The 230,686-nt window shown below is 72.9% G+C and carries 170 protein-coding genes and 4 pseudogenes (2 of these 174 only partly in view); 78 read left to right on the forward strand and 96 right to left on the reverse strand.

All coding sequences use genetic code 11. The features are described 5' to 3' along the window. On the reverse strand, positions 1–330 hold the start of the coding sequence (locus tag LG395_RS13555; protein WP_225809552.1) for an MFS transporter. Its footprint begins 945 nt before the window's first position; 330 of the gene's 1,275 nt are visible here — the first part of the coding sequence; it begins with the start codon at positions 328–330; its stop codon lies beyond the left edge, outside the window. Between the two features lie 35 nt (positions 331–365). Then, positions 366–1,133 carry a hypothetical protein gene (locus tag LG395_RS13560; RefSeq protein WP_225809553.1) on the reverse strand — a complete coding sequence of 256 codons (768 nt, stop codon included), beginning with the start codon at positions 1,131–1,133 and terminating at the stop codon, positions 366–368. Between the two features lie 137 nt (positions 1,134–1,270). Here LG395_RS13560 and LG395_RS13565 point away from each other — a divergent pair, with 137 nt between their 5' ends. The 6 genes from LG395_RS13565 (at position 1,271) to LG395_RS13590 (ending at position 8,965) form a co-directional block, all read left to right on the forward strand. Further along, positions 1,271–1,657, forward strand: coding sequence for a nuclear transport factor 2 family protein (locus LG395_RS13565; protein ID WP_225809554.1), 387 nt, complete (start codon positions 1,271–1,273; stop codon positions 1,655–1,657). Between the two features lie 133 nt (positions 1,658–1,790). After that, the gene (locus tag LG395_RS13570; RefSeq protein WP_225809555.1) at positions 1,791–2,078 is read left to right on the forward strand and encodes a hypothetical protein; all 288 of its coding nucleotides are present in this window, start codon (positions 1,791–1,793) and stop codon (positions 2,076–2,078) included. A 160-nt stretch (positions 2,079–2,238) separates the two neighbouring features. Continuing rightward, positions 2,239–2,865 (forward strand): nucleotidyltransferase family protein, encoded by a 627-nt coding sequence (locus tag LG395_RS13575; protein WP_225809556.1) that lies wholly within the window; start codon positions 2,239–2,241, stop codon positions 2,863–2,865. A gap of 145 nt (positions 2,866–3,010) precedes the next feature. Next, on the forward strand, positions 3,011–3,586 hold the full coding sequence (locus tag LG395_RS13580; RefSeq protein WP_225809557.1) for an AMIN-like domain-containing (lipo)protein: 576 nt from the start codon (positions 3,011–3,013) through the stop codon (positions 3,584–3,586). A 277-nt stretch (positions 3,587–3,863) separates the two neighbouring features. After that, positions 3,864–5,504, forward strand: coding sequence for an alkaline phosphatase D family protein (locus LG395_RS13585; protein WP_225809558.1), 1,641 nt, complete (start codon positions 3,864–3,866; stop codon positions 5,502–5,504). Between the two features lie 449 nt (positions 5,505–5,953). Continuing rightward, entirely contained in the window at positions 5,954–8,965 is a 3,012-nt protein-coding gene (locus tag LG395_RS13590; protein ID WP_225809559.1) for a glycosyl hydrolase, read from the forward strand. An 86-nt stretch (positions 8,966–9,051) separates the two neighbouring features. Here LG395_RS13590 and LG395_RS13595 read toward each other — a convergent pair whose 3' ends face one another. Continuing rightward, on the reverse strand, positions 9,052–9,498 hold the full coding sequence (locus LG395_RS13595; RefSeq protein ID WP_225809560.1) for a glutaredoxin domain-containing protein: 447 nt from the start codon (positions 9,496–9,498) through the stop codon (positions 9,052–9,054). 175 nt (positions 9,499–9,673) lie between these two features. Then, entirely contained in the window at positions 9,674–9,880 is a 207-nt protein-coding gene (locus LG395_RS13600; RefSeq protein WP_225809561.1) for a hypothetical protein, read from the reverse strand. 852 nt (positions 9,881–10,732) lie between these two features. Here LG395_RS13600 and LG395_RS13605 point away from each other — a divergent pair. After that, positions 10,733–11,260: a hypothetical protein gene (locus tag LG395_RS13605; RefSeq protein WP_225809562.1), complete on the forward strand. Its 528-nt coding sequence runs from the start codon at positions 10,733–10,735 to the stop codon at positions 11,258–11,260. Between the two features lie 150 nt (positions 11,261–11,410). On the opposite strand, the gene LG395_RS13610 is transcribed toward LG395_RS13605, so the two are convergent. Next, positions 11,411–13,747, reverse strand: coding sequence for a M4 family metallopeptidase (locus tag LG395_RS13610; protein WP_372463228.1), 2,337 nt, complete (start codon positions 13,745–13,747; stop codon positions 11,411–11,413). 565 nt (positions 13,748–14,312) lie between these two features. On the opposite strand from LG395_RS13610, the gene LG395_RS13615 reads away from it, so the two are divergent. Continuing rightward, positions 14,313–15,338: a TrmB family transcriptional regulator gene (locus tag LG395_RS13615; protein ID WP_225809564.1), complete on the forward strand. Its 1,026-nt coding sequence runs from the start codon at positions 14,313–14,315 to the stop codon at positions 15,336–15,338. 310 nt (positions 15,339–15,648) lie between these two features. Next, complete coding sequence (locus LG395_RS13620) at positions 15,649–16,956, forward strand: hypothetical protein (RefSeq protein ID WP_225809565.1); 1,308 nt, start codon at positions 15,649–15,651, stop codon at positions 16,954–16,956. Positions 16,957–17,026: 70 nt separating this feature from the next. Here the strand turns inward: LG395_RS13620 and LG395_RS13625 are convergent, their stop codons facing one another. The 16 genes and pseudogenes from LG395_RS13625 to LG395_RS13700 all read right to left on the reverse strand — a co-directional run bounded on the left by LG395_RS13625 (position 17,027) and on the right by LG395_RS13700 (position 36,625). Further along, the gene (locus LG395_RS13625) at positions 17,027–18,298 is read right to left on the reverse strand and encodes an ABC transporter substrate-binding protein (RefSeq protein ID WP_225809566.1); all 1,272 of its coding nucleotides are present in this window, start codon (positions 18,296–18,298) and stop codon (positions 17,027–17,029) included. Next, positions 18,295–19,452: a branched-chain amino acid ABC transporter permease gene (locus LG395_RS13630; RefSeq protein WP_225809567.1), complete on the reverse strand. Its 1,158-nt coding sequence runs from the start codon at positions 19,450–19,452 to the stop codon at positions 18,295–18,297. Before LG395_RS13630 ends, LG395_RS13625 begins: the two co-directional genes overlap by 4 nt. Continuing rightward, complete coding sequence (locus LG395_RS13635; protein ID WP_225809568.1) at positions 19,445–20,341, reverse strand: branched-chain amino acid ABC transporter permease; 897 nt, start codon at positions 20,339–20,341, stop codon at positions 19,445–19,447. The genes LG395_RS13630 and LG395_RS13635 overlap by 8 nt, the downstream gene beginning before the upstream one ends. Beyond that, a complete protein-coding gene (locus LG395_RS13640) occupies positions 20,338–21,117 on the reverse strand; it encodes an ABC transporter ATP-binding protein (RefSeq protein WP_225809569.1) in 780 nt (259 codons plus the stop codon). The genes LG395_RS13635 and LG395_RS13640 overlap by 4 nt, the downstream gene beginning before the upstream one ends. Further along, positions 21,114–21,884: an ABC transporter ATP-binding protein gene (locus LG395_RS13645; RefSeq protein ID WP_225809570.1), complete on the reverse strand. Its 771-nt coding sequence runs from the start codon at positions 21,882–21,884 to the stop codon at positions 21,114–21,116. The genes LG395_RS13640 and LG395_RS13645 overlap by 4 nt, the downstream gene beginning before the upstream one ends. 564 nt (positions 21,885–22,448) lie before the next feature. Beyond that, positions 22,449–23,711, reverse strand: a complete 1,263-nt coding sequence (locus LG395_RS13650; RefSeq protein ID WP_225809571.1) for a PucR family transcriptional regulator — start codon at positions 23,709–23,711, stop codon at positions 22,449–22,451. A 66-nt stretch (positions 23,712–23,777) separates the two neighbouring features. Beyond that, a complete protein-coding gene (locus LG395_RS13655) occupies positions 23,778–27,023 on the reverse strand; it encodes a helix-turn-helix transcriptional regulator (RefSeq protein ID WP_225809572.1) in 3,246 nt (1,081 codons plus the stop codon). Positions 27,024–27,324: 301 nt separating this feature from the next. Continuing rightward, positions 27,325–28,317: a bis(hydroxyethyl) terephthalate hydrolase gene (gene bdeA / locus LG395_RS13660; protein ID WP_225809573.1), complete on the reverse strand. Its 993-nt coding sequence runs from the start codon at positions 28,315–28,317 to the stop codon at positions 27,325–27,327. A gap of 341 nt (positions 28,318–28,658) precedes the next feature. Next, on the reverse strand, positions 28,659–29,510 hold the full coding sequence (locus tag LG395_RS13665) for a class I SAM-dependent methyltransferase (protein WP_225809574.1): 852 nt from the start codon (positions 29,508–29,510) through the stop codon (positions 28,659–28,661). 377 nt (positions 29,511–29,887) lie between these two features. Continuing rightward, on the reverse strand, positions 29,888–30,952 hold the full coding sequence (locus LG395_RS13670; RefSeq protein WP_225809575.1) for a sodium:calcium antiporter: 1,065 nt from the start codon (positions 30,950–30,952) through the stop codon (positions 29,888–29,890). 129 nt (positions 30,953–31,081) lie between these two features. Beyond that, positions 31,082–32,335 carry a L,D-transpeptidase gene (locus tag LG395_RS13675; protein WP_225809576.1) on the reverse strand — a complete coding sequence of 418 codons (1,254 nt, stop codon included), beginning with the start codon at positions 32,333–32,335 and terminating at the stop codon, positions 31,082–31,084. Between the two features lie 229 nt (positions 32,336–32,564). Then, entirely contained in the window at positions 32,565–33,629 is a 1,065-nt protein-coding gene (locus LG395_RS41155) for a helix-turn-helix transcriptional regulator (protein ID WP_308071247.1), read from the reverse strand. A 178-nt stretch (positions 33,630–33,807) separates the two neighbouring features. Continuing rightward, positions 33,808–33,987: pseudogene (locus tag LG395_RS13685) on the reverse strand (DUF4232 domain-containing protein); the annotation flags it as partial. A gap of 75 nt (positions 33,988–34,062) precedes the next feature. Next, positions 34,063–34,638, reverse strand: a complete 576-nt coding sequence (locus LG395_RS13690; protein ID WP_225809577.1) for a helix-turn-helix domain-containing protein — start codon at positions 34,636–34,638, stop codon at positions 34,063–34,065. A 53-nt stretch (positions 34,639–34,691) separates the two neighbouring features. Continuing rightward, positions 34,692–36,314 (reverse strand): helix-turn-helix domain-containing protein, encoded by a 1,623-nt coding sequence (locus LG395_RS13695; protein ID WP_225809578.1) that lies wholly within the window; start codon positions 36,312–36,314, stop codon positions 34,692–34,694. Continuing rightward, positions 36,311–36,625 carry a helix-turn-helix domain-containing protein gene (locus LG395_RS13700; RefSeq protein ID WP_225809579.1) on the reverse strand — a complete coding sequence of 105 codons (315 nt, stop codon included), beginning with the start codon at positions 36,623–36,625 and terminating at the stop codon, positions 36,311–36,313. The genes LG395_RS13695 and LG395_RS13700 overlap by 4 nt, the downstream gene beginning before the upstream one ends. Positions 36,626–36,964: 339 nt before the next feature. Here LG395_RS13700 and ccrA point away from each other — a divergent pair, with 339 nt between their 5' ends. Continuing rightward, the gene (gene ccrA, locus LG395_RS13705; protein ID WP_225809580.1) at positions 36,965–38,308 is read left to right on the forward strand and encodes a crotonyl-CoA carboxylase/reductase; all 1,344 of its coding nucleotides are present in this window, start codon (positions 36,965–36,967) and stop codon (positions 38,306–38,308) included. A 37-nt stretch (positions 38,309–38,345) separates the two neighbouring features. Further along, entirely contained in the window at positions 38,346–40,085 is a 1,740-nt protein-coding gene (locus LG395_RS13710) for a 3-hydroxyacyl-CoA dehydrogenase family protein (RefSeq protein ID WP_225809581.1), read from the forward strand. 30 nt (positions 40,086–40,115) lie between these two features. Here the strand turns inward: LG395_RS13710 and LG395_RS13715 are convergent, their stop codons facing one another. Beyond that, positions 40,116–42,698 (reverse strand): AAA family ATPase, encoded by a 2,583-nt coding sequence (locus LG395_RS13715; protein WP_308071249.1) that lies wholly within the window; start codon positions 42,696–42,698, stop codon positions 40,116–40,118. Positions 42,699–42,832: 134 nt separating this feature from the next. Between LG395_RS13715 and LG395_RS13720 the strand changes: the two genes are divergently transcribed. Continuing rightward, positions 42,833–43,528 (forward strand): SDR family NAD(P)-dependent oxidoreductase, encoded by a 696-nt coding sequence (locus tag LG395_RS13720; RefSeq protein ID WP_225809583.1) that lies wholly within the window; start codon positions 42,833–42,835, stop codon positions 43,526–43,528. 32 nt (positions 43,529–43,560) lie between these two features. Here LG395_RS13720 and LG395_RS13725 read toward each other — a convergent pair whose 3' ends face one another. From LG395_RS13725 to LG395_RS13770, 10 genes are read right to left on the reverse strand one after another with little or no spacing between them, the layout of a single operon-like run. Beyond that, complete coding sequence (locus LG395_RS13725; RefSeq protein ID WP_225809584.1) at positions 43,561–44,676, reverse strand: nucleotidyltransferase family protein; 1,116 nt, start codon at positions 44,674–44,676, stop codon at positions 43,561–43,563. Positions 44,677–44,719: 43 nt separating this feature from the next. Further along, positions 44,720–45,679: a transketolase family protein gene (locus LG395_RS13730; RefSeq protein WP_225809585.1), complete on the reverse strand. Its 960-nt coding sequence runs from the start codon at positions 45,677–45,679 to the stop codon at positions 44,720–44,722. Next, positions 45,676–46,416, reverse strand: a complete 741-nt coding sequence (locus tag LG395_RS13735; protein ID WP_263982526.1) for a transketolase — start codon at positions 46,414–46,416, stop codon at positions 45,676–45,678. Before LG395_RS13735 ends, LG395_RS13730 begins: the two co-directional genes overlap by 4 nt. 35 nt (positions 46,417–46,451) lie before the next feature. After that, entirely contained in the window at positions 46,452–47,312 is an 861-nt protein-coding gene (locus LG395_RS13740; RefSeq protein WP_225809586.1) for a phytanoyl-CoA dioxygenase family protein, read from the reverse strand. A gap of 32 nt (positions 47,313–47,344) precedes the next feature. Beyond that, a complete protein-coding gene (locus tag LG395_RS13745) occupies positions 47,345–47,974 on the reverse strand; it encodes a histidine phosphatase family protein (RefSeq protein WP_225809587.1) in 630 nt (209 codons plus the stop codon). A gap of 19 nt (positions 47,975–47,993) precedes the next feature. Continuing rightward, positions 47,994–49,766 (reverse strand): asparagine synthase (glutamine-hydrolyzing), encoded by a 1,773-nt coding sequence (asnB, locus tag LG395_RS13750; RefSeq protein WP_225809588.1) that lies wholly within the window; start codon positions 49,764–49,766, stop codon positions 47,994–47,996. 18 nt (positions 49,767–49,784) lie between these two features. Further along, entirely contained in the window at positions 49,785–50,888 is a 1,104-nt protein-coding gene (locus LG395_RS13755) for a nucleotidyltransferase domain-containing protein (protein WP_225809589.1), read from the reverse strand. Between the two features lie 59 nt (positions 50,889–50,947). Next, positions 50,948–52,180 (reverse strand): acyl-CoA dehydrogenase family protein, encoded by a 1,233-nt coding sequence (locus LG395_RS13760; RefSeq protein WP_225809590.1) that lies wholly within the window; start codon positions 52,178–52,180, stop codon positions 50,948–50,950. 3 nt (positions 52,181–52,183) lie between these two features. Beyond that, the gene (locus tag LG395_RS13765) at positions 52,184–53,476 is read right to left on the reverse strand and encodes a type III PLP-dependent enzyme domain-containing protein (RefSeq protein ID WP_225809592.1); all 1,293 of its coding nucleotides are present in this window, start codon (positions 53,474–53,476) and stop codon (positions 52,184–52,186) included. After that, positions 53,473–54,969 (reverse strand): class I adenylate-forming enzyme family protein, encoded by a 1,497-nt coding sequence (locus tag LG395_RS13770; protein WP_225809593.1) that lies wholly within the window; start codon positions 54,967–54,969, stop codon positions 53,473–53,475. The genes LG395_RS13765 and LG395_RS13770 overlap by 4 nt, the downstream gene beginning before the upstream one ends. 161 nt (positions 54,970–55,130) lie before the next feature. On the opposite strand from LG395_RS13770, the gene LG395_RS41435 reads away from it, so the two are divergent. Both LG395_RS41435 and LG395_RS13780 read left to right on the forward strand, forming a co-directional pair. Beyond that, entirely contained in the window at positions 55,131–56,045 is a 915-nt protein-coding gene (locus tag LG395_RS41435) for an HAD hydrolase family protein (protein ID WP_225809595.1), read from the forward strand. A gap of 48 nt (positions 56,046–56,093) precedes the next feature. Continuing rightward, positions 56,094–56,594, forward strand: coding sequence for an NUDIX hydrolase (locus LG395_RS13780; RefSeq protein ID WP_225809597.1), 501 nt, complete (start codon positions 56,094–56,096; stop codon positions 56,592–56,594). Between the two features lie 23 nt (positions 56,595–56,617). Here LG395_RS13780 and LG395_RS13785 read toward each other — a convergent pair whose 3' ends face one another. Both LG395_RS13785 and LG395_RS13790 read right to left on the reverse strand, forming a co-directional pair. Next, the gene (locus LG395_RS13785; RefSeq protein ID WP_225809599.1) at positions 56,618–59,029 is read right to left on the reverse strand and encodes a peptidase domain-containing ABC transporter; all 2,412 of its coding nucleotides are present in this window, start codon (positions 59,027–59,029) and stop codon (positions 56,618–56,620) included. Then, positions 59,026–60,351, reverse strand: coding sequence for a condensation domain-containing protein (locus tag LG395_RS13790; protein ID WP_225809601.1), 1,326 nt, complete (start codon positions 60,349–60,351; stop codon positions 59,026–59,028). The genes LG395_RS13785 and LG395_RS13790 overlap by 4 nt, the downstream gene beginning before the upstream one ends. A gap of 601 nt (positions 60,352–60,952) precedes the next feature. On the opposite strand from LG395_RS13790, the gene LG395_RS13795 reads away from it, so the two are divergent. From LG395_RS13795 to LG395_RS13845, 11 genes are all read left to right on the forward strand, one after another. After that, a complete protein-coding gene (locus LG395_RS13795; protein WP_225809603.1) occupies positions 60,953–61,759 on the forward strand; it encodes a histidinol-phosphatase in 807 nt (268 codons plus the stop codon). 148 nt (positions 61,760–61,907) lie between these two features. Then, positions 61,908–62,990: an inositol-3-phosphate synthase gene (locus LG395_RS13800; protein ID WP_225809605.1), complete on the forward strand. Its 1,083-nt coding sequence runs from the start codon at positions 61,908–61,910 to the stop codon at positions 62,988–62,990. 2 nt (positions 62,991–62,992) lie between these two features. Continuing rightward, positions 62,993–63,247: an acyl carrier protein gene (locus LG395_RS13805; RefSeq protein WP_225809608.1), complete on the forward strand. Its 255-nt coding sequence runs from the start codon at positions 62,993–62,995 to the stop codon at positions 63,245–63,247. A 107-nt stretch (positions 63,248–63,354) separates the two neighbouring features. Continuing rightward, on the forward strand, positions 63,355–64,545 hold the full coding sequence (locus LG395_RS13810; RefSeq protein WP_225809609.1) for a methionine adenosyltransferase: 1,191 nt from the start codon (positions 63,355–63,357) through the stop codon (positions 64,543–64,545). Further along, positions 64,542–65,552, forward strand: a complete 1,011-nt coding sequence (locus tag LG395_RS13815; protein WP_225809611.1) for a nucleoside-diphosphate kinase — start codon at positions 64,542–64,544, stop codon at positions 65,550–65,552. The genes LG395_RS13810 and LG395_RS13815 overlap by 4 nt, the downstream gene beginning before the upstream one ends. After that, positions 65,549–66,337, forward strand: coding sequence for an SDR family NAD(P)-dependent oxidoreductase (locus LG395_RS13820; RefSeq protein ID WP_225809613.1), 789 nt, complete (start codon positions 65,549–65,551; stop codon positions 66,335–66,337). The genes LG395_RS13815 and LG395_RS13820 overlap by 4 nt, the downstream gene beginning before the upstream one ends. Positions 66,338–66,427: 90 nt before the next feature. After that, positions 66,428–67,618, forward strand: a complete 1,191-nt coding sequence (locus LG395_RS13825; protein ID WP_225809615.1) for a hypothetical protein — start codon at positions 66,428–66,430, stop codon at positions 67,616–67,618. Between the two features lie 41 nt (positions 67,619–67,659). Continuing rightward, complete coding sequence (locus LG395_RS13830; protein ID WP_225809616.1) at positions 67,660–68,661, forward strand: hypothetical protein; 1,002 nt, start codon at positions 67,660–67,662, stop codon at positions 68,659–68,661. Positions 68,662–68,710: 49 nt separating this feature from the next. After that, the gene (locus tag LG395_RS13835) at positions 68,711–69,283 is read left to right on the forward strand and encodes a P-loop NTPase family protein (RefSeq protein ID WP_225809619.1); all 573 of its coding nucleotides are present in this window, start codon (positions 68,711–68,713) and stop codon (positions 69,281–69,283) included. After that, a complete protein-coding gene (locus LG395_RS13840; protein ID WP_225809621.1) occupies positions 69,280–70,320 on the forward strand; it encodes an aminoglycoside phosphotransferase family protein in 1,041 nt (346 codons plus the stop codon). Before LG395_RS13835 ends, LG395_RS13840 begins: the two co-directional genes overlap by 4 nt. A gap of 113 nt (positions 70,321–70,433) precedes the next feature. After that, complete coding sequence (locus tag LG395_RS13845) at positions 70,434–71,783, forward strand: helix-turn-helix domain-containing protein (protein ID WP_225809623.1); 1,350 nt, start codon at positions 70,434–70,436, stop codon at positions 71,781–71,783. A 63-nt stretch (positions 71,784–71,846) separates the two neighbouring features. Here the strand turns inward: LG395_RS13845 and LG395_RS13850 are convergent, their stop codons facing one another. From LG395_RS13850 to LG395_RS13900, 11 genes and pseudogenes are all read right to left on the reverse strand, one after another. Then, entirely contained in the window at positions 71,847–72,002 is a 156-nt protein-coding gene (locus LG395_RS13850; protein WP_225809625.1) for a hypothetical protein, read from the reverse strand. Positions 72,003–72,225: 223 nt separating this feature from the next. Continuing rightward, on the reverse strand, positions 72,226–72,426 hold the full coding sequence (locus LG395_RS13855) for a hypothetical protein (protein WP_225809627.1): 201 nt from the start codon (positions 72,424–72,426) through the stop codon (positions 72,226–72,228). A gap of 156 nt (positions 72,427–72,582) precedes the next feature. After that, positions 72,583–75,588: an AfsR/SARP family transcriptional regulator gene (locus LG395_RS13860; RefSeq protein WP_225809629.1), complete on the reverse strand. Its 3,006-nt coding sequence runs from the start codon at positions 75,586–75,588 to the stop codon at positions 72,583–72,585. A 150-nt stretch (positions 75,589–75,738) separates the two neighbouring features. Next, positions 75,739–76,149, reverse strand: a complete 411-nt coding sequence (locus tag LG395_RS41655) for an isocitrate/isopropylmalate family dehydrogenase (RefSeq protein WP_225809631.1) — start codon at positions 76,147–76,149, stop codon at positions 75,739–75,741. A gap of 121 nt (positions 76,150–76,270) precedes the next feature. Next, positions 76,271–77,113, reverse strand: a pseudogene (locus tag LG395_RS13870) (prephenate dehydrogenase); the annotation flags it as partial. Between the two features lie 265 nt (positions 77,114–77,378). Next, positions 77,379–78,650: an ATP-grasp domain-containing protein gene (locus LG395_RS13875; protein WP_225809632.1), complete on the reverse strand. Its 1,272-nt coding sequence runs from the start codon at positions 78,648–78,650 to the stop codon at positions 77,379–77,381. Positions 78,651–78,740: 90 nt separating this feature from the next. After that, positions 78,741–79,037 (reverse strand): response regulator transcription factor, encoded by a 297-nt coding sequence (locus tag LG395_RS13880; protein ID WP_225809633.1) that lies wholly within the window; start codon positions 79,035–79,037, stop codon positions 78,741–78,743. A gap of 491 nt (positions 79,038–79,528) precedes the next feature. Then, positions 79,529–81,283: an alpha-amylase family glycosyl hydrolase gene (locus LG395_RS13885; RefSeq protein ID WP_225809635.1), complete on the reverse strand. Its 1,755-nt coding sequence runs from the start codon at positions 81,281–81,283 to the stop codon at positions 79,529–79,531. Then, positions 81,280–82,125, reverse strand: coding sequence for a hypothetical protein (locus LG395_RS13890; RefSeq protein ID WP_225809636.1), 846 nt, complete (start codon positions 82,123–82,125; stop codon positions 81,280–81,282). Before LG395_RS13890 ends, LG395_RS13885 begins: the two co-directional genes overlap by 4 nt. Next, positions 82,112–83,506: a ferritin-like domain-containing protein gene (locus tag LG395_RS13895; RefSeq protein WP_225809638.1), complete on the reverse strand. Its 1,395-nt coding sequence runs from the start codon at positions 83,504–83,506 to the stop codon at positions 82,112–82,114. The genes LG395_RS13890 and LG395_RS13895 overlap by 14 nt, the downstream gene beginning before the upstream one ends. Next, on the reverse strand, positions 83,499–84,305 hold the full coding sequence (locus LG395_RS13900; protein WP_225809640.1) for an HAD family hydrolase: 807 nt from the start codon (positions 84,303–84,305) through the stop codon (positions 83,499–83,501). Before LG395_RS13900 ends, LG395_RS13895 begins: the two co-directional genes overlap by 8 nt. Before the next feature lie 241 nt (positions 84,306–84,546). Here LG395_RS13900 and LG395_RS13905 point away from each other — a divergent pair, with 241 nt between their 5' ends. The 7 genes from LG395_RS13905 to LG395_RS41165 are packed head-to-tail and all read left to right on the forward strand — an operon-like array spanning position 84,547 to position 92,936. Then, positions 84,547–85,683, forward strand: a complete 1,137-nt coding sequence (locus tag LG395_RS13905) for a phosphotransferase enzyme family protein (RefSeq protein ID WP_225809642.1) — start codon at positions 84,547–84,549, stop codon at positions 85,681–85,683. Positions 85,684–85,722: 39 nt separating this feature from the next. Continuing rightward, positions 85,723–87,045 carry an aminotransferase family protein gene (locus tag LG395_RS13910; protein WP_225809644.1) on the forward strand — a complete coding sequence of 441 codons (1,323 nt, stop codon included), beginning with the start codon at positions 85,723–85,725 and terminating at the stop codon, positions 87,043–87,045. Beyond that, positions 87,042–88,820, forward strand: a complete 1,779-nt coding sequence (locus LG395_RS13915) for a thiamine pyrophosphate-binding protein (RefSeq protein WP_225809646.1) — start codon at positions 87,042–87,044, stop codon at positions 88,818–88,820. The genes LG395_RS13910 and LG395_RS13915 overlap by 4 nt, the downstream gene beginning before the upstream one ends. Then, a complete protein-coding gene (locus LG395_RS13920) occupies positions 88,813–90,219 on the forward strand; it encodes a glycosyltransferase (RefSeq protein WP_225809649.1) in 1,407 nt (468 codons plus the stop codon). The genes LG395_RS13915 and LG395_RS13920 overlap by 8 nt, the downstream gene beginning before the upstream one ends. Beyond that, positions 90,216–91,076 carry an SDR family oxidoreductase gene (locus tag LG395_RS13925; protein ID WP_225809650.1) on the forward strand — a complete coding sequence of 287 codons (861 nt, stop codon included), beginning with the start codon at positions 90,216–90,218 and terminating at the stop codon, positions 91,074–91,076. The genes LG395_RS13920 and LG395_RS13925 overlap by 4 nt, the downstream gene beginning before the upstream one ends. After that, the gene (locus tag LG395_RS13930; protein ID WP_225809652.1) at positions 91,073–91,669 is read left to right on the forward strand and encodes a DUF1349 domain-containing protein; all 597 of its coding nucleotides are present in this window, start codon (positions 91,073–91,075) and stop codon (positions 91,667–91,669) included. Before LG395_RS13925 ends, LG395_RS13930 begins: the two co-directional genes overlap by 4 nt. After that, entirely contained in the window at positions 91,656–92,936 is a 1,281-nt protein-coding gene (locus tag LG395_RS41165) for a hypothetical protein (RefSeq protein WP_263982527.1), read from the forward strand. The genes LG395_RS13930 and LG395_RS41165 overlap by 14 nt, the downstream gene beginning before the upstream one ends. A 249-nt stretch (positions 92,937–93,185) precedes the next feature. Here LG395_RS41165 and LG395_RS13940 read toward each other — a convergent pair whose 3' ends face one another. Then, a complete protein-coding gene (locus LG395_RS13940; protein WP_225809654.1) occupies positions 93,186–94,238 on the reverse strand; it encodes a Gfo/Idh/MocA family protein in 1,053 nt (350 codons plus the stop codon). A 49-nt stretch (positions 94,239–94,287) separates the two neighbouring features. Then, entirely contained in the window at positions 94,288–95,226 is a 939-nt protein-coding gene (locus LG395_RS13945; protein ID WP_225809656.1) for an aldo/keto reductase, read from the reverse strand. 342 nt (positions 95,227–95,568) lie between these two features. Between LG395_RS13945 and LG395_RS13950 the strand changes: the two genes are divergently transcribed. After that, the gene (locus LG395_RS13950; protein ID WP_225809659.1) at positions 95,569–96,396 is read left to right on the forward strand and encodes an endonuclease/exonuclease/phosphatase family protein; all 828 of its coding nucleotides are present in this window, start codon (positions 95,569–95,571) and stop codon (positions 96,394–96,396) included. Between the two features lie 26 nt (positions 96,397–96,422). On the opposite strand, the gene LG395_RS13955 is transcribed toward LG395_RS13950, so the two are convergent. The 3 genes from LG395_RS13955 to LG395_RS13965 all read right to left on the reverse strand — a co-directional run bounded on the left by LG395_RS13955 (position 96,423) and on the right by LG395_RS13965 (position 101,709). After that, entirely contained in the window at positions 96,423–97,391 is a 969-nt protein-coding gene (locus LG395_RS13955; protein ID WP_225809661.1) for a class I SAM-dependent methyltransferase, read from the reverse strand. A gap of 122 nt (positions 97,392–97,513) precedes the next feature. Then, on the reverse strand, positions 97,514–98,752 hold the full coding sequence (locus LG395_RS13960; protein ID WP_225809662.1) for an MFS transporter: 1,239 nt from the start codon (positions 98,750–98,752) through the stop codon (positions 97,514–97,516). Then, positions 98,749–101,709: a helix-turn-helix transcriptional regulator gene (locus LG395_RS13965; RefSeq protein ID WP_225809663.1), complete on the reverse strand. Its 2,961-nt coding sequence runs from the start codon at positions 101,707–101,709 to the stop codon at positions 98,749–98,751. Before LG395_RS13965 ends, LG395_RS13960 begins: the two co-directional genes overlap by 4 nt. Positions 101,710–102,217: 508 nt before the next feature. Here LG395_RS13965 and LG395_RS13970 point away from each other — a divergent pair. The 6 genes from LG395_RS13970 to LG395_RS13995 are packed head-to-tail and all read left to right on the forward strand — an operon-like array spanning position 102,218 to position 108,201. After that, positions 102,218–103,009, forward strand: a complete 792-nt coding sequence (locus tag LG395_RS13970; RefSeq protein ID WP_225809664.1) for an SCO3242 family prenyltransferase — start codon at positions 102,218–102,220, stop codon at positions 103,007–103,009. Continuing rightward, a complete protein-coding gene (locus tag LG395_RS13975; protein WP_225809666.1) occupies positions 103,006–103,869 on the forward strand; it encodes a sugar phosphate isomerase/epimerase family protein in 864 nt (287 codons plus the stop codon). Before LG395_RS13970 ends, LG395_RS13975 begins: the two co-directional genes overlap by 4 nt. Further along, positions 103,866–104,645, forward strand: a complete 780-nt coding sequence (locus tag LG395_RS13980; RefSeq protein ID WP_225809667.1) for an EboA domain-containing protein — start codon at positions 103,866–103,868, stop codon at positions 104,643–104,645. Before LG395_RS13975 ends, LG395_RS13980 begins: the two co-directional genes overlap by 4 nt. Positions 104,646–104,655: 10 nt before the next feature. After that, a complete protein-coding gene (locus tag LG395_RS13985; protein WP_225809669.1) occupies positions 104,656–105,531 on the forward strand; it encodes a TatD family hydrolase in 876 nt (291 codons plus the stop codon). A 4-nt stretch (positions 105,532–105,535) separates the two neighbouring features. Beyond that, positions 105,536–106,774: a metabolite traffic protein EboE gene (gene eboE / locus LG395_RS13990; protein WP_225809671.1), complete on the forward strand. Its 1,239-nt coding sequence runs from the start codon at positions 105,536–105,538 to the stop codon at positions 106,772–106,774. After that, entirely contained in the window at positions 106,771–108,201 is a 1,431-nt protein-coding gene (locus tag LG395_RS13995) for an alkaline phosphatase family protein (protein WP_225809672.1), read from the forward strand. Before eboE ends, LG395_RS13995 begins: the two co-directional genes overlap by 4 nt. A 79-nt stretch (positions 108,202–108,280) precedes the next feature. On the opposite strand, the gene LG395_RS14000 is transcribed toward LG395_RS13995, so the two are convergent. From LG395_RS14000 to LG395_RS14045, 10 genes are all read right to left on the reverse strand, one after another. Next, positions 108,281–109,129, reverse strand: coding sequence for an S-methyl-5'-thioadenosine phosphorylase (locus tag LG395_RS14000; protein WP_225809674.1), 849 nt, complete (start codon positions 109,127–109,129; stop codon positions 108,281–108,283). After that, a complete protein-coding gene (gene mtnC, locus LG395_RS14005) occupies positions 109,126–109,896 on the reverse strand; it encodes an acireductone synthase (RefSeq protein WP_225809676.1) in 771 nt (256 codons plus the stop codon). The genes LG395_RS14000 and mtnC overlap by 4 nt, the downstream gene beginning before the upstream one ends. Beyond that, on the reverse strand, positions 109,893–110,471 hold the full coding sequence (locus tag LG395_RS14010; RefSeq protein WP_225809678.1) for a 1,2-dihydroxy-3-keto-5-methylthiopentene dioxygenase: 579 nt from the start codon (positions 110,469–110,471) through the stop codon (positions 109,893–109,895). Before LG395_RS14010 ends, mtnC begins: the two co-directional genes overlap by 4 nt. Beyond that, the gene (gene mtnA, locus LG395_RS14015) at positions 110,468–112,252 is read right to left on the reverse strand and encodes an S-methyl-5-thioribose-1-phosphate isomerase (RefSeq protein WP_263982529.1); all 1,785 of its coding nucleotides are present in this window, start codon (positions 112,250–112,252) and stop codon (positions 110,468–110,470) included. The genes LG395_RS14010 and mtnA overlap by 4 nt, the downstream gene beginning before the upstream one ends. A 74-nt stretch (positions 112,253–112,326) precedes the next feature. Further along, the gene (locus LG395_RS14020) at positions 112,327–113,505 is read right to left on the reverse strand and encodes a pyridoxal phosphate-dependent aminotransferase (protein ID WP_225809679.1); all 1,179 of its coding nucleotides are present in this window, start codon (positions 113,503–113,505) and stop codon (positions 112,327–112,329) included. 216 nt (positions 113,506–113,721) lie between these two features. After that, entirely contained in the window at positions 113,722–122,610 is an 8,889-nt protein-coding gene (locus LG395_RS14025) for a non-ribosomal peptide synthetase (protein WP_225809681.1), read from the reverse strand. Between the two features lie 85 nt (positions 122,611–122,695). Then, positions 122,696–123,442 carry an SDR family NAD(P)-dependent oxidoreductase gene (locus LG395_RS14030; protein WP_225809682.1) on the reverse strand — a complete coding sequence of 249 codons (747 nt, stop codon included), beginning with the start codon at positions 123,440–123,442 and terminating at the stop codon, positions 122,696–122,698. 103 nt (positions 123,443–123,545) lie between these two features. Next, positions 123,546–124,568 carry a guanitoxin biosynthesis L-enduracididine beta-hydroxylase GntD gene (gene gntD, locus LG395_RS14035; protein ID WP_225809683.1) on the reverse strand — a complete coding sequence of 341 codons (1,023 nt, stop codon included), beginning with the start codon at positions 124,566–124,568 and terminating at the stop codon, positions 123,546–123,548. A gap of 32 nt (positions 124,569–124,600) precedes the next feature. Beyond that, positions 124,601–124,834: an MbtH family protein gene (locus LG395_RS14040; protein ID WP_225809685.1), complete on the reverse strand. Its 234-nt coding sequence runs from the start codon at positions 124,832–124,834 to the stop codon at positions 124,601–124,603. Between the two features lie 70 nt (positions 124,835–124,904). Then, positions 124,905–128,189, reverse strand: coding sequence for a non-ribosomal peptide synthetase (locus LG395_RS14045; RefSeq protein ID WP_225809687.1), 3,285 nt, complete (start codon positions 128,187–128,189; stop codon positions 124,905–124,907). 356 nt (positions 128,190–128,545) lie between these two features. Between LG395_RS14045 and LG395_RS14050 the strand changes: the two genes are divergently transcribed. The 6 genes from LG395_RS14050 (at position 128,546) to LG395_RS14075 (ending at position 137,085) form a co-directional block, all read left to right on the forward strand. Next, positions 128,546–128,836, forward strand: coding sequence for an acyl carrier protein (locus LG395_RS14050; protein WP_225809689.1), 291 nt, complete (start codon positions 128,546–128,548; stop codon positions 128,834–128,836). A gap of 106 nt (positions 128,837–128,942) precedes the next feature. Next, positions 128,943–129,665 (forward strand): thioesterase II family protein, encoded by a 723-nt coding sequence (locus LG395_RS14055; protein ID WP_225809690.1) that lies wholly within the window; start codon positions 128,943–128,945, stop codon positions 129,663–129,665. Positions 129,666–129,693: 28 nt separating this feature from the next. Beyond that, the gene (locus LG395_RS14060) at positions 129,694–130,518 is read left to right on the forward strand and encodes an SDR family oxidoreductase (RefSeq protein ID WP_225809692.1); all 825 of its coding nucleotides are present in this window, start codon (positions 129,694–129,696) and stop codon (positions 130,516–130,518) included. 53 nt (positions 130,519–130,571) lie between these two features. Then, positions 130,572–133,445 carry an amino acid adenylation domain-containing protein gene (locus LG395_RS14065; RefSeq protein WP_225809694.1) on the forward strand — a complete coding sequence of 958 codons (2,874 nt, stop codon included), beginning with the start codon at positions 130,572–130,574 and terminating at the stop codon, positions 133,443–133,445. Further along, entirely contained in the window at positions 133,442–135,808 is a 2,367-nt protein-coding gene (locus LG395_RS14070) for a lantibiotic dehydratase (RefSeq protein ID WP_225809697.1), read from the forward strand. Before LG395_RS14065 ends, LG395_RS14070 begins: the two co-directional genes overlap by 4 nt. Next, positions 135,805–137,085 carry a condensation domain-containing protein gene (locus tag LG395_RS14075; protein WP_225809698.1) on the forward strand — a complete coding sequence of 427 codons (1,281 nt, stop codon included), beginning with the start codon at positions 135,805–135,807 and terminating at the stop codon, positions 137,083–137,085. Before LG395_RS14070 ends, LG395_RS14075 begins: the two co-directional genes overlap by 4 nt. Positions 137,086–137,200: 115 nt before the next feature. Here the strand turns inward: LG395_RS14075 and LG395_RS14080 are convergent, their stop codons facing one another. Then, positions 137,201–139,135: an AfsR/SARP family transcriptional regulator gene (locus LG395_RS14080; protein WP_225809700.1), complete on the reverse strand. Its 1,935-nt coding sequence runs from the start codon at positions 139,133–139,135 to the stop codon at positions 137,201–137,203. Between the two features lie 710 nt (positions 139,136–139,845). Here LG395_RS14080 and LG395_RS14085 point away from each other — a divergent pair. Next, the gene (locus tag LG395_RS14085; RefSeq protein WP_225809702.1) at positions 139,846–141,150 is read left to right on the forward strand and encodes an MFS transporter; all 1,305 of its coding nucleotides are present in this window, start codon (positions 139,846–139,848) and stop codon (positions 141,148–141,150) included. Positions 141,151–141,505: 355 nt separating this feature from the next. Here LG395_RS14085 and LG395_RS14090 read toward each other — a convergent pair whose 3' ends face one another. Further along, positions 141,506–143,608 (reverse strand): ATP-binding protein, encoded by a 2,103-nt coding sequence (locus tag LG395_RS14090; RefSeq protein WP_225809704.1) that lies wholly within the window; start codon positions 143,606–143,608, stop codon positions 141,506–141,508. Positions 143,609–144,232: 624 nt separating this feature from the next. Between LG395_RS14090 and LG395_RS14095 the strand changes: the two genes are divergently transcribed. From LG395_RS14095 to LG395_RS14120, 6 genes are all read left to right on the forward strand, one after another. Beyond that, a complete protein-coding gene (locus tag LG395_RS14095) occupies positions 144,233–144,673 on the forward strand; it encodes a nuclear transport factor 2 family protein (protein WP_225809705.1) in 441 nt (146 codons plus the stop codon). 782 nt (positions 144,674–145,455) lie between these two features. Next, complete coding sequence (locus tag LG395_RS14100) at positions 145,456–146,439, forward strand: helix-turn-helix transcriptional regulator (protein ID WP_225809707.1); 984 nt, start codon at positions 145,456–145,458, stop codon at positions 146,437–146,439. A 246-nt stretch (positions 146,440–146,685) separates the two neighbouring features. Continuing rightward, positions 146,686–149,673, forward strand: coding sequence for an ATP-binding protein (locus LG395_RS14105; RefSeq protein WP_225809708.1), 2,988 nt, complete (start codon positions 146,686–146,688; stop codon positions 149,671–149,673). A 110-nt stretch (positions 149,674–149,783) separates the two neighbouring features. Beyond that, positions 149,784–149,957, forward strand: coding sequence for a hypothetical protein (locus LG395_RS14110; protein WP_225809709.1), 174 nt, complete (start codon positions 149,784–149,786; stop codon positions 149,955–149,957). 155 nt (positions 149,958–150,112) lie between these two features. Continuing rightward, positions 150,113–153,772, forward strand: coding sequence for a S8 family peptidase (locus LG395_RS14115; protein ID WP_225809711.1), 3,660 nt, complete (start codon positions 150,113–150,115; stop codon positions 153,770–153,772). A gap of 32 nt (positions 153,773–153,804) precedes the next feature. Beyond that, positions 153,805–154,413 (forward strand): hypothetical protein, encoded by a 609-nt coding sequence (locus tag LG395_RS14120; RefSeq protein ID WP_225809713.1) that lies wholly within the window; start codon positions 153,805–153,807, stop codon positions 154,411–154,413. Positions 154,414–154,491: 78 nt separating this feature from the next. Here the strand turns inward: LG395_RS14120 and LG395_RS14125 are convergent, their stop codons facing one another. Then, the gene (locus tag LG395_RS14125) at positions 154,492–154,869 is read right to left on the reverse strand and encodes a VOC family protein (protein WP_225809715.1); all 378 of its coding nucleotides are present in this window, start codon (positions 154,867–154,869) and stop codon (positions 154,492–154,494) included. 265 nt (positions 154,870–155,134) lie between these two features. On the opposite strand from LG395_RS14125, the gene LG395_RS14130 reads away from it, so the two are divergent. Next, complete coding sequence (locus tag LG395_RS14130) at positions 155,135–155,335, forward strand: hypothetical protein (protein WP_225809717.1); 201 nt, start codon at positions 155,135–155,137, stop codon at positions 155,333–155,335. A gap of 54 nt (positions 155,336–155,389) precedes the next feature. On the opposite strand, the gene LG395_RS14135 is transcribed toward LG395_RS14130, so the two are convergent. From LG395_RS14135 to LG395_RS14145, 3 genes are all read right to left on the reverse strand, one after another. Beyond that, complete coding sequence (locus tag LG395_RS14135) at positions 155,390–156,496, reverse strand: trypsin-like serine peptidase (protein ID WP_225809719.1); 1,107 nt, start codon at positions 156,494–156,496, stop codon at positions 155,390–155,392. 82 nt (positions 156,497–156,578) lie between these two features. Next, positions 156,579–158,423: an FG-GAP-like repeat-containing protein gene (locus LG395_RS14140; RefSeq protein ID WP_225809721.1), complete on the reverse strand. Its 1,845-nt coding sequence runs from the start codon at positions 158,421–158,423 to the stop codon at positions 156,579–156,581. 67 nt (positions 158,424–158,490) lie between these two features. Next, positions 158,491–159,210: a hypothetical protein gene (locus LG395_RS14145; RefSeq protein ID WP_225809723.1), complete on the reverse strand. Its 720-nt coding sequence runs from the start codon at positions 159,208–159,210 to the stop codon at positions 158,491–158,493. 285 nt (positions 159,211–159,495) lie between these two features. Here LG395_RS14145 and LG395_RS14150 point away from each other — a divergent pair, with 285 nt between their 5' ends. Both LG395_RS14150 and LG395_RS14155 read left to right on the forward strand, forming a co-directional pair. Beyond that, positions 159,496–160,590 carry a hypothetical protein gene (locus tag LG395_RS14150; RefSeq protein WP_225809724.1) on the forward strand — a complete coding sequence of 365 codons (1,095 nt, stop codon included), beginning with the start codon at positions 159,496–159,498 and terminating at the stop codon, positions 160,588–160,590. A gap of 42 nt (positions 160,591–160,632) precedes the next feature. Continuing rightward, a complete protein-coding gene (locus LG395_RS14155) occupies positions 160,633–161,121 on the forward strand; it encodes a hypothetical protein (RefSeq protein WP_225809726.1) in 489 nt (162 codons plus the stop codon). 53 nt (positions 161,122–161,174) lie between these two features. Here the strand turns inward: LG395_RS14155 and LG395_RS14160 are convergent, their stop codons facing one another. Beyond that, positions 161,175–162,698: an NHL domain-containing protein gene (locus tag LG395_RS14160; RefSeq protein WP_225809728.1), complete on the reverse strand. Its 1,524-nt coding sequence runs from the start codon at positions 162,696–162,698 to the stop codon at positions 161,175–161,177. 397 nt (positions 162,699–163,095) lie between these two features. Then, complete coding sequence (locus LG395_RS14165) at positions 163,096–164,340, reverse strand: alpha/beta hydrolase family protein (protein ID WP_225809729.1); 1,245 nt, start codon at positions 164,338–164,340, stop codon at positions 163,096–163,098. A gap of 144 nt (positions 164,341–164,484) precedes the next feature. On the opposite strand from LG395_RS14165, the gene LG395_RS14170 reads away from it, so the two are divergent. Both LG395_RS14170 and LG395_RS14175 read left to right on the forward strand, forming a co-directional pair. Further along, entirely contained in the window at positions 164,485–165,132 is a 648-nt protein-coding gene (locus tag LG395_RS14170; RefSeq protein ID WP_225809730.1) for an HAD family hydrolase, read from the forward strand. Between the two features lie 419 nt (positions 165,133–165,551). Beyond that, the gene (locus tag LG395_RS14175; RefSeq protein ID WP_225809733.1) at positions 165,552–166,970 is read left to right on the forward strand and encodes an FG-GAP-like repeat-containing protein; all 1,419 of its coding nucleotides are present in this window, start codon (positions 165,552–165,554) and stop codon (positions 166,968–166,970) included. A gap of 140 nt (positions 166,971–167,110) precedes the next feature. Here the strand turns inward: LG395_RS14175 and LG395_RS14180 are convergent, their stop codons facing one another. Together LG395_RS14180 and LG395_RS14185 are read right to left on the reverse strand one after the other, a co-directional pair. Beyond that, entirely contained in the window at positions 167,111–167,923 is an 813-nt protein-coding gene (locus LG395_RS14180; RefSeq protein WP_225809735.1) for a family 1 encapsulin nanocompartment shell protein, read from the reverse strand. Then, entirely contained in the window at positions 167,920–168,969 is a 1,050-nt protein-coding gene (locus tag LG395_RS14185) for a Dyp-type peroxidase (protein ID WP_225809736.1), read from the reverse strand. The genes LG395_RS14180 and LG395_RS14185 overlap by 4 nt, the downstream gene beginning before the upstream one ends. A 232-nt stretch (positions 168,970–169,201) precedes the next feature. Between LG395_RS14185 and LG395_RS14190 the strand changes: the two genes are divergently transcribed. After that, positions 169,202–170,104, forward strand: coding sequence for a TIGR03619 family F420-dependent LLM class oxidoreductase (locus LG395_RS14190; RefSeq protein ID WP_225809738.1), 903 nt, complete (start codon positions 169,202–169,204; stop codon positions 170,102–170,104). 230 nt (positions 170,105–170,334) lie between these two features. Here LG395_RS14190 and LG395_RS14195 read toward each other — a convergent pair whose 3' ends face one another. The 8 genes from LG395_RS14195 to LG395_RS14230 all read right to left on the reverse strand — a co-directional run bounded on the left by LG395_RS14195 (position 170,335) and on the right by LG395_RS14230 (position 176,765). Further along, positions 170,335–171,348, reverse strand: coding sequence for a cytochrome d ubiquinol oxidase subunit II (locus tag LG395_RS14195; RefSeq protein WP_225809739.1), 1,014 nt, complete (start codon positions 171,346–171,348; stop codon positions 170,335–170,337). Between the two features lies 1 nt (position 171,349). Continuing rightward, positions 171,350–172,774 carry a cytochrome ubiquinol oxidase subunit I gene (locus tag LG395_RS14200; RefSeq protein WP_225809741.1) on the reverse strand — a complete coding sequence of 475 codons (1,425 nt, stop codon included), beginning with the start codon at positions 172,772–172,774 and terminating at the stop codon, positions 171,350–171,352. 6 nt (positions 172,775–172,780) lie between these two features. Further along, positions 172,781–173,059 (reverse strand): hypothetical protein, encoded by a 279-nt coding sequence (locus LG395_RS14205; RefSeq protein ID WP_372463226.1) that lies wholly within the window; start codon positions 173,057–173,059, stop codon positions 172,781–172,783. A 65-nt stretch (positions 173,060–173,124) separates the two neighbouring features. Next, on the reverse strand, positions 173,125–173,820 hold the full coding sequence (locus LG395_RS14210) for a DUF1275 family protein (RefSeq protein WP_225809742.1): 696 nt from the start codon (positions 173,818–173,820) through the stop codon (positions 173,125–173,127). Further along, positions 173,817–174,014, reverse strand: coding sequence for a hypothetical protein (locus LG395_RS14215; protein WP_225809744.1), 198 nt, complete (start codon positions 174,012–174,014; stop codon positions 173,817–173,819). Before LG395_RS14215 ends, LG395_RS14210 begins: the two co-directional genes overlap by 4 nt. A gap of 294 nt (positions 174,015–174,308) precedes the next feature. Further along, positions 174,309–175,208, reverse strand: a complete 900-nt coding sequence (locus LG395_RS14220) for an SDR family NAD(P)-dependent oxidoreductase (protein ID WP_225809746.1) — start codon at positions 175,206–175,208, stop codon at positions 174,309–174,311. Between the two features lie 90 nt (positions 175,209–175,298). After that, on the reverse strand, positions 175,299–176,036 hold the full coding sequence (locus tag LG395_RS14225) for an SDR family oxidoreductase (protein ID WP_225809748.1): 738 nt from the start codon (positions 176,034–176,036) through the stop codon (positions 175,299–175,301). A gap of 339 nt (positions 176,037–176,375) precedes the next feature. Further along, on the reverse strand, positions 176,376–176,765 hold the full coding sequence (locus tag LG395_RS14230; protein ID WP_225809750.1) for a response regulator transcription factor: 390 nt from the start codon (positions 176,763–176,765) through the stop codon (positions 176,376–176,378). 289 nt (positions 176,766–177,054) lie between these two features. Between LG395_RS14230 and LG395_RS14235 the strand changes: the two genes are divergently transcribed. The 3 genes from LG395_RS14235 (at position 177,055) to LG395_RS14245 (ending at position 179,502) form a co-directional block, all read left to right on the forward strand. Then, a complete protein-coding gene (locus LG395_RS14235; RefSeq protein WP_225809866.1) occupies positions 177,055–177,498 on the forward strand; it encodes a hypothetical protein in 444 nt (147 codons plus the stop codon). Positions 177,499–177,603: 105 nt separating this feature from the next. Next, a complete protein-coding gene (locus LG395_RS14240) occupies positions 177,604–178,353 on the forward strand; it encodes a TetR/AcrR family transcriptional regulator (protein ID WP_225809752.1) in 750 nt (249 codons plus the stop codon). 321 nt (positions 178,354–178,674) lie between these two features. Further along, on the forward strand, positions 178,675–179,502 hold the full coding sequence (locus LG395_RS14245; protein WP_225809753.1) for a PrsW family intramembrane metalloprotease: 828 nt from the start codon (positions 178,675–178,677) through the stop codon (positions 179,500–179,502). A gap of 101 nt (positions 179,503–179,603) precedes the next feature. On the opposite strand, the gene LG395_RS14250 is transcribed toward LG395_RS14245, so the two are convergent. Beyond that, a complete protein-coding gene (locus LG395_RS14250; protein ID WP_225809756.1) occupies positions 179,604–179,969 on the reverse strand; it encodes a MerR family transcriptional regulator in 366 nt (121 codons plus the stop codon). 90 nt (positions 179,970–180,059) lie between these two features. Here LG395_RS14250 and LG395_RS14255 point away from each other — a divergent pair. Next, a pseudogene (locus tag LG395_RS14255) lies at positions 180,060–180,497 on the forward strand (hypothetical protein); the annotation flags it as partial. A 227-nt stretch (positions 180,498–180,724) separates the two neighbouring features. After that, a complete protein-coding gene (locus tag LG395_RS14260) occupies positions 180,725–181,183 on the forward strand; it encodes a nuclear transport factor 2 family protein (RefSeq protein WP_225809758.1) in 459 nt (152 codons plus the stop codon). A 650-nt stretch (positions 181,184–181,833) separates the two neighbouring features. Here the strand turns inward: LG395_RS14260 and LG395_RS14265 are convergent. After that, positions 181,834–182,844 (reverse strand): LacI family DNA-binding transcriptional regulator, encoded by a 1,011-nt coding sequence (locus tag LG395_RS14265; RefSeq protein ID WP_263982575.1) that lies wholly within the window; start codon positions 182,842–182,844, stop codon positions 181,834–181,836. 284 nt (positions 182,845–183,128) lie between these two features. On the opposite strand from LG395_RS14265, the gene LG395_RS14270 reads away from it, so the two are divergent. The 9 genes from LG395_RS14270 to LG395_RS14310 all read left to right on the forward strand — a co-directional run bounded on the left by LG395_RS14270 (position 183,129) and on the right by LG395_RS14310 (position 196,503). Then, positions 183,129–184,424: an ABC transporter substrate-binding protein gene (locus LG395_RS14270; protein ID WP_225809762.1), complete on the forward strand. Its 1,296-nt coding sequence runs from the start codon at positions 183,129–183,131 to the stop codon at positions 184,422–184,424. A 6-nt stretch (positions 184,425–184,430) separates the two neighbouring features. Then, positions 184,431–185,342 carry a carbohydrate ABC transporter permease gene (locus LG395_RS14275; protein ID WP_225809763.1) on the forward strand — a complete coding sequence of 304 codons (912 nt, stop codon included), beginning with the start codon at positions 184,431–184,433 and terminating at the stop codon, positions 185,340–185,342. Beyond that, complete coding sequence (locus tag LG395_RS14280) at positions 185,339–186,277, forward strand: carbohydrate ABC transporter permease (RefSeq protein ID WP_225809765.1); 939 nt, start codon at positions 185,339–185,341, stop codon at positions 186,275–186,277. Before LG395_RS14275 ends, LG395_RS14280 begins: the two co-directional genes overlap by 4 nt. Positions 186,278–186,308: 31 nt before the next feature. Beyond that, the gene (locus tag LG395_RS14285; RefSeq protein ID WP_225809767.1) at positions 186,309–187,580 is read left to right on the forward strand and encodes a glycoside hydrolase 5 family protein; all 1,272 of its coding nucleotides are present in this window, start codon (positions 186,309–186,311) and stop codon (positions 187,578–187,580) included. 66 nt (positions 187,581–187,646) lie between these two features. Beyond that, positions 187,647–190,667, forward strand: a complete 3,021-nt coding sequence (locus tag LG395_RS14290; RefSeq protein WP_225809769.1) for an alpha-mannosidase — start codon at positions 187,647–187,649, stop codon at positions 190,665–190,667. 271 nt (positions 190,668–190,938) lie between these two features. After that, on the forward strand, positions 190,939–192,192 hold the full coding sequence (locus LG395_RS14295; RefSeq protein ID WP_225809771.1) for a ParA family protein: 1,254 nt from the start codon (positions 190,939–190,941) through the stop codon (positions 192,190–192,192). Further along, entirely contained in the window at positions 192,189–193,526 is a 1,338-nt protein-coding gene (locus tag LG395_RS14300) for a ParB/RepB/Spo0J family partition protein (protein WP_225809773.1), read from the forward strand. Before LG395_RS14295 ends, LG395_RS14300 begins: the two co-directional genes overlap by 4 nt. A 510-nt stretch (positions 193,527–194,036) precedes the next feature. Further along, entirely contained in the window at positions 194,037–194,951 is a 915-nt protein-coding gene (locus tag LG395_RS14305; protein ID WP_225809775.1) for a phosphatase PAP2 family protein, read from the forward strand. Between the two features lie 154 nt (positions 194,952–195,105). Then, complete coding sequence (locus LG395_RS14310) at positions 195,106–196,503, forward strand: sensor histidine kinase (protein WP_225809777.1); 1,398 nt, start codon at positions 195,106–195,108, stop codon at positions 196,501–196,503. Positions 196,504–196,562: 59 nt separating this feature from the next. On the opposite strand, the gene LG395_RS14315 is transcribed toward LG395_RS14310, so the two are convergent. From LG395_RS14315 to LG395_RS14335, 5 genes and pseudogenes are all read right to left on the reverse strand, one after another. Further along, on the reverse strand, positions 196,563–197,741 hold the full coding sequence (locus LG395_RS14315) for a PAS domain-containing protein (RefSeq protein ID WP_225809779.1): 1,179 nt from the start codon (positions 197,739–197,741) through the stop codon (positions 196,563–196,565). A gap of 330 nt (positions 197,742–198,071) precedes the next feature. Then, positions 198,072–198,821: pseudogene (locus LG395_RS14320) on the reverse strand (ATP-dependent metallopeptidase FtsH/Yme1/Tma family protein); the annotation flags it as partial. 337 nt (positions 198,822–199,158) lie between these two features. Beyond that, positions 199,159–199,437 carry a WhiB family transcriptional regulator gene (locus LG395_RS14325; protein WP_225809780.1) on the reverse strand — a complete coding sequence of 93 codons (279 nt, stop codon included), beginning with the start codon at positions 199,435–199,437 and terminating at the stop codon, positions 199,159–199,161. An 89-nt stretch (positions 199,438–199,526) separates the two neighbouring features. Then, positions 199,527–199,931: an SsgA family sporulation/cell division regulator gene (locus tag LG395_RS14330; RefSeq protein ID WP_225809782.1), complete on the reverse strand. Its 405-nt coding sequence runs from the start codon at positions 199,929–199,931 to the stop codon at positions 199,527–199,529. 110 nt (positions 199,932–200,041) lie between these two features. Continuing rightward, positions 200,042–200,656 (reverse strand): hypothetical protein, encoded by a 615-nt coding sequence (locus tag LG395_RS14335; protein WP_225809784.1) that lies wholly within the window; start codon positions 200,654–200,656, stop codon positions 200,042–200,044. A gap of 530 nt (positions 200,657–201,186) precedes the next feature. Here LG395_RS14335 and LG395_RS14340 point away from each other — a divergent pair. Further along, positions 201,187–204,105, forward strand: coding sequence for a helix-turn-helix transcriptional regulator (locus LG395_RS14340; protein ID WP_225809786.1), 2,919 nt, complete (start codon positions 201,187–201,189; stop codon positions 204,103–204,105). A 132-nt stretch (positions 204,106–204,237) separates the two neighbouring features. Continuing rightward, the gene (locus tag LG395_RS14345; protein WP_225809788.1) at positions 204,238–204,897 is read left to right on the forward strand and encodes a response regulator transcription factor; all 660 of its coding nucleotides are present in this window, start codon (positions 204,238–204,240) and stop codon (positions 204,895–204,897) included. A 16-nt stretch (positions 204,898–204,913) separates the two neighbouring features. On the opposite strand, the gene LG395_RS14350 is transcribed toward LG395_RS14345, so the two are convergent. The 3 genes from LG395_RS14350 to LG395_RS14360 all read right to left on the reverse strand — a co-directional run bounded on the left by LG395_RS14350 (position 204,914) and on the right by LG395_RS14360 (position 207,576). Continuing rightward, positions 204,914–205,279, reverse strand: a complete 366-nt coding sequence (locus LG395_RS14350; protein WP_225809792.1) for a response regulator — start codon at positions 205,277–205,279, stop codon at positions 204,914–204,916. Between the two features lie 270 nt (positions 205,280–205,549). Continuing rightward, a complete protein-coding gene (locus LG395_RS14355; RefSeq protein WP_225809795.1) occupies positions 205,550–206,290 on the reverse strand; it encodes a response regulator transcription factor in 741 nt (246 codons plus the stop codon). Further along, on the reverse strand, positions 206,287–207,576 hold the full coding sequence (locus LG395_RS14360; RefSeq protein ID WP_225809798.1) for a sensor histidine kinase: 1,290 nt from the start codon (positions 207,574–207,576) through the stop codon (positions 206,287–206,289). The genes LG395_RS14355 and LG395_RS14360 overlap by 4 nt, the downstream gene beginning before the upstream one ends. 180 nt (positions 207,577–207,756) lie before the next feature. On the opposite strand from LG395_RS14360, the gene LG395_RS14365 reads away from it, so the two are divergent. Next, positions 207,757–210,279 carry an FtsX-like permease family protein gene (locus LG395_RS14365; protein ID WP_225809801.1) on the forward strand — a complete coding sequence of 841 codons (2,523 nt, stop codon included), beginning with the start codon at positions 207,757–207,759 and terminating at the stop codon, positions 210,277–210,279. A 202-nt stretch (positions 210,280–210,481) separates the two neighbouring features. On the opposite strand, the gene LG395_RS14370 is transcribed toward LG395_RS14365, so the two are convergent. From LG395_RS14370 to LG395_RS14390, 5 genes are all read right to left on the reverse strand, one after another. Next, on the reverse strand, positions 210,482–212,356 hold the full coding sequence (locus LG395_RS14370; protein WP_372463229.1) for an MFS transporter: 1,875 nt from the start codon (positions 212,354–212,356) through the stop codon (positions 210,482–210,484). A gap of 83 nt (positions 212,357–212,439) precedes the next feature. Continuing rightward, positions 212,440–212,973 (reverse strand): MarR family winged helix-turn-helix transcriptional regulator, encoded by a 534-nt coding sequence (locus LG395_RS14375; protein ID WP_225809808.1) that lies wholly within the window; start codon positions 212,971–212,973, stop codon positions 212,440–212,442. A 134-nt stretch (positions 212,974–213,107) separates the two neighbouring features. Continuing rightward, positions 213,108–214,841, reverse strand: coding sequence for a ubiquinone-dependent pyruvate dehydrogenase (gene poxB / locus LG395_RS14380; protein WP_225809810.1), 1,734 nt, complete (start codon positions 214,839–214,841; stop codon positions 213,108–213,110). Positions 214,842–215,131: 290 nt separating this feature from the next. Continuing rightward, a complete protein-coding gene (gene tatA / locus LG395_RS14385) occupies positions 215,132–215,380 on the reverse strand; it encodes a Sec-independent protein translocase subunit TatA (RefSeq protein ID WP_225809811.1) in 249 nt (82 codons plus the stop codon). A gap of 135 nt (positions 215,381–215,515) precedes the next feature. Further along, entirely contained in the window at positions 215,516–217,141 is a 1,626-nt protein-coding gene (locus LG395_RS14390) for a dolichyl-phosphate-mannose--protein mannosyltransferase (protein ID WP_225809813.1), read from the reverse strand. Between the two features lie 203 nt (positions 217,142–217,344). Here LG395_RS14390 and LG395_RS14395 point away from each other — a divergent pair, with 203 nt between their 5' ends. Further along, positions 217,345–218,145, forward strand: a complete 801-nt coding sequence (locus tag LG395_RS14395) for an SDR family NAD(P)-dependent oxidoreductase (protein WP_225809815.1) — start codon at positions 217,345–217,347, stop codon at positions 218,143–218,145. Between the two features lie 65 nt (positions 218,146–218,210). Here the strand turns inward: LG395_RS14395 and LG395_RS14400 are convergent, their stop codons facing one another. Further along, entirely contained in the window at positions 218,211–218,831 is a 621-nt protein-coding gene (locus LG395_RS14400; protein ID WP_225809817.1) for a TetR/AcrR family transcriptional regulator, read from the reverse strand. A gap of 347 nt (positions 218,832–219,178) precedes the next feature. Here LG395_RS14400 and LG395_RS14405 point away from each other — a divergent pair, with 347 nt between their 5' ends. Beyond that, the gene (locus LG395_RS14405; RefSeq protein WP_225809819.1) at positions 219,179–219,601 is read left to right on the forward strand and encodes a DUF6924 domain-containing protein; all 423 of its coding nucleotides are present in this window, start codon (positions 219,179–219,181) and stop codon (positions 219,599–219,601) included. Positions 219,602–219,695: 94 nt separating this feature from the next. Then, complete coding sequence (locus LG395_RS14410) at positions 219,696–223,481, forward strand: S8 family serine peptidase (protein WP_225809820.1); 3,786 nt, start codon at positions 219,696–219,698, stop codon at positions 223,479–223,481. A 113-nt stretch (positions 223,482–223,594) separates the two neighbouring features. Here the strand turns inward: LG395_RS14410 and LG395_RS14415 are convergent, their stop codons facing one another. Next, positions 223,595–225,043 carry a ricin-type beta-trefoil lectin domain protein gene (locus tag LG395_RS14415; protein ID WP_225809821.1) on the reverse strand — a complete coding sequence of 483 codons (1,449 nt, stop codon included), beginning with the start codon at positions 225,041–225,043 and terminating at the stop codon, positions 223,595–223,597. 151 nt (positions 225,044–225,194) lie between these two features. After that, on the reverse strand, positions 225,195–230,686 hold the final stretch of the coding sequence (locus tag LG395_RS14420; RefSeq protein ID WP_225809822.1) for a scabin-related ADP-ribosyltransferase. It continues 8,032 nt past the right edge of the window; 5,492 of the gene's 13,524 nt are visible here — the last part of the coding sequence; its start codon lies beyond the right edge, outside the window — the gene reads right to left on this strand; the stop codon is at positions 225,195–225,197.

Consider the following 230,686-nt stretch of genomic DNA (forward strand, 5'->3'; position numbering starts at 1 on the left):
CAGCACCAGGGGCGCGTGCCCGGTCAGGGTCATCGCCGCCAGTCCCGCATAGGCGAACGCCCCGACGCCGTCGGCGACGACCATCAGGCGAGACCGTGACATCCGGTCGGCGACCACGCCTCCGAGGAGGATGAACACCAGTTGCGGCAGGGACTGGCAGGCGAGTACCAAGGACAGCTCGCCCGGGCCGGCACCGGGAAGTGCCAGCACGGAGAAGGCCAGCGCCACCCGGGCGAACCCGTTGCCCAGGACCGAGACGGTCCGCGCTGCCGCGAGCAGAACGAACCGCTGGTCACGCCACAGCGCCGGCCTTCTCGAAGTGATCGTCATGGCGACGAACCCTAGACTAGGGCCTCTCGTCTGGATCAGTTTTCCGTCACCGCGCGTGCCTCGGTGAGGGCCCGCCGCCTGAGGTCGCCGCCGGGCAACTGAACCGTGGTGGCGGCGAGGACGTCGTCCCTGCCGATGGTCCGCCCGTCCCCCCTGCGTACGGACCGGGCCCCGTAGGCGTCCTTGGGGAACGGGGGCGGGGCCGGTTCGCCCGGCGTCACCAGGGTGACCGTCCCGGAGCGCTGGACCCCGCCCTCGCGGACGACCATGGCCGCGTCCCGGGCGAGGTCCGTCAGGAACACGCTCGCGATGCCGTCGAGGTCGCGGACCATCGCGGGGACGGCCGTCACCCCCTGGCTCCGCAGCAGCTTCCTGACCCCGGCCTCGAACCTGTGGGCGCCGACCACGGCACTCGGCCTGCGCGGCCTGCCGCGCCCACGGGAAGGCACGACGACACCCTCGGCGTCGTACAGCACACCGGTCAGGCCCCGAAACGTCGGACTGTGGTCGTACCACGTGCTCCCCACCTCCAGCTCGACGTTCCGGTCGATCGCCGAGAGGAGGTCACCGGGAACCAGCTTCTTCCGGGCCTGTTCCGCCGCCGCTCTCCTCGCACCGCCGATGATCTCCGTCAGCACGGTCCGCGTCACCGACGCGGCGGCCCAGGCGGCCGACCGGGAGACGTGCATCGAGGTCACGTCCCTGAACACCGCTTTGACGAGAGAAGGCGTGAACGGCGGGACATCCACGACCGGGGCGGTCCGGGGGCCGGCGCGCTCAGGCCGTGCGGGCTGTGTGGTCATCGGAACGAACGCTCCCTGCTCTCGGGGTTGTCTGACGCCCACACTTCACCACGCGGACCGCTCCGCGCACCGGGCACCCCGTGGCAGCGGGCGAAACGGGTTGCGGCGGGACCCGCGAGTCCGGTGAGGATACGTCCATGGACAGTGCAGCAGACGACGTGAACCAGGCGATCGCGGGCGAGTTGCAGCTCATGGACCCGCGCGTCCGCTCCTCCCGGGAACGCGCCGCGCGGCTCCTCGACCCGGAGTTCGTGGAGGTCGGCGGGTCGGGCCGGCGGTGGACGTACGAGGCCATGCTCGCCGAACTGCCCGACCACCCGGGCAGCTCGGCGGACGGTGCCCGATACGAGCCCTCGGAGATCTCGGGAGTGCTGCTCGCGCCCGGCCTGGTGCACCTGACCTTCGAGACCGTGCTCGGCGACCGCAGGACCAGGCACAGCTCGATCTGGCGCAGGAGCGACCCGGCCGCGGGCTGGCGGATGTACTACCACCAGGCCACGCGCGTGCCGCCCGGGGTGGAATAGGGTCACCGGCACCTCGGCGACGAGATCGGCCGCGGCACAACCGCGTTCCACGGCACGGGTGTTCGTGACGGAAGTGGCCGCCGCATCAGCCGGCGACGGCCGCGGGCGGCGCCCCGCGTGAGATCATCCGTCCATGAGCGGCGACCTGCACGTGAGTGCTCTGGCGATCAATGTCACGGTCCCCGAGGCACTCCGCTGGACGGACACTCGACGCGGTGAGCAGTTCACGCTGACCACACTCAACGTCCGGCTCCTCCCCGACGGTCACCTCGCCGTGAAAGCCTACGGCAGACCGGTCGGTGGCGGCCGGGGCGCATACGTCTCCTTCCCCGTCCCCGACAGGCCCGAACTGGCGGCCCTGGTGGCCGAAGCCGCGAGCCGTGCCGGCGAGTTGTGGGCCGCACATCGTGGTCTCGGCTGAGCCCGGCCGCACCGCGCGCGGGGCATCCCCGTCCAGACGGCGGGCGAGAGGCGGCACGCCGCTCACGACGGTGCCGGTCTCCGCGCCGGTACGGCGCCGGCCGCGCGGCCGGCTCACGCAGCCGGCCCGTCCGGCGGGCGGGCTGTGGTAAGCAGGGCTGGTGATCAGCCGACTCCCCCTCGACCGGCAACTCGAGTCCCTGCGCGTGGTGCTGTCCCGTAACGACGTGTTGACGGAGGTTCTGTCGCGTGCGGCGACGCTGGACCTGCCCGGGTGGTACGTGACGGCCGGCTGCCTCTTCCAGACCGTGTGGAACGTCGTCACGGACCGGCCGCCGACCAACGGGATCAAGGACTACGACCTCTTCTACTTCGACGACGGCGACCTCTCCTGGGAGGCCGAGGACTCGGTGATCAAGGCCGGCCGCACGGTCTTCGCCGGCCTGCCGGCGGAGGTGGAGATCCGCAACGAGGCGCGGGTCCACCTCTGGTACCAGGACAAGTTCGGTGTCCCGTGTCCCCCGTACGACTCCAGTGAGGCGGCGATCGACAGTTTCGCCGCGACGACCTGCTGCCTCGGGGTGCGTGTGGAGGCGGACGGCCAGTGGCGCGTGTACGCGCCGCACGGCCTGTCCGACGTGTTCAACCTCGTCGTCCGGCCGAACCCGGTGCTCGCTCCACGGGCGGTCTACGAGGCCAAGGCGGCGCGGTGGCGGGAGCGGTGGCCCGAGCTGACCGTTCTGGACTGGCCCTCCACGAGCCGCACGCCGGCCTCGTCCGTCGGCTGACGCGGGCCGCGCGCCTGGTGGCACGGCTTGCACCGGCGCACAAGATCGCCGCTTTTGTCCCTGTCTGACGTACAACCTTCCGGCGCGGCGGGCCGTCTCACCTGGCATCAGAGTTCCGCGACCAGGCTCGGCCAAGGGGGACACGATGCGACGTACGAGAGCGGCAGTGGCGGTGATGGCGCTCACGGGAGCCACGCTGGTGACGGCGGCGGGCACCGCGGGCGCGGCCCCGGTGGAGGGACCGCGCGCGGTGGCGGCCTGCCCGACGGGCTGGGGCAGCGGCGCCAAGGGCGGTGCCGCCGTGGGGGCCGAGCACCTGACGGACATCAAGACCGGACAGCACGAGTGCTACGACCGCATCGTGTTCGACGTGCCCGGCGGCGGCGACCGCATCGGCTACCACGTCCAGTACGTCGACCGGTTCCACGCGGACCCCTCCGGCCGGTACGTACCGGTCGCCGGCGGGGCGGTCCTCGACATCCACGTCGACGCGTGGAGCTACGACCTGGAGGCCGGCAAGCCGACCTATCCGGGGAAGGTGGGCGAGGCCCTGCCCGGCGTGAACGTCAGCGGGTACCGCACCTTCCGGGACGCCCGGTTCGGCGGCACCTTCGAGGGGCGGACGCAGGTCGGTCTGGGTGTACGCGCCCGACTGCCGTTCCGGGTGAGCCGACTGGACGGCCGGGTCGTGGTCGACGTGGCCCACAGCTGGACGAGTTAGCCCGCGCCCGGCTCCCCGGCACAAAGACCGCAGTCGCCTTCCTTCGCCGCCCGGCTCGGCCGGCCGGTGCTTCGTCGGGCACCGTGGCGTGGCCGCCGCTGGGGCCTTGCGCGGGGGGCGTGAACGGATTGCGTGCCGGCCGCACCGGTCGGGCCGACGTGCCGGAACATGTCCTTCCGCCATGTGAACGTCATGTTCCTGCCAGGCTGTTGCCCCGTCGCGGCAGTCACGGCCGGGTCGACTACCCCTGCATTCACCGTGACAGGGGAGAGACCGGATGACATCCGCAGCACACCCGTCCCAGCACGCCCCCGAACTCCGCACCGCCGCCAGGCACCTCGGCCGGCGCCGCTTCCTCACCGTCACCGGCGCCGCCGCCGCGCTCGCCTTCGCCGTGAACCTGCCGGCCGCCGGCACGGCAGCCGCCGCCGAGCTGGACGCCCGGAGAATCACCGAGGACCCCTTCACGCTGGGCGTGGCCTCCGGCGACCCGCTGCCCGGCTCGGTCCTGCTGTGGACCCGGCTGGCCCCGCAGCCGTACCAGCCCGACGGCGGACTGCCCGCGCAGCGCGTCACCGTGCACTGGGAGCTGGCCCACGACGTGGACTTCCGCCGGATCGTCAGGCGCGGCACCGCCCCGGCCCACCCCGAGTTCAGCCACACCGTCCACGTCGAGGTCCCCCACCTGCCGGCGGACCGCGTCTTCTTCTACCGCTTCCGGGCCGGCTCCTGGCTGAGCCCCACCGGCCGCACCCGCACCGCCCCGCCGCCCGGCGCCCGTCCCGGCGCGCTCACCCTGGGCGCCGTCTCCTGCCAGGCGTACGCCGACGGCTACTACACCGCCTACCGCCACCTCGCCGAGGACGACGTGGACGTCGTCTTCCACCTGGGCGACTACCTGTACGAGTACGCCGTCAACGCCACCGGCAACGACCGCAACTACACCGACCGGACCCTCCCGGCCCACTTCAACCACGAGACGGTGACGCTGGAGGACTACCGGCTGCGCTACGCGCTGTTCAAGTCCGACCCGGACCTGATGGCCGCGCACGCCGCGCACCCCTTCGTCGTCACCTGGGACGACCACGAGACGGAGAACAACTACGCCGGCGACACCCCGGAGGACGGCGGCTCCTCCGAGGAGTTCCTGCTGCGCCGCGCCTCCGCCTACCGCGCCTACTGGGAGAACCAGCCGCTGCGCCGCCCCCAGCTGCCCACCGGCTCCGACATGCGTCTCTACCGCCGGCTGCACTGGGGCCGGCTCGCCCAGTTCGACGTCCTGGACACCCGCCAGTACCGCTCGGACCAGGCCTACGGCGACGGCTGGCAGTACCCCGGTCCCGAGTCCGAGGACCCGGCGCGCACGCTGACCGGCGCCACGCAGGAGCGGTGGCTGATCGACGGCTGGCGTGCCTCGCGGGCGCTGTGGAACGTCGTACCGCAGCAGGTCACCTTCTCCCAGCGGTACAACACCACCGCCACGCCGTCCAAGGTCTCCATGGACTCCTGGGACGGCTATCCGGCCTCCCGCGAGCGGATCCTGGCGGGCGCCGAGGCCGTCGGCGTGGAGAACCTCATGGTCCTCACCGGTGACGTGCACGTGCACTACGCGTTCGACGTCAAGCGCGACTTCCGCGACCCCGGTTCCCGGACCGTGGGCACGGAGATCGTCACCACGTCGATCACCAGCGGGCGCGACGGGGCGGACCGGCCCGGCAACTGGGCCACCTACCTCGCGGCCAACCCGCACATGAGGTTCTACAACGGCCGGCGCGGCTACGTGACCGTCACGCTCGGCCAGGAAGCGGCCCGCGCCGACTTCAAGACCGTCCCCTACGTCACCAGGCCGGGCGCACCCGTCGCGACCGCGGCTTCCTTCGTCACGGAAGCCGGGGCGCCGGGACTCAAGCCGGCCTGACGCCCGGTACGGCAGCGGGGCCGCCCACGGGCCGTCTCCTCCTGCCTCGGGACCGGTGAGTCCGTGGCGGGCCGGCGGCACGGGCCGGTCGACAACGGGACCGGGCGGCATAGGAAGCGTTCGGTGTGCTGGTGGTGCCGGTACCATCAGCACGCCGTCACGTTCCGCGATCTCGCGCCCTCGGGTTCCCGCTGTTCTGCTGGGCCTCCGACGGCATGGTCGACAAGGGGCACCCCTGGCACACCGGCCGGACTAACTGACCGTTCCCGGCCACCGTGAGACGAGCGGCGCGGTTTTCGGGAGCCGACCTCTTGACCCCACCTCGGCGCGGGGCTTAGCGTTCCGGCGTTTACAGAGAATTGAAACGATTCAAATGAAACGATTCAATTCCTCTCGGCACTGCCGCAGCACGTCAAGAACCTCTGCCCGACTCACCCTTTGGGGCGCACATGCATGAACTCGTCTCGCAGCGCGGCGGGATGTCGCGGCGCGCGGTCCTGGCCGCCTCGCTGGCCGCGGGTGCCGCCGCCGTCGGTGCCGCGGCGCCGGCCGCGACCGCCCTCCCCGCCGGCGCCGGACCAGCTCCCGCCGCCGACTGGTTCGCCGACCCCCCGCGCTCGGTGCGCCCCAGGTTCCGCTGGTGGTGGCCCGACGGCCTCGTCGACCCCGACGAGATCGCCCGCGAGACCGACCAGATAGCGGACGCCGGCTTCGGCGGCGTCGAGATCGCGGCCGTCCACCACAGCATCAAGGACAAGTCGGTGCTGGACACCGCCCGCCACGGCTGGGGCAGCAGACCGTGGCTGGACGGCGTCGAGGCCGCCCTGCGCCGCGCCGCGAGACGCGGCCTCACCGTCGACCTCACCCTCGGCCCGAGCTGGCCCGTGGCCGTACCCGGCCTCACCCCCGACGACGCGGCCGCCGCCCAGGAACTCGCCTACGGCCGCGTCTTCGTCCCCGGCGGAACCACCTACCAGGGCCCGGTCCCGGAGCCCGTGCGCGCGCCCGCCTCCGGTGTGACCCGCCGGCAGCTCCTCGCCGTCCAGGCCGCCCGCGTCGACACCGCGAACTCCACGCGCAAGGAGACCGGCCTCGACCTGGCCGGCGTCCGCGACCTGACCGCCACCGTCACCGGCGGCGCCCTCACCTGGACCGCGCCCGCGGACGGCGACTGGGTCCTGATCTCCTACTGGCAGCGAGGTTCCGGACAGCAGCCCGAGTCCGGCCCGCACTCCTCGCCCGCCGCCTACGCCGTCGACCACTTCAGCCCCGCGGGCACGGCCGCCGTCACGGACTACTGGGACTCCCTGCTGACGCCTTCGCTGAAGGTCCTGCTGAAAGCCGCCGGCGGCGCGTTCTTCGAGGACTCGGTGGAGCTGGAGACCGAGGGCCTGACCTGGACCGCGCAGCTGCCCGACGCGTTCGAGAAACGCACGGGGCGCCCCCTGCTGCCGTACCTGCCCGCCGTCGTCCTCGACAAGGGCAACCAGGTCTTCGCCTTCGAGGCCCAGGTCACCCGGCAGATCAGGCACGACTTCTGGGAGACCGTCTCCGACCTGTTCAACCGTCACCACCTGCTCGCCCTCAGGACCTGGGCGCACTCGCTGGGCATGGCCCTGCGCTCGCAGCCCTACGGACTGCAGACGGACGCCATCGCCTCGGCGGCGATCCTGGACGTCCCCGAGGGCGAGTCCCTCGGCTTCAAGAACCTCGACGACTACCGCTGCCTGGCCGGCGGCCGTGACATGGCCGGGCGCACGGTGCTGTCCTGCGAGGCCGGCGCGTACAACGGCTCGGCGTACGGCACCACGTGGGACCGCTTCCTGCGGACGATGGGCGGCGCGTACGCGGCGGGGGTCAACCAGACCGTCGTGCACGGATTCTCGTACGCCACCGCCCCGCGGGTGAGCTGGCCCGGGTTCGCCGCCTTCAGCCCGTACAACGGCGCCCCGGGCTACGGCGAGTCGTGGGGTCCCCGGCAGCCCACCTGGGGCCATGTCGAGGACGTCTCCGGCTACCTGGGCCGCGTGCACCGTGTGCTGCAGGCCGGCACCGCCCGCGCCGACGTCGCCGTCTTCCGGCAGACCGGCTACACGGCCACCGGCATCGGCGCGTCCTGGTTCACCGCCACCGGCATCCCCCTGGGCTGGACCCACCAGTTCCTCAGCGGCCCGCTGCTCGACCTGCCGAGCGCCACCGTCCGCGCCGGCCGGCTGGCGCCCGACGGGCCCGCCTACAAGGCGCTGTTCGTCGAGGGCGACTTCTTCTACGGCTCCACCCCGACGCTCGCCGTCAGCGACGCGCGCAAGCTGCTGAAGCTGGCCGAGGCGGGCCTGCCCGTGGTCCTGCTCGGCGCCTTCGACCAGGCCCTGACCCCCGGCGTGCCGGGCGACGGGGAGACCGACCGGCTGCGCGCCCTGATGGGCCGGCTGCTCGCCCTGCCGGGCGTCGTCCGTGTCACCGACAAGGCCGCCGTCGGCGACGCGCTCGCCGAGCTCGGTGTCACCCCCGACGTCCGCTACGCCACCTCCTCCACGCTCCTCAACGCCCACCGGACCACGGACGACGCCGACTTCTACTACCTGTGCAACGGCAAGCACGCCGAGACCGTCAAGCCCGCGGTGGCCGCGATCGACCACGACGTCACCCTGCGCGGCACGCGCGGGCGCGGGGCCACCGTGCCGTATCTCCTCGACGCCTGGACGGGCCGGGCGGTGCGGCTCGCCCGCTACACCCAGGACGGCGACGACGTCACCCTGCGCGTCACGCTCCAGCCCGGGGAGACGGTGATCGTCGCACTGGGGCGGCCCGGACTGTTCGGCGACCGCTACGGCAACCGTCCGCACGCCGTCGCCTCGGACGCCGACGACGTGCTGTTCACCGGCCGTGGACTGACCGTGCGGGCCGGCGCGGCAGGCACCCGCTCCCGCACCACCCGCCTGTCCGACGGCCGCACGGTCACCACGACCCTGCCGCCCGTGCCCGGCCCGATCACCCCGGCGGCGTGGGAACTACAGGTCGAGGACTGGTACCCCGGCCCGGACCCGACCCGTACCGAGCGCGTCCGGCGCACCCTGACCCTGGACGCGCTCGCGCCGTGGTCGGGGATTCCCGAGCTGGCCGACTCCGCGGGCGTCGGCCGCTACCGCACCGAGGTCACCCTGCCGGACGACTGGACCGCGTCCCACGGGGCCGTCCTCGAACTCGGGCAGGTCTCCGACACCGTCCGTGTCACGGTCAACGGCACCTGTGTGCCCGCGGTGGACCGCCTGCACCCCGTCATCGACGTCGGCCCCTACCTGCGCGGCGGGACCAACGGCATCGAGATCGAAGTGGCGACGCCGCTCGTCAACCGGCTCCGGGTCGCCCAGCCGTCCGTGTTCGGCACGACGGCCCGCCAGGACCACGGCCTGGTCGGTCCCGTCCGGCTCGTTCCGTACGCGCAGGCCGTGGTGTCCTGAGCCACAGGGCGCACCGGCTCCGGCCGGTGCGCCCCGTCGCGGGCGCGGGCGCGCACGCGCGCGGGGCAGACGAGCCCTTGCCTGCCTCAGTGCGGCGGCGGCCCGGACCGGAGCTGTTCGCGTACCCAGGCGGGATCGGGGTTGGTGTGCGGCCGGCCCGCCACGACGACGGTCGGCACGGTCTCATCGCCGTCGTTGGCCGCCCTCACCACTGCGGCTCCCGCCGGATCACGCCAGATGTCGACCCAGTGCAGCCGGCGGGCGCCACGGCCCAGCCGGAGACGCAGCCTCATGCAGTACGTGCAGCCCGGACGCCAGTAAACGACCGGGCGGCCGTCGAGCGCGCTGCGGCGCTGGGCCTCGCGCGCACCGACCGACCTCGGGAAGACCAGGGGCGAGTTCACCCCGGCGAGTACCAGGGACGCCGTCAGGAGTGCTGCGGCCGTGCCGGGGCTCCCCGCGAGGATCCGCCCGGTCGCGACGGCTGAGCCACTGAGCACGAACAGTACCGGCAGCATCCAGGCTCGCATCATGGTGACGCAGGCTACCGGTACGTGGTCACGGAGTGGTTCCCAGGCCGGTCCGCGGCCGTCGGCGGCCGGGCCGGGCCGGCCGGCCCGGTCAGAGGATGCGGAGACTGCCGGTCACCCCATGTCCATCCCGCCGGGCGCACCGGCCGGACTGGATGCCCAGCCGTGCGCGGACCGGTCAGGTGATGGGCTGCGCGGTGCCGTCCGGCAGCGAGCAGGACTCGCCGGCGTAGGGACGTGAAACGATCTGTCCGCCGGCGGCTGTGCAGTCGTCCCTGGAGATGTTCGGAGACGAGGCGGCCTCGGCGCCGACAACGCCGACGGCGCTCACGCCGGCCAGGGTGGCCGCCGCCAGGGCGAGGCCCAGGATCCTTCGCACGCGCATGACTTCCTCCTCCTCTCAGGCGCCCTCGTTCGGCCTTCGGGAAGGACGCGTCTCAAGACGACGGCGCCTCTCCCCCAGCATGGGCGCTCGCCACAGAACCCGCGAGGCAGGGCGCCGCGTCAGGACGGCACCGCGGGCCGCCAACGCGGTTCGTGGGCCGCCGCCCGGCAGGCACGGGGCGCGGCACCGCCCGCCACTTCGGCCCCGGTCGGCCCGGTCACACCCAACCGTGTCGCGCGGTCCTGGCCGCATTCCTCTCGAGCCACATCGGGACGTGGTCACCAGGCCCCCGTGGAGAATCGTCACCACTTCCCCCCACCGTTCCCCCGCGCCCGTCCGACCCGCCTGCGACGCACACCTCGGCCGATTCGGGTGACTCGCCGGACGGTTGGCGGGACGAGTACGGGGACGACCCGGAGTACCAGCGCTTCCTGGCCGGTGTGGAAAGGCCTTGGTGGAAGCGGCCGGCGACCCTGTGGGGCGGCGTTGTCGCGGTTGCCGTGGGCTCGTTCTTCCCGGGAGGCGCGGTCCTGGAGGAACGACTACTACGTGACGGATCAAGGTCAGGTTCTGCCGAAGTAGGCCGACCCCCGGGTCAGGCGGCGGCAGCCGGTACGCGCGTGGCCCCATGGGCTCGATTCGGCCAGGTGCCCGCGTGGCCCCCTCCACGTCAGGGGTGCGATCTCTTCACGTTCCGGCCGCATGTACGATCACGCGACACTGGATGTGGGGGGCACCTACCTGCGTTGACGCCTGTCGGTGACCCCTCCGGCACTCGACGGAGATCGGTACGTGGGCAGCAGCAAGAGCAGCAGAGATTCGGCCATCCGATGCGGCATCCTTATGGCCGTCGTGCTCGTATGTTCGATGGTGTCCGCGTGCGGCGGCGGAGACGGCGGCAAGCCGGACACCGCGTCGGCGACCAGGCACAGCGCCGCTTCCGGCGTCGCGGACGGCTCGCCGAAGCCCACCCGGCCGAAGCCGAAGCCGAAGCCGAAGAAGGTCACCCTGTCCCTCGACGAGATCGCCAACACCCCCGGTACCTTCGAGCAGTTCCGGCGCTTCGTCGCCGAGCACGGGACCGCCCATGAGAAGAAGGCGGTCAGGCACCTGGAGAAGTGGCGGGGATTCTCCCGGAAGGCGTACCCCGCCATCGAGGTGGCGTCCGACTATCCGACGGTCGACTACGAGGCCGACGGTGCCACGGACGAGGTCATGGCGCTGGAGAAGGAGTCCCAGTACATCGCCGAGGCGTTCGCTGCCTGGTGGCGGATCGACGAACCGTCGGTGATCCAGGTCTTCGACCGCGGCGGCCGGTATACCGCCGGGACGTCCTGCATCCGGACCGACAGTGTCGACAAGGAGGGGTCCTGTCTCTGACCCCTCCCGCGAGGCCGGCCCCCGGGCGGGTGGCAGCTGCCTCAGCTGCACGTGGCCGAACAGCCCGCCACTGCCGCCTCTACGCTCGTGGCCACCGCTCGGTCTCCAGGGGGTGGACCCTGGTTGCCGAGCGGTGGCGGTTACGCGCTTCTAGCGGGCGGACGCGCCGGTCGCGGCCGAGGGGCCGGTGCCGGAGAAGTCCAGGCTCCAGCGCTGGAGATGGCCCGGGTCCAGGTCGTAGAAGCCCGGGGTGCCGTCGGTCACGCGCAGCTTCCAGGTGCCGACCCTGGTGACCGCCGAGGCGTCGACCGTGTAGGTCTCGTGCAGCTCGGGCGTGAGCACCCAGGGTCCCCAGGGCTTGACGTTGATGACGGTGCCGTCGGGGGCGATCAGGTCGATCACCATGGCGTTGCTGAACCCGTGGTCGAGGTCGACCTTGACCTTGAGGTCGCTCGGTGCCTTGCCCGGCTTCCCCCGGACGACCAGCGGGGACTCGACGGTGCCCCACTTGGGGATCACGTACGTGGTGGGGTTGACGAAGAAATGGCCGCCGGATTCGAGAGCGGTCCAGGTGAACGAGAGGTTCCGGGTGTCCCCGGCCGCGTCCGTGATGACGATGGCCGAGCTGTAGTCGCCGGCCTTGTCGGGCGTACCGGTGATCAGGCCGGTGGCGTGGTCGATCGACAGCCCCCGGGGCAGCGACCTGGCGGAGTAGGTCAGCCGGCCGGGACGGCTGCTGGAGGCCATGATCCGGCGGCTGACGGGCTGGCCGACGGCCACCGGCTCGGTCGGCGGCGGCTCGACGGCGATGTGGTGGACGAAGCCGGTCCCCACGTTGACGGCCGCCCAGGCGTTGGCGACGGCCTCGTAGGCGTCGCTGCCCGAACCGTAGAGGTCGGCGGCGGCCTGGAGCGTCGCGGTGCGGGCGCCGGCGTAGTCGGTGGTGCTGGTCATGTAGACGGTGAGCGCGCGGTACATCACGTCGGCGGCGCCGGTCAGCCCGATGCCCGCCACCGGCAGCCCGTCGTAGGTGGGGCTGTCGTAGGCCACGCCGTTGATGGTCTTCCGCCCGCTGCCCTCGGCGAGCAGGTAGAAGAAGTGGTCCCCCACCCCGGCCGCCATGTGCGGTTCGTCCGCCTTGGCCTGGGGCGTCCAGTAGTCCAGGGGCGCGTAACCGACGGAGCTGATGCCGGCTTTGGAGGGCAGGTCCATGTACCGGATGGGCTTGCCGTCGCCGTGCAGGTCGTCCAGTTCGGCCATCGTGTAGTCGGGCACGTCGTTCGGGTTGTCGGCGTAGAACTCCACGGCGGCGGCCATCATGTCGCTGACCGCCTCGTTGAGGGCCGGTGATTCGCCGTAGTCGCCCAGTCCGGCCGTGGCGGAGGTGACTCCGTGCGTCATCTCGTGTGCGGCTATGTCCAGGGAGGTCACCGGGTGGTGTCCGTCCGCGCCGTCGCCGTAGCTCATGCAGAAGCAGCCGTCCTGCCAGTTGGCGTTGGCGAGGGGGACTCCTGCCTGCTGTTCGTAGTGGACCCGGGAGGTGCTGCCGCGGCCGTCGTCGGCTATGCCGTTGCGGCCGAACCGGTCGAGGTAGAAGTCCCACGTCGTCTTGGCGCCGTACGCGGCGTCCACCGCCGCGGTCTGGGGGTTCGCCGCCGTGCCGTCGCCCCACACGTCGACGTCGCTGGTGAACGGGACACCGCTGGAGGTGACGCTCGAGTCGAGCGTGCGGTGACCACCGCGCAGGGGGTCGGTCAGGGTGTACGTGCCGTCGTCCTGGCGGGTGGAGCCGATCGTGACCTGCCCGCTGTAGAGGCTGTTGCCCTGGGCGGACTCCACGTGTTCGGCGTTCCCCAGGACGGCCTCGCTCGCGGCGTCCGTCACGACGTGGCGTTCGCTGGGGGAGCCGTCCTGCTGCACGCCGGTGACGACCGTCTCCCAGGCCAGTCTCGGCTGGTCACCGAGCATCCAGACGACCTTGCGGGGGGCCGTGTGCGTGGCCGCCTTGTGGGTGCCCTTCGCGGTGGCCTTGCTCAGGGCCGCCTTCTTCGCGGTGGCGGCCGGCACCTTCGCCTCGGTCGTCGCCAGGGTCAGCTTCTTCCTGGTGGCGTAGGTGACGGTACGCGCTCCCTGCCGCTGGTGGACGACCAGGTCCCCGCCGATCACGGTCAGCCCGGCATAGGTTCGCTCGTAGCGGGTGTGGACCGTGCCGTCGGCGTCCTGGACCACGTCCTTCGGGACCAGCTTCTCCTGCGGGCCGAGACCCAGTGCACGGGCGGTGTCCGGCGCCGCCTCGGCCGCCCGGTCGAGCAGCCGCCGGCGCTGCCCGGGCGACAGGCGGACGCTCCCGGACCCCGGCCTGACAACCGCCTTGATCTGCCGGGGCGCTCCCGTCGCGCGGGTGCCCTCGGGTGCGTGGGAGAGGGGGGCGGCACCGGCCGAGCCGGGCAGCGCGGTGAACGCGAGTGCCGCGGCCGTGAACACCACGGTCGCGGCCAGGCGCCGTCGGGGCCCGCGCTCACCCAGGGGGGACGCGGCCCTGTTACGGGAGTGATTCAACCCAAGAGTCCTTCCGTCCGGCCGTCCGTCGGTGCGGACGGCCGCTGTTACGGGGAGGCCGGAGGCCACGGCCTCGCCGGCGGGACCTCAGATGTGCGGCGCGCCAGCGGGCCGTACGCGCAACCACACGTTCCAGGGGACGTGTGCCGAGCGCCATCTGACGGTCAACACCGCCTCACCGGAGTGAAGATGCCAACGCATGCGGAAGCGGCGCTAGGGTGTCGAGGTGGCCGGTTTTCGCCAGGTGGCAGCTATCGGCCAGCAAGTGGCGCAGTGGAAACAGAAGATGCCTGCGCCGGTAACCGAAAGGGGTTACACGGCCGGCGGGCGGGCGCGTGCCGTGCCGCGTACGGCATGGAACAAGACAGGGCCGCGCTCCGTTCACCACGGCGGTCGGGTCGTGTGACCGACGCCGGTGCGCACACGTGCGCCGAGGCGCCGGCCCCGCGTCACGGCGGCACAACGCCCCTTTTCGCGCGGCGAGGATGGCTCAATGGAACTGGACGTCGTCGGACTCGACGCTGACGCACAACGTGTCTACACGGCGCTGATCGGTCTGCCCCACAGCACCGCCTCCGAGGTGGCGAGCGCCTGCGGGACGAGTACGAGCGCGGCGGGGCGGCTGCTGTCCGTGCTGGTGAAAGCGGGCCTCGCGACCAGATCGGCAGGCCGCCCCCCACGCTTCGCCGCCACCGCCCCCGATGTCTCGGTCACGGAACTGATCAAGGAACGCGAACGGCAGCTCGACGCCGCTCGCGCGCTGGTGCGCCGGCTGACCGACAGACACCGCGAGGCCCTGCGGATCGCCGACCCGGACATCGCGGTGGAGGTGCTCCGCGGCCGTGACGACATCAGCGCCGCCGTCCGCAGGCTGACCGCCGGCGCCCGCCGTCAGATCCGCACCTTCGACCGGCCGCCCTACGTGGACCGCCCCGGCAGCAACCTGGACGACCAGCGCCGCAGACAGCGTTCGGGCGTCGCCCACCGTGTGCTCTACGACCGCAGTGCGGTCGCCTGGCCGGGCCGTCTGGCCGACGACATCCTGCCGAGCATACGCACCGGCGAACAGGCCCGGGTGCGGGCGCACTTGCCGATCAAACTCGTCATCGCCGACGACGCGCAGGCGGTCATCCCCTTCAGTCTCGCCCCGGGCGGGCACCTCACCGCGTACCTGGTCCACCGCTCCCCGATGCTGACCGCGCTGGAAGCGCTCTTCGAGGCGGAGTGGGACCGCGGCTCCCCCCTCCAGGCCCCCGCACCGCCCACGGCCCCGCCCGCCGCCTCCGGCCATCTAGACCACCTCGCCCTCGTCAAGCTGCTCGCCGCGGGCGCCTCGGACGCGGCGATCGCCCGCGCCCAGGGCTGGAGCCAGCGCACCACCCAGCGCCGCATCCGCCGCCTCATGACCGAACTGGGTGCCGCCACCCGCTTCCAGGCCGCGGTCCAGGCCGCCCGCCGGGGATGGCTGGAGGAGTCCTCGGTGTTCCCGCGGCCCACGGACGCGGGCGAGGGGGAATGACGGTGTGACGGTGACGGGTCGGCGGCACGGCTCGTCCCGGCGTGCCGTGAGGGGTGCGTCCAGGGCACCCGGGCGGACCAGGCAGGGCTGCGCGGAGGGCCCGCGCGGTGACGTCGGCACGTCGGGGCGGCGGTGGACGTGCTGCGTCGTCCGGACCACAGGGTGCGACACGAAGCGGTGATCTCCTGGCCGGGCGGACACACGTCGGGGGGATCACCGCGGACCATGGTGCGCGAACCGTTGGTGGCCGTCACCGTCGGCGCACCGCAGGACGCCGCGACGGCCGGTGGCCCCAGGAGACGATCGCGCGATGACCCCGCTCAGACCTCGGCCCGGCCCGCATCCGCGTCCACCCTCGCTGAAGACCCGGCGGGCCCGGCTGGACCTGGCGGTGACCCTCCTGGTCCTCCTCCTGACGACGCTCGTGCTGTGCCGGTTCGGCCTCGACGACTTCGCCCACGCCCTGACCTTCCCCGGTCGCCTCACCGGCGCCGTCCTGGTCCTGTTCGCGTTCACCACGCTCCTGGGCGCCGTGGCGGCCCTGGACCACTGGGTCCGGCACAGCTTCCAGTACTCCGGCCTGCTCGCGCTGGTCGGCACGTTCGCCGCGTTCCTGCCGAACACCCTGCTGTGCCTGCGGACCCTGAAGAACGGTGACGACCTGCGTTTCCCGGTCCTGTTCGGCGTACTCGCGGCGGGGGCGGCGTGGGCCGCCTTCGCCGTGTGGCGGACGCTGGCGTCGGTGCCCGCGCCGAAGAGGGTGGCCGCCGCGCTGGTCGTCTCCACGCTCTTCGCGCTCACCAACTTCGCCTACCAGAACCTCTATCTGCCCTACCGGCGGGAGACCCGGCCCATCATCACGCTGTCCGTGGGGCAGCCCGTGCCGAGGGCGGACCACAAGGCGTTCGCCGTACCGGTGGACATCACGCTCCAGAACCACGCCGACGGGGGGTTCTACGTCCTCGGCACCGAATTCCACGCCATGGGGCTGCGGGTGCAACTGAGCACGAAGGACCGGTCCCGCGAGCAGTGGCGGAAGGACGCCGAGCAGTGGGCGCACTCCTCGGGGGAGGTGAACCCGCTCTCCCGCAGGGAGATCTACCACCCCGGCGACATGGTGGAGGCGAAACCGTGGGCGTTTCCCGGGGACTGGATCGAGGCGGACGACGCCTTCACCACGCGCGTGGTGGTGCAGCTGCCCATGGACACGCGCTACGACCAGGTGGCGTTCTACGCCACCGCGAGCCTCGCGCGCAAGGACCAGATCGTGCTGGACCCACCGCTCCGGTTCATGACCACTTCCTGGAAGGGCGGCGACGTCGCGTCGTGGGTGAGGGAACAGCAGAAGAAGGGCCTCGACTCCCTCGTCTACCGAGCCCGCGTGCACGAGAACAACGCGATCGACGAGAACACCAGGGACCCCCGCTACGTCACGGTCTACTGGAGGTTCGGCACGCACGGTGCGGCCGTGCAGTCGAGCGTGGCACGCAAGGGTGAGGAGAGCCGCGGCCAGGTGTCCGGAGAGGAACAACGCGAGCTGGTGAGCCGGTACGGTCTCGTCGACCTCTCCGCCGGCCCCATCCAGCGGACGCTGTGGGACGTCAAGAGCCGGCGGTGAGCCGCTCCGGCCACGCCGGCGGGGCGGCGGCACCCGGGGTCCGGCACCGCCCTGCCCGCGCGGCCCCGGATCAGTGCCCGGCCAGGTACTCCTCCGCCCCCGGTATCCGGTGCGCGTCCTCCGCGCCCACCAGGCCGCCCGGCGCCTCCGCGTCCGGCTTGAGCGTGTACACGGCGACGCTCGCGGGACGGGTCACGTCGGAGAAGTCCAGCGGGACGCCGAGACCGGTGTCGGCGGCACGCTGCGCACGGTGCGCCTTGACGACGTCCTCGCGGGCGAGACTGCCCGCGGCGCAGGCCTTCTTCAGGTCGGCGCCGAGCAGCTTGGCGGCGTTGTAGCCGGACAGCACGCCCGAGTCGACGGGCGAGCCGGGATACCTGTCCTGGTAGGCCGTCACCATCCGCCGTACGCCGGGGAGGCCGGAGCTGACCGCGGGAGCGGAGCTGATCACGTGGAGCATCGCGGTCAGCGCCGGCGCGGCCGGGGTCTTCATCAGCTGCGGGGCGAAGCCCGGGGCACTGCTGACGACGGGGACGCGCAGGCCGCGGGATGCGGCGACACCGACGAGGGACGCCGTCTGCGCGGGCCCGGCGCTGACCAGGATCGCCTTCACCCGCTCCTTGCGCAGCGCCGAGACCTGTGCGGACAGATCGGTGTCGGTCGCCTTGATCTTCTGTCCGACGACCTTCACGCCCGCCTTCCTAGCCGCCCAGGTGGATCCCTCCAGGGCGTTGGCGCCGTAGTCCCCCTCGAAGTAGACGTGGCCGATGGTGTCGCCCTTGCCCAGTTTCCTCGTGCGGGTGAGGAAGTCGACGGCGGCGATCATGTCGAGGTCGTAGGTGGTGCCGAGGACCTGGACGGAGTCCTTCCCGAGCAGGGAGGCGGCCCAGGCCTGCGGAAAGGTGAGCAGGTGGTCGCGCTGGACGTCGTCGAGGAGGGCGGCGACCACGGGTGAGCCGATGACCTGCGGCAGGGCGACGACGTCGGGAGAGATGTCGGCGTAGGCGGTGACCGCCTTCTGGACGTCGTACCCGTGGTCCTTGACGATGATCTTCACCTTGCGGCCGCAGATGCCGCCGGCCGCGTTGGTCTCGTCGGCCCACATCTGCTGGGCCTGGACGATGCTCTTGCCGAGGGTGGCGTAGGGACCGGTCAGGTCGGTGAGGGCGCCCAGCCGGATGGTCCCGGCGGTGACTCCGGGGCCGGTGCGGACGCCGTCGGCGCCTTCGCTGCCGCTCGTGCCGCCCGCCTTGGCGCTGCATCCGGTGGCGGCGACCAGCAGGGCCAGGGCTCCGGCGAGGACGGTCGTGGTGACACGGTGTCCGGGGTGCGGGGTGTTCACGGGGTCTGCTCCTCGGGTCGTACGGGTGCGACGGGGTGTGCGGACGGATGTGCGGGCGGATGCCCGGACGGATGCGGGGACGGATGCGGGGACGGGCGGGCGCGCGGGCCGCGCCGGACGCGGGCGCGCAGGCGGCGGGTGAGGCCGTGCAGGCCGTCGGGGGCGTGGAGCAGGACGACGACGATGGCGGCCCCGTACAGGTAGCGGGCCGCTTCCGTCGGACCGACCGTGCCGTCGGCGGAGCCCGGGGCCGCCACCAGGGGCAACTGGTCGGCGTACCGGGTCAGCAGCAGGGGCAGCGCGGTGACGAAGACCGCGCCCGCCGTGGCCCCGGCGACCGAGCCGAGACCGCCGAGCACGATCATGGCGAGGTAGTCGACCGAGAGGGCGAGGGAGAAGTAGTCGGGGACGACACGCCGGAAGACCAGGGCCAGCAGGACGCCGGCCGTCCCCGCGTACATCGACGACACGACGAAGGCGGCGGCACGGTGACGGGCCACGTCCACGCCCATCACGCAGGCCGCGATCTCGCTGTCCCGCAGCGCCGCGAGGGCCCGGCCGGGGCGGGAGCGCACCAGGCCCCGGCCGGTGAACCAGGTCAGCCCCAGCAGGGCCACGGCCAGGAACCACAGGCGTTCCTCGGCACCGAACGGCACTCCCAGCACGGTCGGTTCGGGGTCGTCCGCCGTGAAGCCGAAGCCGCCCAGACGCAGCGGCGGCACGGAGCGGCCGTTGAAGCCGCCGGTGACGGAGTCCGCGGTGAGCAGCACGTGGTGACCGAGGAAGACCAGGGCGAGCGTGGCCACGCCCAGGTAGATGCCGCGCACCCGGCCGGCGACGGGGCTGAACAGACCGCCCGCGGCCCCCGCCAGCAGCACCGCGAGGACGGCGGCGACGGCCGTCGGCAGCCCCGGCCCCGGTTCGCCGGCCAGCCACGTGTAGCCGTAGGCGCCGACCGCGAGGAAGAAGGCGTGGCCGAGGGAGAGCTGGCCGGCCGTGCCGCTGAGCAGCGACAGCCCTACGGCGCCGATGGCGGCGGCCACCGCGAACAGGCCGACGCGCAGCCAGAAGGCGTCCAGGTAGAACGGGGGAACGCACAGGACGAGCGCGGCCAGGAGGGTCCGGGCCGGTTTCGGCGGACGGCGCTCAGACACGGGCCGCTCCCTTCGCGCCGAACAGTCCGGTGGGCCTGACCAGCAGGACCAGGACCATCACGGCGTAGGGGGCGACATCGCCGAACCCCTCGCCCAGCAGGCTCAGTTCCGACTGGTGGCCGGCGACCAGCGCCTCCGTCAGCCCGATCAGCAGGCTGCCGGCGAGCGCGCCGGCCGGCGAGGTCATGCCGCCGAGAACGGCGGCCGGGAACGCCTTCAGCGCGATCTGCCCGGTGGTGCGCTCCAGGCCCGGGGCGGGGAACGCGGCGAGGAACACCGCCGCCAGCGCGGCCAGCGCACCCGCCAGGCACCAGGCGAGCGTACGCACCCGGGACAGGCGTACGCCCATGAGCGCGGCCGCCTCCAGGTCCTCTCCGGCGGCCCGCAGGGACAGCCCCCAGCGGGTGTAGCGGAACAGGCCGAAGACGACGGCGATGGCCACGGCGGACACCGCGATCGCGGCGAGCCGGCTGTCGGCGACCGTCACCGGCCCGACCCGGGTCACCGCGTCGCCCCAGGGATCGCCCAGCGGCAGCAGGTCGCCGCCGATGCGCCGGGACAGGTCGGTGAGCAGCACCATGTCGACACCGATCGTGACGATGGTCTGGACGTGCGCGGTGTGCGGGTCCGGGTCTCCGCGTCGCAGCAGCAGCCGGTCGATGCCGCCGGCGAGGAGGGCGGTGACGAGGACGCCCGCCGCGAGGGCTCCGGCGAAGCCGATGTCGTCGTGCAGGACGGCGGTGAGGTAGCCGCCGAGCAGGAGCAGGGAGCCGTGGGCGAAGTTCAGCACGCCCGACGCCTTGAAGATGACGACGAAGCCGAGTGCGACCAGAGCGTAGACCGCGCCGAGGGCGAGGCCGCCCAGCAGGTCGTCGAGAAGACCGGTCACGCGGCTCCCTCCCGCGGTGTGCCGAGGTAGGCGCGCAGCACCTCGGGATCGCGGCGGACCTCGTCCGGTGTGCCGTGGGCGATACGACGGCCGAAGTCGAGGACCGTCACCTCGTCGGCGAGGCGCATCACCAGGCCCATGTCGTGCTCCACCAGCAGGACGGACAGGTCGAGTTCGGCGCGGATCCGCCCTATGACCTCGGCGGCGCGGGCGCGTTCGGCGGCGTTCATGCCGGCCACCGGTTCGTCCAGGAGCAGCACGCGCGGTTCCAGGCACAGGGCGCGGGCCAGCTCCACCCGCTTGCGGTCGCCGTACGACAGCAGGCCCACCGGGCTGTCGAAGCAGGCGCCCAGTCCGGTCAGTTCGGCGATCCGCCGGGCGTGGGAGAGGTGGGCCCGCTCCTCGCGCACCGCCCACGGCAGCCGCAGGGCGCTCGCGAGGAAGTCGGCCCGGGCGTGGAGGTGCCGGCCGAGCATCAGGTTGTCGGCGACCGTGCCCGCGGTGGTGACGATGTTCTGGAAGGTGCGGGCCACGCCGAGCGCGGCGATGCGGTGCGGGGCGAGCCGGGTCAGGTCCGTGCCGTCGAGCCGGACCGTGCCGCTCGCGGGGCGGGCGAGACCGGACAGGACGTTGAAGCAGGTGGACTTGCCGGCGCCGTTGGGCCCGATGAGGGCGTGCACCGTGCCGGGCGCGACGGTGAAGGAGACCGCGTCCAGGGCGGTGAGCCCGGCGAACCGGACGGTGACGTCCCGCACGCGCAGGACGGGGACGGTCATGCGGCCCCCTCCTCGCCCAGGTAGAGCCGGCGCACCGCGTCCGTGCCGGCGAGAGCGGCGGCGGGACCGGACAGCCGCACCTCCCCGGTCTCCAGGACATGGGCGTGGTCGGCGAGGGACAGGGCCATTCCGGCGTTCTGCTCCACCAGCAGCACGGCGGTGCCCTGGGCGTGGATCTCGCGGATGACCTCGCCGATCCGGTCCACCATGAGCGGGGCGAGGCCGAGCGACGGTTCGTCCAGCAGCAGCAGACGCGGTGCGGCCATGAGGGCGCGGCCGATGGCCAGCATCTGCTGCTCACCGCCGGACAGCAGCCCGGCGGCCTGCCGGCGGCGTTCGGCCAGCCGCGGGAACAGCGTGAAGACGCGGTCGCGGGCCTCGGCGACCTGGGCGGGGCGGCGACGGCTGAGACCGAGGCCGCCGCTGCGCAGGTTCTCGTCGACGGTGAGGCCGGTGAAGACCCGCCGCCCCTCGGGCACCTGCACCACGCCGGCCCGTACCGCGGCGACGGGGTCGCGGCCGTCGAGGACGGTGCCGCCGTAGCGGACACGGCCGGCGCTGATCGCGCCCCGGTGCAGACGCAGCGTGCCCGACAGGGCGCGCAGCAGCGTGGTCTTCCCGGCGCCGTTGGCGCCGAGCAGCGCGACCACGCCGTCGTGCGGCACGGTCAGGGACACGTCGCGCAGGACGGAGACGGCGCGGCCGTACGTCACGTCCACGTGCTCGACGCGCAGGGCGGGCGGGTCGTCCGGTGGTGCTTCGGGCATCGCGGCTCCTCAGGTCCGGCCCGGCACACGGCCCGGCCTTGGTCCTTGGTGCTGGGGCTGGGTGGCTCACGAGACCACGGGCGACGACAGCGGGGACAGGCACGCGGGCACGGTCGGTGCGGAGGCCCAACGAGCACGCCGGGGAGGTGTGCGGGTGCCCAGGGGGTGGGGTGGGGGGCGGGCGTGTGGGGTGGTGGTGAGGGTGTGGGGGGCGTCGGGCGGGGTGGGGAGCGCACGAGTGCGGGGCTGGTGGCGAGGCGTGCGGGGCGGGCGGGCAGGGCCGGTGGCGAGGCGTGCGGGGCGGGCGGGACCGGTCGCGAGGCGTGCGGGGCAGGCCGGTGGGGCCGGGCCGGTCGCGAGCCGTGCGCGGCAGGCCGGTGGGGCCGGGTCGGCCGTGGTCGGGGCCGGTGCGGGCGGTGTCGGCAGGCGGGGCCGGTGCGGGCGGTGCCGGCGGGCGGGGCAGGGATGGTTCGCGGGGCGGGGCAGGGGTTGGTTCGCGGGGCGGGGCGGGGATGGTTCGCGGGGCGGGGCGGCGAGGGCAGTACCGGTCCAGTCGCCGGGTGGTCAGGAGGTCGGCCGGTGGGGGGCGAGCCGGCGGGCGGTCAGGGCCAGGGCGATCTCCACCAGGTCGGCGGGGCGGGACAGGGAACGGCCGGTCAGCTGCTCGTAGCGGCGCAGACGGTTCAGGACGGTGTTGCGGTGGCAGTACAGCCCCCTGCTCGCCCGCTGGGCGGAGCCGTCGCAGGCCAGCCAGGCGGCGAGCGTGTCCAGCAGCACCTCCGCGTCGGCCGGTTCCAGCTGGGCGAGCGGGCCGAACGCGCGCTCCACGAGCAGACCGGCGAGCTCCGGGCAGGACACGACGAGCGCCTCGGGCAGGTGCTCGTCGAGCCGTACCGTGCCGCCCGCGTCGCCGCACAGCCGCAGGGCGGTCTCCGCCAGCCGGCGCGCCTCGCCGACGCCGGCCAGTCCGTCGACGGAGAGGCCGATCCCGACGCGCAGCCCGGGCGGCGTCCGGTCCGGCACCGGTACGACGCCGTCCTCGACCAGCACGATGGCGTGGTCCGTCTCCGGCCCGGTGTGCCAGTGGACCCGCGCACTCGGCGCCAGCAAGGCCCGTACGGCTTCGGCGGACCGCTCGCCCGCGACCGCGACGACGACGTACCGCCCCTGCTCGGGCAGCCCGAGGGCCTGCGCGGTCTCCGGCAGGTCGGCGATGCGGCCGGTACCGTCCAGCAGCGCGGCGGCCAGCAGCCGCACCCGGTTCTCGCGCCGCCACGCGAGGCGCCGCTCGGTCTGCCGGTAGGCCTCCGCGACGAGCGTGCAGTGTTCGTCGACGAAGTCCCAGACGTCGCCGGCCACATGCACTAGCAGCCGTACGTCCTCCGGAGCGGTGCGGGAGGTGACGTCGACGAGTTCCTGCCACACCAGCGAGCCGCCGAGCCGGAAGGCGTGCAGCAGCGCGTCCAGCGGCAGCCCCTGTTCGGCACGGCCGACCCCGATGTGCCAGGAACAGCGGTGCGCGGAGTCGCGGGTGCCGCGCGGGTCGAGCAACGAGGAGACGCTGTGCCGCAACGAGCGCTGCACCTCGTGCCAGACGCCCGGGTGGTCGTCGTCCAGCGCGGCCCGGTAGGCCGGTTCCCTCTCCCGCAGGGCGCAGACCAGCCGGTCGGTGAGACCGGGCAGGTCGTCCAGCAGCGCCCGGGCGGCGCGGTGCAGCACCCGCAGGGCCTCGGCGTCGATCAGCGACCGGGTGTGCGGGGCGCGCGGCCGGGGTGCCGGCTGGGGTCCCGGGCGGAACGCGGGTCTTGGCCGTACGGCAGGGCGCATGGAGGTCTCCCCCAGGGTCGGCTGACGCGTCGTGCTCCGAAGAATGACATACCGTCCGGTCGGTCCCTAGAGTTGTGCACCGGTCTTCTCCGCCCGCTCCACCAGGCGTACCAGCTCCACCCGGGAGCGGACACCGAGGGCGGCGAAGACGTTGCGCAGGTGGTAGTCGACGGTGCGGGTGCTCACCGACAGGCTCAGCGCCACCTCCCGGTTGGTCAGGCCCTGGGCGACACGGCGGGCGATGCGCAACTGCTGCGGGGTGAGCCGGTCCAGCCCGTCCGGCGCCATGCCGCCGGAGGCCGAGGCGCCGCCCCCTCGCACCGCCGCGCCCGCTGCGGTGGTCACCGCCGTCCCGGCCACGCCGTTCGCCCGCAGCTCGGCCGCCGCCTGCTGCGCCCACGGCCGAGCCCCGCAGCGTTCGAAACCGAGCAGGGCGGCCCGCAGATGGCCGCGCGCCTCGCGCAGCCGGCGTCGTCTGCGCAGCCACTTGCCGTACAGCAACTCGGTGCGGGCGCGCTCGAAGTCACCGGCGGCCTCCCCGTGCCGCCGCAGGGCCTCCCGGTACAGCGCGTCGGCCGGCTCGGGCGCGGCCAGCAGGGCGCGGCAGCGCAGGAGTTGGGCCGGGGCCTGACGGTCGGCGTCACACGCCGCCCAGCGCGCGAAGTCCTCGACCGCCTCCCGGGCCTCGTCCGGCTGTCCGGCCAGCGCGCACGCCTCGACGTAACACGGCACGGCGAGCATCCAGACGGCGAAGTGCCCGCGTCCCGGGCCGGGCCGCACCAGCGGGCCGAGCCGCTCGGCGGCCTCACGCGGACGGCCGTGGCCCAGATCGGCGCGGGCGGCGGCCCACTGGGCCAGCGCGGCGGCCTGCGCCAGCCCGTGGCGTCGGGCGGTGGCCAGCGCGGCGGTCACGTGCTCGGCGACGGTCTGCGCCTCACCCTCGATCGACGCCGCCAGGGCCAGTACGGCGTGGTGATGGGCGGCCGTGTTGCGCTGCCCCGTGCGGTACGCGCTGCTCAGGCCCTCCTCGGCGTGGACTCGGGCCGACGCGTGCCGTCCCGCCCGGAGTTCGCCGTACGCGAGGAACTCCAGGGCCCGTGCCTCGTGCGCCGCGGCCCCGTCCGCACGAGCCACCGCGAGCGCCCGCGCACCGGCGCGCCGGGCGGCGGTGGTGTCACCGAGCAGCAGCGCAGCGGAGGCCGCCCGCAGGAGCGTGTCGGGGGTGCCGGGTAAGGGCGGGAGTGAGAGCGGGGGCGGTCGAAGGGGCCCGGCCTGGTGGGAGAACTGACCGGGGGCGGGTGTGAGGTGTGCCTGCCGGGGGTGGTCGGCCGTGCCCGCGAACCGGCCGTCATGACGGCCGGCACCACACGCAAGCCTGTCAACACCGTCGCCGGCACCACACGCGAACCCGTCGACACCACACACGAACCCGTCGACACCATCGCCGGCACCACACGCGAACCCGTCGACACCATCGCCGGCACAGCGCGTCGACCGGTCTCCCTCGGCCGTCGTCCACGCCCGGTCCACCACCCGCCTCAGGGGTGCGGCGGCCAGGTCGAAGCGGCCTTGCAGGACGGCCCGCATGCCCGTCCGGTGGTCGTGCAGGACCACGGACGGGTCCACGGACGGGTCCACGAACGGTACGCCGGTGCCGGCCGGCTCGCCCGCCGAGCCGGGACCGGGGAACGGGAGGGGGCTCCGGTCCCCGGGCGACCGTGCCCCGCCACCCGCGCCGTTCGCGTCTCCCCCGCTGTGAGCGCCGGACCACGGGCGGTCCGGGACCGGACCCCGCACCGTCAGCGCGCTCAGGCACGCCGCCACGTCCCCCGCCGCCCAGGCGGCGTCCGCGGCGGCCGATGCGGCCTCGGCGGACCGCCCGGGGTCGTGCGGAGCGAACAACTCCGCGGCGAGCAGCAAGGTCTCACGGGCGTCGTCGACGGGACCGTCCCACCGCAGCACCGTTCCGCGCAGCAGCTCCGCACGCGCGCGTACCGTCGACGGCGCCGGACGGTCGCGGGCCGTGTCGAGCAGCCGCAGGGCCCGGTCGGACTGCCCGGCCAGCAGGGCCTGTTCGGCGGCGGCCGTGTACCACCGGACCTGCCGAACGCTGTCCGCGGCGAGGTCGGCGGCGCGGGTGAGTGCCGTGCAGCGCAGTGCGGGTGAGACCGCCGGTTCCGCCTGGGCCGTGGCGGCGAGGTCGGACGCCGGCGACGGAGCCGGACCGGTGACGGCCCACGAGCGGTGCAGCAGCGCGATGAGACCGCGTCCGTCGGGCAGGGCACGGGCGAGGGCGTCGTGGGCGGCACGGCGCCGTTCGTCCGGCGCGTCGGCGTACACCGTGCGGCACAACAACGTGCTGCGGAAGGCGATCCGGCCGTCACGGGCATGCAGCAACTCGGGCAGCGGGACGGCGGACGGTGAGAGCCGGCCGTCACCGCGGTCAGCGCCGTCACCGCGGTCAGCGCCGTCACCACTGGCACCGCCGTCACCGCCGTCGTACGGAACCGGGTCGCGGTACGCGCCCTCGGAGAGCCGCCCGGCCGCGCGCAACGCGAGATCGGCGTCGACGGTGGCCTCCCCCGTCACCTGTGAGGCGGCGGCGGTGACGAGCAGAAGGTCGCGTTGCCCGGGAAGCGCCTCGGTGAGGCGGCTGCCGGCCAGCGCGGTCAGCGTCTCGGCATCGACCACGGGCCGCGGCAGGGGCGCGAGCCCACGCAGCTGGGCCGGGGTCAGATGGTGGAACACCCTCAGCAGGAGGGCCGGGTTGCCCTGCGCCGCGGCCGAGATCTCGTCGCGCACCCCGGGGTCGAGCCCGTCCTGTGCGATGTCGTCCAGCAGGGCCGCGGCGTCCGGCGGGGACAGGGGAGCCAGGCGCAGCAGCGGCAGGCCGGCGAACTCCGGATCCACGGGGCGGTGTCCGGCGACGGTGAGCAGGAGGGCGGCGCGGCCCCCCTCGGACAGGTCGGCGGCGAGTCGGCCGAGTGCGGACCGGGAGGCGGCGTCCCACAGGTGGGCGTCGTCGACGCACAGGAGAACGGCCCGGGGCGCGACCGTGGACCGCAGCGCTCCGACGAGTTCCCGCACCGGGTCGGCGGCGCCGGCGACGGTGGTCCCGGCCGCCTGGCACAGTGAGCGGATCGCGCTCAGCGGCTCCCGGAACTCCCCGGCACGAGCGCGTACGGTCACGACGGGCCCGGCGGTGAACGCGCGGGCGGCGTGGGTGAGGAAGGCCGAGCGGCCACCCCCCGGCTCGCCGGTCACGGCACAGGCACCGCCGCCACGCAGCCGGTCCCACAACGCTGCCGTCACGTGCCGTTGCGGACCCGGCCGGTACCGCGGTGAGGCGATTCCCAGAGGCGTCTGTCCGGTCATTCCCACGACCTTACTGACGCGTTAAACAACGTGGAAGCCGTGCGTCCGGGCCCCCCGCACCCGCCCTCGGGGACATCACCTGCGCGTTCCGGGCCGCCGGGCGGGGAGCGGTCTGTGCGGCGGCACACCGCGCACGGCTGCGAACGGTGCTCCGGCACAACGCCGGCGGCGGCCGCCGTCAGGGGCGACCGCCGCCGGGTCACGGACGTACCGTCAGTCCACGGGCACGCGCACGCGGTCAGCCGGTGTGCGGGCAGTTGCCCCGGTACTCCTCGATGGTCAGGCTGGGCCGCGGCAGCGGGCACAGGAACTGCTCGTAGCGGGTGTCGTTGTCGATGAACCGCTTCAGCCACGACACGCTGTACTTCGCGATCGTGGTGTTCGAGGTGTTGGGCGTGAAGTGGGTGGCGCCGTTCAGCTCCAGGTAGGCGCGGTCGAGGGAGCTGGGGAGAGTGGAGTAGAAAGGTTCGGCGTGGGTCGCGACGGGAGCGATCGTGTCACCGTCGGCACCGAAGATCAGAGTGGGTGTCCTGATCTCGGGCCAGGTCTTGTCGAGGTTCCACGGGGTCAGCGGGATCGCCGCCTGCAGCGAGGGGCGCGTCTTCGCGGCCTCCAGGGTGCCGCCGCCGCCCATCGAGTGGCCCATCACGCCGAGCCGGGTGGAGTCGATACGACCGCGGACCGAGCTGCTGCTCGTCAGGTAGTCGAGCGCGGCGAGGAGCTGGTTGCCCCGGGAGTCCGGCTGGTCCAGCGTGGTGAGCGTGTCGATGGTGAAGACCACGAACCCCTGTGACGCCAGGCGCGGGCCCAGCCACGAGATGGAGGACTGGGTGCCGGTGTAGCCGGGCGAGACGGCCACGGCCCCGAAGGTGCCGTCGGCGGTGCTGGTCGGGTAGTAGATGGTGCCCCCGCCGAATCCGCTGACGGCGAGCCGGGAGACGGTGGTCTCCGACACCGCGTACGGCCCGCGGAGCGCCTCGATGCTCGATTCGGTCGGCGCGGGACCACGCTCGAACGGGTTGTCCGCGCCGTGCGCCGCCGGCCCGCCGAGTGTGGTCAGACCGAACACGGCGCTGACGGCGGCGGCGAGGGCCGCGAGCCGTCCGGTACGACGGCCACGACGGCTGGTGCGCGGGGCGGGGAGGTCCGGGCGGGGGTGGTGGACCGGTGACGTGGTGCCGGTGTGCGGGTGGTGGACCGGTGACGTGGTGCTGGTGTGCGGGTGCTGCACGACGAGTCGTCCTCTCTGTCGCGGCGAGCTGCCCGTTACGCGTCGCCGGCACGCACATGCGTCCGACGGCGAAGGGCACCGCCATGGGGGCTGGCGGTGTCACTGTCGACGCCGGGCGGGCATGACGGGACCGGCAATGTCACCGGTCTCGTCGCACACGCGCCCGGCGGGCCACGCCCCACTCGGCCGGGTCCGCTCCCGAGGTGCCCTCGGAAGCCCCTCGCGACCGCCGTCCGCCGTCCGGCCCACCCGGCCCACGGCCAGCCGCCGAAGCACCCCGGGATTCGTGCTCCTCGCCGCCGCCGGGCGGTCGAACGGTCGCCGGCCCGAACGGAGGCGCCTTACCGGCGGACCGCCGAGATCAGCCCGCCGGGCCGCTCCTCGCGCCGCGGCGGGGTGCCGATCGGGCGGCCGTAGGCGGCGGCACGCTCACGCAGGGTGTGGCAGGCGGCCTCCCAGCCGTGCCCGGCCAGCCAGCCCACCGGATCGTCGGGCATCTCCGAGACCCACATGGACGCCGCCGATCCCGGCTCCGCGTCCGCGCCGAAGCGCTCGATCACGCCGGGCGAGCCCAAGGTCAGCCCCATCCGACTGCCTGCCGCCGACTGCGCGCCGATCCGTGCCAGCAGGAGCTCCACGGCGTCCTCGGGCAGATAGATCAGCAGTCCTTCGGCGATCCACACGGTCGGCACGGCCGGGTCGTGTCCTGCGGCGGCCAGCGCGGCCGGCCAGTCCTCACGCAGATCCACCGCGACGGTGATCCGCTCGCAGCGCGCGACGGCCCGCTCCTGGCGCAGCACCGAAGCCTTGAAGTCCAGGGGCGCGGCGGTGTCGACCTCGAACAGCCGGGTGCCCTCGGGCCAGTCCATCCGGAAGGCCCGGCTGTCCATGCCGGCACCGAGCAGCACGACCTGCCGGATGCCGGACGCGGAGGCCTGCCGCAGCAGATCGTCGAGGAACTTCGTCCTGATGACGATGGAGAACGACACGGCCAGCCGGCGCCGGCGCGCGGCCTCGTCGTCGGGCAGCGGCCGCGAGGAGGGCCACAGGCCACCGGCGGCGGCGAAGGCCCGTGCCAGTGGGTCGCGGAACAGGGCGTCGTCCCGCTCGGTCTCCAGCGCCCGCACCCTGGCCACCCCCACCGCCGTGGCCCACACTCCGGACGGCCGCACCCGCTCCCGCTCACCAGTCATCGCGCCAGCCTAGATGAACGGCGCCGCCGGACGAATGGCGCGGCCGGGCATGGGACAGCCCCGGCCGGCGTGGCCGCCGGCCGGGGCTGGACCCGTGGAACGCGTGGTCGTGAAGGGGTGGTCGCCTACGCGGCGAAAGGCTCTGCGGGGCTTCAGCCGGACGATCGTCCCCGCAGGCAATGGATGAGGCCCGGGGACACAGTCCCCTTCACCACCACGGCTTGTGCAACCACACCCACCCGCCGGACATTCCCCGGCCGCCCGGACGGCTCGCGGACCACGCCGGACCGGTGCGCGGGCCCCCTGTCGCCCGGAAGTGCTCGCCACCGGGCCGGCGCCCGACGGCGTCACGGGACGTGGGACACGGGCGCCTGCGCTCACGTGGCGATGGTGGCCAGTCCGGCGATGCCGACGAGGTAGATCACCACCGCGGCGATGCTGTCGACGCCCATGCGCGCGTACTGGCGGCGCGGACGGAAGATCAGTCCCGCCATGTAGACCACGGTCAGGATGATCCCGAGCGCGGTGAGGTAGATGTCGGTGTCGTGCGCGGCCGGCAGGACCGGCTTGCCTGAGATGACGGTGGCGAGCAGGAACAGCACGGGCAGGAAGGCGTTGCCGCCGAAGATGTCGCTGACGGCGAGCTGGTAGTCGCCCAGCTTGGTGGAGGTCAGGCCGGTGCTGACCTCGGGCAGGGAGGTGGCCGCCGCCAGCACGGTCGCGCCGAACAGCACACCGCTCAGTCCCTGACGGGCGAAGAACTCCTCGCCGCTGCGCTCGATCACGACACCGGCCACGAGCGTGGCCAGCGCGGACACGCCGAACACCAGCCCGGCCCGCGCGGTGCTCACGCCCTTGTCGACGGCGGCCTTCTCCTTCTTGGCCTTGGAGTGGCCGCGTGGCTCGGGCTGGCTGTCCGGGGCGTCGCCGCCCTCCCGCCACGGCAGACCCCGGCCGGCCCGGTCGAGCAGGATCAGTCCGGTCACCCACAGGACGGCGATCGCGACGGACGCCGGGGCCAGGCGGGCGGCGTGCAGACTCGGGGAGAGCTGGGTGCCCATCACCACGACGGCCAGGACGACCACCACCATGGCCCCCTCCAGGACCAGTTGCAGACTGGCCGCGAGCCGGGTCAGCGGGGCGCGCGGGCGGACCCCGGCCGCGTCCAGCACCGCCAGGACGATGGTCTGGATGGCGATGCCGCCCAGGATGTTGCCGACCGCGACATCGAGCTGGCCGGCCATCGCCGCACTCGCCGTGATCGCGATCTCGGGGAGGTTCGTCGCGATCGCCAGCAGGATCAGACCGCCCAGCGCGCTGCCGAGGTGAAGCCGTTCGGCGAGCACATCGGTGGTGTCCGACAGTTTGACACCCGCGAACCAGATGACAGCCGCGCTGGCCACGAACAACACCAGCAGCACCGGTGAACCCAAAGATCCCATGACGCAGCAAGTACCCGCCGGTCCGGGAGGGAACCGGCGGGTACGCGGGACGTCACGCCCAGGATGTCGGCCACGGCCCGGCGGAAGGGATGCCGGTTCCGCCGGCCGGGAAGTGGCGTGGTGTCCGGGTCAGGCGGACGGGCTGCCCGCGACCCACTCCTTCCACGGCACGTTCCAGTCGCTGAGCCCGTTGTCCGGGGCCGGCGTGGTCTTGTCGCCGGAGTTCTTGACGATCACGACGTCGCCGATCATCGACTGGTCGAAGAACCACGCGGCGGGCTGCTTGCCGTCGTCGCCGCCGCGGACGTCCTTCAGGCCCACGCAGCCGTGGCTGGTGTTCACGTGGCCGAAGACGGAGTCGGCGGCCCAGTAGTTGCCGTGGATGAACGTGCCCGAGTCGGTCAGCCGCATGGCGTGCGGCACGGCCTTGATGTCGTACGAGGGCTTGCCGTCCTTCTCCGTGAGGCCGACGCTCGCCCCGTTCATGTGGACGTGCCCGAACTTCTCGGAGATCACCATCTGACCGTTGTACGTCGGGTGCTCGGCGCTGCCGGACGAGACCGGGATGGTCCTGATGGTCTTGCCGTCGCGTACGACGGTCATCCGCTTGGTCTTGGCGTCGACGGTGCTGATCTGGCTGCGGCCGATCTTGAACGTGACCGTCTTCCGGACGCCCTGGCGGGTGAGCGTGACCGTGACGGTGGAGCCGGGCTTCCAGTACTTCTCGGGGCGGAAGTCCAGGCGGTGGTCGTTGAGCCAGTGACCGACGACCTGCTGGCCGCTGCTGGAGCCGACCTGAATCTCCGACTCGACGGCGGCCTTGTCGCCGACCGCCTTGCCGAAGGTGAACGTCACCGGCATGCCCACGCCGACGGTCGAGCCGTCCAGGGGGGAGAGCTGCCCGATGAGGTCGTTCGGGGAGACCGTGGTGATCGTGGCGTTACCGGTGGCGGAGCGGCCCTTGGCGTCCTCGGCGTCCGCGGCGATCTGGTACTTGGTGGCACGCTCCAGCCGGCCGTTCGGCTTCCAGGAGGTGCCGTCCGCGGACAGGGTGCCCGGGATCTCGGCGCCGGTCGCGACGGCGGTCATGGTCACCTTGGTGAGCTTGCCCTTGCTCACGGTCACCCGGACCGGGGCGTCGATCCCGACGTTGTGGGCGCCTTCCCCGGGCGTGATCTTCACGCGGGCGTCGGACGCCTCCGGAGCGGCCGTCTGCGTCACCCGCGGCTGCGGTTGCGGGGTGTTCCCGGCGTCGTTGCCGCTGGTGGTGGCGGCGTGGCTCGTGCCGCCGAGGGCCGTGATCGCGAGTACGCCGCCGAGTACGCCGGTCGTGGCCCTCAGCCCGGTGCGACTTGTGAACAGCGTGATCAAGCGCTTCTCCATGTCACTGGTCTGTGCATCCCTGCGCTGATCGCCGAGGAGTGCAACCAGCCATGCCATCACTTATAGGCATACCTCTTCCCGAAAAGGGGCAAAAAGTGGTGAAGGCCACGCATGGCAACGAGCACGTCATCGAGATCTCTCCGGCCTCCGGCACGGGCTCGGGGACGGGCGGCACGGCTCGGGCGCCGCCACCGGCATAGGCACCGGTGCCGGCATGAGCACCGCCCGGTCACAGCCCGGTCGTCGCCCGGCCCTCGCCGGTCCCGGCCTGGCGTCCCTCGTCCCGCGACTCCCCGCCCCGCGACTCCTCGTCTGGTCTCCACCAGCCCCGCCGAGCCGCCAGCACGCCGGCCTGGAACCGGCTGGTGGCACCGAGCCGCCCCAGGAGCGCCTGCACCCGCCGCTGCACCGTGCGGTGCCCGATGCCCAGGTGACGGGCGATCGCCTCGTCGGGCAGCCCGAGGCCCAGCAGGGACACGATGCGCCGCTCCTCCTCGCTGACGAAGTCACCTCCGCCGTCAGGGCCCGCACGGTCCGGCACGAAGGGCTGCGCCTGCTCCCACAGGGTCTCGAAGAGCACGCTCAGCGCGTCGAGCAGGGACGAGGGGTGCACCAGGACGCAGGTGTCCAGCACCCGAGGGGTCGACACCAGCGGGATCAGCCCCGCCTGGTCGTCCGCGAGCAGCAGCTTCATCGGCGCCCGGGGCACCACCCGTACCGCCTCGCCGGCCGCGACGTCCCGCTCGATCCGGCTCACCACGCCCGGCAGGTCGAGGGCGTCCCGGCCGTGGATGAAACGGCTGCTGATCTGCCGGCCGGTGATGTTGACGACCGAGTTGACCCGGCCGCCGTCCCCCGGCACCGCGTAGGGCGGCGCGTCGATACCGCGGATCTCGCGTTCGGCCCGGCGGAACAGCTGCTCACCGCAGCGTGCCACGCCGTCCACGCCCGTGATCACCTCGATCGGCGACGCGGAGTCCTGTCCGCCCCTGGCCCGGTGATGGCGTTCGCCCAGGCGCTGCGCGAGGGCCCTGACCCGCTGGATGTCACGTTCACGGGCGAGCAGCAGCACCTCCACCGCGTGCTCCGGCGGCAGTGCCGTGTACCGGGGCGGGCGGCCGGGGACCCGGGCGATCAGACCCCCGCTCTCCAGCCGGGCCAGCGCGCCCTCCAGGTCCTGCCGGTCCGCGCGCGTCAGCGCGGCCAGCTCGGGCACGGTGAGAGAACGGTTGTCGACCAGTGCGAGATAGGCGGTCTCGGCACGCTCGTCCAGACCCAGGGCCTCCAGCACCACGCACCCCCACCACAGACCGGTCGGGGCAGTGTATCCGGTGCACACGTGTGCCGGTCGCGGAGCCGCACGGCGGTGCCGGGGGCGGCTCGAACGGGAGCACATGTGGCAAACCGGCCGGGTTCCTGCCGCCGCAGCACCCCGGGTCGATGACGGTGTGCCGGTCAGTACCTCGGCCGGTGCCCTCGGCGGGCGGGGTGACCTCCAGCCGCGTCGGGTCCTTCTCCGCCTTCGTCGGCTCGCCGGCGCCCGCCACGACCTCCCAGTGCAGCCGGGCGTAGGCGCTCCGGCCCGGCCTGAGGGTGATCAGCGCGGCCCGGCCGCGGTCGCGTATGACGTGCGTGGTGACGTCCTGGCACATGCCTGATCTTTGCCGCGCGGGACCGCCTGTCCACCCGGCGTCGGCGCCCGGTCGACCGGCCCCCGTCCGCGGGGATCAGGCGGCGAAGCCGATGTTGGTGACGTACTCGTACTGGCCCCACTCGGACCCGAGGTCCACCACCGCGTCGTAGATCCAGGCGTCGTCCAGCGCCTGCGCGTCGCCCGCCGCCCACGCCTCGACGATGCGGTCCCAGCGGCGGACGTTGAGCGTGCGGTAGGCGACCACCCGCTGGCGGGGACGGAGGACCTGGGACTGGTTGAGCGGGTGGAACTCCACGCGGGTGCCACGGCCCTCGCGGTTGAGGCGCGCCACCAGGTAGCGCGCGACGTTCTGGCGGCGGACCGCCCGGTACGCCGTCTCGATCCGCTCCAAGTTCCTGTTCGAGGGGTTCCGTTCGCCCCGCAGCCAGGCCCTGAGCGTGCGGTCGGTGACGGTCAGGCCGGCCGCGCGGGCCGCCTGGCGGGACTGGTCGCTGCGGGTGAGGTAGCGCAGGCGGGCGAGCAGGCCGCGCCGGGCCGTGACCGGGGTGGCGACGAACCCGGCCAGCGCGTCCAGCTGCCGGGCGACGGCCTCGTACCCCTTGATGCCACGCGCCCCGTACGCGCCGAAGTTGAGCGTCCTCTCCGGCATCTCCCTGTCTCCTGCCGCCCTTCGAGCCGATACGACTTCACGTACGCGTCACGCTACACGTCCCGGTCGGCCGCGACCGGGGTGCCGACGGTGTACACGTCCTTCACCTTCACCTCGCTGACCCCGCGCCCCTCGGGGAAGACCGCGCGCCAGTCGCCGATCACGTGGAGTTCGTCGGTGCCCATCGCGCGGACGACCATCAGCCCCTCGTCGTAGGCGCGGTGCGCTTTCCACCACAGGTTCGCGAAGGCCTGCGAGCGGATCAGGTGCATCCAGTCGGTGCGGTACAGCTCCCGGTTGTAGTTCGACTCCCCCATGGTGGAGACGAACTTGGAGTACATGGCCTTGACGTACTCCAGGGTGACGTCGTCGTCGTGGGCGATCGCCCGGTCCCGGGCGTCCTTCAGCGCCACGCGGAACTTCTCCAGCAGGCCCTCGGTGGCTCCGGAGGTCCAGGACTCGTGGATCTCCGGGGGGTCGCACAGGCCGTACTTCGGTCCCGACAGGCGCAGCAGCAGGCGCAGGGTCGGCTCGGTCACCCAGAGCGGGCCCGGCTCGTCGCGGCTGCCGATGGGGTTGGGCAGGTAGGCGTCGTGCTCCCAGGCGGGCGGGGTGATCAGGTGCACGCCGGCGCGGCGGCGGTCGTGCTGGTTGCCGGTGGAGTGCTCCAGCTGGCCGAGCGGCAGGTGCGTCTTGAGCGCGGACAGGTAGGCGCCGTTGACGTCGAGCGCCGTGACCTCGAACTCACCGGGCGGCAGTTCGGCGCGCGTCCACTTGGGGCGGGCCTCCCAGATCTGGTCCGGGCCGCGCGAGGTCTGCTTGCGCAGGACGTCGGGCAGCCAGGGGTGCGCGACGATGTCGTACCGGCCGCCCTTGCGGGTCTGGTCCAGCAACGCCATCGCGTCCGGGATGGCACGCCTGACCAGCGCGGCGGTCGCCGCCTCGACGTCACCGCCGTGCTGGTCGAGGGCGGCCGACACGGCGGCGGCGATCAGGTCGGGGTCGTCGGCGGTCTTGAGCCGGCGGCCGGCGGTGACGACCTTGACACCGCCGCCTGTCCGCGGACGGGGGTGTGCGGAGGCGGGCGGGGGCGGGGGCGCGGCCGGCGGCGCCTGGCGGGTCGTAGGTGTGCGCTCGGGTGTGCCGCAGTGCGCGGGGTCCAGGTGCTGGGCGAATCCGGCGACCTGGTGGCGGGCGGGACGTCCGCACAGGACGCAGGGCTGGGGGGCGGACAGGGCCACCACGTCCTCGTCGCCGCCGTCACCGCCGTCGCCGCCATCACCGCCGTCGCCGCTGCCGTGCTCGTCACCGTGGCGGTGCTGCTGGTCGGTCCCGGCCGGTCCGGCCACCGCCGGTCCGGCCACCGTCGGTCCGGCCTCCGGCGGTCCGGCCACCTGCGTTTCGGCCTCGGCCGGCTTCCCGGCCGGGTCCGACGCCGACAGCTTCGTCCGCGCTCCCTTCAGGAAGTACGCGTACTTCTCCCGGACTTCACCGCTCGGGTCGCGTCCGGACTCCCAGCCCGCGACCGTGGACGGGCTCACCTGAAGGGCCCGCGCGAGCTGGGTGCGGGAGAGGTTCAGTCCCTCGCGCAGGGCGCGCCGCTCCGCGGCGGGCGGCAGCGGGACTTCCTGCCTGGCACCGGCGAGCAGGGCGTCGATCGCGTCGAAGTCCGTCATCGGGTTCCCCCGTCCGGTACGGCCGCGGGGCGGGCGGTGGCGGGGCGGCCGCCGGGGAGACGACGGCGTGCCGTGGGCAGGGCCTCGACGGCGCGGGTGGGTCCGGCGAGGAGGTCGAGGACGTCCACACCGTAGTGTGCGGCGACCGCGTCGCAATCGGCCAGGCTCCAGGCCGCGGTCCCGGACTGGCGGCGGCTGACCTGCGCCTGGCTCACCCCGAGCGCGGCGGCGAGAGCGGTCTGCGACTCGCCGGTCGCGTGCAGCAACGCGGCCACCGCGGACCGCACTCGCTCGGCCGATCCGATACTCATGAGGCCGAACCTAGCACGCCGTGCACATTCGTCATGCGGAAGACGCATGATCTCTGTAGGAAGGGCGCGGGCGCGAAGAGGGGTGCGGCCGGTCGAACGCCCCTGGGCGAAGACTGCGGCTGCCGTGAAGAAACCCGCTTGCCCGCCACTGCCCCACTTGACACCGGATTGTCCCCCTGGAAACCGCCGGCCCGGCCTGGGGTGTGCCCCCTAGAGGCAACGTCCGGTCGTCTTTTCCCGGGGGTGACCGGATGTGGTTAAGGGTGTTTCGGGTCCGGCGGGCGGAATTACGTTTCCCGGGAAGCGCCGAGAACGACGTCTGCCTCCCGGAGGAAACCAGTGGAAGAGATCATTGGAGCCGTTCTTTCCGGGGAGGCGGGACCTCGGGACTTCGAAGCCCTTCGGCTGCCGAGCAGTTATCGCGGTGTTGTCATCCAGAAGGAGAACACCGGCATGTTCGAAGGCATGCGGACGGAGGACAAGGACCCGCGCAAGTCCCTGTCCGTCCAGGAGGTACGCGTGCCGGACGTCGGCCCGGGTGAGGCCCTGGTGGCCGTGATGGCCTCCTCGGTCAACTACAACACCGTCTGGTCCGCCATCTTCGAGCCGCTGCCGACCTTCGGCTTCCTGGAGCGCTACGGGCGCACCAACGAGCTGGCGAGGCGGCACGACCTGCCGTACCACGTCATCGGCTCCGACCTCGCGGGCGTCGTCCTGCGCACCGGCCCCGGCGTCAACGCCTGGAAGCCCGGCGACGAGGTCGTCGCGCACTGCCTCTCCGTCGAGCTGGAATCGTCCGACGGCCACGACGACACCATGCTCGACCCCGAGCAGCGCATCTGGGGCTACGAGACCAACTTCGGCGGCCTCGCCGAGATCGCCCTGGTCAAGTCCAACCAGCTGATGCCCAAGCCGAAGCACCTCAGCTGGGAGGAGGCCGCCGCCCCGGGCCTGGTCAACTCCACGGCGTACCGCCAGCTGGTCTCCCGCAACGGCGCCGGCATGAAACAGGGCGACAACGTGCTCGTCTGGGGCGCGAGCGGTGGCCTCGGCTCGTACGCCACGCAGCTGGCCCTCGCCGGCGGCGCGACGCCCGTCTGCGTGGTCTCCAGCCCGCAGAAGGCCGAGCTCTGCCGGCGGATGGGCGCGGAGCTGGTCATCGACCGTACCGCCGAGGGCTACCGGTTCTGGAAGGACGAGCACACCCAGGATCCGAAGGAGTGGAAGCGGTTCGGCAAGCACATCCGCGAGCTGACCGGCGGCGAGGACGTCGACATCGTCTTCGAGCACCCCGGCCGCGAGACCTTCGGCGCGAGCGTCTACGTCACCCGCAAGGGCGGCACCATCACCACCTGCGCCTCCACCTCGGGCTACCTGCACGAGTACGACAACCGCTACCTGTGGATGTCCCTGAAGCGGATCATCGGCTCGCACTTCGCCAACTACCGCGAGGCATGGGAGGCCAACCGCCTCATCGCCAAGGGCAGGATCCACCCGACGCTCTCCAAGGTCTACTCCCTGGAGGACACCGGGCAGGCCGCCTACGACGTGCACCGCAACCTGCACCAGGGCAAGGTCGGCGTGCTCTGCCTCGCCCCCGAGGAGGGCCTGGGCGTGCGCGACGAGGAGATGCGCGCGCGGCACATCGACGCCATCAACCGCTTCCGGACAGTCGCGCCCTGAAGGCTGTGGAAGCGACCCGGAAGAAGAGGAGAGGCACATGTCGGACAGACCGTCCGTGGTGGGGGTAGTGGGGCTGGGGGCACTGGGCGAGGCCTTGCTCCACCTGTTGCACGCAGCCGGGTACGACGTGGTCGGGGTCGAGCGGGAGCTCGACGTGCTGGCCCGGGTCGACCAGCGGATGAAGGCGGCGGACGCGACCCGCGGTCCTGGCGCCGCCGTCACCCTCACCAACGACACCGCGGCGCTGTGCCGGGCCGGCCTCGTGATCGAGGCCGTCACGGAGGACCTGGAGACGAAGACGGAGGTGCTGCGCCGCCTGGACAGCGTCTGCCACGACCACACCGTCCTGGTCAGCACGACCGCTTCGCTCTCGCTGACGGGTCTCGCCATCGCTTCGGGACGGCCGGGCCGGACACTGGGGCTGCGTTTCCTCGGCCCCGCGGCTCCGGACTCCGCGGCGGAGCCCGTGAGCACCGCGATGAGCGACGACGACGCCGTCGACGCGCTGCACCGGCTGCTGCCGACGGCGGGTCTGACACCCGTCGTCCTCGGACCGGTACCGGCCCGCGACGCGACCGGCCTGGTGTACGCCTTCCTCAACAGGGCCGTGGCACTGGCCGACACCGGCTACGTCGGCCACGAGTCCCTCGACACCGCCATGCGCCTGGGCTGCGGACTGCCGCTCGGGCCGCTGGAGATGCTGGACGAACTGGGCGTGGACGGCGTCCACTCGGCCCTGCTGGAACTGTGGCACCGCACCGGCGACGACGCCTTCCGTCCCGCACCGCTGCTCACGTCCATGATCCGTGCCGGGGCGCTGGGGCGGAAGACCGGCCGGGGCGTCTACCGCTACGACGAGCTCGGCCACCGTCTCGGCGCTCAGCGGCCCGCGGAGGGCGGCGGCGAGGCCGCCGGTGTCCGTACCGTCGGCGTCGTGGGCTCCGGCACGATGGCCCGCGGCATAGCCGAGGTCACCACGACCGCCGGACTGCGCACGGTCGTCGTCGCGCGAACCGAGGAGAAGGCCGGCGGGCTGCACAAGGCGGTGGAGGCCTCGCTCGGCAGGGCGGTGCGGCGTGGCCGCGTCACGGTCGAGTGCCGGCGTACGGCACTGGACCTCCTGGAGGTCACCAGCGACGCCGGGGCGCTCGCCGGCTGTGACGTGGTGATCGAGGCGACCGCGGAGGATCCGGCCGTCAAGCGGTCGGTCTTCGAACGGCTCGGTTCGGTCTGCCGTCCCGGAGCGGTGCTGGCGACGACGACGTCCAGTCTCTCCGTGGCGGCCTGCGCGGAGGCGGCCGGACGCCCCGGGCACGTGCTGGGGCTGCACTTCTTCAATCCGGCGCCCGCGATGCGGCTGGTCGAGGTGGTGCGTACGGCCACGACACGGCAGGAGGTGATGGCGCTGGGACACGATCTGTGCCGGCGCCTGGGCAAGGTACCCGTCGAGTGCGGTGACCGGACCGGGTTCATCGTCAACCGCCTGCTGTTTCCCTATCTCGCGGACGCCATCCGCCTCCTGGAACGGCACGACGTGGAGGTCGAGAAGACCGACCTCGCCGTCCAGCGGGGCTTCGGCTTCCCCATGGGGCCGTTCGCGCTGCTGGACACCATCGGCCTGGACGTCTCCCTGGCCATCCTGCGGAGCCTGCACCGGGCTTTCCCCGAACCGGACTTCGCACCCCCGCGGCTGCTGGAGCAGCTGGTGACGCAGGGGTTCCTGGGACGCAAGAGCAGTCACGGCTTCCACCGCACCCCCCGGCGCGCGCAGTTGTGACGCCGAGCGAGGCCCTGCGGCGCCACCTGCTCAGTACGCGGTCAACCGGGCGTTCACCAACGCCCCGAGAGCCGACCGGCCGCGTACGCCCAGCTTCTGGTAGACGTGCGTCAGGTGCTGCTCCACGGTGCTCGTCGTGACGAAGAGGTGCTCGGCTATGGCCTTGTTCGTGTGTCCTCGTGCGGCGAGCTTGGCGACGCGCTGTTCGGCCGGGGTGAGCCCGTCGAGGGGGCCGGGCTCCTCGAGAGCGCCGGCAACGGCCGCGGTGAACCGGGCGTCCGGTTCCAGGGCCTTCAGCAGCTGGCGCGCCCGTTCCCGTTCGCCGGGTGATCCGTCCGTGCCCCCCTCACCGGCCAGTTCGGCGACGACCAGGGCCCTTGCCTGGCCCGGGCTGTCCAGGGCCAGCAGCGCTTCGGCGGCGTACACCCGCCAGGGCGGCGTTCGTCCGGTCTCGAGGTTCCAGGAGGCCGTGAGGTCACGGACGGCGTAGAAGTCGCCGAGGGCGGCGTGGTGGCGCTGTTGCGACAGGTGGTAGCGACCGCGTGCCTGGAGGTAGTGCAGTCCGGGCAGCGCCTGGAACATCGCCTCGGGCACCGGGATGGCGATGCTCGCCCCCGCCTCCCGGTGGTTCCCGGAGCCGAGGCAGGCGTGCACCTTGGCGGCCAGGGGGAAGCCGATGGCGATGCCCCAGGCGTGCGGCGGCAGCAGGGACATCGCCCGGTCGGCACGCTCGCCGGCCAGGTCGTGGTTGCCGCGCCGGGCCTCGACCACGGCTCCCGCGGCCAGCAACAGCGCCCGTGCCGTGGGCAGTCGGTCGGGCACCTTTTCGAGCAGGAGCTCGCACCACTCGGCGGCCTGCTCCGGCCGGGCCCCCTGGAAGAGCGCGGTGATGCCGGCGACGGCGGGTGCCACCGGCGGGTCGTGCACCACCGTGCTCTGCAGGAGGCGCTCGGCCGCCGTGAGGACGCCGCTCGCCGGACCCGGCGTCCGCAGGGCGTCCAGCAGCGCCGCGCTCGCGGAATGCGGCTCGACCCCTGTGTCGTCATCGGCGGGAGGCGACGAGTCGGCGGCCCTCCGGTCGTCCGGGAGCCGGGCGCCGAGGGCGGGGAAGGCGTACCGTGCCCAGGCGTTCACGGCCCGCAGCCGTGCCCGGCATCCGTGGGGCAGTCCGGCCTGGGCTTCGGTGAGTTCGGCGAGCAGTCCGGCCGCGTTCCGTGACCGGCCGTGCCACAGCAGGTACCCGGCCAGCGCCACACTGTGCCGCGGCGGCAGCCGGCCGGCGCGGTGGTCGTCGGTCAGCGCGGTGAGGTGGGCGCGTACCAGGGACGGGTCGATCGCCCATTCGGCGCGGGCGAGTTCCGCCCGTACGGTCGCCCGCTGTTCGTCCGTCGCGCATACGTCGCGCGCCGCGCGCAGGCAGTCGACGGCCCGTGGCACGTCGTGTGCGCGCAGCGCGTGGTGCGCGGCGTCCCGCAGAACCGGCAGGGTCCAGGGTTCGTCGGCGTGCGCGCCGCTCGCGAGGAGGAGCCGGGCCGTCTCCGGCGCCGGAGCGCCTTCCTGGTGCAGCAACCGCGCGGCCTTGTACCGGAGTTCGGCACGTTCGGCCGCCGGCAGGTCCTCCAGCGCCGCGGTGCGCGCGGCCTCCAGCCAGCGGCCGCCGATCCGGGTCAGCCCCACTGCCTCCAGTGTGTCCAGTCCCTGCGCGGCGGTTCCGTTCGGCAGGTCCAGGAGCCGTTCCAGGCGACCCGGTGTCGCCTCGGCCTCCAGGAGGGCGAGCCCCCGGGCGATCTCCCGGACCGGCCGCTCCAGCCGGTTGAGCAGGTAGCGCACGGAGAGCCGGAAGGCGTGCCCGGCCGCAGGGGGGCTTCCGTCGCGGCGCGGGCGGCGCGCCTTGCCGTCGTCCTCCCGCAGGGCGCGCAGCAGCAGCGGGTTTCCGCCGCAGGCCCGATGCCAGTCCGCGGCCCGGTCGGCGGGGGCGTCCGGGTGCGTGTGCGGCGCGGTCTCCGCGAGCGTGCGCTCGGGCGACAGGCACGTGAGGTGGATCAGGGAGCAGGCGGGATTGCGGAAGAACTCCGAGGTCAGCGGAGAGGACATCTGCGGGGTCGCGCGGCCGTCACCGAGGACGACCAGGATCCGGGACGTGGCCGCCCTGCGGACCAGGTAGAGGAGGTAGCCGAGTGAGGCGGGATCGCTCTCGTGCGCGTCGTCGACGGTGATGACGACCAGCTCACGAGCCGTCAGGCTCCGCATCACGCGGTGGAGTCCCTCCACGACGGGACCGGTGCCGGAGGCGGGGCTGTCCGTCGACCACTGCTCGGGGGTGAGCGAGCGCGCCGACGCCAGCAGTCCGGAGAGCACGGAGGACTGGAACGGCGACAGCTCGACCGGGTCGAAGAGCTGGCCCACGACACCGAGGGGCAGCGCCCGCTCCGCCCGGGAGGCCACGGCGGACAGGACCAGGGCACCGGACTCCGCGGCACGGGTGTGCAGCTCGCGGATGAGTGTGCTCTTGCCCATGCCGGGAGCGCCGACCACCAGAGCCGCCCGCCCGCGGCCACGGCGTGCCTCGGACAACATGTCCTTCAGCAGGTCTCCGCTGTGTTCCCGGTCCACCAACTCCACCGCGCACCCCCACTCTCCGGTGTGTCCGTGTATGCCCCGCCTCGGATGTACGTCCCGGTCACGCCCCCTGCCCGGCCGCCGACTGCCGCGCCCATGCCGCTCGCCTACTGTCTAGACTCGTGGGTATGCCAAGTGCGCTGGTGACCGGAGTCTCGCGCGGTCTGGGAACACATGTCTGCCGGGCGTTGAAGGAGGCTGGATACCGCGTGCTGGGCGCGGGTCTCGCCGCCGAGCCGCGGAGCGACTTCCTGGACGCGTACGAAGTCGTCGATCTGCGAAAGCCCCTCAGAGACGATCTGTTCGCCTCCGAACAGGTCGACGTGCTCATCAGTAACGCGGGGGTGTATCTCGACGACCCCCGTGGCGGGTACGGCGACTTCTTCGACCTGTCCCACGACGACCTCAGGGAGACCTTCGAGGTCAATCTGTTCGGCCCCGCGCAGCTGGCCCGGCGGTACGTGCCTGGCATGATCGCGCGCGCGTCGGGGCGGGTCGTCTGCGTGTCGTCCGGGATGGGGCGGCTGCAGGACGCCGATGGCGCGTCGTTCGCCTACCGGTCGTCCAAACTCGCCCTCAACTCGCTGGTGCTCACCGTGGCGCGGCACTTCGCCCGTGACGCGCGGGACTTGTCCGCCTTCGCGTACTGCCCGGGGTGGATCCGCACCGAGATGGGTACCGACTCCGCCCCGAACGATCCCGGACCCGCGGCCGCCGATCTGGTGCGGTTGCTGTCGGAACCCGCGCCAGGGACGAACGGCCGTTTCTTCCGGGGGCTGCGCGAACTGGGCTGGGACACCCGGGGACCCCTGGTGGCGAGCTGAGTGCGGCCCTACCCGCCGGGCCGGCGCGCCGCTCACGTGCCCAGTACCGGGATCCGCAGATCGCCGCCCAGCTCCTGGAGCCTGTGGATGTCGAACATCCGCCGCACCATCGGCGTGCGCCACCGGTGCACCTCCTCCTGCCCGTGGCGGACCTCGTCCAGGTAACCGAGATCGTCCGGCCGCAGCCGGTCGAGCAGACTCGCGGGAATCCGCCGGGGGAACAGCGCGTCGGCGTGGTGCAGTGTGAAGTAGACGTCCCGGGCGAAACCGAGCTGTTCGGCACGGGCCGCCACGGCGTCGGGGTCGGTCTTCGCCATGAGTGCCACCACGTCGACGAGTTTGTAGAGGACCAGGTCCTTCAACGCCAGCACCTCACCCCGGTGCACCGCCTCCCGGGAGAAGTGCAGACACGTGAAGATGAACATGTCCGTCACCGAGATCGTGCTCAGACCGCTCATGTCCACCCGGTCGTCGAGCAGGGCCGAAACGGCGCGGTCGCTGCGGTTGCCGGTCATCAGGTCGATCGAGAAGTGCACGTCGAGCCGGTGGCACTCCAGGGACGCCGCCTCCGGCGTGGGTTTCATGTACGAGTACGTCTGGTGCGAGTGCATGGCGACGTGCAGCACCTGCCGGCGCGGCGCCGGGCGTACCGAGCCGGTCGTGTAGTCCCAGCTCCCCTGCACGTACCCGAGGTCGCCCAGCACCGCCACGGCGTCCGGGAGCCGCTCCCGGTCGACCAGCAGGTCGTTGTCATGGAACATCCGCAGGCCCGGCTCGGGGTAGGCCATCGCGGCCACGGCGCCGCCCTTGAGCACCGCGCTGCGCACCCCGGCCCGGTCCAGGGCCCGCTGCACCTCCGCGGTCCGGGCCGTCTGCTCCCGCGCCATCAACTGCTGGCCGGCGGCGGTGACCTTCAGCGATTTGAAGAAGTACGACGACAGCAGGGTCTGACGGTGCTCGATCGCGTGGCGGACGATGTTGTGCCATGCCATGCCGATCACTCGGTGCACCGTCAGCATGCCCAGCACCTGGTTCCAGTCCAGCGGACGGTTGAGCAGGTCCAGCATCTCGCCGACCTCGTCGCCATCCGGGTCGGGGAGGGAGAGCAGGAGAACGAGTCGGATCTCTCGGGACACCGTTTCAGTCACGGCGTTGCCTACCTTTCGGGAGGGGCGGACCGGGGGGGTCAGGTCACGACGTGACGTGACGGTCTCGGCGCGCCGAACGGTTCTCGTCGAGCCAGTCCAGGATTTCCGGAACCCCGGGAGTGCCGAAGTGCCGGGCGAGGTAGTCGGAGTTGCCCACGACATAGGGATACCGGTCCGGTACGCCCACGCGGCGGAACGGAACTCCGCGCCCCGTCTCGGCTATCGCCTCGGCCACCGCGCTGCCCAGACCGCCGATGACGGAGTGGTCCTCCAGCGTGATGATGGGCAGTCCTTCGGCGACCAGTTCGGCCACCGCGGCGGAGTCGAACGGTTTGATCGTGGGCATGCTCAGGAGCCGTACGCGCAGCCCCGCCGCGCCGAACTCGTCTACCCATGCGCGAGCCACCGGGAGCGTGTGCCCGGTGGCGATCAACGCCGCGTCGTCGCCGTCCGTGACGGTGACGGCCCGGCCGAGCACCACCCGGGTGCCGGGCGCGTGCACCTCGGGCAGTTCGTACCCCTCCAGGGGGAACCGCACGTAGACCGGCCCCTCCACCGCGCGGCACTGCTCCAGGAGTTGACGCGCCTCCGCGATGTCCCCCGGGCACACCACGGTCATGTTGGGCAGGGCCCGCGTCACCGCCAGGTCCTCGATGGCGACGTGCGTGATGCCGTCCGCGCGGCTCAGTCCCGCGCTCGTGCCGATCAGCCGCAGCCGGGTCCTGGCGAACGCGCCGTCCACCCGGACCTGGTCGAACGCGCGATAGAGCAGGAAGGTGCTGCAGTTCCACAGATAGACCTGTTTCCCGCTGCCCGCGAGCCCCGCGGCGATGGAGATCCCGTTCTGCTCGGCGATACCGACGTTCAGCCAGCGGTCGGGGTGCGACTCGATGAAGCCCTCGGTTCCGTTCAGCTTGCCGTCGGCGATGATGAAATACGTGTCGTCCGCGTCGCGCGCGTCGTCCAGCAGCCGCTCACCGACCACCTCGCCCACCGTGGTCATCGCAGCCCCCGCAGACTCGCCGCCAGCTCCGCGTAGGTCATCTTCCTGCTGTGCCAGCCGGCCTCGTGTTCCATCATCGGCACTCCTTTGCCCTTCACCGTGCTCGCGATGACGACCTTCGGCCGGTCCTGCGGCGCGCGCAGACCCTCTTCGATGGCGTCGACCGAGTGACCGTCCACGCGGTGGCACTGCCAGCCGAACGCGGCGAAGCGGTCACCCAGGTCGGTGGCGACCACGCTCCGGGTCTCGTAGCTTCCCTGCAGTTCGTTGTCGTCCACCACCAGCACGAGGTTGTCCAGGCCGAGGGTCGGCGCGAGCATCGCCGCCTCCCAGATCTGCCCCTCCTGGCACTCACCGTCCCCGACCAGCACGTACGTGCGGTAGTCCCGCCCGTCGTGCCGGGCGGCCAGGGCGGTGCCGATGCCGATCGACAGGCCCCGGCCCAGTGGTCCGCTGTCGCTCTCCAGGCCCGGCAGGCCGTAGCGGGCGGCGATGGCGGGCATGTTCCCGCCTTCGACGTTGAAGTCGTCGAGGAGGCTCCGGTCGATGATCCCGGCCTCGGCCATGGCCAGGTAGATCGCGGCGGCGCAGTGGCCCTTGCTGGCGATGAACCGGTCACGGTCCGGCCAGTCCGGCCGCGCCGGATCCAGCTTCAGCACACGCAGGTACAAGGTGTAGATGATCTCGATCGCGGAGAGGTTCGAGGGAGTGTGTCCGCTCATGGCACGCGCGGTCATGCGGATCACCTCCCGGCGCATTTCCTGAGGGGTGATCATCGGCGTCCGCCTCCGGTTCCCGCCTGGTGCCGCTTGATGTCCCGGCTGGCCCGGCGGCGGCGCAGCGTCTCGGCGAACGGCAGCGGGTGCGTGTCGTCCCAGACGATCGTGTTCTCCATGAGTTCACGGACGACGGGCGTCATCCGGTCGAGGTAGCCGGCCTCCCGCATGAACCTCCACGAGGTGTGACCGCCGGTCGGTTCGTCCGCCGACTGCAGGTTCACGTGCAGGGTGCGGCGGAGTACGCCGGCGGAACCCGACCCGCGGTGCACGGTGTGGTGGTTCATGAACAGGACGTCCCCGGGCGAGCACCGGACGGTGACCTCCCCGGGCAGCGGCCCGGTTCCCTTCGTCTCCACCTGCTCGCGCTCCGCCTGTGTCAGCGGCCGCCGGTGCGAGCCGGCCACGACCCGGAAGCAGTCGTCGGCGGTGAGACACACGTTGAACTGCACGTGGGTGCTCCGGCCGTCCGGTGCGTACCGTTCGGTCTCCTGGTTGTCCTTGTGCCAGTTGAGGTCGTAGTCGACCGCGGACGGCTCCCACAGCGCGTGGGCGGTCCAGAACCGCAGCCTGTCGCCGAGCACCCGGCGGACGAAACCCATCACCCCCGGGTGCTCGAAGAGCTCCGCGAAGACCGGGTCGTACAGGGCCGGGTCGAAGATGTGGCTGACGCCCCAGGTGTCGGTCTCCCGTTCCGTGCGCAGCGTGTAGCGGGTGTCGTAGTCCTGCGGAGCGGATCGCACCCGTTCCGCGGTACGGTCCACCGCCGCACGCCAGCGGAGGAGCGTCGGTTCGTCGAGAAGGCCCGGGACGAGGGCGTACCCCTTGTCCACGAAGCTCCGGACGTAGTGGTCCATGGCAGTCCCTTGCGCGGTCGTCGTCTTCCGGTTCACGCCTCGAGGTGGCGGACGTCTCCGAGACTCGTCAGCTGGCGGTTGTGGAAGAAGTCGTCTTCCCGCAGCGTCGTGATGCTTCCGGAGGCGGTACGGAAGTTGAGGTAGTCGGCGGATTCGATCGGCACCTTGAGCCAGTGCGCCACGACGAAGGTCAGGGTGCCGCCGTGGGTGACGATGATCTGGTGCTCGTGAGGACGCTCCAGGATCTCGTCCATGGCCTCGTAGACACGCAGCGCGAGGTCCAGCTTGGTCTCGGCGCCGGACACGCCCTCGTCGTGCGCCATCCGCTCTCCGACGGCCGGCGGCGGGACGAAGCGCCGGTCCAGCCACTCCTGCGGCCTTCCTCCGGCCACCCCGTAGGACTTCTCGCGCAGCCTGCGGTCCAGCACCGGCTTCACACCGAACGCGGCCGCCACCCTGTCGGCCGTCTGGTGAGTGCGCTGCAGGTCCGAGGAGAAGAGGTCCGGTTCGGCGTCGTCGGGAATCTGCGCGCGCAGCGCCCGGGCGATGGCCTCCGCCGCCCGCTCACCGCGAGGGGTGAGCCGCGAGTCGTGCCAGCCGCCGACGACGTTCTCGACGTGGTGGGTCGCCTCCGGGTGGGTGACGACGTAGAGAGTACGCACTTCGCTTTCCTTTCGTGGGTTACGGGAGGGGTCCCGCTAGGGGGAGGGACAGTTCGAGGACCATCAGGGCCCATATCAGGCGGGCGTGGTCCGTGCCCTTGGCGTGCTCCGTGAGGAGCGTGCGCACCGCGGACTCGCTGAGGAAACCCGAGGAGCAGACGCGCGGACCGGTGAGCACGTCGGCTGCGAACTCCCAGAGCTTGGTGCCCGGCTTCATATAGGTACCGACCGGGAAGGTGAACGGCTGCTTGTCCCGATTCCGTACGCTCGGCGGCACCAGCTCCGCTCCCGCGTCCCACAGGATCCGTTTCCTGCGGGATCCGTCGACCTTCAGGGCGTCGGGGGCCTGGCGAGCGATCCTGGTGACGGCCGGCTGGCAGTAGGGGACACGGCACTCGACGGCGTGGGCCATGGAGAGGTGATCGAGTTTGCGCAGGTTGAGACTCGGCAGCTTGTGGAGCCGGTCGAAGTCCAGGATCTGCTCCAGGCGGGAGGGGCCGGCCCGGCCCAGCAGGTCCAGGGACCGCTGCCTGCTGGTTCCGCCTGCTTGCAGAAGGCGGCGGTACTCGGGTGTGTAGAGCCGCTGGTACTCCGCCTCGGGGACGATCGACAGCCGGTCGAGGTAGCGCGCCGGCCACTCCTGGGTGTCCGCGGCGAGCGCGGTGCTGTACCGGCGGTAACCGCCGAACTGCTCGTCCGCGCCGTCACCGACGAAGCAGACCCTGAACCCGCTCTTCGAGATCTCCCGGAACAGCGCGTACGCGCTCAGGGCGTGCGGGGTGGCGTTGGGTACGCCCAGGGCCGCCACCATGTCCGGGACGAGTTCGGGCAGTTCGGCCTCCCTGATCTCGACCACTTCGAGGGGGATGCCCGCGTACGCCGCGGCCTCCCGCGCGAAGAACGTCTCGTCGGACGGGTGGCTGCCTTCGTGGGCCACGTGGAAGCCGGTCACGTCCGCCCGGCGCTCACCGAGCAGGGTGGCGAGGACACTCGAGTCCAGCCCGCCGGAGACCTGCACGGCGATGGGTGCGGACTGCAGCGACATCTGCGCCACCTCCGCGGTCAGCAGGTCGCGCAGCCGCCGCGGGGTGACGTCCCCGTGCACGGCCGGCCCGTCCGCCGTCGGGGGTACGGCCTCCGCGGGGTACCGGTCGACGGAGGTGCGGCCGTCACAGACCAGCCGCTCCCCCGGACCGAGCGACGAGACGCCCGCGTACCAGGACGTCCCGTTGGGCAGGCACTGCCAGTTCAGGTAGTCGTCGACGGCGAACGCGTCGATGCCGAGCGGTTCGCGCACCATGGCGGTGAGGCCGGGCAGTTCGGAGGAGAAGACGACGCCCGGGCCGGAGGCCGTGTAGTAGACGCTCTTGATGGCGAGGGGATCGCACCACAGCTTCAGCAGCGGTTCGCGGCGCAGGTCCACCACCGCGATGGTGAACATGCCCTCGAGCCGGTGCACGAAGCGGTCGCCGTGGAGTTCGTAGTACGGCAGGAGGACGGAGCCGTCGGAATCACCCTCGACATGTACGCCGTGACCGCGCAGTTCGTCCCGGATGGCACGGAAGTTGTAGACCTCGCCGTTGAAGACCAGGTGGACGGAACGGTCGTCGTTGCTGAACGGCTGACAGCCGTGTTCGGGGTCCTGGATGGACAGCCGGTTGCATCCCAGGCCCCAGTTCTCTCCTGTGACGTGGCGCTGGACGTCCGGTCCGCCCGGCAACTGGGCGTCCCGCGCGGCGTGCAGCGCGGACACGTCCAGCTCACGCCCGAAGTAGCCGTAGATCCGGCACATCTGCGTCTTCCCTACCCGTCAGGCCGACTTGTTGTTCTCGCCCAGGGGGGCGGTCCGTCCGGACGCCCACTGCCGCAGTGGCAGCGCGTGCTCGACCGCGCCTCGTGCCTCCAGGGCGGCCAGCACGTCGCGCAGCGGGGGGAGGCCGTCCTCCGCCTCCCGCGCACGGAAGCAGTACTCGTTCGAGATCTCGGCGTTCCAGCTCATCGACTCGTGCAGTTCCGCCTTCAGCAGGCCGAGGAACTCCGCCCGGCCGACGAACGCCTCGGCCTCGTCGCGGGCCCGGCGGATCTCCGCGAAGGCCAGGTCGATGAGGTCGAGCCACTCCAGCACCGCGCCGGGCGCGCCGGACGCGCTGCCGGGGCCGTAGGAGTACAGGTGCCGGAACCGCTCGGTGAGCCCGGACAGGCGCGCGGGAAGCCGGGACAGGAAGCGTGCGAGGTACTTCGGATTGCGGTTGGTGTTGCCGTAGACGTGTGTCAGGCCGCGGAAGGTGTCGGCCCCGAGCTTGCGGGCCGCGACGAGTGCGGACTCGTGGTCGCCCTGCGCCCACATGCCGGCCAGGTCCCGGAAGTCGGGATAACTGCCCACGGCGGTACGGAAGGCCGTGTACGCGATCTCGCCGGGGCGCACGGCTTCGGCGATCTTCTCGAACGCGGCGGCGTTCGTCAGCGGGACGGCGTAGCTGAGCCGGGACAGCAGCCTGAAGTCCACGGCGGAGGCCGAGAAGCCCGACGACTTGCGTGCCCGGGTCCGCATGTACCGGTACAGGTTCGCGTGCGCGTCGAGCATGTCGGTGATTTCCTGGACCGTCCAGTACTCGACGTCGACGCCGAGCAGGCTCTGCGGAAGGTAGTCGAAGCTGGCCTTCACCCGGTCGCCACTGGTGTAGTACCGCATGTGGGCACCGCGCGGAAAGGTGCCGCGGTGGAACCTGTCGTCCTCCGACTCCGCGACGACGCAGAAGTCGAAGTCCGAGGACGGCGTGCCCGAGCCGTCCACCAGCGAGCCGGACAGCAGGAGAACGTCACTCTCGACCAGATGGATCCTGGCGAGTACGGCTTCCTCGTCGAAGTCGTCGATGCCCGGGACGGGGGCGATGTGGCTGCGGAAGGACGGCATGGCCAGTTCAGCTCTTCTCTGCGTGGTCGGGCTGTCGTCGGGGGTCTGCGCAGCGGGCCTCACAGCAGCGTCACCCGCCGGTCGAGCAGAGCGAGGGCCCCGTTGGCTGTCCACAGGCGGTCGTTGGCGTAGTTGAGGGCGGCGGACCGCAGGTCGCGGAAGGTCCGTTCGAGCGGGATCGGGGAGTCGCCGCTGTAACCGAGGGAGAGGCCGGCCAGCTGGACCATCCGGTCCACTGCCCGGAACGACAGGTCGGAAGCGGCGAGTTTCAGGGTGTTGACGTGGATCTGCGCCGCGGGCGTGTCCATCCTGCGGCCCGCTTCCCGCGCGGTGTCCATCTGCTCACGGACCCGGTGCAGGCACGCGCTGACCAGGTCCAGGTCGAAGCGGATCCGGGCGATGCGCTCACGGACCAGCGGCGAGGTGAGATCGGTCCGCCCGTCCCGGGCCATGTGCCGTACCAGGTCGGCGAACGCCTGCCGTGCCGCGCCCAGCCAGCAGGCGCTCCAGCCCAGGTGGCCCACGGGAATCATGCTGTCCACGGCCACATCGCGGAAGTGGCCCGGCTCGCCGACGATCTGATCGGTGTCCACCAGGCCCGACAGGTGGATCGGCCCGCTGTGCGTGCCCCGCATCCCCAGCGGGTTCCACACCCCGGTCGGCCGGACGGTCAGCTCGGCGCGGTCCGCGTACACCAGCGACACGGCGTGCTCCGCCGATGCCTCGTCCGCCCGCATGGTGATCAGGTAGCCGTCGGCGTGGGCGCCGCCGGTGCAGACGGGGGCGTGCCGCCGCAGGACGAGCTTCCCGCCGTCCTCGGGATCCGCGGGGTCGCCCGCCGTCAGCGGCTCACGGGCCGACATCAGATGGCCGCCCTTGCCGGACTCCGTGGTGACCGACCCGAGGTAGACCTTGCCCGCGGCCACCTGCGGCAGGAGGCGCCGCCTGAGCCTGGTGCTGCCGTGCCGCACCAGGACGTCGACCTGCTGGCAGTGCATCGCCCAGATCATGGCGGTGGACACGCAGCCACCCGCGAGCGCCTGCGCGACGTTCACCAGCCCGCTGAGATCGCCGCCCATCCCGCCGTACTCGGCCGGCACCAGATAGCCGAGGTAGCCGTTGTTCCGCAGCGCGGCCAGCCCTTCGGCCGGGAAACGCGCCTGCCGGTCCACCTGTGCCGCGTAGCGGCGCAGCAGTGCGAGGAGTTCGGCGGGCACGTCCGGCCGGTGCGGCGCACCGGGGTCGGCGTCGGGACCGGCACCCGGCGGGCCGTCGACCAGAGACGCAGTCATCGTTCATACCTCCTGGGATCGCAGTTCGAGCCTTCGGGCCGACAGGACCCGGCCGTCGTCGACGACCACCTCCACCGGCGCGGGCCGGCCGAGGAAACCCACCAGGCTCGCCGTCAGTCCGTAGGCTCCGACGTTCGGCACCGCCAGGACCTGCCCGGGGCGGGGGGACGCGAGGACGGCCGCGGTGCCCAGCACGTCGAGCGGCGTGCACAGCGGGCCGACCACGGTGCTGGTGACCGGCGCGGCGGCCCGCTCCGCCCCGGGCCCGGCCTCACTGCCGGCCGAGTCGAGCGGGAAGGGCTCGATCCCGGGCGCACGCAGCCGGCCGATCCCCGTCATCCCGCCCAGGGCGTTGACTCCGGCGTCCAGCACGGTGAAGGTGCGTCCGCCGGACTGCTTGACGTCGACGACGGTGGTGAGCAGGGTTCCGGCGGTGGCGGTCAGGTACCGGCCGGACTCGAAGAGGATCTCCGGCCGGCCGCGCCGCCAGTCCGGGTAGTGGGTGTCGAGGGCGGTGGCGAGTCCTGTGGCCAGCTCCGGGTGACGCCGAAGCGCGCCCGGCTTTCCCCAAGGGGCGGGGAAGCCGCCTCCGAGGTCGAGGACCTCGGGCCGGAATCCGGCCCCGTCCATGGCGTGGGCCGCCGTCCGCAGTGCCTGCTCGAACTCCTCCAGCAGCGCTTGCGGCCGTTGCACGTTGGTCGCGGAGAAGGTGTGCGTTCCGATCGGCCGGGCCCCGCCTCGGGGGCGGAACAGCGCCGCCAGCCGACCCGCCGCGGAGGTGTCCACTCCGAACGCCGTCGGCCGGCCGGTCATGCGCAGTGACCCGCCGCTGCTGCCGCGCGGCCCGTTCAGCCGGACCAGGTACTCGGTGTCGACGCCGGCCGCGGCACCGCACCTCGCGACCCGGTCCCGGTCGGTCACCGACTCCACGGAGAACCGGCGCACGCCTGCCGCCAGGGCCTGCGCCACCTCCTGCTCGGTCTTCCCGGGGCCCGTGTAGAGCATCCGGTCGGGGCGGTGGCCGGCGGCCAGCGCGGTCGCCAGCTCTCCCGTGGAACTCACTTCCGCGTCCAGCCCCTGCGCGGCGAGTTCCCCGACCAGCAGCGGGTGCGGATTGGCCTTCACCGAGTAGAGCACACGGCTCCCCGCCGGCACGTCCGCGGTCAGCGCCCGCGCCGCCCTGCGCACCGCGCCCAGGTCGTACACGTAGGCCGGGGTGCCGAACCGGCGGGCCAGGGCCGCGAGATCCGTGGCGCGGCCGTCGTACGGCGCCGCGTCCACGGCGGTCGCGCTCATCGGCCGGTCCCCAGCGACTCGCGCAGTACGGCCTTGTCGACCTTGCCGTTCGCGGTGAGCGGCAGGGCGTCGACCACCACGCACCGGTCGGGTGTCTTGGCGGGGCCGAGGCGCCCCGCGACACCGCGCAGCACCTCGCGTTCCGTCCTGCCGGTCACCGCCCACACGGTGAGCAGACCATCGGGCCCCGGCCGGACCGCGGCCGCCTGCCGCACTCCGGGGACATCCAGCATCGCTGTCTCCAGTTCCTGTGTACTCATGCGCCATCCCCGGCGTTTGAACACGTCGTCGTCGCGACCGACGAAGTAGAGCCGGCCGTCCTCGTCGAGTCGGCCCTGGTCCCCGGTGAAGACCGCGCGGCCCACACCGTCCGGTGCGGCGGCGAAGCGCTGCGCGGTCGCCTCCGGGGCCTTCCAGTAACCCGCCATCACATGCGGTCCGGCGGAGACGATCTGCCCCACGGTCCCCGGCGGGACCGGCCGGCCGTGCTGATCCACGACGAACACCCTGGTGCCCGGCAGGGCCCGGCCGACGGTCCCCGGATGCCCGAGGTCCTCGTCGGGGTCGGCGATGGTGATCCGCTTGCACTCGCTCATGCCGTACATGCAGACCAGGGAGGCTTGCGGGAAGGCCGCACGCAGCCGTTCCGCGTCGGCGCCGACCAGCGCCGCGCCGGTGTTGGTGAACATCCGCACCGCCGTGGGGCGCCGGTCACGCAGGGCCACCCTGGACAGCAGGGCGCCCAGGGTCGGGACCAGCGGCACCACGGTCGCTCCGGCGGCCCGCACCGCCACCAGCTCACCGGCCGACATCTCCCCCGCGGGAAACACGACCTGCGCGCCCGTCAGGGCACACAGGAACACCTGGTACAGCCCGTAGTCGAACGACATGGGAAGCCGGTTCCACACGACGTCCTGCGGGCGGTAGCCCAGCCGCTCGGCCACCGCCCGGGCCGCGAAGACGACCGCGCGGTGCGGGCAGACGATGCCCTTGGGCCGCCCCGTGCTTCCGGAGGTGTACAGCAGCAGCGCCTCGTCGTCCGGTGCGGGCCCGGTACGGTCCGTCCCGGGTGCCGCCGCCGGTGGCAGGCAGCCGAGCAACTCGGTCTCGTGCAGAACGGGAACGGGGGGCCGCGCCGTTCGGTCATAGGTGTCCGGCGCGGCCATCAGCACGGGTGCGCTGTCCTCGAGCAGCCAGGCGAGTTCGTAGGCGCTGACGGTCGCCCCGGCCGGCACCAGCGAGGCACCGACGCGTGCCGCCCCGAACAGCAGGGCCACGAACGCCCGGCCCGGCGGCAGCACGGACAGCACCCGCCGGCCGGGGACGACCCCATGTGCCGTCAGGTGCCCGGCCGCCGTGTGCGCGGCCCGGGACAGCTCCTCCCACGTCCAGGTGCCGGAGCCGTCCCGGACCGCCGGCCGGGATCCGTGACGCTCGGCCGCCCCGTCCAACAGGTCCGCCACGGTCGGGACTTCGCTGGTGACGTCGGTCATGCCGCGCCCGTCCTCTCCGTCGTCAGCACCGGCCGGAACCGGGGTGGCGCGGGTGCCGTCGAAGGCACTTCGCCGCCGGCCGGTCCGTCATACGGGTGCCGTATAGTGACTCCGCTCGCATCCGCAGACCGGAGCAGATCCCCGCCCACCGCAGGAGTTCCGTGCCGAACGCGTCCGTCCATGCCGGATCCGCCCTGCGGTTCGCGGCGTTCGACCTCGACGGCACTCTGCTCGCCGTGGACGGGACGTTCCGGCCCGGCCTGACCCGGCGATTCCTCGGTCTGCGCCGTCAGGGCGTCGTTCCCTTGCTCGTGACGGGCCGCACGGCCGGCTCGTTCCGGCACGTCGATCCGGACGGCGCGCACCTGGGTGCCCTGGAGGACCGGGTCCTGCTGAGTGACGGCAATGTGGTGCTGGACCGTGCCACGGGCGCCCTGACCACGCTGCGCAGCCTTCCCGCGGCGGCGTTCGGCCGGTTGGCCGGGGCAGGTCTGAGCAACCTGGTCGCCGAGCTCGACGGCGCTCTGATCGCCACCTCGCGACGCGCGGCGTTGCAGTACACGCGCGGTTACGCGCTGCCGCGCTCGGAGGTCGTGGTGGACCCCGGACTCGACTGCGCCGCCGGCACGCTCACGGGTGTGACCGTGTTCGACAGCTGCCCCGATCTCGACGCGTTGCTGACCGGCGTACCGCACGAGATCGACCGGATCGGTGCCTTCGGTGCCGCCGTCGTCCGCCCTGAGGGCACGTGCAAGGCCTCCGGGCTCGCCGAGTACCTGTCGCGTTACTGGGGGCGGTCCGGACTCGACACGGTGGTCGCCTTCGGTGACGCCCACAACGACGGCTGCCTTCTCGGATCGGCGGCCCTGGGCGTCGCCGTGGCCGGTGCGGACGAGGTGGCCGTCCGGCACAGCGACATCCGCCTCACCGAGCCGATCGAAGCCTTCCTGGCCACGTTCGACCCGGACCTGGTGCGTCGCCCGACGCACCAGGCGGGAAGCGTGGCGAACGGCGGAGCCGGGGAGCCGTGTTTCGGGGCCCATGTGCGCGGACGTCCGGCCGGTGGCGACCGCTGATCCCCCGCGACGGTCGCACGACCGCAGCCCGATCGAGAGGAAAACTCCGTGCCGCGAGAAGAAGCCCCCGGTTCCCGCCCGGTGCGGCGCCTGGCCGCTCGGGTGCTCCTGCTGGACGAGGCGGATCGTCTGCTGCTGTTCGCCGGCCGCGACGACGGCGACGGGCACACCTTCTGGTACCCCGCGGGCGGAGGGTGTGAGGAGGGCGAAACCTTCGAGCAGGCCGCGGTGCGGGAGATCAGGGAGGAGACGGGACTCGCGGACGTCGCGCTCGGACCCGAGGTCTGGCGACGACGGGCCGTGGCCTCCTGGGGAGGACGGACCTACGACTGCCATGAGCGCTTCTTCGTCGCCCGGGTCGCAGCCTTCGACGTCGACACGAGCGGCTTCACCCGGGACGAGCTCGACTCGGTCGTCGGCCACCGCTGGTGGACGCAGGCCGAACTGGCGCTGACCGCCGACCGGCTGGTCCCCGGCGACCTCGGGCCCCGGCTGGCGGAGCTGCTGGCCTCCGGTCCGCCCGAGCGTCCGGTCGAGCTGGACACCTGAGCGGCACACGTCTGTCGGCGTCCTCATCGCTCCACCAGCTCCCGGTACGGTCCCGGAACGCCGACGAGCTCCTCGTGGCGGCCGGTCTGGGCGACCGCGCCCCGGTCCAGCACGATGATCTGGTCGGCTTCCTCGACGGCGGTGAGCCGGTGCGCGACCACCACGAGCGTGCAGCCGAGAGACCTGAGCCGGTCGAAGATCCGCGCCTCCAGGACCGGGTCGAGCGCGCTGGTCGCCTCGTCGAGGATGAGCAGCCGCGGCTTGCGCACCAGCGCCCGGGCCAGCACGATCCGCTGTCGCTGACCGCCCGACAGGCCCGTGCCTCCGGACCCGAGCAGCGTGTCGTACCCCATCGGCAGCGCGGCGACGTCCGTGTGGATGCCCGCGAGGCGGGCCGCCTCCTCGATGTCGGCCTGCGAGACCCGCGTGCCGCCCCAGGCGATGTTCTCGCGGATCGTGCCGGAGAACAGCTTGGCGTCCTGCGTCACGAAGGCGATGGTCCGCCGGTACGACGTGGCGTCGGCGGACGCGAGGTCCTGCCCGTCCACCAGCACCCGGCCGGCGCTCGGGCGGTGCAGCCCGGCCAGCAGGAGGGCGCAGGAGGACTTGCCCGACCCGGAGGCGCCCAGCACCGTCGTGAAGCTGCCGCACGGGACCTTGAAGGAGACGTCCCGCAGGACCGTGTGTCCGCTCTGGTAGGCGAAGGACACCTCCTCCAGCTCCAGCGCGCCGGCCACGTCGAGGACCGCGTCGGTGCCTCGCCGTTCCGGGGGCGACTGCATGATGTCGCCGAGCCTCGACAGGGAGGCGCCGAGGCCGGAGACCTGGAGTCCCACCTGGACCAGACCGGCCAGCGGCACCAGCAGGCCCATGGCCAGCACGCTGAAGGCGAGCACCTTGCCCGGGGAGAGCGCTCCGGCGGCGATGCGGAGCGATCCCGCGGCGAGGATCACCAGGGGCGCGGCCGTCTGGAGCGCGGCGCTCAGGGAGGAGGTCAGCGCGAGCAAGCGCCGGCTGCGGAAACGGGTGTTGAGCTCCCCGGCGAGTGTGTGGCTCCAGCGTTGCCCCGCCGGCCCCTCCACGCCGGCCGACTTCAGTGTCGGCATGCCGTCGAGGATCTCGAAGAGTTCCGCCTCGGCCCGTGACTTGCTCTCCAGGGCGTCCGCGCTGGCGTACTCCTGGCTGCGCCAGGACCCCACGAGGAGCAGCACCTGCAGCACGGCCATCGCCATGACCAGGGAGGCCAGCAGCGGGTCGGCCAGCAGGAGCAGAACCATGTAGACGAGGATCAGGATGCCGTCGAAGACGCTGATGAAGGCGGACACCGAGAGCACCTGGCGGACGGCGGAGCTCGTCCGGACACGCTGCAGCAGGTCGCCGGAGCTACGGCTGGTGAAGAACTCGTAGGGCAGCGCGAACAGCCGGTCGAGGATGCCGAGTGTGACGGTCTCGTCCACCAGTGTCTGGATCGCGAGGAAGGACATGGACCGCACGAACTGCAGAAGGAAGAAGGACGCGGCGACCACCACCAGCCCCAGCCAGAGAAAGGCGGCTCCGTGGAGCTGCCGGCCCGGTGTGACCCGGTCGACGACGTTCTGGACGGCCAGAGGGGTGGCCAGGTTGAACAGCAGGAGCAGGAGCGAGGAGACGGTGAACGGCAGCCAGCGGGGGCTGCGCGGCAGGAAGAGGCGGAGGTACTGCCACGGGCTGTCGGTCCGCGCGCCCGTACGTCCCGCCGGTACCGGTGTGGACAGTCCGGGTCTGACGAGCAGAGCCACGCCGGTGAAGGCGTCGCCGACCGCGGACAGGGTCATCCGGCGGCGTCCGTGCGCGGGGTCGACCAGGTAGACGGTGTCCCCCGTCACCCGTTCCAGTACCACGAAGTGGTTGAAGTTCCAGAACAGGATGGTGCCGCGGGGCAGTTCGCGCAGTGCCTCCAGGCGCACCTGGAGGCCGCGGCACTGGAAGCCGTGGCTGCGGGCGACGTCCAGGAGCCTGCGGGCCGTGACGCCGTCCCGTCCCGTGGCGGTGGCACGGCGCAGCTCGGTCATCGGGACCTCGAGGCCGTGCAGGGCGAAGACCATGGACAGGACGGCCGCGCCGCAGTCGCTGGTCTGGGCCTGCAACCGAACCGGCACCCTTCGTCCGCGCAGCCCGGCGAGGCGGGCGCGCACCGGCGTGCGTGGCCGGCGGTCCGCGGAGCGGTCGCCGGTGCGGGTGCGGAACCACTGCCCGGTCGTCACCGGTGCCCCGTATTCGGTGCCGCCGCCGCGAGCGGCCATCGCTTGCCGCCTGAACCGCGGTGCGGTCGCCCCTCGTGAGGGGCGGCGCTGCCCGCCGTCCGGGGTGGGGGCCTCCTCCGTCGCCGTTGCCTGCGGCGCGGCGGCGGTGTCGGTCGCGGAGCCGCCGGGGGGCCGGGATTCCGTGGGGGTCATCGCAAGTTCCCTTCAGTGACCACCGGCTGACGCGCCTGGCGGTGCAGTGCCTCGGTGAACGCGTCCGCGTCGGCCGCCGTGTGGTCACGGGGGTCGAAGCGGACGCTGACGCCCGTCCGGTGGGGGAAGTCGCCGACGGCGAGGTCCAGTCCGTCGGAGCCGTAGTCGACCCGTGGCGCGAAGGCGTGGTCGGTGACGAGGACGCCGCCCGGCAGCGAGATGACCCCTGGCGCGGCCCGTTCGCGGGACCGTGCGTTGACCGCGTGGCGGGGACGGCCGGCGGGGACAGGACGTCCGGCCGCCAGCAGGTCGGCCTCCGTGATGTGGCGGTGCCGCATCGTCTGGAGGATCTCCGCCTTCAATCCGCGCAGGATCCGTCCGGGATCCTCGCAGCGCGGGATGCGCAGCGGCAGCGAGATCGCCCACTTGCCCATGAGATCCGCCTCGCCGGTGCCCCGGGTGTCCATCGGCAGGGTCAGATCGATGGACGTCCTGGGCGAGCGGCGGAACACCTCCGCCGCGAAGCAGGCGAGCAGCCACTGGAACATGGAGGCGCCGGCGAGCCGGCAGTGGTCGCGTACGACGCCGAGCGTGGGCCCGCTCAGCGAGAAGTACCGGGTCAGCGCGGGCTGCGGTGTCTGCGCGTCGGTCTCGTCGGGCGGTCCGTCCGGTGCGGCCTCCGTGAGGGCGCCGAACTTCTTCTCCCAGTAGGCCCTGTTGACCGTCGAGGACCGTCCGTCGAACCTGTCGCGCTGGCGTCGGACGGCGCCGAGCAGATCGCCGGCGGAGCGGATGGCGGGGAGTGTGCCGCCCGCTTCCACCGCGCGGGCGTAGTGGTCCCACAGGTCACGCACGAAGACCGAGCGGGCCCGGCCGTCGGTGGTCAGCCTCGGGAGGTCCGCCAGGAAGACGTGCAGTTCGGGTGAGCAGCGCAGCAGACGGAAGCGGAAGGGCCATTGCTCGGCCAGGTTCCACGGGGTGAGCAGGTCGGCCCGGCGGAGCTTGGCCACGAACGCGGCGAACTGGTCCTCGGACCGTGCGTTCACCTGTGTGAGGGTGAGCAGGCCGGCCTTCGGGGGCGGTTCGCGCAGCAGCTGTCCGGGGCGCCCGTCGGCATCCTCCACGATGCGCAGCCGCAGGGCGTCGTGACGGAGGGTCATCGCGTGCAGGGCGGTGGCGAACGCCGTCACGTCCAGGGGGCCGTCGATCCGGCAGGAGACCGGCAGTGAGGGCGACGTCCGCTCGCCCCTGCGTTCCCGCCAGTACTGCTGCTCCTGCCCGTACGAGAGGAGGTGTGCCTTCTCGGTCGTGTCGTGTCCCATCGTTTCTTCCATCTCCGTGCGAGGACGCCTGCGGGCGCGGGGGTCCCGGCGGACGGGGGCGGTGCCCGGACGGGGTGTCAGCCCCGGCCGGGCACCGCATGCCGACGCAGGGCGTCAGCAGGTGGACGGAACGAGAACGCCCGTGCTCGAGCCGCCGACGATGCCGTCGAGCGCGCTGTCGTCGAGCTCCGCGATGTCCAGAACCTCGAAGGAGACCTCGTTGTTCGTGATCATTTTTACTCCTCTCAGAGATGGGTTTGCCTGTGCACTCAGCACCGTGACAGGTCGCCACGGGGTTTGTGACACGTTTATAGACTGAGAGAGTCAAGAAACTTTGTCAACCCACTGGACGGGCCTTCGCTCAGCATGCAGAATCATGGTCGGCCGGGAGCAACTTCCCTCTGGGCCAAGGCGTTCGGGCGTCTCGGACGTCGCGTGCGAGGCCGTCGAATCCCGCGGCGGCAGGAACGGAGACGGAACCATGAGTGGAAACAGCCGGGCGCCGGCGACCACCGCCGGGGGTTGCCCCACCACCACGTGCGCTCCCGCACCGAGGCGGACGGCCGACACCGCCGGCGCGTGTGCGGGGGCGTGATCCGCGATGGCCTTCGACCTGCACACGCACCACAACCGCTGCGGTCACGCCGACGGCTCGTTGCGCGACTACGTCGAGGCGGCGCTGGCAGCCGGTCTGGAGACCATCGGCTTCTCCGACCACTCCCCCTTCTTCGGTGAACCCGAGGACCACCACCGGCCGTGGGTGGCCATGGCGAAATCGGAGTTCCGGCGCTACCTGGCCGAGGCGGCGGCCCTGCGCGAGGAGTACCGGGGCCGGATCGAGATCCTGATCGGTGTCGAATCCGACTTCTTCCCCGAGCACGCCGGCATCTACGGTTCGGTGTACGCGAACACCGACCTCGACTACGTGATCGGCTCGGTTCACGTCCTCGGCGAGCTGGACATCTTTCATCCGGACCGCTGGCGCGACACCTCCGAGGAATTCCTGCTCGGAGAAAAGGAGCGGTACTGCGACCTGGTGGCCGCGTCCGCCCGCTCGGGGCTTTTCGATATCCTCGGTCATATCGACGCCCTGCGGGGCAACTGTCCCGAACTCGGCGCGATCAGAACCCCTGCCGTGGACCGGATGCTGCGGGCCATCGCCGAGTCGGACGTCGTGGTGGAAGTGAACACGTCCGGAAACACGAAGCTGTGCGGCGGCTGGTACCCGGACGAGGACCTGCTCGACCGGGCCCGTCACCACGGCATCCGGCTCACGTTCGGATCCGACGCGCACACCCCCGCCCGGGTCGGCGAGGACCACGAGAAGGTCCGGGCACACCTCAGGAGTCTGGGCTACCGGGAGTGGTGGGTCTTCGAACGGCGCAAGCCCAGGCGGGTTCCCCTGTGAGGAGCGCCGGCTCCCCCCTTGTCCCCGGCCGGCCCCTTCCCGGCCGCGGCCCGAAATACATCGAATCGAGGTACGTGAAGTGGTGAACCAGTCCATCCGAGTCGCCCTGGCGGGCGCTGGATCGTGCGCATCGAGTTTCGTACAGGCCGTGACGCTGGCCCACCGCTCCGCGGGCACCCCCTTGCCGGGCGTCATGCACGAGCGGATCGGCGGCTACGCACTGGCCAACGTCACGTTCGTCCAGGCCTTCGAGGCCGACGCCAACAAGGTGGGCCGGGATCTGGCGGACGCCCTGCGCCAGGCGCCCACGGCCGCCGTCCACCACCTGGAGGTGCCGCCCCTCGGTGTCGTCGTGCAGGCGGGTCCGGCACTCGACGGCATCGCCGGACGGCTCGCCGAGACGATCAGCGTCCACCCCGACTGCGCGGACGTCACCGCGGAGGACGTCACCGCCGCACTGCGCGGCTCACGCGCCGACGTCCTGGTGTGCTTCCTGCCGACCGGCGCCACGGAGGCGGTACGCACCTATGCCCGAGCCTGCGCCGCGGCGGGCGTGGCGTTCGTCAACGCCACGCCCGAACTGGTCGCCAACAACCCCGAGTTGTCCGCGCTCTTCGCCGAGCGCGGGGTGCCGCTGCTCGGCGACGACCTGCGCAGCCACCTGGGCGCGACGACCCTGCACACCGCGCTGCTGGAGCTGCTGATCAGCCGGGGCCTGCGGGTGAAGGACACCTACCAGCTCAACGTCGGCGGCAACACCGACTTCCTCAACCTCTCCGACCCGGCGCGCTCGGCCAGCAAGCAGGCCTCGAAGCGCAGGGCGCTGACCAGCGCCGGCATCGACGCGAGCGAGGTGGCCGCGGGGCCCAACGGCTACGTGAAGCACCTCGGTGACCGCAAGGTGTGCTTCCTGCGCATCGAGGCCGAGTCCATCCTGGACGCACCGGTGGCCATGGAGGTCCGGCTGGAGGTCGAGGACAGCCCCAACGCCGCCGCCGTGATCGCCAACGCGGTCCGGGTGGCCAAGTGCGCCGCCGACCAGGGCCTGGCCGGCGTGATCGACCCGGTGTGCGCCTTCCTGTTCAAGAGCCCCCGGGTCGGCCTCCCCGAGTCGGAAGGGCTCAGCGCCTTCCAGGGGTTCGTCAGCCGCGCCGCCGCCGCAGCACCGGAGTGGCACGGACACCGGGAGGCCCGCCCGCTCCTCGCCTCCGCACGGCAGGAGGTGGCCTGACCATGGACCGGGTCCAGATCACCGAGACCGTCCGCGAGTGCGTCACCGAACTGATCGGCACGACGGCGTTCTCCGACGACGACCTGCTCGCCGACCACGGGCTGGACTCCCTCGCCGGCGTCGAACTGACCCTCAACCTGGAGGACAGGTTCGACATCACCTTCGGCGACGACGAGCTCTCCTTCGAGCACTTCTCCAAGGTCGACACCATCGTCGGCCTCATCGAGGCGAAGCTCGGCCGGACCGTTCCGGGCTGACCGTCCCGGTCCGCCCCGCGCCTCGGCGCAACGAGCCTCACACGTCCGGAGGCCGCGCCTTCGGCGTTTCCGCACACCCACTTCTGGTGATCACAGGGAGAGAGCCCATGCTGTCGATCGAACGCGACGTACGGTCCGTCGAGGACCTGCCCTACGAACTGGTGGAACGCAAGGGCGTAGGCCACCCGGACACCATGTGTGACGCCATCGCGGAACGCATGTCCCGCTACTACTCCCTGTACTGCCTCCAGGAGTTCGGCGGAGTGGCCCACCACTGGTTCGACAAGGTGACGCTGTACGGCGGCGGGGCGGACATCGACTACGGGCGGGGCGAACTCACCTCGCCGTACCGGGTGAAGGTCTTCGGCAAAGCGGCCTTCCGGGTCGGCACCGCCGAGATCCCCGTCCAGGACCTGATGTTCCGTGCCGCCGCCGACGTGCTGCGGGAGGTCACGACGGGGTTCGACGCCACGCGTCATCTGGTGGTCGAACTCGGTGTGGTGGACCACCAGGGCTCGGGACGCGGCCGTTCGCGCTACCAGCCCGCCGGCCCGCAGGACCTGGTCCCGCTCCGCTCGGGCGGACTGGTCTCCAACGACACCAACCTCCTGCACGGCTACGCCCCCCTGTCCCGTCTCGAGAACGCGGTCCTGGGGCTGGAGAACCTCATCAACGGTCCGGAGTTCAAACGGCGCCACCAGGACACCGGCTGGGACGTGAAGGTGTTCGGCAGCCGCAGGCAGGACACCTTCAGCCTGGTGGTCAACATGCCGTTCCTCGCCGCCCACATCGACTCGATGGACCGGTACCGGGCGCGCAAGGCGGCGATCCAGGCCGAGCTGGAGACGTTCGTCCGCGAGTCGGGCATCGCCGACTTCCGGATGCTGATGAACGCCACCGACCGCAACGGCCGTCCCTATCTCACGGCGCTCGGCTCCGTGGCGGACACCGGTGACGTGGGTGTGGTCGGGCGCGGCAACCGGGTCAACGGCCTGATCACCCCGATGCGTCCGATGAGCATCGAGGCGCCCGCGGGCAAGAACCCGCTGGACCACACGGGCAAGATCTACAACGTCATGGCCATGCGGCTGGCCCAGCAGGTGCACGAGGAGTTCGGCGGTCCGACCCAGGTGCACATCTTCACCTCCAAGGAAGCTCCGCTGGAGCGTCCGGACGAAGTCGTGGTGACGGCCGCCGATGCCGACGAGGCCGCGGTGAAGGCCCTGGTGGAGTCCGCGGTCGCGGGTACGGACGACCTGACGGCCGAGCTGATCGAGAAGGGCGTCGTCCTGTGGTGAGCGGTGAGCGGGTGCGGGCCCTCGCCGCTGAGGCGCGCCGCACCGGTTCGCGCCGTGACACCGGCCCCCTGACGGCGCCGGCGCCGGACGGCGGCACCCACTTCGTCACACTGGTCAAACCCGAGGTGCTGGCGGCCGACGACGTCGCCGACACCATGGCGGAGACCGCGCGGGTGCTCGGCGAGGCGGAGACGGCCATCCTGCGCTGCGCGGTGATGCCGGCGAAGGACTTCGCCCGGCGCGGTCACCTGTTCCTGCACTATCCCCGTCTGCACCGGGTCGCCGCCGACGGGGAGCGCGCCCTGTGCTCCGGCGCGCGCCGCGCACTCGGGGCCCTTGCCTCGTCGGTGGCGGCGGACGGCGTCCTGAGCGCGTACGAAGCGATGACGTTCGACGCGGACCTGACTCCGGCCGTACTGGAGGACCGCTGCCGCGTGGCGGGTATCCACAAACTCGGCTCCGGCTCCTACGCCTCGGTCATCGAGACGGACCGGCGCCGGCTCGTCGTGCTGAACGGTTTCCTGCCCGCGCTGTACACGGGTTACCTCGCCTCTTCGACCTTCGTGGGCATGCTCGAGTGCCACAGCCACGAGGAGATCGCCGCACTGCGCTCCGGGCTCCTGGGTGCGCTGCATCCCGCCGAGGCCGCTCCGGGTTCCCTGCGGGGTGCCCTGGGCGCGTTCGCGCAGCAGCGGCACGGGCTCGCCCTTTCGGAAGGCCGCAACGGTGTGCACCTGTCCGCGGGACACCTGGAGGCGATGTTCCAGGTGTGGCGCTACTTCGGCGCGGCGGACGGGCAGGCCATGGGAGACACCCCGTTCGGGCGGTGGCTGACCGGGAACGGCGTGCCCGAGGACTTCCTCACCGGGTTGCTGTCCGATCACAACCTCGTCACCGAGGACGGGGACACGGTGTCCCCGCACGGCGCCACCGAGAACCTCTCCCGCAACGAGGTCCTCGGCCTGCTGAGCCGGTGGGCCGCCGAGGGAAGGGACTCCCGGTCATGAGTGGTCGTCTGGCCGGACTCGCCGGCCGTACGGCGGTGGTGACCGGAGGAGCGCAGGGCATCGGCGCCGCGGTCGTCGAACGTCTGTGTGCCGAAGGCTGCCGTGTCGTGGTCTTCGACAAGGACGCCGCCCACGGCCGAACCCTGGTGGACGGCCTGCGGCAGCAGGGCCACACCGTGCGGCTGGCCGTCGGCGACGTGACGGATACCGCGGCGGTGACGGCGGCTTTCGCGGGCGTGCCGGCCCACTGGTCACCACCGACACTCCTGGTGAACCTCGCGGCCGGCTTCGTCTTCAAGGGGCTGGAGGCGACCGCGGCCGACTGGCACGCGGCACTCGATCCCACGATCGTCGGGCTCTCCCTGGTCACCCGGTCGTTCGTCGCCGGCCTGCCCGAACGCGACGCGGACGCCGCCGTCGTGAACATGGCCTCGATCTCCGCGCACATAGCGCAGGAGGGGTATCTGACCTACAACAGCGGCAAGGCGGCCGTCCTCGGGCTCACCCGGTGCCTGGCACAGGAGCTGGCTCCGCGGGGAGTCAGGGTCAACTCCGTGAGCCCGGGGACCGTGTGGAACGCCAACAACGAGCGCTACCACCGCGAGGCGCTCGGTCTCGACCGGGCGGCGGCCGAGGCGGCTCCCGAGCACGGAGGCAAGTTCCTGCTCGGGCGGTTCGCGGACCCGGCCGAGGTCGCGGCACCCATCGCCTTCCTCCTGTCCGCGGAGGCGAGCTTCATCACGGGGACCGACCTCGCGGTCGACGGCGGATATCTGGCGGTCTGAGAGACCGGCTTCAGGCACGGAACTCCGCGCGCGGCCCCTTCCCCGCCGCGCCGTGTTCCGGCAACTGGGACGCACACCTGTGGAGATGTGATGAACGTGGAGAGAATCGCGGCCGAGGCCCGTGAGGGCAAGGCCGTCCGCTACCTGAGGGTCCGGGACCACACGCTGAAGGTGGTGACGGACTCGATCGAGGCCGACGGCCTGGTGACGGAGACGTTCTGCCCGTGGGGCATGCTCGACGTCGTCGAGACGGCGGAGGTGGACCGGCCCGGCCTGACCATCGTCGATCTCGTCCACGACGCGGACGGCATCGACAGCTTGCTGGACCGGACGGCCGCGACGACCGCTGTGGGCGAGTACGAGCTGACCCGCGGCTACCGGCTCCCCCGGTACGACGGCGAAGACCACTCGGTCTTCGTCCTCCAGGACGTGCACTCCGACGAACGGGCAGCGCTGATCCGTACCGAGCACCGCATCACGATCGTGCGTCCCGCCTCCACCCTGGGCGACCGGTGGCTCACCCGCGTCATCCGCGACATCGCCACCCGGATCGCCAAGGCCGAGGGCGCGCTGATCCTGCATTCCTCGGCGTTCGCGTACCAGGACGGCGCCTACCTGGTGATCGGCGACTCCGGAGCCGGAAAGTCGACGACGGCGATCGCCCTCGCCCGGCTGCTCCCGTCGGCCGGCTGGATGGGCAACGACCGGATGCACCTCGACCGGCGGGACGGCGGATACCGGGTGACCGCGTGTCCCCTGCCGCTCGCGGTCAACAAGGGGTCGCTCGACGTCATGGGCGTCACCGGGTTCGAGAGCTGGCCGGTGCGGGCGGGTCTGCCGAAGCCGGGGTCGGACTGGGACCAGTTCCAGGGCGAGGACAAACTGAAGCTCAGCTCCCTCGAGGTCAGGGAGTACCTGGGTGTGCGCGTCGTTCCGAGCATGCCGCTCGCCGGCGTCATCCTCCCCCGGGTCGATCTGCGGGCCGCATACTCGCTCGAACCCTCGGCGCCGGACCACACCGCCGCGGTCGTGACGAGGAACTGCTTCTCCCTCGACGACAACCTGTTCGGCGAGAACTGGCTGCGGGTGGCTGTCGAGCAGCGCGTCGAACCGCCGTCCGTCACCGGCTTCCTGGAGCACATCGCCCGGCTCCCCGTGCTGCGCGCGACCGTGAGCGGGCCCGCCGACGTCGCGAGGCTGGCGAAGGACTTCCGCGCCCTGGTCGGGGACGGGCCGGCCGCCGACGCGTACACCCGTCCGTTCGCAGACGCGGAGGTGTGAGCATCACGATGGACTCGAACGCAAGGACACGCCGGCATACGGTGCGTTCGCCCTTCGCGTCGACCGGCCTCACGTGCACACCGGCGGTGGCGGAGAGCGTACGGCGACTCGCGGCGCCCTATCTGACCGTCGAACCCGGCGCCCCGGCTCCGGGCACCTGGGAAGTGATCGCCGGGGCGACGCCGCCCGCGGGCTGCGTACCGGAGTCGGTCACGGCACAGGGTGAGTCGACCGTCGAGTACCTGGTCGCCCACCACGACAAGGCCCTTTTCCATGTCGCGCCGGAAGGCGACTCGTGGGTCACGCAGTCCCTCCTCCGCGCCACGCGCGCGATCCACCGCTCGGCCGCGAGCCGTCAGGGTGTTCTGTTCCTCCACGCGGGGCTGGTCGAGCTCAACGGCAGGGGGGTGGCCCTGCTCGGCGGCAGCCGGGCCGGCAAGACCTCCTTCGTCATGGCCAGCGTGCTGAACGGCTGCGGCACCATGGTGTGCAACGACGACGTCAGCCTGACGGCGGATTCCGACGGGGGCGGCGTCACCGGCACCGGATGGCCCCGGTCCATCTCGGTACGCCTGGACACCCTCGATCTGCTGTTCGGGCGGGGCCGTGCGGACACGATCCGCTCCTCGCTGACGCATCCGGCCAACCAGACGCTGCTGAGCCTGCGCGAATCGGGCGTCGAACCGCACGGCACGGCTCTGCTGTACCCCTGGGAGTACGCGGACCTCATGGACACACGGATCGGGTCGGCCACCAAGGTCGAGGCGATCGTGCACCTCAGTCTCGCCGACAGCCCCTCGGAGGCCGGCCTGGTGCCGGTGACGGCCTCACAGCGCGCGACCCTGCTGGAAGAACGCGTTCTCGGGCTTCCGAACAAGCACCTCAACATCTTCGGGCACGAACCCGACCCCGACCGCTCGCAGCGCACACGCGGCGCTCTGGAGAACCTGCCGACCTTCGCGTTCCGTTACGCGTTCCGTGACGTCCGGAAAGAAGTCGACAACCTCGTAGCCCATCTGGCCGGGCATTTCCCATCCGACTGACGTGAACGATTCCTCCCGACGGGACTCAGAAAAGGACGTGTGGAGACCGATGCAGCACCAGCGTCTGATCATCACAGGGGCGAGCGGTACCGGGACCACCACGCTGGGCCGCGCCCTGGCGTCCCTGATGGCCGTACCCCACGCGGACGTCGATGACTACCTGTGGCTGCCGACCTCTCCGCCGTACACGCACAAACGGTCGGTCGCCGAACGGATCAGGCTGATGGAAGCGCTGTTCGTACCGCGGGATTCCTGGGTCCTCTCGGGCTCTCTCAGGGGCTGGGGGGACGGCATCGCCGATCAGGCCGACGGGGTCGTCTTCCTCTCCCTCGACGCCGACGCCCGCATGGACCGGCTGAGGCGCCGCGAAATCGTCAGGTACGGCGACACGATCGCACCCGGCGGCGACAATGAGGCAGCCCACCAGGCATTTCTGCGCTGGGCCCAGCAGTACGACGACAGTGCGCTCGTGGATCGGCGCAGGGACAGGGACGAGAGGTGGCTCGCGGGGCTCTCGTGCCCGGTTCTCACCCTGCGGAGCTCGGAGCCGGTGACACGGCTGGTCGACAGGGTGACGGACTGGCTCGATGGCCCGGACGCCCCGAGGGGGCGACGCTCGTGACCGGCTCGCCGACGATCGACGTCTCGCGGGCCATGGGGGCCATCGAGGACGGGCTGGCGGAAAGACTGGACGGCAGAGGTGTCAATTCCTCCTACCGCGTCGGTCTCCACGGCCGGCTCTTCTCGGTGAAGGTGCACTGCGCGGACCGGTCGTCGGATCTGGAGCTCCAGCGCATCCTGCGTGTGGACGCGGCCCTGAGGGGAACCGCCTGGTATCCCCGGGTCATCGACATAGGGCTGCACACCGCCGCACACCCCAGGCTCGTGGTGATACGCCCGTTCGCGCCGGGAGCCCCGCCGACCGGTGCCAGCCGGCACATCGGCCCGTTGATGGACGTGCTGGCGGACTTGGCTCTTCGGGCGAAAGAGCTGACCGTCGTGGACGGGCTCACAGGGGACTACGCGTCGCCCTGGCTCGACGACCGGGAGAACGAACTGCGCGCGACGGCGGGGTTGGTGAAGGGCCGCCCGACCGCGCTCGCCCGCGCGGCCGAGCACCACCTCGCGGAACTGTGCGCCAGCGCCCGTCTGTTGACGCGTCCCGGCACCGCGTTCGTCTACCACGGTGATCTGCACGGACGGAACCTCGTTCTCGGCGGCTCACAGCGCCTGACCGTGATCGACTGGGACGAGGCGGGCTTCTCCTGGCGTCCGGCGGACGCCGCCAAGGCCCTGTGGCTCTCGTGCCGCCGCGGTCGCGGTGACTTCGTGCTGGATCCCGTGGCGGTCCGGTGCTTCCTGGAGCACCTCCACCGCCGGCTGCGGACGCCGTACACCGCGGCCGGCCACCTGGCGAGGCTCGGGGCACTCTGGTTCCTCCCCCGGCAGCACCACGTGGCACTGCTCGGCCGGCGCGACGCCCACCTCGTCCCCTGGTACCTGGACTGGGTGTCCCGGTTCTGGTCACGGTTCGAGCCGAACCTGACCCTGCTCACCGAGACGGCCGCGGCGCTGGCGGACGAAAGCGGCAGCCGTCCGGAAACCTCGTGGTCAACCCGGGATCACATGATTCGCGACACCTCAGTCACAACAATGTGACCACCATGGCAATTATCGTCACCGCGCGAAAGGTCGAGTACACAAGGGTGCTTCCCGCGGTTCTCTCATGAGCGACAATGTGCCCCAGGCACATCCGACAGAAGGAGGACCGCGTGTCGCAGCCCGAGTCGATGGGCTCCCGTATCCGCCGTCTCCGGCGCGCGGCGGGCTTGTCACAGGAAGCCCTCGCCCAGCCCATGCTGTCCACCAGCTACATCTCGCTGCTGGAAGCGGGCAAGCGCATCCCCTCCGACGAAGTGCTCCAGCAGATCGCCGAACGGCTCGGCTCCACGGTGGAATACCTCCGCGGAACCCCCGCCCTGCCCGACACGAGTCCCCTCGAAGTGGAACTCCACTACGCGGACCTCGCGTTGCGCAACGGCGACGCCGCTGAGGCCCTGAAGGCGTTCGAGCAACTGCGGCAGCGGCTCTCCCCCACCGACCGCTGGGTGCAGTGGTCCCAGGCGGCGCTGGGGGCCGCCCGGTGTCTGGAGCATCTCGGCCGGCTCGAGGAAGCCGTGACCCGCCTGGAGGAGCTGCGGACGCAGTCCGCCGGCCGGGAGCTCCTGCTCGACCAGCGGCTGACGCTGGTGATGTCGCTCTGCCGCTGCTACCGCGAACTCGGGGACCTCTCGCACGCCATCGAGACGGCCGAGAGCACCATTGCCGAGGTGGAGGCGCTCGGTCTGCCGCCCACGTCCGCCTTCATAGAGCTGCTCTCCACTCTGATCGGCGTCTACACCGAGCGGGGCGACCTGCACCGGGCCTCCTACCTCGCCTCCCGGGTGATCGACCAGGCCGAACTGATCAGCGACCGCAAGGCGCTGGGTGCCGCGTACTGGAACGCCAGTGTGGTGCTGCACCGGCAGGGGCGGTCCGCCGAAGCGCTCGCCCTGATCACCAAAGCGGTGGCGATCTACTCCGAGGGCGACGACGAGCGTGCGCTGGCCCGCATCCGCAACGCCTATGCCACGGTGCTCCTCCAGTCCGGTCCCGACGATCCCACGACGGAGACCGCCAAATCGCTGTTGGAGCAGAGCATCAGCGTGCTGACCTCGCTCGGGAGCAACATCGACATCGCCTACGCCGAGACCGCGCTGGCGCGGGCCGAGGTGATGCTGGACAACATCGACAGTGCCGTCTCCCACGCGACGCGCGCACTGGCGGTCCTCGGGCCCGAACACCGTCTGGAGAGCGCCCGCGTGCATCTGGTGCTGGGAGCGGCCCACCTGAGGCGAGGCGATCGCGAGGCGGCCCAGTCCGAGTGCGAGCGCGGCGCTCTCCTGCTGGAAGCCTCGGAGGCCGGCCGCCAGGCGGCGTTCGCCTGGTCGGAGCTGGCCGACATCCTGGAAGCCAGCGGGGAGAGCGAACGTGCGCTGTGGGCTTACCGCCAGAGCGTGCGCCTGCTGGGCTACCGCAGCCCGCTCGCACCGGTCCTGGAGCGTCCGGCCAAGAAGCCGTGACGCGGGGAGCGGGAGCCGTCCTCGACCGAAAGGCGCGGTTCCCGCCGCGGCATCGGCCATGGTTCAGCAGCACAGAGGCAGGTCGGGGCCGCTCGTGAGAGGCAGATCGGTGGACACCGATCTCTGTACGCCGTCCAGCAGAGCCGCGTCCAGCGTCGCCGACACCCCGGCCAGGGCCATCGTCGCGACCAGAAAAGCAGTCGTCACCATGCGAATCATGAGTCTCTCCTACGTGCTGGAAGATCGGTGAGCGCCTCGTCCGGGCCGGGATCCGCGACAGCGCGGCCTCGCGTACGGTGTGTCGGGTCGTGTCCGGTACCGGGTGCGCGCGTCGAGGCACTCGTCGCCCAGCCGGCGGGGGCGCCGCACCCGGTCGACGCCGCGGGAGGCACGTACGGATGACCGTCGTCGGCCGGGGCTCGACCACATCGACGGGCGGGGATCAGCCCCAGCCGATGGGGTCGTCCGTCCCGCCGGTGCCGGGACCGTCGGCCCGCACGGTGACGGTGTGCTGCGGAGCGGTGTGCTGCGGGTGGGCACCCCTCTCGGCGGCGGCCGCGCCGAAGACGGCGGTGAGCGCGAGGATACCGAGGGTGGCGGCCTTCAGAACCTTCTTGACGCCAAGCGCGACGACGCTGGTCATGACGGCTTCCCTTTCTCTTTCCTTTGTCCCTGCCGGGCTTCCTGGAAAGAAATTAGGAGTCGCTGTAATCACCCCCCTTTGACGCTGCTATCCCCGCTCGATAGCGGAGCGCGTGGCTCCTTGACGCCCGGGGATGCCGGCCGTGGAGCCGTCCCCTCAGTGACCTGCCACCGGTTCCATCCGAGCGCCGACGACCGTGCGCGCCAGCAGTCGCTCGGCCCGCTCGCTCTCCGCGGCCATACCGGCGGTGCGCAGCACGTCGACGGCATGTCCCAGCAGGACCTCCGCCTGCGCGGTCCGGCCGTCCCGCAGCAACAGGTCGGCCAGATCCACGCGCACCGAGGCCGCGCCGGGCTGGTCCAGTATGTGTTCCCGGACGGTGATGGCCCTCTCGAAGAACGACGACGCCTCCGCCGACTGGTCCATGCGCGCGTGGACCCGCCCGAGGTCGTGCAGGAGATGCCCCTCCCCGATCACGTCACCGTCGCCGGTGACGACGCGCAGGACGTCCTCGAAGACCCGCAGGGCGTCGGCGACCTTCCCGCGCCGCAGGTGCAGGTGTCCCATCTGCCACAGCGCGCGGGCACGACCGGTCTTGGACACGGTCTCGGTCCAGATCGCCAGCACTTCCCGCAGATCGGCCTCCGCCTGCTCCAGATCGTCCCGCTGGAGCAGGATGCCCGCTCTGAGCACGAGCACGGACGCGCGGCGCCACGCCTGCCCGGTCGCGTCGAAGTCCTGGCAGGCCTGGTCGAAGTACTTCATCGCCTCTTCGTCGCGGCCCACCAGCTTCTCGATCAGGCCGAGGTTCCGGCGGCACATACCTCTTCCCGTGCTGTCCGCCTGTGCCTCGAAGATCTCCAGGGCGGACGTCAACGACCTGCGGGCCTCGGGCAGTTGCCGACGATTGATGTGCAGGACCCCGAGCGAGAACAACAACGCGGCCTGGCCTCGGGCGTTGCCCGCCCGGCGGACCGCGGTCAGCGCCTTGCGGTGCGTCCGGGCCCAGTGGTCCAGGTAGCCCCGTGCCTCGTAGAACGGGGCGAGGTTGACGGCGATCTCCCACGCGTACTCGTCCTCGCCCTGCTGCGCCAGGTCTTCCACCACCAGGCTGAGGTTCTCCCGCTCGCTCTCGATCCAGTCCATCGGTTCGGCGAGGAGGGCCAGGGCGTGGCTCTCCGGCACGTTCCAGCGCGGCGCCGATCCGGTCAGGGCGTCATGCCCGAAGTGACCGCGATGGGCCCGCGTCACCAGGGAGAGCCAGGCACCGCCCATCCGACGGAGCGCGGACCGCCTTTCCGTCCCGTCCGACTCGGCGTCCAGCCGGTCCCGCGCGAACAGCCGGACGATGTCGTGGAAGCCGTAACGCAGCTCGCCGGCGGACTCGATCCCGGCCACGTCGAGCATCTGGACGTCGACCAGCTGCTCCATCAGGTCGGAGGGGAAAGGGTGGGGATCGTCCAGGAGCGCACCACCCATCCAACTCGGAAAAGTCGATCCCTTGGCCAGACTCAGCAGGCGCAGGAGTTTCCGGCCCTCTTGCGTGAGCCCGTCGTAGGTGAGGGAGAGGCTGGCCCGGACGGTCATCTCGCCGTGGGCGAGTTCGTCGAGCCGACGGCGCTCGTCCGCGAGGCGCTGCACCATCGACGCCAGCGTCCAGTGCGGCCGGGCCGCCAGGCGGGCCGCCACGATGCGCAGGGCGAGAGGGAGTCCGCCCACGGCGCGGACAAGTGCCTTGGCCGCCTCCAGTTCGCCCCGTACGCGTCCTTGGCCGATGACGTTCTCCAGGAGTTCCAGCGACTGCTGCTGCTCCAGGATGTCCAGCGGGACGCGGTGGGCGCCGGGCAGCGCGGTGAGCCGGGCCCTGCTGGTGACGAGCACACCGCAGGAACTGTTGCCCGGCAGCAGGGGCAGGATCTGCTCCTCGCTCGCGGCGTCGTCCAGGACCACGAGGATCCGTCTGGTCGCCAGCAGGGTGCGGTAGACCTCCGCCCGCTCCTCCAGGGATTCGGGAATCGCCGGTCCCGGCAGACCCAGCGCGCGCAGGAAACGGCCCAGAACCTCGCGGGAACTGACCGGATCGGCGCGTCCGCCGCGCAGCCGGCAGAACAACTGCCCGTCGGGGAAGTGGGTCTCGGACAGCCGGTGCGCGATCCTGTTGGCGAACGTGCTCTTTCCGACGCCGGGACGGCCCGACACCACGACGATGCCCAGGGCCCGGCGCCGTGACGCATCCGTCAGGACGCTCTCGGCGTCGGCGATCAGGCTGTCGTGGCCAACGAAGTCCGCCGTGTCGACCGGCAGTTGCCTCGGCGTCGCGCTGGTCGACGACGTTTCGGCGGGGTCGGCCGCATCGTCGGGCCGAGGGGGTGCGGGAGGTGCGGAGGCGGTCCCGGCGCTCGTCGGCAACCGCAGAGAGGGCTCGTCGGTGAGGATGGCCTGCTCCAGCCGGCGCAGGTCCTGGCCCGGTTCGAGACCGAGTTCCTCCTGGAGGAGAAGACGGCCGCGCCGGTACACCTCCAGTGCCTCCGCCTGACGTCCTGAGCGGTACAGCGCCAGCATCAACTGCCCGCGGAAGCGCTCCCGCAGGGGGTTGTCGTCCACCAGCCGCCCCACCTCGGCGGTGAGCTGGTGGTGACGGCCGAGGCCCAGTTCCAGGTCGATGAACGTCTCGGTGGCCGCGAGCCGCTCCTCGTCGATCCGCTGCGCGACCCGCATGAGGGCCTCGCTCGGGATGCCGTTCAGGCACGGGCCCTGCCACATGCCGACGGCCGCGCGCAGCCGGTCCGCCGCTTCGGCGGCTCTGCCCTCGCCGACCAGGGTCCGCGCCTCGGCCACCTCCTTCCTGAAGGTGTGCAGATCCAGCGCGGTGTCCCCGATCTGCAGCACGTAACCCGTCGGGCGGGTCACGATGGCGGCGTCGATGCCGGCCCCCGCGAGCGCCTTGCGCAGACGTGACACACATATCTGGATCTGCGTACGTGCCGTGTCGGGCGGCTCCTCCCCCCACAGGAGCCGGACGAGATGGTCACTGCTCAGCAGCCTGCCGCTCTCCAGCAGGAGCGCGGCGATGACGACTTCCTGACGACCCGCGGTGATCGGGACGGCAGCGCGGCCGTCGAACACCCTGAGCTCGCCCAGGACCCGGAATGTGAACCCCACAGCGGGTTCCCGTGTATCGAGATGTACTGTCGCCACGGCCCTCTCCGATCGATCCCCACCCATCACCGAGCCTCGGTCGGTGATGAGTGTAGGACCGGAAAATGTCGAGGGTCCGCCCTGAGCGCCATGTGAACACCTCGGCACACTCGGCTACCACCCGCGGCACACCCGGCTCGCCCGAATTCCGGCATTCTTTCCCGTGGGAGACCGGGGCCGCCGGCCCGCCGGACACCCGCAGGTGAGCAGGACCGGACCACAGGTTGACCAGCTGTCAGGGCACGTGGCGAGGCCGCGAGGGCCGCGGCCTGCCCCGGCTCGGCCGAGGGCCGCCCGGATCGCCTCGCCGGCCTGACGCGCGGTGACGGTGCCGCCCAGGCCGGGTGTGCACCTGCGGTGCGCCACCGAGGTGGCGACGGCGCCGCGTACCGCCGCACCCTCGCTGTGGTGGCCCGGATGGCCGGCCGTCAGCGCGGCGGACAGGGTCACCGCGGCCGGATCGTTCCCGCCGGTGCCCGCCTTGTCGGGCACGCTGCCGCGCACCGGCTCGTACAGCCCGAACACAGGCGCCGGGGAACGCCATGTCCTCGGCGCACAAGGTCGGGCGCGCCGGGGGACTGGGCACCCGCGGTATCCGGCAGCCTCAGTCCGCGGACTGGGAGGACGCGAGGTCGGGCCGTTCGGCGATGCGCGCCCTTCCGGACCGGCCGCGCCGCAGGACGTCGGTCAGGGCCCGGTACGCGGTGCGGCGTTCGGTCTCGTCGCCTGTGTGCAGCGAGCGCAGGGAACGGACCACCTGCTCCAGGTCGACGGCGAGTTCGTCGAGGACGTCCGCGACGTCCTTCGCGTTGGCGCTGAGAATGTCCGCCCACAGTGCCGGGTTCCCGGCAGCGATCCGGGTCAGGTCCCGCATCCCCTGGCCCGACAGCCGCAGCGTGCTCTCCCGGGCGGCTGTCAGCCGTGCCGCGAGCAACGAGGACAGGAGGTGAGGGGCGTGGGACACCAGGGCCATCGCCTGGTCGTGAGCGGTGGCGTCCATCACCACCGGCACCGCGCCGCACAGCGCGAGCAGCGCCAGTCCGGCGTTCAGTGTCTCGGTGCGGGTGTCCGCACACGGCGTGAGCACCCAGGGGCGCCCGTGGAAGAGGTCCGCCCGGGCTCCGAGCGGACCCGAGACCTCGCGGCCGGCCATCGGGTGGCTTCCGATGTAGCGGGTGGTGTCACAGCCGAGGGCCGAGACGTCGGCGCACGGCTGTGCCTTGACACTGGCCACGTCCAGGTAGTGGGCCGCGACACGGCGCCGCTGGGAGTCTTCCAGTACGGTGCCGACCACGGCCGGCGGGACCGCGATGATCGCGAGATCCACGGCGTCTTCGGGCGGATCCACCGTCCCGGCACCCAGTGACGCGGCGGTGCGGGCGGCGTCCGGGACGGCGTCGGCCAGGTGGACCCGCACTCCGCTGCGCACCAGTGCGAGCGCGACCGATGTGCCGATCAGTCCCGTTCCGACGACGAGGGCCGAGCGCAGCCCGAGTACCGTGTGCGGCCGTGGGTCCGCCACGCCGCGGTTCGCCGTGGGCGGTCCGGCGGACGTCCGGGCCGCAGCCTCGATCTGTGTGGCCGACACGTATGACTCCTAGGGAAACGTGGCAACGGGCGGGACCGGCGCGGGACACGGCACCCGGTCTTTCCGGAGGCGGGCGGGGGGACGGGCGGCGACGATCGCCCTCGGGTCCGTCGCGGGGCGCGGGAGGCCGGGGGCGGGCACACCGCTGGACGTGGTCCCGCCGCCGTCACAGCTGTGCGTACCGGACCGCATAGGTGTCGAAGAGCCTGGCGATGTCGTCGGCCACCGCGGCACTCGCCGGTCCGGTGAGGGTGAACTCACCCGCGGACTGGTACAGTTCGGGCGCCGCGGGCACGATGTCGCCCACCCGGGGGACGGTGTGCCTGACGACCGAGCCGGGCAGTTCCGCGACGCCGTCCAGCCGCACGACCTTCCGGGACCGCCCTGTGGCCGGGACCAGGACGTGCAGCCAGCCCGAGGCGCCGACACCGGACTCCAGGATCGTCCGTGGGCCGGTGTACCGGTGCCGCTCCCCCAGGCAGACCCGCAGCGCCTCCTCGGCCAGGTCGATCCCGTACACCTGCCGGATGTGCTCCCCGATGCCGGAGCCGCCGACACGGCCGGCCACTTCCAGGAAGGTCAGCTCTCCGCTGGGCGCGGCGAACACCTCCAGGTGGAAGACGCCGTCGTCCAGTCCCACCGCCCGCAGCACGGTGCGGGACATGTGTTCCGCCTCGGACAGCAGGTCCGGGTCGTCGACGGTGACCGAGCCCAGCGGCCGGCCTTCGCGGGTGACGACCTCGTACGGAGCGGCGAGGTAGGAGGCCATGCTCAGGAAGAGCAGTCGTCCCTCGCGGACCAGCCCGTCGACATGGCACAGCCGTCCCTCGACGAACTCCTCGACCTGGTGGCCGGGGCGCAGGCCGTGGGTCCGTACGTGGGCGACGAAGGCGGCCGGGTCCGGGAACACGTGCACCCCCATGGCAGCCGCCTGGGTGCGCGGTTTGAGGACGACCGCGCCCCGGAGCCGGCCGGCGATGCGCTCGACCTCGTCCATGCCGGTGTCCGGGCCGACCGGCCAGAAGCGGGGGGTGGTCACACCGGCTTCGCGAACCGCCTCCTTCATCCTCACCTTGTCGCGCAGCAGCCGCGCGGTGGTGGACCGCATTCCCGGCAGACCCAGGTGTTCCCGCAGTCTGGCCGCGGGCAGGACGGACTCCTCCGTCAGCCCCACCACGGCGGCGGGGGCGCCCAGCTCGCCGGAGAACTCATCGGTCATCTCGACCATCTGCCCGAAAGCGGAGTCATAGTTGTCCAGATCCGCTTCGCGCGGTACCCGCAGCGCACCGATCCGCGCGAACCGCTCGCGGACCCGGTCGGGCAGCGCGGCCGCGGCGTCCTCGTCCAGCAGCACCGACAACCGCTGACCGGCTCTGAGAAGCCGCTCGTGTTTCGCCTCGAAGCCGATGTGTATGACGTGCGGTGGCTGTGGGTTCATGCCACTTACTCCTCTGACCTGTGGTGCACGATCTGGCCGCCGGGAAGGGGCACACCGCACCGGGGGTGTGCCCGCCTGCCGGGGCGGCTTTCAGAAGCCGGGCCGGGGGTCGCCGGCCGGCGTGGTGAGCGGGTCCGGCAGACCTGGTGCGGTCACCGCGTCCGTCCGGGAGTGGGAGGTGAGGGACAGCGCCAGCAGAAGCAGATGCACACGGCTGCGCGCACCGGTCTTCGCGCGGATGCGCCGCAGATAGGTGTCGACGGTGTGCGGGCTGACGTTCATGCGGTGCGCGGTGGCCGTGTACGTGTCGCCGCGCGCGATGTGACTGAGCACTTCCCTCTCGCGGTGACTGAGGTTGTGCACGGCTTCCTGGAACTCCTGGATCACGGGGCCGCCCGTCCTTTCTGGTGGCACTTCCCGGCGGTGGTCTCGTCCGTCGGCCCCGGCCGGGGCCGGCCCCGGCGTCGCGCCGTCGTCAGCCGGCCCCACCTCGGTCATCACCACTCGGCGCGCGGGCGCGGTCCCTCTCACGTCCGCGGGCGCGGTCTCCCCGTGGTCCCGGTTCCGGCCGAGCTGCCCGGCGGTGGCCGTGGTCGGCTGTCCGGCGTCCGGCGCCGGCAGTGTTCCCGGCTGAGCGGCTGTGGCATGGCGGGGTTGTCGCATCTGGGTAACTCCTCGAGTCAGTCCCCGGTGAAGGTGGGGGCCTGGGCGGGACGTCCTGTTGCGCTGTCCGGCCATTCGAGGATCTCCGTCCGCCGGGCGGCCCCGCCAGCTCGGCCATGGCTCAGCAAGCTGCCCGGCACCAAGGTGAGCAGGGGACGAAACGGTGCGGAAGCCGCCGAGCGGCAGGCATGCTCCGTGACCGGCCGGCCGGGCGTTCACCGCGGCCCGGGCCGCAGCCAGACGGTCGTGTCCGGCGGCAGCAGGTGACCGGGCAGCGGTTCGCTGGACAGGAGCACCTCGTCCGCCGGGTCCAGCGGGAGTGCGGCCGGACCGAAGTTGACCAGACACCGCAGTCCCGGGCCCCGGTCGAAGCCCAGCCATTCGCCGGATTCGGGGCCCAGCAGACGGAGCCCGCCGGTCCGTCGCGGCGGATGCGCGCGCCGCAGCCGCAGTGCCGCCCGGTACAGGCTCAGCACGGAACCGGGGTCGCGGTGCTGGGCGTCGACCGTCAGCGGGGCCCAGTCGTCCGGCGGGGGGAACCAGCAGTCTTCGGGCGGGGCCTCGCTGAAGCCGTAGGGCGAGGTCCTCCCCTGCCAGGGAAGGGGGACCCGGCAGCCGTCACGGCCCTGGTCGGTGTGCCCGGACAGTTCCCACACGGGGTCGCGGCGCCGGTCCTCGGCAACGTGCGCCTGGGGCAGGCCGAGCTCCTCGCCCTGGTACACGTATGCCGCGCCGGGCAGGGCCAGGGTCAGCAGGGCAGCCGCCCTGGCCCTCCGCGCGCCCCTCTCGCCGCCGCCGAAGCGGGAGACGGGGCGCGGTGTGTCGTGGCTGGACAGGGTCCAGGTGGCCGGCGCGCCGACGGCGTCCGTGGCGGCAACCGTGTCTCCGATCACCGCGCGCAGGGCCCGCCCCTCCCAGGGGGCGTCGGTCCAGGCGAAGTTGAGGACGTGACCCATCTCCCCGGGCCGCACGTAGCGGGCCAGCCTGCGCTGGTCGAACAGGATGACCTCGCCGACGAGCAGCCGCTCGCCGACGGCCGCGGTGCCGTCCGCCCCCGGGTGGCTGTCCAGTACGGCCCGCCAGCGGCGGTACAGCGGGTGCAGTTCCTCCTGGTCGTGGTACGGCATGAGGTGGTTGCGGTGCGGCTCGGTGTGCTGGCCGTGGCCCGCGTCGGGCAGACCGTGTGCCTTGAAGAGGGTGTGCGCGACGTCCACCCGGAAACCGTCGGCGCCGTGGTCGAGCCAGAAACGGATGATCCGTTCGAACTCCGCGGCCACCGCGGGGTTGCGCCAGTTGAGGTCCGGCTGGTGCGGAGTGTGCAGGTGGAGGTACCACTGCGCGTCCCCGGTGCCCGGACCGTCACCGGGGACGCGGGTCCAGGCCGGCCCTCCGAAGGCGGACAGCCAGTCGTTGGGCGGTGTGAGGCCGCCCGGTCCCCGGCCGTCGCGGAACACGTAGCGGTCCCTGGCCTCGTCACCGGCCGGGGCGGCCAGGGCCTCGCGGAACCACGGGTGGGCCGCCGAGGTGTGGTTGGGGACCAGGTCGACCAGGACGCGCAGGCCCAGCGCGTGGGCACGCGCGGTCAGCGCGTCCCAGTCGTCCAGGGTGCCGAGTTCCGGCGCCACCGCCGTGTGGTCGCTGATGTCGTATCCGCCGTCGGCCAGCGGCGAGGGATAGAACGGGGTGATCCACACCGCGTCCACGCCGAGTGCGGCGAGGTGGTCAAGCCGGGCGGTGGCGCCGCGCAGGTCTCCCGTGCCGTCGCCGTCGCCGTCGGCGAAGGACCGGGGGTACAGCTCGTAACAGACCGCGTCGCGCCACCACGGGCCGCCGTCGGCCCCTGACCGGGGAGCAGTCCCCGCCGGGGCGGTCTCGGCCTCCGCGTCCCCGGCCGGGTGTCCTCCCGGTGCGGCGTACGCCCGGTCCCTGCTCTCGTCGCCCGGTCGCGTCGCCGGGTGTGCCGCCCTCATGCGTCCCGCAGCGGGACGGTGAGGCTGCCCTTGAGGTATCCGCACAGCAGGTCGGCGTCCCAGCCGCCCATCCAGAAGTCGACCGTCCAGGGCCGGGTGACGTCGGGCGTCAGGTCGCCGAGCGCCTCGCCGTCGGCCACGGCCTTGCCGGTGAGCGGGAAGTTGAACTCCTCCAGCGCCGTCAGATTGATGACGCGCTCGTCCTGCGGGTTCGCCACCGCGATGTCGAGTTCACGGATGCGCTTGCGCAGACCCGCAACGCGCACCGGGTCGGTCTCGCGGGCCAGGTCGGACACGAGCAGTTCGCGCCTCTTGATCCGGCTCTCGTAGGGGTCGCCGATGCCTGTCTCCGCGAGGACCATCTCGGGGTCGGTGCGGTAGATGCGACCGCCGAACTTCTCCAGTTCGTCCCGGGGGATGTGGTGCACGGGTGTGCCGGGGTGCCCGGACCACATGACCATCTCGCGTTCCAGGCGCAGCCCGGGACCGGTGATCTCCAGGTGGAAGGGGACGATGGGTTCGCGTCCGGCGAAGGTGAGGATGAAGTTCCGGTTCTCGAAGATCGGGTCGCCGAGCAGGTCCACGGCGGCGCCGTGCAGGGCGGGTATCTCCGCACCGGCGGCGGTGGCGCGGGTCACGGTCACACCGATCGGCGGCATGTGGCTGCGCAGGATGGCGGGCGACGGGTCCTTCAGGACGATGATCCGGTCCAGATCGGGTTCGCCGGCCAGGGCGAAGGTACTGCCGCTGACTCCGCGGGGCTCGTCCGTCGGATCGGGGTCGGTCGCCAGGCGGGCGATGAACCAGCCGGCGAACTCCAGCGTCAGCTCAGGCGTGGACACGGTCGGCTCCTTCGTCGGTCGGGGAAACGGCGGCGGAGACGGGCTCCGTGTGCGGGGCGGCGTCGGGGCGGATCTCCAGGGCGTACTGCGTCATCATTCGTTCCACGTTCTCGGCCAGGAAGCGGAGTCGTCTGGTGACCCGCGGGTCCGCGTCCCCTTCCAGGGCCTGGACGGCCACGGTCTGGCTGCGCCGGGTCAGGTCCCGCAGCCGCTCCAGGAAGACCCGTTCGGCTATCTCGCGCTCCGGGATGAGCTGGATGCCGCGGGCGAACTCGAACGGCGGACCCGCCGTCCTGGCGGCACCGTCCGCGGCGGGCAGCTCGCCCAGCAGCTCGCCCAGCGGGCGGACGAACATGGTCATCAACGGGAAGAAGACGAACTGCTGGAGCGTGCGCAGCTCATCGCGCGACTCGGCGGCACGGCCGTAGAAGCGGAGGAGCATCAGCACCATCAGGGCGTAACCCGCGTTGAACAGTTCGGCCACGCCCCGTGCCAGGGGCTCCGTGATCAGGCCCGTGCCGGTCGCGTCGGGTGCGTTCCTGACCGCGGGGTTCTCCAGCATCGGGCGGGCGGGCTCGAAGCCGCGGCCCGCCTGCGCCGCGGCGGCGACCTCCCGGTCGAGTTCGTCGCGTATCCGCAGCAGCCGGTCGTAGTGCGAGTCCCCGGTGTTCTCCGCGGACCCCTCTCCCTGTTCGATGATCAGGTCGATGGCGCGCATGGCCGACGCGCGGCCGGTGATCGGGAACGGCTCGACGCCGTAGCCCACGACGAGGACTTCCTCCTCGAAGACACTGTCCGGGTCGACGATCGAGGCGGTGTCGATCTGACGGCGCGGGGACCCGATGAACAACTCGTGCTCGGGAACGGCCAGGAACAGCTCCCGGATCCGCTCGTACAGCAGACCGACGGTCATGCGCTCCTCGCCGTCCTCGTCACGGCGACGGTCGCCGAGGATCCCGGACAGCAGCACCGTGGGCATCTCGTAGACCACGAAGCGGTCGATGGTCTCGCGGGAGAACGGCGTCAGGGCGGAGACGACCCCGAGTGGGTAGTACCGCTCGGGCTGCGGGAAGTTGGGGCGCTGGAGGTACGGCGCACCACCCACCGCAGCCAGCAGGTTCAGCACCAGGCCGAGGTGGAGCATCTCCTCCCGGCTCAGCTTCAGCAACTGGCCCTTCCACTCGCGGATGGTCTCGATCTGGGCCTCGTCGAGCCCGGCCTCCGACGGGTCGGTCTTCAGTGAGAACGCGGCGTAGAGGTACTGCAGACACAGCGAGTGCTCGATCTCCGCCGCCTCGCAGAGGTACTCCACCAGCCGGGCGCGGATCGCCGGTATGTCCGGCGACGCCTCCACGGGCCGGTCAGTGGTCGGGTCAGACATGGTCGTCCTCTCTGAAGAGCTCGTGCAGCAGTTCGTCGCTCAGCTCGAAGAGACCGGTGAGGACCGCGTCGGCGACGCCGTAGTCGAGCGAGCGTGTGTAGGAGGTCGGGACGGCCGCCACGCGCATGCCGGCGGCGCGGGCCGCGGTGACGCCGGTGAGCGAGTCCTCGACGGCCAGGCAGCGCGCGGCAGGGACACCCAGACGCCGGGCGGCCTCCGTGTACACGTCCGGCGCGGGTTTCCGGCGCGGGACGTCGTCGCCGCAGACGAGGGTGTCGAACAGCTCGGTCAGACCGTAGTGGCCGAGCCAGCGCAGGACCCAGCCGCGGTCGGCGGAGGAGGCCACGGCCAGCCGGACACCGCGGTCGGCGAGCCGCGTGAGCAGCTCGCGGACTCCCGGCATCAGCGGGACGTTCTCCGGGACCTGCAGCTCCTTCCAGAGCGCCTTCAGCCTGGTCCACAGGTACCTGTCCGGCACGCCTTCCGGCGGGCAGCCGTCCGGCCGCGCGCGACCGGCGCCGGCGACGCGCGCCGGGTTCGTGCCGGCGGCCGGCAGCAGGGCGAACAGCGCGTCGTACCCGTCGGTGTTGCCGCACACCTCCCGGGCCCACCGCTCCACCGGCAGCTCCACCCCGTGTTCGCCGAACAGCCGCCGGCAGGCCTCGAAGTCCGAGCCGATCGAGTCCACCAGAACCCCGTCGTGGTCGAACACGACGAGTGCGGGGAGGGCGCGCGCCCCTGACGGCCCGGCTGCCGCCCGGGGGCGTGTGCCGACAGTGCCTTCGCGGTCCTCACTCACGTCCGGCTCCTTACGGGTTGTCCGACTGCTTCCTGCCGCAGCCGATGCTCACGGAGCCGCCGTCGGCGCCACATCACCCGGCCGGGCAGGAGCTCGCCACGCCCCCGCGGGCCGCGGATCCGCCCCCGGGGGCCGCTACCCGGTCAGGTGATGTGCCGTCACACGGCTCCCGGCGAGGCTTCCGGATGCAGTGATCACATCCATGCGGAGCGACCGCCGGGTCGAGTGAGGTGAACGCACGATGTCCGACAGCACGGGAGACAGCCCCGGCAGTGCGGTGGGCGGCGCCGAGTGGGTGAGCGAGGTGTTGGCGCGGCACTGGGGCCCGGACCTGGGCACTACGACGCCGACGCCGCTGGGCGTGCGCGGCGGCGAGCGACCGCTGAGCCACACCGCCGGTCTGTGGGAGATCCGGCGCCACGGTACCCCGTACCTGTTCAAGGTGCAGCTCGACCGACAGGCCGCACGGGCCCCGCGGTTCTACCCGCTCAAGCAGCAGGTGCTCGACCACTGCGCCGGGTTCGGCGTTCCGGTCGCCTCGGCGGTTCCGGCTCTCGACGGCACGCCCGCGGTCTGGGCGGACGGGCACGTCTGCGAGGTCATCCCCCTCGTGGCGGGGGCCGCCGCGGTGGAGCCCACCTCCGCCCAGGCGGAGGCGGTCATCCGCGCCGGCCTCACGGTGCGCCACGCCCTGGACGCCGTACCCGGGGCGCTGACCGACGAACTGGCACCGGTGGCGCTGCCGGAACTCGTCGCCGAACCGCACTGGCGCCGCGCCCTGGCGGACGCGGAACAGCGCCTCCTGCCCCTCGCGCTGCGCCGCAGCGACCGCTGGGGCCGCGTGGCGGCCAACGCACTGGAGGCGCTGGTGACGGCGCGGCCGGTGCTGGAGGCGGCAGCGGACGAACCCACACCGCCCGCCCGGCGTGCGGTGGTCCACGGCGACCTGCACTATCACCACTTCCTGCTCGACGAACAGCGCCGGCCCGAGGTCGTCGCCGTCCTCGACTTCGACAACCTGCACGTCGGTGACCGGCTGCTCGACCTCGCCTGGGTGGCGGACACCGCCGGCCGGGTCGGTGGCGGCCGCGTGGCGGTGGAACGCACGCTCTACTCGTTCATCGCCCGGGCCGGTGCGTCCGGTCTCCTGACCCAGGCGGACACCCGGCTGCTGATGCCGCTCCTCATGCGGCAGGCCGTGCCGGTGATCGTGGACATCGCCAAGGACATCCTCGAGCGCGACATCCTCAGCCCGCACTGGCCCGCCTATTTCGCGCTGCTCGACCCCACCCGCCGCGTCCGGCTGCACCGCCTGCTGACCACGGCACCGGTCGACGTGCCGCCCCTGAACGACACCGTCCTGGCCGGCAACCGCTGACACCGGTCCACCGAACCACCGATCTTCCGCGAGGTGAACATGACCGCCCCCACCCAACCCCACGCCTGGCCCGCCGACCTGTCCTCGTACTGCTTCGAAGTGCCGCACTCCGACAGCTCCGTGCTCTTCGAGCGGGCGCACGGCATCCGGCTGACCGACACCGCCGGGCGCTCCTACGTCGACGGCATGTCGGGCGTCTTCGTCACCTGCTTCGGTTACAGCTGCGAGCCGATCGTCGAGGCCGTGTCGCGACAGCTGCGCACCATGCCGTTCAACCCGCCGCTGCACGGCACCAACCCGGACGCGCTGGCCCTGACCGACGGGCTGACCCGGCTCGCCCCGGACGGTCTGAACACGGCCAAGCTCGTCAACGGCGGCTCCGAGGCCGTGGAGGCGGCGGTCCGGCTGGCCCGGCTGACCCACCGGGAGTCCGGTGAGAGCACCCGCTACAAGGTGCTCAGCTACTACCACGGCTACCACGGCGCCACCTTCGGATCGCTGTCGCTGACCGGACGGCCGGACGTGGCCCGGTTCGGCCCCGGTCTGCCGGGCGCGGTGCACGTCTGGTCCCCCGACATGCTGGCGGCGGTCCTCGGCGTGGACGCGGAGGAGTCCGGCCGGCTGGCCGCGGCGCTGCTGGAGCAGACCATCGAGGCGGAGGGGCCGGAGTCGGTCGCCGCCTTCGTCCTGGAACCCGTCATCCACCTGCGGGGCATGGCCATCGCGCCCACCGGCTATCTCGACCGGGTCCGGGAGATCTGCGACCGCTACGGGGTGCTGCTGGTGTTCGACGAGATCGTCACCGGTTTCGGCCGCACGGGCAACCCGTTCGCCGCCCAGACCTTCGGCGTCACCCCCGACCTGATGTGTGTCGGCAAGGGCATCTCCGGCGGGTACGCGCCCCTGGCGGCGGTGCTGTTCAACGACAAGGTCGCCTCCGTCCTGTCGGACGGTTCCGGGCCCTCGTCGTTCGCTCCCTCCCACACGTACGCCGCCAACCCGATCTCGGCGGCGGCCGGTCTGGCGTCGGTGTCGCTGTTCACGGACGGCGACTTCGTGCACCGCAACGCCGGCCTCGCGGCCTCGTTCCTGTCACACCTGGAGCGGGCCGTCGACGGCCGAGGCGACATCCGCTCCCTCGGTCTGCTGTACGGCGTCAAGCTGTCGGCGGCGCCCGGCACACCGACCGGGGAACTCGGGTCGCTCGTCGCCGGAGCCTGTCTGGAACGCGGCCTCATCGTGCGCGGCCAGGACGACTGGATCGTGCTGGCACCCGCCTTCATCACCGGCGAGGAGGAGACCGCGGAGATCGCCGGTATCCTCACGGACGCGCTGGACAAGGTCTACGGGGGCCGGGCGTGAACGGCCTCGCCGCGCGGTACGGCCAGGTCATGGCCGGTGCCGAGGGCCGGCTGACCGACGAGGAGCGTGCCGTCGTCCACCGTGAACTGGCCGAGCTGGCCCGGCTGGCGCCGCACACGGGGACCGTGCTGGACGCCATGCGCGCGGTTGCCGCCGCGGTACCGGAGCGGCTGTACCAGGACAGCGGCCAGGTGCTGCGGCGGATGCACGAGATCGCGGGCTTCGGCAACTACCAGAGCTGTCTGTCCTCGCTGCCCACCGTGCACGCCTGCTTCGAGCTGGGCCTGGCTCCGGGCGCGGGCCGGACGTCCCTGACCGCCGAGCTGGTGGTGGGGCGCGGCCACATCGCGCCGAGCTTCTACGCCGAACAGTACGTACGCGGTCTGCTGCCGTTCCTGCCGCTGACCACCATGCACCGCGGCGGCATGACTGGAGTGGTCCACCGCGACTGGGGCTTCGCCAACACCATGCGGTACAGCCTCGGCGTCGGCCTGGCCCAGGCCGTCAGCCGCGCCTGGGAACTGTCACGGGACGGCGACACCCGCAAGGTGGTCTGCCTGGCCGGCGACGGCGAGCTGCACGAAGGCGTGACGTTCGAGTGCATCAGGTTCGCGCACGAGGCCGGGCTGAGCAACCTCGTGCTGGTCGTCGACGCCAACGACCGCGGCATCGAACCCCTCCTGAAGCCGCTCAACCGTGACTATCTGCGCAGCTACTTCACCACCGTCGTGGAGGTGGACGGCCAGGACGCGGACAGCGTGCGCACGGCGCTGTCGCAGCTGCTCGACGCGCCGGGCCCCGCGGCGCTGGTCTGCCGCACCCGCAAGGGAGCGCACAGTTTCAAGCCGGACAGGGCCGTCGCCGCGCCCCCCACGATCCCCTCCTTCGCCACCACGACCGGGCGGATGCTGGCGACCGGACAGGCGCGCAGCGGACGGACGGCGAGGGTCTTCACAGCCGACATGGCCAATCGGTTCGGGCTTCCCGGGCACATGCCCTACGAGAACACCGGCCTCGCCGAGACACTGAGCGTCGGGCTGACACTCGGGCTGTCCGACGACGACCTGAAGGTCGTCGCCACGGACGCCATGTACTACATGGACTCGCTGAGCATGCTCACCGAAGCCGCCACGAGCGTGCGTCGGCTCATGGTGCTGGCCGGCCGCAACTGGGCCGCCTGGGGAGGTGCCGCCAACGCCTTCAACCTGCTCTCCCTCCTCATCAACACCCGGGTGTACGAGCCCATCACCGAGGAGGAGTTCCACGCGTGCGCGCGGCGGCTGGAGGACGACCCCGGCACCGTGCACGTCCTGAGCATGGTGGACGCCCGTTTCGAGCCGCCCGCGGTGGACTGTTCGGCCGCCGTGGACGACGGCGTGTGGATCGAACGTCCGCAGGACAGCGACGCCGACACCGTGGTGATCAGTTTCGGGTACGCCACCACCCTGGTGGCCGAGGCCAACGCCTCGATCGGCCTGCCGCACCTGCACTGCGCGGCACTCAACCCGGTGCTCAGCCGGCCCGTCCTGGACGCGCTGAGCCGCTACCGGCGCGTGGTGTCGGTGGAGTACAACGGCGCGCACGGCGGTTTCGGCGCCTGGCTGCGCAATCGGTACCTGCTGCCGGTCACGGTGCACGGTGTGCGGGACGACATCCACAACTGCGTGCACGAGGTCCAGTTGCGTCGCCACGAGATGGCTCCCGACCAACTGCGCGAGCTTCTGCTCCCGGCACGTGCGAGGGCGGGTGAGGACTATGCGGCTGCACGTGCATGACTACGGTCCGGTGGACACCTCCGGCATCCTGGACGGCGCGGTGCTGATGCACCGGCAGATGTCGGACCTGCTCACCGCCCGCCCCGGTACGGTCCCGCACGACATCCTCGGGGGAGCGGCGGGCCTCGGCGCGCCGGCCGACGACGACGTCGTCTACGCGGGCAACGGGCCCTACGCGTACCTGTACCACCTGTGGCGGGAGCGGCAGGGCGGCGGCCACCGCATCGTCCGCGAGGTGCACACCACCTTCTGGTCCGGCTACTGGACGCAGGAGGAACTGTGCGCTCCCCTGCACCGGCCGGGCGACACCGTCCTCTTCCCGAGCGAGTTCACCCGGCAGGTCTTCCTGCGCTGCTTCCCCTCCGTACGGCCCGGCGACGCGGTCGTGGCCTACCCGATGCTCGACACCATGCCGCGCACCGCCCCGGTGGCCGTACCGGCCCGGGACTCCGTCCTGCGCATCGGCTACCTGGGCGCTCTGTCGACCGCCAAGAACTTCGAGCAGGTGCTGAACGTCTTCGCTCGCTGTCACCGGGAGAGCAACGGCAGGGCCACCCTGGTCTTCGCCGGCAAACCCAACGACCCGCGCTGGCGGACCCCGGACGTCCTGGCCAGGCTGGCCGGTGAGGGCGTGCCGGCCGACAGCGTCACCTCCCTCGGGCTGATCGGTCCGGAACGGCTGGCCCACTTCTTCTCGCAGATCGACGTGCTGCTCTTCCCCTCCACCGCCTCCCGGGAGAGCCTCGGCCGCGTGGTGTTCGAGGCCCTGGCCCACGGAGTCCCCGTCATCGCGGCCGGCATGGGACCGGCCGTCGAGCTGCTGCCCGAGCGCAATCTGGTGCCCGCCACCCCCTTCACCGGTGTGCCGTTCTCCATGGACCGGATCGGTCCGCTCGGCCAGGTCGACGAGGACGAGCTGACGGCCAGGCTGCTGAACCGTGACTGGGAGCCGGCCACCATGCCGGACACGTCGGCGTTCGAGGAACCGGCCTTCTTCCGCGCGCTGGAAGGAACCCCCGGCAGCACGTGGCAGCCGGCGGCGTACGACCGTACGACCGTCGAGCGGGTCCGCGTCGAGCCGCGCCGCGGCGTCGATCCCGCCACCGCCCTCAAGGACGTCGAACAGCTCTTCGGGCACTACTTCCGCAAGGACCACCAGCCGCTGCTGGCCATGATCGCCGCGCACGAGGAGTCGACCGGCACGGCCCGTCCCGACCTCAGGCAGATCGTCGCCCGGTCCCAGCGCTCCCTCGCCGACTACCGGGCCTTCCCCCGGCTGGTCGACGCGCTGGTCATGCCACCCCTCAGCTACCGCCTCTCCCCGGACCACCGGACGGCACCCGGGTCCCCCGGGACCGTCATCAACGCCCTCGACGACAAGGAGGTCTCGCACGCATGAGTACCCAGTTGGACAGCGGACCGCAGGCAGCCGGCCCCCAGGGCGACCACCACGGCAAGGTGGTGCTGGTGGTGGGCGGTGGACGCGGCATGGGCCGCGCCGTGGCCGAGGCGTTCGCGCGCCGTGGCGCACGGGTCGTGATCGCCGACGTCGACCGGCTGGCGTCCGCGTACAACCAGTACCGTTCGACGGACACCGGCGGGTTCGCCGCCGCCACCGAAGTGGCGAAGGAGCTGACCGAGCAGGGATTCGAGGCCACGGCCGTGGCGGCGAACGCGTCCGACGAGAACTCGGTGCGCGCGCTGATCAGCACCGTCGACGACCTCCACGGCCGTCTGGACACCGTGGTCAACGCCTTCGGCGTGACACATGTCGGCTCGGTCGAGAAGATGGAGCTGGCGGAGTTCACCAAGGTCGTCGAGGGCAACCTGAACGGCGTCTTCCTCGTGTCGAAGTACGCGCTGGAGCTGCTGCGGGCCGACGGTGGAGGATCGATCGTCAACTTCTCCTCCGTGTCCGGCCGCAGTGGCTTCGTGAAGATGGCGCACTACTGCGCGGCGAAGTTCGGTGTGATCGGCTTCACCGCAGCCCTCGCCCAGGAGGAGGCACGCAACGGTGTCCGTGTCAACGCCGTCTGCCCCGGCATCATCCGCACCAGCATGTGGGACTACCTGCTGGAGGAGTTCACCCGCCCCGGTGAGACCAAGGAGGAGTGCTGGGAGCGCATGCGGACGATGATCCCCCAGCGCCAGTTCCAGCAGCCGGAGGATGTCGCGGACCTGGTGCTGTACCTGGCCTCGGCGCGCCAGGTCACCGGGCAAGCGGTGAGCGTCGACGGCGGGATGTCGGCACCGTGACGGCGACCGTGCGGGACTTCGACGACTCCTGGTCGCTTCCCGGCGACCGGGCGTCGGCACGCCTGCGCCCGGACGGCGCACTGGAGGTCACCGCGCCGGCGGGGTCGGACCTCTACCGGATGCCGGGCATCCGGGAGGTCGACGGGGTGCCCGAGGTGTCCCGCCTCGTCGAGGGCGACTTCACCCTGACGGTGCGTGTGTCGGTGCACGGTGCCGCGGGCGGCGCCCGCTTCTCGGACGCGGGCGGTCTGCTCGTGCACACCGCGGACGGCTGGGCCAAGATATGTGTCGAACCTTCGCCGCAGGGACGGTGGGGGCTGGTGACGGTGGTGTCACGGCCCGACTCCGACGAGGCGAGAGGCCCGGACCTCGCCGGCCCGGCGGCCGAACTCGTCCTGGTCCGCGAGGGGACCCGGCTGGCGTTCCTGGACCGTGTGAAGGAGACGGGCGAGACCCGCTTCGTCCGCACGCTCACCGTCCCGCCCGGACCGCTCCGGGTGTCGCTGTTCGCCCAGGCCCCGTTCTCCGAGCACTGCACGGCCGTCTTCGACCATCTGAACATCACGCCGGAGGCCCTCCGTGACCGCCGTTGAACGGCCGCTGACGGGCACCGCCACGTCCTCCGGCCCGGCCGGGCCGGAGGACCTCGTCGCCCACGTGACCCGGGTGTCCAGAAGGCTCATGGGCCTGAACGGACCGATGAGCGCCGGCGAAGCCGTCGAGGACACCCGCCGGCACGCCCGTGCCCTCGGGCTGCCGGCGGACGGACTCGCGCGCCGGCTGCATCGCGGGCTGGCGCAGACCGGCGCGCTCGGCCCCGACGAGATCGCCGAGTACCGGCGCAACATGCGCGCACTGCTCGTCTCCACCGGTGTCGCCGATCCGCTGCGGCCCACTCCCCGGGAGTTGTTCGCCGCGTTCCTGCGGATGGGACGGGAGGTGGTGGCGGCACTGGCCGCGGCCGTGCCCGCGCGGACGGACCGGACGGTGGTCTTCCTCGGCACCGACGCGGAATACCTCAAACCGGCGTACGACCTCCTGGCCGGGGACCCGGCGGGGTCGGAGGTGTTCTATCTCAGCCGGCTCTCCCTGCTCAGCGACACGGAGCGCGCCGTGCTCTCGCGCACCAGCAAAGCCGTCTTCGGCCCGCGGGAGGTCACCAGGAAGGGCTCCCCGGGCCGGTACCGGGCCTGGATGGACAACGGCCTGGTGCCGTCGCAGATGTTCCGGCTGCTGTCGGCGGCCCGTGCGGAGGCCGAGGCGGAGGAGGGGCCGGACGGCCGCCCCTTCGACGAGCTGTTCCTGGACCGCTTCGCCGACGAGGTGGTGTACGGCACCGACCAGGGCGTGCGCCGGGCCCGAGGACCTCTGACGATGTTCGGCTCGGCTGTCCCGGAGACGGACGCCGTGCTGCTGGAAGGCATCGACAGCGGACTGTTCTCCCGGCGTTGCCTGGCTGCGGGCAGGCAGTTGCTGGCGGGGGCGGCCCACTCCGCCGGGCGGGGACTGACGCTGGTGGACCTGGGGGCCGGCGGCACCCAGCCGGCCCTGCTGATGGGTGCCGCGCGGGTGCTCGCTCCGGCGGCGGACGTGTCGGTCACCCTCTTCACCCCGCATCCGGGGCGCTGGGGGCGGCCGGGCCGGCTCTTCCGGCCGGCGCCGCTCACCTCGCTGTTCGCACTGGGCGTGGAGACGGTCAAGAGCTTCGCGACCGACTACCAGGGCGCCGCCAGGGGAGCGGCGCACACGATCGTCGCCGTGGAACCGGATCAGCTCCTGCTGGCTCATCTGAAGCACCTCGCCTTCCACCGGGCGGCGCTCGAGTTACGCGGCGAGGCGAGCGTGCCGTCCGGCGGATGAGCCCACCGCCGCAACCCCCAGCCTGACCATGCGTGTACGTCGGCAGAGGTACACACATGGTCAGGCTTGTGCGCTGTCGCCTGCCGCGACACGTGAAGGTGCCGGGCTGTCGCCCATGGCCGCGCGAGGTGGCTGGTACCGCTCCCGGTGCTCCGGGCGCCGCACGGGATCACGGCGGTCGTCACGGGCGCGAAAACGGCCTGCGCGGGCCGGAACCCTCCCGGTTCCGGCCCGCGCAGGCGTCCGCTCTCAGACCTTGACGGCCGCACCACTGGTCAGCGCCTCGCGGATGGCCACGGCGAGCCGGACGGCACGCACCCCGGCCGCGCGCCCCGGTGAGGGCGCGGACCCCGCCTTCAGCGACTCCGCGAAGTGCGCCAGCGCGTAGGCGCTGATGTCGCCCCGCGAGGGCAGCTGCCACGTCTCCTGCACCGGCGCCTCGGCACCGGCCTCCGCCCATTCGAGGCCGGCGAACATGTGGTCCCGTCCGGTGAGCCGGGCCTGCCCGTGGCGCGAGTAGACGGACAGTGTGGCCGGCGTGCGCATCGCCTCCGCGCCCAGGGCGCCCCCGGTGAGCACCGCGGTGGCGCCCGAGGCGAAGCCGACGACGACCCCCACGCCGTCCTCCAGCGGGCTGCCGAGGTAGGAGCCGCCCGCGGCCTGCACGGACACCGGTTCGCCCAGGAGGAAGCAGAGGGTGTCGAGCATGTGGCAGGTGTTCTCGTTGACCACGCCGTTGCCGACCGCCGGGTCCCACACCCACGCGGGGCTGTCGTGGCGCGGCAGCACGAGGTCGGCGTTGACGAGGAGTCCTTCGCCCAGCGGCCCGTCGAGCAGTTCGCGCAGCCGGGCGACCGCGGGCAGGTGGCGCAGGCAGAAGTCCACCATCACCGGCAGACCCGGGAAACGGTCGAGGACCTCGCTCATGGCCTCGCTGTCCGCCTCGTCCGCGGCGAAGGGCTTCTCCAGGAAGATGGCGACGCCGCGTTCGCCGGCCGCGGTCACCAGCCGTTCGCGGCTCTTCGGCGGTACGGCGATCACCACCGCGTCCAGGGTCTCCTCGGCCAGCATGCGGAGCCCGTCACGATATCCGCGGGCCCCCAGCTTCGAGGCCCACGGCTCCAGGTCGATGCCCTGTTCCTCCGGGTGGAGATCGGCCACGGCGACCAGCTCGACCCCCTCCATGGCGGACAGCACCTTCGCGTGGCACCGGCCGAAGCCGAGTCCCACGACCCCGAAACGCAAGGTCGTCTCATCCGCCGGGTCCTTGGTCGAGTTCGCCGACGTGTGTGATGTGCTCATGCGGAAGTCTCCAGTCGTCGTGGGGTGGCGGCTCGGTACAGGGCGGCCGTCATGAGCCGTCGTCCGGCCAGAGGCCGTTTCCGGACGGCCAGGTCGGGTTCGCCACGCCGGCGAAGACCGACCGCACATCGGCCAGCAGCTGCGGGTCGGGGGCGGTGTCCAGTGCCCGGATCATGGCGCGCAGATGGTCGCCGTCGGCCGTGCCGGTCAGCACGCTCCCCAACGCGTCGTTGGCGAAGGCGAACTGAATGGTCAGCGTCGCGAGGTCGGCGCCGCGTTCGGCGCACAGCGCGGCAGCACGGGCGGCAGCGGCACGCAGCTCCGACGGGGCCGGGTGCCAGCGGGGAGGGCCGGCCTGGGTGAGCAGGCCCATGGCGACCGCACTGCCCAACACCGTCCCGGTGCCGCGTTCCCGCCACCGGCGCGCGGCAGCCGTCAGGGACGTGTCGTGTACGCCGTACCGGCAGTAGGACAGCACCACGTCCAGCTCGGCGGCGCTGACAGCGGTGTCGAGCACCGACAGCGGCAGCCCGGACACGCCCACGGCGCGGGCCTTGCCCTCCGCCTTGAGCTTCTCCAGCAGCGGCAGCACCACCGTGGTGACGTGACGGGGGTCCGCGTACTCGATGTCATGAGCAAGCAGGATGTCGACGTGGTCGGTTTCCAGCCGGCGCAGGCTGTCCTCGAGTCCGGATCTGATGCGCTGCTCCGAGAAGTCGAACTCCTCGGGCGCGTAACAGCCGACCTTGGTCGTCAGAACGACCTCGTGCCGGCGTCCACGCAGCACGGTACCGAGCATGGTCTCGGCGAACCCGTTGCCGTAGGAGGGCGCGGTGTCCACGAGGTTGATGCCGTTGTCGAGTCCGAGTCGCAGCGTGTCGGCGACGGCGCCGGGATCCCGGCGGCCGAATATGCCCATGAAGGCGGTCGTCCCGAGCCCGATCACGGAGACCTTCGGCCCCCCTCGGCCGAGTACGCGGTACTTCATCCGCTCACGCCCTTTCACACGTCCGGCGCGTGCTCGTTGCACGTGCTCTGCGGTCATCGTGTGACTGGGAAAGGGGCGTCCACCTCACCTGAACGGGCGGGATCCACGCGGCTTCCGAGCCGTCGGGGGGTGCACGGATTCCACCCGGTCGCACTGTTGGCCCGTCCCGCCGCCGCGTGGTGAGTTGGGTGGGCGGGACCACTGCCCGCTGCCGCCCGCGGGCGGTGCCCGACGAGCTGGGAGGAATCAGCAGATGAGCCACCGGACGGCTGCGTGTGACGGCGTCGGACGGCGTGAGCGGTGACGGGCCTCCCGCAGGGTGGTGACGGCACGGACACCGTCATGTTCTGGAACCTGTACGAGACCGGCTTCGAGCGGCAGCGCGGCGATCACGCCCGCTGGGAGGTGCAGCGGCAGCTGATCCTGCGGGAACGGCCGACCGTGCTCCTCGTCACCGAGGCATGGTGCTGGGACCTGGACGGCCAGGCGCTCTTCGAGGACACCAAGCGGAGCCTGAACATGGACGGCGCGCTGTTTCCCGCGAAGACCGGCTGTCACCAGGCGGTGCTGTGGCGTCCGGAGGTGGAGCTGGTCGAGACCGACTGCTATCCGCACGAGCTGGTGGAGTGGCACGGCTTCGGCTGCGCGGTCCTGCGCCTGCCGGGCCGGACCGCTCCCATACGTTTCGTGGTGGCCCACCTCGATCCGTACAGTCCGCTGAACCGCCGGATCGAGTCGGACCGGCTGCGCGGGTTCATCGGGCCGCACGCCCTCGCCCAGACCCTCGTGGCGCTGGACGCCAACTCGATCGCACCCGGAGATCCGGAGCCGGACTGGTCCTCGGTGCCGGCCCACCGGATCGGCAACCACCTGATGCCCGGGGAGACGGTGGCGGACCGTTCGCCGCTGGGTGCCCTCCTCGGTGCCGGCAGCCGTCCGCTGCTGGTGGACGTCGCCGCTCACACCGGAGACCGAAGGCCCACGTACCGAACACCGACGGACGGGGACCCGAGCCGGCGGATCGACCTCTTCCTCGCGTCGCCCTCGCTGCTGTCGAGCATCGAGTCCTACGACCAGGTGACGCGCCCGTGGGAGGAGACCGGCGGGCTCGCGGCCTCGGACCACGCGGCGATCCGGCTGCGGTTGCGGGGACCGTCGTCCCGCGGCTGAGCGCGGGACGACGGCCGGTCCGGTCATCAGTCCCGGGACGCCTCGTCGGAGGTGTCCGGACGCCGCAGGACGTAGAACTGGAAGATCGCGTCCTCGGCGTCCGGGTGCGCGGCGATGGAGGACACCACCCGCAGCCCGGTCTCGGCGGCGAGTTGGCGGACCACCGGCAGCACCGGTGTGTGTCCGAACACCAGGGCGTGACCACCCGGGGCGATCAGCCGGGCGAGCGTGCGGAATCCCTCGACGGCCACGTCGGTGGGCATCACCTCCGCGTTGAGGAACCGCATGATGAGCACCTGGACGGAAGCGTCGGGGACCGGTGAGCCGAGCCCGTCGGCGACGAATGCCCCGGGGACCTTCCGCCGGGCCGCCTCGACCATGTGCGGTGACGCGTCCGAGGCCAGGATCCGGCACTGCGGGAACGCGTGGGCCAGCGAGGAGATGTAGGTGCCCGTGGAACAGGCGGGGTCGTAGAGGGTGTCGCCCGGCCGTACCAGGTCGCGCAGCCGCTCGACGCTGACCGCCCGGAAGTGGGACTCGTCCGGGTCGAGGCTCTCCGCCAGTTCCGCGCTGCCGTCCCAGACCTCGGCGGGCACCAGCGCCTCCCGCCAGTCCTCCGTCAGCCGGGGAAAGGGGAAGTCGATGTCCGCCTCGGGGTCCTTCGCCGCACGTGCGAGGGCCTCGGCCCCCTCCTCGGCCGGCCGGGGCGTGTAGTAGAAGACCACCTTCTCCCGGGTGAACCTCAGGGTCTCGAACTCCCCCATGAGCATGCGCGGGGTGAGCACGGAGGCGGGGTCGATGCGGCCCGGCGGAACCAGCTTGCGGCCCAGCCAGGTCCGTGCTCCCTCCCGGAGCAGGAAGTACTGGAACAGGGCGAACGGGGTGGGCTCCGTCCAGGCGCACAGCTGGCCGACGGGACCGAATCCGCCGGCGGTCGCGGACTCTATCTCCCGCTCCCGGGCGAGCCAGTTCTTCTCTTCCTTGTGGCTGAACATGTGTGATCACCTTCGTTGTCCGGTTCGGGGCCACCGGCATGGGTGCCGGCCGCCCGCTGAGCGGCTATCTGGGGGTATGTGGCACAGGCGCGTCGCGGCTGGTCTCCGCGCGGCCTGCGGGGTCATGCCGAGGTGAGCCGCGCGGGCCGGGTCTCCGGAGCACGCAGCCATGCGGCGAAGGCCGTGGCCGGCACCGCGGCGGTGAGGACGAACGCGGCCGGGTAGGAGACCGTCGCCGCGGTGAGCCCGGCCAGCACGGGGCCCACGACGGCGCCGGTGTCGGCGACCAGTTGGAAGGCCGCCAGTGCCGAACCGCCCCTGGCGTCGGGTCCGACCACGTCTGCCACGGCCGCGCCGTGTGCCGGGGCCGTGGCACCGCAGCCGAGGCCGGTCAGCACCGCGGCTGTCAGCAGCGGCAGCGGACCGCCGCTGAAGCCGATGCCGGCGAGGCCCGCGACGGACATCGCCAGACCGGTGAGGGCGACCGGCCGGCGGCCCCTCGCGTCGGTGAGGCGGCCTGCCACGGGCAGGACGAGGGCGTTGCCCACGGCGAACGCCGTCAGGCACAGCGACGCCAGCGTGCCGGCGTGGGCGAACCGGGCCTGCGCGTACAGCGGGAGAAGCGAGACCGGAACGCCGTAGGCGCCCCATCCGACCGCGAAGTTGGACACCAGGGCCGCCCTGTAGGTGCGGTGCGCCAGCACATGGCGCAGCCCCACGACGCGTTGACCGGCACCCGTTCCCGGTGCGTCCCCGGACGGCCGGGCCGGACGCAGCAGCCTTGCGGCGGCCAGGGCGGCGACGGCCAGGCACCCGCCGGCGACGGTGAACGGGGCATCGCGGGCGACGGCGAGGAGCCCGGCCCCGACGAGGGGACCCAGCACGCTGCCGACCTCGAACCCCACCGACCACACGCCGAAGGCCCGGCCGCGCAGGGTGTCCGGGGCGGCGGCCACGAGCACGGCCACCGCGGACACGGTGAAGAGGGTGGATCCGACCCCGCCGACGACCCGCAGCAGCAGCAGCTGCCCGTAGCCGGTGGCCTGTCCCACGGCAGCGGTGCTGACGGCGGTCAGCAGCAGGCCGGCGGGCAGGGCCAGGCGTGCGTGTCCGGTGGTCACGAACCGGCCGGCGACCGGGGTGAGGACCAGCCGGGCGAGGAAGTAGGCGCTGACCACGGCCGGCACCGCTGCCGTGTCGGCGGTCAGCTGCGCGGCCCGCACGGTCAGGACGGGGGCGATCGCGGCCGCGCACAAGGAGGACACGAAGACGGTCGCCACCAGCAGCCACACGGCCCGGGGCAGCCGCTCGCGCGTGCGTCCGCCGGCGCGGGCGGCCGCACGTACCGGCCCCCCGCTCATCGCCGGCCTCCCTGGGTTCCCGGGGTGGCCGACGCGGCGTGCGCCGCCTTGGCGTTCAGGTCGGTGTGGGACCGGCGGACCGGGCGCGGGCGCTGGTGCCCGGACGCCCGGGAGCGGGCGGCGGCAGCGTCCGGCGGGAAGACCGGCTCCCGGGCCGGCTCGGATCGTTCGGGGTCACGGTACATACGGGCGAGTTCCACTCTTGAGGTGATGCCGAGCTTGCGGAAGATCTGCCGGAGGTGGAAGTTGACGGTGTAGGGGGACAGGAACATGTGCTGCGCGGTCTCCCGGTTGGTCAGTCCCTGGGCGACCAGGTCGGCCACCGCGCGCTCGGTGTCGGTGAGGCTCGGCCAGCCGGTGGTGGGCCGGCTGGCGTAGGTCCAGTGCCGCCTGCGCACTCCGAGTCGGCGCAACATGCCGCGGACCCGGGCCGCGTCGAGGGCCGACCGGGCCGCTTCGTAGCCGTCGAGGGCCTGCTGGAGCCGGCGCACAGCCTGCTCCCTGCGGGCCTCGCCGCCGCCTTCCCCGGTGGTGAGCACGAGGTCGGCGAGGTCCTCATCGGCCTGCGCCCGCGACCACGGATCCGGGTGGCCCGCGGCGCCCTGGCTCAGCAGGGCCGGTGATCCGCGCAGCAGTCCGTCGGCGTGTGCCGCGGCGGCGCCGGTCGCGGCGAGTCCTGGACTGGCGTCGCCCGCACGCCGGGCCAGTTCGGCGACGCGTGCGGCCAGCCGCTCGTCCCCGGCCGTGCGAGCCACCCGGATGAGCCAGGCGGGGGTGGCGGGGCCCGCCAGCAGGAGCGCGGGGAGGACGTCGAGGGCACCGGCGTCCTGCCGGCCCGTGCCGTCGGCGGCAAGATGCGCGAGGACCGCGAGGACCTCGGCCGGGCCGCCGCGCACCTCGGTGGTGCGCAGTACGGCACGCAGCGCACGCCCGGCCGCGAGGTCGAAGCGGTCCGTGCGCAGCAGGGACAGCAGTTGGGCCGCGGGTGCTTCCGCCTCGTGGGGCAGTCCTTTGCGCAGCGCCGCTTCGGCCTGTACGGAGAGGGCGAGCAGGCGGGCGGGGAGCAGGAGGCCGTCGGCCGGGCCCTCCAGCACGGCGGCAGCGTGCTCGGTCGCCGCGTCGAGGTCCCCGGTCTCCAGGGCGAGCACCGCCGTCGGCGCCAGTACGGACGGCCGCCAGGCGGGCAGGTCCAGGTCCTCGAACTCGTTTCCCAGGGCGGCCAGCACCGCGCGGGCCTCGGTGAACGCGCCGAGGTCCACCAGCGCGCCGGCGAGCCCCGGACGCGGATCCCAGTAGTACCCGTCCGGGTGGCTGTGCTCGGTGTGCTCCGGAGGCAGCCGCAGTTCGGCGAGGGTGTCGGCGGCGCGGCCCTCGTGCCAGCGGGCCGTGGCCCGCAGGAGACGTGCGGCGGCGTCGGCGTGGGTGCCGGCCCCGGCCCCGGCGTCCGCCGCCGCGGCGCCGAGAGCGTCGGCGGCGCGGTGGACGTCGGCGGGGTCCGACGGTGAGCAGTGGGCGCGCGTGCGGACGGCGAGCGCCCGCAGCCGCGTCGGGTCAGGGGTGGCGACGGAGGCAAGCAGCGGTTCCACCCGTTCGGCGGCGGCCTGCGGGGAGCCGGTCATCAGCTCGATCTCGGCCAGGGAGGTGGAGAGTTCGGCCGCCGCACCGGGCGGGCACGCGCGGGCCAGCGCGGTCCGCGCCGTGTCGGCGGCCTGACGCAAACGGCCCTGAGCGGTCAGCCCGCTGGTGACGACGGAGAGCAGCGCGGCCTTCTCGGACTGCCGGGGAAGGGAGTCGACGGCCTGTTCGAGGAGCCGTACGGCCTCGACGGGGGCCTGCCGGAGCAGTTCGCGTCCGGCGAGTTCCAGGCTGGGCGCCACCCCGGCTTCGCCGGCGCGGAGCGCTGCGGCCAGATGTCCGACCGCAGCGCGGAAGTCGCCGCGGCTCGCGAGGAGTTCGCCGAGTTCCCGCTGGAGCGCGCTGCGTACCGGCAGCGGCACGGCGTCCCGCACGGCGCGCCACAGCAGCGTGTGCCGGAAGGTGAGGCACCGGTCGGTGGCGACCAGTGCGCCGGCGTCGACACATTCCTGGACGGCGGGCATGAGGACCATGGCGCCGCGGTCGAGTGCCAGGGCGAGGTCGGCAAGGGACGCCGACGGACCGAGGGCGGCGGTGACATCCAGCAGGGAGCGGGCCAGGCCGGAGAGCCCGAGGACGGGTCGCAGGGCCAGCCTGCGCAGCCGGTCGGGCAGCGGCCCCTCCGCCGGCGTGGCACGCCCGCCCGCGATGTGCACCGCTCCGGTGTCCCGCAACGTGCCGGCGAGTTCGATCAGCCGGGTCGGCAGTCCCCCGGCTGCCGAGCACAGGTCGGTGAGGGCCTCGTCGGGCGCGGCCCCCAGGACGTCGGCGAGCAGTGCGGCGGCGGCCTGGGCGGACAACGGTCCCAGTTCGCAGTGCACCGCTCCGTCGTCGGTCAGGGCCGCGATCAGCCGGTCGACGGCGTCGGAACCCCGCTCCGCGGGACAGGTGACGACCATGAGGACCGGCAGCGCCTTCGTGGACAGCAGACCGGAGAGTCCGCGCAGCGCCGAGAGCGTGGCCGGTTCGGCCCACTGCACGTCGTCCAGGGCCAGCAGCACGGGCCCGGCGACGCGCCCCGCGGCAAGGTGGTCGGTGAGCTGCCGGACCGGGTCACTTTCCGGACCGTCCGGGTCGGCGGGGGCGGAGGAGAGGCCGAGCGGTGCGAGGAAGGCCGGATGACGGACGTGGTCGCCGATGGCCCGGCACACGGTGAAACCCTGGTTCAGCGCGCGGTGCACGACTTCCGCCAGCATCCGGCTGCGCCCGCTGCCCTGCGGCCCTTCCAGGAGGACGGCCCCGCCCTGCCCGCGGGCAGCCGAGGCAAGGGCGCCGGTGAGCAGCTCCAGCGCCGGCTCCCGGCCGCGAAGTTCTTCAGTCACGGTGCTCAATCCCTTGCGCAGAGGAGTTTCCCGGCCGTTCGCGCGAAACTCCGAGCTTCGACGACCGCGTATGCCCGCGGGTCTCCGGCCAAGGCCAAACCTTTTCATCCGGCCGCCGTGGGGAAAAGTCACGCCAACACGGCCCTGGAATTCCGGGAACGAATTCCCGGAACAGGATTCACGGCACCGGGAATCAGGTCCATCCTTCACGGTCCCGCGGACCCGGGACCTCCGAACCGCTTCAAACGACGCCTACAGCACCGCCGTTGACCGAGGCGTGCCACCACCCCGACCTGCGCACATCACTTGTTCCGGTAGCCCCGGCGCATTTCAACCCGTCATGACGGGTAGCCTCTGCATGAATTTCAGAACCCCGCTCCTCCGCCCTTGGAAATCCCGCTAGCCTGCTCCCGTGAGAAAAATCAGGAGAAACTACCGGACACGCTTTTCCGCCTCTTCCCTGGCTCGTCTGGTACGGGCTCCGGCGGCCCTTTCGGTACCCGGTGACGTGATCGCCGGGGCTGCCGCCGCGGGTCGTCACACGGACCGCCGCACGCTCGGTATGGCGGCATCCTCCGTCTGCCTGTACTGGGCCGGGATGGCTCTCAACGACTACGCCGACGCGCCGCTCGACGCGCTGGAGCGGCCCGAACGGCCGATCCCGCGCGGTGAGCTGAGGCGTGAGACCGCACTGGCCGTCGCCACCGGGCTCACGGCCGCCGGCCTCCTCCTGGCCGGCGGCTTCGGCCGCCGTCCGGGTCTGGCCACGGCCGTTCCCCTGGCCGCCTGTGTGTGGGCGTACGACCTCCTCCTCAAGGACACTCCCGCGGGACCGGCCGTCATGTCGGCCTCGCGGGGGCTGGACGTGCTCATGGGCGGGGGCGCCGGTGCCTCCGGGCCGGCCGCGGTCGTCGCGCTGCACACGTACGGCGTCACGACCCTGAGCAGGCATGAGGTCACGGGCGCCGCGCCGAGTGCGCCCCTGGCGGCACTGGCCTGCGCGGCGGGTGCCGTGCTCGCGGTGGGTGCGCTCGCCGCCCGGACGCCGCGCCGGTCCGGCCGGGCGGCCGCGCTCGCCTCGTCGGCGCGCTATCTGCTCGGCTACGGCCGCGCGCTGACCGCCGCCGCGGCCGACCCGTCGGCCCCACGGATCCGGCAGGCCGTGGGCGCGGGCATCGTCGGACTGCTGCCGTTGCAGGCCGCGCTGACCGCGGCGGCCGGAGCCCCGGTGCGGGCGGCGGTGGTCGCCGCCGCCGGTCCGCTGGCGGGACGGCTCACCAAGGCGGTGCCGGCGACATGAGCGACCACGGAACGACCCCCTTCCGGCTCGGTTACGGCACCAACGGCTTCACGGGCCACGACCTGGACACCGCACTCCGGATCATCGCCGACCTCGGCTACCAGGGCGTGGGACTGACCCTGTCGCGCCGGCACCTCGACCCGTACGCGCCCGCCCTGCCGACGCTCACGGCGCGTCTGTCACGGCTGCTGGACCGGCTCGGCCTCTCCGTGGTCATCGAGACCGGCGACCCCTACCTGCTCGACCGCGGCCGGGCCCACTCCCCCGGGCTGATGCACGACCACGGCCGCGGCGGACGCATCGGCCTGCTCAAGCGTGCCGTGCGGATCGGCGCGGAGGTCGGCGCCCGGGTCGTGCACCTGTGCAGCGGGCACGTGCCGCACGGAGTACCGAGCGAACTGGCCTGGGACCGGCTGGCGTCGGGCTGCGCGGAGGTGCTCGAAGTCGCCGAGGCTCACGGCATCACGCTCGCCCTGGAGCCGGAGCCCGACATGTTCGTCAACGTCCTGGACCGCTTCGAGGAGCTTCGCGCGAGGTTGGGAAACCATCCCCTCCTCGGGCTCACCCTCGACATCGGACACGCGCACTGCGTGGAACCCCGGCCGGTCCTCGAGTGCGTGCGAAGGGCCCTGCCCTACCTGGCGCACGTGCAGATCGAGGACATGCGGCGCGGTGTCCACCAGCACCTGGAGTTCGGCCAGGGCGAGATCGACTTCCCGCCGGTGCTGCGCGCACTCGCGGAAGGGGGGCACCGGGGGCTGGTTTCGGTGGAGATCCAGGACGGGGCCGACTGCGCCCCGGACGTGGCACGGCGGTCGCTGGCCTTCCTGCGCGACGCCGTACGACTGCAGGAGGCATGATGATCAGCCCGCTCTGCGACGCGCTCGAGGACCGGCTGACCGGTTCCGCGAGGAACTGGCTGGAGGCCGCGGCACGCGCGGTCGCCGCCGACACCGCGGCGATCCACGACCTGTTCCCCGCCGTCGGCCGCTGCTGCGGCCGTGCACCACTGCACCTGGACGCCGACGAAGGACGCGTGCTCCCGCCCCCCGGCTGGAGCGTCGCGGACGCGGCCCGGGTGGTCCTGCTGGCCGCCGTGCGGCCGGAGCAGGCGCCTCTCGCGCACACGCTGCAGGAGGTCTACCAGGCCGGCGCCGCCCCGGAACGGCGCGCCGTGCTGCTCGGGCTCCCCGTGCTGGAGGGAGTCCGCCCGGAACTGGGAGGCGGCGTGGTACAGCTGGTCGCGGACGCGCTGCGCACGCACGACCCGAACCTGGTCGGCGCGGCGGTCGGCCGGTACGCCGCCCGTCATCTGGACGCCGCCGGCTACCGGCAGGCCGTGCTCAAGTGCCTCTTCATGGGCGTGCCGCTGGCCGCGGTGGCCGGACTGGACCTGCGCGCGGACGGCGAACTGGCACGGATGCTCGCCGACTTCGCCCACGAGCGGGTCGCGGCGGGCCGCGACGTGCCGGATGACGTGTGGCCCCTGCTGGCCCGCTTCCCGGAGGCCGTGGACGCCTCCGGACTGCCCGCCGAGGCGGAGAGCACCCGGCCGGAGCGCCGGGCGGCCGCCCGCCGCGCGCTGGCCCGGTTCACCAGCGCCTGCCCGACCCCGGCCGACGCCTCGCACCACTGAAGGAGCCCCCATGCGGATCTTCGACCCCCATGTGCACATGACCTCCCGCACCACCCACGACTACGCGCGCATGCGTGAGGCGGGGGTGCGCGCGCTGGTGGAGCCGGCGTTCTGGCTCGGCCAGCCCCGCACCTCCGTCGGCAGCTTCGTCGACTACTTCGACAGCCTCCTCGGATTCGAGCCCTTCCGTGCCGCCCAGTTCGGTATCCGCCACCACTGCGCCCTGGCGCTGAACCCCAAGGAGGCGAACGACCCCCGTTGCACCGGGGTGCTCGACCTGCTGCCGCGGTATCTGCGCAGGGACGGAGTGGTGGCCGTCGGGGAGATCGGCTACGACTCCATGACCCCGGCCGAGGACGAGGCGTTCGCCGCCCAACTGGAACTCGCCGCCACGCACGGACTGCCCGTACTGGTGCACACCCCGCACCGGGACAAGGCCGCCGGAGTCAGACGGACACTCGACGTGATCCGCGAGTCGGGTATCCCGCCGGAGCGGGTGCTCGTCGACCACCTCAACGAGACCACGGTGGAGCTGGTGGCCGGTACCGGCTGCTGGATGGGGTTCTCCGTCTATCCCGAGACCAAGATGAGCCCACGGCGCATGACACACGTGCTCCAGCGGTTCGGCACCGAGCGGATCCTGGTCGACTCCGCCGCCGACTGGGGCGACAGCGACCCGCTGACGACCCGGGAGACCGCCGAGGCCATGCTGGAGGCCGGTTTCGGCCACGACGCGGTGGACTCGGTGATGTGGCGCAACCCCGTGCGGTTCTACGGGCAGAGCGGCCGGCTGGACCTGGACGGCGTCGAGACCGCCGGTACCGGCCGGGAGACAGAGGTGCCCGCCGTCTTCGCGGGCAACTCGCTGCGGCGCGGAGAACGGTGAGGCCATGCGCTTCCGTCACCGCGACGGCAGTCTGATCCATCTCGCCTACTGCACCAACGTGCACCCGGCCGAGGACCTCGCCGACATCGTCGCCCAGTTCGACCGGTACGCCGTACCCGTGCGCGAGCGGCTGGGCGTGCCGGTGCTGGGCCTGGGACTCTGGCTCGCCCGTGACGCCGCCCGGGAGCTGGCCGCCCGGCCCGAGCGCACCGCGTGGCTGGCCGCCCAACTGCGGCGGCGGGGGCTGGAGGTGGTGACCCTGAACGCCTTCCCGTACGCCGGATTCCACCAGCCCCGGGTCAAGAAGGCCGTCTACCGGCCGGACTGGACCGATCGCCGCCGCCTGGACTACACCCTCGACTGCGCCCGAGTACTGGCCGGTCTGCTGCCCGACGACGTCTCGTACGGCAGTGTGTCCACCCTGCCGCTGGGCTGGCGGGACCCCTGGCCCGCCGGGCGGCAGGCCGCCGCGCTGGCGCTGCTCGACGAGCTGGCCGAGGAACTGGCCACGCTGCACCGGGAGCTCGGCCGCACCGTACGGGTGGGACTCGAACCGGAACCGGGCTGCGTGGTGGAGACCACCGGTCAGGCGGCGCTCGCCTGGAACGGGCTCGACCACCGGTGGCTGGGTGTCTGCCTGGACACCTGCCACCTGGCCGTGCAGTTCGAGGAACCGCGGGCGGCGCTGGGCCGGCTGGCGGGCGCCGGCCTGCCCGTGGTCAAGGCCCAGCTGTCCCGGGCGCTCCGGGTGGACCGCCCGGACCTCGACACCGTACGCGAAGCCCTCGGCCGCTACGCCGAGCCCCGCTTCCTGCACCAGACGCGCACGCGTGGCCCGGACGGCACGGTGCGTGGCACCGACGACCTGGCCGAGGCGCTGGACGGGGCGCTGGGCCGCGAGGAGGCGTGGCGCGTGCACTTCCACATCCCCCTGCACGCCGACCCCGCCCCCCCGCTGCACGCCACCGCTTCCACCCTGACCGGCGCCCTCGACGCGCTCGTCGGAGGGGAACGCGCGCGTGTCCGGCACCTGGAGGTGGAGACCTACACCTGGACGGTGCTGCCGGCCGGGGAGCAGCCCGCGGGCCCGGACGGCCTGGCGGCGGGCATCGCCGCCGAACTGGCCTGGGCCGCGGACGCGCTCGTCGCCGCCGGCCTGGAAGACCTCAACGACCGCGGACCCCGCGGCGCCCGGCACCACAGCGGCCCCACAGCCGCCCGTCGACAGGAGAGAAGAACATGAGCCGGCTGGTCGTCCTCAACGTCGTGGGTCTGACCCCGCGGCTGCTGCACCACATGCCCGCCGTCCGCGCGGTCGCGGACGGCGGGACCGTCTCGGCTCTGCAACCGGTACTGCCGGCGGTCACCTGCTCGATGCAGTCCACCCTGCTCACCGGAGAACCGCCCCGCGGACACGGCGTGGTCGCCAACGGCTGGTACTTCCGCGATCTCGGGGAGGTCCTGCTGTGGCGACAGCACAACGCGCTCGTGGGCGGCGAGAAGCTGTGGCAGGCCGCGCGCCGGAGCAGGCCCGGTCTCACGGTGGCCAACATCTGCTGGTGGTACGCGATGGGCGCGGACGTCGACTGGACGGTCACGCCCCGCCCGGTCTACTACTCCGACGGCCGCAAGGAGGCCGACTGCTACACCTGGCCCCCGGCGCTGCACGACGAACTCACCGAGAGGTTCGGCAGGTTCCCGCTGTTCTCGTACTGGGGGCCCACGGCCGGTCTCACGTCCACGCGCTGGATCCTGGCCGCCGCCAAGCACGTGTTCGACACACACCGGCCGGACCTCAGCCTGGTCTACGTGCCGCACCTCGACTACGACCTGCAGCGCCACGGCCCACACTCCGCGGAGGCGGAGCGGGCGGCGCGCGAACTGGACGCCGCGCTGCGGCCGTTCCTGGACCACCTGCGACGTGAGGACGCCACCGTCGTGGTGCTCAGCGAGTACGGCATCACCCCCGTGCGGCGCCCCGTCGACGTCAACCGGGCCCTGCGCCGGGCGGGACTGCTGGAAGTGCACACGCAGGACGGCATGGAGTACCTGGACCCGCGCACCTCCCGCGCGTTCGCGGTCGCCGACCACCAGCTCGCCCACGTGTACGTGGCCGACCCGGCGGACCTCGCACGGACCAGGGAACTGCTGGAAGCCCTGGACGGAGTGGCGGAGGTACTGGACGAGCCGGGCAAACGGCGCTACGGGCTGGACCACGAGCGTGCCGGAGAACTGGTCGTCGTGGCCGAACCGGATGCCTGGTGCACCTACTACTACTGGCTCGACGACGCCCTGGCTCCGGACTTCGCCCGCCAGGTCGACATCCACGCCAAGCCCGGATACGACCCCGCGGAGCTGCTGTTCGACCCGACGGTGCGGGCGGTCCGGCTGCGCGCCGCGGCCTCGGTGGCCCGCAAGAAGGCGGGGCTGCGGTACCGCATCCGCACGGTGCCGCTGGACCCGGGCGGAGTCCGGGGCAGTCACGGACGGCTTCCCGACGATCCGGCGGACGGGCCGGTACTGCTGTGCGGCAGGGCGGACATCGCCCGCGAGCGCCTGGCCGCGACCGAGGTGAAGGGGCTGCTGCTCGAACTGCTGGGCGCGCAGCCCGCGGCCGGCACTGATCGCACGACGAGCCCGTCGTCCGCGGCGGCCTCCGCCGCGGGCTGAGCGGTCGCGGCGAACGACGCCCGGCGTACCTCCGGGCAGCCCGGTCCCGGGCTGCCCGGAGGATGTCAGCGGGAGGACCTCACGAGGAGGGACCGGGGAGGCCGAGGGGCGGTTCCATGCCGTCCAGCGCACGGGAACAGCGGCAGTCGCGTTCGGCGGGAAGCAGGCCGATCGTGTCGAGCACGAGACCGCGGAGCATCTCCATGTTGCGGGCGAACACCTCGTAGACGTCCTCCTGCGCGACGCTCTCCGTGGCGTCGACACCGGCGTCGAGGTCGGTGACCAGGGCCACCGAGGTGTAGCAGACCGCCAGTTCACGGGCGAGCGCGGCCTCCGGCATCCCGGTCATGTTGACCAGCGACCAGCCCGCCGCGGCGTACTGCCGGGACTCCGCCCGGGTGGAGAACCTCGGCCCGTCGACCACCACCATCGTCCCGCCGTCGGTCGCGGACACGGTGCCCGACGCGGCGGCGGCCTTGAGCACCGCCGACCGGCCGGTGTCGCAGTACGGGTCGGCGAAGGAGACGTGCTGGACCACGTCGTCGTAGAAGGTGCGGGGCCGGCCACTGGTGCGGTCCACCACCTGGTCGGGAACGACGACACTGCCCGGCCCGAGGTCCCGCCGCAGCGAACCGACCGCGCAGGGCGCGAGGATCTGCCGTACCCCGGCCGCGCGCAGCGCCCACAGGTTGGCGCGGTAGTTGATGCGGTGCGGAGGCAGTGCGTGACCGCGGCCGTGCCGGGGCAGGAACGCCACCCGCCGGCCCGCCACGGTGCCCACGGTGAGCGCGTCGGACGGATCGCCGTAGGGCGTCTCCACCGCCACTTCGGTCGCGCCGGTCAGCAGCCGGTACAGTCCGGTGCCGCCGATCACCCCGATCTCGGCGATGCGCCGGGACTCCGAGCGGGCGGGAAACTGCTTGTTCATGCGAGGGACTCCTCGTCTCGTCCGGGGGCCGAACCGCCCGGGTGGGTGGTGACCGTGTCCGCAACCGGTTCGATGCGCAGCAGGTCGAGGGCCGGGACCGTGGGGTGGCCGGGCACGAGGGGGCCGCGCTCGTCGTCGCTCCGGCGTACGCCCACCGTCCGCCAGCCGGCGGCGGCCGCCGCGTCCAGTTCGCGGGCGGTGTCGCTCAGGAAGACGATGTGCCGCGCCGCCGCCCGGACCGCCCGGCTGATCGTCCGGTAGGAGAGCGGGTCGTCCTTGGGCCCGGCGCTGTCCAGGTCGAACCGGCCGTGCAGCAGGACGGACAGGTCGCCGTGGGCGGTGTGGCGGAACCAGTCCAGCTGGGCGGCGGCGGAGCCGGACGAATAGGTGAAGACACGTGTGCCGGCCGACCGCCAGCGGCGCAGTTGCCCCGGCACCTCCCGGTAGACGTGACCGGTGAGGGAGCCGTCAGCGTACCCCTGCGCCCAGATCAGTCCCTGGACGGTCTTGAGCGGGGCGGCCTTGACGTCGTCGTCGGACCACTGCTCCAGCACGCTCACCGCCGCGGCCTCGTCGAGTTCCGCACGGCCGGTCAGCGCGGAGACGGCCGCGAGGACGGCGTCCCGCCGGGGATCGCCGCGGTGTGCGGCGAACCAGTCCGCCAGCCGCCGCCGGGCGAAGGGGAAGAGCACGTCGTGCACGTGGGAGGCCGATCCGGTGGTGCCCTCGATGTCGAGCACCACCACGCGCGCCGGGACGCTGATCACAGGCCGCCCTCCGTCAGGTCGTCCAGCCCGGGGAAGCCCGCGGCGATCGACGTGCCGGTGAAGTCGCCGACCCAGCCGTCCTCCTCCCGGAAGAAGCGGATCGCCGCGAAGTCGGGACGCTCGCCCATGTCGAACCAGTGCCGGGTCCCGGCCGGTACGGACAGCAGGTCACCCGCCTCGCAGACCACGGCGTACACGCGGTCGCCGAGGTGGAGGCTGAAGCAGCCGCGCCCGTGCGCGAAGTACCGCACCTCGTCCTCGGCGTGCCGGTGCTCCTCGAGGAACGCCGACCGGGCCTGACTCGCTCTGCGCCGCCATTCCGCACCGGGCTCCACGTGCAACCGGGCGACGTCGACCACCGTCATCGACTCGCTCGCGCACAGCTCGGCGACCTCCGCGCGGTACAGGTCGAGCAGAGCGTCGTCGGCGACTTCGCGGGTCACGGTGGCGCGCAGCGGCCAGTGCCGCAGAGTCACCTGGTGGGCTGCCAGTTCACGGGCGATCTCCGCGGTGTCCAGGGTGCGCAGCAGCACCTCGTGCGGTGCGTCGTCCGGCATGATCTGCAGCAGGGTCACAGCAGTGGGTCCTTTCGTTGCGAGGGGACGGCGGGCCGGTGGGGGAGTTCCGGTCCGCCGGTGAGCAGCAGCAACCGGCACATGGCCTCGACGCACTCCAGGCGATTGCGGGCCTCGGCCAGATCACGCCCCCACACGGACACGCCGTGGTCGGCGATGAGCAGGGCGGGCGGCGCCCCGGGCGACTCGGCCAGCCAGGCGGACACCGCCGCCGCGATGCGCGGTACGTCCGGCCAGTTGGGGAAGACGGGCAGGCGCGTGCGGGCCGCGTCGGCGAGGCCGAGCCCTTTGAGCAGTTCGAGGTCCTCCAGCGGCAGCCAGGTCACCTCGCCGGTGCCTGAGAGCCGGCGGGCCACCGCGGTCGCGTAGGGCGAGTGCACGTGCACCACGGCACCCGCGTCGGTGGTCCGGTAGACGGCGGCGTGGATGGACACCTCCGCCGAGGCCCGCCGGGCGCCGCCGCCCGGCACGGGCCGACCGGTCCGGCTGTCCACGGTGACCACGTCGTCGGGGGTCAGCGCGCCTTTGTCCCGGCCGCTGGCGGTGATCAGCGCCGAGGACCCGTCCGGCACCCGCACCGACAGGTTCCCGGCGGTACCCGGCATCCAGCCGCGCTCGTACAGGACCCGGGACAGCTCGGTGAGTTCACGGGTGGCGCGCGCCCGCGCCCCGGGATCCGGGCGGCCGGCCGCGGCCGGGCCGGCGGGGCGCAGAGTCCGGTGTTCGGAGACGACAGCGGTGATCAGCTCGCCGGGCGTCACGTCGAAGGCCGGGTTGAACACGGCGGCGCCGTCGGGAGCGACACGGACCCCCGCGACCGAGGTGACTTCGCCGGCATCGCGCTCCTCGATCACGATCCCGGTCCCGTCGGGCAGAGCCGGGTCCCACGAGGAGTGCGGGGCGACGACGACGAAGGGCACCGCGTTGTGTGCGGCGGCGACCGCCAGACCGTACGTGCCGATCTTGTTGGCGGTGTCCCCGTTGGCCGCCACCCGGTCGGCGCCCACCAGGACGCAGTCCACCATGGACCGGGACATCGCGGCGGCAGCGGCCGAGTCCGGGCACAGCCGGTAGGGGACCCGCGCCTCGGCCAGTTCCCACGCCGTGAGCCGGGCACCCTGGAGCAGCGGACGGGTCTCGTCGACCAGCACCTCGGCGACCAGACCGCGGGCGTGCAGTTCCAGGATGGCGCCGAGCGCGGTCCCGCCGGCCGCGGTGGCCAGCCGCCCGGTGTTGCAGTGGGTGAGGATCCGCAGCCGGCGGCCGGGCAGCAGCTCGGTCACCAGGTCCGCGGCGCGGACGGCCGCGGCCCGGTTCGCCGCGGCGTCCTCGGCCAGCATCGCCTGCGCCTCCGCCAGTACCGCCCGCGGCCCGTCGGCCAGCCGCCCCAGCACCCGGGAGACCGCCCACGTCAGGTTGACCGCGGTGGGCCGTGCGGCGGCGATGCGCGCCGCGTCGGCGCGCACCGCCGCTTCGTCGGCCCGTCCGTCGGGGCCGGTGTGGCGGTGCGCGGCGAGAGCGACACCGAGGGCGCCGGCCAGTCCGATCGCCGGGGCACCGCGTACCGCGAGCGACCGGATGGCGGCGATCAGCTCGTCCACGGTCCGCAGCCGCAGCCAGCGGTGTTCGTGCGGCAGGGCCCGCTGGTCGACGACCCGGACGGTGCCGTCGTCCCAGGCGAGTGAGACCGGCGGCGGGCCCGCGGCGGGGTCGCCGGCGGGCAGGGGGCCGGTGGCGGGGACGTCGTGTGCGACCGGCGGGGCGGGGTGGCGCGGGGGCATGACTCTCCTCGTGTCGGGAGCGGTCGGAGGCGGTCGGGAGCGGGGGCGGCACGGGCAGGGCGGGCGCCCCGCGGTCAGACGGACCGGCCGCGCAGTGACGTGAGTCTGGTGACGGCTTCGGAGAGGACTTCGGTCCGCTTGCAGAACGCGAAGCGGACCAGGGAGCGGCCCGCCTCCGGGTCCGCGTGGAAGACGGAATGGGGAACGGCGACGACCCCGCAGCGCTCGGGCAGCTCACGGCAGAACGCCACGGCGTCCCGGTGTCCGAGGGGTGTGATGTCGGTGGTGACGAAGTAGGTGCCCTGGGGCCGGAAAACGTCCAGACCGGCTTCCCGGAGACCGTCGGCCAGCAGATCGCGGCGGTGCCGCATGTCGTCGCGCAGTCCGGCGAAGTAGTCGTCGGGAAGCCGCAGCGCCTCGGCGGCGGCGTACTGGAAGGGGCCGGGAGCGGTGAACGTGAGGTACTGCCGGGCGGTCTGCACCGCGGCCACGAGACCGGCTGGCCCGGTCGCCCAGCCGATCTTCCAGCCGGTGAACGAGAAGGACTTGCCCAGCGAGGAGATCGACAGGGTGCGCTCGCCCATGCCGGGCAGCGACGCGATGGGCAGATGACGGACGCCGTCGTAGACGAGGTGTTCGTAGACCTCGTCCGAGACGACCAGCAGGTCGCGGTCGACGGCCAGTTCGGCGATCGCCGTCAGTTCGGCGGGGCTGAGGACCGTTCCGGTGGGGTTGTGCGGGGAGTTGAGCAGGAGCAGCCGGGTGCGCGGGGTGACCGCCGCGTACAGCTCGTCGAGGTCCGGCCGGAAGGAGGGAGCGCGCAGGGTGACGGGCACCCGCACCCCGCCGGCCATGGCGATGCACGCCGCGTACGCGTCATAGGCGGGGTCGAGGGTGATCACTTCGTCACCCGGTTCCAGCAGTGCCAGCAACGCGGCCGCGATCGCCTCCGTGGCGCCGGTGGTGATCACCACCTCCGTGTCCGGGTCGCGGACCAGGCCGTAGAAGCGCTGCTGGTGCTCGGCGACGGCCCGGCGCAGCTCGGGCACTCCCTGGCTCGGCGGGTACTGGTTGCCGTGCCCCCGGCCGATCGCCCGGACAGCCGCCCCGGCCACGGAGGCCGGGCCGTCCGTGTCCGGGAAGCCCTGGCCGAGGTTGATGGCCCCGGTGGCCGCGGCGATGGCCGACATCTCCGCGAAGACCGTCGTCCCCAGCCCGGCCAGCCGTCGGTTCAGCAGCGGCCTGCCTCCCATGGGCCTCACCCCTTCGCACGTGTCGTCGTCCACTTGTGTGCCGCCATCCTGCGGTGCCGGCGGGCGCCGCCGGATCACTCGAACGGGCAGGCTCGTGAGACGGGTCGCGGGGTGCCCGGACACGGCCGAAGGGGGTGCCGCCCGCGGCCTCGGCCACGGGCGGCACCCCCTTCGCGACGGCGGGCACTCAGCGGCCGCCGATCGGTCTCGGGCCGGTCACACGGCCAGCTCCTCGGCGAACCCGAGGTGCCTGAGGAACTCCCGGACCGCGGCGGTGGCGGAGTCCGCGTTGGCCGTCAGGACGAATCCGGAGCCGCTCTCGGTGTCGACGAAGGAGAAGCAGCGCGCGCCGGTCGGTTCACCGATGTGCCCGAACCACCTGCGTCCCGAGCTGTCCCGCAGCATGGTGCCGAGCCCGTACACGCCCTCCGCGACGGGATCGGTCAGGGCCTTGGCCAGGTCGGGGCCGAGGAGCAGCGGGTTCTTCCCCGCGCCCGCTCTCCAGATCTCCAGCTCGAGTGCCGCCAGGTCCGACGGGGTGGTCCACAGGCCCGAGCCCGCCAGCTCCGGCGTGACCCGCCAGCCGCCGCGGTGGGGACGCCCCTGGTGGTCGTGGCCCGCGGCGGCCTCCCGGCCACCGGTCGGCACCCGCACCGAGAAGACCGTGTTCCGCAGTCCCAGCGGCTCGAGCAACCGGGTGCGGGCCAGCTCGGCGAACGGCTGCCCGGCTGTGTCCTCCAGGGCCTGCTGAACGACGGCGTAGCCGACGTTCGAGTACCGGTAGCGTCCCACGCCCCCGGGGTCGGTCCGGAAGACGGGCGGCTGTCCGGGGCGGCCTCCCATCAGTTCCGCGAGCCCGGGCACGGGCAGATCGGCGGGGAAGTCGCGGCCGGGCTTCACCTCCAGGCCGGCGGTGTGGCTGAGCAGGGCCCGCAGCGAGGGAGCGGCGTGCCCCGGGGCGCCCGCCACCCGCCAGGTGTCGAGGTGGTCGTTGACGTCCCGGTCCAGGTCGAGCACGCCGTCCTGCGCCAGCAGCGCGGCCAGCAGGGCGGTGACGTGCTTGGCGAGCGAGCCGGCCTGGAAGAGCGTGTCCGCGGTGACCGGAGCGGATTCACCGCGCCGTCTGTCGCCCCAGGACCAGGTGGTGCGTACCTCTCCGTCGGTGATCAGAGCCGCGCCGGCCCCGGGGACATGGTGCGCGGCCAGCGCCCGCAGCAGTTGTCCGTCCTCGGGCCGCAGCCGGTCCAGGAACTCCCCGACGGTCCGGCACGCGACCGCCCCGGGCGCGCAGTCCGCGGCGATCGCCTCGATGGTGCGCTGCTCGGTGATCTGCCGGACCGTCACCGCGAGTCCGGCGGCCCGGGCCCGGGTCATCACCAGCAGGGACCGGATGGAGTCGCCGCCCAGCTCGAAGAAGTCGTCCCGCACACCGACCCGTCCGACCTCCAGCACCTCGGCCCAGATCGCCGCCAGGACGCGCTCCTGGCGGGTGCGGGGCGCGAGGAACTCCCGCTCGTCCGTGAGGGAAGTGCCCTCGACGGCGGGCAGGCGGTTGCGGTCGACCTTTCCGTTCGGGGTGAGCGGCAGGCCGGCGAGCGTGACGAAGGCGTGGGGCATCATGGGCGCCGGAAGTGTGCGGGCGAGGAACGGACGCAGCTCGGCGGGCCCGGCCTGCCGGCCCTCGCGCGGCACGACGTACGCCACCAGGCGGACCTCTCCCCGCGTGTCCTGCGACGCCACGACCACGCCCTGTTCCACCGCGGGGTGCGCGGCGAGTGCGGCCTCGATCTCGCCCAGTTCGACGCGGTGGCCCCGCACCTTCACCTGGCTGTCCATCCGGCCGAGGAAGTCCAGCCGGCCGTCGGGCAGCAGCCGTGCCCGGTCCCCCGTGCGGTAGAGGCGCTCTCCGGGCCCCCCGTACGGGTCGGGCACGAAGCGCTCCGCGGTCAGGGCGGGCCGGCCCAGGTAGCCGCGGGCGACGCCGCGGCCGCCGATGAACAGCTCCCCGGGCACTCCGACGGGGACGGGGCGCAGCTCGGCGTCGAGCAGATGGACCCGCTCGCCGGGCAGCGGACGGCCGATGCTGACGGTGCCGTCGCTCGCGACGACCCGCTCGGCGGTCGACCACACGGTGGTCTCGGTCGGTCCGTAGGCGTTCCACAGCTGCCGGCACCGCGAGCCGAGGGTCGCCGCGAGCGTCGCCGGCAGTGGTTCGCCGGCGCTCAGTGCCACGGCCGACGGGGCGTCGAAGCCACCGGCCAGCAGTACGCGCCAGCCCGAGGGTGTCGCCTGCACATGGCTGACCCGCTCGGCGCGCAGGAGTGCCACGAGGGCGTCCGGGTCCGCCGCCGCGGCCGGAGGGACGACCACCACCCGGGCGCCGGTGATCAGGGGCAGGAAGATCTCCAGCGCGGCGATGTCGAACGAGATCGACGTCAGGTTCAGCCAGGTGTCGGTGCGGTGGCTTCCCAGCAGGCCGCGTGCGGCGCCCAGCAGGTGGGCCAGGGAGTGGTGCTCGACCCCCACTCCCTTGGGCCTGCCTGTCGAGCCCGAGGTGTAGATGACGTAGGCGAGGTCCTGGCTCCGGGGGCGCGGCGGCAGGTCGTCCGCCGGCTGGTGCGGGCCGTACGACGGTTCCCAGGACAGGTCCATGTCGATGGAGGGAACCGCGCAGCCGGGAACGGCCGGCAGCGTGCTGTGCGTGAGCACCAGTGCCGCGCCGGAGTCCGCCAGGACGTACGCGCGCCGTTCGTCCGGGTAGGCGGGGTCCAGCGGCAGATAGGCGGCACCGGCCTTGAGGACGGCCAGCAGGGCCACCACCGTGTCCAGGGAACGCGGCAGGTGGACGGCCACCAGGCTGCCCGGGACGACCCCCGCACGGCGCAGCCGGCGGGCCAGCCGGTCCGCGTCGGCGTCGAGTTGTGCGTAGCTCGTCGTGGAGTCCTGGAAGGTCACGGCGACGGCCTGCGGGGTCTCCCGCACCTGGGCCTCGAACAGGTCGACGATCGTCGGCCCGGGCTCGGGAGCCCCGCCCGGGTCACCGCCGGTCGCGAGCTGCCGCAGCTCCTCCGGCGAGAGTACGGACAGCTCGCCCAGGGTGGTGCCGCCCGTGGCGGAAGCCATCTGCTCCAGGATTTGGGCGAAGTGCCCGAGCATCCGCTCGGCGGCGCCGGAATCCACCTGGTCGGGGGCGTAGTTGAGGGTCAGCGCGAGCCGGTCGCCCAGATCGGCCCGCATCAGCAGCGGGTACCCCGGCTGTTCGCTGCCTCCCGTGGCGGCGATGTCGAGTCCGGTGGGCGGCCGGCGGCCTTCGACCGCGCCCGCGTCGGTGAAGACGAGGATGCTGTCGAACAGCCGCCGGCCGCCGGGGACCGGGGTGTGCCGCTGGATCTCCGACAGCGAGCTGTAGCCGTACCGCTGGGCCTCGGTGAGCCGGGCGTGCACCTGCCGCAGCCATGCCGTGACCGGCTGGTCCTCCGCCACCTGGATGCGGGTGGGCAGGGTGTGGATGAGCAGGCCCACCATGCGGTCCACACCCGCAACGCCGGACATCCGGTCGGTGAGGGTGCTGCCGAACAGCACGTCGGCCTGACCGCTGTACCGGGCCAGCAGCAGACCCCACGCGCCCTGCAGGACGGTGTTGAGAGTGATGCGGTTGTCACGGGCGAGGGCCTGCAGCGCCTCGGTGACCGACGCGGCCGGCGTCAGCGGCCGGGTCGTCGCCGCTCCCCCGGGCTCCGACGTGGTCGCCACCACGGGCAGGGCGGTCGGGCCGCTCACACCCTCCATGGCCCGCTGCCAGTAGGCGCGCGCCGCCGCCTGGTCCTGCTCGCGCAGCCATGCGATGTGGCGCCGGAACGGCGTCGGCTCGGCGAGTGCCGGAACCGGTTCGCCGCGCCTGAGGGCCTCGTAGCACGCGTACACCTCGTCGAGGACGAGCGATACGCTCCAGCCGTCGAGCAGCACATGGTGGTTCTGCCAGGCGAGCAGGTGGCTGTCCTGGCCGGTGCGGATCAGGTACAGGCGGTGCGCGGGCACCCGTTCCAGGTCGAAGGGCTCGACGCGTGCCGCGGCGAGCAGGTCCGCGAACCGCTGGTCGGTGTCGTGTCCGGCGTCTGCCCAGTCCTCCCGCACGACCGTCATCGGCGCGTGGCGGTGGACGATCTGCAGGGGCTCGGGGACGCCCTCCCACGCGAAGGTCGTCCGCAGGGCGGCGTGCCGGCCGGTCACGTGCTGCCAGGCGGCCAGGAAGGCGTCGGTGTCCAGTCGTCCGGTGATGCGCCAGGTGAGCTGGGTGACGTAGTCGCCTCGGCCGGGGTGGTGCAGGGTGTGGAACAGGAGCCCGGACTGCAGCGGCGACAGGGGGTAGACGTCCTCGATCCGGCGGGCGTCGGATCCGCTGAGCAGTGCGTCCAGCGCCTGCTGTCCGAGGCCCGCGAGCGGGAAGTCCGACGGCGTGGCCCCGCCGGCACCGGAGGTGCAGTGGTCGATGAGGACCTCCAGCCGCCGGACGAAGTCGTCGGCGAGCCGTTGCACGGTCGCCCGGTGGTGCGAGCCCGTGCCGTAGGTCCACCAGACGCGCAGTTCGCCGTCCATGACGGCGGCGGTCACGTCGATCAGGTGCGGGCGGACGCCGCCGGCGCCGGCCTCGGCTCCGACCGGGCTCAGCCGGCACAGTCGCGGTCCCGTCCCCGTGTGCTGTTCCCCGGTGTCCACGCGGCCGTGGTAGTTGAAGCTCACCTGCGGCTCGGCGTAGCGGCTCAGCACGGCGGAGGTGTCCGGCCGCAGGTACCGGGCGAGACCGTAGCCGATGCCGCTGTGCGGGATGAGCCGGAGCTGTTCCTTGACCGTCTTGAGGGCCGCTGCCGGATCGTCATCGCTCGGCAGACCGAGGTGGACCGGGTGGATGCTGGTGAACCAGCCCACGGTGCGGGACAGGTCGATGTCGTCGAAGAGCGGCTCACGGCCGTGGCCCTCCAGATGGACCGAGGCCGTCCGGGCGCCGGTCCAGCCGCACAGGGTCTGGGCCAGCGCGGTCAGCAGGACGTCGTTGACGCGGGTCCGGTAGGCGGCCGGCACCTGCTGCAGGAGCGCCGTCGTGGCGGTCCGGGGCAGCACCGCGAGCAGACGGGCGGACGCCTCCTCCGTGTTGGCGCCGCCGCGGAGGTCGACCGGCAGGGGCTCGGCGTCGCGTGCGTGCGCCGTCCAGAAGGCGGCCTCGGCGGAGAACGCGCTGCCGCGGGCGTGGTCCCTGAGGCGTTCGGCCCAGGCACGGTAGGAGGTGGTCTTCGCGGGGAGCGCCGCTTCGGCGCCCGCCGCCAGCCGTTCGTAGGCCAGGGCGAGGTCCTCCAGCAGCACTCCCCAGGAGACGGTGTCCACCGCTATGTGGTGGACCGCCCAGAACAGCTGGTCCGGGCTGTCCCCGCCCATCCGGAACAGCACGGCCCGAACGATCGGGCCGTGTGTGAGGTCCATGGCGGCGTGCGCCCGGTCGGCCTCCTCCTCGACGACGCGGTCCCGGTCCTGCGCCGGCACGTCCGCGAGGTCCACCACGCGCAGCAGTCCGCCCTCCTCGCGTTCCGCGATGTGCTCGCTCCAGCCGCTCCCGTCGCGGACCAGTCGCAGGCGCAGCGCGTCGTGATGGGCGGTCACCGCGTCCAGGGCGGCGGCCAGCAGCGCCGGATCGGGGCTCGGCGACCAGCCCAGCCGTACGGCCTGGTTGTGGTGGTGGTGGGGCCAGTCGAGGGCGGTGAACCAGTGGTGCACCGGGGTCAGTTCGACGTCGCCGGCGACGGTTCCCTGCTCGGCCCGGATCGCGGTGCCGGTGCTCTCCCCGGCGTCGTCGACTGCCGCGGCGAGCCGGGCGACGGTCTGGTGCTCGAACAGGTCCCGCGGCGTGGTGCGCAGACCGGCCTTGGCCGCCTCGGCGACGGTGCGGATCGCCAAGATCGAGTCGCCGCCGAGTTCGAAGAAGTTGTCGTGGACTCCTACGGTCCCGACCCGCAGCACGCGGGCCCAGACGTCCGCCAGCAGGCGCTCGGTCCGGTTGCGCGGTGCCACGCGGGTGTCCGCCCCGGCCAGGTCGGCGGGGGCGGGGACGGGCAGCAGACCGCGGTCGACCTTGCCGTTGGCCTTCAACGGCAGTTCCTCCAGCGGCACGAACACCTGGGGCACCATGTAGGCGGGCAGGGCCTGGCCCACGTGGTCACGCAGTTCCTCCGCGTCCGGCCGCCCGGACCCGGCGGCCACGGTGTAGGCGACCAGTCTCTTGTGACCCGGCGCGTCCTCCACGGCGGCGACCGCGGCCTGCGAGACCTTCGGGTGGGTGAGGAGCCTGGCCTCGATCTCGGCGAGTTCGATCCGGAAGCCGCGTACCTTGACCTGGTTGTCGATGCGGCGGATGAAGTCGAGGGTGCCGTCGGGCCGGTAGCGCACGAGGTCGCCCGAGGCGTACATCCGGGCTCCCGGGACGTCGCTGAAGGGATCGGGGACGAAGCGCTCCGCGGTGAGGTCCGGCCGGCCGAGGTATCCGCGGGCGACGCCGTCGCCGCCGGTGTACAGCTGGCCGGGGGTGCCGACGGGGACCGGGCGCAGGTCGTCGTCCAGCACGTAGACGGTCGTCTGCTGGATCGGGCGGCCGAGCGTGACCCTGGTGCCGACCTGCTCCGGGTCCGTCAGGAGCTGGCAGGTCGTGAACGTGGTGTTCTCCGTCGGCCCGTAGCACGCCACCGCGGTCAGCCCCGGGTGCCGGAGCAGCGGTGCGCGCATGGCCTCGGGCGACAGCACGTCACCGCCCGCCAGGACGTAGCGCACGCCGGCGAAGGCGTCGACGTCGTACTCGACCATCTGGTGGAACAGCCCGGCGGTGAGCCAGGTCACGGTGACCCGGTGCTCGCGCAGCAGCGCGCCGATGTCCGCGACGCCGAGCTGTCCCGGCGGGGCGACGACCAGTCGGGCGCCGTTCAGCAGGGCTCCCCACAGCTCCATCGTGGAGGCGTCGAAGGCCACCGGCGCGAGCTGGAGGAGGGTGTCGTCCGGACCGATCCGGGCGTAGACCGGCTCGTGCACCAGGCGGACGACGGACCGGTGCGCGACCATGACGCCCTTGGGGGCGCCGGTGGAGCCCGACGTGTAGCTGATGTACGCCAGCGAGGACGGCCCGGCCGCGCGGGACGGCGGCGCGGACGGCTGCCGGCGCAGTTCGGCGGCCACCTCCGCGGCGTCCAGGTCGATGGTGCGTACTCCGTGGCCCGTGGGTGTCGTGGCGGTGCCGTCCGGGGCGGCGGAGGCGACGACGAGCAGCCCGGCCCGGCTGTCCGTGAGCAGCGCCTCGTTGCGTTCGAGGGGGTTGGCCGCGTCGAGGACGAGGTAGGCGGCGCCTGCCTTGAGCACCGCGAGCAGGGTCACGACGAGTTCCAGGGAGCGTGGTACCGCCACCGCGACCGGGGTGTCCGTGGTGGCCCCGTGGGCCCGCAAAAGGTGGGCGAGGCGGTTGGCGGCCCGGTCCAGCTCCGCGTACGTCATCGTGGACCGGCCGGCGACGAGCGCCACCGCGTCCGGGGTGCGCCGGCAGACCTGGTCGAACAGGTCGGGCAGCGTGAGGCCGGCCGGGTAGGGGCGGCGGGTGTCGTTCCAGTCACGGGTCATGACGGCCGTCTCGGCGGGCGAGAGCAGGGCGATCCCGGTGAGGGGGGCCGAGGGATCGCCGGTGACCTGTTCCAGCAGGGTGACCAGGTGGCCGAGGAGCCGCTCGCCGGTGTCCGCGTCGAAGAGGCCGGTTTCGCTGACCAGTTCCAAGTCGATGGTCTCGGGGCCCGTCACCGCGGACAGCAGCAGGTCGACCTTGGGCGAGGTGGTGTCACCCGGCAGGTGCTCGGCTTCCAGCCCCGGCAGGTCCCAGGCGTCGGCTCCTGCCTCCGTGCACTGGAAGAGCACCTGGTAGACGGGGTTGCGGGCCGGCTCGCGGGGATGACCGAGGGCCGCCACCACCTCTTCGAAGGACACGTCCTGATGGTCGAGCGCACCGAGGACGGCGGCGTTCACCTGCGTGGTCAGCTCGGTGAAGGACGCGACGGCGCCGAGGTCGACGGGAATGGCTACGGTGTTGACGAAGAGTCCGACCAGCGACTCGGCCGCGGCCGTGCCGCGGCCGGAGACCGCGGCCCCGACGGCGAAGCGCTGCTGCCCGGACCACAGGCCCAGCAGGAGTTGGAGGCCGGTGAGCAACTGGGTGAAGAGCGTCGTCCCGTGCTGCCGTGCGAGCCGGCGGACCGCCCGGCTCAGCTCGGGGGTGAGTCTGCGGTGGGCGCTGTGTCCGCGGTGGGAGAGCCGGCGCGGCCGCTCGTGGTCCGTCGGCAGTTCCAGCACGGCGGGCACGTCGCGCAGCGCGGCCCGCCAGTAGTCGAGTTGTCCCGCGGCCAGTCCCGCCTTCATGCGGTCCGCCTGCCACTGCGCGTAGTCGCTGTAGCGCAGCGCCGGTGGCTCGGGCGGGGGCGTTCCCTCCAGCCGGGCGCGGTAGAGCGCGCTGAGGTCCTTGGCGATCAGCCCCACGGTCCATCCGTCGCCGACCAGATGGTGCATGTTGAGCATCAGGAGGCTCTCGGTCTCGTCGACGACGACCAGCAGTGCCCGGAACAGGGGGCCGGTGCGCAGGTCGAACGGGCGGTCGCGCTCCTCCGCCACCAGGGCGCGGGCCGCCGCCTGCCGTTCGGCTGCGGGCAGGACACTCAGGTCGTGGACGGCCAGCCGGTCCTGCCAGACGGGCTGGACGCACTGCCGCGGCTCGTCGGTGAAGGTGACCCGCAGGGCCTCGTGGCGGCCGGCGAGGTCCGCGACGGCGTGGCCCAGGGCGGCTCGGTCGACGGTGCCGCGCAGCCGGACCACGTGGTCGAGCCCGTACACCGAGTTGTCGGTGAGGAGCTGGTCCATCACCCACATGGCGTGCTGGGCGGGGGTCAACGGTACCGGTCCCGTGTCCGTTCTCCGCGGGATGCCCGGCAGGCCGCCGCCCGTCCCGCCGCCCCGGCCGCGCAGCCGTTTCCGCAGGAGCGCCTCCCGGACGGCGTCCGCCTGGCGCGGTCCGGTGTCCTTGCCACTGGTGCCCACTGTCTGCCTCCTGTGATCGTCGCAACGAGGTGGTGCCGCCGTCCGTCCGCCGGATGGGCCGCCGGGCCGGGCCGCGGGGGCTGGATCAGGTCTGCCTGCGTCCGCCGGTGCCGAGAACGGCGGTGGTGGCTCCGGCGGTCTCTCCGCCGTCGACCACGAGTTCCTGGCCGGTGACGAAGCGCGCCCCGTCGGACGCGAGGAAGAAGAACGCCTCCGCGATCTCCTCGGGAGCCGCGTGCCGGCCCGCCGGTATACGGGCGTTGACCTCGGCGAGCATCTCGTCGCTGTACTCGGCCAGCTGCATGGGTGTCAGGACCGCGCCAGGAGTGACGCACGCCGTGCGCACCGACGGGCTCAGTTCGATCGCGAAGGTCTGGCACAGGGAGGCGACGGCGGCCTTGGTGGCGTTGTAGTCCGCGTAGAAGGGATATCCGCGGCTGCCGTTCACCGAGGCCGTGGCCAGCAGGACGCCGTGCCCCTGGCGGACCATGTGCTCGGCCGCGTGGCGCCACAGAGCCAGTACGCCGAGGAAGTTGACGTCGGTGGTCCGCCGGGCCTCGGCCTCGGTCAGCTCCAGGACACCGTGCCGGACGCTGATGCCCGCGTTGGCGATGACCACGTCGAGCCGTCCGGTGGCGGTGTGCACCGCCGTGACGGCCTCCCCCACGGCCGACCAGTCGCTGACGTCCACCTCGAGCCATTCGGTGTGGGCTGAGGTGCCGGTGGGTTTGCGTACGTCGAGGTTGACGACGTGGTCGCCCGAGCGCGCGAACCGTTCGGCCGTGGCCTGGCCGATGCCGCTCGACGCACCTGAGATGATGACTGTTCGCATGATGCCTCCAGCTCATGGACAGCTGCGGCCCTACAGGCTCGCTCGTGGGTGGGTTCGGCCGTTCCGCCGGCCGGGGCGCGGCGGAACGGGGTGGCGGTGCCGCTCAGAAGAGGACGCGGTGGTCGTCCGCGTCGCGGTCGGAGTATCCGGGGCGCAGGTTGCGGCTGACGGTGAGTTTCTTGAGCCAGCGGTCGGTGCCGTCGTAGCGGACCTGGAACGGCCGGCGGCCGTGGACGGCCAGGTGGTTGTCGACCACCAGCAGGCTGCCGGGGCCGACCGCGACGTCCTGCTGGACCCGTTCGAGTTCGCTCATCAGGTTCCGCACCGCCCGCCGGGCCTCGGTGTCGCCGTCGGCGCAGCGGGTGAACGGCAGGTCGATGCGCAGGTACGGGTTCAGCCGGTGTCCGAAGAGGATCGCCACCGGTTCCGGCCGCTCCAGCATGAGCTGCGCCTCGCGCAGCGCCGGATGGTCGGGGGCCCGCTCGGCCAGCTGCCGGACGTGTTCGTCGTCGGGCACTATGTGGAACCGCCGCTGGCTGAGGATCTCCCGGTCCCGGTCGTCGAGCCGGATGTCCCGCACCGAGGACAGGATCGTCGGCACCCGGTCGTGGTTGCGCATGCCCAGCAGCATCAGGTAGTCGCACCGCCGGGGGTGGAAGCCGTCCTCGGTGTGGAACTCCAGGAGGGTCTCGCTGCCGTGGCCGCTCTGGCGCCGTTCGTCCCCCTGGATCGGCAGGATGTTCTGCACCAGGCTGCCGGCCTGAAGGGTGGCCCAGGTGAACGGCTCTCCCAGGACCAGGCCGCACAGTCCGAGGAGGATCTCCTGGTCCCTGGTGGTCTTGGACTCGCCTGCCAGTTCCCAGTTCGCCGGGGTGGGGCCGATCACGGCGTCGTCCACGGGGAATCCGTGGACGAGGCAGCTCGCGGCGGGCTCGGTGCGCCGGAACTCCACGAGGAACGTCCGCAGGCCGCGCGGCAGTTCCTCCGCCGCGGTCCAGAGGGTGTCGTAGAAGCGGGTGGAGGTGGGTGCCACGTCGATGTCGCGGAGACCCTCCAGCAGCGTCTCCAGCTCAGCGATCTCGCCGGCGCTCAGGGCGTACTCGGCAGGGGTGTCAAGGCTGGCCATTTCTCACCTGATCTCGAAGTGGGTTTCTCGGGCTACCGGCCGGGGGCGTTGCGGGGAACGTCCTCGGCCGCGTCCATGGCGTCCCGGAGGCTCCTGGGCCTCATGTCGGTCCACACCTCCTCGATGTGCCGGAGGCACTCCTCCTTGGGGCGCGCGTCGCCTTCGGCGCGCCAGCCGTCGGGAATCCGTCGGCCGGCCGGCCAGATGGAGTACTGCTCCTCGTCGTTGACCACGACCAGGTAGGGGTTCGCACGGGTCTGCGGCATCGCGGTTGTCCTTTCGGTGAGCGGGTCCGGTGTGCGGGGGGGGTGGGGCGCCCGGCGGGTCGCGCGGGCGTCACTCGTGCATCAGACGCAGGACTTCCTCGTCGCTCAGCGCGCTGATCTCGTCGCTGACGGCCTGCTCCACGGCGGCCGTGGCCAGCGCGACCGTGGGCGCCTCGAAGATCAGGCTCAGCGGCAGGGACACACCGAAGGCCTCGCGCATCCGGTTGACCGCGCGTGTGGCGAGCAGCGAATGCCCGCCCGCCGCGAAGAAGTTGTCGTGCGCCCCGAGGGCGGAGGTGCCGAGCAGCTCGGCCCAGATCTCGGCGACGGCCGACTCGGCCTCGCCGCGCGGTGCCACGTACTCCAGGTCGCGGGCCGCGTCCAGGTCGGGCTCCGGCAGGGCGTGGCGATCGAGCTTGCCGTTGGACAGCCGGGGCAGGGCGTCGAGTGCGACGAGGACGCTGGGCATCGCACTGCCCATCAGGCGGCTCGTCAGGAAGGACCGCACCTCGGCCGTCGACGCCCCGGCGGCGGGGTCCAGGACGAGATAGGCGACCAGCCGGGTGTCCCCGGCCCCGGCCGTCCAGGTGGCGGCCGCGGCGTCGAGGACCGCGGGGTGGGCGCGCAGGGCGGCCTCGACCTCCCCCAGTTCCAGCCGGACTCCGCGGATCTTCACCTGGAGGTCGGAGCGGCCCAGGAACTCGATCGAGCCGTCCGGTCCCACCCGGCCCTGGTCTCCGGTCCGGTAGAGCCGGTCCCCGGCACGGAAGGGGTGCGGTACGAAGCGTTCGGCCGTGCGCGCCGGGTCGCCGTGGTAGCCCCGCGCGAGGCCCTGTCCGCCGACGTGGATCTCGCCGGGTGTTCCCAGCGGCGCGGGCTCACCGTGCTCGTCGAGGACCAGGACCTCGTGGTTGTCCACCGGCAGGCCGATGGACACGGCCGAGGGGTGACGGTCCGCGTCGTCGCCGGTGCAGCTGTACACGGTGGAGTCCACCGAGGTCTCGGTGGTGCCCCAGTTGTTGTCGAGGCGGACCCGGGTGCCGAAGCGGGCGTGCAGCCGGCGGACGCTGCCGGGCAGCAGTGTCTCGCCGCCCGAGGCGATGCTGCGCAACCTGTTCAGCCCCGCGACGTCGTCGTCGGTCAGCTCGTCCAGGAAGAGGTCCAGCGCGGTCGGGACGAACTGCATCTGCACCGCCTCGTACCGGACGGCGGCGTCGATCACTGCGCGCGCGTCGGTGTTGAGGCCCTCGGCCAGGACGGCGACGCGGCCGCCGAAGCACAGGGGCCACAGGACTTCGGCGACCATGACGTCGAAGCCCGCCGGGCACTTGTGCAGGACCGTTTCGCCCGGTGCGAGGGCGTGCTGCCGCTGCATCCAGTGGACGTAGTTGACCCACCCCCGGTGGGTGCAGGCGACCGCCTTGGGCCGGCCGGTGGAACCGGACGTGTAGTAGAGGGCGCACAGGTTGCCCGGCCGTACGCGTGCCCGGCGGGAGGGGGTGGGCGGCTCGGGCGGCCCGCAGGGCTCGTCGAGCGAGAAGGCGAGCGGTTCGGCACCCGCGCGCCGGACACGCTCGGCCCGTCGGGGCTCGGTGATGCAGACGACGGGGCGCGCCTCGCCGACGATGTGCTCGATCCTGTGCTCGGGCGCGGCGGGGTCGATGGGCAGATAGGCTCCTCCCGCCTTGAGCACGCCCAGCACCGCGACGACGAGTTCGGCGGACCGGCTCAGCATGATGCCGACCGGAACCTCGGGGCCGACGCCGTGGCGGGCCAGTACGGCCGCGAGACGCTCGGCCTCGGCGTCGAGTTCCGCGTAGGACAGCTCACGCACGTCGTCGACCACGGCGGCGGTCCGCGGGGTGCGGGCCGCCTGCGCCTCGAACAGCTCGTGCAGGCACACGTCGGGATGGGCGGCCGTGGGCCCGGTGCCCAGCGCGAGAGCTTGCCGCCGCTCGTCCTCGCCGATCAGCACGAGGTCCGCGAGCCGCGTCCGCGGCTGCCGGGCGACCTGCGCCAGCAAGGCGCTCAGGTGCCCGGCGAGCCGGCGCACGGTGGTTTCCTCGTAGAGCGCGGTGTCCCAGGTCAGCTCCACGTCCAGGCTGTCCCGGACCTGGCTGTCCCGGACCTGCTGGAAGGAGATGCTCAGGTCGTATTTGGAGCCGACGCAGGGGTCGGGCAGCTCGGTGACGGTCAGCCCGGGCAGGTCGGGTGCGGACCGTTCCCTGACCACGTGGTCGACCAGGATCTGGAACAGCGGTGTGCGCGAGGGGTCCCGGTCTCCGCCGAGTTCCCGTACCAGGTCGCCGAAGGCCACCGAGCGGGCCTCGTAGGCGTCGAGCGCGACTTCCCGGACCCGTCCCACCAGTTCCTCGAAGGAGGGGTTCGCGGAGGTGTCGCCGCGCAGGACGAGCATGTTGACGAACGGGCCCATCACGCCGTCGAGTCCGGGCCTGTCACGGGTGGAGTAGGTGGAGCCCACGGTGACGTCCGTGCGTCCGGACCAGCGGGACAGCAGGGCCTGGCAGGCCGCCACGAGCACCATGTGCGGCGTGGCGCCGCGCCGGCGGGCCAGTGCCGTCAGCCGCGTCACGACGTCCTGCGGCACCGTGAACCGGTGCTGCGCCCCGGCACCCGCTCGGCGCGGCGGCCGGGCACGGTCCGTGGGCAGTTCGAACGGTGTCAGGCCCGCGAGCGACTCGCGCCAGTACGCCAGGTCCGCCGCGGTGTCGTCCTCGTCGGGAGTGAGGCCGTCGTGGGCGGGCCGGTCGACCCCGGGCGGCACGGCCCGGTCCGCGTCGGTGCCGCCGACGCGCACGGAGTACCCGTTCTGCAGCTCGCGGTAGAGGACGTCGCGTGAGCCGCCGTCGAAGGCCATGTGGTGGACGGTCAGGCAGAGGACGTGCTCCGCCTCGGCGATCCGCAGCAGCGACGCCCTGACCGGCGGCCCGGCGGTGAGATCCAGCGGGGCGCGGGCATCGTCGGACAGGAACTCCTCGACCCGCGTCCCGGGCGCCCTGGCCTCCCCCGCTTCCCTGAGGTCCCGGATGACCAGGGTGAAGGCGTCGGCCGGGTGGAGCACTGCGACCGGTCCGTTCCCGTCGTCGCGGACACCGGTGCGCAGCGCCACGTGCCGGGCCACGATCTCGCCGAGCGCGCCGCGCAGCGCCTCGGCGTCGAGGTCACCGGTGATGCGCAGGTGCAGCGGTATGAGGTATCCGCCGCGCTGCGGGTTCAGCTGATCGGCGAGCCACATCTGCTCCTGTGCCGGTGTGAGCCGCAGACGGGCCGGCAGCCGGTCGGTACCGTCCGCCGGCGTGCCGGGACCCGCGGACATCAGCTCGTTGGAAGGCATGAGCACCCCTTCGATCGGTCACGTCATCGTGGCCCGGGGCTCTGTCATGGCTCTCTCACCGGATCACCGGTCCGCTGCCGCGGCCCGCACGGCGCCGATGGCGGCCCGACAGAACGGCGACAGTCCGGTGAAAGACGCCGGACCTAGCGTGGTTCGGGCCCGACCGGGCGGTACGGCCGCGTACGGCAGGCCGTACGGCCCGGGTCCGGAACGGCGGCCGGATCGCCCGCACCGGCCGGGCCCGCGCCGCGCGGCGACACGACGGTGTGTCCTGCGCACGGCACCGGGCGGGGCCTTGCTCCCGTGGCCCCGAGGGCGAAGCGCGAGCGACAACCGAGCGAATCGAGGAAACCGCGATGGACAACACCCTCAGCACGACCGCGCCGACCGACCCGGCGGCCGCCGACGCGCAGCCGGAGGTGCTGGCCGGTGTCGTCTCGGCCTTCGAGGAGGCGCTCGGCCCACTCGACGGCGTCGCCCCCGACGACGACTTCTTCGAGCTCGGCGGCACCTCGCTGACGGCCGCGCAGACCGTCGCGCTCCTGCGCCGCAGGTTCGCGGTGAAGGTGACCATCCGGGAACTCTTCAACGCCCGTACCGCCGCGGCGGTCGCCGAGATCGTGCGGCGGAAGACCACCGCGTCCTGACCCGCACCCGGGCGGCCCCGCCCGGCGGACCGCCGTGGCCGCGGACCCACCCGTCCCGGCTCCCGGCCGGTGACGTCTCCACAGGACCTTGGAAATCGAGGGAGTCATGACCGACCCACAGATCCCGCTGCTGTGCCTCCCGCACGCCGGGGCCGGCGCGAGTTTCTTCTGGCGGTGGCGCAAGCTGATGCCCGCTGGCCTGCGGCTGTGTCCGCTGCAGCTGCCGGGCCGGGAGGAACGCATCGAGGAAGAACCCTGGACCGATGTGCACACCGCCGTGGAGGGCCTGCTCCCCGACGCCCTGCGCGCGGCGCGGGACGCACCGGCGGCCGCGGTGTTCGGGCACAGCCTCGGGGCCGTGCTGGCCTACGAGCTGGCCAGGGCGCTGGCGGGAGCGGGCGTCACGGTCGCGGAGCTGTTCGTCAGCGGATCGCCCGCCCCGTCGGCGGGCAGGTCGCAACGGGCCACCGGGATCCCCGACGACGAGTTCATCGACCGCGTCGAGGAGTTCGCCGGCGACAGTCATCCCGCCCTGCGCATGCCCGAGTTGAGAGAGCTGCTGCTGCCCGTGCTGCGCTCCGACGTGGCGATGCACGAGGACTACCGCCCGCGGTCCGGCGAGGCCCTGCCCGCGCCGATCACCTGCCTGCGCGGGGACTCCGACCAGCTCGTCACCCAGAGCGACGCCCTCGCCTGGAGCCTCGCCACCGAAGTCGGCTTCCGCTACTACGAGTTCCCGGGCGGACACATGTACCTGACGGACTCGGCGCCCCAGGTCGTCGACGTGGTCTCGGCCGTCCTGGGAGCCGACGCACTTCCACTGCGGTGATCGCGAGAACGATACGGAGGGGGCCGACATGCGGCTGAAGAACAAGGTGGCGCTGGTGACCGGCGCGGCGCGTGGCCTGGGCCGTTCGTGCGCGGTCCGGTTCGCCGAGGAGGGCGCCGACCTGGTCCTCATGGACCTGGGAACCGATCTGCCCGGGGTTCCCTACCCGCTCGGCACCGCGGGGCAGCTGGAGCACACCGCGGACCTGTGCCGCCGGCAGGGCGCGTCCGTGCTGACGGCCGTGTGCGACGTGCGGGATCCGGCCGGTGTCGGCGCACTCGTACGGGACGCGCTGAGCCGCTACGGCCGTGTCGACGTCCTCGTCAACAATGCCGGGATCGCGGCGCCGTCGGGCAAGGCGGTGCACGCGATAACCGAGGAGGAATGGTCCCTGATGCTCGACGTCGACCTGTTCGGCGCCTGGCGCCTCATCCGCGAAGTGGTTCCGGCCATGCTGCGGGAACGACAGGGCAGCATCATCAACATCGCCTCCACCGCCGGGCTGGTGGGATACCGCCACTTCGCCGGCTACGTCGCCGCGAAGCACGGCCTCGTCGGGCTGACGAAGGCGGCCGCGCTGGACTACGCGCCCATGAAGGTGCGGGTCAACGCGCTGTGCCCCGGGTCGGTCCGCGACGACCCCCGTGTCGAGTCCCGGATGCTGTCGGAGATCGCCCGCTCCCTGGACGTGGCGGTGGAGGACCACGAGCACACCTTCGTACAGGCGCAGCCCATGAACGCGCTCATCGAGCCGGACGACGTCTCTTCCGCGGCCGTCTGGCTCGCCAGTGACGACTCCCGTCAAGTCACCGGCACCGTCGTCACCGTGGACGGCGGCTTCACCGCACGCTGAGCCGCGCCCCGCATTCCCGTGCGGCGTCCGAGGACCTTTGGAGGAGCCTTCCGATGCTCATGCAGAACGCCGATCCCACCACGAAGGGCGCGGCCGGCGTCCCTCCCGCGCCGCCAGGAGGGTCATGCCACCGGCCGCTCCTCGGTCCCGGCGCGGAGCACTCACTGGTCGTGCGTCTCACCGGCCCGTCCTCCCTCGCCGCGGCACGCACGGCATTCGACCGGGCCGCGCGGCCGGCGGTGGACGACGGCGCCGGCTTCTGGACGGAGTCGATGCCCTTTCCCTCCGATGACCCCCGGGCGGAGCACCTCGTACGGCGGGAGGCACTGCGCGGCTCGCCCGGTGAACGGCCTCGGCTGCGCGCCGTGCTCGTGACCTACAGCGACGATGCCGCCGACCTGGTCCTGGTCGCCCACCGCACGCTGCTGGACCGCGAAGCGCTGCGGCGGCTCGCCGACGCACTGGCGGGACAGGGGGAACCGGACGTGCCCGCCGAAGCCGTCCGGCCGCGGACACCACCGTGGCGGACAGCGCCGGACACCTCCCCCGAGCCTCCGCTCTGGGGCCTGGCCGAGGGCGGAGGCAGCCCGGTGAGCCAAGGCCCGGCCGAGCCGGCGGACGTCCTCCCCCAGCCGGGCACGCCGGAGGTGGCCGTCGCCGCCGCCGCGCTCGCCCTGGCCCGGTACGAGGGCACCGCGACCGTCACCCTCGCCGTGCCCGCCCTGCCCGGCGCGCGCCCCGGGAGCGGTGGCCTGCTCACCGTGACGGCGGACGACGAGCGCACGGTGGCCGAGCTCATCGAACAGGTGCGGCAGCGCCCGCCGGCACCGGACGGCACCGGGGCACCCACCCTGGCCGTCGTGGTCTGCGAACGGCTTCCCGGTGAGCGGTACCGGCCGCTGCTGGCTCCCACGGTGCCGCTCACGCTGCTGTGGGAGGCCGAGCAGGACCGGCTGATCGCGTCCGGCACCGTGTCGGACGACCGGGCCGTGCACCCCGGCCAGGCCGCCCGGTTCCAGGAGTGCGTCCAGTACGTCGCGCGCCAGTTGCATGAGGCCGCCCCCGACCGGACGCTCGGCGAGATCGAGCTGGTGCCCCCGGACCGGGCGGCGCGGATCGAGGCACTGGGACGCACCCTCGGGCCGCACCTCGACAGCGGGCGCACGATCCACGACGCCGTCGGCCGGATGGCGCGGACCCGGCCGGACGCGGTGGCGCTCACCGGGGAGGACGGCACGCTCACCTACGGGGAACTCGACTCCAGGGCCACCGCCCGGGCTCACGCCCTGCGTGCGTCGGGCGTCACCCCGGGGTCGTTCGTCGGGGTCTGTCTGGAACGCACCGCGGACCTGGTCGTCACGCTGCTCGCCGTTCTCAAGGCCGGTGCGGCCTATGTGCCCCTCGACCCGGCGTACCCGGCCGACCGGCTCCGCTACGTCTGCGAGGACGCGGCGGTGTCGCTGGTCGTCACCACCGTGGCGGACTTCCCCGCGGGCGACGGCGTCCGGGTGCTCGCCCCGTCGGCGCTGCACGGCTTCCCCGAGGTCCCGCTTCCCGCGGTCGCCTCCGACGCCGCCGCGTACGTGATCTACACCTCGGGGACCACGGGGCGGCCCAAGGGCGTGGTGGTGCCGCACCGCAACGTGCTGGCCCTGCTCGCCGCGACCACGGGTCCCCTGGAACTGGGACCGCACGACGTCTGGACCCTCTTCCACTCCAGCGCCTTCGACTTCTCGGTGTGGGAGATCTGGGGGTGCCTGATGACGGGGGGACGCCTGGTGGTCGTCCCCTTCCTCACCACGCGCTCCCCGCAGGAGTTCCACGCACTGCTGGTCCAGGAGCGGGTGACGGTCCTCAACCAGACGCCGTCGGCGTTCTCGGCCCTGCTCGACGCCGACGCGCGGCAGGGCGGCGGACTCCTGCTCCGGCTGGTCGTCTTCGGCGGCGAGGCCCTCGACCCGCGGATGCTGCGCCCCTGGTTCCGTCGCTATCCGACGACCGTCTGCCGCATGGTCAACATGTACGGCATCACGGAGACCACCGTGCACGTCACGGCACAGGACGTCACCCCGGTGCAGGCCGGGCCGGGATCGTCCTGTGTGGGCCGCGCGCTCCCGGGCTGGTCGGTGTCCGTGCGCGACGAGCGGGGGCGCGTCCTGCCCATCGGCGTGGCGGGCGAGATACACGTGGGCGGCGCCGGAGTCGCGCGGCACTACCTCAACCGGGCCGACCTCACCGCCGAGCGCTTCGTGCACGACGGGAGGACCGGCGAGCGCCGGTACCGCAGCGGCGACCGCGGGCGCATGCGGCCCGACGGCTCCCTGGACCACCTGGGCCGCCTCGACGAGCAGGTGAAACTGCGGGGTTTCCGCATCGAACTGGGCGAGGTCCGCTCGGTCCTCCTCGGCGATCCGGCCGTCGCCGAGGCGGCGGTGATCCTGGATGAGGGAACGGACACCGCCTACGCCCGGCTCGTCGCCTATGTCGTCCTGCGGCACGGCACCACGGCCGACGTCCGGCGCAGGGTGGGGACCGTGCTGCCCGAGCACATGGTGCCCGCCGCGATCGTGTCGCTCCCCGCCCTGCCGCTGACCGTGAACGGCAAGCTGGACCGGTCCCGGTTGCCGGCGCCCGCGGGGGCGGCGGAGCCGGGGCCCGCGCCCGCCGAGGCACCGACCGGGCACGGGGCATCGCCGGTCACCGGCACGGCGGAGACCGTGCTCGCGGTCTGGCGGACGGTCCTGGACGAAGCGACGGGGCCCGACGACGACTTCTTCGAGATGGGGGGGAACTCCCTGGCCGCCGTACGCCTGCTCGCCGCGCTGCGGGACCTGGGGCTGCCCGCCCTGTCGCCGCGCGACCTCTACGTGCACCGGACCGCGGCCAAGCTCGCGGCGCTGGCCGACGCCAGGGGGGCGCGCTCATGACCACAGTGGTGAAGGACCCGGCCGCCGGGGCCTGTGACGACCGACGGCCTCGGCTGGTGCGCCTGGGGCGGAGCCGGTGGTGGCTGCACAGCGAGTTCGGGCTGCGCGGCGCGGGCTTCCCCGTCACGGAGGTCACCAGGCTGTCCGATCCCCGGCTCGCCGCGTCGGCCGGCCAGGACCTGCCTCACGAGGAGTTCTCCGCGCACTACGCCGCGGCACTCGGGCGGCTGGCCGGCCCGCTGCGCGCCCTCGCGTCCGATCCTCGGCTGCGGGAGGCGGTCGCCTGGCAGAATCTCGACGTCCTGGACAACTGCCTGAACAAGGTGGCGTCCGGCCGGCCCGTCGCCGGGTCGGTGCGGCGCCGCCACGAGACGACCCTGGCCAAGTACCTCCAGCGGTACACCGTCAAGAACGACACCATCGGCTTCTTCGGACCGGTCTGCTGGGCGGAGGTCTCCCCGGACGCGGCCGGCCTGTCCGTGCACCACGGCGACCGGTTGCTGGCACGACGCTCGGTGTACTTCGAATCCTGGGCGATCGACGCGCTCGCCGCCGTCTTCGCCGACGACCCCGAGGTGTTCCCGTGGCTGCGGCCCGCTGTCGCCCCGGGGTGGTCCTGGAACGGCGTGACCGTCCGGGACCCCAGGGGCCGTCAGGTCGACCTGGAGGCGGACGAGACCGCCCTGCTGCGCGCTTGCGACGGCGTGCGTCCCGTCCGTGAGCTGACGTCCCGGTGCGCGGAGATCGACGTCGAGCGGACCGCACGCGCCTTGGCGGACCGTGGTCTGCTGGTGCTCTCGCTGACCGGTCCGGTGGAGGCCCGCCCCGAGGACACCCTGCGGACCAAGCTGCTCGGCATCGGTGACCCGGCTCTGCGACGTCGGCTCCTGGCCGATCTGGACGCGCTCGTCGCCGCGCGTGACCGGGTCGGCGCGGCGGCCGGCGACGCCGAGGGGGTCGCCACCGCCCTGCGCGAGCTGCGCGACACCTTCGAGCGGCTGACCGGCGTGAGCGCGTCCCGCCGTGCGGGGTCGATGTACGCCGGACGGACCGTCGTCTACGAGGACACCGAACGCGACACCCGCCTCCGGCTCGGCGGCGACCTCCTGGACGACCTCGCGGAATCCCTGGCACCCGTCCTCGACAGCGCCGACTGGCTGGCGGGCCGCGCCGCCCAAATCTACGAGGAGCGGTTCGCACAGATCCACGAGCGGCTTCGGCTGCGCGGCGGACGCGACGAGGTACCGCTGGCGCTGCTCGTCGGCGCGGCCACCCCGGACCTGGCGTACTCGCCGCGGACACCGCCGCCGCTGGTGGAGCGGCTGGCCGCCGAGTTCCGCGAACGCTGGGCGCGGATCCTGCGGTTGCCGTCCGCCGGACGACGCCACGCCGTGTCCCCGGCCGATCTCGCGGAGGGGGTCCGCCGGGAGTTCCCGCCCCTTCCCGTCCGCTGGTCCGCGGCCCGGCACCACGCCCCGGACCTCATGATCGCCGCCGCGAGCACGGAGGCGGTGGGCCGGGGGGAGTTCCTCTTCGTGCTGGGCGAGATGCACGTCGCGATGAACACCCTGGAGTCCCGCTTCTTCACCGAGCAGCACCCCCGTCCCGCCCGGCTGCTCGCCGACGCGGAGGCCGACCACCGCGGACGACGCGTGGTGGCGGTACCCTCGCGCGGTTCCGCCAGTGTCACGTCGCGCACCTACCCGCCCGCCCTGCTCTCCCCCGACTACGTCTACTGGACGATGCATCCGGACGCGACGGGCGCCCCGGGGCCCGTCCTTCCCACGGCGGATCTGGTGGTCCGCTCCGAGGACGGCCGGCTGGTGGTGCACGACCGGGCCCGTGGCGGCCGGTACGACCTCCTGGAGGTTCTCGGGGAGTACCTGTCCGGTGTCGTCGTGGGGACGTTCGGCATCGCGTCCGCCGCGCCCCACCGGCCGCGCGTCTCGGTGGGCCGTCTCGTCCTGGCCCGGGAGGCCTGGTCCTTCCCCGTCGACGGCATGGGCTGGGCGCACACGAAGGACGAGGCGGCACGCTACCGCGCCGCGTGGCAGTGGCACCGCGACCAGGGGTTGCCGCAGCGCGTCTTCTACCAGGTGCCCGGAGAGGACAAGCCGCTCTTCCTGGACTTCGCCGCCCCGGCGCTGGTGAACCTGGCCGGCGCCACGCTGCGCAGGTGCGCGCAGGAGTTCCCCGAGGCAGAGGTGCGGATCAGCGAGATGCTTCCGGACACGGACGAGTGCTGGCTGAAGGACGCCGGCGGAGCGGCGTACACCTCCGAACTCCGCCTGCTGTTCACCGACCCGGTGCGCGACGGCCGGGACGGCACGTACACCACCAGTGAACCCGGAGGAGGCTCATGAGCACGCGCCCGGCAGACAAGGCGTCCTGGCCGGAACCCGCGACGGCGGGGCAGACCTCGTTGTTCTACGCCGCCGAGAAGGACCCCAGCGGCAGTTCGTTCACCACGGACTTCACCGTCACCGTGGACGGCCCCCTGGACCGGGAGCGCGTCCGGCGGGCCGCCGCACTGCTGACGGCGGCGACGCCCTCCCTGCGGCTGCGGCTGACCATAGACGACTGGACCGGTGAGGTGGTCCAGTCGTTCTGCGACGATCCCCTGGACGTCGAGTGGCACACCATCGCCGAGGACGAGGTGCCCGCCCTGGTCGCTCGCAGCGACGCGGAGCCGATCGAGGCCGACGACGGTCCGCTGGCGCGGCTCGTCGTGGCCGAACACGGCTCCGGCCGGCACACCGTCTCGCTGGTCATCCATCACCTCGCCATGGACGGGCTGAGCCAGATCCCGTTGCTGCGGCAGCTCGGCGCGGCGCTGGCCGGCAGGCCCCGGCACCAGCCCGTGGAGGTGTACCGCCGGGCCGTCCGGGAGGTGCGTGCGGCGGAGGAGGCCGCACTGCGTGACGACCGCGACCACTGGTACGAGCGGGTTCCCTCGACGCTGGTCCTGGCCGACTGGAAGACGCCCGCCGTCCGCGGGGCCGGCACCGGTGGCGCTCCCGCGGAGGCGCCGGGCTGCCGGCGCGAGGCGCTGCCCCCCGAAGCGGCCAAGCAGCTGGCGATCGCGGCCACGCGGTCCGGCGTACGGGTCTCCCACCTGCTGACGGCGGCCGTGCACCATGCGGCCCCCGTACGGCCGGGCGGCCGGACGGCGGTGTGCAACGCCGCGTCGGTACGCCCACGCCACGGTGAACTCGCCGACGTCATCGGCAACTTCGTCAACGAGGTCCCGCTGCTGGCGGCGATCGAGCCGGATCGGTCCGTGGTGGACACCGCACGCTCGCACCGGCAGCGGTGGAGTAAGGACCTGCGCAAGCGCACCTTTCCCTTCGCCACGCTCGCGACCCGCATCCCGCCCCCGCGGCCGGGCAGGGCACCGGCCCTGGACAGCGTCGTCATGAGCTACCGCCGGCTGCCCCGCGGGATCGGCTGGGAGGACGGCGGTCTGAGCTTCTCCTCCTCCCTCTACAGCCGCTACCCGACCGCGAAGACGGAGATCGCGGTGCGGTTCTTCCACGACGGTGACGAACTGGAGTACGAGGTGCAGTGGGGCCGCAACCTCCCGGCCGGGGCGGGCGAGGAGTTCCGCGTCCGTCTGGCGGCCGCCCTGCGGACGCTGTGAGGCACACCGCACAGGACCTCCGGGGCGCTGCCCCGGAGGTCCTGCCTCGTCGTCCACCCGGCGGCCCGCTCCCTGGACGGCGGTGGCGCGCCCTCCTCACCGCCGTGCCGTCGCCCTACCCCGTGAGGGAGTGCAGGGGCCCGGGTTCCGGGGCGGCTCGCTCGTGTCCGAACGCGGAGACGAAGCCGTAGGCCGACGAGGGGTCCCCCACCGGCCGGCTCCGCGGATCGCCGGGACCCCGCAGTCCGAGCAGGAAGGCACCCACGAGTTCGGGCAGCCGGTACCAGCCGCCCCGGTTCCCCGGCCCGGCCGCATGCGTCACGAAATGGGCGTCCACGAGTTCTTCCAGCAGGTCGGCGGCGACCGACCGGTCCACGTTCAGCTCGTCGGCCGCGGTGGCGACCGGGAAAGCGCCGTCCACCCCGCCCAGCGCGGACAGCAGGGCCCGGTGGGCGGCGGGCAGCAGACGGTAGGCCGCCTCCAGGCCGTCACGTACGGCGACTGAGCCGTGGGCCAGCTCGTCGAGCCGCCGCCGCGGATCCGCCAGTCGCATCGCCATCGTGCGCAGGGACCAGTGCGGCCGCGAGGCAAGCCTGGAACCGACGATCCGCACGCCCAGGGGAAACCCGCCCGTCAGCTCGGCGATCCGGCGGGCGGCCGACGGCTCGGCCCGGACACGGCTCTCACCGATGATCGCGCCCAGCAGTTCCACCGCCTCGCTGTCGTCGAACGCACCGATCCCCACCAAGGACGCACCCGGCGGGCACACGTTCCGGGACCGTGAGGTGAGCAGGACCGCGCAGGAGTCGCTTCCCGGCAGCAGCGGGCGCACCTGCGCCTCGGTGGCCGCGTCGTCGAGGAAGACCAGTATGCGGCGCCCGGCCAGCAGGCTCCGGTAGAGCGTGGCGCGCTCCTCGACGGTGTCCGGGATCGAAGCGGCGGGAACGCCCAGCGCGCGCAGGAACCGTCGCAGGACCTGAGCGGGCGCGAGAGGCTCGCGGCTGCCTCCGAGGTCGGCGAAGAGCTGGCCGTCGGGGAAGCGCTCGGCGGCGAGCCGGTGGGCCACGTGCAGGGCGGTGACGCTCTTGCCGATACCGCCGGCACCCGAGACGGCCACCACCGTCACGGGTCCGCCGGCGTCCGGGCGAGCGAGCCGGCTGCCCAGGAGGTCGAGGAGCTCCCGCCGTCCGGTGAAGTCGGTGATACCGGCGGGAAGTTGCCGGGGAGCCGTCGCATGTGGCCGCACCGCGCCCTGGTGGGGTGCGGCCAGTGCCGGGTCGTGCGCGAGGATCTGTGCCTCCAGCCTCTGCAGTTCCTGGCCCGGTTCCAGCCCCAGTTGGTCCACGAAGTGACGCCGGCCGCTGCGGTAGACCTCCAGTGCCTCGGCCGACCGTCCGGCCTGGTGGAGCGCGCGCATCAGCTGCTGCCGGGGCCGCTCACGCAACGGGTGCCGGGCGACCCTGATGCCCAGTTCGCCGATCACGTCGTCGTAGCGTCCCAGCGCCAGCTTCCACTCGGTGCACCTGTCCAGGGCGTTCAGCCGCTCCTCGCTGACGATCAACGCCTCGCCCTGTACGAGCGCACTGTCGACGTCCGCGCAGAAGGACCCCCGCCAGCCGGCGAGCGCCTCCTCCAGCAGCGCGACAGCCTCCTCCAGCCGGCCGCGCTGCGCCGACGAGGCCGCCGCCGAGGACCGCTTCTGGAACACATGGAGGTCGATCAGTTCCGGTTCGGTCCGCAGCAGGTAGCCCTGGGGGGCGGTCTCGATCGAGGCGCGCGCTCCCTGGGCGCGCAGCAGTCGCCGCAGTGCCGACACACATCCCTGGATCTGGTTGCGGGCGGTCTGCGGCGGCAGGTGTGCCCAGACCGCCTCGATCAACGTGTCCTGTGGGACGGTCCGGTTCGCGGACAGCAGCAGCAGCGCGAGCACCACCCGCTGCCGACGGGAGGCGACATGCGTACGGCAGCCGCCACGCACGAGTGCCACCGGCCCCAGCACCTCGAAGCGGACCTCCTCGCCGGGCAGGGCCTCGGGTGTGGTGTCCTTCATCCGCCGGTCCCCTCAGCGGGCAGCGACAGGCCGCCGGCCCGGGCAGGCGTCCCGGTCACCGGGCGGGAGCGCCGCGACCGGGTCGGCGGGCGGGTGCTCCCCTGGTGGGCCGTCACCGCCTCGGCGCTCCGCCGGCCCGGGTCCGCCGCCGGGACGGCCCGGCCCACGACCGGATCCGCGGCGGCACACCCCACCGGGGAGCGTCCACCGCCCGGCGCGGGGAGGGTACCGGACCCGCTCGGGCGGCAGGCCCGGGCCTGCCGCGAAGCCGCGGGCGCACACCCAGGTTGAACCACGGACATGGCAGCATCCACCACCTCTGGGAAAGGGACCAGCACGGTCCCGACCAGTCGACCACGTCCGCGCGGCCGTGATAAGTCACGGATAGCCGCTACCCACCGGGCTCGGCGCGGTCCCCGCACCACCGCTCCGCCGGGCGCGGCCGCCTGCCGCCTGAGCACCTCGCCGCGCCCGGCTTCCGTCCGGCGCCACGGCCCCGGCACGATCCGTTCACCTCCGGCCGTCACCCGACAGAGCGCCGACAGAGGCGTGACAGAGGCGCTCGCTAGCGTCACGAACGGCGCCTGCCCGGCCGGGGCCGGCACGAAGGAGTCCAGCACCGCGGGGATACCGGGCGCAGGCGCTGCCGGCGCGTGAAGCGCCGGCGCATCGGGACGCCTCAAGACGAACACGTAGCGAGAGGTGACACGATGGCAGGTCCACCCGCACCGGTACGGCGCGCGTCCCGTCCGCTCCACGGCCTGCTGGCCGCGGGTTTCGTCTCCGTCACCGGCACGGCGATGTCCGAGGTGGCCGTCCCCTGGTACGTGCTGGACACCACGGGCAGTACGGCCCGGACCGGACTCGTGGCCTTCGCCGAGACGGCCCCGTACGTCCTGCTGCAAGCCCTGTCCGGGCCCCTGGTCGACCGTGTCGGGGCGCGTCGCGCCTACCTCGTCGGCAACACACTGGCAGCGGGTGGACTGGCCGTCATCCCGGTGCTGGGTCTCGCCGGTGCGCTCGGTCTCGGCCGGCTGGCGGTGCTCGTGGCCCTGGCGGGCGCGGCACGCGGTGTGTCCGACTGCGCGGCCACCGTACTGCTGCCCGTCGCCGCGGAGCGCGGGCGACTCCCTCTGGCGCGCGCGGTGGCGTTGTCGACCGGGGCCACCCGCACCGCGGTCATCGTCGGCTCGTCCCTGGCGGGTGTCCTGCTCGCCGCGACGGACGCCCTGCGGGTGGTCGCGGTCACCGCGGCCGCGTTCGCCGCGACCGCGGTGCTGGCCGCCGTGTGTCTGCCCGCCCAGGGGCAGACGGTACCGCGCGCGGGCGACCGCCTCTCGCTGCGCCGCTACCGGTCGGAGCTCGCCGAGGGCCTGCGCTTCCTGCGCGCCGACCGCCTGTTGCTCGGCATTCTGGTGCTCATCGCCGTGACGAACCTGCTGGACCAGGCGTTCAGCGCCGTGCTGCTGCCGGCCTGGGTGAAGTCGGCCCTGGACAGCCCTCAGGCACTGGGGCTCATCACGGGGGCCATCGGCGCCGGTGCCGTGCTGGGCAGCGCGGCCAGCGTGTGGCTCGCACCGAGGCTGCCCCGTCTGGCAGCCTTCCGGTTCGGGTTCCTGCTCGCGGGCGCGCCGCGTCTCCTGATGCTGGCGGTGGCGACCTCGCTCGCGCCCGTGCTCACGGTGAGCCTGGTCGCCGGCGTGATGAGCGGCCTCGTCAACCCTCTCATCGGCGCGCTGCAGTACGAACGGATCCCGCCGCATCTGCACGCACGGGTCCTCGGCGCGGTCAAGGCCAGCGCCTGGGTGGGCATTCCGGTCGGCGGCCTGCTGGCGGGGGTGCTGGCCGACGGCATCGGTCTGCGCGGCGCGATCCTCACCACCGGTGCGGTGCTCCTCGCGACGACGCTCGTTCCCTTCGTCATGCCGTCCTGGCGGTCCATGGACGGGACGGCACCCGCCGTGCCGTCCCCCGGCGGGGACACGCCGGCAGGCCGGCGGCACCGCGTCCCCTGACCGGCACCGCCGGCCGGGCAGTCGTCCATGTCCGTCTTGAGGGTGGGCCATCAGGTCGTCGGCGGCGTGGTCCACGGGGTCCGGACGAGGATCTCCGGGCGTGCCCCTTGCGGTGAGGTCCGGCCGGCCCCGGACGCCCCAGCGGTGTCCTACGGCAGGCGACGGCGTCACAGGGGCCCGGAGAAGCGGCGGCTGCCACCGCGGAGGCAGCGGACTGGGCCGGCCGGTCCCTCCCGCGGAGCGGTCACGCCGGGGGCGGCCGGAGGCACGTGTCGGCGTCCTGTGGCGGCCGGCGGGCCGGAAGCGCGGCTCAAGCGGGACCCGGCACGCCGGCACCCTCGGCGTCCGGCGGTGTTCATTCCCGCGCGGCCCCCGGGCCGGGCGCCTCGGGTGACGCCGGCGTCCCCGCGGACCGTGCCCGTGCGGCGTGCCGCATCTGGTGCTCCCACAGGTTCCAGCACACCCGCTCCACGCCACGTTTGAGGTAGCGGCGGTAGGTGCTGAACGAGACGGAGAGTTGACGGGCCGCGGCCTGCTGCGTGTTGCCGCCCTCCACGTACGTCGCCCACACCGCGGCTTTCAGTCCCTTCGCCTTGGGATCCTGGTCGATGGCCTCCACTGCCCGGAGCATCAGCTTGCGCAGCGTCTGTTCGGGGTCGTCCGAACGGTCCACCACGAACCCCGCCTGCAACAGCGGGTTGATAAGGAAACGTTCCCGTTGGTGCCAGGTACGGAGGGCGTCGTGCACCGCCTCGTCGAAGACGGTTCTGGACAGCACGGTCATGTGCGGGAGACGGCCGGCCTCGACGAGTCCCGGTCCGGACAGCAGTTGGTTGTCCAGCAGTTCGGCCCACTCGGCCACCCCGGTCGCACGCCAGTCGTGCCCGACGAGCGTGACCCCTTGGTCGGACAGGGCCGCGGTGACGGGTAACCGGTGGAAGTCGGCGTACTCCAGCAGGAGTTGTACTCGGTGCTCGTCTTTCAGCACGTGGAAGGACCAGGCGAGCCGGTCCTGCCGCAGCACCTCCCTGGTGACACGGGCCAGCATCCGGGACAGCACGGCAGGCCGTTCCGCCGCGCGCTTGCGGACGATCATGAAGCGGACCACCTGGACGAGGTCCCCGGGCCGCAGCCCCGTATGCGACTCGACGTGATCGCGTACCGAGCCGACCAGGGGATCGATGAGGACTTCCGCCGCGTCCCACCGGTCGAAGCGCAGCATGCCCTGGAAACCGACGACGTCACCCGATCGCGCCGAGCGGTACACGTGGAAGCCCTCCGGCTGCCGGTGCAGCCAGAAGTCGAGGGCCGAGAGCCCTTCGGGCCCGAGGGACTCGGAGGCGAGGTCGCGTACCGCCCGGGTGTCGTCCACGCCACACGGTGACTCGTGGACGCTGTCGTGGGGGTCGCCCCAGTCGAACCCGGGGAACCGATGCCCCCTGGCCTGGGCGAAGTTGAAGGCGGCGGCCGCCCTCAGGGACTCCGCTTCCGAGCGGCTGCGGACCGCGGCCTGCGCATGGGCCCGTATCTCCTTGTGCATCGCCCGGTACGCCTCCGGAGCCCGCCACCTGAGATCACGGTCCACCACTTCCCCCACCATGCTCATGGGGTGCAGTCCTCCGCGTCCCGTCAGCGTGTACGGAAGACGGCGCAGCCACTCGAAGGCCGCGTGGGCGTCGTCGGGCATGATCACGCGCAGGAGGTCCTCGGTGGTGTCCATGGCGTGCGCGCAGATCTCCAGCGCCCGCCGCTGTACGGTCGTGAGCGACGGATCGACCAGGCGGCGCCGGAGTTCTTCGACGACGTCGGGTGACGGACGCCACCGGCGGCCCGGTTCCGCACCGGCGTCACCGGCGACGAGTCGCAGTGCCAGCGGATGCCCGTCGCAGAAGTCGATCCGGGCGCGGCGGCCGACGACCCGGTCACCCGTGCAGTCCCTCATCAGCCGCACCGACTCCGCGACGGACAGACCGCCGAGCCGGCGCACATGGAGAGCTTCGGGCCAGGCCAGATCGGTCTGCCAGTCCAGGCTCGGGGAACGCCGTCCCGCCAGGACGACCAGCGAGCCGGGGGGCAACGTCGGGAGGAACCGCTCCCTGAGCCAGCCTTCCAGGTGGCTCATGGCGTCGGCCGCGTCCACCAGCAGGACCATGCGCCGGGTGCCGGAGACCTGTACCGCGGCGGTGAAGGCGTCCTCGGTGGGTTCGACGAGCCCCGCGTCCACCTCCAGGACGTCGAGGTCCCGGCGCCGGGCCTCGATGGCGAAACGTCTCAGCAGAGTCGTCTTGCCGATTCCACCGGGACCGTGCAGAGCCAGTACCCGCAGGCCGTCCGTCCGCTCGTCCAGCAACCGCGCGAAGGCGGCGAGTTCCTCCTCCCTTCCGACGAAGCGGTGCAGGAACGTCTCTTCGCGGGACCGGGCGGCTGCGGCAGCCTCCGGACCGGATGCGGGCGACACCTCTTCACCAGTGCCTGTGTTTCTCAGGTTCATCACGAGATCGGAATCTTGTCGGCGAGGTCCGACGCTCTCCCGGCCAGCCTCGGATCCAGGGCGGACACGGCGACCGCGCAGGGCGTACGTGCCCGTGCCCAGGCAGCCGCCGCCCCGGCGCCGTCGGGAGGAGCGGTCACTCACCCCTCGTCCGGCTCACGGCGTCGAGCAGGGCCGGTTCCGGCACCGCGCGGAGCGCTCCCACCCGGGCAACCTGTCCTGACAACGCTGTCAGGGCATTCGGCCCGCTCGGCACCCGGAGGGTCAGGCACACTGCACGCGTTCCTGTATCGAGGTGTACCTCGTTCATGACCTCTCCTGGTGGCACGCGCAGCAAGGTTTGCATTGTGGACCCTAAGTCTAGGCCGAAAATTCGCTGCCCATACCGGGCATGTCTCGTAAAAACCGCGTTTGACCGGCCCTCCCCGATCACCGATGACCACGACTCAACCACAAACTGAACACGTGACAGCGCGGAATACCGCCGCGATAGCCCGGGGTTGCCGGTGTCCCCGACCCTGGCCGCACAGGGCTGACCACATCTCTGCCCGATGGTTGCCCACGACGCGATGAGGAGTCGGACGTCCAACCATGAACGATGATGAGAAACACACTCTTCCGGTCAGCTCGGCCGTCACCGCGGCCGGTGTGAAGCATGCGCTGCTCAGCTACCACTACCAGGACATCGGGGACATCGACGGATACGCCTCCCTCCTGGACGACGACGTCACGTTCGAGCATCCCGGCACACCCGCCCGACGGGGTGCCGACGAGGTGCTCAAGGCGCAGGCGGACCAGGCGACGCTGTGCTCACGGCACGAACTGGTCAGGGTGGTGGCCGAGAACGACACGGTGGTGGTACTGGGGCGACTGGTGCGTTCCGTCCCCGACTCCACCGCACCGGGGCCGCTCGGCGTCCACTTCGCCGACGTGTTCACCCTGTCCGCCCGCAGCCTCCTGCGGGCCTGCCGCCGGTACTACTTCGCGGCCCCCTCCGGCCTGCCGGGTCAGGTGGTGCCTGAGGACGAGTAGCCGCGCGTACGCCCAGCCGTTCTCGTCCGGCGAACCTGGATGTCGGGCACCGGTGGGCGCCACGCACGAAGAAGCGGCCGACAGGTTTGCCGGCCGCTGAGGCACGCCCGGCACCGGGCTGCCCGGGATCGGGGTGCTCGCCGTCCGACTGGGGTTGCCGAGCCTCCTCACGCCTGCCCAGCCGGCCCCGGGCCACGGTACGCGGCTCCCCGATCCGCCGCCGACCGGGCCGCGGGCCGGCCCGCCGAACGCCCGGCCCGACGACCGCCCTGGCACGGCCCGACGCCCCAGCGGTTGCCGCCCGGCGCGGCAGTCACCCCGTCGCCGGGAACCGCGGCCAACTCCTCGCAATAGCCGGAGCATAGCGGCGGGGTCGACGCCGTCATTAGCGTGTGACCTGCAAGTACCAGGGCGGAACCGACCCCGGATTCCGCGAGGGGCGAACCAGGCACATCCGCAAGCCAGGGACCCCGTGGTTCATGGAGGAACACATGTCGAACAAGTCCGCGGCACCCCGCGCCGCGACGGCACTCGCACCGGTCCGCACCGGTGGCGCAACGGACGGTCAGGCGCACACGGCTGAGGATCCCGACACGTCCTGGGGCGGGTGACCCGGCCGGGGACGTGCCGGCGTCCCCGCCGTGGTCCGGAGACACGCACGGTGCTCTCCGCCCGTGAGCGGGCCCGCAGCGCTCGGGCTGCGGGCCCCGGACCACACCTGATCGGACCCACAGCTACCGCGACGGCCCGGACACGCGAACGAGTTGGGAGGCGATGGACCGGTGGAGACACTGTCTGACACAGACCTGATCGTGTACGCGCACTGCCTGGATCATCCCGGGCAGTCCAGCCAGGACCTGGCGGCGTCGGCCGCTCTGGACGAGGCAGAGGTGCGACGCAGCGTGGCCAGGCTGCTCGACGCGCACTTGCTGGTGACGGCCGACGCGGCACACGGGCCGTCGGCCCCCCTGCACGCCGTGTCCCCCGAGGCCGCTGCCGCACGGGTCGCGGCCCCGGTGGAGGAGACGATCCGACGGCAACGGCAGCAACTGTCCCAGGCGCGGGCCCAGCTCAGCCGTTTCCTGCCGGTGTACCTGGACCGGGAGCGCTCGCTCAACGCCGTGCGCGTCGTCGACAACGTCGTCGAGGTGCGCCACCTCCTGAACAAGGCCTCGCAGTGGTGCCGCACGGAAGTCAGGAGTGCGCAGCCGGGCGGCGGCGCGCGGAAACCGGAAGCCATGGACGAGGCCCTGGACCGCGATCGCGCCATGCTGCGGCGCGGCATCCGCCTGCGCACGCTCTACCACCACACGGCACGCTTCAACGGGCCCAGCCAGTCCTACGTCTCCGCCGCCTCCCAGCTCGGAGCGGAGTACCGCACGGTGTACGACCTGTTCGGGCGGCTCATCGTCTTCGACCAGGAACTCGCCTTCCTCCAGGCGCGGGACGACGAGTTCGGCGCCGTCGTCGTCCGGGAGAAGTCGATGATCGCCTACCTCACGGAGATCTTCGACCGGACCTGGCACACCGCGCAGCCTTTCTCCGACGCGCCCTCGGCCGGGCTCGAAGGCACGGCTCGCGAACTGCACCAACCCATCCTGCGTCTACTGGCCGCGGGTCTCAAGGACGAGGCCCTGGCACGACGCCTCGGCATGTCACTTCGCACCACGCGCCGCCATATCGCCACCATCATGCAGGATCTCGGAGCGACCAGCAGGTTTCAGGCGGGTGTCATCGCGGCACAGCGCGGCCTGCTCGACCGGTGAGCCCGTCCTGCCGTCAGCCGCGGTCAAGCGGCCGGCCAACGCGGTCAGCACCCCCGCGTGTTGCAGGAACCCGGTCGCGGCAGTCCGCTCGGGCACCGGACCTGTCCCCACTGCCACACGTGTGACAGAGTCGACGTCGGCTCGCGAAGAAACATGCGGCGCCTTCCTGGTGTCATCTGCCCGTACACCTCCGTGACACGCGGAGCTAGAGTCGGCGTCGGCGTTCTGGCGGTCGTCTGAGGGGACATGACGGTGATGGAAGGGGCCCATGGCTACGGCGGCGGCCGGCTCCCGGCGCTGTCCGCGCCGCGGTTCGTCGGCCGGGACGACGAGCTGGGCACACTCGCGTCGGCGCTCGGACGTACTCCCGCGGTCGTACTGATCGAGGGTGAGGCGGGCATCGGCAAGACCCGGCTGCTGCGCGAGTTCCTGGCGTCCCAGGCGAAGCGGGGGCGGCGCGCCCTGGTCGGTGCCTGTCTGGAGCTGCGGGTGCCGTACACCCTCGGGGCGGTGGTGGACGCCGTGCGCGACGGCGTCGACAACGTTGCCGAGCTGGGCCTGAGCGGACTGGCCGGCGCGCTGCGGCCGCTGTTCCCCGAGTGGGCCGGCGACCTGCCCCCGGCACCGGAGCCGCTGGAGGACGCCACCGCCGCCCGGCACCGGCTGTTCCGGGCCTTCGTCGAGGTCCTCGGCCGGCTCGACGTCACGGTCCTCGCGCTGGAGGACGTCCACTGGGCCGACGAGGCGACTCTCGAGTTCCTGCTGTTCCTCGTCTCCCGCCGGCCGCAGCCGGTCAGTGTGGTGCTGACCTTCCGCCGGGACGAAGTGCCTTCGGCCTCCCCGCTGTTGCGGCTGTCCTCCCGGCTGCCCCCCGACGCCCGTCCGGTCAGGCTGGCGCCGAGACCGCTGGATGTCGCCGAGACCGCCTCGTTCATCTCCTCGATGCTGGCCGGCGGGCACGTCTCGCACGAGTTCGCGGCCTTCCTGCACGCGCGCACCGCCGGCGTGCCCCTGGCGGTGGAGGAGTCGGTGCGCCTGATGCACGACCGCGCCGATCTGATCCGCCGCGACGGCGGTTGGGCGCGACGCCGGCTGGACCGCATCGAGGTCCCGCCGACCATCCGCGACGCCATGCTCGAGCGCGTCCAGCGGCTCGGCCCCGGCACCCGCGCCGTCCTGTACGCGGCGGCGGTGCTCTCCGGCCCGGCCGACCACGCGACGCTGCTCGCGGTCACCGGCCTGCCGCAGGAGCGGTTCGCGGAGCAGTCGGCCGAAGCGCTCGGCAGCGGCCTGCTGCGCGAGGACGCGTCCGGGCAGTGGTCGTTCCGGCATCCGCTGGCCTGTTACGCCGTGTACGACGCCATCCCCGCCGGGGACCGGCGTGTCATGCACCTGCGAGCGGGCCGGGCGCTGCGGCGGTGGCCGGTGCCCCCGGTGGCGCAGCTGGCGCGGCACTTCCGGCTGGCCGGTGACGTCGAGGCCGCGTGCCGGTACACCGAGGAGGCGGCCGACCTCTGCGTCCAGTCCGGGGACGTGGCCACCTCGGCGCTGCTGATCCACAGCCTGGTCGCCACCGTCCCGCTGCCCGCCGGGGTGCTGGTGCGTCTGGTGACGAAGATCCAGTTCCAGGCGCTGTCCGGCTCCGACCCGTACTCGGCGATCATCGCCTCGCTGCGTTCGGCCCTCGCCGGCCAGGTCCTCACGCCGGCGGAACAGGCGTCCGTCCGCTTCCAGATCGGCCGGGTCCTCATGGTGGCGGGCGAGATCGAGGCGGGCCGCGGCGAGATCCTGACCGCGATCGCCCATCTGCCGCCCGGCTCCGTGGAGATGGCTCGCGCCCGTGTCCTGCTGGCCCTGCCGCTGGGGAACGCGCGGCCGGTCCGGGAGCACCTGCGGTGGCTGACGCAGGCGCCGCCGCCGGCGCCGTCGATGGCCCCCCTCGACCGGCTGCACCTGTCGGTGGAGCGTGCGTTCGCGCTGCTCGTGCTGGGCGAGGAGGCTGGCTGGGCGGCGGCCCGGGAGATACCGGACGAGGTCCCGGAGCCGCGGGCGGCGTCCGTCGTCGTGAGCGGCCACACGAACGTCGGCGAGGAGGCGACGCGGTGGGGCCGGTACGAGGAGGCCAGGGCACGGCTCGCCAGGGCCCGGACCCTCGCCGAGCGCCACCAGCTCCTGGACTACCTGGACAGCATCGCCTCCTCCCAGGCCCACCTGGACTGGTTCACCGGTTCCTGGTCCCGACTCGCCGAGCGGACGGCGCGCCTGCTCGAGGACGACAGCGGCGTACGGCTGAAGGACCGGTGCGAGGCGGCTCTCGTGGCGGGCGTGCTGCACGCCGCCTCCGGAGACCGGGAGGCGGCCAGGGAGCGGCTGCGTTTCGCCGGACGCGACGACCAGCAGCGCATCGAGGCCGTGGCGGCGCTGGCCCAGTTGTGCCTGCGTGACGGCGACGTCGACGAGGCGCTCCGGCTGACCGACCAGCTCGCCGAGGTCGCCGTCGCCGGCGGCCTGTGGTCCCGTGCCGTCGAGTTCGCCCCCGCGCGCACCGCCGCACTGGCCGCCGCGGGCCGGCTCGTCGCCGCTTCGGAGGTGGCGGACGCCTTCGAAGGGGCCCTGGGTGACAGGGACGCGCCGGCGGCCCAGGCCTCCCTGGTCCTGTGCCGCGCGATCCTGGCGGAGGCCGACGGCCGCCTCGCGGACGCCGCCACGCTGTTCGCCCGTGCGGCCGGCGCGTGGGAGGCGCTGCCCCGGCCGTACGACGCCCTGCTCGCCAGGGAGCGTTCCGCCCGCTGTCTGCTCGCCGGGGGCCGGGAGGAGTCGGCGCTGTCGGCGCTGTCGGACGTCGCCCGGGCGCTGTCGGAACTCGGCGCCTCCCGCGACGCCGACCGGATCGTGGGGTTCCTCGACGGGCGGGGCGGCAGGGTGGCGGCGGTGACGCGCGGCCGGGGGCGTCCCGGCTACGGCAACCGGCTCTCGCCGCGCGAGCTGGAAGTGGCCCGGTTGCTGGTCGAGGGGCTGACCAACCGTCAGATCGCCGACGTGTTGGTGGTGTCGGCGCAGACGATCGCCAGCCAGGTGAAGTCGGCGATGCGCAAGATGGGCGTCACCTCGCGCACGGCACTCGCGGTCCGGGTCGTCGAGTCGGGCCTCGTCGGCGCCCTCGACCGGTCGAGCGGCGGCGCCCTGGACCGGTCGGGCTGCGGCCTGGACCCGCGGCCCGCGCGCGACGAGTGAATTCGGCACGCCGTCCAGGGGACGACGAAAAGTCCGGTGCCGGACGGCGGGATTAAATCCCGCATCCGAGCGATCGTCTCGGCCGCCGGCACCCCCGCACACTCATGGCCATGCCACCCGCCGAGCCCCCGACGCCCGCCCCGGAAGACGCCCCGTCCGCACCGGAACCCCGTCCGCTGGACGGACCCGTGCCGGCCGGGCCGCCGCCCGGCCGGGCGGGCTCCGCCACCCCGGACGACGGGAGGGCCGGCGCCGACGACGACGCCGAGTACGAACCGCTCTGACGCGGGGGCCATGGCGCGGGACACCGAACAGCCCGGGTCCGCCGACCGGCCGGCGTCCCCGGGTGCACGGGGAGTCCGGTCGCCGACGCGCCGCAGGTCGCCTCCCCGGACCTGCTCGCACGTTCCACGTCGTTCCTCACAAGGGAGACTCATCGATGAGGTCAAGCGCAAGACGGGGCGTCAGACGACGCCGGGGCGCGGTGGCCGTCGGTCTGACCGTCCTCGGCATGCTCGTGTCGACGACGACGGCCCAGGCCGCCGGCCCCGACCGGCAGGCGCCGCCGTCCGGTGCCGCACGGACGCACAGCGCGAAGACGGCCGCCGGCGACGGCCTGGCCCGGTTCGTGTCCGCGTCCGGCGGATCCGTGCCGGTCACGCTCGTCACCGGCGACACCGTGCGCGTCGGAGTGGACGCCGGCGGCAAGCCGGTCGTCCGCGACACCGAAAGCGCGCCCCGGCCGGACGGACTGCCGGTCGTGTTCCACACCTTCAGCCGCCAGGGCACGGTGTACGTCGTACCGGACGACGCCCTCGCGCTGGTCGGCCAGGGACTGCTCGACTGGTCGCTCTTCGACCTCGGACAGCTGGTGACGCTCGCCGCCGCGGGCAGGAACCACACGGTGCCGGTGCTCGTCACCTACACCGGCGCCGCCGCGGCCGACAGGACACGGAAGGTCGCCGGGGCGTCCGGCGGCCGGGCCCTTCCGAGCATCAACGGCCGCTCGATGAGGATCGCCGACGACGGACGGTGGTGGCGGGGAGTACGGGGCAAGACGGCCTCCACACCGGCCGCCGCACGAGCGGCCGGCTCCCTGACCGGGGTCGAGAAGGTGTGGCTCAACGGCCTGTCCCACATCGACCTCGAGCAGTCGGTGCCCCGGATCGGCGCGCCCGTCGCGTGGAAACGCGGCTACGACGGCACCGGGGTGACCGTGGCGGTGCTGGACACCGGTATCGACGCCACCCACCCGGACGTGTCCGCGAGCATCGTCGGGCAGGCCGACTTCACCGGCAGTCCCCACGGTGCCAAGGACGGGCACGGACACGGCACCCACGTGGCGTCCACGGTCCTGGGCAGCGGCGCCGCGTCCAAGGGGCTGCGCAAGGGCGTCGCCCCCGGCGCCAAGCTGCTGGTGGGCAAGGTCTGCGACGACAACGGCGAGTGTCCCGACGACGCGATCATCGCGGGCATGGACTGGGCCGCCCACTCCGGGGCCAAGGTCGTCAACCTGAGCCTGGGTGGCGAACCCACCGACGGCACCGATCCGATGAGCCAGGCGCTCAACGAGCTCAGTCGCACCACCGGGACCCTGTTCGTGGTCGCGGCCGGCAACTCCGGCTTCGTCGCCAAGAAGGTCGTCACCCCGGGCTCCGCCGACGACGCCCTGACCGTGGCGGCCGTGGACAAGGACGACGAGATGGCGCAGTTCTCCAACCGGGGGCCGCGCATCGGGGACGGCGCCGCCAAACCCGACATCGCGGCCCCGGGCGTCGACATCGCCGCGGCGCGCGCCGCGGGCACGGCCATGGGCACGCCGGTGGACCAGTACTACACCAAGGCCAGCGGGACCTCGATGGCGACGCCGCACGTCGCGGGCGCCGCGGCCATCATCGCCCAGCAGCACCCGGAGCTGACCGGCCGGCAGATCAAGGCACTGCTGATGGACACCGCCACCGACCTGGGACACGACATGTACGCCCAGGGCACCGGCCTGGTCGACCTGGCGACCGCGACCGATCCGCGGATCGTCCCGAGGGGGAACCTGAACTTCGGCCGCCGGACCTTCCCGCACTCGGCGGTGACCCGGCAGATCACGTACACCAACCGCACCGACAAGGCGACCACGCTGCACCTGACGATGCCGGTCTCCTTCGGCGACGGCAGGCCGGCCCCGGCAGGGCTGTTCACCCTCGGCACAGACACGGTGGTCGTTCCCGCGGGCGGGTCCGCCCAGGTGCCGGTGACGCTCGACGGCTCGGTACTGGGCACCGACGGCCCCTACGGCGCCTACAACGGGCTGCTGAGCGCCCGTGACGACTCCGGGACGATACAGCTGAACTCGAGGATCCACACCTTCGTCGAGGCCCAGAAGTTCCCGCTGACCCTCCGCGTCGTCCCCCCGGCGGGTGCCACCGACGTCCGGTACGGCACCGCCGACTTCACGCCGGTCGACGACCAGGTCTACCTGCACCCGGGCAAGGTGGTCGAAACGGGCGCGGACACCGTGACCGAGCAGCTCTTCCGCGGCACCTACGCGGCCCAGATACCGGTCACCTGGCGGGACGCGGCGGGCGAGGTGCAGCAGGCCACGCCGATGGCACCGGAGGTGAGCCTCACCAAGGCGACCACGGTCACGCTGGACCTGCGCGAGGCCCGGCCGTTGCGCGTGCGGTACCCGGAAGCCACCGAGACCTACAACGCGACCGACGTCGTCAACCGGGTCTCGGCGACCGGGGCCTGGTCGATGGGCTCGGCCACCGCGTTCGACTACCGCGCCACCGAACCGAACTGGTGGGTGCTGCCCACCGGCAAGGTGACCCAGGGCACCCTCACCCACGACTTCTACAGCTCGGCGGCGACACCCGTCGTCACCATGCGCGCCACCGGCGGCGGCGCCCCCTCCAGCCTGTCCCCCCGCTACGTGACCCCGGACGCCTCGCTGGCCGAGACGCAGGCGTGGCTGCGCGACGACGGGGACCCGAGCACCCGGCAGGCCGCGATCCCGGTTCCCCGTCTGCCGGCCGGCGGACACCTGCCGGTGGTGTACGCCGGCACGGGCACCGCGGCCGAACTCGCGCACGTCGACGCCCGGGGCGGGCTCGTCCTCCTGACGCCGGCCGACATCTGCCAGGGAACCTGCGACCACACCGAGCTCCGTGAGCGGGTGGCCGCCGCCGCCGACGCCGGCGCCACCGGCGTGCTGGTCGCGGCACCGGGCATGACCTCCCTGGGCAACCCGTCGACGTTCGACCAGTGCCCGGACGGGCCGCAGAGCTGCCCGGCGATCCAGCCGTACGCCGCACTGCCCGTCGTGAGCCTGCCCTACGGCCAGGCCGAAGCCCTGATCAAGCGGATCAAGGCCGACCCGTCGCACGTCCGGATCGGCCTCGGCGGCAGTGTCGTACCGAGGGCCTACGCCGCCACGTACCACGACGACGGACGGATCCGGCCGAACGACTACCGCGTCGGCAGCGGCGAACTCGACCGGGTCGACCTGCATTTCCACGCGGCACGCCCCGGAGAGGTGCACCAGCTGAGCTGGCAGCAGTTCCTCCAGGCCACACCCGCCACGTCACAGGTGTCCCTGCCGCACCCGTCCACGCAGCGGACCATGACGGCCTTCGTCAAGCGGGAGACCAACGCCATCAGCCGGTTCACCGCCTCCTGGGCCGAGCACGGAGCGGACCACTTCATCGCGCACAACCGCCAGGAGGTGAACGACATGGTTCTCAGCCGCAGGAACGACATCCACTGGAACGCGGGGCCGGCCGTGCCGGGCGCCGCGCGGGAGGTGCGGACCGCGTCCGGCTTCACGATCGCGGCCGGACCGTGCTCCGGCTGCCGGCAGGGCGACACCTTCTACCCCACGCTCTACCTGACCGGCAGCGGCGGCGGCCGCCAGGCCCTGATCGGCATCGTCGGCGACGAAATGCTCCAGCACGACTTCGTCAACCTGTCCTCGTGCGGGACGGCCCCCTCGCCCTCGGTGCCGAACCTCGACTACGTCTGCGACTTCAAGCTGCTCGACGCGTCCGGTGACGAGATCGGGCGTCGCACGGAGCACCTCCCCGACGAGACCTGGACGACCCTGTGACGGCACGCGACACCGCGAAGGAGACCCACACGATGAACACCCCGGTGCCATCGGCGCGGCGCAGGAGAGGAGCCCTCACGCTGCTCGCAGCCGCAGCGGTGCTGGCGCTCGCCGGCTGCAAGGGCGGTGACCTCGTCTCCTACGACCTTCCGGCCACGTCCGCCCGGTACACGTTCGAGACGCGGACCGACGACGTCAGGACGGTGTGGCAGTACACCTCCGCCACGGCGACCAAGGACGACGCCCCGAAGCAGGACCCGTGCATCGGTGAGCTGGTCGGCGGCAATCAGGCGGCCTGCCGTCCCGAGCCGCTGATCTTCCTGCGCTACGACTTCGGCCTGGCCCTCGACAACACGGCCAAGGCCGGGGAGAAGCACGAGGTGACCGTCGTCGGCTACTACCAGCAGCGGCTCACCGAGCTGCCCGAGGTGACCTCGCTGAAGGCGGAGACCACCTTCGACGGAGGCAGGACCTGGCATCCCGCGGCCACGAAGGCGGCCGGGAAGAACACGTTCACCACCACCATCGACAACCCGCGGCGGGAGAAGGCCGCCGAGGGTGTCGGACTGAGGATCAGCGCGACCGACAGCCGGGGCAACACCGTCAGACAGACCATCCCGACGGCGTACACGCTGCGCTGACGGTCATCCACCGCGGCTCGACGGAGCGGGGCGGGAGGCGACTCCCGCCCCGCTCACCCGTGCCCGCGAGCCGTGCCGTCAGCCGTTCGCCCGCTCCGCCGCGCTGCGTTCCACACAGAACTCGTTGCCCTCGGGGTCGTGCAGCGTCACCCACCCCGTCCCGTCGGGCCTGCGGTGGTCGGCCTCGAGCGTGGCACCGAGCGAGAGCAGCCGCTCGACCTCCTCGTCCCGGGTGAGGTCCTGGGGCTGGAGATCCACGTGCACGCGGTTCTTCACCGTCCTGGGATCGCCGACCCTGACGAACAGCAAGGTGGCCGCGGCGGACGTCACCACGGCTTCCGGATCTCCCGGGACGTCGTCATCGGCCAGGGAGCCGTCCAGGACATCGGCCCAGAAACGCGCGAGAGCGTAGGGATCGGCGCAGTCGACGGTGATATGGCGGATCAAGGAGGTCATGGCCCCCCACCCGATCACGAACGCCTCCCGCCGTCCAGGGCCGGCCGGCCTCGGCACCGAGCGCGTGGACGGGCGGCCTGCGCCCGGCCGTGCCCGGAACGCGGTCCGCCGTTCGCGGTGACCGTGCGGAGATGTGCCGGATCTCCGCGGTGAACCTCGCGTCGGGCGGCGCGAACCCCGAGGCTGGACGTGAGCGGCGGCGGCCTGTCCGAGCGTCAGGCCGGCGGCCGCGTCTCACCGGCCTTACGTCGATCAAGGAGTACGCATGCGTCTGCGCGAACGGGTGGTTTCCGTCCTGTTCCTGGCCACCGCGGCCTTCACCGCCCTCGCCCCTCAGGCGGTGGCCGCCCCGATGCCCTGGGAGACGAGCAGGACCCCCACGGCCCCGGCGCACGGCACCGCCCCCGTCGCGGCCGACGGCGGCGGCACGGTCACCGTGCTCTGCGGGCCCCCCTGCTACCAGTAGGCGCCGCCGCGCAGACCGTGGAGGCGCCGGACAAGCCCCGCGTGCACCCGGGTCCTATCGCGACTGCGCCCAGTCGTAGAGGCGGCGGGCGTCGGCGCCGAAGCGGGTGGCGTAGAGCGCGGGGCCCTGCCCGCCCGCGAGTTCCTCGTCGGTGCTGGTGACGCCCACGACGGTGCCGGTGCCGGTGCGGGTGTCGAAGCCGGCCAGGTGCGGGCCGCCGCTCGACCCGGCGGACATGTCGCAGGTCTCACCCCACAGCAGGGGTGTCCGGGGACCGGGGTGGCTCGGGCCCGCGCAGTGGATCATCCGGGAGCCGACGTACTTGTCCCCGGGGTCGTTGAGTCCGTAGTCCGGATAACCGAAGGCGTGGACGAACTCGCCCTCGGCGGGCCGTCCGAACCCGATGCGCTGGCTCCCGGTGACGTCCGCGATGGGGCGCCCGCCGGCGGCGGGGTTCGCCACGAGGAGTCCGGTGTCGTAGCCGGCGGCGGCGACGTCCGACGATTCCGTGGTGTCCGGGTCGGCGTCCCAGCGGGACGAGGTCGCCATGGTCCTGACGGTGAAGCCACCGAGCGGTTTCGTGCCGTTGCGGTATCCGGGCACGAAGTAGAAGTTGTGGTTCCAGGTGTCGTCGGCGGACGGCGAACCGACGCCTCTGAGGCAGTGGGCCGCCGTGACGACGGTACTGCGGTTGGCGCCGGTGACGACCGTCGCGGTGCAACTGCCGTCGTAGCCGTCGGAGAAGGTGAAGAACAGGCGGCCGACGTTCTTCTCCACCGACCCGCCGTGCGTCCACACCGACCCGGAGTCCGGTGTGTCCGGGGGGAGCGGCCGCGGGTCGTCCGGCGTGTCGTCGTCCTCGGGCACGGGGGTGATCTCGGGGACCAGGGCGCCCGCCAGCTTCATCCGCTCGGGGGTCCAGTAGGCGTCGATCCGGGCGCGCGCCTGTGCGGTCGTGGCCCCGGCGTAGGCGGTGAGGGCGTCCGCCCGCACCGCGCCGTCGGTGTACGACGGCTCGTGCGGTGCGGTGCCGGCGGCCGCGGCCGGTGTGACCAGTGCGACGACGGCCGACGACATCGCGACGGTGACGCGGAGCGCGTGCCGGAGGATCCCGGGGGTGCTGTCCTGGTGACCGTGTGAACGGCCGGGAGGTGTGCGCATGCGCGGGACGGTAGTCACGCCATGTCAGGAAGCGGTCAGAGAAGTGTGCGGTACCTGTCCGCACCGCGGGCCCGCGGACGGGTCACCGGGTGCGGAAACGACGGTGCAGGTTGCGGGCCACGTACACACCCGGACCGCCGAAGCCGACGATGTCGACGCGTCCGTCGCCGGTGACGTCGGCGAGGAAGCGGGGGTGGCGGTCGACCCGCCAGGCGCCGGCGTCGTCGTCGTGGCCGAACCCGCGGCACACCAGCTGGGCCTGCTCGAACCGGCCGTCGCCGCGGTTGCGGGACACCCAGACCCCCTCGTCGCCGAAGCCGACGAGGTCCGGGAGGCCGTCACCGGTGACGTCGGCGGGGAAGCGGAGGTGCTTGCCTCCCGTCCACCCCTGGGCGCCTCCGAAGTCGTTCAGGACGAGCTTCGCGGGCTCGAACGTGCCGTCGCCGCGCCCGCGCGAGACGACGACGCCCTGAGGGCCGAACCCGATGATGTCGACGGCCCCGCCGGTGGTGCCGACCAGGAAGCGGGGGTGTCCCCCGGCCGGGTTCCACCCCTGGTCGACGCCGAAGTCGTCGAGGACGTACAGGGGTTCGGCGAACGTGCCGTCCTCGCCCTGGAGGGAGACCCAGACGCCGTCGTCGTGGCAGCCGACGATGTCGGCGCGCCCGTCACCGGTGGTGTCCACGAGGAAACGGGGATGCCTGCCGACACGCCAGCCACCCGCCTTCTCGTCGTGGCCGAACGCCCTGAGCACCGGTTCGTCACCGATCGGGGCGAAGTTCCCCTCGCCGTCCTGGAGGGAGATCCAGACACCGTCGTCGTGGCAGCCGACGATGTCGGCGCGCCCGTCACCGGTGGTGTCCACGAGGAAACGGGGATGCTTGTCGCCGAGCCATCCGCCGGCCTGCCGGCCGTGCCCGAACGCCTTGAGGACCAGCTTGCCGCCCGCCGGCGCGAAGGAGCCCGACGCGTCCTGAGCGGACACCCGGACACCGTCGGCGGCGAGCACGACGACGTCGGGCCTGCCGTCGCCCGTCGTGTCCGCGAGGGTCCACAGGTCCGCGGGGCTCGGGGAGGGCGCGGGCGGGTGCAGGACGCGCTCGTCGTCCTGGAAGGTGCCGTCGCCTTCGCTGGACGACGTCACTGCTCCCCGCCCGGGTTTGAGCCCCACGATGTCCGCCCGTCCCGTTCCCGTGGTGTCGGCGAGGAACCGCGCGCCGGGCCCGGCCCACCAGCCGGGCCGCCCGCCGGGCGAGCTGTCGGTCCCGTCGCCCTTCCAGCCGCCGGCGTCCTGGTCGCTCCCGAACCGCGTCAGGACCAGCAGCATGTCGCTGAAGGAGGGCGTCGCGCCGGGTGCCGGGCGCAGCGCGGTCGAGCGGGACAGCCGCCAGGAGCGGCGGCCGTTCCAGTGGCTCAGGGCCGCCCAGCGCAGCGCGGGGTCGCTGGTGCGCTCGGGCTCCGCCGTGACGAACCGCCACCGCTGGCTCGGGGCGTTCTCGTCGTACGCGCGCAGGACGACCCGGGTGTCGTCCGGACCGGGGTCGGCGAGGTCGAGGACGGCACCGTCGGTGACGCCCTCGATGACGTACAGGCCCGCTTCGCCCGCGACGGGGACGACGTGCCACTGCTGGCCCTGTCTGCCGACGGTGGCGTCCCACTGGCGGACGCCGCGGTCGGCGGCGGCGGGGTTGTCGAGCACCTTGCCGCCGGCCGCGTTGCGGATCACATAGGTCTGTTCCGCCGGTGCCGATGCGCCCTGCGCGGGCCGGACCGGGACGAGTTGCCAGCGCTGGGGGCTCGGGCCGCCGTCGGGGAAGTCGCGGACGACGAGCGCCCCGTCCGTTCCCGGCGTGGCCCTGGTACCGAGGGTCTCCCCCGTGGCGGCGTTGACGATCTCCAGTTTCAGTTCTTCCGTGGGCACGGGCATGGTGGTGCCTCTTCCAGGCGAAGGGGGCGGTGGCCGGTGACGGGGGTGGCGCGGCGGCGGCCGCGCGTCACGTGAACACGTGGTGGTAGGGGACGTCCCACTCGTTGGGCAGCCGCGGGTAGAACGTGTTGATGACCGTGCCGGTGAAGTCCCCGCCCCAGTTGTAGGTGACGCGCACCTCGCTGTCGGCCGTCACCGCGTGGTCCTTGAAGCCGAGGATGGCGTCGGGGTGGGTGATCGGCACGAAGGTGATCCCGCCCCACGGCGTGACCGTGACGACCCAGAGCTGGGTGTCCTCGATCGCGCCGTTCTTCCCCCGCCAGTTGTCGCCGACCTTGTCGGGGAGGCCCACCTGGACGGTGTCGGCGGTGCTCTTGGGGGCGTCCCGGTGGACCGTGACGCGCCTGCGCTGCGGCCGGGGCACACCGTCGTCGCCGCGGCCGGTGTCGGCCGTGCCTGCCGGGGCGGGCTTGGGCGGAACCTGGCCCGCGGCGCTCTCGATGAAGTACAGCGGCCGCTGCCCGAAGAAGCCGGCGGGGGTGATGTGCCAGAGGTGGCCGTTGGCCTCCTTGGTGGCCGGCTCGAGCGCCGTGGCCAGCTTCACCCCCTTGTCGTGGCTGTCCGCCTTCAGCTCGGCGGGCCGCAGATAGCCGCCGTTGTAGGCGTGGACGAGCATGACCGGCCGGTTCTCGACCAGCGCCGCCACGATCGCGTTGTCGTAGCTGTTCACCGCGACCGGGCCGCCGACCACCAGATTCGTCAGCGTCGTGCGTTCTTGGGTGTACATCGCGGAAACCTCACCTTTTTCTGGATGCGGGGAACCACGGACAGTGGAATTACCGGCCGAAACGGCCACCGGAAAACTCATGGACGGCCGAAAGGGGAAAGTCGCCGGCCGAGTGGTCGACGGTTTTACAACGTACCCTGGAAATAGGCGAGTTGAGCGACCGGGGAACCTCAATCACTCGATAGGAGGTGATATTCGGAGACCTCTTCCCGCGAAATTCCGCCGGTGCTAGCTTCGATTGTCGGACCGAACGCGGTTCAATCCGGAATCAGTCGAGGACGGCGAATGTCTTCCACCGCGTACATCCTGGAACGTGCCAAGCGTCAGCCGCTGACGAAGAGGAACCTGCGGGAACTGGACATCGAGCAGACCTGGCAGTCCATTCTCAACCATCCCAACCTGGTCTACGTCGACAACAACGGTGTCAAGCACAAGCCCGTCGGGTTCTCCGTGAACAAGTCGAGTTTCGGGAGCTTTCCCGGAACCGCTTCCCAGCTGGGCTGGCTCGCCTACATGAACCTCGGGGAACCGCTGATCGAGGAACGGGGCGACATCGGCCGGCCCCCGCCCGAGACGTTCTCCTCGCGCACCTACGTCAACCGGAGCCAGACGACGGCCATGACCTTCACCGACTCGGTCGACTTCACGGTGTCGAACGGGGTCACGTGGTCGCTCCACGGAGAGGCGAAGCTCACCTTCGGCGGCAGTGTCAGCGCGCAGCTCCAGTTGCAGTTGCAGAACCAGCTGCGGATGGATCTTCAGTCCCAGCTCGGCACGCAGTTGCGCAACGACATGACGAACAAGAACACCACCACCGTGACCAACAAGAACAGCAAGGACAACATCGGGGTCGACAACGCCAACGCCACCGACACGGGCACGACGAACTCGGCGGGGAACTCCGCGACGAACACGGTGACGAACTCGGTGGGATTCACCACCCAGGGCAGCGCCACCGGGACCGCCACGCTCAACGCCTCGTTGCTGCTGGGCATCTCGGCCTCCGTCGGCGGCTCCCTGACCACCAGCTGGGCCTCCAAGTCGCAGATCTCGGGCCAGGTCCCGGCGGGCTCCCGTGTGCGGACCGTCGTGACGCAGCGGCGTACCCGCAAGCAGTTCACCTACGAGATCCCGGTCACCTTCTCCGGACTGATCGCGGTGAAGTACGACGTGCCGGTGCCCGTCCTGTCTCCCCCGCAGCCCGGGTACCCCGGCCTCGACGGGCTGGTCGCCCGTGACATCGGCGACATCGACCTGGCCGGCGGCGGTTTCCGGATGAAGGGGCTGGCCGAGGTCGTCTCCGCTCTGGAGGTCGACCACACGATGCTCGACGTGGAGAACCTGACCTACAGCCCACGAGCCCTCTACAAGCAGCCATGACCGGCGGCGGCGCCGCCACGACGACGACCAGGGGTGACGACCATGGTGTTCGACAACATCTTCGGCTTCGCGGGCAGGAGCGCAGGGCTCTTCTCGGTGACCACCGACGGCTCGAAGCCGCAGCCCGGTGCCGGCGTCGACTTCGAGGACGCCGACGACGACACGTACGACGACACGAGCACGAGCCTGTTCGGCGACGCGATCCACGGGGCCTCCTCGCGCGCGAAGGTCGTGCGGGAGACGTCGCCCGAGGCGCGGGCCGTCCTCGGCTTCCTCGGCTCCTTCGTCCGGACCACCCAGGCGTCGGCCGGTGAACAGGCCCGGTACGCCCGGGATCCCGGCTCGGTCTCCGAGGCCGCCGCCGCCGGCATGCAGGAGTCCAGTACGACCGTCACGCAGCACAGCGGTCTGCAGAAGGACGAGGACCTGGAGACCAGGCCCAGCAAGAGCGACCTCACCAAACCCCCCAAGGCCCCGGAGGCACCCAAGGCGGCCAGGACGACCGCCGAGGATCCGTCCGCTTCCGGCTGAGGACACGGGGTCCGAAGGGTCAGGGGCGCAGCCGCCCCTGACCCTTCCGTGCGTCACACGGGCAGCAACTGCCACTGCCGGCCCCGGTGGTCGCCCCCGGCCCCGTCCTGGGTGATCACCGTACGGGCGTTGGTGTCGACCCGCAGCAGCAGACCGCTGTTCCGGTTCGCGATCTCGTACACCCGCGGGGCACCGTCCACCGGGCCGACGGGGATGAGCCGCCACTGCTGGTGGTGTGCGTCAGCACCCTCGTAGGCGCGCTGCGCGATCACCGCCCCGGCCGCCTCCCCCGCCCCGACGACCTCCAGGACCTTGCCGCTGCGCAGGTTCTCGATCCGGTACAGGACATCGCCGTCTTCCTGGCCCGCCGCCACCAGCCGCCACCGCTGGTGGTCCCTGGGCGCGGCGAGCAACTGGTGGATCTCGGCCCCGTCCCTGGTCGACTCACGCCAGACCCCCATCCGCAGCCGGCTGCGGACGTTGGCCCAGGAGACCACCGTGCCGGACTCGGGCAGCCCCTTCATCCTCGTCGACGCGATCTTCCGGATGCGGTGGTTGAGGTCGTCGGCGATGTACAGGGTGTCGACGCAGTCCACGGCGAGCCCGAACGGGTGGTTCAGCTGGGCGGTGGCGCCCGGGCCGCCGTCACCGGCGAAGCCCGCGGCGCCCGTGCCGGCGACCGTGGTGATCTTCCCGTCGGCCGTGACCTTCCGGACGCGGTGGTTGCGGAACTCGGCGATGTAGAGCGCGCCGGTGCTGTCCAGCGCGAGCCCCACGGGGAGGTACAGCTGGGCCGAGGCGGCCGGGCCGCCGTCACCGGCGAAGCCCGCGGCGCCCGTGCCGGCGACGGTGCCGATCTTCCCGTCGGCCGTGACCTTGCGGACCCGGTGGTTCTCGCCGTCGGCGATGTAGAGGACACCCTCGCCGTCCACCGCCACCGCGTGCGGGCGGTTCAGCTGGGCCGAGACCGCGGGGCCGCCGTCTCCTGCGAAGCCCACGGCCCCGGTCCCGGCGACCGTGCTGATCGTCCCGTCGGCCGCGATCTTCCGGACGCGGTTGTTGACGTACTCGGCGACGTAGAGGACGCCGTCACCGCCGACCGCCACTCCCGTCGGGAGGTTCAGCCGGGCGGCGGTGGCGGGGCCGCCGTCACCGCCGAACGCGGCGGCGCCCGTGCCGGCGACCGTGGTGATCCTCCCGTCGGCGGTGATCTTCCGCACCCGGTGGTTGTTGGTGTCGACGACGTAGATGTCGCCCGCGCGGTCCACCGCGATCTCCCGCGGCCAGTTCAACTGTGCGGAGACGGCGGGACCGTTGTCCCCGCCGAACCCCGCGACGCCGGTCCCCGCGACCGTGCTGATCCTGCCGTCGGTCGTGATCCTGCGGATCCGGTGGTTCTGGAAGTCGCTGAAGTAGAGGGTGCCGGTGCTGTCCACCGCGACCCCGTACGGACGGTTCACCTGTGCGGAGACGGCGGGACCGTTGTCCCCGCCGAACCCCGCGGCGCCGGTCCCCGCGACCGTGCTGACCGGCGGGGCGGAGGGTTCACCGGCCGTGGCCGCCGGAGCTGTGCTCATCGTCGTCCCCCCACCACTCGCGAGAGCGTCCCTCGCAGCCGCCCCGCACGTTGCTGACGTACCGTCATATCGCACCCCTCGTCCCGAGATCCGACCGTCTGCGCCCGCCCTGCGGCGGACCGCACGACCGATCGTGGCGGCGCCCCGAGGGCGCAGAAAGGGGAATGTGTGTGCAAAAAGGTTTTCCGGACAGGCGGCGTCAGGAGGCAGGATGGTTTCTGCCCCCCGTGCGCATGCCGCGCGGCCGGCCCGGGTTGCGGAAAGCAGGCCGAGAGAAGGTCACCCACACGAGGTGAGGCCGGCCCGGAAGGCGAGGGCCGGCCTCGCGCGAAGAGGCAACCGTCGTCCGCCTCACTCGGAGCGCCGGGGGTGCGGGGGCTCGTGTGGGGGTGACTGGTCATCGGGGGAAGAAGCGCGCCTCCGGGTAGCGGTCCGACCGGCCGTCCAGCAGCCCTTGGTCGTCCCGGCCGCGCAGCCAGCGGTCGAAGAAGGCGGCGAGGCAGGCCCGTTGGGCGTCGATCGCGCGCCGTGGTGCGATGGTGCCGATGTTCTCGACGACCGTCTCGCGGGGCAGGCCGAGCCGATGGGCGATCTGCGGGACGATCACCTCCGCGTCGGTGTAGGTCGCGTGTTCCGCGCCACGCAGGGTCAGGCCCCGGCGCCAGCCGTGACTGTGCCGCCACAGGGAGTCCCAGGACGGCACGGTGCCCAGGTCGTTGCCCTCCTTGCCGATCAGCAGGAAGGGGCGCTCCAGGCCGTCGGCGGCGACGGTGGAGAGGTTGCCGGGGGTGCTGTCGTCCTGGACGTAGGCGAGAACGCCGTCGAGGTCGGCCGCCGCCGCGATGCGCGGGTCGTCGTGCATCGCCTGCAAGGCCGTGAAACCCCCCGCCGACTGGCCGAACATGCCGATGCGGTCGAGGTCCGGCATGCCGCGCAGTCCCCGGGGCAGCGCACGGGGCAGCGCGTCGAGGACGAAGCGGGTGTCGGCCACCCGCACGGCCAGCGTCTTCCGCAGGAGCGCGGTGATGCGGTCCGGGTCCGGGTACGCCTTGGCGTACTCCGCGGGAAGGACGGTGCTCTCCACCCGGCCGCCGGGGAACTCGACAGCCGTGGCGTCGTAGGTGTGATCGATCGTCACCACGACGTATCCCCGGGAGGCGAGGTCGTCGCAGAGCGTGGTGCCCAGGGAACGCGGGTCCCCGGCACCGGGTGAGTAGCAGACGACCGGGTACGGGCCCGAGTCCCGGTCGGCCGGGGCGCCTTCGTGGGCGTGCGTACGAGTGGCGGACCAGTCGACCTCGTCGCTCGGCACACCGGAGAGGTTGTTCAGAGCGGCGAACCCGGCGGCCTCCCCGGGGAGCATCTGCGGTGCGGCCGGGTACATGCCGGCGGCGCGGGCCGGGTACCGGATGCCGATCATGAGCTCCCGGTACGGCCGCGAGGCCGTCCAGGGGTCGGGACGTGAGGCATCGACGAGGCGCAGCGACACCGTCCCCACGGGGCACGGCCCACTGGGCGCGGGCAGCGTCAGCCGCACGAGCCGGGCCTGGCGCGGGGCGGCACAAGCGGTCCGGGCGGAGGCGGCGGAGAGGGTGACGGCGGCGGCGACGGCCGACAGCAAGGCGGTGCGGCGGGTCTGCAAGGGGCCTCCTCGTCTTTACGCGTGCGACGACCCCCTCACCCTCGTGGACCGGCTCGTCCGCCACCATCCGGCAGGCAGGTGTTCACACAGGGGGGTTACCCGCACCTGTCCGTATCCGAAGGAGGCCGGGTAGGGTCCGTGCTCGTGAGACTCGCGATCTTCGACTTGGACGGCACCCTGGTCGACCGCACCAGTGCCGTCGCCGACGCCATAGCCACGCTCAGCCACGACCACGGCTACGGCCCCGAGATCGAGACCTGGCTGCTGACCGAACTCGCCGACCGCGCCGACCGGTCCGACTTCGACCGCCTGCGCGCCGCCTTCCCGATCGCCGAGTCCGGCGATCACCTCTGGCGGGTCTACATCGACCGCATGGCGTCCGCCGTGACCTGCCGCCCCACCGTGCTCGCCGCGCTCGCCCGTCTCAAGGAGGCCGGCTGGAGCATCGGAGTCGCCACGAACGGAGCCAGCGACATCCAGCGCGCCAAAGTGCGAGCGACCGGGCTGGCCGACCTGATCGACGGCATCGCCGCGTCCGGCGACATCGACGTCCGCAAACCGGATCCGAGGCTCTTCGAGCTCGCGGCGGCCCGGTGCGGCACCCAGCTCACTCCGGGCGACTGGATGACCGGCGACGACCCGGAAGCCGACATCGCCGGCGGCTACCGCGCCGGCCTGCGCACGATATGGGTCCGGGGCCGCACCTGGCCCGACGGCCTGGACACCCCCCACCACACCGTCGACGACGTCAGCGAGGCCATCGACCACCTGCTCACCCACTCCCCGCGCTAAGGTCTTCCGTTCGGATCATGCCGGGCTCGCGGGCCGTGGAGTCCCCCGTCGACGCGGTCGACCAAGTACGGCCCAGTGCCGACCAGCAGGTACCGCGATCGCGGACAACCGGTGGCTCGTCCCGCACACGTGGGTGGCACGTCCATCGGCCGTGGATCGACGGTCACGCTGGTTCCGTCGGCGGCCGTCCCTCGACGTCGAGGCGGGCCACGGCGAACGGCGGGAGAGTTCGCCGCTCGGCCGCCGTGCGGGCGGGACCGGCGCGTGGCGGCCACGGTACAACCATCGGTGGCGGTGGGGCGTCTGATCTTCGTCGCGCTTCGCGTGATCGAGCCCCTGGCCCGCCGGACCCGGGGGCGTGAGCCCGTCGTTCCGGTCCGCGGGGGCCGTCGGCATCCGCGGCGATACAGGAGGTCTTCGTGCGTCACTCCGTCCGTCTTGCCGTGGCAGCGGCCCTGGCGGCTTGTCTGACCGGCGGCCTGATGGCCGTCTCTGCCGACCGCGCCGCAGCCGCCGGGTCCAAGCTGACCGATGACTTCAACGGCGACGGATACCGGGATCTGGCCATCGGCATGCCGAGCAAGACGAGCAGCGGGAAGCAGCACGCCGGTGCCGTCCTCGTCACCTTCGGCTCCGCCCACGGCCTGACCGGCAAGCACGTCTACATCACGCAGAACTCGGCCGACGTCCCCGGCACGCCCGGGTACCAGGACTACTTCGGCAGCAGCCTCGCCAGTGGCGACATGAACCGCGACGGGTACGCCGACCTGCTGGTCGGCAGCGAAGGAGACGCGTCGGGGAACGGCTCGGTGACCGTGCTGTGGGGCGGCACCTCACCGTTCGCCAGCGCCCTCACGCTGCCGTCGGGACCGACGTACCCCGGGCGCCTGTTCGGCTCCGACATCGCCGTGGGCGACTTCACCGGCGACTCCCGCCCGGACATCGCCGTCAGCGGGCAGACGTCCCTGCGGCTGTACTCCGGCACGTTCACCCGCACGAAAGCCCCCGCCGGCTACGACGTCTACGGCCCCGACTCCACCAGCGGCGGGCACCTCGCGGCCGGCGACTTCACCGGCGACGGCAAGGACGAGCTGGCCGTGGTCCAGCAGAAGACCACCGTCGTCTACGGCCAGGAGCCGGGCACCACCGACGCCGACTCCTTCACCGCCCGGACCCGGCTCGCCGGCGGAGACCGCGTGGCGGCCGGGGACCTCAACGGCGACGGCCGCGACGACCTCGTCGTCGCCTTGTCCGACCCCCGTCTCAACCCCAACGGACTGGCCGATCCGAGCAACGGCTCCGGCTACGTCACCGTCCGCTACGGCGACCCCCGGTTGAGCGGCGGACTCGCCCCCTCGGGCCGCGTGTACCACCAGAACACCGCCGGCGTCCCCGGCGCCGACGAGAAGGACGACCAGTTCGGCGCGGCGATGTCCATCGCCGACGTCAACGGCGACCACCGCGCGGACCTCGCCATCGGCATCCCCTACGAGTCCCTCGGCCGAGCGACCAGAGGAGGTGACGTGCTCGTCCTGCGCGGAAGCGCCGGCGGGCTCACCACCACCGGCGCCGCACGCTACTCACAGGACACCACCGGCGTTCCCGGCAGCGCCGAGTTCAACGACGTGTTCGGCTCCCAGGTCCGCCTCGCTGACTACAACCGCGACGGCAAGGCAGACCTCGTCGTCTCCGCCCCCGGCGAAAACGAGGACGACGGCGCCGTCTGGCAACTGCGCGGCACCAGCGGCGGCCTGGGCACCAGCGGCGTCACCGTCTACGGTCCCAAGGACTACGGCGTCTCCTCCGGCGCCGGCATCGGCGAGAGGCTCCTCGGCTGAAGCCGGACCGTAAGGAGGGGGCCTGCGCCCTCGTTGGGCCCGGACCGCCGGAACCGGCCCGGTGCGCGGAGGGCGCGTCGCCCTCGCCGGGAACGGCGCGGCACCGGGTGGCCGCGTGTCCACCCGGTGCCGCTCGCGCGTCAGGCGCCCGCCGGGGCGGGTGACAGGGCCACCACGGCCTCACCGGTGTACGCCAGGAAGGTCAGGGTCTCCTGGAAGTACAGGGTGACGCTCGTCGCGTCGTGCGACAGGTAGCCGATCGACACGTCCTGGCCGAGGCGCAGTTCGAAGTCGCCACCGCGGGTGGAGAGCAGGAAGGCGCCGTCGATCGCGGGCGCCCAGACGATGTCGCCGTCGAGCAGCCGGGCGAGGTGCTTGATGACCGGGTAACCGTGGTCGGAGGTCTCGCTGACGGCCGTGTACGCCTCGGCGCTCAGCGCCAGGGTGTAGGCGCCGTCCACACCGGCCAGGCGCAGGGCCGTGACCGCCTGGCTGACGGCGTCCGGGTAGTCGCGCACGTCGGCGGGGAGCGTCAGCTCCGGGTTGGACGAGCTCGCCCGCAGCCCGGTGATCCCGGCCGCCGGGTAGCCCTCGAACACGGCCCGGTCCTCGGCGAACGCCAGCCGCCGGGCCGCGTCCTTCACCGGCTGCCAGTCGGCGTCCTTGGCGCCCCGGGCGACGTCGTCCACCTGCCGGCGGTCCACGGTGAACGGCACCCGGAGTTCGACCAGCGGCTGGAAGCGGCGGGTGTGCGCGATGACCCCGTCCGCGGGGGTGTCGAGGGCGTCCAGGTGACCGGTGCCCACGCCGGCGAGCCCGGCGCCGCCCGGTTCGGGTACGTCGACGATGCGGCGGGCCGCGACATGGCGCTTGAAGGTGCGGCGGGCCTCCTCCTCCAGGTCGGCCCACGCGGCCTCGGAGACGGGCGCGAGTTCACGGTGCAGGTTGTTCATCGGGAAAGGCTCCGCTTCATGCTGCCGATCCCGAGGGAGGACCCGGAGGATCGGACCTGGCTGTCGGTCGGTGTGGCGGCGGCGACGGCCCCGGCGGCCGGCGGCTCGGGGAGGTCTTCGAGGAAGTCCGCGGACGGTGTGAAGAACAGGGTGCCGGTGACCGCGGTGGAGAAGTCCAGGATCCGGTCGTGCGGCGCCGACTCCGTGCCCAGGAACATCCGCTCCAGCATCGTCTCCGTCACCTCGGGGGTGCGGGCGTAGCCGATGAAGTAGGTGCCGAACTCGCCCCGGCCGGCCGCGCCGAAGGGCATGTTGTCGCGCAGGATCTCGTGTTCGGTGCCGTCCGGGTCGGTGACGGTGGTGAGGGAGACGTGTGAGTCGGCCGGTTTGACGTCGTCGGCGAGTTCCACGTCGGACAGCTTGCGCCGGCCGATCACCCGCTCCTGCGCCTCGACCGGCAGCGCCTCCCAGGCCTCCAGGTCGTGCAGGTACTTCTGGACGACGACGTAGCTGCCGCCCGCGAACGGCGGGTCCTCCTCGCCGACGAGGACGGCCGCGCGCGCCGCGGCACCCGTCGGGTTCTCCGTGCCGTCGACGAAGCCGAGCAGGTCGCGTTCGTCGAAGTACTTGAAGCCCTGCACCTCGTCCTGGACCGTGACCGCACCGCGCAGCCGGCTCATGATCTCCGTGGCGAGCGCGAAGCACAGGTCGAGCCGCGCGGCCCGGATGTGGAAGAGCAGGTCGCCGGGGGTGGCCACGGCCCGGTGCACCGGTCCCCTCAGTTCCCGGAAGGGGTGCAGCCCTGCCGGGCGCGGCCCGCCGAACAGGCGGTCCCAGGCGTGCGAGCCGATACTGGTGACACAGCTGAGCCGGCCCTCGGGCTGGGCGCGGAACCCCACGGCCCGTTCCAGGGAGCCGACGTCGGACAGCAGCTCGCGGACCGTGGTCTCGCCGCCGCTGTCGATGGTGACCACCAGGAAGATCGCCGCGCTGGTCAGCGGGGACAGGACCATCTGGGGCACCGGTTCGGAAACCTCTCGGGTCATGTGTGTCATACCCTTCCCAGCCGATTCGGCGACGGACGAATGCGTGGAACAGCCACACTCTAGGGCGGACCCGCCGCCCGCGCGCGGCATTCCGCGCTGACACGGGCAGACACCTTGTACGGCCGGTGAGATACGTGTGTCGGTACGCACCTCGGCGTGTGTAGGCTGTGCCTCCCGTAGCCCTCCCGTCGCCCACCCGTCGCCCCCCGTCGCCCGTCCCGCGAAGGCAGCCATGCGCATCGGATTCGCACTCCCGCAGTTCCACCGTCAGGCGTTCGAGGTCGCCCGGGTCGCGGACTTCGCGCGGGAGGTGGAACGGGCCGGTGCCGCGAGCCTCTGGGTGGGCGACCGCAACCTGGCGGCTGTGCGGCCCAGCGTCGGCTACGGCGGACAGGGCACCACCATTCCGCCGGAGCTCAACCCGGCCGCCGACCCCTTCGTGCTCCTCGGGGTGGCCGCCGCCGCGACCGAGCGGGTGCTGCTCGGTTCCCATGTGCTCATCGCCCCCCTGTATCCGCCCGTGCAGCTGGCACGGGCGCTGACCACCATCGACCTGATCAGCGGCGGCCGGCTGCTGGCCGGGTTCGGCATCGGCTGGTCGCCGGAGGAGTACGAGGCCGCGGGACGGGACTTCCGCCGGCGCGGGGCCCTGCTGGACGAACTGCTCGACGCGCTCGAAGCCGTGTGGACCGACGATCCCGCCGAGTACTCCGGGGCGCTGCTGTCGGTGCCCCGGCACCACGCCCCGCTCAAGCCGGCCCGGCCGCCGCGTCCCCCGGTGTACCTGGGCGCGCTCTCCGAGCGGGCGCTGCGCCGGGTCGCTCGGCGCGCGGACGGGTGGCTGCCGCTGTGCGTGGTGCCGGAATACGTGGACACCGACGGTCTGGCCGCCCAGCAGGCGCAGCTCGACACGTGGGCGCGTGCCGCCGGGCGGGACCCGGAGGACATCGACACCGTGCTGCGGGTCAACGTCTCGGCGGGCACGGGCGTGCGGGCGGTGGCGGACGCGATCCGTTCCGTGCACGACCGGACGGGCGTCGAACACGTCATGGTGGACACCATGTACGAGGTGGGGACGGTGGAGGAGTCCCTCACGTACGCGCGCGAGCTGCTGGAGCTGCTGCGCGTCGGCTGACCGGCGCCTGTCCCGCCGGAACCGGGAGGGACCTGCGCGGCGGCTTCGCGTGCGGCCCCGGCGCCGGACGCGGAGACCGGACCCTGCGCGCCCCGGTCGGCCGCGTGTCCACGCGCGGCGGGGAGTCCGGCCGGCTGGGGACCCGGTACGACGTCCGTGCCGGCCGGGCCGGGCGGCCACCGTTGTCGTCGGTTGCCACAGGGCGGGTCGCCTCCGTCCCCGGGCCCCGCTCACGGTGTCTCGTGCGTGGCCGGGTCCGCGACGTCGGCGCGGCCCATGACCCGGAACAGCAGGACCAGGGACGGCAGGATGAGGACGCCGGCCGCGCAGGCGACGCCGACGAGGACGACGAGGGTGGCGTGCGGCGCCGCCGCGTCCTGGACGGGCAGGTGGGTGCCGAGGAGGTAGGGGTACTGGGAGACGCCCCAGCCGCTGACGATGAGCGCGACGGCTGCCGCGGCGGTCGCGCGCAGGCCACGGGTCCGCCCGGCGCGCAGCAAGGCCAGGCCCAGCAGGCCGCAGAGGGCCGCGAGCAGGGCGAGCGGCAGAGCGCGGTGGCTGAGCTCGTGGAAGAGGCGGGGGGCGTCCGCCCGCAGGACGAAGACGCCCGCGATGCTGACGGCGCCGGTGACGACGCCCGCCGCGAGGGCCCGGTCGCGGAAGTACCGGGACAGGCGGGGGTCCCGGTGCCGGTCGGCGGCCACCGTCAGGTAGGTGGCCGCCAGGTAGGCGCAGGCCAGCACGGCGAGCACGCCGCCGAGGGCGCTGGTCGGGTTCAGCCAGCTGGTGACGGGGTCACCGTCGCCCCGGGCGGGCACGCGCCCGGAGGCCAGGGCGCCCGCGATCGAGCCGAAGCAGTAGGGCGTCAGCACGGAGGAGAACGCGAACGCGGCGCCGTACACCCGCTGCTCGGGGGTGCGGATCGAGGCCTTGCGGAAGGCGAAGCCCGCTCCGCGCAGCACGATGCCGAGCGCGGCGATCCCCAGGGGGAGGTACAGCGTCGAGGTCAGCGCGGCGAACGCCGGCGGGAAGCCGCTCCACAGCATGACCAGGCAGTAGATCAGCCAGGTGTGGTTCGCCTCCCACACCGGGGCGAGGGAGTCGTCGATCAGGTGGCGGGGTTCCCGGCCGCGCCCGGCCCCGCCCGCGATCAGGTCCCAGAACCCCGCCCCGAAGTCGGCGCCGCCCAGCACGCAGTAGGCGATCACCCCGATGAACAGGAACACCGCGACCAGGTCCGCCATGTCAGGACGCCTTTCCCTCGGTGGTCCCGGCGGGGCGTTCGGGACCGTAGGGCACGGACACGGCCTCGTCGCCCTGCTGCCGCCAGCGCCGTGTCATGGACCGCAGCACCCACAGGGCGGCGGCGCCGACGGCCAGGTAGAGCAGGAGGACGGCACCGAAGAAGGGCCACAGGTCGCCCCGGGTGGCCACCGCGTCCCGGGTCAGCAGGTGGCCGACGACGATCCAGGGCTGGCGGCCGACCTCGGTGACCACCCAGCCGCTCTCCAGGCAGAGGATCGCCACGAGGCCGCACACGGCGGCGGACCGCAGGAACCAGCGGTCGGTCGCGAGGGTGTGCCGGCGGCGCCACCACAGCCAGGCGAACCAGAGGGCGACGGCGAGCATGAGGAAGGAGGTCCCGACCATGATGTCGAACGCCCAGTGGACGATGTTCGCCTGCGCGTCGGTAGGCCGGACGTCCGCCGGGACGGCCTCGAGCCCCTTGATGGTGGTCGAGGGTCTGAAGCCGGCCAGCAGGGACGCCATGTCGGGGATCTCGATGCCGTAGCGCACCTTGCCGTCGACCAGGACGCCGCCGAGGGTCTCGGGGACGTGCGAGCCGGTGTCGGGCAGCAGTTCCAGGGCCGCGAACTTCGCCGGTTCGTCGTCGAAGACCTGCCGGGCGATGGTGTCGCCGACGATGATCTGCACCGGCAGCGCGCAGGCCGCGGTGACGAAGCCGGTGAGGAATCCGACCCGGTGGTAGCGGTCGCGCCGGCCGCGCAGCATGCCCACCGCGTAGACGCCGGCCACGACGAATCCGGCGACGATGTACGCCGCGATCAGCATGTGCCAGAACTCCAGCCAGAAGGCGCCGTTGAAGAACACCTCGACGGGCCGGACGGCGACCACCCTGCCGTGCTCGACGGTGATGCCGCCGGGCTGGTTCATCCAGGCGTTGGCGGCGACGACCGAGGCGGTCCCGCCGACGCCGGCCAGGGACACGGGCACCCCGGTCCAGAAGTGCGCCCAGGGCGGCATCCGGTCCCAGCCGTAGATGTAGAGGGCCACGAAGATCGCTTCGAGGAAGAAGAACAGGCCCTCGATGGCGAAGGGGAAGCCGAAGGCGGAGCCGTAGTCGCCCATGAGCCGGGGCCACAGGATGCCCAGTTCGAAGGAGAGGACGGTCCCGGTGATGGCACCGACCGCGAACAGCACGGCGGCCACCTTCGACCAGCGTCGGGCGAGCCGCAGCGCCTCGGCGTCCCCCTTGCGCAGACCCCGCCAGTGCGCGATCAGCATGAGGGTGGTCAGGGCGACACCGAACGGCACGAGGATGATGTGGAACCCGAGGGTGAAGGCCATCTGCTCGCGGGCGGGCAGCAGTTGCGCGGGGTCCGCGGCGGCCGGTGCGGGCAGGGAGGCGAGAACGCCGGCGATCGTCATGGCCGGTCACCCCTCGGCACTGGGCGCGACCCGCACCCTGATGTTCTTCATCGGGGGCTGGTCGCTCCGTCTGCTGTAGTCGCTCGCGGCGACCGGGGCGTTCATCTCCGGCGAGTACCCGGCGGCGCAGCCCCCAGGCACGCCGTACCCGATCGCCGTGTACCGCTTGAGCCGCCGCCGGCTGCCGTCGCGGGCGGTGACGGTGATGGTTGCCGAGCGGCCGACCGCGCCGTCCTGCGGGTGCGGGTGCGGGTGCGGTGTCGGGTCGACCTCGGATGCGGTCATGTCGTGCGCTCTCTTCGTCGGATCGGGCCGTGCCTCGGAAACGGGATGCCCCAGCGGGCTCAGGGCTACGGCGGGGCGGCGGCCGGGCGGGTCGGCGCGCTCGGCCAGGTCGCCGCCAGCGCCGCGGTGACGAGCAGGGCCGGCACGAGCGGGGCCCCGGGGCGCAGCCAGCGGTGGACGGCGCCCTCGACCGCCGCCCCGGCGATCAGCGCGGCCACGATGCCGACGCTGCGGGTCCGCAGGCGCCCCCGGGTGGCGAGCACCGTGACGGTCGTGGTGAGCAGGCCCGTCAGATAGGCGGTGGTGACCTCGCTGCCGGCGGTGACCCGGACACTGCCGTTCTGGCACCCCATGGCGAGGGCCGTGAGGAACAGCAGCGAAGTGCGGGCGGCGCCGTGCGGTGCCGTGTGCCAGCCCAGCCAGCCGCAGACCACCAGCCACAGCAGCAGGGCCTCCAGGAGCAGGCCGCCCCGGATGCCCCTGCCCCGGAGCCGGCCCCGGCCGGCCGCCACCACAGCGCCGGCCGCCGCCCCGACGACATAGCCGAGCAGGGCTACGGCGACGAGGCGGGCGGCGGCCAGGTGGGCGTCGCCCAGGTGCAGGCCGAGGAGCGCGGAGTTGGCCGTGACGACGCTGGTGAAGACGCCGTCGAGGGCGAGGAACCCGAAGGCGTTCGCCGCTCCGGCCGCCAGGGTCAGCAGGTGCCGGGTGACCCCGCTCCGCCCGGGCCACGGGGACCGGTCGAGGCTGGGCGCGGTCACTTGGCGAGGAACTCCGGCAGGGCGGTGTCGACTTCCTCCGGGTGGGTCCGGGCGATGGTGTGCGGGCCGCCCTCGACCGTCACGAACGTCAGGTCCTTGATCAGCCCGGGCACCACCGGACGGCCACTTCCGCGATGCTCGTAGTACAGGTCGAGCGACTCGGGGTTCACCCGGCCCACCGTCACGAATCCCATGACTCCCGCCTTCCGTCGGTTCTCCGCTGCTGTTGAGCCTTCCAGCGGTCCGGCCGTTCCGCATCACATGAACGTGCGAGGCGCGGGGCGGGGGCAGGAGCGGTGGCGGGCCGGCTACGGCACCCGGTGGTCGGGGCAGTAGCCGAGGCCGGCTGCCCGTCGGTGTGCCTCGATGGCACGGCTCTCGTGAGGTGACACGGGGCGCGAGGTGACACGGGGCGCGAGGCGACAGGGGGCCGTCCGCGAGCTGACGCCGAGCCCGCCGGCGTGCGCGACGCCCCGTGACGGGTGCCGTCAGGCGTCGGCCGGGTGGACGGTCAGCAGGTCGTCCAGGCCGATCCGGGTCAGGAACTCGCGGCGGATCCGGTCGGCGGTCTCCGAGACCTCCTCGGAGCCGTCGTTCGCCGGGTCGATGTGGACCCGGAAGGGGCGCTCGCCGTCGGGCAGGGCCACGATCCGGGCGATCTCGTCGGAGACCAGCGAGGCCTCGGCGCCCTCGGGGGCGAGCGCCGCGAGCTTCCGGGAGACCTGCTGGAGCAGTCCCGGGTACCTGCTCTCGTACTCCGCCTCGACGGCGCCGTCGGCCGGGTGGCCGGAGTGGGCGAAGTGGTTGGTGCCGCTGGTGAAGGAGCCGGGCACGACGATCGAGGTCTCGACGCCCCAGCGGGCGAGTTCGCCGGCGTAGCTGACCGCGAGGGAGTCCATCGCGGCCTTGGCGGCGAAGTAGGGGGCGAGGTAGGGCGGGGTGCCGCCCTTGACGCTGGAGCTGGAGACCCACACGACCAGGCCCCGGCCGGCCCGGCGCAGGTGCGGCAGGGCGGCCCGGTTGACCCGCTGCGTGGACAGCACGTTGACGTCGTACAGCTGCGCCAGCTGCTCCGGGGTGAAGGCCTCGGCCGGACCGGTGACCATGTGACCTGCGTTGTGGATCACGACGTCGATACGGCCGTGCTCCCCGATCACCCGCTTGACGGCCGCGTCGACGGAGTCGTCGGAGTTGACGTCCAGTTCGACGGAGCGCAGGTCGACACCGTGTTCCGCGGCGTAGTCGGCGGCGGCGCGGACCTGCGGCGCGTTCCGGCCGGTGGTCTCCCGCATCCCGGCGTACACGGTGTTGCCGGCGTCGGCGAGGGCGCGTGCGGTGAGCGCGCCGAAGCCGCTGGAGGCACCGGTGATGACGACGATCCTGCTCATGGGAATCTCCTCGACCGCGGGGCGGACTGGCGAAGGGCTGGGGCGGGTGGAGGTGGGGGCGTTGAGGGGGGCGGGAAGGGGCGCCGGGTGTCAGGCGATGCCGCCGTTGGCGTAGATGGTCTGACCGTTGATCCAGCGGGCCGGCCCGGCCAGGAAGGCGACGGCCTCCGCGATGTCCTCGGGGGTGCCGAGCCGCTCCAGCGGGGCCGCGTTGGCGAGGTTGTCGAGCGCCGCCTGGTCCTTGCCCTCGAGGAACAGCGGGGTGGCGGTGGGGCCGGGGGCGACGGCGTTGACGGTGATGTCCTTGCCCCGCAGCTCACGGGCGAGCACCAGGGTCATCGCCTCGACCGCGCCCTTGCTTGCGGCGTAGGCGCCGTAGGTGGGGAACTGGAGCCGGGTCAGGGAGGAGGAGACGTTGATCAGCGCGCCACCGCGGCGCAGCCGGCGGGCCGCCTGCTGGGAGACGACGAAGGTGCCGCGGATGTTGGTGCGGTGCATACGGTCCAGGTCGTCCAGGTCCAGCGTGGCGATCGGCGACAGGAGCATGATGCCCGCCGAGTTGACGACGACGTCGATGCCGCCGAACTCCGCCTCCACGGCTTCGAAGGCCGCGGCCATGGCGACCTCGTCGGCCACGTCGCCGCCCACCGCGATCGCCTTGCCGCCGCGGGCCCTGACGGCCTCGACGGCCTCGACGGCCCTGGCCTTGTTGCCCGCGTAGTGCACTGCCACGGCGACACCGTCCTGGGCCAGGCGGTCGACCACGGCCCGGCCGATGCCTCCGGTACCGCCGGTGACCAGTGCGACGCGGGTCTTCGTTTCGGTCATCGTGACCACTCCTTCATGTGAGGGCAAGGCGCCGGACCCGGCGGATGACATCGCCGATCTCGGCCCTGCGTTATCGACGATAACAAGGCGCCGGAATGATGGCAACGTCTTTTTGTGAGCGTCGATAACAACCGCCGCGAGCGGTGCCGGGACGGGCCGGGACAGGGAGCACGTGGACACGAGGGACCCGCCCGCCGGGGGCACCCCGAACGAGCGGAGGGCGGGGCGAACACCACCGGATGCCGGCCGTGCCGGGCAGCTTCGGACGAAGGGCCCGGACAGAGGTCTCACACAGCTGGGTCAGACAGCTGACTCGGACAGCTCGCTCAGACAGCCGGCTCAGACAGTGGGTTCCAGGGACGGTTCCCCGGACGGCGGACGGAAGATGCCCATGAGATCGGCGTCGAACAGCCGGTCCTTGGCGATGAAGGACTCGATTCCCGCCTGCTCCAGCTCCTCCGCGGACCAGAACGACTGCTCGGTGGAGGTCAGCACGATCCGGGGCGGCTGTTCCTCCTCGCGCAGCATCCGCGCGACGGCCACGCCGTCACGGTCGGGGAGATGCAGGTCGAGCAGCAGTCCGTCCGGGCGGTGGGCACGCACCGCCGCCAGAGCCGACGCGCCGTCCTCCGACTCCGCGACGACGTGCAGACCACGCGCGGTCAGCAGCAGCCTGGCGATGCGGCGGAATCCCGGGTCGTCGTCCACGACCACGATGTTGACGGACATGCTCACCAGAATGCCTCGTGCTCCGAGTGCTGAACCATAGGGTCAGCCCCACGTTACCGCTCGGCGCGGAAGGGGGTTTCCGCGCGCAGCGAGGCGCCCCGGCCGGCGCACCCGGTCCCGGCCCCTGGGGATACCCCCACCACCGCGGGGCGGGGCGTGGGGGCGGCTCCATCGCGGCGCGGGCGAGCGGCGGCGATCCTGGTACCGGACGCACTCTCCTCGCGGCCGGCCCAGGACCCGAAACGGCAGACGCGGCATGCTACGAATCCCGAGGATCCCCTTGCTGTGGGTGATCTGCGCCCTGGTGGCCCTGTGGCTGTCGGTCATCTGCTACTTCATCCACGAAGAGGGCGGCGGGGCCCCGGCCGACCGGGGGGCGAGCAGCGTCGGCGCGCTGCGGACCGCCGCGACGGCGGCCGTCCGCGCCCGGGACCCCGCCGCCTTCCAGCGTCTGTTCGCGCCGGACGACGCCGGCCCCCGGTACGCGAGCCGGTACCTCACCCGGCTCCTCGCCCACCCGGTCGCCGGCCTGCACCTCGCGACGCGGCCCTACCAGGGCCTGCGCCACCTGGTCCTGCGGGGCACGTCGGGCGGGCGTACGGTCTGCTCGGCCTGGACGATCCAGCGGTACGGCGCCCGAAGCGTCCTGAGCGCCGTACCGCCACTGGCCGACGTGTGCGGCGCTACGGTGCCGCCGGGAGGTGCGCACGTCACCCGCGTGGATGTCCAGTAAGCCGCCGCGTACTCTCTGCCGGGCGCCCGCCGGCAAGGTCACGTCCTCACCGGCGGCACGAAGCCGTGCGAGCGTCGATCACAGTTAACCGTTATCATTGATTGCATGACAGCACCCGACACGATCCCGCAGCCGCGCGAGCGGATCCTGCGGGCAGCGGCCGACCTGCTCGCGAAAGGCGGACGGGAGGCGGTCTCCACGCGTTCCGTCAGCGCGGCCGCAGGGGTACAGGCCCAGACCATCTACCGGCAGTTCGGCGACATGCAGGGGCTCCTCGACGAGGTCGCCCAGCGGGGCTTCGCCTCCTATCTCGCCGAGAAGCAGGCCAACCTCGCCTCCGGTGACGCGGTCGACCAACTGCGGCACGGCTGGGATCTGCACGTGGCCTTCGGGCTCGCCAACCCGGCCCTCTACCGGCTGCTGTACACCGACCCCCGGCCGGGCGAGGGCGCCACGGTCATGGGCGAGGCCTACGACATCCTGGTGCGGCTCGTCACCCGCGTCGCCGAGGCGGGCCGGCTGCGCATGAGCGTCGAGGCCGCGGCCGCGATGATCCACGCGGCGGGCATCGGCGTGACCGTCACGCTGATCAGCGCGAGCGCCGCCGGGCGGCTCGCCGAGCACGAGGGCCTGTCGGAGAACACGCGGGACGCCGTCCTCGCGGCCCTGATCGCGGACGACCGGGACACCGGCGCGGCCGAGTCGCGCGCCGATCGTGGCGCCCGGCACGCCGTGGCGCTCAAGGCCCTGCTCGACGAGGAGGACGGCCGGCAGCCCCTCACCCCGGGCGAGCACCTGCTGCTCACCGAATGGCTCACCCGCCTGGCCAACAGGCCGGGCGCCGACGACGACTGATGCCATCAGGCGGCGTTCGCCCCGGCCGGGCCCCCTGATTGCGCTGTGCCACGGCGGCGGGCAGCACAAGACGGCTCCCGGAGTCCTTCGCCCGCCATCCGAGCTGTCTCGGCAGCACCGTGCCCGCCACACCCGCGCAACGACCTCCGCCGCCCGCTGCCCGCTCCGTTGACCGCAAGGGGCACGCGCGCCCGCTGTCACACGGCCCGGCACACAGGCGTTCGGCCTCCGCGGGCGCCATGTTCGCATGAACGTGTGATGCGGGCCGTCGCGGGACCGGGCACTGTCGGCTCATCCACGTCTGGGGAGGGAGTCGTACCCGTGTCGCTCACACACCGATCGGTCCGGTTCGACCAGGGCGGGCCGGCCCACGCCGGCCGCCGCTGGGGCTGGATCGCCGTCCTGCTGGTCGGCTTGACGCTGTTCTGGCTGATCCACTCGGCCCTGGTCTCCACGCAGAACCCCAATCTGATCCCCGCTCTGCTGTTCTTCGGGGCGGCGCTGGTGCCGTCGTCCTTCGTCGCCTTCGTGGCGGGCCGGCGGCTCGACTTCGGCGCCGGCACAGGGGTCGTCGCGGTGACCGCCCTGGCGGGCGGCGCGATCGGGGTGACCACGGCCGGGTTCCTGGAGTACCGCACGCTGCGGCTGTTGGACGTCCTGCCGATGGTCGCCGTCGGAGTGATCGAGGAGGCGGCGAAACTCATCGTCCCGACCCTGCTGCTCCTGGTCATCCGAGACCGGCACCCCGGTGACGGGCTGCTGATCGGTGTGGCCTCCGGCGCCGGGTTCGCGGTCTTCGAGACGATGGGCTACGCCTTCGTCGAACTCGTCGACTCCAACGGCGACCTGTCGGCGGTGGACGACCTCCTGGCGTGGCGCGGACTGCTGAGCCCCGCCGCGCACATGGCCTGGACGGGCCTGACGGCCGCGGCCCTGTGGTCCGCCGCCGCCCACGGCTGGCGCCGCCGCTCCGTGGGGCTGTTCGTGTTCGTCTACGCGGTCGCGGTCACCCTGCACACCCTGTGGGACAGCCTGGACAGCGACATCGCCTACGGCGTGCTGGCCGCGATCAGCCTGTCCCTGCTGGTGTACGCCACCCACCGCCTGGCGGCCCCGGCCCGGGTGCCCGCGCCGGTGGCGGCCGGCTGACGCTCACGTGTGCCCCACCGGCACCCATGCCGTTCAGCACGGGTTGTCTGCCCGGCAGGTGATGCCGGCCCCGAAAGAGGTCGCATGCTGATTGCCGATGCTCACCCGGCTCGGCCGGCCACCCGCAGCGGGCATCCGGTGCCCACACGTGCGTCGAGCTCGGCCCGCAGGGCGGCAAGCTGCGCCATACGCGCATCGATCACCTTGATCTTCTCCTCGAACAGCGCGGACAACGCCTCGGCGGTGTCGGGCGCGTTCCGCAGTTCCTCGCCGGTCTGTGCGATCTCGGCCAGCGAGAAGCCGAGCGTCTGTGCGGTGCGGACGTACTGCAGCCAGGGCACCGCCTCCGGCGGGAAGTCGCGATAACCGTTGGCCAGACGCCGCCCCGTGACGAGACCGATCTTCTCGTAGAAACGGATGGTGTCCCTGGTCAGTCCCGCTTGCGCGGCCAGCTCCCCGATACGCACGGCTCTCCCTGAACTGAGGACTTGACCTTGGACAGTACTCCACTGTTTACCGTCGTGGCGTCCGTGCAGGAGACCAGCAGGAGCCTCGCCGTGATCCGTCCTTTCGCCCCTTCCCACCCCGCCTATCTGCGCGTCGTACGTACAAGTGCCTGGTACGACCTCGTGGTCACAGCCGGATTCGCCACGCCGTGGACCTACGCCCTGGTGCACGACGCGCTGTCGGAGCTCGGTGACGCGACCGGGCTGGGCACCCTGCCTGCCCTCGACCCGATAGAGATCCTCTACGCGAATCTGATGGGTTCAGTGGTGGTCGTCTGGGCGCTGCTCCGGATCATCAACCCGCTGCCGGCGCACGGACTGTTCGACGGCATCGCGCGCACGCTTTTCGCCGCGTGGCAGGCATATGCGGTGGCACACGGCGCCCCGCGCTGGCTGTGGCTGTTCTTCGTTGCCGAGGTGGCGTTCGGTGTCGTCCAGCTTGTGCCGTGGTGGCGGGCTCGCCGCACCGACCGCCTCGATCCGTACGCCCGCCGCGGTGGCGGTCCCCGGCGCCCTTCCGGCCCGGGCGGGGCCGGGGACGTCACCGGCCGCCGTCAGCCCCGCGGCGCGGCGCACACCGACCGAGGCACTCGCCGCGACGTGGGTTCCCTCCGGCTCGGAGGTGTCACGGGCGGAAGGTGTGCACACGTCGGCGAGTAGCCTGGGACACTTCGGGTGTTCACGCCCGGAGTGCGCCGTGCCGCTTGGAGGAGACCATGCCGACATCCACCCCCGTGCCCGCCGGCCCCGAGTCGAGCCACCGGGCCATCGAGAACCTGATCGCACGGTACGCCGAGCTGGTGGACGACGGCGACTTCGCCGGGCTCGGCACGCTTCTCGCCGACGCCACGTTCGCGGGCAGCGGCGGGCCGGTGAGGGGGCGCGCGGCGATCGAGAAGATGTTCCGTGACACCCTGATCGTCTACGCCGACGGCACGCCGCGCACCCAGCACGTCACCACCAACACCGCGATCGAGGTCGACGAACAGGCGGGCACGGCACAGGCGCGTTCCTACGTCACCGTGTTGCAGGCGCTGCCGGACCTGCCGCTGCAACCCATCGCGGGCGGCCGCTACCACGACCGCTTCGAACGCCGTGACGGGCGGTGGCGCTTCGTGGAACGGAAGGTCCGCATCAACCTCGTCGGTGACGTGAGCCGTCATCTGCGTCAGTAGGACGTGTGCGCGCCGTTGTGAACCAGGAGGGACTCCGACGCGTTGTGGCGGCTCGCCGTCGAGACGCCCACCAACCGCGTCTACGACGTCCGGCGTTGAGGAAGCCGTCCGGACCGGTGCGCCGGGCGTAGCCGGCAAGGGCGCCGGTGCCGCCGGGGAAGGCGTGGCCCCGGCGCCGCCGCCGAGCGGGGGGCCGGCCACGGATTCGGTGGTGCCGAGCCGGGCGGCGCCACGTGCCGACGGACGGCAGCACCTACCGACGGACGGCGCCACCTACCGGCGGGCGGCCCCTCGACGCCGGTGACGGTCCCGCCGGCGGGGGCTGCTCCCCCAGCTGCCCCCGGCTCGCCGCCGGCAGCGCGATCAGGGGCCGGTTCCGGACACCGGGCGGGGCTCCGCCCTCGCCGCCGAGCCCCGGCACGGCACGACGGCTCCCTGCGCACGCGGGCGATCGTCCCGTCCTCCATCCCGCCGGCCATCGGCCCCGGACCACCCCCGCCCACCGGCCCGCCCCCACCGAGACGGAACCGCCCCCCGGCACCGGCCCCGCGTGCTGCCAGCCCCGCGTGCTGCCGGTCCCCCGGCGGCGGCCCGGAACCGTCGCACCGGCTCACGACGACCCCGGCTCCGCCCGTCCCCGCACACCGTCCTCACACCTCCCGCGCGGGCCCCGTGCTCTGGCGGGCGATCAGTTGGGGGAGGGGTACCCGGACCGTGGCCGGGGAGGAACCGTCCAGCAGGGAGAGGAGCTCGCGCGCGGCGGTGCGGCCGAAGGCCACGCTGTCCCGGGACAGCGCGGACAGCCACGGCTTGACCATCCGGCACAGCGCGGAGTCCTCCCACGCGACCACCGACACGTCCTCGGGCACCGAGAAGCCGAGTTCGGCCGCGGCGGCCACCCCGGCGACCGCCATCACGTCGTTGTCGTAGATCAGCGCGGTGGGCGCGGCGGGCCCGGACAGGACCCGGTGGGTGACGGCGGCGCCCTCGGCGTCCGAGTAGTCGGTGGTCACCGAGCGGACCTCGGTCAGGCCGCGCCGTTCGGCCTCGGCCCGCAGGCTGCGCATCCGCCGCTGGGTGTGCGCGAGGCCGGGGAGCCCGGCGATGTGCACGATCCGCCGGTGGCCCAAGGCGTGCAGTTCGGCGACGACGGCGGCCATCGCGCCGGCGTCGTCGGCCCACACCGCCGACAGCCGGGGGTTCAGCCCGGCCGGCGCGCCCCCGATCACCACGGCGGGCAGGCCGAGTTCGTCGAGGAGGCCGGGCCGGGGGTCGTCGGTGCGGGGGTCGACCATCAGGACGCCGTCGACCCGGTGCTCGGCCCACCAGGTCCGGTATACCGCGCATTCGTCGGCTATGTCCTCTACAACTTGGAAGAGCAGGCCGAGATGGCGTTCGGCCAGCACCTCCTGGATGCCCGAGACCAGTTGGAGGAAGAACGAGTCCACACCGAGCGTGTGCGCGGGCCTGGCCAGCACGAACCCGACCGTGGCCGCGCCCTCACCGGACAGCTGGCGTGCGGCGGTGCTCGGCCGCCAGCCGAGCTGTTCGGCCACCCGGCGCACCCGGGCCCGGGTCACCTCGGAGACACCGGGACGGTCGTTGAGGGCGAAGGAGACTGCGCTCTCGGAGACCCCGGCCCGTCGCGCGATGTCCTTCATCGTCGGCCGGCGCGCCGGTGAACGCTTGTCCGCCACTTCCGCTCCCATTCTCTGCCGGTGAGCACTAATGCGCTTGAGCGGGCTCAGCCTAAAGCGCATTAGCGATCAGTGGCAAGAGGCGGGGACCTTCTCGGTCACACGCCTCTGACCTGCGGCTTTGTTGGAGTTGAGTAACTTTTCGACCTCGATCCATTGACATTTTTCCATCGAAGGATGCAAGGTCTGCCCCTGAACCCGTGGCCGGCATCGTCGCCGTCGCCCGCTGTCCGAAGGAGCCTCCAGCCGTGCGCATATCCCGCAGAACCCTCGCCACCGCTGTCGCCGTCGCGGCCCTGCTGCCGCTGAGTGCCTGCGGCTCCGGGAACGACGACAGCTCGTCGGGCGACGCCTCGGGCAAGGTCCAGGGCGACATCACCTTCCAGACCTGGAACCTGCGCGCCAACTTCAAGCCCTACTTCGAGGGCCTGATCGCCGACTTCGAGCACCAGTACCCCGGCACCCACGTGAAGTGGGTCGACCAGCCCGCCGAGGGCTACGCCGACAAGCTCAGCGCGGAGGCGGCCGGCGGCACGCTGCCCGACGTCGTCAACGTCTCCCCCGACCTGGCCGCCCCGCTCGCCAGGGCCGGGCTCGCCCTGAACCTGGACAAGGACAAGGCGGCGGCGAAGTACAAGAGCGAGTACCTGCCGGGCGCGTGGAGCAGCACCGACATCCCGGGCCTGCCGGGCACCTGGGCGTTCCCCTGGTACCTGAACACCGGGCCGCTGTTCTACAACAAGGCCCTGTTCAAGGAGGCCGGCCTCAATCCCGACCAGCCGCCGAAGACGTACGCCGAACTGTTCGAGGTCGGCCTGCAGATCTCCAAGAAGACCGACGGCAAGGTCGCCACCCTCGCCAACGTGCCGTCCATCGAGGACTTCGGCCGCTACGGCGTCCAGCTGGTGAACAAGGAAGGCACCGCCTTCTCCTTCAACGACGCCAAGGGTGTCGAACTCCTCACCAAGTACAAGGAGTTGTACGACGCCAAGGCCCTCGACCCGCAGGCCCTGACGGCAACGCCCGAGTCGGCCGGCCACAAGTTCCTCACCGGTGCCGTCGCCATGAACCCCGGCAGCGCGCTGGACCTGAAGAACTTCAAGACGCAGGCACCGACCCTGTACAAGAACATCGGCATCACCGACCAGATCACCAGCACCGGCCACGTCAACATGTACGTGCAGAACGTGATGGTGAACGCGCAGTCCAAGCGGAAGCCCGCGGCCGTGGCCTTCGCGCACTTCGTCACCGACGCGAAGAACCAGATGGCCTTCGCCAAGCAGGTCGCCATCTTCCCGAGCACCGCCGGCTCCCTGAACGACCCGTACTTCACCAAGGAGGACGGCACCGACGAGACCCGGGTCCGGGTGGCCGCCGCCAAGTCGCTGAAGACGGCCGTGAACTACACGCCGGTGGTGTTCAGCGACCAGATGAAGACCGCGCTCCAGCAGGAGATCGCCAAGGCGCTCCAGGGCAAGGAGAGCCCCAAGCAGGCGCTCGACAACGCTGTCAAGGCCTGCGACCAGCTGCTCAAGCAGGGCTGATCCGCCGTGGCTCTCTCCTCCCCTGCTCGCCGGGGCTCCCGGGTGCGGCGCCAGCTGCCCTCCAGTCCGTGGCTGTTCGCCGCACCCGGGTTGCTGGTCACCGCCGCGTTCGTGCTGTACCCGTTCGTGTCCACCGTGGTGAACTCCTTCACCGACCGTCGCACCCTGGTCCCGGGCGACTTCGTCGGTCTCGCCAACTACCGCGAGATGCTGCACGACGACCAGTTCTGGGTCGCCCTGCGCAACAGCACGCTGTACGTGGTCGGAGTCGTCCCGGCGCTGGTGATCCTGCCGTTGCTGCTCGCGCTGCTGGTGCAGAAGCACATCCCCGGCATCGCCTTCTTCCGGTCCGCCTTCTACACCCCGGTCGTCGCCTCGATCGTGGTCGTCGGCCTGATCTGGGTGTGGCTGCTGGACGAACGCGGTCTGATCAACTCGCTGCTGGAGACCCTGGGCGCCGGCCCGGTCGGGTTCCTCAGCGACCAGTGGCTGATCCTGCTCAGCGCCATGGCGGTCACGGTCTGGAAGGGCCTCGGCTACTACATGATCATCTACCTGGCGGCCCTCGCGAACGTGCCGCGTGAACTGCACGAGGCCGCCGCCGTGGACGGCGCGGGCGCGGTCCGCCGCTTCCTCAGCGTCACCGTGCCCGCCCTGCGGTCCACGATGGTCCTGGTGGCCGCGCTCTCCTCGGTCTCCGCCTTCAAGGTGTTCTCCGAGGTGTACCTGATCGCGAACCCGACGGGCGGACCGGGCGGCGAGGACACCACCCTCGTCATGCTCGTACAGCGCACCGGCACCGGCCTGAGCGGCCGGGTCGGCTACGCCTCCGCCATCTCCGTGGTGGTCTTCCTGATCACCGTGGTGCTGATGCTGCTGGTGCTGCGCGCGGACCGGAAGGACGAGGCCCAGGCATGACCGACACCCTGCGCACCCCGGGCGAGCGGTCCGCCCGCCCGGGGCACCCGACCACCGACACCGCCCGGCGGACCGGCCGCCGCACCCGTTTCACCGACGACACCGGCCGGCGCGTACGGCCCTGGGAACTCGTCCTGCGCTACCTGCTGCTGCTCGGCGTGCTGGCCCTGACGATCGGCCCGTTCCTGTGGCAGCTGTCGACCTCGCTGAAGGGCCCGACGGAGGACATCTACAGCTCCCCGCCGTCGTTCCTGCCCGACCACCCCACCCTGCACAACTACGGCCGGGTCGCCGACGTCATCCCCGTGTGGGACTACGCCCTGAACTCCCTCAAGGTCGCCGTCGCCAGCGTGGTCACCAACTGCGTCGGTTCCGCCCTCGCCGGCTACGCCCTGGCGCGGCTGCGCTACCGGGGCCGCAGGGTGGCCACCCTGGTCTTCATCCTGGCGCTGCTGGTGCCCGCCGAGAGCATCATCATCGCCCAGTTCACGACCATGCGGTCGCTGGACCTGAACAACACCCTGATCGGCGTGGTGCTGCCGGGCTGCGTCGGTGCGCTGAACGTGCTCCTGATGCGCAACGCCTTCCTCAACCTGCCCTACGAGATCGAGGAGGCCGCCTTCGTCGACGGCGCCAACGTCTGGCAGCGGTTCCTGCGGATCGCGCTGCCGTCGGTCAGGGGCACCCTCGCCGTCGTCGCGATCTTCGCCTTCATGGGCGCCTGGGACGACTTCCTGTGGCCGCTGATCGTGCTCGGCGACCCGTCCAAGTTCACCCTCACCGTCGGCCTGAACTACCTGCACGGCACCTTCGCCAACGACCAGCGCCTGGTCGCCGCGGGAACGATCATCGCCGTGGCCCCGCTCATCGCCCTGTTCGCCTGCCTCCAGCGGTACTTCTTCCGCGGGGTCGGCGAGGGCGCCGTCAAGGGCTGAGCCCACGCCACCCCCCAGCTCAAGGACATCCATGCCTCCTGCCGTGCGCTTCGGCGTCAACTACACCCCCAGCGAAGGATGGTTCCACCACTGGCTCGACTTCGACCTCGACTCCGTACGCGCCGACCTGGACTCGATCGCCGCGCTCGGTCTGGACCACGTCCGGGTCTTCCCGCTGTGGCCCTACTTCCAGCCGAACCGGGCCCTGATCCGGCCGCGCGCGGTGGAGCAGCTCGTGGCCCTCGCCGACGCCGCCGCCGAACGCGGCCTGGACGTCAACGTGGACGGGCTGCAGGGCCACCTGTCCAGCTTCGACTTCCTGCCCGCCTGGACGCGCACCTGGCACCGGCGCAATCTGTTCACCGACCCCGAGGTGATCGACGGACAGGCCGCCTACCTGCGCACCCTCGCCGCGGCCCTCGCCGACCGGCCCAACTTCATCGGCATGACCGTCGGCAACGAGGTCAACCAGTTCAGCGCCGGCCCCCACCCCGATCCGGACCGGGCCACACCCGGGCAGATCGACGCCTGGCTGGAGCGCATGCTCGCGGCCTGCGAGGAGGGGGCCCCCGGCCGGCTGCACCTGCACGCCGAGTACGACGCCACCTGGTACCAGCACGACATGCCGTTCACCCCGGCCCAGGCCGCCCGGTACGGCGGCGTCACGGCCGTGCACTCCTGGGTGTTCAACGGCACCGCCCAGCGCCACGGCCGTACCTCCGTGCCCAGCGAGCACCACGCCGCCTACCTGGTCGAGCTGAGCAAGGCCTGGGCGGACGACCCGCACCGGCCGGTGTGGCTCCAGGAGGTCGGCGCCCCCGCGCCCCTGGTGCCCGCCGAGCACGCCGCCGCCTTCGCCGAGGCGACCGTCGCCAACGTCCTGGACTGCCCCGGCCTGTGGGGCGTCACCTGGTGGTGCTCGCACGACGTCTCGCGCGGCCTGGCCGACTTCCCGGAGCTCGAGTACAGCCTCGGCCTGCTGACCAACGACCGGCGGCCGAAGGACATCGCGCGGGTGCTCGCCGACGCGGCGCGCCGGACCCACCCCACCCCGGCACCGCGCACGACCGCCCTCGTCGTGCCCGCCGATCCCGAGCGGCGTACGGCGCTCGCCCCGGGCGGAGACCTGTACGACGCCTTCTTCCGCCTGACCGCCGACGGGGCCAGGCCCACCACCGTCCTCGACGACCGCGCCGACGACGCGGACCATCTGCGGGCGCGTGGCATCACCGAGGTGGTCACGGCCGGGCAGGTGCTCCCGGCAGCGGGGACGGGCGCGGCTCGGGCGACCGCTGCCGAGTGACATCCCCGCACCCGTCACCCACCCTGGAAACCACCCTCCTGACGTACGACCTACGGAGCATCCCCCATGCATGACGACCGCACCCTGGTGGAAGCCCGCCTCAAGCGGGTCCTCGAAGAACGCATCCGCCCCGCCGTGTACCCCGAGTCCGTACCGCTTCAGGTGGCGGTGTGGCACGCGCCCGGCGAGCCGGTGCCGGTCGCTGAGGGACTGGCCGCCGAACCCGAGCCGATCGAGGTGGGTGCGCGGTGGGGTGCTCCGTGGGGCACCAGCTGGTTCCGGGTGACGGGTACCGTGCCCGAGAAGTGGGCCGGCCGGACCGTCGAGGCCCTGCTGGACCTCGGGTTCGACGAGAACATGCCCGGTTTCCAGTGCGAGGGCCTGGTCTACCGGCCCGACGGCACGCCGGTGAAGGGCCTGAACCCGCGCAACCAGTGGGTGCGGATCGGCGCGCCCGTGGCGGGCGGCGAGGAGGTGCGGCTGCACATCGAGGCCGCCTCGAACCCGGTCATCCTGGACTACCACCCCTTCCTGCCGACCCAGCTGGGCGACAAGGAGACCGCCGGCAGCGAGCCGCAGTACACCCTGACCCGCATGGACCTCGCCGTGTTCGACGAGACCGTGTGGCAGCTCGTGCTGGACCTGGAGGTGCTGGGCGAGCTGATGGCCGAGCTGCCGGTGGACTCCGCGCGCCGCTGGGACATCCTGCGCGCCGTGGACCGGGCGCTGGACGCGGTCGACCTCCAGGACGTGAACGGCACGGCGGGCCGGGCCCGGCAGCAGCTCACCGGCGTCCTGGCGGCCCCCGCCGTGCCGTCCGCGCACCGCATCAGCGCCGTCGGGCACGCGCACATCGACTCCGCCTGGCTGTGGCCGCTGCGGGAGACGGTGCGCAAGGTGGCCCGTACGACGTCCAACATGACCGCGCTGATCGAGGACGAGCCGGAGTTCGTCTTCGCCATGTCCCAGGCGCAGCAGTGGGCGTGGGTGAAGGAGCACCGGCCCGAGGTGTGGGCGCGGGTGAAGAAGGCCGTGGCGGAGGGTCGGTTCGTGCCGGCCGGCGGGATGTGGGTGGAGTCGGACACCAACATGCCCGGTTCGGAGGCGATGGCCCGGCAGTTCGTGCACGGCAAGCGGTTCTTCCTCGACGAGTTCGGCATCGAGAACGAGGAGGCCTGGCTGCCCGACACCTTCGGCTTCGCCGCGGGACTGCCGCAGATCATCAAGGCGGCCGGCTCCAAGTGGCTGCTGACCCAGAAGATCTCCTGGTCGCAGACGAACAAGTTCCCCCACCACACCTTCCAGTGGGAGGGCATCGACGGCACCCGGATCTTCACGCACTTCCCGCCCGTCGACACCTACAACTGCTCGATGAAGGGCAGTGAGATCGCGCACGCGGCGAAGAACTTCAAGGACAAGGGGCGGGCCCGGCACTCCCTCGCGCCCACGGGCTGGGGTGACGGAGGCGGCGGCACCACCCGCGAGATGGTCGCCAAGGCGGCCCGGCTGCGCGACCTCGAGGGCTCGGCGACCGTCGAGTGGGAGACCCCGCGCGCGTTCTTCGAGAAGGCCGAGGCCGAGTACCCCGAGCCGCCGGTCTGGGTGGGCGAGCTGTACCTCGAACTGCACCGCGCCACGCTGACCAGCCAGGCCAAGACCAAGCAGGGCAACCGGCGCAGCGAGCACCTGCTGCGCGAGGCGGAGCTGTGGGCTGCGACCGCGGCCGTGCGCACCGGGTTCCCGTACCCGTACGAGGAGCTGGACCGGATCTGGAAGACGGTGCTGCTGCACCAGTTCCACGACATCCTGCCCGGCTCGTCCATCGCGTGGGTGCACCGGGAGGCGCGGGCGACGTACGACCGGATCGCGGGTGAGCTGACCGCGATCATCGAGGGCGCCCAGCGTGCCCTGGCCGGCGAGGGCGGCACCGAGCTGGTCTTCAACGCGGCCCCGCATCCGCGTCACGGTGTGCCGGCCGGCGGCGCCGCCGCCCCGGCCGTGACCGGCGGCACCTCGCTCACGGCGCGCGAGGGCGGCGGGTTCACGCTGGACAACGGCCTGCTGCGGATCGAGGTCGACGCCCGGGGCCTGGTGGTGTCGGCGTACGACATCGCGGCGGGCCGGGAGACGGTCGCGCCGGGGCGGGCCGCCAACCTGCTCCAGCTGCATCCCGACTTCCCGAACATGTGGGACGCCTGGGACGTCGACGAGTTCTACCGCAACACCGTCACCGACCTCACCGACGCCGAGTCGGTGCTGCCGGGCGACGACGGGGCGTCGGTGCGGGTCGTCCGCGCCTTCGGCGAGTCCCGGGTCACCCAGGTGCTGTCCCTCGGCGCGGACGAACGGCGGCTGGTCATCGACACCGAGGTCGACTGGCACGAGACGGAGAAGTTCCTCAAGCTGGCCTTCCCGCTCGACCTGCACGCCGAACGGTACGCCTCCGAGACGCAGTTCGGGCACTTCCACCGGCCGACGCACACCAACACCTCGTGGGAGGCGGCCAAGTTCGAGGCGTGCAACCACCGCTTCGTCCACCTGGAGGAGCCCGGCTGGGGCGTCGCCGTCGTCAACGACTCGACGTACGGCCACGACGTGACCCGGACCGTGCGGTCCGACGGCGACCTCGGTACGACCACGACGGTCCGGGTGTCGTTGCTGCGCGCCCCGCGCTTCCCCGACCCCGAGACCGACCAGGGCGTCCACCGCTTCCGGCACGCGCTGGTGCCCGGCGCCGGTATCGGGGACGCGGTGCGCGAGGGCTGGCGCGTCAACCTGCCCGAACGGCGTCTGACCGGCGCCCGCGAGGTCGCCCCGCTGGTCACCGTGGACGACGACGCGGTCGTGGTCACGGCCGTGAAGCTCGCCGACGACGGCAGCGGGGACGTGGTGGTCCGCTTCCACGAGGCCCACGGCGGCCGGGCCCGGGCGACGCTCACGGCCGGCTTCGAGGTCGCGGAGGCGACGGTGACGGACCTGCTGGAGCGTCCGCTCGCCACAGCGGCCGCCCCGGAGCGGGACGGCGACCGGATCGCCGTGCGGCTGCGGCCGTTCGAGCTGGTCACGCTGCGGCTGCGGCGGGCCTGAGCGACGCGGCGCCGCCGCGGCCCGGACACGGGTCGCGGCCGGCGCCGCGGCCGGTGTCCGCGGGGTGCTGCTGCTCGTGGGTGACCCGCACGGCCGGGCGGCCCGGAACCGGAACCGATCCGACGAGTCGGCGAAATCCGTTACGCATGGGGGGAGATGACGCGCGAGCGGCGGTCCTGGCCGCCATGGCGGGCGGCACGGACCATCAGGCAGTCGGCTTAACTAACGTGTCGGCGACGCGAACGATCACGAGCGTTAGTAAGGTACCCCCATGAGTTCTCCAGCCTCCTCCGGCGACCGCGACAAGGTCGTCTCCAAGCTGCCGGGCCAGCTGCGGCAGGACCTGAAAGTCAGGGCCGCCCAGCACGGCATCGAGATCCAGGCCGCCGTCGAGCAGGGCATCAGGGACTGGTGCGCCCTCGCCTCGGCCACCGAACCCGTCGACACCGCGGGCGCCGACTCCTTCTCCACCTTCCTCCCGCCCGGACAGTGGGAGACGTTCCGCAAGGTGGCGGCGGACCGCAGCGTCTCCCTCATCCAGGGACTCGCCCAGTCCGTCAGGCTGTGGCTGGACTCCAACCCGGCGCCCGACGTCGAGCGGCCCAGCGTCACCCGCCGCATCATCGTCTGCAACCAGAAGGGCGGGGTGGGCAAGACCGCCATCACGGCCGGCGTCGGCGAGGCGCTCGCCGAGTCCCCCAACACCCTGCACGCCGTGCGCGTGTCGAAGGCGCTCGCCAAGGCCCTGCGGGCCAGCGACGCCGAGGAGGGCGAGGACGAGCCCCTGGAGATCGAGAACTTGCCCGGCCTCGGCATGCGGGTCCTGCTGGTGGACTTCGACCCCCAGTGCCACCTCACCAACCAGCTCGGCGCCGCCCCCCTTCCGATGAACGGTGACAGCCTCACCAACCACATGGCGGGCGACCCCAAGGGCGATCTGCGCGACCTCGTCGTGCCCATCGACGCGGAGACCTTCGGCGACCGTCTGCACCTGCTGCCCGCGTGCAACGACGCCTTCCTCCTCGACGTGCGGCTGTCCGCCGTACGCGCCCGGGAGGCCGCGCTGGAGCGGGCCCTCGCCCCGCTGGAGGCGGACTACGACGTCATCATCGTCGACTGCCCGCCCAGCCTGGGCCTCAGCATGGACGCCGCCGCGTACTACGGCAGGCGGCGCGACGGCGAGAAGCCCGGTCAGTCCGGTGCGCTCATCGTCGTGCAGGCCGAGGACAGTTCGGCCGACGCCTACGAACTGCTCACCACGCAGATCGACGACCTGCGCGACGACCTGCAGATCGACATCGACTACCTCGGTATCGTCGTCAACCTCTACGACTCGCGCCGCGGTTACATCGCCACCTCCTCGCTCCAGGGCTGGGTCGACATAAAGGACCCGAGGGTGGTGGGACTGATCGGCGACCTGAAGGAACAGAAGGAAGCGGTCCGCATGAAGCAGCCCCTGCTGTCCTACGCCCCCAAGTCGCAGCAGGCCATCGGGATGCGCGCACTGGCCCGGGAGATCTCATGAGCAAGGCCGACCAGCTGGGCGCCGGACGCTTCGGCGGCGCCCGGCCCGTCAGCGCACGCCGGCAGGCCGTGGCCGCCGCGACCGGCGTGCCGACCGAGGGCGTGGCCCCGCCCAATGAACTGCCCGTCCACCAGATCAGCCCCAACCCCGACAACCCGCGCTCGCAGCTGGGCGATCTGACCGACCTCGCGGGCAGCCTGAAGACCCACGGCCAGAAGCAGGCCATCACGGTCATGAACCGCGACGCCTACCTCGCGGCCAACCCGGACCGTGCGGGCGACCTGGAGCCCAACACCACCCACGTCGTCATCGACGGCAGCAGCCGCCTGGCCGCCGCCCGCGAAGCCGGCCTCGCCACCGTCAAGGTCATGGTGAGCGACGAACAGGGCAGCACCTCGGAGGAACTGCTCGAGTCCGCGCTGGTCGCCAACATCCACCGGCAGGACCTGGAGGAACTCGACGAGGCCCGGGCCCTGCAGCGGCTGCTCGCCATCCACGGCAGCCAGACGGCCCTGGCCAAGCGGCTGCACCGCTCCCAGGGCTGGGTGTCGCAACGGCTGGCGCTGCTCACGCTCACCCCCGAACTCCAGGCGAGGATCGGCCAGGAGCCCATCGACCTGCTGCGCGCCGTCGGCAACAAGCCGGCCGACCAGCAGATGGCGGCGCTGGAAGCGCTCAAGGCCGAACGCGCCCGCAAGGAGGCGGAGAAGGCGGCGCGCAAGGCCGCCCGCCAGGCGGAACCGGCGGCGGACTCCGGTGTGGTCGCGGACGGCCACCCGGCAGTACCGGACGCCGGACAGGTCACCGGGGCCGCGGCGCCGGCGGTGCGCGAGGAGCCGCCGACGGTACCGGTCCAGGCACCGCCGCCCCAGACGGCCACCGCCGAGACGGTCCAGGCTCCGCCGGCACCGGCGGGGACCGCCGAGACGGTCCGGGCGCCCCGGGCCGAGACGGCCACCGCCGACACCGTCCAGGCGCCGCCGGCACCGGCGGTCACCGTCGACACGGGCCGGGAGGCGGCCCGGTCCGAGGCGTCACCCGCCGTGCCCTCCCCGGTGCCGTCCAGGCCGGCGCCGCCCGTCGTCCCTCCGCGCACGGCCGCCGCCCCCTCCGACGGCGCCCCGCCCCCGGCCGCGAACGGGCAGACCGCGCGGACGCTGCCGTACGACGAGCCCGGCCCCCTCGCGATGCTGCTGGACCGGAAGATCGAGAACGACGACACGTTCTTCGGCCTCATCGACTTCCTGGGCGTCTGGGCACTCAAGCGCGACCCGGCCCGGCTGGGCGAGCTCGCGCAGCGCCTCGTCGACCAGGCCACCGCCCAGGTCGACTGAACCGGTGCGCCCCCGTCCGCCCGTGTGAGCCGGGCGGGGGACCGGCCTGTGCGGTGCGGACCCGGGGCCTTGTGACACCGGGTCCGCACCGCGGGGAAGGCGGCGCTCGGCCCCCGGGGGACGGGGCCGCCGCGCCACACGTGGTCCAACGTGGTCGGGTGCTTCGGACCGGACGCCTCCACTCTCGCGCCGCACGGCCTGTGACGCCATGGGGCACACCCCACGATCGCGGCGCCGACGGGATGAGGAAGTCCCTACAGGGCGGGCCCCGCCTGCCACTCCTGGGCGGACCCCGGCCGCCGGGTCATGTGCCTGGGAAGGCTACACATCGGGAAAGCCACACATCGCCCGCGACGGCCGAGGTGTGCGGCGGCACCTGTCCCGGCCTGTGTGACGAACCTCGTCCCGTGCGGCGGACAGGCATCGGCCGGCGTGTGCGGTCGGCGACTCCCCCGTAGCATCGGGAAGATGTCACGAACCGGAGGAAATGGTGTAGATCGGAGCTTCGGTGTGCGTGTGTCGGCGCGGCTGGCGGCGGCCGGATGTGTCTCGGCGGGCCTCGGCCTGCTGGTCTATGCCGGGTTCGTGCGCACGGCGGCGGGCCAGCGCTGGGAGAACGCGGTGCTGGCCGGGCGCGCGCGGGACGAGACACCGACCGCCGTGCACCAGGCGGACCGGGTCCTGGACCACATCACCGTGATGTCCCTGGGCAGCGCCGTGGGTGTGCTCGTCGTGATCGGGGTGGCACGCCGGCGCCCCGCCCTGACCGCGGTCGCCGTCGGCACCGTGGCCGGCTCGCTCGCGCTGTCCGAGGTGCTCAAGCGGCAGGTGCTCGGCCGGCCCGATCTCGTCGGCGCCCCGCCGCACCTGCTCCACAACAGCTTTCCCAGCGGGCACACCACCATCGCCATGAGCGTGCTGTCCGGGCTGACCCTGATCGTTCCGTACCGGCTGCGCGCCGCCGTCGTGGGCGTCTGCTCCCTGTGGGCCACCGGCGTGGGCGCCTACACGGTGGCGGCCGGGTGGCACCGTCCCAGCGACACGATCGGTGCCGACCTGCTGGTCCTCACCGTCGCCTGCGGCCTCACCGCGGTCCTGGCCCGCACCGGCCGGGTCCGGCCCGCCCCGGGGCACCGGCATCTGGTGGGGTCGCTGCTGGTGGTCGTACCGCTGGTGGGCGTGGCGGTGCTGGGGCTCGGCACCGGCGGGCTCCTGGCCGTGGGTGCCCTGTCCCACGCCGTGCCGGCCTGGTCCGGGCCCGGCCCCGCCTACACGGCCGGGCACGCGCTGGCCGCCGGCTTCAGCGCCGCGAGCACACTCGCCCTGCTCACCCTGCTCACCCTGCTCCGCCACTGCGACCTGGGACGTCCACGCGGATCGCGCGAGACGCGGAACGCCGGTCCGGCACACCGGCGCGCCCTGTGACACCCGGCCGAAGCGGCGCGAGGCCGACGGCACCGGGGCCAAACGGCGCGCGGGCGTGTGCCCGCGCCTGCCATGTGGACACGTCTTCTGCTCGCGTACGGATACATTGCACACTTCAGGTGTCTCGATCCCTCCACGGGCTGGCAGGCGGAACATGGGCACACGACAGCAGAAGACGGGCCGGCGGCTGGGGCTGACGAGCCTCACGGTCGCGGCGAGCGGCCTGCTCGCCTTGCTGATCGGTGTGGCGTTCGCCGTCCTGCTGTTCGCCATCTCCGACGCGAACAGCTCCGTCTCGGCCCGGCGCGCGTCCCGGACGGCCCTCGTGGAAGCCGGCGGCATGGAGCAGTTGCTCCTCGACCTCGAGACCGGACAGCGCGGTTATGTGATCACCAAGCGGGAGGAGTTCCTCCAGCCGTGGCAGGCGGCGCGCGAGGCGCTGCCCGCGGAGGAGCGACGGTTCACCGGCAGCGCCACCTCCCCGGAACAGCGGCGCACCGCCGAGCAGATCACACGCGGCGTGAAGTCCTTCCTGGACGACTACTCGCTCCCGCTGGTCGAGATGGTCAGGCGGGGTGACCCCACCGCCTCCAGCCTGAAGGAGACGGCCGAGGGCAAGCGCCGCGTCGACGTCCTGCGGGACCAGTTCGGCAGGTACATGACGGACGAGCGGGCCCAGCTCGCGGAACGCACGGACGCGGCGGGCACCAACAGCCGCCAGGCGGTGCTCGCCGCCGCCGTGGGACTCGCGGCCTCGACCGCGCTCGTGGCCGTCTTCACGGTGCTCCAGCACCGCGCGGTGGTGCGGCCGGTGCGCGGGGCGGCGGCCGCGGCGGAGGAACTCGCGGGCGGTGACCTCAGCGTGCGGATGCCGCCCAGCAAGGTGGCGGAGATCGGGGCACTGGGCACCTCCTTCAACTCCATGGCGGCGTCCCTCCAGGACAGCCGCAGACGCATCATGGAGAGCACCGAGGCCGTGCACCGGCGTACGGCCCGGGACCTGCACGACGGGGCACAGCAGCGTCTGGTGAGCCTGATGATCGGGCTGCGGCTGGCACGGGAGCTGGTACCGCGGACGCGGACGGACGTGATCGATCTGCTGGACCAGTCCATCGACAACGCCCAGACCGCGATCAACGAGCTGAGGGAGCTCGCCTCGGGCATCTACCCGCTCGTGCTCACGGTGAAGGGGCTGGTGGCCGCGGTGAAGGACCTGGCGTCCCGGTGCCCGGTACCCACCGTCGTCGAGAGCACGGACGAGCGGCGCATCTCCTCCACCGTCGAGTCCAACGCGTACTTCGTCGTGGCCGAGGCGGTGACGAACGCCGTCAAGCACGCCCGGGCGTCCCGGATCGACGTCACCCTGGAGTTCGGGGACCTGCTGCGGATCAAGGTCGCCGACGACGGGGTCGGTGGCGTGGACAAGGCCACCGCCGGAAACGGCATGAGCGGACTGGCGGACCGGGTGGCGGCCTTCGACGGGAAGCTGGCCATCGACTCCCCTCCCGGTGGCGGCACCACCATCCTGATCCAGATACCGATACCGGCCTGAACCGGCAGGTGTGCCGGCTCCGCGCGTGCACACGTGTGTCCGTGGGCGCGGTCACACGGTCAGAGCGGGACGACCGCCGTGACCGTGGTGCCGGCGCCGGGCGTGTGCCGCACGCGCAGGGTGCCGTCCAGACTCGCGGCCCGCTCCGTCAGGGCGGCCAGCGCCGCGAGGTCCGCCTCCCCGGCGGGCGGCGCCCCGTCGTCCACGACGGTGACCACGAGACTCGCCCCGCCGTCGGCGGTCACCCGGACGCGGCCGGCGCCGCCGTTCTCCACGGCTCGCTCGACGGCCTCCGCGACGAGGAGATACAGGTGTGACTCGACCAGCGGGGGCAGCCGCCCGGCCAGGGAACCCGAGACGGTCATCGGCACCGGGCTGCGCCCGGCGAGGGCGGCGAGCGCCGCGGGAAGTCCCCCGGCGCGCAGGGCCCCGGGGCTCAGCGCGTCGGTGACCTCCCGCACGCCGGCCAGGGCCTCCTGCGTGTCGCGCACCACGTCGTGGAGCAGGTCCGTTGCCCGGGCGGATGCCGCGCCCAGCTCCTGCCCGGCGAGGCTCAGGCCGAGCAGGGTCCGCACCAGACGCTCCTGGACCGCGTGCTGGAGGGTCCGGGCGTACTGGCGCTGCCGTTCCACCTGCCGGTGCGCAAGGAGCGGGAAGGGCGGCCCTCCGTTCCGTAGGGCGTGCCCGGCGCGGGCCGGCTCGCCGAGGGGCAGGAAGACGTACAGGGCGGCGTCGCCACCGGGCCGGGACAGCGGCACCAGGGTCCACTCGACCGGCAGAAGGGAGCCGTCGGCCCGGGTGAGCGTGCCCCGACCGCTCACGCCGCCGGTCCGCCCGTCGGTCTCCGGCTCCCCGGAGCCGGGCGCCGGACCGCCGCCGCTGCCGGCGCCGGACAGACCGGACGGACGGCGCTCAGTACCCGGAAGGCCGGACGGCCGGCCGGCCGCGCCCAGCGGGTCGGGCGCCGGGCCGTCGATGCCCGGCGGGCCGAACGGACGGCGCTCAGTACCCGGAAGGCCGGACGGCCGGCCATCAGCGCCCGGCATGTCGAACGGAGCGGTGCCCGAACGGCCGGACGGGCGGCCGTCCGTGCCCAGCAGCTCGGACGGGTGGTCGTATCCCATCGCCTCGGCGGCCGCGGGGTTCGCGTAGCGCACCGAGTGATCGGCGTCCACGGCCCAGACCGGCTGCCGTATGACGTCAAAGACGCTTTCCAGCTCATCGGCGATCGACGTCATCGCGCTCGTTCCTTCCCCCAGGGCTCGGCACCCCGCCCTCACGGCGTCGAGAAGCGACGCCCGCGGACGGCGGCCGCCGCACGTCCCCACGCGAGGCGGACCCGCGCACCTGACTGCGCCGGCGCCGCTGGCGTCGACTCTCACAGACACACCAGGTCGACGCATCCGTCATTTGACTTGGAAGCCGCTGGGTATGAGGTGCGCGGTGCCGGCAAGTCGTGTCCCGCCCGCCGGCGGCGCACACCCGGCGCCGGTACGTCACGGTGCCGGAGGGGGCGGTCCGCCCGCGCGCGGCTGGTCGGCCGAGCCGCCGCCGGCGGGCCGAATCGCTCAGGCCTCCCGTCCGCCGGCGGCGGGTGTGACGCCCGCGACGCGGTAGGCCTCCGCCTCGTCCAGCGTCTCGTGCTCCAGGAGGGCGGCGGCCAGACCGTCCAGGCGGTGACGGTTCTCCTCCAGGGTGCGGCACGCCTCGGCGTAGCACTCCTCGACGATCCGGCGCGTCTCGCCGTCGACCAGGTCGAGGGTGCGCGGGGCGGCGGACATCCCGTAGGGCTGCTGACCGTCCTCGCGCAGCACCGACAGGTGTCCCACCCGGTCGCTCATCCCCCACCGCGCCACCATCCCGCGGGCGATCCCGGTGACGTGTTCGAGGTCGTTCTCGGCGCCGGTGGTGATCACTCCGAACACGACCCGCTCGGCCGCCATGCCGCCGAGGGCCCCGATGATCCGGCCGCGCAGGTACTCCTCCGTGTACGCGTACCTGTCGGCGTCCGGTGTCGACAGGGTGACTCCCAGCGCCCGGCCCCGCGGCACGATGGTGATCTTCCGGACCGGGTCGGCGCCGGGCTGCAGCATGCCGAGCAGGGCGTGGCCGCTCTCGTGGTAGGCGGTGCGCCGGCGCTCCTGCTCGGGCATCACCAGCGGGCGCTGCGCACCGAGTTGCACCTTCTCCAGCGCGTCGGACAGATCGTGCCCGGTCACCCGGTCCCGGTCGCGTTTGACCGCGAGCAGCGCGGCCTCGTTGGCGAGGTTGGCCAGTTCGGCGCCGGTCATGCCCGGGGTCGTACGGGCGACCTGGGCCGGTGGTGCGTGGGTGCCGCGGAGCGGTGCGTGTGGTGGTACCGCCGTGGCGGTGGGGTCACGGGAGGCGGTTGGCCCGCCCGACGGGACAACAGGCCGAGGACCAGGGCGAGCGCGCCGAGGACCACGCCGTCCGCGGCGGCGGCGTGTCCCGGGTCCCGTCTCGTCTGGGTCATGCCGGGCTGGTCATGCCGGGCTCGCGATCCGGCCTGATCCAACCGAAGGACCCCAGGGCCTTTCGCAGGAGCCGGCCACCGGCCGTGGCGGACGCGGGTTCCTGGTCGGCCTGTTCTACGCCGTGTCGCCGTGGGTGCCGGGCTTCGCCGCTGCCCAGGTCCTAGGCCGCCCCCGCGGTGCCCGTGTCGAACCGGCGGCGGTCCGCGTCCGACATCCCGCCCCAGATCCCGTAGTCCTCCCCGTGCCTCAGGGCCGTGGCCGCGCAGATGTCGGCGACCTCGCACCGGCCGCAGATGCGCCGGGCCCGCTCCTCCCGGTCGCGGCGCGCCCGCCCCCGCTCCCCCGGAGGGGAGAAGAAGGTGGAGCTGCTCATGCCGCGGCAGGCGGCGCTCTGCTGCCACTGCCAGTCGCTGAGGAGGGGTCGCGGGTTGCTTCGCATGGTCTTCCTTCCGAGAGGGGTGTGTGAAGGTCCTGCGGGACACGTGTCCCGCCTCCGCTCGCTCGCGCCGTGCCGGAGGTGGGCGCGTCTCACTCCGCCAGCTGGACCAGCTCGTCCCAGTCGACCCCGTCCAGCTCGGCCCCGCGCGGGACCGCGGTGTAGGTCCCGGCGAGCCATGTCGTGACCGGTTCGGCGGGGATCTCGAAGAGTGCCGTACGGGCGCCTCCCACCCGCAGGCAGAAGGAGGACGCCTCACCGTCGAGGTCGCACACGGGCCACAGCGCCACGTCGCCCTCGCCCACCCGGGCGGACAGGCCGTCGGCCAGCAGGTCGCGGGCGAAGATCCAGCGCACCGGCCGCTCGCCGTCGGCGTCGAGGACGACGGTGACGGCCAGCGGGTCGTGGGTGTCGTAGGAGATCTCGGAGTTCAGCGTGAGGGTGAGGTCCGAGGTCACCCAGTGCGTGACCTCCAGGGAGAGCCGGCACTTCTTCATGGTCGCCTCCTCGGGGCTCGGCCGGTCGACCGGCCTGGAAACGTGGGTTGTCGTGTGCGTGGGGTCCCGGCGCGCGGCGGTCGAGTGCGCCGCCCCGGCCGGGGTGTGCCTCAGTCGATCGCGCGCAGGGTGCGGGGGTGCCGCCGTGCGGCGGCGAACGCCTCGAACGCGCCGGTGGCCATCAGTACGGAGCCGCCGACGTCGGCCAGCTGCCCCAGGGACGAGAAGGGGAAGGCGGTCATGAACAGACCCGCCGAGACGATCACCGCGTTCAGTACGTCGTCGTAGACGAAGACGTGACTCACGGAGGCCGAGGTGGCCGAGACCGCCATGGTGAGTCCCCGCAGCAGCCAGCCGCAGCCGGTCCACAGCCCGAGCAGGAACACGGTGTCGGCCCGGCCCAGGAGGAGGACCGCGCCGAGCAGCAGGGCGGCGAGCCCACCGGCGGCCAGCATCCAGCGGACCGCCGCCGACGCCTTCGACTGGTGGACCGCGAGCAGTTGCAGGATCCCCTGGACGGCCAGGTGCACCCCGAAGAGCGCCCCGGCCCGTGTCACCGTACCGACGGGCGCGACGATCAGTACGCCCCCGACGGCGGCCGAGACCAGTGAGCCGGCCAGCATCGCCTTCCGGGTGAGGACACCGCCCGGTCCGGCGACCATCCGGACGCCGGTGCTGCCCAGGGGGTGACGGACCCCGGCCCGAAGGGTGTCCAGCTGTGCCATGCCCAGTTCCCGTTCGTCAGCCGCAGGCGTCCGGTGCACTGCGGGCCTTCTTGTTCCGTCGGTCAAACGTGTCCGATCCGGTGGGCCGGCCGGTGTGGAGCGACCCCCGGACACAAGCGTCAGTCTCGGAACCGGGCCGCATCCGGGTCTGTCGTGTGCTCCCTCCGCCTTCCTGGGGACTGCCCCGCGCCTGTGTAGGGCCCACCCCACACCGCGGCCGGCACCGGCCCTGTGACGTGCGGCGGAGCGGTCGCGCCTGCCGAGCCTGGGCGGCCGGTTCCGGGACGGCACGCGTGCGGACGTCGGGTTGTCCCCACATCGCCCGTGGAGTGCGCCCCCCGGCGCCTCTCAGGTGTGCTTGACAGCCACCGGAGGTGACGACGGCACATCCTGTGGCGGAACCGAGGACACACCACGTGTGCGGGCCGTCGACGGGACGCGGCCGGCCGCTGCCGGACCGGCCGGGCTCGCGGCCGTGCCGCACAGCCGGGGGCACCGGCCGCGTGGCACACGGACCACTGGAGGCTGCCTTGATCCAGGCGACTGACATCCCGCCGAGAACGGACGGCGCCGCCGTCCCCGTGCCCGCGGCGGTGACGCGCGGGCACGGGCGGCAGCGGGACCAGCTCCTTCAGCGGGTGCTGCGGCTCCTCCACCGTGACGAGGGCGGGGTGCTGTGGGTCGAGGGGCCCGCCGGCGCCGGGAAGTCCCGCCTGCTCGCCTTCGCCGCCGAGGAGGCGGCGCCCGCCGGGGCCCTCACCCTGACCTGCGGCGGAGTCGCCGGGCACGGCATGCCACCGCTGGCCCCCCTGCTGGACGCCCTCGCGTCGCCGCCGGCCGCGCGGAGCGGGGAGCCCGGCACTCCCCCGCCCCGAGAGCCCGGTACCGCGCGCCGCGAACCGGGGTGGTCGTACGCCGGGCCGGGGTCGCCGTACCCGGAGGCCGGTTCTCCGTCGCAGTCGACGCGGCGAGTGGAGGACGGGCTGCGGGACCTCGCCCGCGACCGGCCGCTTCTCGTCGTCCTGGACGACGTGCAGCACTGCGACGAGCCGACCCTGCTCGCGGTCCGCAGGCTCACCGCACGGCTCGCCGGGCTGCCGCTGCTGTGGGTGCTCGCCGCGCGGTCCCACCTCGACGCTCCGGCCGTGGAGTCGTTGCGGCGCGATCTGCTCGCCGAGGGGGCGGTCCCCCTCGACGTCGGGCCCCTGGAACCGGATGCCGTACGGCTGCTGGTCCGGGACCTGCTGGGGCCGCGGGCCGCGCAGGCGGATCCGTACCTGCCCCTCGTCGGCGGCCTGCCCGGCGCCGTCAGGCAGCTGTGCGGCCTGCTCGCCGCGCGGACCGGGACCGCCGGCGGTGCCCGTGCCGGCGAGGACCCGGTGGCCGGGGCCGTCGCCGCCCGCAGGCTCGACCAGTTGACGCAGCCCGCGAGGGAGCTGGTGCTGATCGCCTCCGCGCTGGGCGACAGCCTCACCGTCCGGCACCTGTCCCGGGTGCTCGGCCGCGGCGAGCCCGCCCTGCTGCGCCCCCTGCGCGAGGTGCTGACGGCGGGACTGATGCGGGCCGGGCAGCAGCACCTGTCGTTCGCGCACCCGTCGGTGCGGGACGCCGTCGTCGCCACCCTGCCGCCGCCCGTACGGTTGTCGGTGCGCCGGCGCTCGGTCGACCTGCGGCTCGCGGACGGCACACCCCCGGCGGCGCTCGCCGCGGAGATCGCCGAACTGGCCGAGCCCGGCGACGAGCACGCGATCCGCGTCCTGGAGGCCGCCGCGCGGGAACTGGCGCCCCACTCGCCCGCGACGGCGGCGGCACACCTGCGCCGCGCGGTGGAGCTGAGCCGGGACGCGGCGCCCCGGCGGATGCGGCTGGCGGCGCGGCTGGTTCCGCTGCTGTGGGAGACCGGTGACGCCGCCGAGGCCCGCGCCCTGGCCCGTGAGGTGGTCCAGGTGCCGCCGGACGCGGCCACCCACGCGCGGGTGTGCCTGGAACTGACCCGGATGGGCGGCCCGTTCCCGGTGGCGCAGGCCGAGGCGCATCTGCGCCGGGCCCTGGCCCACCGCGGCGTGCCGCAGCAGGTGAAGGACCAGTTGGTGTCGACGACGCTGCTGAACCGTCTGCTGGCGGGCGAGGCCGAGGAGGCCGGCGGAGCCCTGGCCGGGTCCCTGACGCACGCCCGGGGCACACACCCGCTCAACGACCTGACACAGCGCACCCTCCGCTCGATGAGCGCCTGCCACCGGCAGCGGTGGGCCGAGGCGCTCGGACACAGCGAGTCGGTGCCGGCGAAGGCCGCCGAGCTGGACCCGGCGTACGGGGCCGCCCTCCCCGAAGTGGTCCTGTCGACGGTCTGGCGGGCCGCGCTGCTGGGCCTGGCCGGCGACGGCACGGCCGCTGCCGACCTGGTGGAAGGAGGGCTGACGGACGCGGAGCAGCGGGGCCGGCGGGCGTACCTGCCGCTGTGGCGCACCGCGCGGGCCCGGCTGCTGCTGGACGGCGGCCGGCTGCCGGAGGCGGCACGCGAACTCGCGGCGGCCGGAGCCGGACCGCACGGTCCGGGGACGTCCGCGGCGAGCGGGGCCGCCGTGGTGTGCGCCCGCGCCCGGATCGCCTTCCACACCGGGGACGACGCCGCGCTGGAGGCGTGCGCGGCCCTGGCGGAGACCTATCTGGAGGGTGGGGACCGGCAGTCGCACAGGGCCGGCGCGTGGATCACGGTCCTGACCGCCCTGTACCGGGACGAGCCCTTGACCCGTGACCTGTTGGGCGCGGCGGCCGACCACCTGCGCCGCGGCTTCCTCCACGCGACGTGCGTCGACGCGGGGGACGTGGTGCTGCTGGTGGCGGCCGCGCTGGCCTCGGGGCAGCGTGACGTGGCCGCGGCGGCGGTGGAGTTCGCCGAGGACCGGGCCCGGCTCAACCCCGGCCTGCCGCTGTTCGCGGGCGCCGCCGCGCACGCCCGGGGCCTGTTCGCCCGGGACGCGGACCTGCTCGCCGGGGCTGCGGAACTCCAGGGGAGCGCGCGCCCGCTGCTGCGGGCCCGCGCCCTGGAGGACGCCGGGGTGTGCGCCGCCGCGGCCGACGCCGGCACGGCCCGGTCCCGCTTCGAGGAGGCGCTGGGGATCTACACCGGGTGCGGGGCGGCGCGCGACGCGCGGCGGGTGCACGGCAGGCTCCGCAAGCTCGGCATCCGGCCCGCCGGCATGGCGGGCGCCGCGGTCCTGGCCGCCCCGGAACCGGAATGGCGCGGGCTGACCCGGTCGGAACTCGGCGTCGTGCGGCTGATCGCCCACGGTGCCACCAACCGCGAGGCGGCGGAACGGCTGTTCCTGTCCCCGCACACCGTCAACACACACCTGCGGCACGCCTTCGAGAAGCTCGGCGTGCGCTCCCGGGTCCAGCTGGCCCGCCTGTACGCGCGCGAGGTCGATTCCGCCCCGGTCTCCGTGTAAGCGGCGGCGCCGTCCAGGCCGCCCATCCTGGCGCTACCGCCCCGGCGCCACGCGAACCGGCGGCGTGCGGGGCGGCTTTCCCTCTCCTCCCTCGTCAACTCGACACGACACACCGCAGGCTAGGATTCCGCCATGAGTCAACCACTGCGGGCGGTGCTGGGAGAAGACCAGCCGATCGTACGCGAGGGCATCGCGACCATCCTGCGGCACGCGGGCATCGACGTCGTCGCGTCCGTCGACAACGCGGTGGATCTCGTCCGCGTCGCCGAGGAGCACCGGCCCGACGTGGTGATCACCGACATCCGGATGCCGCCGGCCCTGGAGGCCGACGGCCTGGACGCCGTACGCAAGATCCGCGCGGCACGGCCGGAGACCGCCGTGATCGTCCTCTCGCAGTTCCTCGACGCCTCCTACGCGCTCGACCTGGTCGGGGACGATCCGAGCGGGGTGGGCTACCTGCTGAAGGAGAAGGTGGCCAGTCCCCAGATCCTCATAGACGCCGTCGAGCGGGTCGTGGCCCGCGACTCGGCCCTCGACCCGGACGTCATCTCGGCCCTGCTGGGGCGCAAGCGCCCGGAGGACCCGCTGGCGGCGCTGACGCCGAAGGAGCGGGAGGTCCTGTCCCTCATGGCGGAGGGCCATTCCAACACCGGTATCTCCGAGAAGCTCTTCGTGAGCGTCGCCGCCGTGGAGCGGCACGTGACCGGCATCTTCATGAAACTGGGGCTCAGCCAGGCGGCTTCCGGGCAGCACCGGCGCGTGCTGGCGGTGCTGCGCTACCTCGGACAGTGACGAGGGGGCCGGCGGCTCACGGCGCCGAGGGGGCGAACATCCCCTTCAGGTCGGCGTCGAACAGCTTGTCCTTGGCGACGAAGGACTCGATTCCCGCTCTCCGCAGTTCCTCCTGCGACCAGAACGACTTGTCCGTGGAGGTCAGCACGATCCGCGGCGGGTCCTCCTCCTCGGTCAGCCGACGGGCCACGCTCAGTCCGTCCAGGTCGGGCAGGTGCAGGTCGAGCAGGAGTCCGTCGGGGCGGTGTGCCCGCACCGCGGCCAGGGCCGAGGCGCCGTCCCGGGACTCCGCCACGACACGCAGGCCCCGTGCCGTCAGCAGCGTCGTGGCGATGCGGCGGAACCCGGGGTCGTCGTCGACGACGACGATGTTGATGCACATGACCTCAGCATGCCCAACGGTCGGACGGCGGGGCCATAGGGGGAGCCCTACGGTTTGTGTACCACCCATGCAGGGGTAACTCCGCCTGCGCCCGGGGGGCCTCCCGCAACCGGACGGGCGGCGCCGGGCGGGTCGCGCCTCGGCCGCCCGCACCCCCTCGGCGGCCCGCCCGATCAGCGCGCGGACCCGAAGCCGGGGTGCGCCCCGTCACGCCGGCCGGCCACGGCGAGAAACATGTGTGCCGGCCTCCTCCCCAGCGCGTCCCGGGTGTCAGTCGCCGGCCGGGCCCCGCGTGTTCTGCCCGGCGCACACCCCGTTCTCCCAGGCCCAGGCGGCGATCTCCACCCGGTTGCGGGCGGCCAGCTTGCGCTGGACGCTGCCGAGGTGCGTCTTGACGGTGGACAGGGAGACGTGCAGCTCGGCCGCCAGTTCCTCGTTGGTACGGCCGCGCGCGACGAGTCGTACGACGTCCAGCTCGCGGGCGGTGAGCGGGAGTTCGAGCGCTGTCGGGCGGGTCCCGGACGAGCCGCGCCGCCGGTGCGCCGGCTTCCCCGAGCCGGACGCGGACACGGCGTCGGACACGGCGTCGGTCATGTGCCGGAGCAGCCGGACCGTCACCGCCGGGGAAATCAGGGCGTTGTCGGCGGCCACCGCCCGCACGGCCTCGACGAGCAGCGCGGGGGAACCGTCCTTGAGGAGGAAACCCTGGGCGCCGTTGCGCAGCGCCCGGTACACGTACTCGTCGAGGTCGAACGTGGTGGCGATGAGCACCTTCAGCGGGTCGGGCGCCTCCGGGCCCGCCAGCAGCCGGGTCGCCTCCAGACCGTCGACGCCCGGCATCCTGATGTCCAGCAGGCACACGTCCGGACGCAGCCGGCGGGCCTCCCGGACCGCGGTGCCGCCGTCGGCCACCGAGGCGACGATCTCCATGTCGGGCTGGGCGCCGAGGATCATGCCGTAGGCCGAGCGGATCATCTGCTGGTCGTCGGCGATGAGGATGCTGATCGTCATGGCTCCAGGGTGGCAGTCGTACGGTCGTCACCGGGACGCCGGTCGTCCCCGGGGGCGGGCAGCGGGCCGGGCAGCGGGATACGGGCCTCGACGAGCCAGCCGACGCCCGGCCGCGGCCCCGCGGTCACGGTGCCGCCCACCATGGCCGCGCGTTCGGCGAGCCCGACCAGTCCGTACCCGCAGCGGGCGGCCCCGGCGCCCCTGCCGGAGGGTTCCCCCCCGTCGGCGTCGGCGGGCGCCCCGCCGCTCCCGGCCGCGTCCGGTCCGTCGTCGGTCACCGACACGAGCACGGACGGGCAGGCGGTGTCACCGGCCAGCCGCACGTCGACGGTGACCGCCCCGGCCCCGCGCGCGTGCTTGCGCACATTGGTCAGCGACTCGCGTACGACCTGGTGCACGGTGGCGGCCACACCCGGCGGCAGCGCGGCGGCGGTGAGGCGGGGATCGAGGGTGAGAGCGGTGGCGGGGCCGGCCGCGGAGCAGTGCTCGGTCAGGGCGCGCAGGTCGGCGAGTTCCGCGCCCGCAGCCGCCGGGCCGCCGGGGGCGCGCAGGACCGCCACCATGGCGCGCATCGACTGCATGGCCTGCGACCCGGCCTCCTCCACGGCCGCCAGCATGCCGTCCAGTTCCTCGGGCGACGGGGGGCGCCCGGCCGCCGTCGCGTACCTCACGGCCTTGGTCTGGGCGACGATCGCGGTCACGTGGTGGCCGACGAAGTCGTGCAGTTCCCGCGCGTACTCCAGGCGCTGCGCCTGGAGCCCGGCCTGGTGCTCCTGCGCCCGGTAACGGTCGAGCAGCCGGAGGTACAGGCCCAGCGCCGTCGCCAGGGCGGCGGCGAACCAGAGCGCCGGGACCACGAACGGCACCAGCGGCGCGTACTCGGACGGCGGCAGCCGCAGGAGGATCACGGTCAGCGCGACCAGCGCCCCGCCGGCCAGGGCCGCGGCGCGCGGCGGCGGACGCAGGCGCACCGCCCGGACGACGACCAGCAGCAGGGCGGAGGTCTCGACGAGCCCGAAGGTGGTGTCGGGCCGGGCGGCCACCCGGGTGGTCACGAGGGTCACCAGGCAGGAGGCGAGGACACCGGCGGCGGCCACCGCGTCGAAGCGGTCCCGGCGCACGGCGACGGCGGCGAGCGGCAGGCCGCCGGACACCGTCCAGGCGGCGGCCAGCGGCAGGGAGCCGGTGTCGGCGCCCTCGGTGGCCGCCGCGGCGGTCAGCAGGACCGCCGCGCAGGCCGCCGCGATCCGCCTGCCTCCCGCCGGGACGTCGAAGAGCTGGTTCATGCCGGGGAGGGTACGGCGCTCCCCCGCCGCCGCGCCTCGTCCGTTCGGCCGAGGGACGCCCAGGTGCGCGCCCCGCACTTCGCACCTCCGGCCGATCCGCGCGGGCCCCGGCCCGGTCAGGATCGGACCGTCCGCCGGCTCCCCGGCACCCCGCCCCCGACCGCAGCGCTGGAAGGCCCCATGCTCCGTACCGTCACGCGTTCCGTGCTCCGCGACCGGCACCGCTTCGTCCTGCCCGCCCTGGCCGTGCTGATCGGCGTCGCCTGCGTCAGCGGCTCCCTGCTGTACACCGAGTCCCTGGCCCGGGGTGCCGAGCGGCTCCAGCGGGCCTCGCGCCCGGACGTGTCCGTGGAGGTGCGCCCCACCGGCGGCGGCGCGGCACCCGGCGAGGCGCTGCGGCGCGGGCTCGCCGCGCTGCCCGGGGTGGCGGCGGCCCGGGGCACCCTGCGCGGCCCGGCGTTCCTGGTCGGGCGCGACGGCACCCTGGTGGGGCCGCCGTCCGCCGGCGTCGGGGTGAACTTCGTGCCGGACGCGCACGGCGCCGACCCCCGTTACCCGATGACGCGGGGGCGCGGCCCGCAGGGCCCCGGGGAGATCGCCGTGGACCGGTGGTCGGCAAAGCGGGCCGGGCGCCGGGTCGGTGACCGGGTGCGGGTCGTCGTCACCGGCGAGGTCCGTACGGTACGGCTCACCGGTGTCTTCACCGTGTACGACCCCGCCACCGCCGCCGGCGGCACGGTGACCGCGTTCGACGCGGCCACCGCGCGGGCCCTGTTCGCGCCGGCGCCCGGCCGGTACGCGTCGGTGACCCTCACGGCCGCCCCCGGCACCCCGGCGCGGACCCTCGCGCAGCGGGCGTCACGCGTCCTGCCGCACGGCCTGGACGCGGTGACCCGCGCCGAGCTGGACAGGGAGGCCGCGGCGGCACCCGACCGGAAGAAGCTCGGCACGCTCCTGCTGCTCTTCGCCGGCATCGCCCTGTTCGTCTCCGCCTTCCTGGTGAGCAACACCTTCACCATGCTGAGCGCCGTCCGGGCACGTGAGCACGCCCTGCTGCGCGCGGTGGGCGCGAGCCGCCGCCGGGTGCTGGGCATGGTGCTCGCCGAGGCGGCCGTCGTCGGAGCCGTGGCGGCCGTGGCCGGGTACGCGCTCGGGGCGGGCGCGGCCACGCTGCTCGCCGGCCTGTTCGGACCGGCCGCCGGGCCCGCGGGCACCGCCCCGCCCGCCCTGTTGTCGCCCGTTCCGCTGCTGACGGCCCTGTGCGTCGGCGTGGGTCTCACGGCCGCCGCCGCGTACGTCCCCGCCCTGCGGGCCTGCGCCGTCGCCCCCGTGGCGGCCCTGCGCACGCACCTGCCGGCCCCGGCCGCCACGCTGCGGCGCCGCACCCTGGCCGGCCTCGCGGCCACCGCCGCCGGCGCGCTGCTGATGGCGGCGGGCGAGGGCGACCTCGGGGTCCTGTCGCTCGCCACCGCGGTGCTGCTGGCCGGGCTGATCCTGCTCACGCCGCGGCTCGCGGACGCCGTCACCCGGGCGCTGCGCGCGCCGGTGCGGCTGCTGACCGGGGTGCGCGGCACCCTGGCCCTGGCCAACGCGCGCCGCGATCCACGGCGTACGGCGGCGACCGCCGGGGCGCTCACCGTGTGCGTGGCGCTCGTCGGCGCGGTCACCGTGGCGCTGTCCTCGCTGAGCGCCACGGCGGGGCGGGAGGCGGAGGCCGCCATGCCGACGGACCTGCGGATCACCGCGGTCGACTACGCGCGGATCGGCGCGCACACGGCGGCGCGGGTGGCGCGGCTGCCGCACGTGGCGGCGGTCAGCGCGGTCCGCGAGGCCGGCTTCCGCCTCCGGGACGGCTCCGACCTGTGGGCCGCGGTGGTGGATCCGCGGGCGGTGGGCCGGGACCGGCTCGCCGACCTCACGGTGCGCGCGGGCGACCTGGACGAACTGGCCGGCCGGGCCGACGGCATCGCGGTCACACGGGACCTGGCCGAGGAGCACGGGTGGCACCTGGGTGACCGGATCTCCGGCAGGCGTCTGGACGACGACGGCGCGGCGGACGGCCCGGCGCTCGACCGCCTGATCGTCGCGGTCTACGACGGCCCCGACGCCCTCGGCCCGGCCCTGCTGCCGCAGGGCGCGGTGACCGGGAGCGGTACCCCGGACGGTGGGGTGCTCTCGGTGCTGGTGCGTGCCGAGCCCGGCCGCACGGCCGCGCTGAAGGAGGAGATCCGCCGGGCCCTGCACAATCCGGTGCTGCTGGTCCAGGACCGGGCGGATGCGGCACGGGAGGCGGAGCGCGGTTTCGGCCCGCTGTTGTCGGTGCTGTACGCGATGCTCAGTGTCACGGTCGCCGTGGCGGCGCTGGGCGTGGCCAACACCATGGGCATGGCGGTCTTCGAGCGGGCCCGGGAGATCGGCCTGCTGCGCGCCGTCGGTCTCGACCGCGCGGGCGTGCGGTCGATGCTGCGGGTGGAGGCGGTGGTGGTGTCGGCGCTGGGTGCCGGGCTGGGCATCCTCGCGGGCTGCGCGGCGGGGGTGGCCGCGGTGGCCGGACAGCACGGCGCGGTGATCTCGGTGCCGTGGGCGGCCCTGCTGGCACTGTTCGCGGGCGCCGGCGCCATCGGCGTGCTCGCCGCGCTCGCACCGGGTGTACGGGCGGCGGCGGTACCGGTGACCCGGGCGGTGGGCGGCGAGGTCGGCTGAGCTGGTGCCGGGCGTCGGCGGCTCGCGCACACGTGGGTCGACATGCAGGCCGCCCGTGTGCCGACCGAGCCCGGCCTGCCGTGTGGTGGCCGTGCCGGTCCAGGGCGGGACCGGCACGGCCGCGTCGTACGGGTCAGCCCGTCGGTGCCGTCAGCAGGACGTCGTGGACGACCGACACGTCGTCCAGCCAGCGTCGTGCCGGTCAGCCCGTCGGTGCCGTCAGCAGGACGTCGTGGACGACCGACTCGTCGTCGACCACGATCGTGGACTCCTGCGGCGGGTAGCCGTCGGCGGAGGTGACCAGGACGTACCGCCCGGAGCCGGGGGCGTCCAGCGTGTAGGAGCCGTCGGCCCGTACCTCCGCCCGGCCCAGCCGCCGGCCCTGCGGCGAGGTCAGCGTGACCACGGCCCGCGGGACGGGCTCGCTCCCGTCGACGCTGACCCGGCCGCTGACCGGAACGCCTCCGGGCGTGGGGACCTGCGCGTCCGTGTCGACGGCCTCCGCCGGTACGGGCATCCCGGCGACGGCCTCGGCGGTCTCCGCGGCCTGGGCCGCCTGCGCCGCCTGGACCAGGCCGCTGGAGGCGCGCAGCGGGACCTCCTTGATGAACAGGGTGACCAGGAAGGCGATCAGCGCGACCGGGGCGACGTACATGAAGATGTCACCGATCGCGTGCCCGTAGGCGCCTTCCAGCCAGGTGCGGACCGGGGTGGGCAGCAGGGCGAGGTCGGGCAGCCTGCCGTCGCCGGAGGTCTTGGCGGCCACGGCCCGGTCCGGCGGGCTGAGCCGGGTGACGGTCTCGCGCGCGTAGTGGCCGATCCGGGTGGTGAGGACCGAGCCGAGCACGGAGACGCCCACCGCGCCGCCGAGGGAACGGAAGAAGGTCACCGTGGAGGACGCGGCACCGAGGTCGGTCGGGGCGACCTGGTTCTGGGTGCACAGCACGAGGTTCTGGAGGGTCATGCCGACGCCGAGGCCCATCAGCGCCATGCACAGCGCGATGAAGAGGTACGGGGTGTCGTAGCGGAGCATGCCCAGCAGGGCCAGGCCCGCCGTCAGCAGCACACCGCCGGTCAGCAGCCAGCCCTTCCACTTGCCGGTGCGGGTGATGACCCGTCCGGAGACCGTGGAGGAGACGAACAGCCCCGCGATGAACGGGATCGTCATGACGCCCGACCTGGTCGGTGAGTCGCCGCGCGCCAGCTGGAAGTACTGGCTGAAGAAGACGGTGCCCGCGAACAGCGCGATGCCGACGAAGAGGGAGGCGACCGAGGCGAGGGCGATGGTGGGGTTGCGGAACAGCCGCAGCGGGATGACCGGTTCGGCGGCCTTCGTCTCGACGAACAGGAAGATCAGCGCCAGCACGATCGACGCGCCCACCAGGGTGTACGTCTGCCAGGACAGCCAGGCGTACTTGTCGTCGGCGAAGGTGACCCAGATCAGCAGGGTGCAGACGGCCGCGGTGACGAAGAAGGCGCCGGCCCAGTCGACCTTGACGTCTCGCTTGGCCACGGGCAGGTTCAGCGTCCGCTGGAGGACCACCAGCGCGACGAGCGCGAAGGGGATGCCGACGAACAGGCACCAGCGCCAGCCGAGCCAGCCGGTGTCGGTGATGACACCGCCGAGCAGCGGCCCGCCGACGGTGGCGACGGCGAAGGTGGCGCCCAGGTAGCCGGAGTACCGGCCGCGCTCGCGCGGAGCGATCATCGCGGCCAGGACGACCTGGGCCAGCGCGGACAGTCCGCCGCCGCCGAGACCCTGGATGACACGGGCGGTGATCAGCGTCGCGGGGTCGGGCGCGAGACCGGCCACCAGGGAGCCGGCGCAGTAGACGATCAGCGCCGACTGGACCAGGGCCTTCTTGCTGAACTGGTCCGCGAGCTTGCCCCACAGCGGGGTCGACGCGGTCACCGCGAGCAAGGAGGCGGTGACGACCCAGGTGTAGGCGCTCTGACCGCCGCCGAGGTCACCGATGATCCTGGGCAGCGCGTTGGTGACCACGGTGGAGGACAGGATGGCGGCGAACAGGCCGAGCAGCAGTCCGGACAGGGCGCGCATGATCTGCGCGTGGGTCATCGGCGCGTCGGGCGAACCTCCTCCCGGACGGGCGTGGGCCCGCACACCTGCTTTCGGGGTGGTTGTCATGGGGTGTGTCGTCCTTACGTGGTGACAGCGGGTGTACGGGGTGGACGCTCGTCGGACGGTCCGGCGCCGGGGTCCTGTGCCGTCCCGGGGGGCTGCTCCGCCCAGGGCTCGCGTCCGGTCCACGGGTCCTCGAAGCTCTCCCGGAGCCGGGCCATGAGACACGTCAGCCGGCGGACGTCCTCGTCGCTCCAGCCGCTGAGCCGCCGGGCGAGCGTCCGCGCGGTGTGCGCGGACAGTTCGGTGAGCATGGCCCGGCCCTCGGGGGTCAGGCGCAGGATGCGCGAGCGCCGGTCGGCGGGATCGGGGCTGCGGTCGATCCAGCCCCGGGCGGCCAGATGGGCGACGTGGCGGCTGGTGACCGACATGTCGACGGCGAGCAGTTCCGCGAGCCTGCCGATGCGCATGTCGCCGTCGTGGCCGAGCAGGGCCAGCACCGTGGCGGCGACGCTGGAGCAGCCGCCCGGAAGGATCCGGCCCAGCTCTCGTCGTACGGATCCGATGGCGCTCAGCTGGCGCATCAGCTCCTCGTACTGGGCTCTGTCGGCCACACGTGCCTCCCCATATTATTGCTCAAGGCAACCATGCAGGTGCCCGATTGCCCGAGGCAAGCGTCTTCACATGTGCCCTGGCGCACACATGTCATCGAAACACATGTTTCAGTCGGCGGCCGGCCGGGGGCCGGTCAGCGCAGGACCCGCCGGGCGACATTGGTGGTGACCAGGTCGAGGAGTTCCTCGCCCCGGCCGGACAGGATGGTGCGGATCGCGTAGAGCGTGAAACCCTTGGCCTGCTCGACTGTGACCGCCGGCGGCACGGACAGCTCCTGGCGGGCCGTCATGACCTCGACCAGGGCGGGGCCGTCGTGCGCGAAGGCTCCCTTGAGCGCGTCCTCCAGGTCCCCCGGCCGCTCCACCCTGCGGGCCCACAGCCCGACGGCGGCGGCGACCTCGGCGAGCCGCGGATTGTCCAGCTCGGTCGCGTAGTTGACGATGCCGGCCGCCTTCATCTCCAGCTCGACGAAGTTCAGCGAGCCGTTGTTGAAGACGACGATCTTGGCGGGCAGGCGGTTCTGCCGCAGGGTGAACAGCTCCCCGAGGAGCATGGTGAGCCCGCCGTCGCCCGACAGCGAGACCACCTGACGGCCCGGGTACGCCGCCTGCGCGCCCACGGCGTGGGGCAGGGCGCAGGCCATCGTCCCGTGGTTGAAGGAGCCGAGCAGCCGCCGGTGTCCGTTGAAGGTCAGGTAGCGGGCCGCCCACACCACCGGGGAGCCGACGTCGACGGTGAAGACCGCGTCCCGGTCCGCGAGGCGGTCCAGGGTGCGGGCCACGAACTGCGGGTGGATCGGGGTGCGTTCGCGGTCGTTGACGGCGAGCGCGTCCAGCGACCTGCGCGTGCGGGCGTAGTGGGCGAGGGCCTCGTCGAGATGCCCCCGCCCGCTCTTGACGGTCAGCAGCGGCAGCAGCGCGGGCAGGGTGTCGCGCACGCTGCCGACCAGGGGCAGGTCGACGTGGGTGCGCCGGCCGATCTGCTCGCCGCGGATGTCGAGCTGGACGACCTTGGCGCCCCGCGGATAGAACTGCCGGTAGGGGAAGTCGGTGCCCAGCATCAGCAGGGTGTCGGCCTCCTCGATCGCCTTGTAACCGGAGGCGAAGCCGAGCAGACCGGTCATCCCGACGTCGTAGGGGTTGTCGTACTCGACGTACTCCTTGCCGCGCAGGGCGTGCACGACGGGTGCCTTGAGGGTCTCGGCGAGCCGGACCAGGTCGTCGTGGGCGCCGGCGGCCCCCGCGCCCGCCAGGATCGTCACCTTCTGCCCGTCGTTCAGCAGCGCCGCGGCCTCGCGCAGATCGGCGTCGTCCGGGCGCACGACGGTCCTGGCCGGGCGCACCACCGTGGGAGCCAGGTCACGGCCGGTCCGGCCGAGGAAGATCTCACCGGGTACGACGACGACCGCGACGCCCCTGCGCTCGACGGCCGCCCGCATCGCCATCTCCAGGACGCGCGCACCGTGCTCGGGGCTGGTGACGGCCTCGGCGTAGACGCTGCAGTCGGCGAACAGTTCCTGCGGGCGGGTCTCCTGGAAGTAGCCGGAGCCGATCTCACCGGCCGGGATCTGGGCGGCGATGGCGAGGACCGGCACACGGCTGCGCTGGGCGTCGAAGAGGCCGTTGACCAGGTGCAGGTTGCCCGGACCGCAGCTGCCGACGCAGACGGTCAGCTCACCGGTGAGCCCGGCCTCGGCCGCAGCCGCGAAGGCGGCGCTCTCCTCGTGCCGCACGTGCACCCAGTCGACGTCCCCGTCCCGGCGTATGGCGTCCGTCAGGCCGTTGAGGGAGTCGCCGGGCAGGCCGTACAGGCGCCGCACGCCGGAAGCCTTCAGGGAGGCGATGACGTGGTCAGCGAAGGTGGGCATACGGGTCGCCTTTCGTCGGTCGTGAGCGCGTCCGGGGCGGCGGGCCAGCCGCGCGGGCCGGTGCCCGCCTGCTCGCTGTTCGGCGCGTGCGAGCAGCACCTGATCAGTGTCGGGGAACCGACATCGCGCACACATCCGTCGAATGACTGCGTCACCGGCGCGACGGGGCCTTCCGTCCCTGCGTCGGACGACTGCCCCGTTTCGTCCTCCGGCGGCCCGTGGGCCGCGGCAGGCGGGGCCCGGCGGGTGCGCACCGGCGGACACGGCCCCGGTCGCCCGGGCGGCGGCGGTCAGCGTTCGGTGGCGGGCCCTGTCGTCGCGGTCCCGGCGGAAGGGGTGCGGCCGTCCTGCGCGACGGCGGAGGCGGCGGCCCCCTCGACGGCGTCGTCCTCCCGCATGGCCCGGGCCTCGCTCTTGAGGATGCGCATCGAGCGGCCCAGACCGCGGGCCGCGTCGGGGAGTTTCTTCGACCCGAACAGCGCGATGAGCACGACCGCCACGATGAGCAGGTGCCAGGGTTCCAGTCCGTTGCGAAGCATGGGGTGTTCTCCTCGGGTCGGTGTTGGTGTCAGGTGTCGGGTTTCGGGTGTCGGGTGTCGGGTGTCGGGTGTCAGTACACAGAGCGGAACACATATGCGTCTTCCGCGCAATAGCGGGCAACCTGGTACGTGCCGTCACACCCAGGTGTCGAGCCACATCCTGCTGTGCCAGTCGGCGTACGGGATCATTTGCCCGGTGTAGAGCGGGAGGAAGTAGACGAAGTTCCAGGCGATGAGCAGGACCAGCACACCCGCGGCCACCGCGCCCACCGTGCGGCGTCCGCGGTCCGCGCCCGGCGGGCCGGCCACGGCTCCCAGCAGCATCGTCACGGCCAGGCACAGGAACGGCACGAGGACCACCGCGTAGAAGGAGAAGATCGTGCGGTCCTGGTAGAGGAACCAGGGCAGATAGCCGGCGCCCACCCCGCACAGGACGGCGCCGGCCCGCCAGTCGCGGCGCAGCGCCCATCGGTGGAGCAGGTACACCAGGGCGCAGCACGCCGACCACCACAGCAGCGGTGTGCCGAGGGCGAGGACCGTCTGCGAGCAGTCGACCGCCGTGTGGCAGCCGTCCTGCCCGGGCTTCGGAGCCTGGTAGTGGAAGAGCACGGGGCGGCCCAGGACCAGCCAGCTCCAGGGGTTGGACTCGTACGAGTGGGGCGAGTGCAGCCCCACGTTGAACTGGTAGACGCCGTACTCGTAGTGCCACCAGCTGCGCAGCGGGGCGGGAACCCACGACCAGGTGCCGCCGCGGCCGTCGGCCCAGTGGCGTCCGTAACCCTTGCCGGACAGGAACCAGCCGGTCCAGGTCGCCAGGTACGTCATCGCGGCGACCGGGACCAACGACAGGAACGACCGGCCCAGGTCCTCGCGCAGCACCGCCCGGTACGGGCGGCGGGCCCCGGCGACGCGGCGGGCGCCGACGTCCCACAGCACGGTCAGGACCACGAAGAACGCGAGGACGTAGAGCCCGTTCCACTTGGTGGAGGCCGCCAGTCCCAGGAAGAGGCCGGCGGCGAGCCGCCAGGGGCGGGCCCCGGTCCCGGCACGGTCACCGGTGTGCGCGTCCGGGCGCGCCCGGCCGTCCGCGCCGACGGGCAGGGCCGCCGCGAGCCGGGCCCGTGCGCGGTCCCGGTCGATCAGCAGGCAGCCGAACGCCGCCAGGACGAAGAACATCACCACGAGGTCCAGCAGCGCGGTACGGCTCATCACCAGGTGCAGACCGTCCAGCGCCATCAGCGCGCCGGCCAGGCACCCCAGCAGGGTCGAACGGAACAGGCGGCGGCCTATCCGGCACAGCATGAGCACCGACAGGGTGCCGAGGGCCGCCGTCATGAACCGCCAGCCGAACGGGTCCAGGCCGAACATCCACTCGCCGAGGGCGATCACCCACTTGCCCGTCGGGGGGTGCGCGACGAAGGCCCCGGTGTCGGAGAGCGGGACCGCCTGGGGGTGCGCGAGGATCTGCGGGTCGGTGATCTTGCGGTCCGGCCAGGTGCCCTCGTAGCCGAGCCGCAGCAGGGACCAGGCGTCCTTGGCGTAGTAGGTCTCGTCGAAGACGAGGCCGCGCGGCCGGCCGAGGTGCCGGAACCGGACCGCCCCGGCCAGGACGGCGACGAGCACCGGCCCCAGCCAGTCCATCGCCTTCGCGACGCGCTGCGCACGCGCCGGACCGAGACGTGTGCGCTCCCACAGGCGGTCCGCCGGCTGCGGGAAGGGCGGAACGAGACGCTCGCGGACATCGGTCCCCGGGCCTGCCATGCCTCCGGGGGCACGCGTCGCGCTGTGTGGGTGCACTGCTGTCGCCTTGTTCCTTTGCGTGTCGCTTGCCCCTGATGATGCCGCCCGGGCCGTGCGGGTTCCACGGTTCGCACGGGAACAAAAAAGTCTACGGCTGTATACTTGGTGCCAGTGACACACCTTCCCTGCCACCACGGCATGGAGTCCCAGAAGAGAGAACAGCAATGAACCTCAATCTGACCGGCAAGCGCGCACTCGTCACCGGTTCGAGCAGCGGGCTCGGTGAGGCCACCGCGAAGCTGCTGGCGGCGGAAGGCGCGGCGGTCGTGGTGCACGGCCGGGGCAAGGAACGCACGGAGAAGGTCGCGCGGGAGATCCGCGAGGCCGGCGGCAGCGCCACCGCGGTTCTCGGCGACCTGTCCGACGACGAGGCCGCCGCCGGGGTGGCCCGTGCGGCCACCGCCGACGGTCCCGTCGACATCCTCGTCAACAACGCCGGCTTCTACCGGCACCTGTCGTGGGCCCAGGCGAGCCCCGACGAGTGGCGGGACACCTACAACGTCAACGTCGTCTCGGGTGTCCGGATGATCCAGCACCTGGTCCCGGCGATGCGGGAGCGCGGCTGGGGACGGGTGGTGACGATCGGCGGCGGTCTCGCCTCCCAGCCGATGAACACCCACCCGCAGTACAACGCCACCCTGGCGGCCCGGCACAACCTCGCCGTGTCGCTGGCCCGTGAGCTGAAGGGCACCGGCGTCACCTCCAACGTGGTGTCACCCGGAGCGATCCTGGTCGAGGCCACCAAGGAACTCGTCACCGGTATCGGCCCCGCCCGGGGCTGGGGCCACACCTGGGAGGAGATCCAGCCCAACGCCGTCGAGGCACTCATCCCCAACGACCAGGAGCGGTTCGGCGAGCCGGACGAGATCGCGGCGGCGGTGGCGTACCTGTGCAGCGACTACGCCCAGTACGTCAGCGGAGCGACGATCCGCGTGGACGGCGGGCTCATCCGGTCCGCGTTCTGAGCGCGAGCGGACGACATGCCCGCCGACGCGTCCCGGCTGGGACGCGGACGCGGCGACGTGACCTCCTAGCCCTCCGCGCCGTCCGGGCCGGCGGCGGGCGTGGACGTGGCGTCGGTCTCGCCGGTGACCGGGCGGAGCATGCCGGCGAGGATCTCCGCGAGGCGTTCGTTGTCGGCCGCCGCGAGCGCGCCGATGCCGACGACGCTGCGCAGCAGCCACGTACCGGCGACCAGCGCGAGCCCGAGCTGAGCGCGGACGTCCGCGTCCGAGCCGCCGAGCAGCCCGGCGAGCCGGGCGCCCACGTGGGTCTCGACGCCCTGCCGGACGATGCTCGCCGCCTCCGGGTCCGACGCCGAGCGCAGCAACAGCAGGAACGGGTCGAGCGGCTCGGCGCCGGGCGTCGTACGCTCGGCGAGCGTGCGGGCGATGGAGTGCGCCAGACCGGGGAGTTCGTCGCCGACGATGGTCGGTGGGCCGAAGGCACGGTCGACGGCCTGGGCGAACAGGCCCTCCTTCGAGCCGAAGTAACGGTTGATCATCATCGCCGTGACACCCGCTCGCTCGGCGATCTGCCGTACCCCGGCCCGGGCGTAGCCGTGCTCGGTGAATTCGACGACCGCGGCCGCGAGGATCGCCTCGCGTGTCGCGGCGCCGTCGCGTTTACGGGCGGGCTGTGCGGCGCTCATGGCGACGAGCATACGTGGGGCCGCTTCGACGCCCGGCGTGCGCCGCCCCCAGGCAGCGCGGCGGCGACCGCGAACGGCCCGGGCGTCTCCCCGCCGCCCATGCCGCGCGTGACCGCGCCGGCCGGCTCGCCGCGCCGCCACCCGCCCGCCGAGCCTGATCGGGGACCCTGGTCGGGCAGGCGCGCGGCAGCGCTGTCCGGGCCGACACCCGCGGCGTCGCCGTTCGTCATCCGTGACGCATGGCTACGTACCGACACGTGTGTCCGCCCGATTGGCTAACATGCGCAGGCCATGTGTGCCGGTGCCGTACGGCCCGGCCGTCGCCCGCCCCTTCAGGAGATCCGGCCGTGAAGAGCCTGCCGCAGAACGAGGACACCCTGCTGATCCGCACCGACTTCTCCGACGAGGACGCCTGGCGGAGGCTGTGCGCGGTGGTCACCACCCCCGACGAGGAGGACGGGTTCCTCGCGGCGCTGCACATCGTGGACGACCCCGCCTACCGCGACCTGACCACCGAGCAGATCGTGGCGCTCGCGCCCGCCGAGGACGACCTGCTGATCCTGGCGGACCTGCAGGCCCTGAGCGGATCGGAGATGCCGCTGCTGGCCGTCCTGACGGGCGAGGAGGACGCGCCGGAGCGGGGCTTCGACGAACTCCGGGTGGTTGCAGCTCAGTTGTGGGCGGTCGAGAACAACATCTCCCTCGCCAACATGGACTGGGAGGAGTTCGTGGACGCCGCGGACGACGACGGCGTCTTCCGGGGATTCTGACCCCGCCGGGCAACCCGGACGCCCTGCCGACCGGTTCACCTGTCGGAACACCGTCCCCGTCCCACGACCAAGGGACGGCAACAGGAGGGTTGCAGTGACAGGACACAGAACAGCGGCGCTGCTGCTGGGGGCCGGCACGCTGGCGGCGTTGATCGTCGCCCCGGCCGGCGCGGCGCCGACGGGGCCCGCCGCGGGCCGGCCGGGCCCGGCCGTCGCCGGGCCCGTCGAGAAGGTCACCCTCATCACGGGTGACACGGTCAGCTACCGGCGCACGGGCGGCACCGTCGAGGTCGTCGGTACCGCTCCCGCCCCTCGGCGGCGTGAAGCGGCCTTCGCGCGCTTCACCGAGAAGGGCCACACCTATGTCGTACCGCAGGACGCCTGGGGCGCGCTGACACGGGGCGAGGTGGACCGCGCCCTGTTCGACATCACGGGGCTCGCGGCCCAGCGGCTCGACGACGGTCACACCGGCCGTATCGGCGTGCTCGTCACCGGCAGGCCGGGCAGCGCGCCCAAGACCGCGACACCGTCCACCGCCGAGGTCACCCGTACCCTGCCGCGGCTGGGCATACGGGCGCTGTCCACGCGCAAGTCGGACGCGACCGCGCTGTGGGCGGCCCTGACCGGGGAGAAGGGCGGTGCCGGCGCCCGCCGGGCCGCTCCCGCGCACGGCACGAAGATCTGGCTGGACGGGGTCGTACGCCCCACCCTGGACGTGAGCGTGCCGCTGGTCGGGGCGCCCTCGGCCTGGAAGCACGGGTACGAGGGCGACGGCGTGAAGGTAGCCGTCCTCGACACGGGCATCGCCACCGGCCACCCCGATCTGAAGGGGAAGGTCGACGCCGCGAAGAACTTCACCGACGCGGCCGGGACCGGGGACCACGTGGGCCACGGCACCCATGTGGCGTCCACCATCACCGGCAACGGCGCGGCGTCCGGCGGCCGTTACCGGGGTGTGGCCCCCGGCGCGCGGTTGCTGAACGGCAAGGTCCTGGACGACACGGGCCGGGGCAGCGACTCGCAGGTCCTCGCCGGCATGGAGTGGGCCGTCCAGCAGGGCGCCAAGGTGGTCAACATGAGCCTGGGCGGGGAGTTCCCCAGTGACGGCACCGACGTGCTGTCCTCCGCGGTGAACGAACTGTCCGCCTCGTCGGGGGCGCTGTTCGTGGTGGCCGCCGGCAACTCCGGCACGCCGGAGAGCGTGTCGTCACCCGGCGCCGCGGACGCGGCGCTGACCGTGGCGAGCACCACCAAGCGGGACACCCTCAGCTCCTTCTCCAGCCGGGGACCCCGCATCGGCGACTTCGGGCTGAAGCCGGAGATCTCGGCGCCCGGCGAGGACATCACCGCGGCCCGTGCCCCCGGCGCGTTCCCGGACGCACCCGGTGACACCCACTACGTGACGCTGTCGGGCACGTCGATGGCCACCCCGCACGTCGCGGGCGCCGCGGCGATCCTGGCGGGCGAACACCCCGGCTGGACCGGGCAGCAGATCAAGGCCGCGCTCACGGGGTCGGCGACGGTGCTGAAGGGCATCGACGTGTTCGGCAACGGCGCGGGCCGCCTCGACGTCGCGCGCGCCGCCGCGCAGCCCGTGCGCGCGCTCACCCCGTCGCTGGGCCTGGGACGGCTGTCCTGGCCCCACGACCCGGCGAAGCCGGCCGGCGGGAAGGTCACCTACGCCAACGACGGTGACACCCCGGTCACCCTGGCCCTGAGCCTGTCGGTGACCGGCACGGCGGGCGCGCCCGCCCCGGAGGGTCTGTCCTCGGCCCCGGCGTCGCTCACCGTTCCGGCGCACGGCACCGCCTCCGCCACCGTCCGGGTCTCCGCCGGCTCCGGGTCCACCGGCTCCTGGGAGGGCCGGCTGACGGCGGCCGCGGGAGACACCCGCGTGGTGACTCCGGTGGCCGCCGACGTCCTGGACCGCACCGGCACGATGACGGTCCGGGTGCTCGACCGGTCCGGGCAGCCGATCGACGCGAGCGGCATCTTGATGGTGCTGCAGAACGACGCCACCGGCGCCGTGTACTTCCCCGCGGCCGGCGAGGGGTCCGGCACGGGTGACGCCCTCTCGGTCGCCGCGGAGGTCCCCGTCGGGACGTACCGCCTGCTGGGCGTGGGGCTGGCGGACGAGTCGCCGGGTGTGTCGACGACCTACTTCGCGCGGGACGGACTGCGCGTCGACGGCGACCGGGCCGTCACCCTCGACGCACGCGAGGCCCAGCCGGTGACGGCCGAGCTGAACGATCCCGCCGCCCGTCCCGAGATCTACACCGCCAACGTCACCCTCCGCTCCGTGGTGGCCGGCACCGCACAGACCAGCGACTTCTCCGTGGTCAGCAACTACCCGCACCGCTATGTGCAGTCGACCGAGGCCATCCCCGGGACGACCTTCTCCTACAGCGCGGCCTGGGCCCCGCCGCACAACCGGGTGACGACGGTGGGCGAGGACCCGTACGAGGTCGGCGACGTGGAGGACCCCCGGCCCGAGGGCTACGAGGGGGACGTCACCGCGCGGCTGGCGGACATCGGCGAGGAGACGGACCCCGACCGGATCGGCGACGTCGGCGGCAAGGTCGTCCTCATCGCCCCGGACGTCCGGGGCGAGCCCGTCGATCCGCCCACGGCCGAGCAGTTCGCCCCGCTGGTCAAGGCCCTGCGGGACCGGGGCGCCGCCCTGGTGCTCACGTACGACTACCTCGGGGACACCGGGGCACTGCCGGTGCTCTACCTCATCCGCCCCGAGGACGTCCAGGGCCTGCGGGACCGGGCGGCGGCCGGACAGGACCGGGTCCACGTGCGGGGCCGGCCCGTGACCCCGACGTCGTACGCCCTGTACGACTCGGTGGGCACGGCGCTTCCGCACGGGCAGGCCTGGCACTTCGACCGTGCCGCGCTGGCCCGGGTGGACGCCCTGTACCGCAACCCGGCCGGGGGGCGCCACGTCTCCTCCCAGGCGCTGACCTTCACGGACACGACGACCGGTCTGACGGACACGGCGCTGTCCGCGCCGACGTTCCCGCAAAGGCGCGTGGAGTACTTCACCCCGGGGGTCCTCTGGGGCGCCGAGACGTCCGTCGGGCTGACCGCCGACTGGACGTCCGGGACGAGCGAGGTGACCGCTCCGACCCGCTACCTGGCCGGGCAGCGCGGCTCGACCGCGTGGGGCACGGCTCCCTTCGCCCCCAGGCTGCCCCGGGTGGTGCGCGCCGGGCCGGACGGCGAACCGCTGCCCACGGCGTACCGGCAGGGGAACCGGCTGGTGACCCGCATCCCCGTGTTCAGCGCCGCCGACCCGGGCCATCTCGTGCTTCCCGAGACGGACTCCGAGGGCACGGTGCGGGAACACGGCGCGACCCGGCTGTTCCGGGGCACCACGCAGATCGGCGCCAACGGCACACCGGGGGTGGGGGCCTTCGACCTGCCCGCGGCTCCCGGCACCTACCGGCTGGTCGTCACGGGCACCCGCCCGTCCGCCCTGTCCCCGAAGGTGCGCTCGGAGTGGACCTTCACCACCGGCCGCACCGACGGCGCCGTTCGCACTCCGCTGGACCTGCTGGACCTGGGCTTCGTCCTGCCCCTCGACCGGAACGACACCGCGCGGGCCGGCAGGCGGCTCACCGGGTCGGTGACGGTACGCCACCAGCCGGGCGCGTCCGGCACCTCCCCGGTCCGCGAGGTCGCCGTCGACGTGTCCTACGACGACGGCAAGAGCTGGCGGCGGGCCGTGGCCAGGGCCGCCGGTGACGACCGCTGGACGCTCGTGATACCGGCGGGCGGGCGCCCGGGCGGCCATGTCACCCTGCGGGCGAACGCGGTGGACCGGGCGGGCGACCGGGTACGGCAGACCGTGACGCGGGCCTACGGCCTGCGCTGAGCGGACGCACACCGCGCTGGGCGCGCGCAGCGACGTGTGCGCCCGGCGCGAAGGGTGCCCGCCCCCGGCCGGGGGCGGGCACCCTTACCTCCTGTCCGGAACGGGCGAGACGCCTACGGAGTGCGTGAGCTCCACTTCTGGTTGGGTGTGCCCGCGCACGTCCACAGTTGCAGGCGCGCGCCGTTGGTGGTGCCGTTGTCCTTGACGTCGACGCACTTGTTGCCGGACTGCGGGTTGGTCAGGTCGTGCGCCGAGTTCAGACGGAACTGCTGGGCGCCGGAGCCGTTGCACGTCGTCCAGTTGACGAGGGCGCCGTCGCCGGTCCCGCCGCCCTGGACGTTCATGCACTTGCCCTCGGACCGCACGGTGCCGTCGACGAACTTCCACCGCTGGTACGACACGTCGTAGCAGTCCCAGATCACCAGCGCGGACCCCGTCGCCGCGCCCGGGCTGCCGGCGACGCCGATGCAGCGGCCGGAGGCGTGGCTGTAGATCTGCACACCGCCGGGCCAGGGGTCGCTCGGGGTGGGCCGGGTCCCGGTGTGCGACTTCGACCCGGAGCCGGAACCCGAACCCGACCCTGAACCCGACCCGGACGCGGAGCCGGAGGAGGTCTTGCCCGGCGTACCGCCGGAACCGGACGACGTCTTGCCCGAACCCTTCGCCCCCGTGGCCGGCTTGCTCCCGGACGAGGACTTCTTTCCCCCGCCGGACGTGCCGATCGGGGGTTTCACCACGATCTTGACGGGCTTGCCGTCCGGGCCGACGGTGGTGACGGTCTTGGGGGCCGCGCTGCGGTGGGCCCCGGACGCGTGCGGTGACGGGGCCTGAGAGCCGACCACGCCGGGAGCGACCCCCGCCAGACCGCCGAGGACCGTACCCGGCGTGTTGGTTCCGGCCTTGGCGGGCGACCGCCCGTCGTCGTCGCCGCCGCTGATCAGGAAGGGCACGGAGATCAGCAGGGCGCCGACGATGGCGGCACCCGCCAGCAGGCTCTTGTGCGGCCGGCCGGGGACGGCCTTGACCGCGGTCCCGGCGGAGCTGCTCGTGCTGTCACCGGATGCGGCGGAGGCGTCCGCGGATGCGGCGGAGGTGTCCGCGGAGGGGGCGGCGGTGTCCGCGGCCGTGGTGGTCGTGGTCGACGGCTCCGCCGCTGCCCCGGACCCGTCCGTGCCCGACTCCGCCTCGGTCCTGGGGGCCGCCCCGGACTCCGGGTCCGCGCCGGTCCGTGCGGCCGGCTCAGCGGCTGCCGGCTTCGGCGCGCCGGATGCCGCGGCCTCCGACGCAGTCCGCGTCTCCTCGGACGCTCCCGGCTCCTCGGGTTCCTCCGGTTCGCCGGCCTCCTTGCTCTGTTCGGTCTCCTCCGGTTCGGCTTCCGGCTCGGCCATGGCGGACGGCACGGCCGGCCGGTTCGGGGACCGCGGGGAGGTGAGGATGCGTTCCGCCGTCGTGGCAGCGGAGTCCGGTCCCCCCTCGGCCTCACCGACGGCCGCCTCGTCGGCCGGCGCGGTGGCCACGGCCGTCGGCTCGTCGGGGGAGCCGTTGGGTCTGGAAGTCGTCATGACACCTTTCCGGTGGGGTCGGTGTGACACATGGGTACGCGCTGAGGTGTGGGGCACGGACAGACGGCCCGTGCTCGGTCGTCGATTCTAGAGCGGTCACACGGGAGCACGCTGACACACGTATGTCTGAGACGGATGCCGTGGGGGCGGTTCACCGTGCCCCCGCATCGGTGCGACCGCTCTGGGGTCCAGAGGAGGGAAGGGGTCTCGTGGACGTTCCCGGAGCGGACCCGGCAGCCGCCACCTCTCCTTGCCCGCCGCTGGAAGCCGCCGCGTTCCCTTGCGTGCCGCCGGAATCGGAGTGCACGTAGACGGCATGGGGGAAGAGGCCGAGTGCCCTCGACACCGCCTCCTGCGGCGGATTCACCTCTCTGCCCGAGGCGATCCACCTCACCTGCTCCGTGCCGGGCCCCAATGACTCCTGGAACAAGGTGAGGGCCGCGTCCCAGACCGGCACGCGCAGCGTCTCGGGCAGGCCCAGGGAGCGCACCGTGTCGTCGATCGTCTTCAGCAGCAGGCCGCCGGGACGGTTGTGCAGTTCCGCGTGGAGGCCCACGACGACGGCCCGCACCGCGGTGCTCAGTCGCTCGTGGGTGACACTCTGCGCTCCGTCGGTGAAACCCACGTTCCAGCTGCCGCGGCTCTCCACCTTGATGGCGTCCGGGGGTATGGATCCCAGCAGGAAGCGGTCACCGGTCCCGGCGTCGCCCGGATCGGTGTGCCCGAGAGCCGCCGCGAGCCGTGTGAACGTGTGGGTGTTCGGACCCGTGCGGTGCGTGACCTCCCGGGAGGGTTTGTGCACGGCCGCGTACGGCGTCGCCTCCTGGCCGATGACGTCGTCGCCGAGCCGCCGCAGTCCCTGGGCGCCCCGCCGGAGCAGCTCCGCCAGAGACGTCCGGTAGTTCTCCGCCAGCAGGCGCAGATAGTGCTGTGTGGCCGCGCTCGCGGCGGTGGAGACCATCGCCGCGTTGTTCATCGGCCGCGAGTCGCGCCCCGCCGCGTCCTTCGCATCACGCGGCAGGTCGGCGCGCAGGAGTGCGAATCCGTCGGGTCGCTGAGCGGTCTCCCGCGCCACCTGGGACAGGTCGAAGATCCGGTTGTCGCCGTCGCTGTAGACACCGCCGAAACGATGGAGGTGTTCGACGCGGGACATGTCACTGGCGGAGGCCAGCGACTTGCCTCCGCGGGCGCGCTCGGTGAGCACCTCGGACTGGAGGGTCATCGGAGTGTCGGCGTTGTAGATCTCGTCCTCGTTCACCAGCGCCAGGTTCTCGATGCCGTCGGCCCACTCCAGCATGTCCTTGACCTGTCTCTGGCGCTCCGTCGCGGTGCGCGGGTCGAACGCGTCGCGGACGGCGTCGATCTCGGCCCGGGTGACATCCGTCCAGTGGACGACCAGCCAGCGGGGATTGCGCCGGGCCGCCTCCGCGATGTTGGAGCGGAAGTCGGTGCGTGCCCCGTTCGGACCGTCGTCGAACAGCGGGCCGTACCAGATGCTGTGCAGCAGCTTGGCCACCTTCTGCCGCTTGCGACCGATGCCGGAGGACCGCGCCGCGTACGCACCGGACACGACGCTGTCGGGATCACGGGGAAGACCGCGCACCGCCAGCTCGTCCGCGGTCGGGGCGGTGCGCCGCTTGAGGTCGACGCGCGCGAAGAACGCGCGGCGCTGATCGGCGTGCAGCTCGGAGAAGTCGTACGGTCTGCCGCCGGGACGCATGAACTGGGGGGCCGGTTTCGGCTGCCGCACCCCGAAGGGGTCACCTCCGAGGGCGTCCCTCCGCCCCGGCCGCAGCTCGGCCCGCAGTTCCCGCAGGATCCGCGCCATGTCGGGCCCCGCCTGTTCCCGGCCGCCGTCCGGCGCGGCCGGGACCCGTCCCGCTCGGCCGCCGCGTGCCTCGTTCGAGTGCGCCGTCACCAGGCGCCGGTCCACGGCGTCGGTGGTCCGGTCCTGGGTGAGCGCCATCCCGACGAACGGGTGGCGGTCCGCGAAGGCGCCTTCTCCGTCAGGGCCGGTGCCGGCGGCCGGTCCCTGCGCACGGGACACGTCGAGCGCCTTGAGCAACCCCGCCATGTAGGGCGTGCCGGCCTTGCCGTCGACCACGGCGTCCAGCAGCGCCTCCCGCAGGACACGGCGGGTCGTCGACTCCCACGTCCCCTCCGGTCGCACCGGATAGGCGTACGGTCGCACGCCTCCCGAGGATTCACCGGCACGGGGCACCGCCGGACTGCCCAACCCCGCGTACAGGTCGAGCACTTGTGGCGAGTAGACCTTGCCCCGCACCAGACCGGTGAAGACCTCGGCGACGAATTCCCGCGGGTTCTGCCCGGCGTACTCGCTCACTTCATGGGCGGTTTCGGCGGCTTCGTCGACGAAGGAGGCGGCTGTCAGATCGTGAAAGGCGAAGGGGTTGCTCGCACGGTGCGCGGCGTGTCCGGCTTCGTGATCGAGAACGCCCTCGGGGCTGCCGTCGACGTACCCGTCCGCCTTCTCGGCCGACGCGAGAGCCATCGCGTGGGGGCTCACGACGACTCTGTTGGGGGCGAAGAACTGGGCGACCGAGCCCTTCGAGTTCACCGATATCCCGCCCGACGGGCTCACGGTGATGTCGCGCCCGTACTTCGGCAGGAAGTATTCCAGCCCCGGCGCCAGGAGGCCCCTGCTCGCGAGCCGGTGCACGGAGTCGAGCACCTGGTCCCGGCGCCGCTCCCACAGCGCGTCCGTGGGGTCGTGGTGCAAGGTCACCTGTGTCTCCCCGACGGCGATCGTCTCCCTCGCCCACTCCGTGAGCGGTGAGCCGTGATCGGAGCGCCTGCCGGTGTCCCGACGCGCCAGGTAGGACTCGATCTCGGGGTACGGCGTCCGGCCGTCCGGACCGCGTCCGCTGCTCGCCAGAAGGGCGGCGACCTGGTCGTCGCCGAGCGCCTCGACCGTCACGCCGGAACGCAGCTTCCGCGACAGGACGTCGTCGAAGTCTCCGCGCGCCATGTCGTCGCCGATGCTGACAGCGTGCTCCGTCAGCTGTCCGTGGCGGTCCCGCTCCTCCGTCAGCAGCCGATGCAGCGGGAGGTCCGGATCGATGTCACGGCCGGTCGGCTGCCGCTCGGCCCACCGGCTCAGCCCGGGGCTGATCCGGTCGTAGCGCCTTCGCAGTTCGAGCTGGGGGCGCATGGCCTCCCGTCGGCCGGCGATGTCGTCCAGTTCGTCCCTGAGCCGGCGTTCCAGCATGTCGACCGCGGCTTCGCGCCTGCTGGGCCTGCCGTGCTTGGCGGCGCGCCAGGTGCCGATCGCGGAGAGAACCGCCTGGATGTCGCGCTCATTGTCATCGAAGCGGCGCGGCACGGTACGGGATCCGGACTTCCAGTGTTCCAGCGTCCGGTCGATCTCGGCGAGAGCGGGGGAACGCCTGACGAACACACCGGAGTCGGAGACGGTCGTCCAGTCGTCGATGACGTCGGATCCGGAGTCCGCGGCCGACGCGTCGTCGGACGCACCGCCCCGCAGCCGCATCGCGGGTCCGCCGACCGCCGCGGGCGGTGTGCCGCCATGGCTGTCGAGGACGCCTTGGAGCCGGCTCCGCTGTTCATCGGAGAGGGTGGTCGTGCCCGGTTCCTCCGCGAGGAGCTTCCGGTCCGGATCGCCCTCCACGGAGGCGGACATGACGGTGATCCCGGGGGTGTGCCGCGTTTCCCCGGTGGGGCGCCCGGGGGCCTCGGCGGCGCCCTGGGCCTGCGGATCGACGGCCTGGGTCTGCGGGGGTGCCGGAAGCGGCTTCTCCTCGTGCACCGGAGGAAGCGGCTTCTCCTCGGAAGCGGCAGGAAGCGGCGCGTCCACCGGAGTCGGGGGAAGCGGCTCCTCCTCCGGGGCGGGTGCCAGGGGGTCCGTGCCGACCGGGGCGGATTCCGCCGGCTGGGCGCGGTACCGGAGGAGCAGGCCCTCGGGGTCCGGGTGCCCCCACGCGCGGAGGGCTTCCTCGTCCCTGCCCAGCCGCAGCCGTGCGGCGCCGTGCGTGTCGGGGCCGCCGGTCCGACCGTCGGAATCCGGCGCCGGGACACCGTGGGAGGCGGTCCCGCCCTGACGCTCCGCCGCACGAAGTTCCGCCACCTGTCCGTAGGACGCGAGGTAGCGCTGCCAGGCCTCGGCCCGGCTCGCCGGGAAGTCCGCGGGCCGCTTCGCGAGGTTCGGCACATACCCGTCGGCGTCCTCTTCGAGCTGCAACGGCCAGGGCCGGCGGGCACCGGGCGCCGCAGCGGCCGGCTCGGGCGGGACCCGCGCGCCGTCGGTCTGGACGGTGGACGCCTCCGCATCTTCGTCCGCTGCCACCGGGTCCGCGTCGGTGCCCCCCGGGGAGGCCGGGGTGGTCCCCGCCGGTGCGTCCGGGGTGAGCACGGGGCGCAGGTCCGCCGCGAGGTCCGGGTCGAGGTCCGGCCTGGTCAGCAGCAGCCGCGCCTGGTCCACGGGGGACAGGCCGGCGTCCCGGACCGGGACCCGGGCGTCCGGTGCGAGCTGCCAGGTGAGGTCGAGCGCGGGGTCGTGGGCCAGTCCGGCGAGGTCCTGCCGGGTGACGGGCGTGTCCAGGAGGGGAGAAGCTGCGAGCCGTCGCGTCAGCTCCTCGGTCAGGCCCCCTCGCGAGGGACCGGGTCCGGTGGGCCGGGCGGGCGAGGGCGTGCCCGGGGTCTCGTCAGGTGTGGTGCCCGTATCGGACGACAGCGCTTCCGGCCGCTCGGCCGCCGGCGCCGACGGCTCGCCGGCCGGTCCGGGGCCGTCGGACCCCTGGGGGGCGGATCCGCCCGTGCCCGGGAAGAACGCACCGGAGGTGATCTTGTTCCCGATGAGGTCCGCGCGGCGGGTGAGGGGCTGGGAGTACCAGGAGTCGGGCAGCTCGCGGTAGGCGTCCTCCACCCGCCGGGCGAGATCCGGGTCGGCCTCGCGGTCGATCCCCCGGGAGACGAGCCGGATGAGTTCCTGGCGGTCTGCCGTGGTCAGCCGGTCCCAGGTGGGACGCCGGGCGTGGTCCCCCGCCTCGCTCTCCAGCCGGCTGATCCAGTTGCGGTAGCTGTTGTCCATGAACGCCTGGACGAGCGCCCGGACGTTCTGCACCCGTCCGGTCAGCCGGTTCCGCTCTGCCTTGTTGAAGAGCGGCAGGGGGACGTCGTCCCGCAGTTCGGGCAGGGCGTGCACGAAACCGGGCATGTACGCGGCGCGTTCCAGACGGAAGTTCGCCGCCAGGCGCTGGAGCGACTCGAAGTCCCGCGCGTCGCCGATCTGCTCGATCTCATGGCGTACGTGCGCCCTGATGAGGTTGTAGACCGTCTCGATGCGTCGGTACTTCTCCTCCTCCCCCCGCTGCGGCTTGGACAGCAGGATGTTCCGGTAGCGCTGCGCGATGGCGTTGTCCTCGAACGCCTCGGCGCGGGCCATCCCTTGGTAGATGGCGGCGATCTGCCGGAGTTCGCCGCCCTCGGTGAGCCGGATGGGCCGCTGCTGGAACCGGTGCCACGTGACGGACCTGTTCATGTGGCCGGTACGGCTCTCCTGGCTGAGCACCCGCCAGCCGTCCGGGCCACGCCACAGCATGTTGGTGGTCTCGAACATCGGGGCGGCGCCCCCCGTCGAGCCGGACGCCGCGACGTCGTAGTACT

It is taken from the genome of Streptomyces spinosus (assembly GCF_020400655.1).
GTDB lineage: Bacteria > Actinomycetota > Actinomycetes > Streptomycetales > Streptomycetaceae > Streptomyces > Streptomyces argyrophylli.

Excerpts from the sequence above, each read along its gene's own strand:
- LG395_RS13560 (WP_225809553.1), bottom strand. The coding sequence starts at position 1,133 with ATGACCACACAGCCCGCACGGCCTGAGCGCGCCGGCCCCCGGACCGCC.
- LG395_RS13565 (WP_225809554.1), top strand. The coding sequence starts at position 1,271 with ATGGACAGTGCAGCAGACGACGTGAACCAGGCGATCGCGGGCGAGTTG.
- LG395_RS13570 (WP_225809555.1), top strand. The coding sequence starts at position 1,791 with ATGAGCGGCGACCTGCACGTGAGTGCTCTGGCGATCAATGTCACGGTC.
- LG395_RS13580 (WP_225809557.1), top strand. The coding sequence starts at position 3,011 with ATGCGACGTACGAGAGCGGCAGTGGCGGTGATGGCGCTCACGGGAGCC.
- LG395_RS13585 (WP_225809558.1), top strand. The coding sequence starts at position 3,864 with ATGACATCCGCAGCACACCCGTCCCAGCACGCCCCCGAACTCCGCACC.
- LG395_RS13590 (WP_225809559.1), top strand. The coding sequence starts at position 5,954 with ATGCATGAACTCGTCTCGCAGCGCGGCGGGATGTCGCGGCGCGCGGTC.
- LG395_RS13595 (WP_225809560.1), bottom strand. The coding sequence starts at position 9,498 with ATGATGCGAGCCTGGATGCTGCCGGTACTGTTCGTGCTCAGTGGCTCA.
- LG395_RS13600 (WP_225809561.1), bottom strand. The coding sequence starts at position 9,880 with ATGCGCGTGCGAAGGATCCTGGGCCTCGCCCTGGCGGCGGCCACCCTG.
- LG395_RS13615 (WP_225809564.1), top strand. The coding sequence starts at position 14,313 with ATGGAACTGGACGTCGTCGGACTCGACGCTGACGCACAACGTGTCTAC.
- LG395_RS13620 (WP_225809565.1), top strand. The coding sequence starts at position 15,649 with ATGACCCCGCTCAGACCTCGGCCCGGCCCGCATCCGCGTCCACCCTCG.
- LG395_RS13640 (WP_225809569.1), bottom strand. The coding sequence starts at position 21,117 with ATGACCGTCCCCGTCCTGCGCGTGCGGGACGTCACCGTCCGGTTCGCC.
- LG395_RS13645 (WP_225809570.1), bottom strand. The coding sequence starts at position 21,884 with ATGCCCGAAGCACCACCGGACGACCCGCCCGCCCTGCGCGTCGAGCAC.
- LG395_RS13650 (WP_225809571.1), bottom strand. The coding sequence starts at position 23,711 with ATGCGCCCTGCCGTACGGCCAAGACCCGCGTTCCGCCCGGGACCCCAG.
- LG395_RS13665 (WP_225809574.1), bottom strand. The coding sequence starts at position 29,510 with ATGACTGGTGAGCGGGAGCGGGTGCGGCCGTCCGGAGTGTGGGCCACG.
- LG395_RS13670 (WP_225809575.1), bottom strand. The coding sequence starts at position 30,952 with ATGGGATCTTTGGGTTCACCGGTGCTGCTGGTGTTGTTCGTGGCCAGC.
- LG395_RS13675 (WP_225809576.1), bottom strand. The coding sequence starts at position 32,335 with ATGGAGAAGCGCTTGATCACGCTGTTCACAAGTCGCACCGGGCTGAGG.
- LG395_RS13690 (WP_225809577.1), bottom strand. The coding sequence starts at position 34,638 with ATGCCGGAGAGGACGCTCAACTTCGGCGCGTACGGGGCGCGTGGCATC.
- LG395_RS13695 (WP_225809578.1), bottom strand. The coding sequence starts at position 36,314 with ATGACGGACTTCGACGCGATCGACGCCCTGCTCGCCGGTGCCAGGCAG.
- LG395_RS13700 (WP_225809579.1), bottom strand. The coding sequence starts at position 36,625 with ATGAGTATCGGATCGGCCGAGCGAGTGCGGTCCGCGGTGGCCGCGTTG.
- LG395_RS13710 (WP_225809581.1), top strand. The coding sequence starts at position 38,346 with ATGTCGGACAGACCGTCCGTGGTGGGGGTAGTGGGGCTGGGGGCACTG.
- LG395_RS13720 (WP_225809583.1), top strand. The coding sequence starts at position 42,833 with ATGCCAAGTGCGCTGGTGACCGGAGTCTCGCGCGGTCTGGGAACACAT.
- LG395_RS13730 (WP_225809585.1), bottom strand. The coding sequence starts at position 45,679 with ATGACCACGGTGGGCGAGGTGGTCGGTGAGCGGCTGCTGGACGACGCG.
- LG395_RS13735 (WP_263982526.1), bottom strand. The coding sequence starts at position 46,416 with ATGACCGCGCGTGCCATGAGCGGACACACTCCCTCGAACCTCTCCGCG.
- LG395_RS13740 (WP_225809586.1), bottom strand. The coding sequence starts at position 47,312 with ATGGACCACTACGTCCGGAGCTTCGTGGACAAGGGGTACGCCCTCGTC.
- asnB (WP_225809588.1), bottom strand. The coding sequence starts at position 49,766 with ATGTGCCGGATCTACGGCTACTTCGGGCGTGAGCTGGACGTGTCCGCG.
- LG395_RS13755 (WP_225809589.1), bottom strand. The coding sequence starts at position 50,888 with ATGCCGTCCTTCCGCAGCCACATCGCCCCCGTCCCGGGCATCGACGAC.
- LG395_RS13760 (WP_225809590.1), bottom strand. The coding sequence starts at position 52,180 with ATGACTGCGTCTCTGGTCGACGGCCCGCCGGGTGCCGGTCCCGACGCC.
- LG395_RS13765 (WP_225809592.1), bottom strand. The coding sequence starts at position 53,476 with ATGAGCGCGACCGCCGTGGACGCGGCGCCGTACGACGGCCGCGCCACG.
- LG395_RS13770 (WP_225809593.1), bottom strand. The coding sequence starts at position 54,969 with ATGACCGACGTCACCAGCGAAGTCCCGACCGTGGCGGACCTGTTGGAC.
- LG395_RS13785 (WP_225809599.1), bottom strand. The coding sequence starts at position 59,029 with ATGACCCCCACGGAATCCCGGCCCCCCGGCGGCTCCGCGACCGACACC.
- LG395_RS13790 (WP_225809601.1), bottom strand. The coding sequence starts at position 60,351 with ATGGGACACGACACGACCGAGAAGGCACACCTCCTCTCGTACGGGCAG.
- LG395_RS13795 (WP_225809603.1), top strand. The coding sequence starts at position 60,953 with ATGGCCTTCGACCTGCACACGCACCACAACCGCTGCGGTCACGCCGAC.
- LG395_RS13805 (WP_225809608.1), top strand. The coding sequence starts at position 62,993 with ATGGACCGGGTCCAGATCACCGAGACCGTCCGCGAGTGCGTCACCGAA.
- LG395_RS13810 (WP_225809609.1), top strand. The coding sequence starts at position 63,355 with ATGCTGTCGATCGAACGCGACGTACGGTCCGTCGAGGACCTGCCCTAC.
- LG395_RS13820 (WP_225809613.1), top strand. The coding sequence starts at position 65,549 with ATGAGTGGTCGTCTGGCCGGACTCGCCGGCCGTACGGCGGTGGTGACC.
- LG395_RS13825 (WP_225809615.1), top strand. The coding sequence starts at position 66,428 with ATGAACGTGGAGAGAATCGCGGCCGAGGCCCGTGAGGGCAAGGCCGTC.
- LG395_RS13835 (WP_225809619.1), top strand. The coding sequence starts at position 68,711 with ATGCAGCACCAGCGTCTGATCATCACAGGGGCGAGCGGTACCGGGACC.
- LG395_RS13850 (WP_225809625.1), bottom strand. The coding sequence starts at position 72,002 with ATGATTCGCATGGTGACGACTGCTTTTCTGGTCGCGACGATGGCCCTG.
- LG395_RS13855 (WP_225809627.1), bottom strand. The coding sequence starts at position 72,426 with ATGACCAGCGTCGTCGCGCTTGGCGTCAAGAAGGTTCTGAAGGCCGCC.
- LG395_RS13875 (WP_225809632.1), bottom strand. The coding sequence starts at position 78,650 with ATGAACCCACAGCCACCGCACGTCATACACATCGGCTTCGAGGCGAAA.
- LG395_RS13885 (WP_225809635.1), bottom strand. The coding sequence starts at position 81,283 with ATGAGGGCGGCACACCCGGCGACGCGACCGGGCGACGAGAGCAGGGAC.
- LG395_RS13895 (WP_225809638.1), bottom strand. The coding sequence starts at position 83,506 with ATGTCTGACCCGACCACTGACCGGCCCGTGGAGGCGTCGCCGGACATA.
- LG395_RS13905 (WP_225809642.1), top strand. The coding sequence starts at position 84,547 with ATGTCCGACAGCACGGGAGACAGCCCCGGCAGTGCGGTGGGCGGCGCC.
- LG395_RS13910 (WP_225809644.1), top strand. The coding sequence starts at position 85,723 with ATGACCGCCCCCACCCAACCCCACGCCTGGCCCGCCGACCTGTCCTCG.
- LG395_RS13925 (WP_225809650.1), top strand. The coding sequence starts at position 90,216 with ATGAGTACCCAGTTGGACAGCGGACCGCAGGCAGCCGGCCCCCAGGGC.
- LG395_RS13940 (WP_225809654.1), bottom strand. The coding sequence starts at position 94,238 with ATGAGCACATCACACACGTCGGCGAACTCGACCAAGGACCCGGCGGAT.
- LG395_RS13945 (WP_225809656.1), bottom strand. The coding sequence starts at position 95,226 with ATGAAGTACCGCGTACTCGGCCGAGGGGGGCCGAAGGTCTCCGTGATC.
- LG395_RS13950 (WP_225809659.1), top strand. The coding sequence starts at position 95,569 with ATGTTCTGGAACCTGTACGAGACCGGCTTCGAGCGGCAGCGCGGCGAT.
- LG395_RS13955 (WP_225809661.1), bottom strand. The coding sequence starts at position 97,391 with ATGTTCAGCCACAAGGAAGAGAAGAACTGGCTCGCCCGGGAGCGGGAG.
- LG395_RS13960 (WP_225809662.1), bottom strand. The coding sequence starts at position 98,752 with ATGAGCGGGGGGCCGGTACGTGCGGCCGCCCGCGCCGGCGGACGCACG.
- LG395_RS13975 (WP_225809666.1), top strand. The coding sequence starts at position 103,006 with ATGAGCGACCACGGAACGACCCCCTTCCGGCTCGGTTACGGCACCAAC.
- LG395_RS13980 (WP_225809667.1), top strand. The coding sequence starts at position 103,866 with ATGATGATCAGCCCGCTCTGCGACGCGCTCGAGGACCGGCTGACCGGT.
- LG395_RS13985 (WP_225809669.1), top strand. The coding sequence starts at position 104,656 with ATGCGGATCTTCGACCCCCATGTGCACATGACCTCCCGCACCACCCAC.
- eboE (WP_225809671.1), top strand. The coding sequence starts at position 105,536 with ATGCGCTTCCGTCACCGCGACGGCAGTCTGATCCATCTCGCCTACTGC.
- LG395_RS13995 (WP_225809672.1), top strand. The coding sequence starts at position 106,771 with ATGAGCCGGCTGGTCGTCCTCAACGTCGTGGGTCTGACCCCGCGGCTG.
- LG395_RS14000 (WP_225809674.1), bottom strand. The coding sequence starts at position 109,129 with ATGAACAAGCAGTTTCCCGCCCGCTCGGAGTCCCGGCGCATCGCCGAG.
- mtnA (WP_263982529.1), bottom strand. The coding sequence starts at position 112,252 with ATGCCCCCGCGCCACCCCGCCCCGCCGGTCGCACACGACGTCCCCGCC.
- LG395_RS14020 (WP_225809679.1), bottom strand. The coding sequence starts at position 113,505 with ATGGGAGGCAGGCCGCTGCTGAACCGACGGCTGGCCGGGCTGGGGACG.
- LG395_RS14030 (WP_225809682.1), bottom strand. The coding sequence starts at position 123,442 with ATGCGAACAGTCATCATCTCAGGTGCGTCGAGCGGCATCGGCCAGGCC.
- gntD (WP_225809683.1), bottom strand. The coding sequence starts at position 124,568 with ATGGCCAGCCTTGACACCCCTGCCGAGTACGCCCTGAGCGCCGGCGAG.
- LG395_RS14040 (WP_225809685.1), bottom strand. The coding sequence starts at position 124,834 with ATGCCGCAGACCCGTGCGAACCCCTACCTGGTCGTGGTCAACGACGAG.
- LG395_RS14045 (WP_225809687.1), bottom strand. The coding sequence starts at position 128,189 with ATGCCTTCCAACGAGCTGATGTCCGCGGGTCCCGGCACGCCGGCGGAC.
- LG395_RS14050 (WP_225809689.1), top strand. The coding sequence starts at position 128,546 with ATGGACAACACCCTCAGCACGACCGCGCCGACCGACCCGGCGGCCGCC.
- LG395_RS14055 (WP_225809690.1), top strand. The coding sequence starts at position 128,943 with ATGACCGACCCACAGATCCCGCTGCTGTGCCTCCCGCACGCCGGGGCC.
- LG395_RS14060 (WP_225809692.1), top strand. The coding sequence starts at position 129,694 with ATGCGGCTGAAGAACAAGGTGGCGCTGGTGACCGGCGCGGCGCGTGGC.
- LG395_RS14065 (WP_225809694.1), top strand. The coding sequence starts at position 130,572 with ATGCTCATGCAGAACGCCGATCCCACCACGAAGGGCGCGGCCGGCGTC.
- LG395_RS14070 (WP_225809697.1), top strand. The coding sequence starts at position 133,442 with ATGACCACAGTGGTGAAGGACCCGGCCGCCGGGGCCTGTGACGACCGA.
- LG395_RS14075 (WP_225809698.1), top strand. The coding sequence starts at position 135,805 with ATGAGCACGCGCCCGGCAGACAAGGCGTCCTGGCCGGAACCCGCGACG.
- LG395_RS14080 (WP_225809700.1), bottom strand. The coding sequence starts at position 139,135 with ATGAAGGACACCACACCCGAGGCCCTGCCCGGCGAGGAGGTCCGCTTC.
- LG395_RS14085 (WP_225809702.1), top strand. The coding sequence starts at position 139,846 with ATGGCAGGTCCACCCGCACCGGTACGGCGCGCGTCCCGTCCGCTCCAC.
- LG395_RS14095 (WP_225809705.1), top strand. The coding sequence starts at position 144,233 with ATGAACGATGATGAGAAACACACTCTTCCGGTCAGCTCGGCCGTCACC.
- LG395_RS14105 (WP_225809708.1), top strand. The coding sequence starts at position 146,686 with ATGACGGTGATGGAAGGGGCCCATGGCTACGGCGGCGGCCGGCTCCCG.
- LG395_RS14110 (WP_225809709.1), top strand. The coding sequence starts at position 149,784 with ATGCCACCCGCCGAGCCCCCGACGCCCGCCCCGGAAGACGCCCCGTCC.
- LG395_RS14115 (WP_225809711.1), top strand. The coding sequence starts at position 150,113 with ATGAGGTCAAGCGCAAGACGGGGCGTCAGACGACGCCGGGGCGCGGTG.
- LG395_RS14120 (WP_225809713.1), top strand. The coding sequence starts at position 153,805 with ATGAACACCCCGGTGCCATCGGCGCGGCGCAGGAGAGGAGCCCTCACG.
- LG395_RS14125 (WP_225809715.1), bottom strand. The coding sequence starts at position 154,869 with ATGACCTCCTTGATCCGCCATATCACCGTCGACTGCGCCGATCCCTAC.
- LG395_RS14130 (WP_225809717.1), top strand. The coding sequence starts at position 155,135 with ATGCGTCTGCGCGAACGGGTGGTTTCCGTCCTGTTCCTGGCCACCGCG.
- LG395_RS14135 (WP_225809719.1), bottom strand. The coding sequence starts at position 156,496 with ATGCGCACACCTCCCGGCCGTTCACACGGTCACCAGGACAGCACCCCC.
- LG395_RS14140 (WP_225809721.1), bottom strand. The coding sequence starts at position 158,423 with ATGCCCGTGCCCACGGAAGAACTGAAACTGGAGATCGTCAACGCCGCC.
- LG395_RS14145 (WP_225809723.1), bottom strand. The coding sequence starts at position 159,210 with ATGTACACCCAAGAACGCACGACGCTGACGAATCTGGTGGTCGGCGGC.
- LG395_RS14150 (WP_225809724.1), top strand. The coding sequence starts at position 159,496 with ATGTCTTCCACCGCGTACATCCTGGAACGTGCCAAGCGTCAGCCGCTG.
- LG395_RS14155 (WP_225809726.1), top strand. The coding sequence starts at position 160,633 with ATGGTGTTCGACAACATCTTCGGCTTCGCGGGCAGGAGCGCAGGGCTC.
- LG395_RS14160 (WP_225809728.1), bottom strand. The coding sequence starts at position 162,698 with ATGAGCACAGCTCCGGCGGCCACGGCCGGTGAACCCTCCGCCCCGCCG.
- LG395_RS14180 (WP_225809735.1), bottom strand. The coding sequence starts at position 167,923 with ATGAACAACCTGCACCGTGAACTCGCGCCCGTCTCCGAGGCCGCGTGG.
- LG395_RS14185 (WP_225809736.1), bottom strand. The coding sequence starts at position 168,969 with ATGACCCGAGAGGTTTCCGAACCGGTGCCCCAGATGGTCCTGTCCCCG.
- LG395_RS14190 (WP_225809738.1), top strand. The coding sequence starts at position 169,202 with ATGCGCATCGGATTCGCACTCCCGCAGTTCCACCGTCAGGCGTTCGAG.
- LG395_RS14195 (WP_225809739.1), bottom strand. The coding sequence starts at position 171,348 with ATGGCGGACCTGGTCGCGGTGTTCCTGTTCATCGGGGTGATCGCCTAC.
- LG395_RS14200 (WP_225809741.1), bottom strand. The coding sequence starts at position 172,774 with ATGACGATCGCCGGCGTTCTCGCCTCCCTGCCCGCACCGGCCGCCGCG.
- LG395_RS14205 (WP_372463226.1), bottom strand. The coding sequence starts at position 173,059 with ATGACCGCATCCGAGGTCGACCCGACACCGCACCCGCACCCGCACCCG.
- LG395_RS14215 (WP_225809744.1), bottom strand. The coding sequence starts at position 174,014 with ATGGGATTCGTGACGGTGGGCCGGGTGAACCCCGAGTCGCTCGACCTG.
- LG395_RS14220 (WP_225809746.1), bottom strand. The coding sequence starts at position 175,208 with ATGAGCAGGATCGTCGTCATCACCGGTGCCTCCAGCGGCTTCGGCGCG.
- LG395_RS14225 (WP_225809748.1), bottom strand. The coding sequence starts at position 176,036 with ATGACCGAAACGAAGACCCGCGTCGCACTGGTCACCGGCGGTACCGGA.
- LG395_RS14230 (WP_225809750.1), bottom strand. The coding sequence starts at position 176,765 with ATGTCCGTCAACATCGTGGTCGTGGACGACGACCCGGGATTCCGCCGC.
- LG395_RS14240 (WP_225809752.1), top strand. The coding sequence starts at position 177,604 with ATGACAGCACCCGACACGATCCCGCAGCCGCGCGAGCGGATCCTGCGG.
- LG395_RS14260 (WP_225809758.1), top strand. The coding sequence starts at position 180,725 with ATGCCGACATCCACCCCCGTGCCCGCCGGCCCCGAGTCGAGCCACCGG.
- LG395_RS14265 (WP_263982575.1), bottom strand. The coding sequence starts at position 182,844 with ATGAAGGACATCGCGCGACGGGCCGGGGTCTCCGAGAGCGCAGTCTCC.
- LG395_RS14280 (WP_225809765.1), top strand. The coding sequence starts at position 185,339 with ATGACCGACACCCTGCGCACCCCGGGCGAGCGGTCCGCCCGCCCGGGG.
- LG395_RS14285 (WP_225809767.1), top strand. The coding sequence starts at position 186,309 with ATGCCTCCTGCCGTGCGCTTCGGCGTCAACTACACCCCCAGCGAAGGA.
- LG395_RS14290 (WP_225809769.1), top strand. The coding sequence starts at position 187,647 with ATGCATGACGACCGCACCCTGGTGGAAGCCCGCCTCAAGCGGGTCCTC.
- LG395_RS14295 (WP_225809771.1), top strand. The coding sequence starts at position 190,939 with ATGAGTTCTCCAGCCTCCTCCGGCGACCGCGACAAGGTCGTCTCCAAG.
- LG395_RS14300 (WP_225809773.1), top strand. The coding sequence starts at position 192,189 with ATGAGCAAGGCCGACCAGCTGGGCGCCGGACGCTTCGGCGGCGCCCGG.
- LG395_RS14310 (WP_225809777.1), top strand. The coding sequence starts at position 195,106 with ATGGGCACACGACAGCAGAAGACGGGCCGGCGGCTGGGGCTGACGAGC.
- LG395_RS14315 (WP_225809779.1), bottom strand. The coding sequence starts at position 197,741 with ATGACGTCGATCGCCGATGAGCTGGAAAGCGTCTTTGACGTCATACGG.
- LG395_RS14325 (WP_225809780.1), bottom strand. The coding sequence starts at position 199,437 with ATGCGAAGCAACCCGCGACCCCTCCTCAGCGACTGGCAGTGGCAGCAG.
- LG395_RS14330 (WP_225809782.1), bottom strand. The coding sequence starts at position 199,931 with ATGAAGAAGTGCCGGCTCTCCCTGGAGGTCACGCACTGGGTGACCTCG.
- LG395_RS14335 (WP_225809784.1), bottom strand. The coding sequence starts at position 200,656 with ATGGCACAGCTGGACACCCTTCGGGCCGGGGTCCGTCACCCCCTGGGC.
- LG395_RS14345 (WP_225809788.1), top strand. The coding sequence starts at position 204,238 with ATGAGTCAACCACTGCGGGCGGTGCTGGGAGAAGACCAGCCGATCGTA.
- LG395_RS14350 (WP_225809792.1), bottom strand. The coding sequence starts at position 205,279 with ATGTGCATCAACATCGTCGTCGTCGACGACGACCCCGGGTTCCGCCGC.
- LG395_RS14355 (WP_225809795.1), bottom strand. The coding sequence starts at position 206,290 with ATGACGATCAGCATCCTCATCGCCGACGACCAGCAGATGATCCGCTCG.
- LG395_RS14360 (WP_225809798.1), bottom strand. The coding sequence starts at position 207,576 with ATGAACCAGCTCTTCGACGTCCCGGCGGGAGGCAGGCGGATCGCGGCG.
- LG395_RS14365 (WP_225809801.1), top strand. The coding sequence starts at position 207,757 with ATGCTCCGTACCGTCACGCGTTCCGTGCTCCGCGACCGGCACCGCTTC.
- LG395_RS14370 (WP_372463229.1), bottom strand. The coding sequence starts at position 212,356 with ATGACCCACGCGCAGATCATGCGCGCCCTGTCCGGACTGCTGCTCGGC.
- poxB (WP_225809810.1), bottom strand. The coding sequence starts at position 214,841 with ATGCCCACCTTCGCTGACCACGTCATCGCCTCCCTGAAGGCTTCCGGC.
- tatA (WP_225809811.1), bottom strand. The coding sequence starts at position 215,380 with ATGCTTCGCAACGGACTGGAACCCTGGCACCTGCTCATCGTGGCGGTC.
- LG395_RS14390 (WP_225809813.1), bottom strand. The coding sequence starts at position 217,141 with ATGGCAGGCCCGGGGACCGATGTCCGCGAGCGTCTCGTTCCGCCCTTC.
- LG395_RS14395 (WP_225809815.1), top strand. The coding sequence starts at position 217,345 with ATGAACCTCAATCTGACCGGCAAGCGCGCACTCGTCACCGGTTCGAGC.
- LG395_RS14400 (WP_225809817.1), bottom strand. The coding sequence starts at position 218,831 with ATGAGCGCCGCACAGCCCGCCCGTAAACGCGACGGCGCCGCGACACGC.
- LG395_RS14415 (WP_225809821.1), bottom strand. The coding sequence starts at position 225,043 with ATGACGACTTCCAGACCCAACGGCTCCCCCGACGAGCCGACGGCCGTG.